The following is a 230,686-nucleotide window of genomic DNA, read 5'->3' as shown; positions in this document are numbered from 1 at the left end:
CGCCGATCACCGGCGTCCGCTCGCCGGGCTTCGCGCGCTCGCGCACGATCGGCACCGCGCGCACGCGGGTCGGCGTCTCCTCGAACCAGTCGGGCGACGCGGAATCGACGATCTCACCGGTCGCGAAGGCCTCTTTGACCTGGGCGCGCCACTGGGGGCGCACGCGCTCTCCGACGATGTCGCGGTAGAACAGCGTCGCCGCTCCCCCGGGTCGCGTGTGCGCGACGGCGATGAACGAGTCGTCCGCGGTCGGCACCCACACCACGATGTCGGCGAACGCGAGGTCCGCGAGCAGCTGCCCGTCGCCCGCGAGCCGGTGGAGCCATTCGACGTCGGGCGCGCTCGAGAGCCCCTGCGCGTAGACGAGATCACTGAGTGTCGACACCCATCCAGCCTAGGGCCGCACCACGGCCTCCCCCACGAAACGGCGCACCGCGAGCGTGAACGGCGAACGCGGCGCGGCGTCGGCGATCGGGCGGGCCGTGAGCAGCGCGGCATCCGCCGCCCGCTGGTCGGCAGGCAGGAACCAGACATCGCGGATGCCGGCGAATCTCTCGAGCGTGCGGCGCACCTGTCCGCGCGCGTCGATGCCGAGCGCTCCGGGCCGCAGACGGTTGGCGACGACTGCGACCGGCGTCGATCCGATCGTCGCGCGCAGCTCGCTGTACCCGCGCAGGAACCGCGACACCCCGAGCGGGTCGGCGGCGACCACCGCGACGACGAGGTCTGCCTCTCCGAGCACGGCCAGCGTCGCGGCGTTGCGCCGCGGTCCGTCGACGACGTCGCTGACGATCTCCTCGTCTCGCTCGAGGGATGCTGCGACGTCGACGACCGTGTGCTCCGCCCATCCCCGGGCGACGGCGAGGGCTGCCGCAACGCGCTTGTCGCCGAGCTCCGGCCAGCGAGAGGGCCGGTTGATCCCGGTGAGGACGTCGATCGCTCCGCCCGGGACCGAGACGGGAGCGGAGATGCGGGTCAGCTCAGCGGTGGTGAGGGTGCCGAGATCGGCCTGACGACACGCCGCCGCGAAGCCCGGCGCCTCATCGGCGAGGCCGAGCGTCAGGGCCAGCGACGGCGCGTGCGAATCGGCGTCGACGAGTCCGACGCGCCCCGCGCCGCGGGCGAGCTCGGCCGCGACCGCGATCGCCACCGTCGAACGGCCGGGAGCACCGGCCGGACCCCACACCGCGATGACCCGACGACCGGAGGCATCAGCCGCCGCCTGCGGTGCGGGATGGGCACGGAGCGCGTCCGCGACGACCGACGCGTCATCGGCGGGCGAGACGGGAGCGGGAAGACCGAACGCGGCCGCGAGCCGCTCGTCGGCGGGCGAGGCGCAGCGCGGCACGATGCGGGTGCCGAGCCGATCGCACAGCGACACCACGCGCGCATCGAGCGTGTCGCGGGTCGCATCGAGGAGGACGACCTGCGCCCGCTCGAGCTGCTCGTGCACGGCGACGGCGTCCGCGCCGAGGAGCGCGTCGGCCGCGAGGTCCGCGAGCGCGGAGGCCGGCACGACCGCGAGGACGCCGACCCCCTCGCGGGCGAGGTCGTCGGCGAGGGCCCTCCCCTCCGGCCCGTCGACCGCGACGAGCGCGAGCATCATGCCCCCGCGCGCGTCACCGCCCATACGGTCGCGCATCGGACCGCTCATCGGGCCGCGTTCGTCGGCACGACCGACAGCGCCGCTTTGCCCGCCATCGCGGCGAGCACGTCCGAGACGTCCGCGCGCGGCACGACGAGCTCGAGAGCCGCCCCCGCACTGCCGATCACCGAATCATCGCGCGTGACCGAGACGACCGTGGCATCCGGGACCAGGATGCGCGGCTCACCGTAGGCGCCCTTCTCCTCGAGCGGAGCCGCCCACACCTCGACCGAGCTGCCGGCATCGAGCGACGCCGGCACGTCGACGGTGCTGCGCACGACGACCGTCGTGAGTCCGGTGGCCCCCGCATCCCCCACCGCCGCCCGCGGGACGAGCTCGCCCTTGCGGACCGTGCGCGTCGCGACCGCGCCCTCCGCCAGCCCCGCGCCGGGCGCGAGGTAGACCGCTGAGGTCGTGCCGAGCGCCGCCTGGACGATCTCGAGGTCGGAGGCCTGCACCCGCTGGCCAGGGGTGAGGGTGTGCGCCGCCGCGTAGACCGGAGCGGTCTGCCGTGAGGCGGCGACCACGAACCAGACTCCGCCGATGGATGCCACGACCAGCACGATGCCGAGCAGGAACCGGAGGTCGCCCCACGGGGCGCGACGGCGCGGGCGTGCGGGTTCGACGACTGTCATGCCGACATCGTCGCCCATTCCTCAGGTTCGGCTCAGAAGTTATCCACAGGGGTGCTCCCGCGGCCCTGCCCCCATATGGCGCGGCCATAATGGGGGCATGCCCGAGTCGTCCTCGCCTGCGCGCCTGGTGCCGCCCGCCACGGTGGCAGAGGCTCTCTCGGTGTCTGTCGACGAGGTCATCGAGCTCGTGAAGGCCGGCCGGCTGCGCGGCGCGCGGGTCGGATCGTCGGCGCAGTGGCGCATCGACGAGGCGAGCGTGACGGAGTACCTCGACGACGAGATCGAGATGACGCGTCGGATGGCCCTGTGGGAGCAGTCGAACGAGGCCAGCTTCCCGGAGCTCTGGGGCCTCGGCGCCGTCCGTCACGGCGACTGACCCCGGACGGCTCAGGCGAACGCCGTCGGATCCTCAAGGGCGATCCACGCGATCGACGAGAACGGCACAAGCCGGTAGCCGCGGACGTCCGCGGAACGGCGAGGGGCACCCGGCTCGTGCAGCGCGAGATCGAGATGGTCGGCACCGGCGCGATCGATCGTCCCCGCGAGCGCCCGGTCGCCGGTCGTGTGGAGCGCGACCGGCACGCGACGGCGGGCGAGGTCGCGCAGTACGAAGCCGATCGTCATGCGCTCGGCGAGCCCGCGCGTCGGGCCCGCTGTCGCCCGGGCGCTGCGCAGGAGGTCGGGCTGGGAGACCGCGACCGCCGTCAGTCCGCTGAGCGGTGCGAGCACTCCTCCGCGCCCGGTCGACAGCACGATTCCCACCCAGTCCGCGCCGACCGCTGCGACAATTCCCGCGAGGACGGCGCCGTCGGCGAACTCGAACGAGCACGAATCGGATGCCTCCAGGCCACGCAGGCGCTCGACCAGCGTCACGCGCGACAGGCGAAGGCGCTCGGCCTCGGTGTCGAGCACGGCTCGCTCCGCCTCCCACTCGGAGGCGAGCTGGTCTTCGAGATCGTCGAAGAAGCGGTCCCAGCGCACGAGCCACTCCTTCGGAATCGAGTACGTCGGCGATGCTAGCGAGATCGCGGAGGGCACCGCGGGAGTTATCCACAATCTCATCTATGCCTATGGAGGGGTTCGTCACTTTGTTGGACTGAGAAAGCTCCACGTTCCCTGAGAGGTCCCCATGCCTGCACTGAATCGCATTCCCCTCAGCACCGCCGTGCGCCCGTCGGATCCGGAGTTCTTCGCTCCACAGCGCACAGTCACCGCCGACCTCCCCGACCCGGAGCCGCTGCTGCGGAACCTGAGCCTCGGCGTTCTGGAGGTGCTCGCCGGCGCCCGCGATGCGGAGCAGCTCGCGCGCTGGATGACCGAGGACGCCTACCGCAAGCTCGTCGTGCGCTCGAATCTCGCCGCCCGCGCCCGGAGTGCGCGCGGCGTGGCGGCTTCACGCCCTGCCTACACGCTCCTGTCGGTGCGGCACTCCAGCCCAGCCGACAGCGTCATCGAAGCCGTCGCCGTGGTCGCCGGCGCAGCCCGCACCCGGGCGATCGCGATCCGGCTCGAGGGGATGGATCGGCGCTGGCGCGCCACATCCCTCGCCCTCCTCTGACCTACTGCCGGTAGCTCGACAGGAAGTTGCCGATGCGCTCGACCGCGTCGGCGAGGACCCGGGGCTCCGGCAGCGTCACGATCCGGAAGTGGTCGGGCGTCGGCCAGTTGAACCCGGTGCCCTGCACGACCAGCACGTGCTCGGCGACGAGCAGGTCATACACGAACCGGGCGTCATCGTGGATCTCGTGGACCTCGGGATCGAGGCGAGGGAAAGCGTAGAGCGCCCCCTGCGGCCGGTAGCAGGACACTCCGGGGATGGCCTCCAGCCCTTCCCAGCAGATGTCGCGCTGCTCATGGAGGCGCCCGGAGGGGGCGATCAGCGCGTCGATCGACTGCACACCCGACAGCGCGGCCTGCACGGCGTGCTGCGCGGGCACGTTGGGGCAGAGGCGGGTGGATGCGAGCAGCTGGATGCCCTCGAGGAACCCGCGTGCGTGGGCCTTCGGGCCGGTGATGACCAGCCACCCGCTGCGGTAGCCGGCGACACGGTAGGTCTTGGACAGCCCGTTGAACGTCAGACACAGCAGATCGGGCGCGAGGGAGGCGAGGTTGATGTGCTCGGCCCCGTCGTACAGGATGCGGTCGTAGATCTCGTCCGCCAAGAGCAGCAGCGAGTTCTCCCGCGCGATCTGGACGATGCCCTCGAGCACCTCGCGGCGATAGACCGCACCCGTGGGGTTGTTCGGATTGATGACGACGATCGCCTTGGTGCGCGGCGTCACCTTGCTGCGGATGTCCTCCAGCACCGGCTGCCAGTCATCCTCGGCATCGCAGCGGTAATGGACCGGCGTTCCGCCGCCGAGGCTCGTCATCGCCGTCCACAGCGGATAGTCGGGCGACGGGATGAGTACTTCGTCCCCCTCGTCGAGGAGCGCCTGCATCGTCATCGTGATGAGCTCGGACACCCCGTTGCCGAGGTAGACGTCGTCCGGGTCGAACGGCGGGAAGTCCGGGATCTCCTCGTAGCGCGAGACCACCGCGCGACGCGCCGACATGATGCCGCGGCTGTCGGAGTACCCGTGCGAGTTCGGGACGGCTTCGATCATGTCCCGCACGATCTGGTACGGCGCCTCGAACCCGAAGATCGCCGGATTACCGGTGTTGAGCTTCAGGATGGTGTGCCCGTCCGCCTCGAGCTTGTCGGCCTCTGCCAGGGCGGCCCCACGGATCTCGTAGAGGACGTTCTGCAGCTTGGTCGACTGGTCGAGCGGGCGAAGGCGGTTCATCCGATCAGGATAATGCCGCCCGGACGCGGCCAATCGACGGGCACTGGCCCGGCACCCACCCACGTTTCGTCTCGCGAAGACCTGCACTGAGCAAGCGCCAGCGAGTCGACGTGTCGCTCAACGACCCGCAGATATTTCACCGCGGGTCGTTGAGCGAGCTTGCGCAGAGTCCGCGACTACTTGTTCTGCTGAGCGCGGCGCTGGGCGCGGTTCATCGGCGCCGCATCGGCGGGAGCCGCATCCACCTTCTGTCCGAACGCGCCGCGCGGGGCGGCCGCCTCCGCCTGCTGCTGCGCCTCGGCCGCTGCGGCTTCGGCGGCGGCGCGCCGCATCCGCTGCGTGGCCGCCTGCTGGACCTGACCGCGATCGTTGCGGACCTCGACCTCGCCGTTGTCGTTGGACGCCGAGTACTCGAAGCGCTGGCTCTCGATCGACGGGATGGTGAGCCCCTTCGCCTCGACGCTCTCCTCGCCCTCGCCTGCCTGACGGACCTCGACCTCGAGGTTGTAGAGGAAGCCGACCGACTCCTCCTTGATCTGCCCCATCATCGTCTGGAACATCTCGTAGCCCTCGCGCTGGTACTCGATGAGCGGGTCGCGCTGGGCCATGGCGCGCAGGCCGATGCCGTCCTTGAGGTAGTCCATCTCGTAGAGGTGGTCGCGCCAGCGGCGGTCGAGCACCTGCAGCACGACACGGCGCTCGAGCTCGCGCATCGCGTGCTCGCCGAGGGCGTCCTCGCGCTTGCTGTAGGCGATGTTCGCATCGGAGAGGAGCTCGCGCTTGAGGCCGTCGGCCGTGATGCGACCCTTCGTACCCGCCTCGGCGACGACCTCGTCGATCGTGACGTCGACCGGGTAGAGCGTCTTCAGCTCGGTCCACAGGGCGTCGAAGTCCCAGCTCTCGGTGTGGCCGCTGCCCGTGTGGTCGTCGATGATCGCCGCGATCGTGTCCTCGATGAAGTGCCCGACACGATCGCGGATGTCGTCGCCCTCGAGGATGTGGCGGCGGTCGGAGTAGATCGCCTCGCGCTGGCGGCTGAGGACGTCGTCGTACTTGAGGACGTTCTTGCGGATCTCGGCGTTGCGGCCCTCGACCTGCGACTGCGCGCTCTTGATGGCGCGCGTGACCATGCCGGATTCGATCGCGACGTCGTCCGGGAAGTTCGTGCGCTGCAGGATGGCCTCGGCGGCGCCCGACTGGAACAGGCGCATCAGGTCGTCGGTGAGCGACAGGTAGAAGCGGCTCTCGCCGGGGTCACCCTGACGGCCGGAACGACCGCGCAGCTGGTTGTCGATGCGGCGCGACTCGTGACGCTCGGTGCCGAGGACGTACAGCCCACCGGCGTTGACGACCTTGACGGCCTCGACAGAGACGCGCTCGCGGACGGCCTCGTACACGGCATCCCACTCGGCCTCGTACTCCTCCGGGGTCTCGACCGGGTCGAGGCCCTTCGCCTTCATCTCCTGCACGGCGAGGAACTCGGTGTTGCCGCCGAGCATGATGTCCGTGCCGCGACCGGCCATGTTCGTGGCGACGGTGACGGCGCCCAGGCGCCCGGCGCGCGCGACGATCTCGGCCTCGCGCGCGTGGTTCTTCGCGTTCAGGACCTCGTGCTTGACGCCCTTCTTGGCGAGCAGACGCGACAGATACTCGCTCTTCTCGACGCTGACGGTGCCGACCAGCACCGGCTGGCCCGTCGCGTGGCGCGCGGCGATGTCCTCGACGACCTGGGCGAACTTCGCGGCCTCGTTCTTGTAGACGAGGTCGGGCTGGTCCTTCCGGATCATCGGCTTGTTGGTCGGGATCGGGACGACGCCGAGCTTGTACGTCGACATGAACTCCGCGGCCTCGGTCTCGGCCGTGCCCGTCATGCCGGCGAGCTTCTCGTACAGGCGGAAGTAGTTCTGCAGCGTGACGGTCGCGAGGGTCTGGTTCTCGGCCTTGACCGGGACGTTCTCCTTCGCCTCGATCGCCTGATGGATGCCCTCGTTGTAGCGACGGCCGACGAGGATGCGCCCGGTGTGCTCGTCGACGATCATGACCTCGTCGTTCATGACGACGTAGTCGGTGTCGCGCTTGAACAGGGCGAGCGCCTTGATCGAGTTGTTGAGGAAGGAGATGAGCGGCGTGTTCGCCGACTCGTACAGGTTGTCGATGCCGAGGTAGTCCTCGACCTTCTCGATGCCGGGCTCGAGCACGCCGATCGTGCGCTTCTTCTCGTCGACCTCGTAGTCGACGCCCGGCTCGAGGGTCTTGGCGATCTTCGCGAACTCGGTGAACCAGCGGTTCGCCTCGCCCGAAGACGGACCGGAGATGATGAGCGGCGTGCGGGCCTCGTCGATGAGGATCGAGTCGACCTCGTCGACGATCGCGTAGAAGTGGCCGCGCTGGACGAGGTCGTCCTTCGACCACGCCATGTTGTCGCGCAGGTAGTCGAAGCCGAACTCGTTGTTCGTGCCGTACGTGATGTCGGCGTTGTACTGCTCTCGCCGCACCTCGGGGGTCTGGCCCGCGATGACCGTTCCGGTCGTCATGCCGAGGGCGCGGAAGACACGGCCCATGAGCTCGGCCTGGTAGCTCGCGAGGAAGTCGTTGACCGTGATGACGTGCACGCCCTTGCCGGCGATCGCGTTGAGGTACGCGGGCAGGGTGGCGACGAGGGTCTTGCCCTCACCGGTCTTCATCTCGGCGATGTTGCCGAGGTGGAGGGCGGCGCCGCCCATGATCTGGACGTCGTAGTGACGCTGGCCGAGGGTGCGCTTGGCGGCCTCGCGGACGGCGGCGAAGGCCTCCGGCATGAGGCGGTCGAGATCCTCGCCCTTGTCGTAGCGCGCACGCAGCTCCGCGGTCTCGCCGCGCAGCTCGTCATCCGTCAACTGACCGTATTCGTCCTCGAGCGCGTTGACGGCTTTCACGACCTGCTCGAGCCGGCGGATCACTCGCCCCTCACCGGCACGGAGCAGTTTCTCGAGAGGATTCGCCACGGAATGTCTCCATCTGTCGGGTGCGGCGCTCGCGCGCGCCGATGCGGCCCGGGTCACGGGCGCACCTCGTCATGTTACCCGTCTGTGACTTGACGCAGGCTGGAACCACAGGCGGATGTGGATGCATCATGCGGCGTTCGCTCGGCAAACCCGTAGCTGTTCGGATTCGACATTGGGACGATCGTCCCACATGCTGTCTTTAGCGCAGCACCGCGCGGCATCCCCGCGCCCCGCCCCTGCACAGCACGAAGGAGTGTCATGATGCTTGCCCGCCGACCCCTGGTCGCCGTCGGCACGACCGCCGCACTGGTCGTCCTGCAGGCGCTCATCGACCCGACGGGCCTGCTCGTCCTCGCCGGCTGGCCCGGCGGTGCGCCGCAGGCGCAGCTGTGGTGGCCGCTCGCCAGGTACGTCGTGTTCCTCCCTGTGCTCTTCGTCGTCGTGTGGTGGTGCGCGGTGCGCGCCGGCGCGCGGTTCTGGACGATGACCGCCGGAGTCACCCTCGCGATCCTCCTCGCCCAAGCGGCGACGGCCTTCGCCATGACCGGGGATCCGCTGTTCGCGGGATGGGCGGCGAGCTACGTCGCCGCCAAGGCCGTGCCGTCCGCGCTCATCGTCGCGGGCGTGACGCGGATCGCCGCAGGCCCGCGGACGCTCGAGCTGCGCACCCCGGAGAACCTCTGCGCCGACTGCGGGCGCCTGCACAAGCTGCCGCGCAAAGCCCGGCGGCTCCCCCTCCGCGAGACCGGGATCGTGTGGCCGTACGCGGTCCTGCTCGGAGCGATCGCCCCGCTCGCCGCCGGCACGTGGTGGACGACGGTGGTGTACACCGAGTGGGTTCCCGCGCCGCGCATCGATCACGGCGCGTTCGCCGTGATCTCGGGAATGGTGCTGCTCGCCGGGTTCGCCTACCTCTCGATGCGGTGGATGCGGCGCCGCGTCGACGGCGCGCTCGCGATCTGGCTCGGCGCGCTCGTCGCCGGCGGCATGCTCGGCATCGTCCAGGGCGCCGTCGCCATCGTCGTCGACAACGGCTTCGACGGAGACATCTGGGGTCTCATGGCGACGTACACGTTCGTCGCCGAGGGTCTCTCCTTCGGCGCCGCGGTCGGCTGGATCCCGGCCGTCGCGATGTGGACGGCCGACCGCATCCGCGCCCGCCGGGCGGCGAAGACCCCCGAGGACGTGGAAACGCCGGATCAGGCGCCGCGGTCCGCCGCCCGCACGGCGGTGCTCACGGCGGTCGCCGCCTTCGCGGTCATCGCGGTCGCCACCGGGGGCGTCACTGCGGTGCGGGCCGCGACCCGTCCGACGACGACGGCGCTGGACGTGCCCGCGGGGTTCCTCCGCGCCGACGGCGACATGATCACCGACGGCAGCGGCAACCAGGTCCTGCTGCGCGGGGTGAACGTCAACCAGCTGGTCGACTTCTACCAGCCGCGCGCGTCGGTGCCGGCGACGCGGCCGCTGACCGAGGCGGACTTCACGGCGATGGCCTCCTACGGGTTCAACGTCGTGCGTCTCGGGATCTCGTGGTCGTCCCTCGAACCGGCGCGCGGCGAATACAGCCAGGCGTACCTCGACCGGATCGCACAGGCCGTGGCATGGGCGAAGGCGCACGGCATCCGCGTCGTCATCGACATGCATCAGGACGGCTGGTCGAACATCGCCGCCACAGACGCCGACGTGTGCCGGCCGGGAACGGATCCGATGTGGGGTTACGACGGCGCGCCCGTGTGGGCGACGGTCTCCGATGGCGCACCCCGCTGCGAGTTCCAGGGCCGCGACATATCCCCCGCGGGCGACCGCGCGTTCGAACACTTCTACTTCGACACCGACGGCATCCAGACGGCCCTCGTGAAGGCGTGGGGCGTCGTCGCCGACCAGTTCAAGGGGGACCCCGCCGTGGCCGGCTACGACCTCCTCAACGAACCCGGATTCGGCGAGACGGCACCGGTGACGACGTCGCAGCAGCTCGGGAGGTTCTACGACCGTGCGATCTCCGAGATCCGGTCGGTCGGCTCACCGCAGATGATCTTCCTCGAGCCCAGCATCCTGTGGTCGGGGCTCGGCTTCGACACCGGTCCTCGACCCGGGTTCACCTCGGACAGCAACCTGGTCTTCTCGCCCCACCTGTATGCCGAGTCGATCACGATGGACCGCGGACTGGGCCTGCCCCCCTTCGTCAGCATCGAGCGCCAGTTCGAGCTCGCCACCCGCACCGCAGACCAGTACGGCGTGCCGCTGTGGTCGGGAGAGTACGGCTATTGGGGCGACAGCGCCGACGTGCAGCAGCGTCTCGTCCGCTTTGCGGACCAGGAGGACGCGCGGGTCCTCGGCAGCGCCTACTGGGTGTGGAAGCAGGCCTGCGGCGACCCCCAGAACGGCATCGGTCCGACCGGCAACGGGCTCATCCCGCAGAGCTGCACCACGGGCGACGACGTGGCCCCGAACATGGACCTCCTCAGTGTCCTCAGCCGCGCATACCCGCAGACCGCGCCGGGGCGGGTGCACACGCTGCACGCGGAGTCGTCGAATCCGTACTCGACGACGGCGCCTTGGACGAAGATGACGATGTCCGGATCGACGTCCACCCGTTCGTGCGACCTCGCCGTCTGGATCCCCGGGATCACGAAGCCGACCGTGACGTCCACGGGCGTCACCGACACCGCGCTCACGCAGGTGTCCGGCGGCTGGCGATACACCGGCTGCGCCGAAGGGAAGTACAGCGTCACGACCGGCTGACACGCCGGGGGCCTCGACACCCCTCGATCTATTTTCCGAGTATGTATATACTCGGAAAACACTTGATCGAAGGAGGCTCGGACATGGTCGTCTGGCGGCGCTGGATCTTCCCCATCCTGATGCTCGCAGCGTGCGCGGCGATCGCCGTGGCGCTCGTGAAGCTGGCATTCTTCCCCGACACGGAACAGGCGGTGGCGGAGCCCTCCGCACATGTCGCCGATACGGTCGTCGCCGTGGCGAAGGCCGATCTCGTCAACGAGCTGTCGCTGCCGGCGACGGTCGCGCGCGACGAGGGATTCGCGGTGCGCAGCGAGGTCGACGGCACGGTCACGCAGGTGAGCGTGTCCGACGGGCAGACGGTCGCCGCGGGACAGACGCTGTTCACGATCAAGCAGACCGAGCCGGCTCGAACCGTCGTCGTCAAGGCGTCCGAGGCGGGCGACGTTTCCAAGATCGCAGTCGTGAAGGGGCAGCCGGTCTCGGTCGGCCTCGAGCTCGCGACCCTCACCCCGGCGCGTTACCACGTGCTCGGCACAGTGCAGCCCGTGCAGCTCTACCGGCTCATCGGGGCCCCGTCCGAGGCATCCGTCACCATCACCGGCGGACCCGCGCCGTTCACTTGCACCGGCGTGCGCGTCCAGGTCGCCGACGACGGCACGACGAGCGTGCGCTGCGCGGTGCCGGGCGACCAGACGGTCTTCCCGGGGCTGCAGGCGCAGGTCGGCATCAAGGTCGGCACCGTGACGGGCGCCCTCGTCGTCCCGACGACAGCGGTGAAGGGCGGCTCCGGCACCGGTGTCGTCTGGGCCGACGACGGCAAGGGCGGGCTCACCGAGAAGAAGGTCACGCTCGGCGTCAGCGACGGCGAGCGGGTCGAGATCAAGGAGGGGCTCGCCGAGGGCGACAGCATCCGCCAGTTCGTCCCGGGCTCGTCCGCCGAGGACAAGCCGGTGTGCCACGACGATGGAAACGGCGGCCAGTACTGCGAGCAGGCGGGATGGAGCTGGTGAGCCTCGTCAGCCTCGCCGGCGTCGCGAAGCACGTGACGCTCCCCGATGACAGCCGCCTCGACATCCTGCGCGGCGTCGACCTCGAGGTCGCCGCGGGCGAGCACGTGTCGATCGTCGGCCGCTCGGGCTCCGGCAAATCGACGCTCCTGAACATCATGGGGCTGCTCGACTCCCCCTCGGAGGGCGTGGTCGCCTTCGAAGGGCGCGAAGTGGGGCGGATGCGGCCGGGCACGCTCGATCGCCTGCGCGGGCGGAGCGTCGGGTTCATCTTCCAGCAGTTCAACCTGCTCGCCGGGCGCAGCGCGCTCGAGAACGTCGCGATGCCGCTCAGCTATGCGCGCGGGCGCGCTTTCTGGTCCCGCAGGCGCCTGGCCGCCGAGATGCTCGATCGCGTCGGGCTGTTGCACCGGCTCGATTCGCCGCCCGAGCAGCTGTCCGGCGGCGAGCAGCAGCGCGTCGCGATCGCGCGTGCACTCGTGCGCAGGCCCGCTCTGATCCTCGCCGACGAGCCGACCGGAGCCCTCGACGTCGACACCGGCGCGAGCGTCATGACGCTCCTCGACGAGATCGCGTCGGATTCGGATGCGGCGCTCGTGACGATCACGCACGACGTCCACGTCGCCGCGCGCGCCCGCCGGCACTACCGGCTCGAGGACGGCGTGCTCGCCCCTGTCGAGCTCGACACCGAGTACCGGCGCACGGCGCTCGGGGCGGTGAGCCCCGCATGAGCGCGATCGTCGGCGCCCTCGCGGAGGCATGGGCGGAGGTCCGCCACCACAAGCTCCGGGTCCTGCTCAGCCTCATCGGCATCGCCCTCGCGGTGGGCGCGATCGCGGCTGTCGTCGCCTTCAGCGAATACCAGAAGCAGGCCATGGCCGAGAACTCCGACCGCGAAGGCGGGCGGCAGGCGACGCTGTCGATCTCGGCGGCTCTCGCGGGCGGCGACACAGGCCCCGGGCCCGTCGGGCCGGATGTCGTCATGGCGGGTCCGGTGCCCGGCGCGCAGGGGCAGTCATCCGGCGGCCCGAGCACCGTGGATTGGGACGGGGTGGACGCGGCATTCGCCCGCGTCGCGGAGCGCTACGGGTTCAGCCACACGACGCGCGTCGCCGAGGGGATGCAGTTGACGTTGCAGACGCCCGATCAGGTGCGCCCCGTGCAGACGCGGCTCATCGATCCCGACTGGACCGTCATCCATCGCGCTCCACTGAAGGAGGGGCGCTGGCTGCGGGCATCCGATGCGGAACTCCTCGCCCCCGCCGTCGTCATCAGTCAGCCGCTGTGGGAGGCGTACGGCTCGCCCGACCTCGCGCAGCATCCGACGATCACGATCACTGGTGACGGCGCCGGAGTCGCCCAGGTGGTCGGCGTGACGCCGAAGCAAGGCCCGTGGGACGACCAGAAGACGATGGTCATGCTCTACGACGCCTACCGCTCGCGCGTCGATCAGCTTCCGGCGGAGGCCTCCGTCCATCGCGAAGTGTGGGTGCCGCCGGCGATGGCACGTGAGATCGGGCCCGTCCTCGCGATGGACATGCGCGCGGCCGTCGGCACCGGCACCTCGATCTCCGTCAGCCGCACCGACTGGGGTTCGCGGCCGGAGATGGAGAGCTCCATGGTGATGTTCGAACTCGTCGCGGGCGGGATCGCGGGGCTCGTGCTGCTCCTCGGCGGACTCGGGCTCGTGAACATCCAGCTCGTCGCGATGCGCCAGCGCATCCGGGAGATCGGCATCCGGCGCAGCTTCGGCGCGACCGCCGGACGGATCTTCACGACGGTGCTGCTGGAGAGCGTCGTCGCCACCGCGGTGGCCGGCGTCTTCGGCATCGCGCTGGCCGTCGTGATCCTGCGTATGCCGTTCGTCATGCAGATGTTCCCCATGCAGGACGTCCCGCCGTTCCCCCTGCGCGCCGCCTTCACGGCGCTCATCGCCGCGGTCGCCATCGGGGCGCTCGCGGGCTTCATCCCCGCGCTCACCGCGGTGCGCTCGCGCGTGATCGACGCGCTCCGCTTCTGAAGGGACAGATCATGTCGGTACGCCAGAGTCTCCTCGCGATCCTCGACCAGGGGCCGTGCTACGGCTACCAGCTGCGGGCGGAGTTCGATCGCCGCACCGGGTCGACGTGGCCGCTCAACGTCGGGCAGATCTACAACACGCTCGAACGGCTCGAGCGCGACGGCCTGGTCGCCCGCGGGGACGCCGACGAGCACGGGCACGTCTACTTCGAGATCACGGATGCCGGGCGCCTCGAGGTCCGCGACTGGCTGTCGTCGCCGGTGGAGCGGAGCGCCGGCACGCGCGACGAGCTCGCGATCAAGCTCGCGGTCGCGGCGACGCTTCCCGGGGTCGACGTCGCCGAGGTCATCCAGACGCAACGGCGCGCATCGCTCGCACAGCTGCAGTCGCTGCAGCGCGCGAAATACGCGGGCGCCGACCCGGACGGGCCCGAGGAGCTGGCGTGGGCGCTCGTCGTGGACTCGATGATCTTCGCCGCGGAGGCAGAGGTGCGCTGGCTCGACCACACGGAGCAGCGGCTCGCCCTGCATCCGCGGCACGCGATGGCGCTCGAGCTCTCCACGGAGCGGCCGAAGCGCGGGAGGCCTGCGGCGACGGTCGTTGAGCGAGCGCAGCGAGACGAAACGCAGGAGCTCTCGCGATGAGCGACCCGATCCTTCGCCTCGTCGGCGTCGCCCAGCAGTACGGCGTCGGCGAGACCTCCGTATCAGCCCTCTCCGGTGTCGATCTCGAAGTCGGCCGCGGCGAGCTCGTCGCGATCATGGGTGCTTCGGGCTCCGGCAAGTCGACGCTCCTGTCGATCGCGGGCGGGCTCCTGAAGCCGACGGTCGGAGAGGTGATCGTCGAGGGGACGCACCTGTCCACAGCATCCCCCCGCCAGCTCGCCCAGCTCCGGCGCCGCTCGCTCGGGTTCGTCTTCCAGGACTTCAACCTCGTCCCGACGCTCACGGCGCTCGAGAACGTCACGCTCCCCCTCGAGCTCGACGGCTTCCGCGCGCGGGTGGCGAAGCGCGCCGGCATGGACGCCCTGGCATCCGTCGGGCTCGCCGACAAGGCGGCGTCGTTCCCCGACGACCTCTCCGGCGGGCAGCAGCAGCGCGTCGCCATCGCGCGCGCCGTCGTGGGCGGTCGCCGCCTGATCCTCGCCGACGAGCCGACGGGAGCGCTCGACTCGATCACGGGAGAGCTCGTGCTGAAGATCCTGCGGTCGCGCGTGGATGCGGGCGCCGCCGGCATCCTCGTCACACACGAGGCCCGCCACGCGGCATGGGCGGACCGCATCGTGTTCCTGCGCGACGGGCGCATCGTCGACGAGTCCCGGCCGGCGGTCGACGCCCTCATCGACACGGTCTCCTCGTGACGGGCGGCGTGGCCGCGGCGCGCCCCAGCGGCGCCGCGCGGTGGCGGGTCGCTGCCCGGCTCGCGCGTCGGCAGGTGTGGCGAACGAAGCTGTCGAGCCTCCTCGTCTTGACGCTCGTTGCCTTGCCGATCGCGGCGATCACGACGTACCTCGTCGTCGCGATGAGCAGCATGCCGACGCCGCAGGAGAAGACCGCGGTCGAGCTCGGACGGATGCAGGCGTGGATCGCCGCCGTGAGCGTCCCCGGCGAAGGTTGCTGGCAGGTCCCGGACGACCCCACGACGAACGGGTATCCGACCGATGCGAGCGGCGGGTACACGTTCCCGGACGGTGCTCCGCTCTCCGATCCGACGACACTACTCCCCGCGGGGACGGACACCGTCGAGCTCACGACCGGCAGCGTCCGCACCGACACGGCCGGCGGCATCGGCGTGCTGCGCGCCTGGTCGGGGGATGCCTGGAACCCGAGGTTCGCGGGGCGCTACGATCTCGTCGAGGGGCGAGAACCGACGGCCCCGAACGAGGCGATGGTGACGCCCGCCGCATTGGAGCGCCTCGGCATCCCCCTCGGTGGAACGCTGTCCGTTCCCGACCTCCGGGCGAGCTTCACGGTCGTCGGCACCCTCCGTGCGGCCGAGCTCAAGACGGGCGATGCCGCGCTCTTCCTCCCGGGCACGGATGCCGTGCGCGCGGTCGTGGGCGCCGAGCCGCGCTGGTACCTGCCGGACAAGCCGCTCTCGTGGACCGATGTGCAGAAGCTCAACGACGAGGGCGTCGTCGCCTACTCGCGCGAGGTGGTGCTCGACCCACCCGCCGACGTGCGACGCGAGGTCCGGCAGTTGACGAGCGGCGCGACGCTGTCGATGATCGTCATCCTCCTCGTCGCTGCCGGCGTGTTCGCGGGCTACGTCGTCGTCATGCTCGCCGGTGCGGCTTTCGCGGTGGCGGCACGACGACAGCAGCGCTCGCTCGCCGTCACGGCGAGCGTCGGCGCCGACCGCCGCGATCTCGGCCGGACGATCCGCCTGCAGGGGACCGTGCTCGGCTCGCTCGGCGGCGTCGTCGGGATCGGGATCGGTGTGGGAGCAGCAGCGGTCCTCATGGCGGCGCTCGCCGACGGCCGCGCGACGCAGTTCTGGGGGTTCCACGCGCCCTGGCCGGCGCTTGCCGCCATTCTGGTCTTCGCGGTCCTCGTGGGAACGGCATCCGCGCTCGTCCCGGCCCGCTCCGTCTCGCGGACCGACATCCTCAGCTCTCTGCGTGGCGCGCGACGACCGCAGTCACCTCGCCGATCGCGGCCGGTCTGGGGCTCGATCCTGTTGTTCGTCGGCGTCGCAATGACCATCGCGTCGGCGGTGGCGATGGCGGCGCTGAACGCCGCGCACCTCTCGACCGGACCGTGGCAGAACGTCGTCTACGGCATCATGGCGGGCCCGATCATCGCGCAGCTTGGCATCCTCCTCTCCGGAGCCTGGCTCCTGTGGATCCTGGGGCGGGCGCTGTCGCGGACGACGATGGCGGCGCGGCTCTCCTCCCGCGACGCCGCCGCCAACGCCGGACGCACGGTGCCCGCGTTCGCGGCGATCGCCGCGACGGTCTTCCTCGGCACGTTCGGCATGGGCGCCTTCGCCATGCAGGCGGCCGACACGGCGCGGCACTGGAACTATGCCGCTCCGGTGGGCGACGTGGCGTTCACGTTCTGGGCGCAGGACACCCGGCACGGTGCCCTGCCGGCGATCTCGGAGGAAGATGCCAACGCCGCGGCATCCGCCGCCGTCGGGCTCGCCCTGGACACGGGGGCGACGGCCACGGCGGTCCTGTCCACGCAGCCGGAGCCGTCCTACGGTGCGAACGATGTTGCCGAGGTGCCGAAGGATGCGACATGGGTCGTCGGCATCCTCCCTCAGCGCTATCTCGTCGCCCCGGGTGGGGTCGTCTCGTGGTCGGGCCGACAGCAGGGCAACAACATCACGGTGATCGCGCCCGACGAGGTGGAGACAGCCCTCGGAGTCGGCCTCACGGACGCCCAACTGCAGGCGTACCGCGACGGGGCAGCGATCGTGACGGACGGGCGGTACGTCACGGACGGAAGGATCGAGGTCGGCTCGTGGACTGGCGTCGACCAGTACGAAGGGCGGGCACCGGACAACATCTGGCGGCCGGTGGACGGGGCGCCCGGCATCGCGACGCCCTCCTGGACGAAGCCGCTCGACGCGATCAGCGTCGATGCCGCGCTCCAGCCGACGATCATCGCGATCGCCCACGCCACGGCGGACGGACTCGGCCTCGTCGTGCAGCCGAACGGCGTGATCGCTGCGCTCGACACCGCGCCGACACCCGAGGATATGGACCGGCTCAACCAGCAGGCGGCCGCCTTCTCGGCGGGGGCGCCGCTGGCAATTAACACGCATCTCGAGCTCGGCCCGCCGGGCATTGAGGCGTGGCTCATCCCCCTCACGATCGTGCTCGCGGTGCTGGTGCTCGGCGCGAGCTCGGTGGCGCTGGGGCTCGCGCGGTTCGAACGGCGACCGGATGACGCGACCCTCGCCGCGATCGGCGGCACCCGCGCGCTCCGCCGCCGCATCGGGTTCTGGCAAGGGCTCATCATCGCAGGCTTCGGCACCCTCGCCGGCGCCGCCGCCGGCATCCTCCCGTCGATCGGCCTCGCGATCGCGTCCGGGGGGACGCTCCAGCTCGCCGACATCCCGTGGTGGACGATCGCCGGCATCGCGATCGCCCTCCCCCTCGCGATCGCCGTCGCCAACTGGCTCGTGCCGCCGCGACATCCGGACCTCACCCGTCGCACTGTCATCGCGTGACTTCCGACGGCCCCGATTCGCCGTTTCGCGAAGCCGACGCGACGATTCGGGCCTGGCGAACGTCGGCGACGCTCCCTCGCCGGGCCTGACGCGTCGTCTCATCGCTCCGGGCGACGAATCCGGCCCGGCAAGTGCAGCCGGAGCGGATGCGCAAAGCGCGTAGGCCGCGGCATCCTGTCGCTTCCCAGGCCCACCCCGGTACGCTGAACTGTGCACGCCGACGCAGATCAGATCGAGACCGAGGCTCCCGCCGAGCCCGCCGCGATGACGTTCGCCGACCTCGCCCTCGGCGAGCCGGTCCTCAAAGCGCTGAAGGAGATCGGCTACGAGGCGCCCTCGGCGATCCAGGCGGCGACCATCCCGCCGCTGCTCGCCGGTCGCGACGTCGTCGGCATGGCGCAGACCGGCACGGGCAAGACCGCCGCGTTCGCGCTGCCCATCATCGACCGTCTCGACGTGACGCAGAAGAGCCCGCAGGCGCTCGTCCTCGCCCCCACGCGCGAGCTCGCCCTGCAGGTCTGCGAGGCGTTCGAGAAGTACTCCGCGCACCTGAAGGGCGTGCATGTCCTCCCCGTCTACGGCGGTCAGGGCTACGGCGTGCAGCTATCGGCGCTGCGCCGCGGCGTGCACGTCGTCGTCGGCACCCCGGGCCGCATCATCGACCACCTCGAGAAGGGCACGCTCGATCTCTCCGAGCTCAAGTACCTCGTGCTCGACGAGGCCGACGAGATGCTCAAGATGGGCTTCGCGGAGGATGTCGAGACGATCCTCGCCGAGACGCCCGAGACGAAGCAGGTCGCCCTCTTCTCCGCGACGATGCCGGCCACGATCCGCCGCATGTCGAAGCAGTACCTCCACGACCCGGAGGAGATCACCGTCAAGGCGAAGACGGCGACCTCCGCCAACATCGCCCAGCGCTACCTCGTCGTGCAGTGGCAGCAGAAGATGGATGCCCTCACCCGCATCCTCGAGGTCGAGAACTTCGACGGCATGATCGTCTTCGGCCGCACCAAGAGCGTCACGGAGGAGATCGCCGAGAAGCTCCGCGCCCGCGGGTACTCGGCCGCCGCGATCAACGGCGACATCGCGCAGGCGCAGCGCGAACGCACCGTCAACCAGCTGAAGTCGGGCAAGCTCGACATCCTCGTCGCGACCGACGTCGCCGCGCGCGGCCTCGACGTGGAGCGCATCTCGCACGTCGTCAACTTCGACATCCCGACGGATGCGGAGTCGTACGTACACCGCATCGGCCGCACCGGTCGCGCCGGCCGCACCGGCGACGCGATCAGCTTCGTCACGCCGCGCGAGCGCGGGCTCGTCAAGATGATCGAGCGCGCGACGCGCCAGGAGCTCACCGAGATCCCGCTGCCGAGCGTCGACGCCGTCAACGAGACGCGCCTGTCGCGCTTCGACGACCGCATCACGGCCGCGCTCGGCGAGGGCGACCGGATGGAGGGCTTCCGCGAGATCATCGCCCACTACGTTCGCCACCACGACGTGCCGGAGACGGATGTCGCGGCCGCCCTCGCGATCGTCGCGCAGGGCGACACTCCCCTCCTTCTCGAGCCCGACCCCGAGCCGAAGCAGCTCCGCCGGCCCGACCGCGAGCGCGGCGACCGACCCGACCGCGGCGACCGCTTCGAGCGGCCAGACCGCCCCGAGCGCCGCCAGCCGCGCGAAGGCTTCACGACCTACCGCATCGCCCTCGGCAAGCGGCAGCGCGTCGAACCCCGCCAGATCGTCGGCGCGCTCGCCAACGAGGGGGGTCTGCGGCGCGACGACTTCGGGGCGATCAAGATCATGCCCGACTTCTCGCTCGTCGAGCTCCCGTCGGACATGTCGCGCGACACGCTCGACCGCCTCGCCGACACGGAGATCTCCGGCCGCCCGATCGAGCTGCGCATCGACACCGGCCGCGCCCCGCGCCGCCATGACGGTCCGCGCCGGAACGACGGCGAGCGCCGTCCCTACGGCGGCGACCGCGACGACCGGGGCGGCTACGAGCGTCCGCGCAGCTATGACCGCGACGACCGCTCACGCAGCTACGACCGAGACGACCGCCCGCCGCGCAAGCCCCGCCACACCCGCGACAGCTGAGACGCGCCGCTCTGCGTCCTGCCGCCCAAACCCGTCGCTTCGCGCGAAACCCGGCCGCCTGCCCGCGAAATCGGGTGTTGCGCGCGCACGGGGCCGCCCGTACGCGAAACCTGGTGCCGCGCGAAACGGGGCGGCCCGGCCGCGAGACCGGGCGTTGCGCGCGAAACGGGGCGCACCGCACTCGGTCTCGCGCCCAACTCCAGGTCTCGCCGCGACCGCGAGTCTCGCACGAGACCGGGACGCCCTCGCAGGGTCAGGGCCCTCCCACGAGACCGCGCCTCGCGCATCACCGTCGCGGCATCCCCGCTACGCCCTCAGCGAGCACCCAGCGGACCCGAAGGACCCCGACCGTAGGATCGGGGGATGGCCGGCTTTTGGGGCAAGCGCAAGCGTGAACAGGATGCGGCGGACGCCGATCTCGAGATCAGGGCGCGCAAGGCGCTCGTGGAGGCGGATGAGCGCATCCGCCTGACCTCCGACGAGCTCGAGTTCGCGATCGCGGAGCTCGGCGAGAACGCGACGGCGGATCTCAACGCCGCCCTCGACTCCGTCAAGACGCACATGGCGGAGGCGTTCCAGCTCAATCAGCTGAACCACGACGAGATCCCCGACACTCCTGAGGAACTGCGCACGCGCAACGCGCGCATCGTCCAGCTGTGCGAATGGGCGGAGAACCTGCTCGACGAGAAGACCGCGGCGCTCGCGCAGCCGATCGCCCTCGCCCGCAACGCCCCGCAGATCCTCACGAAGGTGCAGACGGATGCCGCGGCCCTCCGCGAGCGCATCGCCCCGGCCCGGGACACGCTCGCCCGGCTCTCCGAGCGCTATTCCCCCGAGGCGCTCCAGAACGTCGCCCAGATCCCCGTGAACGCCGCACAGCTGCTCGACTTCGCCGCGCACAGCGCCGACGTGGCGGAGCGCCGCCGCGCCGCCGGGCAGCGCGAGCAGGGCAACACGGCGCTGGAGGCCGCCACCGAGTCGGTCCGCCGCGCGTCCGCGATGCTCGACGCCCTCGAGACGTACGAGATCGAGGCGCTGCGCGCCGAATCGACCCTCTCCGCCGTCATCGACGACTCGCGCGGCGATCTCGTCGTCGCTCGCTCGCTGCCACAGTCCCCCGCGATCGTGTCGGCGGCGCAGGCGCTGTCCGCCGCCCTCGCGGCACTGCCTCCCTCGGGTGCGAAGACCGACCCGCTCGCCGACCTCACGCGCCTGCGCGAGGCGAACTCCGCCCTGGACGCGGCGGTCGCCGCAGCCCGGGAGCGCATCGCCAACCCCCCGCCGTCCCCCGCGCAGCTGCAGAACGCCCTCGACGACGCGGATCGGCAGCTGTACGTGGCGCGTGACGTCATCGCGGGCCAGCGCGGCTGGATCGGCGCCGATGCGCGCACGCGGCTCGCCGAGGCGGAGCGTCTGCGCGCACGTCTTCCCGAAGGGTCCACAGTCGCCGAGGACGACCGCGCCGCTGCCCTCGACACGGCTCGGCGCGTCGCGACGCTCGCGAGCGAGGCGCTCGCCGCGGCTCAGCGCGACATCGACGGCGCGCGGCCGTACGGCGGCTGGGGCCAGCCCGGCGGCTACCCGCAGCAGGGCGGATGGGGCGGCCAGCCGCGCAGCGGGATGGGCGACGTCATGGGCGGTGTGCTCGGCGGCCTCGTCATCGGCGGCCTCATCGACGACATCTTCGACAACTGATCCCTCGCAGGCGACAGCCGGCGAGCGGCCGACAGACCGCGAACAGACGGATGCCCGGAGCCGAACGGCCCCGGGCATCCGTCATTCCTGAGATCAGGAGACCAGCGCCTCTTCCGGCGGCGCGAGGGTCGTCAGCGAGATGACGCCGTAGTCCCAGCCCTTGCGGCGGTACACGACGCTCGGGTGGTCCGTGCGCGCATCGATGAAGAGGAAGAAGTCGTGTCCGACGAGCTCCATGCGGTCGACGGCGTCTTCGACGGTCATCCATTCGGCGCCGAACCGCTTGGTCCGGATGACGACGGGCGTGTAGTCCTCCTCGTCCTCGTTGCCGGTGATGATCGGGATCTCCCCCGTCGCGACGGCCCGCAGCACATCGGCCGACACGGGCTGGACGTCGACGCCGTGCAGCGCGCCGCTCTCCTTGTCGAGCTTGGCTCCGCGCGGGTGCTTACGCCCGTCGACCCGCTTCTCCTTCGCCCGCCGCAGCTGCTCGGAGAGCTTGTCGACCGCGATGTCGAGGGCGGCGAACTTGTCGTTGTCGACAGCCTCGGACCGGACGACCGGCCCCTTGCCGGTCAGTGTGAGCTCCACGGTGGAGTCCTCCATGCGCCCGTTGTGATACGCGCGATGAGTGACCTTGACCTCGAGGCCCTGGGCGCGCGGCGCCAGGTGCTCGATCCGGGACACCTTCTCCTCGACGACCCCGCGGAAGCGATCCGAAACGCTCACTCCCACGCCGACGATGCTGGTTTCCATCCCTGACCTCCTTGTTCCGGTCCCCCCGGCCAAGGGCGGACCTTCGTCGCCTTGTGCCCCCCACCATAGACACGGATCAGCGACCTGTCACGCACGAATTCAGAATGTGTTCACCCCGCCCGTGTAATGCAGCTCCGTCGCCGCCACCGCCGCCGCGCCCACCACGTCGGCTCCTGCGGTCCGCAGCGCCCGGACCGCTTCGTCGAGGGTCGCACCCGTGGTCACGACATCGTCGACGACGAGGATGCGGCGACCCGCCGCATGCCGCGCGCGCATCGTCCCGACTGCGTTGAGGCGCCGCTGGTCGCGCCCGAGAGACCGCTGATCGGCCGCTACGCCCGCCGGCAGGAGCAGCCGCTCGATGCGCAGGCCCGCCCGCCGGGCGATGAGGTCGACCACGCGATAGCCGCGCCTGCGCATCGCCGCCCGTGACGTCGGGACGGGCACGACGATCGCAGGAACCCCGCCCTCCGCAGCGGCGAGAGCCGCCACGGTCACCGACGCAGCGAGCGCGGGGGCGAGCACCCGCACGAGTTCCGTCCGGCCCTGCTCCTTCACGGCGCGGATGACGCGCGCTGCGGCGCCCTCGTACGCGAGACCTGCGTGGACCTTCACGCCCGAGGAGAGACGCCGCGAACGCACCCGGGACTCGAGGTCCACGAGGCACCCCTGGCACAGCACGACGTCAAGCGCCCCGCATCCCGCGCATTCCACCGGGAAGAAGAGCGACAGCGCTTCAGCGAGCGCGGTGCGAACGGCATCCATCCGCCCATCCTCGATCGATCCCCGACCCCGAGGTGCGGCGCGCGAACGTTCGGTGGACAAGGGCCACGCTCGTCTGCCCTCGGGAGGAAGACCTACTGCACGGTCGCGAGGACCCGCACGCCCGAACCGACCGGCGACCAGGTCGATCCGCGCTGCAGGTACAGCGCGCCGTCCGCACCCCGCAGGCGCACGGTCTCCACAGTCGTCAGGCCGGCGAGGGAGACCGCGCCCGGCGGTGCGTCGATCGACTGGGCGGTGCCGCCGACCTGCTGCGCGACGAGCGTGATGCTGTCGCCATCGTGCGCAAGGGCACCGACGGTCGTGTCGTCGAGCCAGTCGAGATTCAGGCCATCGCCGGGGAGCGTCCCGATGACGACCGGGTCGCTGAGCCTCTGCGGCACAAGGGTGTCCGGGTCGCGGATGATGCCGGCGACCTCGAGCAAGGGCCGGCCGCCGACGACGACGATCGCCGCGATGCGCGCGCCATCGTGCGAGACGCGCATCGCTTCGATACGCGAGGCACCGCTCCAGGCCCCCGCGATCGCCCCACCCTTGCCCGCATCGTTGACCGCGCGCACGGCGGTCGGCGCGGCCGCGGGGACTGTCCACACGAAGCCGCGAGGGTCGAGCGTCGGCCCCACGAGCCCCGGGCGCGCATCGATCGCGGCCATCGGACGGCCGGTGCTGAGCATCCCGACAGTACCGTCGTCGAGCCGGAGCGCGGCGGTCTGCCGATCCGCGGACAGCTCGATCGCATTCGGGTGCTGCTGAGCGACCGCTCCATCGAGCCCGGGCAGGGGATCGATCTGACCCTCGGACTGATATAGGCCGAATCCCTTGTCGGTCAGCAGGACAGTCTGCGGCGGAGGCGCCGACGGCGGCGCGAGGACGGTCGCGTCGACCGGAGTCGAGCCGCTCAACATCTTGACGCTCGTGATCCCGGCGGTCGCGAGACTCGCCGTCAACTGGGTCAGCATCCGGTTGAGGGTCGTCTGCTGTATCTGCTGAGTGTCGATGCCCGTCACGTCGACCTGCGCCACCCCGGCGGTCTGCGGAACGGATGCGGACACCCCCACGTTCTCGGGGAACGCCGAGCGGACGCTGTCCATGAGCCATGCGCTCGGCTTCTGCTTGACGAGCGCCTGGACGATGCGCGACGCCGCATTCGTCGCCGGGAACCACCGCACGTCCGGCACGAGGTAGGTCCACGACGTGTCGTAGTACATCAGCGAGTAAGGGTGGAAGACGCTGGCGAACGTCGTCTGGTCCAGCACGATGCCGTCCCGGGCCTTCGTGATGCGCCACTCGCCGTCCGACTGGCGCGCGAGGGAGAACGAAAGGGGCGTCGGCTTGGTCGACGAGACGACGGTGTAACCCCCGTTGGCGTCGACGGACGCGACCGGGCTCACCTGAAGGTCGATGCTGGCGCGCTTGTCATTGTCGGCACCATCGGGCGAATACGACCGGGCTGAAAGGTCATCAACGGTGACACCGGCCGTCGGCTTCCATGTGTCGCGGAACGACGAAGCGAGGAACAGGCGCGCCGTCTCCCAGCCGCCCTGCGGCCCCGATCCTGCCTTGAGGAACCCGTCAACGATCTGCTGGGGGGTCGCACCGCGCTGCGGGCCGTCCGGAAGGAATGCGAATGCGGCATCGCCGGCGTTCTGCCCCGCGGGAAGACCCTGCACGACCGGTCCCGACATGGGCAGCCCCGTGCATGCGGTCAGGGCGACCGCAAGAGCCGCCACGACAGCGGCGATCCCGAACCGGCGCTTCATGAGTCGCTCCCCGATGTCACTCCGATGGGCTGCGTCGCACCGAGGGAGGCAAGCGCGTCCTCGCCGGGATCGACCGGGATCGGCATCGCGCCATCCAGGCGCTGGCCGGCGCGCGGCAGCGTGAGAACGAAATTCGACCCCTTGCCGGGCGCGCTCCAGACGGCGAGAGTCCCGCCGTGCAAGCGGGCGTCGCCGAGCGAGATCGAGAGCCCCAGTCCCGTGCCGCCGATCGTCCGCACCCGTGACGGGTCGGCGCGCCAGAACCGGTCGAAGACCCGGTCGGTCTCCTCCGGCGTCATGCCGAGTCCGAAGTCGCGCACGCCGATCGCAACAGCCTGCTGGTTGGAGTCGACCGTGACGACGATGGGGTGGCCCTCTCCGTGCTCGATCGCATTCCCGAGGAGGTTGCGGACGATGCGGCGGATTCGTCGCGGGTCCATGTCGACCGGGGAATACGCCCCCGGAGCGACGAGCCGCACGCTCGTGTGGTGCTGCTCCGCCAGCTGGCTCATCGACGCGATGACGTCTTCGGCGAGATGCGCGAGACTCGTCGGCTCGAGCTCGAGCTGGACCGAGCCCGCGTCGTATCGGCTGATCTCGAGCAGGTCGGTCAGGAGCGTCTCGAACCGCTGCACCTGCGCGTGGAGGAGCTCGGCGGCGCGGGCGGTAGCCGGATCGAAGTCGTCCCGGCTGTCGTTGAGCATGTCGGACGCCAGACGGATCGTCGTCAGGGGCGTGCGCAGCTCGTGCGAGACGTCGGAGACGAAGCGCTGCTGGACGAGGGACAGGTCCGCGAGCTCCTTGATCTGCGACTCGATGCTGTCCGCCATCGCGTTGAATGAGCGTCCGAGCGTGGCGAGCTCGTCCTCGCCGTGCACCGGCAGCCGTTCGCCGAAATCGCCGGCTGCCAGTTTCGCACTCGTCTCGGCCGCTGCGCTGATGGGGGCGGTCAGCGAGCGCAGCACGAACCACGCGATCGCGCCGATGAGGATGAGCAGGGCGATGCCCACGATCCACAGGGTCGCCTGGATGAAGGACAGGGTCTGGGAGGCGGCGCCGAGATCGTAGGCGAAGTAGAGCTCGTACGGCCCCACCTCGGGCACGGTGATCTGCTGGCCGACGATGATCCCGGCGACCTGCTGGCCCTCGCCCGCCGGCAACGCCACCGACTGCCACCACTGCGGCTCGCCACCGGCGCGCACCTTCGCGCGGAGGTCTGCAGAGATGATCGACTTCTCCAGACCGGTCGTGACGTCCTGCGGCGCGATGGGCGAGTACTTCGCGATTCGGTAGACCGCGATCATGTCAGTGGCAGATTGCTGCTGCAGATTCCGCACGGCTTGCTTCATCAGCAGCTGCAACTGCACGGCGTCACCCTGAGGCTCAGCGGCATCCAGGTACCTCTGCGCGGCCTGCGTCGCGCGGCGCGAGTCGGACTCGACCTGCTGAAGGCGCGACTGGAAGAGGTCGTTCTGGATGGCGAGCGCCATCCACACGCACGCGATGAGGATCGCGAGGGCGGTGAGGGCGACGGTGATGAGCACCGTGCGGAAGCGCAGCGAGCGTCGCCACAGGCTCGCGAGGCTCTCCGGCCACGCGCGCCAGTCGCGCCAGGCGGTGACGGGAGGGCGGGAGGCCGCGGCCGGGGTGGAGGCGGGAGCCATCACGGCCTCACTGGCTCACACCGCGGCGCCGGCCCGGTAGCCGACTCCGCGCACGGTGGTGACGATCTTGGGGTTGTCCGGGTCGCGCTCGACCTTGGCACGCAGGCGCTGGACGTGGACGTTCACCAGGCGCGTGTCGGCCTTGTAGTGATAGCCCCAGACCTGCTCGAGCAGCATCTCGCGCGAGAAGACCTGCTGGGGTTTCGTCGCGAGCGCCACGAGCAGTTCGAACTCGAGCGGCGTGAGGGCGATCGGCTCCTCGCCGCGACGCACCTCGTGACCAGCGACGTCGACCGTGAGGTCGCCGATGCGCAGGTCCTCCCGCACCGTTGAGACGGTCGGGCGCAGGCGCGTGCGGATGCGGGCGACGAGCTCCTTCGGGTTGAAGGGCTTGACGATGTAGTCGTCCGCCCCCGACTCGAGGCCGCGGACGACGTCGGCGGTGTCGGTGCGGGCGGTGAGCATGATGATGGGGACGCCGGATTCCGCACGCACGCGCGTGCAGATCTCGATGCCGTCCATTCCGGGCAGCATGAGGTCGAGGAGGATGAGGTCGGGCCGCTGCGTGCGGAACGCCTCGACGGCCTGCGAGCCGTCGGCGCAGAACGACGTCTCGAAACCCTCCGTGCGCAGCACGATGCCGATCATCTCGGCCAGAGCGGTGTCGTCGTCGACCACCAGGATGCGGGGTGCCATCTGCGCGTGAGTCCTTCTGAGACGTCGAGTCTCGCGACGGCATGACAGAGCCGCCCCGAGCGGGATTTGTCCACAGACTAACGGAAGCACCTTGACAGAGGGGTGGAGGCATGCTGTGCCCGCGCCGTGACGCTCCAGTGTGACAGCATGGGGCACACGGTGCAGGAGCCGGGAGAGCAGGGGATGCGCGTGACCTGGACGACGCCGCAACAGGGCAGGCCCGCGTGGACGCCGCCGCCGCGGCCGGGGATCGTGCCGCTGCATCCCCTCACGTTCGGAGCCGTGCTGGGTCGGTCGTTCACCGCCCTCCGCCAGAACCCGCGCGTGCTGCTCGGATTCGCGCTCCTCGTGCAGGTCGCCGCCTACATCGTCGTCGGCGCGGCGACCGCCGGAGTCGCGTTCGGGGTGTTCTCGCGCCTGGACACCGTGACGCCCGGGAGCGACGACTACAACGCGATCATGGCCGGCTCGTTCGCGATCACCGTGCTCGTCGCCGGCATCCTGGGACTCGCCGCGGGTGTGCTCGGCGTCATCGTGCAGGCCGTCGTCGTCACGGAGGTGGCACACGAGGTCCTCGCGGAGAAGCTGACGCTGAAGGCCCTGTGGCGCCGCGTGCGGCCCGTGGCGTGGCGGCTCATCGGGTACGCCGCGATCCTCGGGGCGGCGGTGCTTCTCGGCGTCGGCGCCGTTGTGCTCGCGATCTCCGGCCTCGCGCTGCTGACGCCGATCGCCGCGGTGCTCGCGGCGATCCTGTCCGTCCTCGGCGGCATCGTGCTGTCGCTGTGGCTCTCCACGAAGCTGCTGCTCACCCCTGCCGCCATCATCCTCGAGCGCGCCACGATCCGTGGCGGCATAGCGAGGTCCTGGCGGCTCACCCGCTCGCGGTTCTGGCCGATCCTGGGCGTCACGATCGTCATCCAGCTGATCTTCCAGGTGCTCGCGCAGATCATCTCGATCCCGTTCAGCCTGCTCGGCTCGACGCTGTCCACGATCATCGCTCCCACTGGAGCCGACGCGACGACGGTGCCGCTGAGCTTCATCATCACCGTCGTCGCCGTGCAGTGCCTCGCCCTGGTCATCTCGGCGATCTCGACGGTGGTCCTCTCGACCGCGACCGCGCTCCTGTATGTCGACTGCCGCATGCGCCACGAAGGTCTCGACCTCGATCTGCTGTCCTACGTGGAACAGCGAGATGCGGGCGCGCCGGGCCTCGCCGACCCGTACACGGTGGGCATCGGGCGCATCGCCGCGCCGCGCCATCCAGCGCCCGCGTACGCCGGGCAGCCCGGGTACGGATATCCGCCCCAGGCGTACCCTGCACTGGGATACCCCGCACCGGGGTATGCCGCACCCCCGGCCGCCTATCCGGCGGCACCGGTGCCGGGCGGCGCACCCGGCGCACCGGCGGCGGCTCCGGCTCCCGCACCGGACGTCGCACCTGCGCCGACGCAGTGGACCGCGCCCGGCGAACGCCCTGACGACCCCTCCACCCCATGATGCTCGTGCTCCTGCCGTTCTCCGACGACGTGCCGCCGCTGACGCCCAGCGGTGACGAGGCGCGCCGCTGGGCCGAGCAGGAGCTCTCGAAGCCCGTCTACGCCGCGGCGCGGCCGACGGTGTTCGACGAGGTCGCCGCCGCCATCCGCGACTTCTTCACGAATCTGTTCCGTGTCTCGCCCGGCGGCGCGTGGGGCTGGTGGATCGCCGCACTCGTCGCGATCGTCGTCGTGCTGCTCGTCATCGGCGCGTTCTTCATCTGGGGGCGTTCGCGCACCGTTCCGCAGACCCGCCGTGCCTCGGATCTCTTCGGCGATGTCGAGGAGCGCACCGCGGCCCAGCTGCGGCGGGCGGCGGATGCGGCCGCCGCACGCGCCGCGTGGGACGAGGCCGTCGTCCTCCGCTTCCGCGCGCTCGCGCGCGGGCTCGATGAGCGGGACGTGGTCCACACCGCTCCGGGCGCGACCGCCCATGGTTTCGCGCGGGCCGCGGGCCGCCGCATCCCTTCGGCCGCCGTGGCGCTCGAGACCGCCGCGACCGCCTTCGACGATGTGCGATACCTCCGGCGGCCCGGCACGCCCGATCTCTACGCGCGCGTGGTCGCGGCGGAGACCGCGACCGCCGACGCGTCTCACTCCCCCGCCCTCGCCGACGCGGGTGCGCCGGCATGACCGCATCACCGCCCTCCGCGCTCGCGGACGCGCCGCCCCGCCCGTCGGACGCCGCGCAGCCGCTCATCCCGTCGGCCGCCGGTCGCCGACGCGGGGGGCGCGTCGCCGCATGGATCGCCATCGGCGCAGGCATCCTCGTCGCCGCCCTCCTCGGGGTGTCTCTGTTCGGCGGCCAGCCGTGGGCGAAGAAGGCGCCCCTCGATCCCGAGTCCGCGGCCCCCGACGGTGCGCGGGCGATCGTCCAGCTCCTGGAGCAGCACGGCGTGCGCGTCGACGTCGTCCGCGATACGCAGAGCGCGCTCGACGCCCTGCACGCCACGGCCGCGACGCTCGCGATGCCGGACAGCCCGTACCTCTCCGACGCACGGCTGCGCGCGGTGGCGGATGCCGCGGCCGATGCCGTCGTGATCGACCCGCGCGCGCGGTCGCTGCGCACGCTCTTCCACGACTCGCGGCCCGCAGGATTCGCGACCGGCGCCCTCGCACCGGCGTGCGACCTGCCCGCCGCGAACCGCGCCGGCGTCATCTCTGTCGCGGCCATCGCCGTCCCGGGGGACGGGGTGTCCGTCTGCTACCCGTCCGGCGATGCCGCGGCCCTGCTGCGGGTGGACCGCGCCTCGGGGCCCCTCAGTGCGCTCGACGGGAAGTCGCTGCTCGCGAACGAGCACCTCGCCGAGCACGGCAACGCGGCGCTCGCGATGAACCTCCTCGGAACGCGCGCCACCCTCGTATGGTTCATGCCGTCGATCGACGACAGCGACCTCTCCGCACCGCCCACCCTCGGCTCCCTCACACCGGAGTGGGTGTCGCCGGTGATCGTGCTGCTCCTCGTCGCCGGTGTCGCGGCAGGAATCTGGCGCGGGCGGCGATTCGGCCCCCTCGTCGAGGAGAACCTGCCTGTCACCGTCCGCATCGGCGAGACCGCGGCGGGACGCGCGCGCCTGTACGCCCGGTCCGGGGATGCGGGGCACGCGCTCGCGCAGCTGCGTCACGGCGCGCGCGGTCGTCTCGCGCGACTGCTGGGCCTCCCGCCGTCCGCATCCGCCGCATCCGTCGCCGACGCGGTCGCCGCCCGTCTGGGGGCGGATCCGCGGATGGTCCACGCCATCCTCATCGACACCGTCCCCGCCGGCGATCGCGACCTCGCTCGCCTCGCCGCCGACCTCCGCGACCTCGAGGACGCCGTGCATGCGGCCGTCCGCCCGGAAGGAACCACGAATGAACGACACTGAACTCCGCGAGGCGATGAACCGCGTCCGGCTCGAAGTCGGCAAGGCGGTGGTCGGACAGGATGGCGCGGTCACGGGGCTCCTGATCGCCCTCCTCGCGCAGGGGCACGTGCTGCTGGAAGGCGTGCCGGGCGTCGCGAAGACGCTTCTCGTCCGCGCGTTCAGCCGCTCGCTCGGCCTCGAGACGAAGCGCATCCAGTTCACCCCGGACCTCATGCCGGGCGACGTCTCCGGATCGCTCGTGTACGACGCGCGGACGGGCGAGTTCGAGTTCCGCGAGGGGCCCGTCTTCACGAACATCGTGCTGGCCGACGAGATCAACCGGACACCGCCTAAGACGCAGGCCGCGCTCCTGGAGGCGATGGAGGAGCGCCAGGTGTCCACCGACGGGGTCTCGCGGCCGCTGCCCGACCCGTTCTTCGTGGCGGCGACGCAGAACCCGATCGAGCACGAGGGCACGTACACGCTGCCCGAGGCGCAGCTCGACCGGTTCCTCCTGAAGCTCCTGATCGACGTGCCGGCGCGCGACGCCGAGCTCGACGTCCTGCGCCGTCACGCACGCGGCTTCCGCCCGCGCGACCTCGGCGAGCTCACGCCCGTCGTGACGGTGCCCGAGCTCCACGCGGCACAGCGGTCTGCATCATCCGTCGACGCCTCCGACGACGTCATCGCGTACATCGTCGACCTCGCCCGGGCGACGCGGCAGAGTCCGTCCGTGCAGCTCGGAGTGAGCCCGCGCGCCGCGACGTCGCTCCTCGCGACGGCGAAGGCCTGGGCGTGGCTCGTGGGCTCCCCCGGGATCACCCCCGATCACGTGCAGACGATGCTCGTGCCGACGTGGCGGCACCGCATCCGGCTGCGCCCCGAGGCGGAGCTCGAGGGCGTGTCCGTCGACGCGATCCTGTCCTCCGTCGTGCAGCAGACCCCCGTCCCGCTCTGATGTTCCTCACCGGCCGGCTCGCCCTCCTCGTCGCCGTCGGCGTTGTCCCCGTCGTCATGCTCGCGGCCGCCGGGGCCTCGCCGTGGGCGGTGGCGGCGGGGTGGATCGTGCTGTGCGCGATCGCGGCCTGTGTGGATGCAGCGGCCGCGGCATCGCCGCGCCGCGTCGACGTCTCGCGGAATCTGCCCGCCCGGGCTCGGCTCGGGGAGCCGGTCGCGGCCGCGCTCACCGTGCGCAACACCGGGACCCGGCGGATCCGGGGCCGGATGCGGGATGCCTGGCAGCCGACCGCGGGCGCACCGGATGCGCGCATCCGCGTCGATCTGCCCCCCGGAGAGCGGCGGACGTACGCGATCCCTCTCCTGCCCCGCCGTCGTGGGGAGCTGCGCACGGGGTTCGTCGTCATCCGCTCGAACGGGCCGCTCGGACTCGCCGGACGTCAAGCGGTCGTCGCCGCTCCCGGGGCGCTGCGGGTGCTTCCGCCCTTCACCGCGCGCCGGCACCTCCCCTCACGGCTTGCGCGGCTGCGCGAGCTCGACGGCGCGACGAGCGTCCAGGTGCGCGGGGCCGGGACCGAGTTCGACAGCCTGCGCGAGTACGTGCGCGGCGACGACGTCCGCTCGATCGACTGGCGGGCGACCGCACGCGCCGGGACGACGATGCTCCGCACGTGGCGCCCCGAGCGGGACCGCCACATCGTGGTCGTCGTCGACACAGGACGCACCGCGGCAGCGCGCGTCGGCGATGGCACGCGCCTGGATGCCGCATTCGAGGCGACGCTGCTCCTCGCCGCCCTCGCGACACGCGCCGGAGACCATCTCCACGTCGTCCTCTTCGACCGCATCCCCCGGGCGCGGGTGACCCGTGTCGAAGGACCCGCACTCCTCCCGGCGCTCGTGGATGCGATGGCTCCCGTCGATCCGCAGCTCATCGACACGGACTGGGACGCGGCGTTCGCCGCTGCGCGGACGCTCGCGACGCATCCGGCGCTCGTCGTGCTCCTGACTGCGCAGGACGAGCCGGAGGCATCCCGCGGCTTCCTCGCGAGCCTCCCCTCGCTCGCCGGCACCCACGTGCTCGTCGGCACCGCGACGGACGAGGATCCCGCTCTCGCCGACGAAGACGCCTACGCGGCCGCGGCCCGCGAGCGGTCGCAGCACGACGCGGACCGCGTCGCAGCCGCCATCCGTCGCGCCGGGGCCGAGGCGATCACGGCTTCCGCCGACGACCTCCCCCCGCGCATCGCCGATCGCTATCTCGCGCTGAAGGCCCTCGGGAGGCTCTGAGCCCCGCTCCTTCTCGTCGACTTGCCGCAGAAGTACGACGCGCCCGGCGTGTCGCGTACTTCTGAGGGAAGTCAACGACGGCGGATCCGACCCCGCGCGGGACGACGAAGCCGGCCCGGGCGCATCGCCCGGGCCGGCTTCGATTCAGGAACGTTACGCCGAAGCGGCGGTCGACTCCTCCGCGGCCACGGCCAGCGGCAGCTTGTCGTGCGTGTTCAGCAGGCGGAACAGAAGCGCCGCAACGGCACCGCCGACGATCGGCGCGACGACGTAGACCCAGAAGGACGCCCACGCGAAGTGGCCCGTGATCGACAGGCCGAGCGCGACGGCAGGGTTGAACGCGCCGCCCGAGATCGGTCCGACGGCGATCGCGCCGACGAGGACCGTCGAGCCGATCGCGAGGCCGTAGAACGAGTTGTTCGCGTTGTCCTTCGACGTGGCGACGTTCAGGACGACGTAGACGAGCACGAGCGTCCACAGCGCCTCGACGAGGAACGAGGGACCGAGCTCGAACTTGCCCGGCGCCTTGGGCGTCGGGAACAGCGCGAAGGTCACGGCCGCACCGAGGGCCGCTCCGACGAGCTGCGCGACGATGTAGACGAGCATGTCCTTCGCGCCGATCGCACCGCGCAGCCACACGCCGACCGAGACCGCCGGGTTCAGGTGCGCTCCGGAGATGTGACCGGTGGCGTAGACGAGGACCATGAGCGCGAAGCCGATGGCGATAGGCGCGAAGACGGATCCGTCGTTGACGGCGCTGATGATCGCGAAGACGAAGAGGAAAGTGCCGATGAACTCGGCAAGTGCACTGCGAAGCGTGCCCGACATGAGGTTCTCCTTCAGAACGAGACGCGGAAGAGCGCGTCCAGGGGACGGAAAAACACTAGCCCACTGTCAGCCCATTCCCAGGTAGTGCGCGCCGTGCGACGGCCATCCACTAGCCTCGGTGCGGACCCCCGCGCATTCGAAGGAGCATTCCGTGAGCGATTCGACGGCATCACCGACCGGCACGACCACTCCCTCCCGCACGGCCGCCCTCATCGCCGAGGCGTTCGGCTCGTTCCTGCTCGTCATCGGGGTCGTCGCGACGGCGCTGTTCGCCGCGGGCTTCGGCGAAGGCACTCCCGCCGCCAACAAGGGCGTGGGATTCCTCGGCGTCGCCTTCGCCGTGGGCCTCACGGTTGTCGTCGGCTTCTACGCGTTCGGCCCGATCTCCGGCGGGCACTTCAATCCGGCCGTCACCATGGGCCTCGCCGCCGCCGGCCGCTTCCCGTGGCGGAAGGTCACCGGCTACGTGCTCGCGCAGGTCGTCGGCGGCGCGATCGCGACGACGGTGGTGGTGCTCATCGGCCTCACCGGTCCCTCCGGGTGGCTCAAGACCGCGCAGGACGGCGGCTTCGCGTCGAACGGATGGGGCGACCTCTCCCCCTCGCACTTCGGGATCGGCGGCGCGATCGTCGTCGAACTGCTGTTCACGGCGATCTTCCTGTTCGTGATCCTCGGGGTCACGCATCCGTCACGCGGCACGAAGTTGGCCGGACTCGCGATCGGCCTGACGCTGACCCTCATCCACATCGCCACGATCCCGATCGACAACACGTCGGTGAACCCCGCGCGCTCGATCGCGACCGCGATCTACGGCGGCGGCGAAGCGCTCGCGCAGCTGTGGGTGTTCATCGTCTTCCCCATCGTGGGCGCGCTCGTGGCGGGCTTCGCGTACAAGGCGCTGTTCGACAGCCCGGACGCGGCCTGAGCGTGACGAAGGCCGGCCACCGGGAGGTGGCCGGCCTTCGTCTTGGCGGATTCAGACCAGGTCGAACCGATCGAGCTCGGTGACCTTCGTCCATGCGGCGACGAAGTCGCGCACGAACTTCGCGTCGGCGTCGTCGCTCGCGTACACCTCGGCGACCGCACGCAGCTCCGAGTTCGAGCCGAACACGAGGTCGGCGCGCGTGCCCACCCAGCGGCTGTCGCCGTTGGCGCCGGCGAACGCATGCTGGCCGGGGTCGAGCGCCCGCCACGAGGTGCCGAGGTCGAGCAGGTTGACGAAGAAGTCGTTCGTCAGCACTCCGGGCCGATCCGTGAGCACGCCGTAGTCCGACCCCTCCCAGTTCGCCCCGAGCACACGCAGTCCGCCGACGAGCACCGTCATCTCCGGGGCCGTCAGCGTCAGCAGGTTGGCCTTGTCGACGAGCAGGTGCTCCCCGGGGAGCGCCGACTCCAGCGCCACCGGGCCGAGGTAGTTCCGGAAGCCGTCGGCTGCCGGCTCCAGGAAGCCGAAGGAGAGCACGTCGGTCTGGTCCTGCGCGGCATCCGTGCGCCCGGGCCGGAACGGAACGGTCACGTCGTGGCCTGCGGCGGCTGCGGCCTGCTCGACGCCTGCGTTGCCCGCGAGCACGATGAGATCCGCCAAGGACACCTTGGTGCCGTCGGTCTGCTCCGCGTCGAACTCGGCCTTCACGCCCTCGAGCGCGGCGAGCACGGTCGCAAGCTCGGTCGGGTTGTTGACAGCCCAGTCCTTCTGCGGCGCCAGACGGATGCGGGCGCCGTTGACGCCGCCGCGCTTGTCGCTTCCACGGAACGTGGATGCCGCAGCCCACGTCGTCGAGACGAGCTGGGCGATCGTGAGGCCGGTCGCGAGGATGCGGGCCTTCAGGTCCGCGGCGTCGTCCTCGTCGATGAGCGGGTGATCGACGGCGGGGATCGGGTCCTGCCAGACGAGCCGCTCTGCCGGCACCTCGGGTCCGAGGTAGCGGGCCGACGGACCCATGTCGCGGTGGGTCAGCTTGAACCACGCACGGGCGAACGCATCGGCGAAGGCTTCCGGATCCTCGGCGAACCGCTTCGAGATCGGCCCGTAGACGGGGTCGAAACGCAGCGCGAGGTCGCTCGTCAGCATGCGCGGCTCCCGCCGCCCCGCGGAGTGCGCGAGCGGCACCATGTCTGCCCCGCCACCGTTCACCGGGCGCCACTGGTGCGCGCCGGCCGGACTCTGCATGAGCTCCCACTCGTACGCGAAGAGGATGTGGAAGAACTCGTCGTCCCAGCGCGTCGGGTGATACGTCCAGGTGACCTCGAGGCCGCTCGTGATCTGGTCGTCGCCCTTGCCGCTGCCGAAGGTGTTCTTCCACCCGAGCCCCTGCTCCCCGAGGCCCGCGGCCTCGGGATCCTCCTCGAGGTTCGCGTCGGACGCCGCACCGTGGGTCTTGCCGAACGTGTGGCCGCCGGCGATGAGTGCCACCGTCTCCTCGTCGTTCATCGCCATCCGGGCGAACGTCTCGCGGATGTCGCGCGCCGACGCCAGAGGGTCGGGGTTGCCGTTCGGGCCCTCCGGGTTCACGTAGATGAGCCCCATCTGCACCGCCGCGAGCGGCTTCTGGAGCTCCCGGTCGCCCGAGTAGCGCTCGTCGCCGAGCCAGGTCGTCTCCGGGCCCCAGTACACGTCGTCGTCGGGCTCGAAAGCGTCCACCCGGCCGCCCGCGAAGCCGAAGGTCTTGAAGCCCATCGTCTCGAGCGCGACGTTGCCGGCGAGGATCATGAGGTCGGCCCACGAGATGCTCGCGCCGTACTTCTTCTTGACGGGCCACAGCAGACGCCGCGCCTTGTCGAGGCCGACGTTGTCGGGCCAGCTGTTCAGCGGTGCGAAGCGCTGCTGGCCGGTTCCGCCGCCGCCGCGGCCGTCCATCACGCGATACGTGCCCGCGGAGTGCCACGCCATCCGCACGATGAGCGGGCCGTAGTGGCCGAAGTCCGCGGGCCACCAGTCCTGCGAGACGGTGATGGTCTCGGCGATGTCCTTCTTCAGCTGCTCGTAGTCGAGCGCGGCGAACGCCGCGCGGTAGTCGAAGTCTTCTCCTAGCGGGTTCGCGACCGCCGGGTCCTTCGCCAGCAGTCGCAGGTTGAGCCGTGTCGGCCACCACTCCTGGTTCGCGGTGCCGGATGTGGGGTGGGGCCGGCCGTGCACGACGGGACAGCGTCCCGCCTCCGGGGTGTCGATATCGATGACGTCCTGATCGATGTCTGCCGTGTTCTCGGCGTGCTCGGTCATGCGTTTCCTTCCTTGTCAGGGGTATCGGCGGAGGGGTCTGCGGCAGGGGCTACGCCCCGGCGGAAGCGACGGAGGAGGATGCGGCGCACGCGGCGCACAGCCCCCAGAAGGTGACCTCGGCGGACTGCACGACGAAGCCCTGCGCATCCGAGGGCGTGAGACACGGGGCTGCGCCGACGACGCAGTCGACGTCTGCCACCGCACCGCAGCCCGTGCACACCACGTGATGATGGTTGTCGTCGACGCGCAGCTCGTAGAGGCCCGGGCGCCCCTCGGGCTCGATGCGCCGGACGATGCCCGCCGCGGCGAAGTCGGTGAGCGCGTTGTAGACGGTCTGCAGATTGGCGTCCGGATCGGACGCGCGCACCCGCGCGAGCACGGCGTCCGCGGGAGCGTGCGGCATCCCGCGCAGCGCGTCGTACACCGCACGGCGGGGAGCAGTCACGCGCAGGCCCGCGCCGCGCAGGATCTCGTCGGTGGCCACCCCACCACGGTAGCGCGTTGTTTTGATCAGCTCAAAAGAACGTCAGCCCGCAACGAGCCTCTCTGTGCCGCGCTCCCCCTCGGTGAGGTCGCCGGTCTCCCCCGCGCGCTGGGCACGGCCGCCGACGACGAGCATGTACACGAGGAACGCCGCGAGCGCCATCGCGCCGATCGCGACCTTGATCGGCCACGGCCAGTACGTCGGCGTGACGAAACCCTCGATCGCACCCGAGACGGCCAGGCTGCCGATGAGACCCACGGCCACGGTGGCGAGCGATCGTCCGGCCGCGGCGAGCGCGGCACCGCGCGAACGCCGACCCGGCGCGACCCATGCCCAGAAGACGTGAAGACCGGCGGCGGCGGCGACGAAGATGCTCGTGAGCTCGAGGAGCCCATGCGGCGCGATGAACTGGAGGAGGATGTCGCCCTTGCCGAACGCGATCATCACCGCCGACGTCGTCCCGACGCCGACGGCGTTCTGCATGAGGGTGTAGACCGGCCACACCCCGGTCACGCCGAACAGGACGCACTGCACGGCGATCCAGGCGTTGTTGGTCCAGACGCTCGCCGCGAACACCGCGTTCGGGTCCTTGCGGTAGTAGTCGAGGAAATCCTGGTCGGCGAGGTGCTGCAGCTGCGCGCGCGAGCCGAGGGCGGCGAGGGCCGATGCATCCTGCGAGATCCAGAACGCGACGAGCGAGGCCACGATGAAGAACCCGACCGCGATCGCGAGCGTCGTCCATCGCAGGCGGTACAGGGCCGCGGGCAGCTGGCGCACGAAGAAGCGCGGGATCTGACGCAACACGGGGTCGGATGTCGCAGTCAGGCGCAGGCGCGCACGCGCGAGCAGCGTCGACACGTGATCACCGAGGACCGTGCGACCCGCGGACGTCTTGATGTCGGCGAGGTCGGCGGATGCCGCGCGGTAGCGCGTGACGAGCTCGTCGACCTCCGCGCCGGTCAGCCGGCCACGGCGGCCGAGCTCGTCGAGGCGCGCCCATTCCTCGTGCCGTACGGCGACCAGGGCGTCGAGGTCCATGCGGTTTACTGTAGCCATGCCCGCACCGATCGCCGTCGCGCAGGACGAAGTCCTCACCGGCGAGGCCGTCGCGCTCGACGTGCAGCCGGTGGGCTTCTTCCTCCGGGCGCTCGGCCTCATGATCGACGTCGCCGCGACGATCGGCGTGCTGCTGCTGTTCGTCTGGGCGGGCGTCTGGCTCTCCGCGATGGGCGTCATCGACGCCGCGAGCGCGCGCATCGCGTACGTGGTCATCGTGGTGCTGGTCCTCGTGGTGGTGCCGACGACCGTCGAGACCCTCTCCCGCGGCCGCAGCCTCGGCAAGCTCGCGGTCGGCGGGCGCATCGTCCGCTCCGACGGCGGTGCCGCGGGCTTCCGGCACGCGTTCATCCGCGCCCTCGTCGGGATCCTCGAGATCTGGATGACGGCCGGAGCCATCGCCGCGGTGACGGGAGCGTTCACACCCCGATCGCAGCGGCTCGGCGACCTCCTGGCCGGCACCTACAGCGAGCGCACCCGCACACCGCGGATGCCTGACGCCGGCCCCGGGCTCCCGCCCGGGCTCGACGCGTGGGCGCAGATCGCGGACGTCGCCCGTCTGCCCGACGCCCTCGCCCGCCGGTGCGCGCAGTTCGTGCGTCAGGCGCCGAACATGGAACCCTCAGCGCGCCTGCGGCTGGCCGCATCCCTCGCCGACGAGGCGGCCCTCTTCGCCTCCCCCGTCACGCACACCGACCCCGAGACGTTCGTGCGTGCCGTCGTCGCCGTGCGACGCGACCGCGAGCAGCGCGCCCTCGAACTCGAGAACGCGCGGGTCGCCGACCTGCTGAGAGGTGTCGGGTAGCTCAGTACCGGTAGTGGTCGAGCTTGTACGGGCCCTCGACCGGCACGCCGATGTACGCGGCCTGCTCCGTGGTCAGTTGCGTGAGCTCGACGCCGAGGGCGGCGAGGTGGAGCCGCGCGACCTTCTCGTCGAGCGCCTTGGGCAGCACGTAGACGCCGAGGGGGTACGCATCCCGGTTGGCGTAGAGCTCGATCTGGGCGAGCACCTGGTTCGTGAAGGATGCGCTCATGACGAACGACGGGTGGCCGGTCGCGTTGCCGAGGTTGAGCAGGCGGCCTTCGCTGAGGACCAGGATGCTGCGCCCGGTCGGCAGCCGCCACTCGTGCACCTGCGGCTTGATCTCGATGCGCTGGGCGCCGGGGACGGCGGCGAGGCCGGCCATGTCGATCTCGTCGTCGAAGTGGCCGACGTTGCCGACGATGGCGAGGTGCTTGAGCGCGAGCATGTTGTCCACCGTGACGACGCGGGTGTTCCCCGTGCCGGTGATCACGATGTCGACGTCGCCCGCGACGTCGTCGAGGCGTGCGACCTGGTAGCCGTCCATCGCGGCCTGCAGGGCGCAGATCGGGTCGATCTCGCCGACGATCACGCGGGCGCCCTGGCCGCGCATCGCCTCGGCCGCACCCTTGCCGACGTCGCCGTAGCCTGCGACGAACACCGTCTTGCCTCCGATGAGGACGTCGGTGGCGCGGTTGATGCCGTCGGGCAGCGAGTGGCGGATGCCGTAGACGTTGTCGAACTTCGACTTCGTGACGGAGTCGTTCACGTTGATCGCCGGGAAGAGCAGGTCACCGGATGCCGCGAGCTCGTACAGGCGGTGGACGCCCGTGGTCGTCTCCTCGGTCACTCCGATGAGACCCTCGGCCATGCGCGTGAAGCGCTGGGGGTCGCGCGCCAGGCTCGCCCCAAGGGTGTCGAGGATGATGCGGTACTCCTCGCTCACGGTCCCCGAACCGCTCACGGTCCCCGAGCCCGTCGAGGGGTCATCGGCATCCGGAACCGCACCCGCCGCCTCGAACTCGACGCCCTTGTGGACGAGGAGCGTGGCGTCGCCGCCGTCGTCGAGGATGAGGTTCGGGCCGTCGAAGCCCTCGTTCGACCAGTCGAAGATGCGGTCGGCGAGCTGCCAGTACTCCTCGAGCGTCTCGCCCTTCCAGGCGAAGACGGGAACGCCCTGCGGGTCGTCGACGGTGCCGGTCGGGCCCACGACGACGGCCGCGGCCGCCTCGTCCTGCGTGGAGAAGATGTTGCAGCTCGCCCAGCGCACCTGCGCGCCGAGCGCGGTGAGCGTCTCGATGAGGACGGCGGTCTGCACCGTCATGTGCAGCGATCCCGCGATCCGGGCGCCCTTCAGCGGCTGGCTGGGCCCGAACTCGGCACGCAGGGCCATGAGCCCCGGCATCTCGTTCTCGGCGAGCCGCAGCTGGTGACGGCCGGCCTCCGCGAGCGAGATGTCCTTGACGGCGTAGTCGATGCGGGTGTTCACATAGGTCTCCGGCATTCCGCTATTCTCCCACGCGCCCGCGTCGTCGCGGCAGCCGGGGCGACCGTCAGAGACGCAACGTCTCGTGGCGGATGACGACCCACCCGCGCGGCACCGACAGTCGCTCGGTGTGCATCGCGCACAGGTCGTGCGCGTGCGGGTCGGCCTCACGCCCAAGAGGACCGATGGCGGCCATCTGATCGGCGTAGTCGTACGTCAGCGTCGCCACGGCCTCCTTGGAGCAGCCGACCTTGGAACACTGTCTCTCGCGCATCGGCATAACGCTAGCGGCAGGGCCGGACACTCCCCGGTCACGGCGCGCCGCACGTGTTCCCGGCTGCGCTCCGGCGCACGGATGGCGAGAGATTCCACGCTCGGCGATCGAATCCGGCCCGAACCTCTCGCCATCCGTGGATCCTCTCGCCATCCGTCCACGCGCCGCCCGTGTCGAGAACACTGCCGAATAGGATGGACGCATGCTGCGACGCCGGGCTCCCCGATCCGCCTCCGCGCCGGTCGCGCGCCCGTCGCGGCACGGGCGGCACGGCCGCGAGGGCCGCAGCCCCGTCGTGCGTCCGCCCCTTCCGCCGCTCGAGACGCGCATCGACCGGTTCGAGCTCGCCGTCGGCACGGCGGCGGAGTTCCTCCGCTCGGCCTGGCCGGAGCTTCGCGACGTCCGGTTCGAGATCGGCGATCTTCCGCCCGCGGCCGATGGCGAGGGCATCCCGCGCTGGTTCGTCTCGTCTGCCGAGAAGCGCATCGTGCTCTACCGCATCCCCATCGAGCGCCTCTCGCACCTCCACCGCACCGACGACCTGCACCGGCGGATGGCGATCGAGGCGAACGTGTTCCGCGCCGCGGCGGAGTACCTCGACCGCGACCCGTGGGACCTCGGCCCCGACCGCTTCCACTTCTGAGCGGGCCTCGAGCCGCGCGCGCGAGAGCGAGGCGTCAGCCGGGATAGACCACGATGCCGTGGGCCGCCGCATCCGACGGCCACACCGGAATCGCCGCGAGCGCGTCGCCGGTCGTCCCGCTCCCCCCGACACGGGAGTAGGAGATCGTCGCGCGCACCTTCGCCCCGCCCTGGGGATCGAGCGTGTACGTCGCAAGCGGGGACACGGGGACGTCGACCGCGCGTCCGGCCGGGATCGTGACCGACCGGACCGCTCCCCCGACCGGCGTCAGTTTCACGGCCACGGGTGCCGTTCCGGGGTTGGCGATCGACAGCACGGACGAGGGGCCTGCGGGCACGGCGAAGAGGGTGGATGCCGCGATCTCCGGCGCAGCCGGGTACCAGGCGAAGTCCGCGCCCTGCCCGAAGCCGGTGGTGGACCACACCGCCGAGACGATCCGCTGGTCGGCGGCGACGCGGACGGTGTGAACGCCGGCGGGAAGGCCCGCCAGCTCGAGCTCGGCGGGGAGCCCCGCCTTCAGCGGGATCTTCTGCGTGAGCTCGGTGGCGCCGGTTGATCCCACGACCGTGACGGTGGCGGTCGCGTCCGCAAGAGGTGAGAGAACGCGGAGCACGGTCGTCGGGTTGTCCGTGCTCGTCTGCGCGGCCTGTGCGATGACGGCGACGCCCGGGATGATCTGCAGCTTGTCGGCCGACGACACCGCGCTCACCTGATCGACGCCGCCGGGGACCAGCGTCCTGGTGAGGCTCGTCTGCAGCGCCGCACGCACCGGGGCACCCGATGCCTCGACGTGCACGACGGGAGCCTGCTCTCCGAGGATGAGGCCCGCCAGCGGGAGGACGCGCTCGCTGGCGGGCGGGATGACGACGCCTCTGCCTCCCGGAGGCACCTGCGCCCCGAGCGCTCCGTACACAGTCAGATCGACGGTCGCGGCCACTGCACCGGGGTTCGCGAGCAGCACGAGGTCGGACGCACCGGTCGTCGTCGCTCCGCCGACGAGCCAGGACTCCATGCGCGGCGACTGACAAGACGATGCCGCGAGGCCGGCGAGGTCGGAGGCCTGCACGCTCGCACTGCCCGCACCCGCGACCTCCGAGCGCACGCCGTCCTGCGGGGCGGCGGTGAGCACCGTCGGGCCCGCGCCTCGCGCGTCAGGCACCGCGAGCGTCGACTCCGTCGGCGCGGGATCCCCGTCGGGCACGCCGACCGCGAGGCTCTGCGTCGCCGCGACCGACAGCGCCGCCGCATTCGACGCATTGCGTCCGAGGGCGAGAAGCGGGCCTCCGCACACGACGACGGTCGAGGCGGGCGCCGGCTGGGCGGTGACCTGGACGGGAGCTTGCGTGTGCGTCGGCCACGGGATGGCGACGGCGGTCACGACGGCCGTCACGAAGACGGCCGACACGAGCGCGCCGGCGAGCACGCGGGCGCCCGTGGACGCCATGCGGAGGATGCGGCGGTCGCTCATCGTCCCTCCTGCCAGTAGGGGCCGACGATGCGCGGCGCACGCCGCGCGGCCCGCCGCGATGCCCGCGTCGGGATCGCGAGAAGGAGGGCGACGAGGAAGACGGCGAGCTGGACGACCGCGATCGCGACGGACAGCCGGTGCGCGTCTTCGCCCGGCTCGGCGCGGCCGGGAACGCTCTGCGCGACTCTCCAGAGTGTGCCCTTGGCGGTCGCACCGACGGGCTCGAGGCCGTCGCGCTGGTCGAGCGCCGTCGCCGCGGCGAGGCGGAGGGCGCGTGCCTGGTCCGATTCGTCGGCTCGGTCTGGGCCCAGCACGACGTAGCCGATGCCGTGGGCGGCGAGCCGCGCGACGGCATCCGGCGAGGTGCTGGTCACGAGGTCCGCGGTGAGGGCGGCGACTTCGCGGTCGCCCGGGGTCGCCGAGAGCGCCGTCGAGAACACCGTCGAATGCGCACCGAGCGATTCGCTCTCCCCCCACACGACATCGGATCCGGCGGCACCCGAGTCGAGCGCCGTGATCGTGAAGGTGCCGACGTGGGGGTTCTGGAGCCCCGCCGCTGCGACGTAGGCGGGGAGGGTCGAGACGGGTCCGTTCGTGAGGAGGTCCACGCCGCGCGCTCCCGCGGTGAGCGCCGGGAACGCCACGATCGCGAGGGCGGCCATGACGACGGCTGCTGCGACGGTGCGGACGAGGCGCACGCGCACGGCGAGGCCGGCATCGAGGAACACGACCGCTGCTCCGACGGCGCCCGCCCAGGCGAGGCTGAGACCGGCGCCCGGCCAGATCGCGGTCGTCGTATCGGCGGTGGATGCCACCGAGATCGCCACCGCGCCGAATGCCGTCGCCGTGCCGAGCGCGGCGACTACGAGCAGCACGATGCCGGCCGCCCATCGCTGCGTGAACGGGGCGAGGAGAGCGAGGACCGCGATGGGCGCCACGAGGATCGGCACCCACCACGTGGCAGCGCCGGTCAGTCCCCACTGGTGCAGGAGCTGACCCCATCCACCAGGGTCCGTCGTCGGGAAGCCCGCGGCCAGGAGCGCTCGTCCGGTGACGGTGGGCGCCACCTGCGGTCCCGCCCACGTGACGCCGGGGTCGGCGAGCAGCCCCCACGGGTTGCCCGCCCGCAGCTGCCGCCACACGAGCGGGAACGCGAGTGCGATCGTCAGGACCACGAGCCACAGGACGCGCGCGAGGCCGCGGCCTCCCCGCACCACGATGGTCAGCACGATCATGCCGATCCAGATGACGATGACGGCAGGTGCGAGCGACGGCGCGCACGCGACGACGCCGGCCAGGGCGATGGATGCCGCTCCCGCGGCGGACCACGACCGATGCGCGACCGATCCGGCGAAGAAGACCCACGGGAGGAGGAGGTGGACGAGGACGCCGGTCGGCCTCGCGTCCACGAGCGAGGCCAGGAACGTCGGAGCCAGCCCCCACGCGACGGCCACGACGATGCGCAGGAGCGGTCGGCTGGTCACGCGGGTCGCCGCGAACCAGCCGCCGAGGACGGCGAGAGGCAGCGCGAGGATCCACAGCACGACGAGCGCCCGCGAAGGGTCGGCCGGTGCGAGCGACCCGATGACGGCCACCACTCCGGCGAACGGGTCGGCGGGCGTGACCCCCTCGAGGCCGGTTCCGCGCAGCCCATACGCCGCATCGGCCCACAGCTGGGCGACGGTCGAGCGCAGCGGCTGCAGCGCTCCGCCGCCGAGCACGGGCCACGCGAGGAGCGCCGGGAACGCCGCGATCGAGACGACGAGCGCAGCGAGCACGACCCAGGCGCCACCGCCCGTGAAGAAGCGCAGGTCGTCTCGGACGACCGCGTGATCGCCCCCAGCCTCGTCGTCCTCGGCTCCGAAGCGCTGGCGAAGCTGCGCCGCGCTCACCCGCAGCGGCGCGAGCTGCGGCCACGGAACGGCGCGGATGCGGCGGATCCGAGCCCGCGCTCGCGCGGCCTCGTCCACCCGGACGAGAGCCACGACGGCAGCACCCCATTCGGGCGGCACGGCCCCGGGCGTCTTGGCGAGGAGAGCGAGCAGCGTGCGCCACAGCGCGAGCGGCAGGAGGGACAGCCAGTGCAGCGGAACGGCAACGCCGGGCGCGTACGCGAGCCGTCGCTGCAGCTGCGCCCGTCTGGTCGCGTACGCGATGCGCCGTCGGCGCCCGGCGTCGACCGGGAGCGGCAGCCCCGCGGCGCCGTCCCCGGCGACGGCGACGAGCGCCCCCGGCACGAGGCTGACGCGGGACCCGCCGAGCCGCGCGCGCACCGAGAGGTCGAGACCCTCGTCGGCGCCGGCGAGCGCACGATCGAGTCCGCGCAGCTGCCGCCACGCGTCTGCGCGCACCAGCAGCCCGCGGACATCGGCGCCGAGCGCATCCTCGTCGCGGTCGCGCTGGCCCTGGTCGAGCTCGCCGTCAGCGAGGCCGACGCTGCGCCCGAGGCGCGTCATCGTGACGCCGAGCGAGGCGATCTCCGTGCGGTCGTCCCAACGGACGAGCTTGGGGGCGGCGATCGCGACGGAGGGCGCGAGTTCGAGCTCTCCGGCCAGCCGAGCCAGCGCCTCGGGCTCCGGTGCGGTGTCCTGCGCGAGGAGCCACACGGCATCCCCCGGCCCGTCCTCGACCGGGCCGTGGTTCCCCGCGATCTCGAGCGCTGCCGCGTAGCCGGTGCCCGCGGGCGCGGTCACGACGGCGGCGGAACCGGATGCGGCTGCCTTCGCCAGCGTGTCGTCCGATCCGCACAGCACGACGGTGACGGCATCCGGCCGCCGCGACTGCGCATCGACGGCCCGCAGCGTCCGGCGAAGATGGAACGCGGCGGGCGCGCGCCCATCGGGGCGCACGACGATGAGGGCGTGGACTCGGGCCGGCATGACCCAGCCAGACTATGCACGCAGGCACCGCCCGGCGGGGCGCACGCGCCGATGACGGCGAATCGCCGCCCGAACCCGTCGCGCGTCGCCGCGGTCGTCAGGCGCGCCGCTTGAGCTTGCGCCGCTCGCGCTCGCTCAGGCCGCCCCAGATGCCGAACCGCTCATCGTTGCGGAGCGCGTACTCGAGGCATTCCGTGCGCACGTCGCACGACGTGCAGATGCGCTTCGCATCCCGCGTCGAGCCACCCTTCTCCGGGAAGAACGCCTCCGGATCCGTTTGAGCGCACAATGCGTCGGTCTGCCACGCGAGCGGATCGTCGTCTTCGAGGTGCGGCTTGCGCACCGCCTCCAGACGCCGGACCCCGGGGACGCCGAGATCGACTGGATCGACGAACCAGTCCTCGGGTACTCCCGACCGATATTGTGAGACCCCCATCTCGCTTCCCCCCTCTGCCCTGCTCTCCGGAGATTGTGTGCCCCGGTACGGATAATTACACCGTTGTGATTCGGAGAGGTCAAGTCGCAGATAGTAAAGCCTCATCCCCGGGTTGAACCTTCATGACGCGCCGACGGCGTGTCACGATTCCGATACGCCGCCCCCGGAAGCGCACATGAGTGCGCGCTAATCTGAGATCACGATGGCGGTCTTCACGAAGAACCCCGTGTCGGCTCCGCCGGCACCGCCGGTCCGCGAGACGACCGGCCACCTACTGCTGCGCGCGTGGTGCATCCTGGTGCTCTTCCTCGCGGTCTCCGGCGTGTCCTGGAACCTCGCGTTCGGCGCCGTCGCCGGCGGGGCGATCGCGATAGCCAGCGGCATCGTCACCGCCGTCCTCTGGGCCGTTCTGCGCCCGGCCTTCCAGTGGCGGCGCCTCCCCTGGGTCGCGCTCGCCTACGTCGCGTACGCCGCGCTGTCGATCGCGTGGTCCGCGTGGCCTTCCACCTCGGCCCTGACCTGGCTGCTGCTGGCCATCACCACGCTGCAGGGCTTCTTCGTCGCAGCGGTGCTCACGTGGCGCGAGATCATCCGGGCGATCAGCTCGGCCCTGAAGTGGGCAATCGGACTCTCGCTGCTGTTCGAGCTCGGCGTGGCGACCGTCGTGCGGGGGCCGATCATGCCCGGCTTCGCGCGGCCTGCCCACCACTACGACCCGATCGTCTACTGGTCGCGCGGCAACCTCTTCAACTCCGGTCGCCTCCAGGGAATCTGGGGCAACGCGAATCTCCTCGGCGTCGTGGCGCTGCTCGCGCTCATCGTCTTCGGCATCCTCTTCGCCGCTCGCGCCCCCCGTCGCACGATGCTCATCGTGTGGATGGCGGTCGCCGGATTCCTCCTCATCCGAGCCGGTTCCGCCACGACGTTCCTCTCGCTCGCGGCGGTCGTGGTGGTCCTCGCCGCGGTCCTCCTCATGCGCACGACGAAGAAGCCGGCGGAGCGCACGCGCTACTACGTCATCTACGCGATCGTCGGCGTCGGCGGCATCGTCGCCCTGTGGTTCCTGCGGAAGCCGCTGTTCACCCTGCTCGGCCGCAACTCCGACCTCACGGGCCGCGAGACCATCTGGGCCAAGGTCCTCAAGCGGGCGGTGGAGCGGCCGTTCGCAGGTTGGGGATACGCGTCGCCGTGGATCCCGGGCGACCCGCACTTCGACCGCTGGATCATCGACCACGGCCAGACCGTCATGCAGGCGCACAACATGTGGGTCGACCTGTTCCTGCAGCTCGGCATCGTCGGGATCGTCCTCATGGCGGGCGTCTACCTCGCCTACATCTGGCGCGCGTGGTTCTTCGCCGTCGACCGTCCGCGCTGGGATCTCGTGGCCGACCGTACGTATTCGCCGCTGACGCTGCTGCCGACCCTCGTGGCGACAGTTCTGCTCGTCCAGGGGCTCGCCGAGTCCGGGCCGCTGATCCTGTGGGGCTGGATGTTCGTCGCGATGTTCAGCTTCAAGCTCAAGCAGGCCCCCCTCATCGGCGTCGGACCCGCGGAGGTGGGCGCCGCCATCGAGCGCGGCGACGCCGTCAGCATCCCATGAGCACCCCCGCCCACGGCCACCGGCCGGTGCACTACCTGGCGGAGGTGCTGCGCTCGGCGAACTTCGCCCGCGCGTACACGCTCGCCTCGCTCGCCGCCGTGTTCGGCGGATACGCGATCGAGCACATGTCGAGCACGGTCACGTACGTCACGATCATCCTGGGGCTCGTCCTGATCGGCGGAGGGATGCTGGTCGCCCGACGCGACGAGCTCTCCCTCTTCCGGATCGCCCCGCTGTCGGTCATCGCCTTCCTCGTATGGGCGCTCGCCAGCGCCTTCTGGAGCTCGGATGCGGAGGCCACCGTGGTCCGCTGGTTCTCCCTCGCGGGGCTCGCCGTGATCGCGATCGTCATCGCCCAGGTGCGCGACACGCTGCAGACCGCGCGCGCGCTCGGCGACGTGATGCGCGTCCTCCTGTCGATCTCGCTGGCCCTGGAGATCCTGTCCGGCATCCTCCTCGACATCCCGATCACGTTCCTCGGGATCCAGGGGAACATCGCGGCGTTCGGGCCGGTCCAGGGCATCTTCGGCACGCGGAACCTGCTCGGCTTCTACGCCGTCATCGCACTCATCACGTTCCTCATCGAGTGGCGCACGAACTCGGTGCGCCCGGGGGTGTCGGCGTTCTCGGTCATCCTCGGCGGAGTGCTCGCCGTGCTGTCCGACTCCCCCACCGTCGTCGTCCTCGGCGTGTCGGTGGCCGCCGTCACCGGCGTCCTCGTCCTGGTGCGACACACCCACCCGGCCTCGCGCGCCCCGCTGCAGTGGGGCATCGGGGCCGTGGTCGCGATCGGGCTCATCGCCGCGTACTTCCTGCGCCGCCCGATCGTGCAGATCATGGGCGCCGGGACCGACTTCTCCACCCGAGTCGACCTGTGGCGCACGATCGCCACGTACACCGGCCCGAACTTCTACCCCGTGCAGGGGTGGGGGTGGTTCGGTCCGTGGGATCCCGAGCAGTTCCCCTTCAACGTCATCAACCTCCTGATGAACGACCACCACACGTCTGCCCTCAACGCGTACGTCGACGTGCTCCTGCAGCTCGGCTGGGTCGGGCTCGTCCTGTTCGTGGCTCTCGCCGGCATCGCGCTCGTGCGATCGTGGCTCGTGGCGAGCGAGCGCCGTTCCGTCGTCTACGCGTGGACTCCCTTGATCCTCGTCACCCTCCTCATCGACTCGGTCTTCGAGAGCTTCACGCTCTTCAGCGCCGGCTGGCTCCTGCTCGTGCTGTGCGCCGCGCGCGCAGGGCAGTCCCGTTCGTGGCGCGACCGCATCGAGGCTGCTGAGCCGCGGGCGGATCTGCCCGCCGCATAGCGCGGTTCACGCGGAGGTTCGGCTCAGCGCCGCAGGCTAGGATGTGGAGGCCATGCCCCTTGCCTCCGAAACTCCTCGCATGACCGATTCCTTCTCTTTCGACCCGGCATCCGCGACTATCGTCGTCGTGACCTACAACCGCTCGGGTCTGCTCACGCGCCTGCTCGAGAGCATGACGGTCATGGACCCGAAGCCCGGGCACATCGTGATCATCGACAACGCATCCGCCGACGACACGACCGAGGTCGTCGAGTCGTTCCGCGAGCGCATCGGCACCGAGATCGTCTACCGCCGGCTCGAGGAGAACACGGGCGGATCGGGCGGCTTCAGCGAGGGGATGCGGGTCGCCTACGAGCTCGGATCCACGTGGATCTGGATGATGGACGACGACGTCGAGGTCATCCCCGACGGCCTCGAGAAGATGGGCTCCTGGGCGCCGCGCTTCAAGAGCATCCAAGGCCGCCGCTACGACTACGACGGCAGCCCGTTCTACTGGCAGTACCGTGTGGCGGAGCCCCTCGCCATCCCGATCCCTTACGCGCCGGCGGGCTTCGACGAGTCGCGCTACAAGGTCATGAACAGCGGATGCTTCGAGGGCATGTTCATCCACCGCGACATCGTGCGGCAGATCGGCCTCCCCGACCCGCGCTTCTTCATCTACTGGGACGACCAGACGTACGGCTGGCTCGCGTCGCGTCTGACCACCTCGGTGATCGTGGACGACTTCGTGCTGCGCCGCACGCGCGAGATCCGCCAGTGGGACATGGGCATCCGGCACCTCAACGCCTCGAGCGACGCGTACCGGTACTACATCATGCGCAACCGGGCGATCATCAAGAACTACTACAAGGCCGCGGGCGTCTACCGCCCGGCCGCGTTCGCGCTCGGCACGACCCTGACGTTCGGCAAAGAGCTCATCCGCCTCGTCGCCGTCGAGCGCAAGGTCCGCGGCACCTCGAACCTGTGGCGGGGGCTGCGCGACGGCGGCAAGATCGCCCGCGACGCCTCGTGGCAGCCGATGCCGCCCCTCGCCGCCTAACATCGTCATTGCAGGGCGCTGCTGGCAGAAAGTCCCCACAGCGGGCAGAGGACGTGGAGTCCCGCGGCGACACCCCCAGAGAACGCCGGACCGCTATGGGCGGCACCAGCGATCTCCGTGAGGGTCACGCTCATCCCCACCGACCGGGCCACGTCCGACATCGTCTTCTGATCTTCAGAGTAGACGCCGTCGGCAGCGCCATAGGTGAACACGGCGTTCACACCCGCGTAGCTGCCGACTTTGGCGTTCCGCATGATATTCACCGGCTTGCCTGCCTCGAACGCGGCCTTATTCCCCTGGAAGATGCGCTGAAGCGCGACCTTCGAATCCTCGGATCCGGGGAACGGTTCCCCCGAGATGTCGACGATGTTCCTGAAGGTCGAAGGCATCAGCGCCCCGTACTTGATCGCGCAACCCCCGCCGTTCGAATACCCCATGAGTGCCCAGTAGTCGGGGTCCTGGATGATATGCAGATTCTGGCGAGCCCAGTTGATGACGTCCTTCGTGATGTATGTCTGCGCCTTCCCATACTGCTTCGAGTCGGCGCACATCGGGTCGCCCTGCGTGCCGATCTGATCTGCGACGAGGACGATCGGCCCGAGGCCCTGATGCTTCTGCTGGTAGCGGTCGACAACTGCCGCGACCGCTTCCGGCCCCGGCTGGCCGGGAAACCCCATCATGAGAATCACCAGCGGAAGCGGAGGAGGATCCGGCACCAGCGCCGCAGGCGGCAGATACAGGCCCGCAGGCCGCGCTGAGAATCCGGACTCTGCCGCCGGGATCGATACATATCCCTGGCGGCCGAATACGGGCATGTTGCGCGGCGCTCGCCACGCCAGGTACAGCGACCCGTCACTCGGTACCCAGGCCGGCACGGTGGTCGAGACGGGCTTCGGTATCGGGATCGTGATCAGCGTGCCGGGCGCCGACACTCCGAGCATCTCGCCAATGGTGGGGTCGAGCCCATAGACAGCATTGATCCCTACGGCCGAAGCAGCGAGGAAGACGACGCCGCCGAGGGCGGCGAGCAGCTTGCGCCACCAACGCGAGCGCCACAGGTTCGCCATCGCGAGCCCTGCGGCGGCGAAGCCGGCGGTCGCCCACCAGAGAACCTCGAACTCCAGCTGCTCACCGAACGCGCTGGTGACATTCGAGATGACGAAGGTCGCCACCGCCGCAATCGCGCCGATGAGGATGCCGACGCTCGACGCCACCAGCCGACCTCGGCTCGGCCGGCGCACCAGAAGGTAGGCGGCGAACGCCAGCGCAACGGTATACAGCACCACCGGAAGCGGCCCGTTGAGCACTGGGATACTGAGAATCACGTCCATCTGTCAGCCCGATCGCACATCCTCTGTAAGGAGAGAACGCGCACGCAGCTGCGTGATACCCGGGCGACGTCAGCAATCGACGCGCACGATGCCTGGCGATTAGGATGCCCGAAGCACCTCCGTCACCCCACGGAGTAGTCGGCGTTGTATCTCTCGAGGACGTCCCGGAGCGGCGCGTCCATCGCGAGCCGGCCTTTGTCGAGGTAGAGGCCGCGCGTGCAGAACCGGCGCAGGTCGCCCTCGTTGTGGCTGACGAAGAACAGCGTGCGCCCTTCGGCGAGGAGCTCGTCGATGCGGCGATAGCACTTGTCGCGGAACGCCTTGTCGCCGACGGCGAGGACCTCGTCGACGAGGAGGATCGGCTCCTCCAGCTGCGACACGACCGAGAACGCCAGACGCACCTTCATGCCGTTGGAGAGGTGCTTGTAGGGCGTGTCGACGAAGTCGCCGAGTTCCGCGAAACCGATGATGTCGTCGAAGCGGCGGGCGATCTCATCCTTCGCCATACCGTGCAGGCCTGCCGTCAGCCGGACGTTCTCACGCACCGTGAGGTCGCCGACGAAGCCCCCCGTGATCTCGATGAGCGGCGCCACTCCGCCGTTGACTCCGACCGCACCCTCGTCGGAGAGGAGGACACCGGCGACGAGCTTCAGCAGCGTCGACTTGCCCTGACCGTTGCGCCCGACGACGCCGATCGACTCCCCCGACTGAACGTCGAACGTGACGTTGCGCAGCGCCCAGAATTCGTCAGGGGCTGTGCGGCGCGCAGCTCCCCCGAACAGGTCTTTGAGGCTGCGGCGGCCGCGGCGGTTGCGGCGGAATCGGATGCCGAGGTCGCGGACCTCGATCGCGGGGCGATCCATCACAGCTCCTTCAGGACCGGGCGCTCGAGGCTGCGGAAGACGAGCACGCCGGCGACCAGGAATCCGACGGACATGAGCACGCTCACGACGATCGCCGTCGTGTCCCACTGCTTCGGGAAGAACGCGACGCGGTAGAGCGTGAAGATGCCCGAGAGCGGATTGAACGCGGCGATGGTCTTGAACGCGCCGGGCAGGTTGTACATGCCGTAGATGATCGGCGAGACGTAGAACAGGGCGCGCAGGATCAGGCGCGTTGTGCGCTCGAGGTCCTTCCACAGGACGCACAGCGGTGCGATGAGGAGCCCCAGGCCGACGAGGAAAACGGTCTGCAGAAGGATGGCGACGGGGAACAAGAGGGCCAACCACGTCAGGTGAGCGCCGGTGAAGATCGCGAAGATCAGCAGCACCGGGATCGAGAAGACGAATTCGATCCCCTTGCTGAGGACGATCCGGTTCACCCAGATCGACCGCGGGATCGCCGTCGAACGCACGAGGCGCGCATCCTTGTTGAACGCCGTCGTGAAGTCGCTCACGGCCGCGTTGAACCACACCCACGGCAGGAGCGCGGTGAGCAGGAACACGATGTAGGGCTGCTCGCCGATATCGCCGCGGTGGAACACCTGGGTGAACACGAACCAGTAGATGATGCTCATGACGAGCGGGTCGAGGATCGACCACAGGTATCCGAGCGCGCTCGTCGAGTACCGGACCTTCAGGTCGCGAGCAGACAGCAGCCACAGCGCGTGGGCGTATCGCCGGGGCGAGCCGGGCTCGCCGACGGTGGTGGCTGAAGTCACGCGTTCGAGTCTATGCGGCGCGTCAGGATGCGCCTGACGGGGCGAGCTGGTTGGTCCACATCGACAGCGCCGAACCGATCGCCATGTGCATGTCGAGGTATTGATACGTGCCGAGCCGGCCGCCGAAGAAGACGTCCTGCTCGCCCTTCGCAAGCTCGCGGTAAGCCAGGAGTCCTGAGCGGTCCTCCGGCGTGTTGACGGGGTAGTACGGCTCGTCCTCGCGCCCTGCGAAGCGCGAGAACTCACGCATGATGACAGTCTTGTCGGCCGGGTACCGGTCGGCGCGCTCCGGGTGGAAGTGACGGAATTCGTGGATGCGGGTGTATGGCACCCCTGCATCCGCATAGTTCATCACAGACGTGCCCTGGAAGTCCCCGACGTCCAGCACCTCCTGCTCGAGGTCGATCGTCCGCCACGACAGCGCACCCTCGGCGTAGTCGAAGTAGCGGTCGACCGGGCCGGTGTAGACGACCGGGAGCTGTCCGACGGTGGCCTTCTTGTTGAGCGGCTGCGACTCGTCGAAGTAGTCGGTGTCGAGCTTCACCTCGATGTTGGGGTGATCGGCCATCCGCTCGATCCAGGCGGTGTAGCCGTCGGTCGGCAAGCCTTCCCACGTGTCGTTGAAGTAGCGGTTGTCGTACGTGTAGCGGACGGGCAAGCGGCTGATGATCTCGGCCGGCAGCTCCTTCGGGTCGGTCTGCCACTGCTTGCCGGTGTAGTCGCGGATGAAGGCCTCGTACAGCGGCCGCCCGATGAGACCGATGCCGCGCTCCTCGAGGTTCGCCGCATCCTTCGCGTCGAACTCCCCCGCCTGCTCATGCACCAGTGCGCGAGCCTCCGCCGGCGTATATGCCGCGTTGAAGAACTGGTTGATCGTGCCGAGGTTGATCGGCAGCGGGAAGACGATGCCCTTGTGGTTCGTGTACACGCGGTGCACGTAGTTCGTGAACGTCGTGAAGCGGTTGACGTACTCCCACACCCCGGGGTTGGACGTGTGGAACAGATGTGCGCCGTACTTGTGGACCTCGATGCCGGTCGTGGGCTCGTCCTCGCTGTAGGCGTTGCCGCCGATGTGCGGACGGCGATCGATGACGGTGACCTTGCGGCCGGATGCGGCAGCCCGCTCAGCGATCGTGAGACCGAAGAAGCCGGAGCCGACGATGAGGAGATCCATGTGACATCGCTTCCGTGATCGAGCTGCTCGCGCGATGCGCGGCGGGCAGGCGCCCCGCCGAAGTCTACGTGAGGCCCCACTGACGGGGCACGCGGCCATCCGCCGTCGGCGTTCTTCTCAGGCTGATCTCGTAGGCTCGACGCGCCATGACTTTTGAAATCTTCGTGCCGTTCTGGGGCGACCCCGGGCTCCTCTTCCAGACGATCGAATCGGTCCGCGCGCAGCGCCATTCGGACTGGCGCCTGACCGTCATCGATGACTGCTACCCCGACGAGAGCGTGGCGACCTGGTTCGCACAGCTGGACGACGAGCGGATCGTCTATGTCCGCAACGTTGTCAACCTCGGCATCACCGAGAATTATCGCGAGGCGATCAGGCGCGCGACAACGGAACACATCATGATCCTCGGATGCGACGACCTGCTGCATCCGAACTATCTCGACGTTGTACTGGCCACGATCGCCGCCGTGCCGGACGCCGACGTCGTCCAGCCGGGCGTCGAGGTGATCGACGAGCACGGCACGATCGTCCGGCCGCTCGTCGACCGCGTGAAGACCGGGCTTCTCGCTCCCCGCGGGGGGACTGGTGTCGCCGTGCTCAAGGGCGAAACGATGGCGACCAGCCTCATCCGCGGCGATTGGCTGTACTGGCCATCACTGACGTTCCGAACGGAGACCCTGCGGAGGATCGACTTCCGCGAGGGCCTTCCGATCATCCAGGACCTCGCGCTCCTGATGGACATCGCCTTCGAGGGTGGATGCCTCGCCTACAACCCGACGCTCGCCTTCTCGTACCGACGGCACAGTGCGAGCGCATCGCAGAAGACCCTGCTCGACGGACGACGGTTCCGCGACGAGCGGACCTACTACGCGCAAGCCCGCGATCTCGCCCGCGCAAAGGGATGGCGGAGGACGGCATCGACTGCGCGACTGCGCGTGTTGTCACGGCTCCACGGGCTCGCGGAGCTCCCCGGCGTCATCCGGCACGGAACACGTCCCGGGTTACAATCGACGCTGGCGCACATCTTCGCCTTCTAGACGCATGGGTGCGTTCGCAAGAGCGCGTCCCCTCTCCCAGGAGTTCACGCATGCCCGACCACGTCCTCATCACCGGCGGAGCGGGCTTCATCGGGACCCGGCTCGCGCGGCGGTTCGTCGACGCGGGTCACACCGTAACGGTTCTCGATTCCCTGCTGCCTCAGGTGCACGGCGACGACCCGCGAACCACATCGCCCCTGCTGCGCTCGCTCGACGGCATCGCCACCGTCATCGAAGGCACTGTGACATCCACTGACGATCTGCGAGCCGCGATCGACGGCGCGCAGATCGTGGTGCACCTCGCAGCCGAGACCGGCACCGGGCAGTCCATGTACGAGATCGACCGCTATGTCGAGGCGAATGTCGGCGGCACCGCGAAGCTCCTTGACATCCTGACCAACGAGTCGCACTCCGTGAAACGTCTCGTGATCGCCTCCTCGCGCTCGATCTACGGCGAAGGCGCCTACCGCACGGTGGACGGGCGCACGGTGTACCCCGCACACCGCGTCGACGCGGACATGGCCGCCCGTGACTTCGATGTGCACGAGCGGGGCGAAGGCCCGATAACGATGATCCCCACCGACGAGCAGGCGAAGCTGCATCCTTCTTCGGTGTACGGGATCACGAAGCAGATGCAGGAGTCGCTGGTCATGACCGTGGCGCCGACGATCGGCGTCGAGTCGGTCGCGTTGCGCTACCAGAACGTGTACGGCCCGGGACAGTCGCTCAAGAACCCGTACACCGGCATCCTCTCGATCTTCTCCACCCTCATCCGCCAGGGGAAGGCGATCAATATCTTCGAGGACGGGCTGGAGAGCCGCGACTTCGTCTACATCGACGACGTCGTAGAGTCCACGTTCCTGGCCTCCACACTTCCGTCCGCGGGCGGTCACACGATCAACGTCGGCAGCGGAGTCGCGACCACCGTCAACGAGGTCGTCGCCGCTCTGTTCGCCGCCTTCGGCAGCGAAGTGCCGACCACCATCACCGGCAATTACCGCCTGGGCGACATCCGCCACAATGTCGCCGATCTCGCGCGACTTCGTGAGGTGCTCGAGTACGAGCCGCAGACCGACTTCCGAACCGGCGTCGGCCGATTCGTCGAGTGGGTTCTCTCCGAGCCGATCGAAGAAAGCGGGTACGAACGCTCGCTCAAGGAGATGGCGGAGCGGAGCCTGCTCAAGTAATGGTCACCGCGCCCACCTCGAGCCGTGCGTTCCCGCACAAGCGCAACAGTCTCAATCTCTTCCGCCTCATTCTGGCGGCCATGGTTCTGTTCGCGCACGCGTTCTACATCACCGGTCACGGCACAGGCCCGATGCTCCACGGCGAGAACGTCGGCGGTTGGGCTGTCGCGGGGTTCTTCGTCCTCAGCGGGTTCCTGATCACCGGCAGCAGGTTCAGACACTCGACCGGCGACTTCCTCGTCCACCGGATCGCGCGCATTTTTCCCGCGTTCCTGGTCGTCCTCGTCGTGACCGCCCTCGTGTTCGCCCCGATCGCGGGACTGCTCGAGCGGGGCAACTTGCACGGGTTCTTCACGACGCCGGTCACGCCACTTGAGTACATCTGGGGCAACGCTGGACTGCACGTGAGCTCGTACACGATCTCGTGGACTCTGCAGACGGTGCCCTATCCCGGCGCATGGAACGGGTCGCTGTGGACCCTCTATTTCGAGTTCCTCTGCTACATCATCGTGTGGACGCTCGGTTTCCTCGCGATCTTCCGTCGCACGCTGTGGCTGCCCGTGCTCCTGTGGGTGATGTCGGTCGGCGTCTACGCGACGATGTCGTTCTGGGCCCGGCTGGGCCTCGACGGAGACTTCGCCCTGCTGTTCAAGCTGCTCCCCTTCTTCCTCGGCGGCGTGGTTGCGTACGTACTCTTCGATCAATGGGGGCTCCGCAGGTGGGCGGGCGTCGTGAGCCTCGTCGCCGCGCTGGTCCCCATCATCCTGATCCCCGGTTTCGGCGGTCAGCTCGCTGCTCCGTTCCTGGCCTACGGCCTGCTGTGGCTGAGCACGGTCGTACGCCAGCCGAAGCTCATCGCCAAGCACGACATCTCGTACGGCTTCTACATCTATGCCTGGCCGACGGCACAGTTGCTTGTTCTGCTCGGGGCTGCCCGTGCCGGAGTGTGGGTTTTCATGGTCGCGAACGTGCTTGTGACGATCGTGTTCGCGACTGCGAGCTGGCTGCTGATCGAGCGCCCTGTCATGCGGGCGACACGAGGGCTCCGCTCCGCCAAACCTGTTCCTGTCCCCGCCACGACCGAGCACGCCCCGCCGGGTGCGCCCATCACGGATTGATAAGATCGTCCTTATGCCCCGTGTGCTCGTCGATCTGCTTTCGTACTCGGGCACAAAGGGCGGCATGGAGGTCTACGCGCGCGAACTCTATCGCTCGCTCGGCGAACTCGCCCCGGCATGGGAGTTCATCGGCTATCTGAGCAGCGAAGGCTACGCGCTCGATCGCTCTTGGTTTCCGGGCGAGACGATCAACTCGGGCATCAGCGGGGAGAACCGTTTCGCGTGGGCGCGCGGCGAGCTCTTCTCCGTTGCTCGCGAGGCCCGCAAGCGCAAGGTGGATCTCGTGCACTCCCCGGCCACCCTCGGACCCCGGCGGACGACGATGCCGACGGTCGTCACCATGCACGACATGCTCTACTGGAGCCACCCGGAGTTCATGTCGACCCCGCTGTACACCGAGCCGGTGAAGTGGATGGAGCGGCAGGTCGCGCGGAACGCTGCGCACATCATCACCGACAGCCCGGGCTCGGCATCCGAGATCCTCAAGTATCTTCGCGTCGACCCGGCCATCGTCGATGTCGTGCCTCTGGCGGGCGGCCACCCCGCCGGAGTCGACCGCTCGTTGGCCGGTACAGAAGGCCCCTTGATCATCGCGATGGGCAACCGCCGACCCCACAAGAACTGGGGGTCACTCCCCCGCGCCATCGCACTGCTCCCGCCCGAGCGCCGGCCACGCGTCGTCATCACGGGAGGCCGCGGCGATGACCCTCTGGCTCCCCTCGTCGAAGAATTGGGCGTCGGCGAGTGGGTGAAGCTTCGCGGTTGGGTCACCGAGGACGAGGTCGCGCATCTCTACTCGACGTCGACTGCCCTGGCCATCCCATCGCTTGCGGAGGGCTTCTCCCTGCCGACGCTCGAGGCCATGAGCGCGGGAGTCCCCGTGCTGCTCAGCGACATCGATGTGCACCGCTATGTAGGCGGCGACGCTGCCCGCTTCTTCCCGACCCAGGACATCGCCGCGCTCGCGGAGGTCATCGACGAGGTCGTCGGCGACCCGGAACTCCAGCAGCGGATGACCGCGGCGGGCTACGCCCAGGAGCGCCGGTTCACGTGGGAGCGGACCGCGCGCGAGACACTTGAGGTGTTCGAACGGGTCCTTGCGACCCGCTGAGACGCCGCCGCCCTGGCCTCGATGCCGACCGAACAAGAGGACTGACATGCCAACCACCAAGCGCGCACTCGTCACGGGGGTGACCGGCCAGGACGGCGGACACCTCGCTGAGCTCCTTCTCGACGAGGGCTACGAGGTCTTCGGATTGGTCCGAGGCCAGAACAACCCGCGTCGCGCCGCAGCCGAAGCGGAGTTCCCGGCTGTCACCATGATCGAAGGGGACCTGACCGATCCGTTCTCGCTGACTCGTGCCGTCGAGATCGCCAGCCCCGATGAGGTGTACAACCTCGGGGCGGTCAGCCATGTGGGCTACTCGTTCAAGAACCCGACGCTGACGGCGGACGTCACCGGCAAGGGCGTGCTGAATCTGCTCGAGGCGCTCCGGCTGACCGGTCGGGCCGAGACGACGCGGTTCTACCAGGCGTCCACGAGCGAGATGTTCGGCGGACTCGATTACAACCGTCCGGGTGCGGGCTACACGGAGTCGTCGCTCTTCCACCCGCGCAGCCCGTACGGCGTCGCCAAGCTGTACGCCCACTGGATCGCGAAGAACTATCGCGAGAGCTACGGGATGTTCGTCTCCTGCGGGATCCTGTTCAATCACGAGGGTGAGCGCCGCGGACGCGAGTTCGTCACGCGGAAGATCACGGATGCGGTCGCCCGTATCCACCTCGGCCTGCAGGACCACATCGAACTCGGAGATCTGTGGCCCAAGCGCGACTGGGGCTACGCAGGTGACTACGTCCGCGGGATGTGGCAGATGCTCCAGCACGACACCCCCGACGACTTCGTGCTCGCATCCGGTGAGACCCACTCGATCGAAGAGTTCTTGTCGCTCGCCTTCGCGGAGATCGGCGTGGACAACTGGCGCCCGTACGTTCGCCAGAACCCTGCGTTCATGCGCCCCGCCGAGGTCGACATCCTCCTGGGCGACCCCGCGAAGGCAGAGACCGAGCTCGGGTGGCACCGCGATGTCGACTTCCAGGGGCTCGTCTCGCGCATGGTCGCCCACGACATCAGCCTGCAGCAGAGGCAGGGAGCCGGGTCGCTGTCGTGACAGCACCGACGCTCGTCGTCACAGGGGCGACGGGTTTCGTCGGCCGACACCTCGTCCGCCTGGCGAATGACGCCGGTTACCGCGTGTGGGCGGTCGGACGTGAGGAGTCGGCGCCGCTCGAGATCCAGGACGACGTCGATGAGTACTTCACGGCAGACCTGACCGACGCCTGGCCGGTCCCGGCTGATGTCGACGCGATCGTCCACCTCGCGGGACTCGCGGCCGTCGGCCCGTCGTTCACCGCTCCCCAGCGGTACATCGAGTCCAACAGCCGGATGGTCACGGTGATGTGCGAGTCGATCCTGAGCTCCGAGCGTCGCGCTCGCCTGCTCGTGGTGAGCACCGGCGCCGTCTATGCTCCCCGCCCGGATGGCGCTCCGACCGAGGAGACCTCCCCGACCTCGGCGACCTCCCCGTACGCTGTGGCGAAGCTCCTCGTCGAGTCCCAGGCCGCCTACTACGCGCACAGAGGTCTGGATGTCGCGGTGGCCCGGCCTTTCAACCACATCGGCCCCGGGCAGGAGTCCGGCTTCCTGATCCCCGACCTCACCCGCGCACTCACAGAGCTCGCCGAAGGCGAAGCGCTCGCGGTCGGCGACCTCGACACCGCCCGTGACTACACGGACGTGCGAGACGTCGCAGCGGCGTACATCGACATCGTCTCGGCGCCCGTGCGGCAGCACTTCGTCTACAACGTCGCATCAGGTGCGAGCCGGACGGGCCGTGAGATCCTCGCGGCGATCGCCGAGGCCTCCGGGCGACCGGTGCCACCCGTCGTCGTGGATCCGGCCCGGCTCCGGCCCGGGGACCCGCGACGCATCACGGGTTCGGCCGATCGGCTCCGAGCCGAGTTCGGCTGGGCGCCGAAGATCGACTGGCGTCGGTCGATCGCGGATTTCGTCGTCGGCGCGGACGCGGCCCCTTAAGCGGCGGAGGTCTCGACGGCGGGATCCACCGCCGGGTGACGCCACACCGCGACCACGTGCACGGCGAGCCCCACCGCGGGGGGCACGATCAGCGCGAGCCCGAGCCGCGCCTCGAACGGCAACGGAACAGGCAGCGCCAACACGGCGATGGTCAGGAGTGCGGCGCTGACCCAGCCGGCTGTGTACGGCACGTGCCGGCTGGTCGCAACCAGGGCCGGCCCGGTGATGCACATCATGCCGACGAGTCCTGCTCCCACCGTGATCGTCGCCATCATCAGCGGCGTGACCACATACTGTCCACGGGAGATGAACGAGATCGCCCATGGCCCGATGAACCAGGCGGCGACGGCAACCAGTGCGACGCCGCTCGCGACGGCTGCGAGGATGGGGAGAATCCTCCGCATCACCGCCCGCCCGGCCGATCGGAAGATCGAGATCAGGTAGCTCTGGAGGGCGAGCAGCGGGACGACGAGCGGAGCACGAGTCACCGTGATCGTGAGGATGAGCCCGGCGAGCAGCGTGCGGTCGGTGTCTCCGGCCGTCAGCCCGAGGAGCAGCGGCATGCCGTTCATCATGACGCCCATGGCTGCTGCGGCCGTGACGGTCCCGGCGGCATTGATCAGCAGTCGCCGGAGCGTCACGTCGACGCGGAAGGCGCCGACGACCCGACTACGCATCCGGGCCCACACCGCGAGGAAGGCAAGGCCGAACGGCACCGAGATGGCGAACGCGATCCACTGCGCCGACCAACCGGCCAGCAAACCGGCGACCACGAGAATGCCTCGAATCACCGCATCGATGATGGTCAGCCATGCGACCGCGTTCCACAGCCGCAGCCCGTAGAGCACCCCGCCCAGCACTGCGACGAGGACGTATCCGCAGAGCCCGATGCCCAGCGCGATCGCCAGTGCAGCTGTGGGGCCTGGCAGCACTGCGCCACCGGCCGTCAGCGCGACCAGGGCGACGGCGGCCACGACCACGCCGATGACGATGAGCGCGAAGTCGCGAACTCTCGCGTCCGGCGGTGACTCCGCGGCAGGGTGCGAGGCCCGCGTGATCTCCTGCTGCAGGCCGGAGAGTGCCGCGACGCAGAGGTAGAGGGTCGACCAATACATCGAGAAAGTGACGTAAGCAGAACCGCCCGGGAGCAATGACGGCGCCAGAAGCTGGATCGCGTACCCGATGATCCCTGCCACCGCGGTGGCGATCAGGATGGCGCGCAGGCCCGCTCCGGCGCTCTCAGCCTTCATCGCCGGAGGTGCTGTCGCCACCCGATTCCTCCGGTGCCGAGGTGCCGAGCGCGCCGGGACCACCCGCGCCGATATCAAGGCCGGCCCTCAGTCGGAGCTCCTCGACCTCGGCGCGAAGGATGGCGACATCCTCCGCGACGCGTCGGACTTCGTCCTCTGCCTGCGACAGCTCCCACGACAGATGCAGAGCCACGCCGATCAGGAGCACGAGTGCGAGCGCGAAGATCAGGTTCGACGGGACCGCGACCCCGAGCGCTCGGGAGAGCCCGAGGAGCAGCTGCGGGAAGATCGCGAGGATCAGGATGACGAACCCGATGATAAGCCACAGCGTCGCGTACTTCTCACGCAGCTGTCGGCGCAGCAGCAACGAGATGATGATGGCGAGGACCAAGAGCGCCAGGCCGATGCCGGCGACGACGATCATGCGCTCACCTCGGTGGGCCGGCGCCGACCGCGCATCAGAGCCAAGGACAGGGCGAACACGGACCGGATGAGATAGATCGTCGACCCGACCGGGTTCTGACTGGGCTTTCCGTGAACGCGCGCCCGCATCGCGACCGGGATCTGCGACACCGTCAGTCCGGAATGGATGGCGCTCACGAGCGAATCGACCGTGTCGCCGAGGTACTCCGCCGGGTAGTAGCGCACGTACTGGTCGATGGCACGCTTGTTCGCCGCACGGAATCCACTCGTGACATCGGTGAGCTTGGTCTTCGCCACTCGTGACAGCACCGCTGCCAGGAACACCATGGCCCAGCGCCGCGGGCCGTGCGCCTGGTAGTCGCCCTTGTCAGCGAAGCGCGCCCCGATCGAGATGTCGGAGTGCTCCAGCCCGGAGAGCACGATGGGGATCTCCCGCGGATCGTGCTGGCCGTCCGCATCCACTTGGATCGCCTGGTCGTACCCGTGGCGCTGCGCGTAGGTGAACCCCGTGCGCATCGCTCCCCCGACGCCCATGTTGAAGGGCAGGGCGAGGACCTGCGCACCCGCGGCCCGCGCGACTTGAGCCGTGTCGTCGGTGGAGCCGTCGTCGACGACGATCACGTCGTAGCCGGCGCGCTGATCGAGGATCTCGCGGACGGTGTTGCCGACGTTCCGAGACTCGTTCCACGCGGGCATGATGATCAGCGTGCGCTTCGGGGCCTCAGGCATGATGCCTCATTCTATCAACGGACGATGACCGCCCCGAGGCCCGGGCACGCCTGCGCGACCTCGCTCGGCAGCGCCGGACCGGAGGTGATGACCTCCACGGGCGGGCCCATCCTCTGGCGGATCTGGCACAGATCCTTCATCGAGTCCAGATCGCGGTCATACGCATAGATCCTCAGCCCGGTGTCGTCGACTCCGCTGGAGGACATCTGGATGATCCAGAACATCGTGGTGCCCTCGTCGACGTCTCCGCTCTTCCAGAGGATGCTCCGGGTCGGCGCGTCGGTGAACTGCGCCACGCGGTGGAAGACCCGGTCGCCCTTACCGTCGACGAAGAAGTCTCCCGTCAGGATTCGGGCCATTGGATTCCGCATCAGTTGCGGATCCGTCCCGTATGCGGGCACGGTGGCCTGCACCAGGGCGGCGAAGCCCAACGCCGAGAGCACCACGACGACCGTGGCGGCGGCCGCCGGCACGGCGGACAACGTCGCTGACGTCGCCAACGCGATCGCGAAGGCCACTGCGAGGATGAACAGGAGTGCCATGAGCAGCCACGCATACTTCAGCTGGTAGTACGCCCAAACCTCCTGCTGACCACGCCGCATCCACAACAGCACCGCGAGGCCCAGCGTGCCACCTCCGAGTCCCGCGATCAGAATCACGACACCGGCTGCACTGCGTCTCCGCCACGCGTAGAGAGCGCCCAGCACGAGCGTTGCCACCGCGGCCGCGACGAGCATGCGCTTGCTGACGACGAAGACCGCCCCGGCGGCCTCCTTCAGCGCCGTGCCCTGCGAGAAGTAGCTCGGAAGCGAGACGGTCGCGAAGAACACGACCGACTGGAGGAGGGCCGCGATGGCGATCACGAGCCTCCAGCCGCGGAGTCCGATGTACGCGCGCCACTGGCCGATGATGGCCAGCGCCAGAGCGACGGCCGGCACTCCGGCAAGTGGCGCCCACACCGCGAGCACGGAGGTGAGCGCCAGCGAGAGGATCACAAGCGTCGCCAGCGGTCGCTCTCTCGCGCGCACGACCACTATCAGGCATCCGATCAACAGCGCGAGCGTCAGATGGAAGTTCACGAACCCGAGCCCGAGCGCACCGGCGAGGATGAACCAGGAGAGGGGCAGCAGCGACCCGCCGGCGATGGCCAGATACCCGAGCGCATCCCGGCGACGCACGATCGCGACGAGCAGCAGTCCCGACATGACGCACGCAGCAACGATGGTCCAGCACCACATCTGTGTCAGCGCGACGATATCCGCACTCGCCGTGGAGGTGACCAGTGCATGATTCGGGAGCATGAACAGCGCGATCAGCCCCGATGTCAGCGGCACAGGGTTGGCGCCCCCGAGTGCGATGCCCCCTTCTTCAACAAGACTGCGGGCGAACAGCACGTTGTTCGCGGAGTCGCCCATCATCGACCATGACACCGGCGCTCCGCCAGGCAGGACCTCCGCGATGCCGATCACCGTGCACCAGAGAACGCCGCCGGTACCCGCGAAACCGAGCGCGGAGAGGTCACCGCGGGTGCTCGCCCATCCGCGGCGATGGAGTCTGATCGCCGACGCCGCGCCACCGAGGACGGCGACCGCGAGGACGAGTGCGATCGCGGGAACTCCCGTCCACCGGGACAGGGTGAAGACCACCAGCGTCCCCCAGCACACCGCGCAGAGCAGAAGTACGACGGCGCGCGCCAACCCCCACCGCGGGCGCAGCGCACCGAACGCGGGGACGATGACGAGCACGAGAAGCGCAGTCATCGGGCCGCCGAAGAGCGTCCACACCGCCGCCCCCACGAGGACCGCCAAGTATGCGATCAGGCCGATCAGGCCGATGCGCAGGCGCGAATCACCACGGGGCATCGCCAGCACCATCGTTCATCCGTACTCGCGACACCCTGCCGCGTTAGATCGAAGAATAGATGATCTACGGCGTCCCGTTGACCGCCGTCCCCCACCGGCACGTCCCAAGGAGCGATTCCGAGCAGTCTTCGCGCAGGATCGGCTGGGTAGGATGCGCTGGTGGAACGAACCCGATCGGCCGGCCTCCGTCTCGCTCTCGTGATCGCAATTCCCATACTCGCGTTCATCTCTCTCGGTGCGTGGGCCCTCAGCTCCCCTGTGGCGTCGAGCCCCGACGACGACTTCCACCTGCCCGCCATCTGGTGCGGGATCGGGGACCGGCCGGGCCTATGCGAGTCGCCGACCGGCGAACCGACCTCGACCGACCGATACGTACCGGCCGCCATCCCGACCGCGCCGTGCTACGCATTCCATGACACCCAGAGCGGGGCTTGTTGGAATCCGAATCAGCCCGGGATGGCGCGCGTCACTCGCGCTAACATCGACCACCTCTATCCGCCGGTGTTCTATGCCGCGATGGCACCTTTGGCGACCAAGAACATCGAGGCATCCGTCATTGCCATGCGTTTCGTCAATGCCGCGTTCATTGTCGGGGTCCTCACGGCGGTGTTCTTCGCACTGCCACGCAGGCTGAGGCCGGCGCTTCTGGTGTCCGCTCTGGCAGCGAGTGTCCCGCTGGGACTCTTCCTTCTGGCATCCACGAACCCGTCCTCCTGGGCGATTCTCTCCGCCGCGATCGTCTGGATCTGCTGCTATGGCGCGCTCACCACTGAGGGCCGACGACGATACGTCCTCATCGGTCTGAGCATCCTCGGCGCAGTCATCGGCGGCGGTGCGCGAGCGGATGCCGCGATCTTCGCCGTGTTCGGCGCGGTAGTCGCGGTCTGCCTCGCCTACAGAAGCTGGCGTCGCCAGCGCTCTGCTCTGATCGGCGTCGTGGCCGTCATCGTCGTGAGCGCCGCCTTCTACGCGAGCGCCCGGCAGAGTGGCGCGACGCTCGGGGGTCTCGGCACCGATGCCGCTCCCCTCACATTCGCTCAGAACGTGAGCAATTTCCTCGAGGTGCCACAACTGTGGACCGGCGCCCTCGGGAGCTGGGGCCTCGGCTGGCTCGACACCACGATGCCTGCCGCCGTCTGGGTCCTGACGACCGCCGTCTTCGCGGGAGCGATCTTCATCGGCCTGCGCAGCGCGTCACGCACCAAGCTGCTCATGGTTCTACTCGCCTTCACGGCGATCTGGATCGTCCCGTTCGTGATGCTTTACTTATCGCACGCGACGGTGGGGAATCAGGTGCAGCCCCGCTATATCCTCCCGCTGATGATCATCCTGCTCGGGGTGGCATCGGCGCCGAACTCGGACCAGCGCACGGAGGGCGGCCATCATCTGGCGGTGGGGGCCGCCGCGCTCGCCGGTACCGCTGCGATCGCTCTGCAGTTCGACATCCGCCGTTACACGACAGGGGTGGACAAGCACGGCATCGACCCCGGGTCCGGCGCCGAGTGGTGGTGGCCGGCCGCGCCATCGCCTCTCGCGGTCTGGCTGATCGGCGCCCTCGCGTTCGCTCTCATGCTGGGGCTGATGTGGTGGTTCTCGCGGCGAGCAGATGGACCGCTGCTGGATACGACCGACACCGTTGAGATCGCCGCCTCAGCCGGCGACTCCTGATCAGACCCGGTCGGTGCGGCTCGTGTCGGCATAGATCCGCCGCCACGAAGCTTCGCCCGCGAGCCGCTGGCCGGCGTCGCGATAGCGGGCGGCGAGCCTGCGCCAGCGGAACCAGATGCGGATGCGCAGCGCCACCGTCACGGCGAGCAGCCGCAGAGCCTCGCGGCGCGATCGACGCAGGTGGAACGCTCCGCGCCCGGCAGCGCTCTCAAGGGCGACCTCGTCCATCAGCCCCAGTCGCCACCACTTCCCGCTGCGACGCGGCACACGAGCAAGCGGCTCCGCGCTCCTTCGCGCAGGTGTCAGCTGATGCACGATGACCCTCATCAGACGCTCGATCGAGCGGACGGTGCCACGTGGCGCGGACGCGATGACGTCGACCGTCTTCAGACCTGCTAGATCGACCACCACCTGCCCCGCATCCGCAAGCTCGCGCTGGGCTCGCGCGCGGCCACCTCGCAGGGTTTCCACGAGCTCGTCCGGGCCCGCGAGGATGTCTCGAAGCGCCGCGATGCGCACATGTACGGAGCCGTACTGCAGACACAGGATGTGATTGACGTCCTGCATCCAGGTGGCGGAGAGCACTCGGCGCGGGCGTCTCGAGTGGAGGAGCGCCGTCACGATCCGGTTTCTAAGCTGGTAGTACGCCTGCCAGTCCAGGCCGTCGTCCTTCGCCGTCCACGGAACGTGCCACAGCGCGACCCCGGGAACAGTCACAGTTCGGTGACCCGCCTCCGCTGCCCGCAGCCCGTATTCCGCGTCATCCCATTTGATGAAGAACGGCATGGATGCGCCGATCCGACGCACGACGGCGATCGGGATGAGACACATCCACCAGCCGTTGAAGTCGACGGGACGGAATCGGCGAAGTGCGGGAGTCGACTCGATCGGGTGATCGAGGAGATCGGCGGAGACGAGCGAGGGCTCGACGGCCTGCCACCACATCGTGCGGCGGTCCATCTCATCGCCCATGGAGTGCAGCACAGTGGGGTCGATCAGACTGAGCATCTGCGCTCCCAGGAGCGGGGCATCTCGTGCGACGGCAGCCAGTGAAGCAAGCCTGCGGATGGACTCGGGCTCGATCCGCACATCATCATCGAGGAGGAGGACATGCGTGGCGTCTGCGTGGACAGCCTCGAGCATGCCCCTGCTGAATCCACCGGATCCGCCGAGATTGTCCTGTTCGATGACGCGAACGGGCACGCCGTTCCCGAGTCGTCCCTGTGGAACGCTGGATGAAACAGACTCGCGTCCCTGATCGACGACGATCACCTCGGCGATCGTGTCGCGCAGTTCGTCGTCGGCGAGCGCATCCACCACCGCCGCGCAGTCATCGACCCGATCCATGGTCGTGATCGAGACCGTGATCCGCGAGGGCAAGGGCTGTGGCGCGACGACCAGCCAGTCGACGTCCGACACGACGACGGGCTCGGCGCCAGAGTCCGTCTCGAGCCATAGCCACGTCGCGTCCTCGGGAACCGCGCCGAGCTCGAGCGTCAGCGAGCCCGCACCGTCGACCGTCGTCAGGGTTCGTGGATTCCCGGCGGCACCGATGCCGACGACGCGGTGCGTCGCAGCGGCGCTCGATTCAAGACGAACTGTGACGACGTCCACCCCCGCCGCGGATCGCCAGATCCCGATCGGGAAAGCGTTGAAGTAGGTGGCGAAGGAACCTCGACCATGCGCACGGATGCGCGCGGCGCGTCGGCCGGTCGCGTCCGCATCGCCCCGCAGGTAGAGTCCCGCGGCACGAGTGCCTGTTCCCTCGACAGGGAAGACCATCCGTTGAGCAAGGTACATCGGATCTGGGTGGGTCCCGTCACCGCCCACGCAGTCGCCTCCACCCCGAGCGGGCTGCCCCGGTGGCACGCTGACCCAACGTGCGGTTCATCTCGAGCTGTCGGGATACCTCGTCTTCGATGTAGCGGGCGAGGTAGAGCACGAGCCCGTCCCCATGGGCGGCGACATGGGCGCGCAGCGCTTCGTCGCGGATCATCCGGTCATAGCGATCGTGGTCGCCCGCGAGCACGATCATGCTGTTTCCCAGCGCCCCCGCCTGGCCACGACGCTGCATCCAGAACGCGCGGACACGATCGGACAGGTACGCCACCGTGAACCGCCTCAGCACCCGCAGATTGAACTCCCAATCCTCGGCCGCGTGGACGTCCTCTCGGTAATAGCCGACTTCCTCGTGGAGCGACCGGCGGTACACATACGCGATCGGGACGAATCGATTGACCTGGAGCACGTCGGCATACGTGATCTGCGCCATCGCCCCCCAGAAAGGCTCCCGCCCGAGCTCGACCACGCGCTCGCCGTCGACTCGCTCGTACACGATCTCCGTCCGCGACACCACTCCGGCGTCGTCCGGGTGGCGGTCCAGCCAGTCAACCGATGCTTCGAGGAACGAGGCATCCCACAAGTCGTCATCATCGTGCAGGACGACGTAGTCCGTCCCCAGTGCGCGGACGCCCGCGTTCGCCGCAGCCGACCGACCGATGCCGTCGGTACGGTGGATGACCTCCACCCGCGACCGCACGTCATAGTCGAGGGCCGCGACCAGGCGATCGACCGCGACAGGATCGCCGCCGTCGTTCACGACCACGGCGCGCCACGCCGCGAACGACTGCATTGAGATGTCGAGCAGTGCCCGTTCGAGGAAGATCGGCCGGTCCTGGGTCCGGACGACGATGCCGACTCGGGCGGACGATTCAGGCACGCATTCTCCTGTCGGGCTGCCGAGGATATCGATTCGAAGGCTACCATCCAGGCCTCCGCCCGCCGTCCGGGGTCCTAGACTCCAGGAGTGCTCACCCGCCTCAGGAGACTCTGGCGCAGCGCACGGGCCCTTCCGGGCATCCGCGGCGTCCTGCTCTCCGCCGACCGTCTCTGGTGGTCGCGAGTCATCCGCGGGGCAGGCATCGTGGATCTCGACTACGTCGCCATACAACTCAACCGGCGGGTATCCACTCGGCGCGCGGTCCGGATCTACGTCAGACGCGGCTTCCGGACCGGCCTCTCCCTCAACCCCCTGTTCGCGGAAGGGCTCGTCTCCGCGCAACTCCCCGACGCCGACCGGGTGCCGGCGATGTACGCGTATCTGATCGGCGACCCCGCGAGCGTCGAGACCAGCCTCGCGTGGGACGCCATCGCGTACGGGACGGCCCATCCCGAGAGCGCACATGCGGCCGGAGGACCCCTCGGTCACGCCTGGCGCGCGCTCCGCGACGGAGACGCGCTTGCTCTGGGCCTGGACGGGCGCACCGTCGAGGCGTCGCACGCGGATCTCCTGACTGCTGCGCGTGCCGCTACGCACCCGAGCACGGTCGCGGATCCCGAGGTCCCCGCCTCGTCGATCGTCATGCTGTGGTCGCTCGACGAGGCAGATCGGGATGGCGCGGCAATCCGTCCCGCGCTTCGGCCCCTGAGCGAAACGCACTCGACTCTCGTCCTCGCGATCGACCTGGCTCCGCTCGACGTGCGCCTCGCAGTCGCCCCGCTTGCGTTCGTCGATCCGCGCGTACGGCTCGCGTGGACCGCAGACGAGCAGCGACGACTTCAGAACACGCTCGACGAACGCACGGTGCTGGTCGTGCGACAGCCGCGCGCAGCGATCTCTGCGGACTCGCTGATCCGTCTGATCGATATGGCGCAGTCTGGCCCCGTCGCTCCGCTGTGGGTCTCGACCGACGGCACCGTGGTGTCAGCCGGTACGCGCCCGCGGCAGGGGCGGATGCAGCGCGTGCTCGCGGGATACCCCATTGAAGATGCGCGCGCACTGGGTGTCACATTCCGGTCGGCGACGCTGGACGCGCCCGTGACTGCCGTGATGGTGGGTGACCAGCGGTCGCCTCGCGTCCTGTTGGATGCGATGGTCATCGCGGCCCCCTCGGACGAATGGCCGCAGTCGGTGGACGCATCGGCCGACGACGACGGCTTCTCCCTGCCTCCTGTGCGCGGCCTCGTGTTCGACGACGGGTCCGACTGTCGCAGAGTCCTATCGGACGTGACGCTCTCCGACGGCACCACGCTGCCGCGTTTGCGATGGGCGATCAAGACGGCCGCCCCGGCCGGCCCCCGCGGAGAGTCGTGGGGCGAGACGCATTTCGCCCGGGCCCTCGCTGTGGCGCTGGAGCGACTCGGCCAATACGTATCGATCGATGCCAGGCCCGCGGCCGCTCGCCCTACAGCGAGTCTCGATGACGTCCACCTCGTTCTGCGCGGACCGCACGCACTCCCCGCGCCTCGCGGCGGCCGATCCGTCCTGTGGATCATCAGTCACCCCGATGAGATCACCGCTGACGAAGTGGCGGGATTCGATCTCGTGTTCGCCGCTTCCGAACGCTGGGCTGGCGCTGCATCGGTCAAGTTCCAGGCCGATGTGGAACCGCTGCTGCAGTGCACGGATGCACACCGGTTCCATCCGAGCGGGTTACAGCACGGCGACGACCTCGTCTTCGTCGGCACGGCACGGGGGATCGCACGCCCCTCCGTCGTGGAACCCCTCCGTGCCGGCATCCCGATCCGCGTCTATGGACCTGACTGGCGCGGATACATCCCGCCGTCCGCCATTGCGGGGACCCACGTCTCGAACGACGAGCTGCCGAGGCTCTACGAGACCGCCGGCGCTGTCCTGAACGACCACTGGCCGGCGATGCGACGCGAAGGTTTCGTCTCGAACCGCCTCTTCGACGTCGTCGCCGCGGGCGGGCGGGCGATCAGCGACGAGGTCGAAGGCATCGCCGACCTCTTCGGCTGCGCGGTGCGCACCTACTCCGACGTACCGGAGCTTCTTCGACTCGTGGAGACGCCACTCGAATCGCTGTTCTGTCCGGACATCGACCTGATGGAGGTGTCGCGACGGATCCGGGAGCAGCACTCCTTCGACGCACGGGCTCGGGCGCTGGTCGATGCGGTCGTCGGGAGAAGCGGCGAGGGGCGCGCTGGGTCTCGGTGACAGCGGACACCGAGGGCACTCCGTTCGGGAGTCTTCAAGTCGCACCGTTGTATAGTGATCGCTCGTGTTCGACCCGAGAAGAACGGCCGCCCTGTGAGTAACGAGTCCCTGCTGAGATTCGAGCGACTGGGCTCCGATCCATTCGTCACCGTATCCGGCGGAACGGGATGGACGCAGACGTGGACGTCGCTCCAGGCTGTGCTCGGCCACCGTCGCCTTCTCGCCCTGCTCGTGCGCCGTGACATCAAAGCACGGTACAAGGACAGCTTCCTGGGGCTCCTGTGGACCCTGATCAACCCGATCGTCCAGCTGGTCATCTACTACGTGGTGATGGGACTCGTCCTCGGCGCGGCCCATGGCATCCCGGACTTCGCGATCTACGTCTTCTCCGGACTGACCATCTTCGGTCTCTTCTCCGAATCACTCATCTCCACGACGGGATCGATCCTTGCGAACTCGGGCCTCGTCAAGAAGGTGTACGTCCCGCGCGAAGTCTTCCCTTTGGCCGCAATCGGGTCGTCGCTGTTCACGTTCGCGGTCCAGCTCGTCGTCCTCATCGCCGCGACCTTCCTCCTCGCCTCGCCTCCGTCTCCCGAGGGAATCCTCTACTTCCTCCCATCGGTGCTCATCATCGTCGTCTACGCGACCGCTCTGGGGCTCCTCCTGTCGGCGCTGAACGTGTACCTGCGCGATGTCCAGTACCTCACCCAGGTGCTCCTGACGATCGCGATGTGGGCCTCCCCGATTGTCTACGGCTGGCAGATGGTCTCGGACGTCCTCAAACGGGCCGACCTGCCGACGTGGCTCCTGGAGGTATACACGAACAACCCCTTGACTCTCGCGGTCCTGGGCTTCCACCGAACCTTCTGGGCAGCGGGTACGCCCGCCGATTACCCTGACAACCTCATGCTCCGGATGCTCATCGCAATCGGGATCGGCTTCGTGCTGCTCTGGCTCTGCCAGCGGACGTTCGCGCGACTCCAGGGCAATTTCGCACAGGAGCTGTGAGAACAAACACCATGAACGACGCGCAGATTCAGGCACCCCAGATCGTCGAGGTCTCCGGTGTCTCGAAGTCCTTCGTGCTGCGGAAGGACAACTCGCTCAAGGAGCGCATCGTCACGCTCGGGCGGCGAGGACGGTCCCACCAGGAGGAGTTCGTCGCACTCGACGATGTCTCCTTCACCATCGAAGCGGGCTCCTCGATCGCCCTCATCGGCACCAATGGGTCCGGAAAGAGCACGCTGCTCAAGATCATCGGCGGCATCATCGATCCGAGCGAGGGCTTCGTTCGTCGCCGGGGGCGGCTGGCCGCCCTGCTGGAACTCGGAGCGGGCTTCCACCCCGACCTCTCCGGTCGGGACAACGTCTACCTCAATGCGGCCATCCTTGGGCTGTCCAAGGAGGAGACCGACGCGCAGTTCGACAGCATCGTCGCGTTCTCGGAGATCGGCGACTTCATCGACACCCAGGTGAAGTTCTACTCCTCCGGCATGTATGTCCGACTCGCCTTCGCCGTCGCGGTGCACACAGACCCCGATCTCCTCCTGGTCGATGAAGTCCTCGCCGTCGGAGACGAGGCGTTCCAGCGGAAGTGCATGGACAAGATCCGGGAGTTCCAGAGCGAGGGACGCACGATCGTGCTCGTCTCCCACTCAGCCGGCCAGGTCCTCGACGTCTGCGACCGTGGCGTTGTGCTCAGCGCAGGAAAGATCGCGTTCATCGGCCCGGCATCCGATGCGATCACAGTCCACCGGGAGATCCTCGAAGGCCGGCGGAAGGAGATCGCAGAGATCGAGCGCGAACGCGTCGAGGCAGAGCGCGCCGCAACGGCACCGGAGGATCCGCCAGCGCCCGAGGAGAAGGTCGCGACCATCACATCGGTCGTCGTGAAGAACCTCAGCGGCGAGGTTACCGACCGCCTCGAGCCCAACGAAGGCTTCGTCATCGAGGCCACCGTCGACCTTCCGAGCGCTCTCGATTCGTGGCACTCCGGCTTCGCTGTGGATACGTCTCCAGGCCATCCCGTCTTCGGTACCGGGACGCGCCTGCTCGGCACCCCTCATGGGCCGTCTCCCGCGGGAACGGCAACGATCCGGTACGAGATCCCGGACATCGGAATCGCGGGCGGACAGTATTTCGTCAGCCTCGAGATCCTCGATGCGGAAGGCCGCTCGCTCGACGCGAAGTGGCTCGCGACGACCTTCTTCGTCACGCTCGAACGTCGTCAGACGGGAACGGCCTACGCGCACGCGACCGTCAGCGTCAGCTGACATCGACAGGTCTGCGACCTTTCATCCCCAGCTCTCTCGGATCTCCGCGAGCTTCTGCCCGAGCGGCGACGACCGGCCGACGAACTTCCGGATCGAAGCTGTGGCCTTCGGCATGTGGAGATTGGCGTACAGGCGCAGGAGATCGATGAGACGTCCCTCGCCGAGGTGCCCCATGCCGCGCAGCAGTCGGATCTGCTCCACCATGTCTCCTGGCAGCCCGGCGGCCAGCTGATCGAGCTTGTACTCGAGCGCGGTGTGGCTGATCGACATGTATTCACGCGTCGACACCGTCCGCGTGTGGAACCCGAGCTCCCCTGCCGCGTATGACGGCATGCGCTCCAGCACGTGCGCGAGCCCTCCGTCCTGATACGCGTCCGCGCCACCGAACTGCTCATACGTCCACTCGTGCTCAGCGAGGATCCTGAGTGCGGCGACGCGCGCGATGTACATCCCGCCGTACGGGGCGAGCGGCGACACATCGTCAAGCGGCACACGGATACCGAGCTCCGCCGCGAGCGCTGCGAACGGCTTCTTGTTCGCCCACCAGGCACGTCCCATCGTCGGATATCCGATGTGGATCATCGGCGGGTACACGAGACCGAGCCCCTGCTCGCGTTGGAACAGCGCGAGCAGGTTCGCCGTGTAGCCGGGGCTGTCGAGCAGGTTGTCGAACTGCTGGCGCCGGAAGTGACGTCCGATGTTGTGGCCGTCCTGGGGGGTCTTCTTGGAATGCAGCTTGACGACGATGTCGTACCGATCGCTCAGCAGGATGTCGCGACAGCCGATGAGGAACGCGCTCTGATCGCGCCCGTTGTTGGATGCGACGACCCTGACGTCGACCGAGCGACCTTCGCGAGGACGTTCGGCGATGAGCGCCGTGATTCGCGCCGCGCGGTCCGCATCCGGCGTGGTGACGACCAGGTCGTATGCTCCAGGCAGCGTGTCGACACGATCGAGCATCTCGTGTGTCATCTCCGGATAGAAGATGTGCAGGATCGCGACCGTCCGAAGCGGTGCGGTCGCGTCGTACGAGACGTCGACGTCGGGCAGCACCTCGAGCATGCCCGCATCGGCATTGAGGATCTTGGGCTCGACGTTCCGGGAGAGGTCTGCCCAGATGAGCTCCATCGGGTAGCCATAGGCCTCGACCTCACGCAGGACCTCGCGTCCGATCACGGCGTGGCGATCGAGGAACGGCGGGAAGTGGAAGAACGGCCGCCGCTTGATGACGGGGCACCCGTCGGCCAGGAGCAGATCGGGATTGAACAGAGCCGGATGCTCGGTCGGATAGTCCTCGCACGCGAATGCGGCTTCCGATGCGTATCCGAGACGGTTGAAGTGCTGGGTGAACTGCACTTCGTGCTTGAGCACGGCGTCGACGTAGCCGGGCATCTCAGGAAGCTCACGCCAGTAGCGCTTCCACTCGTCCGACTGCACCATCTCGCGGCGCGCGGCGATCCAGAACGACTGCAGGTGATAGGGAAGGTCGCCTCGACCGGTGAACGGGTTGACCTCCTCGCGCGCGTGGTCGGTCAGTCCCCAGAAATGCAGCGGGAGCACATCCATCCGTTCCAATACCGGCCCGAAGGGCCGGACCGGACCGAACCACGTGTCGTTCGTGAGCACGACCTCGTCGAACTCCGCGACGCGGTCTCCCAATCGATCCAGGCCCGCCTTGTGCGCCCAGATGTCGTACCCGACGTTCTCCCGGACGAGGATGTCATCCGCGAGCGGGGTGAGAAGCTCGCGCCCGGCATCGCTCAACGTTCCGTTCACGACGACCATGATGTGGGCGGCATGCGCCCGCAGTCCGTTGAGCGCGAACGGGATGTACTCCTCGACCTCGCCGCGGCGGTCGTAGACCACATAGATGATGAGCCGACGCCCGTGTTCCGGGAACGGGGCAGGCTGCGTGGGCACGACGGCAGGCGGCTGGGGTCTGTTCACAGTCGAAACTCCACGTGATCGATTGACGGCGGATCGTCCAGGCCCGCTCCCCGCATGGCCCGCGCTCCCCCAGCGCTCGATCCTATCCGCAGTGTCTGCGCGCGCCGTGTGAAACGATAGATGGCGTGAAAGGCATCATCCTCGCGGGCGGCTCCGGCACACGGCTGCATCCCATCACCCTGGGCGTATCGAAGCAGCTGATCCCGGTCTACGACAAGCCGATGGTCTACTACCCCTTGTCGACTCTCATGCTCGCCAGCATCCGCGACATCCTGATCATCACGACACCGCATGACGCGGCACACTTCGAGCGGCTCCTCGGCGACGGTTCGCAGTTCGGCGTCTCGATCACCTTCGCGCAGCAGCCCTCGCCCGACGGCCTCGCCCAGGCGTTCACCATCGGGGCGGACTTCATCGGCGACGACAAGGTCGCACTCGTCCTCGGCGACAACCTCCTCTACGGGCCGGGCCTCGGCACGCGGCTCAAGCGCTTCTCCGATGTGGAGGGCGGCGCGATCTTCGCCTATTGGGTCGCCGAGCCGAGCGCGTACGGCGTCGTGGAGTTCGATGCCTCCGGGCGCGCAGTCTCCCTCGAGGAGAAGCCTGCTGACCCCCGCTCCAACTACGCGGTCCCGGGCCTCTACTTCTACGACAACGACGTCGTGGAGATCGCACGCAACCTCGCACCCAGCGCGCGCGGCGAATACGAGATCACGGATGTCAATCGTGCGTACCTCGAGCGAGGATCACTGCAGGTCGAGGTGCTGCCTCGCGGCACCGCCTGGCTCGACACCGGGACCTTCGACCAGATGACGGATGCGGCCGAGTACGTGCGCACGATGGAGCGACGCACGGGCATGAAGATCGGCGTTCCAGAGGAAGTGGCCTGGCGACAGGGCTTCCTCTCCGACGGAGAGCTCGAGGACCGAGCGAAGGCCGTTGTCAAGTCCGGTTACGGCTCCTACCTGCTCGATCTCCTGAAGAGAGGACGTTGATGTCTCGCCTGCTCGTCACCGGCGGAGCCGGGTTCATCGGCTCCAACTTCGTCCACCACGTCGTCGCCCACACCGACCACCACGTGACGGTGCTCGACAAGCTGACGTACGCCGGGAACCTCGCCTCCCTCGAGGGGCTCCCCGCAGATCGGGTGGCCTTCGTCCAGGGCGACATCGCTGACCCTGCGCTCGTCGACGACCTCTTCGGCGGCGTCGACGCCGTCGTGCACTACGCGGCCGAGTCGCACAACGACAACTCGCTGAACGACCCGCGGCCGTTCCTGGACACCAACATCATCGGGACTTATACGCTGCTCGAGGCAGCCCGCAAGCACGGCACTCGCCTGCACCACATCTCGACGGACGAGGTGTACGGCGACCTCGAGCTCGACGATCCCGAGCGCTTCACCGAGTCGACGCCGTACAACCCGTCATCCCCGTATTCGTCGACAAAGGCCGGCAGCGACCTGCTCGTGCGCGCGTGGGTCCGCTCGTTCGGCGTACAGGCGACGATCTCGAACTGCTCGAACAACTACGGTCCGTACCAGCACATCGAGAAGTTCATCCCCCGGCAGATCACGAACGTCATCCGCGGCATCCGCCCCAAGCTCTACGGCGCCGGCGAGAACGTGCGCGACTGGATTCACGCCGACGACCACTCCTCCGCCGTCCTCACGATCCTGGACAAGGGCGTCATCGGCCAGACGTACCTCATCGGCGCCGACGGCGAGAAGAACAACAAGGACGTCGTCGAGCTGATCCTGACGCTCATGGGTCAGGATGCTGACGCCTACGATCACGTCACGGATCGCGCCGGCCACGATCTGCGCTATGCGATCGACTCGACGAAGTTGCGCACCGAGCTCGGCTGGCAGCCGGCCTACCGCGACTTCGAAGCGGGGCTCGGCGCGACGATCGACTGGTACCGCGCCAACGAGGACTGGTGGGCGCCCGCGAAGGACGCCACCGAGGCCTTCTACGCCGCGAAGGGCCAGTGACGTACGCGGTCGTTGAGCGAGCGAAGCGAGTCGAAACGTGATGATTGAGTTCGGAAAACACCTCACCCCGATCGCGACCGGCATCCCCGGTCTCGTCCTCTGGGAGCTCCCCGTGCACGGCGACAGCCGCGGCTGGTTCAAGGAGAACTGGCAGCGCGAGAAGATGAACGCGCTCGGGCTTCCCGACCTCGGACCCGTGCAGAACAACATCTCGTTCAACGATGCCGTGGGCACGACGCGCGGCATCCACGCGGAGCCGTGGGACAAGTGGGTCTCCGTCGCCACTGGCCGCATCTTCGGTGCATGGGTCGACCTCCGCGAAGGACCGACGTTCGGCGCCGTCTTCACCGCCGAGATCGACCCGTCGCGCGCGATTCTCGTGCCGCGTGGCGTGGGCAACGCTTACCAGACGCTCGAGCCGGACACTGCGTACACGTACCTCGTGAACGACCACTGGTCACCGGAGGCGGCCTACACGTTCTTGAACCTCGCCGATGAGACCGCCGCGATCGCGTGGCCGATCCCGTTGTCCGAGGTGGAGATCTCGGCGAAGGATCTCGCGCATCCGCGGCTCGCCGGGGTGACCCCCATTCCGCCGCGCAAGGTTCTCATCGTCGGCGCGAACGGACAGTTGGGGAAGGCGCTTCGTGTCGAACTCGGCGACGCGCCGCACATCGACTACGCGACGCGCGCGGACCTCGATCTCAAGTCGCCCAGCCTTGCGACCGCACGCCGCTGGCGAGACTACGGCGCGATCATCAACGCCGCGGCCTACACGGCCGTCGACCTTGCGGAGACCTCGGAGGGGCGGACGGATGCCTGGGCCGCCAACGCCATGGGAGTCGCGGCGCTCGCTCGCGTCGCCGCCGAGAACGGTGTGACGCTGGTGCACGTGTCGAGCGACTACGTCTTCGACGGCACGCTCGACCGCCCGTATCGCGAAGACGACCCGATCTGCCCGCTCGGGGTCTACGGCCAGACCAAGGCCGCAGGGGATGCGGCGGTCGCCACGACGCCGAAGCACTACATCGTCCGCACGTCCTGGGTGATCGGCGAGGGCAAGAACTTCGTCCGCACGATGGCGTCCCTCGCCGAGCGCGGCATCGACCCCAGGGTCGTCGACGACCAGATCGGGCGGCTCACGTTCACCGACGACATCGCACGCGGCATCCTTCATCTTCTGGGCTCGGGCGCGCCGTATGGCGTCTACAACCTGACCGGCAGCGGCGAGCCGATGTCGTGGGCCGAGATCGCACGGTCAGTATTCGAGCTGTCCGGCCACGACCCTGCACGCGTAACCGGAGTGTCCACGGACGAGTACTTCGCATCCGCCGCAGGCCCAGTGGCTCCCCGGCCGCGCAACAGCGTGCTCGATCTCACCAAGCTCACGACGACGGGATATGTGGCAGGAGTGGTGACAACAGCGCTGGAACGCTACCTCGCCCTCTGAGTCCTCGCGTCACCAGTGGGCGACCCCTGACGTCACCGTCAGCGTGCCGTGCTGGAAGGTCTGGGTGTAGGTCGACCCGATGCTGCTGGGATTGCTCGTCGGATATCCCATCTGTCCCCACTCCGCGCCCAGCGGTGCCCAGACAGCGATCGCCTCCGGGCGGACACTGTACGTGCCCGTCCCCGGCGACGAGAAGATCGAACCGTGCTGGAAGACCTGGTAGCAGCCACCCTGGCTCAGACCGCATCGCACGTCGCTTAGCGCGGCTCCCAGCTGCGGACTCGCGATCTTCGCGGTGATCCACGGGTCGGTCGCCGATGTGAGAACCGCGACGCCGTTGGTGACCGTAACGACGCCACCCTGGAAAGACTGCGTGTACGTCGACCCAGTGCTGCTCGGATTTCCCGTCGGGTAGCCGAGAGGGCCCGATTCGGCACCATGAGGAGTCCAGACAGCGATGGTTTCCGAGCGGACGCTGAACGTCCCGGTTCCGGGTGACGAATAGATCGAGCCGTGTTGGAAGACCTGATAGCAGCCACCCTGGCTCAGACCGCACCGCACATCACTCAGCGCGGCTCCCAGCTGCGGACTCGCGATCTTCGCTGTGACCCATGGGTCCGTCGCCGATGTCAGCACCCCAACACCGTTGGTTACGGTCACCACACCGCCTTCGAACGTCTGCGTATAGGTCAAGTTGGTTCCGCCCTTTGGCGGCGCACTCGTGGGGTAGCCAAGGGGACCGGCCTCGGCTCCATGCGGAGTCCATGCGGGCATCACCTCGGGACGGACCGCGTATCCCCCCGTCGCGGGCGACCAGTAGAGGGAAGCACCCTGGAACGTCTGCGCGCAGCCGCCCTTCGCAAGGCCGCACCGCGTCGAACTTGTCGGATATCCCAACCATCCCCACTCGGCGTCATTTGTGCCGTACACCGCGGGAATGCTGCCGAAGATCGCCGCCGCTCCCGTGGCCGGCGACCAGTAGATCAGCCCCTTGTCAAACGTCTGATAGCAGCCGCCGTTCGCGAGGCCGCAGATCGTGTCGCTGATCGGATAGCCGAGCGGCCCACGCTCCCGGTCTGTCCAGCCTGGGAGCATCCGCGGGGCCACGTAGCTCGTGTTACCGCTCGGAGATGTGTAGATAGCCCCCTGCTGGAAGTTCATGCCGCATCCGCCGCCTTGCAGCCCGCAGTCGACATCCGACACCGGGTAGCCGAGGGGACCCCATTCCGCGTTCAGCGTGCCGTACTTCTGACCGATCTTAGGACTCATGGAATGCGAACCCGTGGCCGGGGACCAGAACACTGTGCCGCCTTCGAATACTTGATAGCAGCCGCCCGCGGTGAGCCCGCAGTTCGTCCCCGATATGGGATACCCCATCCATCCCCACTCGGCCTGCGGCCCCCACCCGGCACGCATTCGGTTCGCTACATCATATGCGTAGCTCTGCGGGTTCAAGTAGATGAGACCGCCCTCGAACACCTGGTAGCACCCGCCCCTCGAAAGTCCGCAGATTTGTCCTGAGGTGGACTTGCCCAAGTAACCGGCGGCCCCGCCGAGCAGGTCATAACGATCCTTGATAGGTCCGTAAACCCCAAGGCTTCGAGTGGTGCCGAACCAATCGACGAAGTAGTTGTAGAAATTGCGGTTTCCGTAGGTGGAACATGCATCGCCCAACCCGTAGCCGGCGGCGAGCGAGGCGGCATTCGGTTGATACGGCGTATAGTTGTACAATGCAGCTGTCGCGTAATTCGCGATGTTCAGATACGTTCCAAGGCACGCTGAATTCGTGCTGTAGGGAATGTAGTACGTGCCTATCTGGCGAGCGAACTGCGCGGCGCGATAGGTCTTGAGCTGAGCCACCCCGGTGACAATCTGTGGCCCAATGCCCGCATAAGCCGGATCGCACGGCGCTGTATCGGGGCAGTTCGCCCCCATCGCGGCGTCGAGCTTTGTCGAGCTCGGCGCCTTGTTCGTGACAAGCCCCTGTTCCTTCTGCAAAGTCACGAGGATCACTTTTGCTGAGATCCCACACGCGGTTTGAACTCGATAGATCAACTCGGAGACGAGCATGGAACCGCCCTGGATCGCCGAGCAGATGAGGTTCCCGGTCTTGGACGAGTAGGTTGCCGCACGCGATGAGATACTCGCCGTCAGAATGTTGATGCATTGACCATTCTGACAAGTCCCGATCTTCTGATCGAGGAACGATTGGATCTGGGGTGACGTCATCGCGCTGCCGTCATAGAAGACGGGATCGTCGATGATGTTGCCCGGTACGAACTGGGACAGATCCGCCGCGTTCGCTGAAGTCGCCGGCGAGAGCACCACGAGGCACCCCACGACAAACGTCATGATCGATACCGACGCGACCGCGATTACGGATCGTCTCGCTCGCTTCACAGCAACACTCACGGGGAGAGACTACGCCCATGTGCGTTTCATGCGAGGCAGGCGGACGAGGCGACCTTGCTCGGAAGGTAGAATCGGCAAGGCCCTGCTGACCGTGGCAGGCTAGGTCGCCGGTCGGACAGGAGCCCCACATCGTGATGACCATCGCACCATCCGACTCGACGCGCGGCCGATGGCATCGATTGACAGTCGCCTCAGCCGCAGCGATCCGGGGTGAGCGCGGGTTCTGGCGCTGGCTCCTGGCGCTCGCTCTGGTCTTCCTGATGATGCAAGCCGTCTTCTTCACCCTCGTCTTCGCGGCTGCCTCGGTCCCCACATCCCGAATCGTGAACAAGCTCGCATGGGATGCCTCCAACAGCGAGTGGGATGCTCGCGACTTCCCGCAGGATGGCGTCGGTCACCGGACGCCGGACATCCCATGGGCCGGCATCTCCGACTCATTCACGGAATGTATCGCTCTGACGCTGGGGGTCTGGGCCAACCCCGCTGACGATTCCGGCCCGCTCTCGCGGGCTGTCGCCAACCCGCACCTCGGCACGTGCTCGACCGCATATCCGGGCATCAAGGCCCTCGCCGCGGGAGAACCTGCCGAGTATGGCACGACCTACGCGAGGGTGTGGGGTGGATCCAACGTCGTGACGCGTCCCATGCTCGCGATCGGAGGTGTCAGCGCCGTTCGCCTCGCATCGGCGGTGCTCCTCGTGGCCGGATTCGTCGTTTGCGCATTCGCCTTCGCGCGCCGCTCATCGATATGGCTCCTTGTCGCTGTACTCGCTCCCGTTCTCCTTTCGACGAACATCCTCACGCAGACGCTCGACTCCTATCCGCACGTACTTACCTTCTCCGTTGCGCTTTTCGGAATGGCCGCCGGTGCCGCACTGGGAAGATATCCGGCACCCGCGATCGTCATCGGCGCCATGGCCGCGGGCGGACTGCTGAACTTCGTCGACTTCCTCCTGAATCCTCCTCTCGCCTGGGCGCTGTTCGCATTCAGTGCCGTCGCGACGCGGGCGTTCTCGCACGGCCGGGACTTCCGCTCGCTCTTTGCGGCTCTCGGTGCTGGTGTCGGCGGGTGGATCCTCGGCTATGGCGCGACATGGGTGGCGAAGTGGGTCATCGCCGTTGCGTCGTATGGGCAGTCCGCGCTCGACGAGATCCTGTCCGTCGTCGCGTTCCGCATCCAGGGGTCGTACGCCTCGGTCACGCCCGGCCTGGGACAGGCGACGTCGAAGAACGTCATGCTCTGGTGGTCCACCATCCCGCTCTCCCGTTACGTTCTCGCCGCAGCGGTCGCGGCGGCGGTCATAGCCGCCATCATCTTGGTCGTGCGACACGACTTTCAGGGCTTCTGGCTGGCCGCGCTCGCCGCTTCACCTGCGCTGCTCGTCCTCCTCTGGTATGAGCTGCTCAGCAACCACTCACAGATTCACACGTGGTTCACCTATCGGTCCGTTCCCGCCGCCGTGGGGATCTTGGTCGCGGCTGTGTGGCTCCCCGTGATGGCGCGCCCACACGCGCGTATGCGTGCAGACGCCGACCGCGTCCGAACCCTCGAGCTGGAGAACGCGACGGCATGAAAGCTCTCGCCGGTGAAGCCTGGCGCTATCTCTGGGTCGCGGCGCTGGGGTTGATTGTCGACTTCGGCACCCTCGTCCTGCTGACGAGCGTTTTGCACGTCGAGTATCTGCTCTCGGCAGCGGTGGGGTTCACGGCTGGACTGATCGTGACTTTCGTGCTCTCCGAACTATGGGTCTTCTCAGATCCGCACGTGCGCAACCGCTGGGTGCGCTTCGGTCTCTTCACCATTATCGGGCTCGTCGGACTCGGCATACTCACGTTGCTGATGTGGTTGCAGGTCGACGTCCTCGGCTGGCATTACATCCTGGCGAAGGTCCTCGCCACGGGCGTGGTCTATGCCTGGAACTTCTTCGCGCGCCGCTCGATGTACGGTGCGGCCGCGACGTGAGGTCGATCGACGCCGACGTCGTCGTGGTCGGAGCCGGATTCTTCGGACTTCGTATCGCGCTCTACGCGCGGGAGCAGCTCGGAGCCGAGCGTGTGATCGTGCTCGAACGCGAAGCGGATGTCATGTCCCGCGCGTCGTACTCCAACCAGGCCCGCGTGCACATGGGCTACCACTACCCGCGCAGCCTCCTCACCGGCTCTCGGTCCCGCATCACGGCGGCCGCTTTCGAGGAGGAGTTCTCACCTGCGATCGTGAGGAGTTTCCGCCACTTCTACGCGGTCGCCTCGAGGCTGTCCAAGGTCAACGCACGCTCGTTCGAGACCTTCTGCGAGCGCATCGGAGCCCCTCTGCGGCCGGCGCCGGCCGATGTCCGAGCACTTCTGGCGCCGCCGCTCATCGATGACGTGTGGGAGGTCACCGAGTGGGCCTTCGACAGCACCGTTGTACGCGACATGCTTCTCGCCCGAGCGGACAAGCTTGGGGTCGAGGTCGTGCCCAATGCCGATATCGCGCGTCTCGAGCAGTCGTCGGGTCGGCCCGCGGCGCGAACCGAGGATGGGCGCCGGTGGCGCGCCCCAATCCTGTTCTCCGCGGTCTACAGCGGTGTCAATGCGCTTCACGCAGCATCCGGTCTGGACATCATTCCCGTCCAGCATGAGATCGCGGAGATGCTGCTCGTGCGCACTCCGCCGCGACTGCGTGACATCGCGTTCACCGTGATGGACGGCCCATTCTTCTCACTCATGCCGTTCCCAGCGCGCGGATTGCACACCCTCTCGCACGTGCGCTACACACCGCATCAGCGGTGGCGGGAGGCTGCTCCGTCGTCGGTCGAAACTCCGCCTTCGCGCGAGGCACTGTCCTCCCGGAGGTCGGCGCAGGTGCCGATAATCTTGGATGTGAAGCGGTACCTCCCGTCCATCGCCGATGCCGAGGTCGTCGGCTCTCTTCGCGAAGTCAAGACCGTTCTGCTGAGCTCCGACCACACTGACAGCCGACCTATAGTGGTCCGCGAAGACGAATCGCTGCCGGGGTATGTCTGTGTGCTCGGCGGCAAGCTCGACAACATCGACGACGTGCTGCACCGCCTCGCACAACTCGATCTGCAAGGACGATTCCGATGACTGCCCAACCCATCTCCCAGAAGAAGGATGTCTTCGTCAGCGTCGTGACCGTCGTGGATTCCACGTCGCGCGACGTGGAGGGTCTCATCCGCGCCACGCAGAGCCTGCTGGATCAGCACTACACGAATTACGAGCTCGTGGTGGTCGACAATGGCGTGGCGATCGAATCCGTGCGCGCGATCCACAACGTGCTCCGGGATGTGCCGTGCGTGCGCGTTCTACGGCTCGCCCGCGCATTTCCCTACGATACGGCCGTGTTCAGCGCGCTTGAGAGCGTCATCGGCGACTACACCGTCGTGCTCGAAGCGGACGTCGACCCGATCGATCAGATACCGGCTTTCGTGGAGGCCCTGCTCGACGGAGCAGACATCGTTCAGGGACTCGCGCCTCAGGCGCGGGCACACGGCTTTGTCCAGCGCATCGGACGACGAGCGTTCTACCGCTACAACTCGCGATCTCTCGGAGTCGAGATCCCCGAGGACGCGACGTATTTCACGGCGTTCACCCGTCGCGCCTTGACCTCAGTCCTGAGCAGCTCAAGACAGTACCGATACCTTCGGCATCTGATGCGGCATGTGGGGTTCATGATCGTGGACCTCCCCTACACCCAGATCCGCAGAAGGGAACGGCCCCGCCACCTGCGTGCGGCCATCGTCGAGGCGGTGGAGATGGTCACCAGCTACTCGGTGCACCCTCTCCGAGTGATGTCGATCCTCGGCGTCGCGGTCGCGATCATCAACCTGCTCTACGCTGTGTACGTCGTGGTCGTCTACTTCTCGGTGCCGGACGTTGCACGTGGCTGGACCACGACGAGCCTCCAGATCTCCATCATGTTTCTGTTCTTGTCGATCGCCGTCGCGATCATCTCGGAATACGTGGGAAGACTGCTCGCAGAATCCCGCCGCGAGCCCGCCTACTTCATCATGGAGGAGCTCGTGAGCGACCAGACGATCGCCGACGAGACGAGGCACAATGTCGTCTGACTCGTCCCACGCACCGTCATCCGGCGCGCGCCAGGTTCCGACGTACGATGTGCTGCGACTCCGCCCCAAAGCCCGAGAGCACTGTGTGGTCGTCTTCGTGATCAATGAGGGCGAGAAGGTGCGGCGTCAGCTTGCACGGATGAAGGCACTCGCCGAGACTGTCGACATCATCATCGCGGACGGCGGCAGCGATGACGGATCGCTGGATGAACCCTACCTGCGCGAAACCGAGGTCACGGCGCTGTTGACCAAGACCGGCGCGGGCAAGCTCAGTGCGCAGATGCGGATGGCGTTCGATTTCGCACTCGCGGAAGGATACCGCGGCGTCGTCACCGTCGATGGGAACGGCAAGGATGGTGTCGAGGCTGTGCCGGAATTCGTTCGCCTCCTCGACTCTGGTTTCGATCACGTGCAGGGGTCGCGCTTCATCCGGGGCGGCCGTGCCGTGAACACGCCACCGAGTCGCATGCTCGCCGTCAAGCTGCTTCATGCTCCCTTGATCTCGCTCGCCTCGGGGCACCGGCAAACCGACACCACGAACGGATTCCGCGGATACAGCGCGCGTCTGCTGTCCGACCCAGACGTAGCCGTCTTCCGCGACGTCTTCTCAACCTATGAGTTGCACTATCACTTGGCGATCGAGGCCGGTCGCCGCCCCGATATGCGCCTGATCGAGACCCCAGTCGAACGTGTCTACCCGCGTGGCAAGGTGCCGACGAAGATCAAGGGTGTCCGGGGGAACGCGCACGTGCTGCGCATCCTCTTCAAGGCCGTCGCCGGACGGTACCGATATCGACCCGAAAGGAAGGCCTGACATGGCAAGCGCTCTGATCGGCTACAGCGGCTTCGTCGGCTCGAACTTGCGGCGATCACACACGTTCGACTACGAGTTCAACTCAGCGAACATCGCGGAGGCGCACGGTCGCACTTTCGACCTCGTCGTCTTCAGCGCAGCCCGAGCAGAGAAGTGGCGTATCAATCAGGACCCCGAGGCCGACGCGGCACACATCGCTGAACTCGAGCATCACCTCTCCCTCATCGAGGCGGATCGGGTCATCCTCATCTCGACGGTCGACGTCTACGGCACCCCGCGCGACGTCGACGAATCGACCCACATCGAGGTCCAAGGCCTCCACCCCTACGGCGCGCACCGCCTCGAGCTCGAGGACTTCGTGCGCCGGCAGTTCCCGACCACGCACGTCGTCCGTCTGCCGGGCCTCTTCGGACCCGGGCTGAAGAAGAACGTCATCTACGACCTGCTGCACGACAATGCGCTCGAGCGCATCCATGCCGATGGATCCTTCCAGTACTACGGCCTGCCCCGTCTCTGGGGTGACCTGTGTCGAATCGTGGACGCCGGGCTCCCTCTCGTGAACATCACATCCGAACCGATCCGAACGGGCGACCTCGCGGAGCAGGCGCTCGGCATTCCCTTCGACAACCGGCCGACGGACATCGTCGCCGCCGAATATGACGTTCGTTCGATTCACTCGCAGTTATGGGGACGAGACGACGGGTACCTCTACTCGCAGGCGGACGTGGTGTCGGACGTGCAGGCGTTCGTGCGCGGAGGTGGCAAGTGACGGTTCTGGACGAGTCGTTGGCGGTCTCGAACATCGCGTGGGCCGCCGAGGACGAGGAGCGGGTCGCTCACGCACTCCGCAAACTCGATGTCAGGGCGGTGGAGATTGCTCCCACCAAGGTCTTCGAGGACCCGACCCGAGTATCCGACGAGGACGTGGACGCCTATCGTCGCTGGTGGGGCGCCTTCGGAGTCAAGATCGTGGCGTTCCAGTCGATCCTCTTCAACCGCCCCGAGCTGAGGCTCTTCGGCGATGACGCTGCTCGTCAAGACTTGATCGAGGTGTCCGAATCGTTCATCGAGCTGGCCGCGCGTCTGGGCACCCGACGCATCGTGTTCGGCTCGCCCAAGCAGCGCCGCGTCCCGGACGGAATGTCGAATGACCAGGCGTGGGAGGTCGCCGTCGACGTGTTCCGCCGGATCGGCGAGCACGCCGGACGACACGATGTGTGTTTCTGCATCGAGCCCAACCCCGAGGCGTATGAATGCAACTTCGTCACGGACGCTTCCACCGGCCGGCGCCTCGTCGAGGATGTCGACCGAGACGGCTTCGGGCTCCACCTCGATGCTGCAGGGATGCTGCTTGCGGGAGACGACCCCCGCGTAGCGATTGAAGATGCCGGTCGCCTCCTCCGACACGTTCACATCAGCGCACCCTATCTGGCACAACTCGACGATGCGGCAGTGGACTATCCCGCGACGTTGCGCGCTCTGTCTCACATCGGCTATGCGGGGTACGTTTCGATCGAGATGCGGCCGGCGACCGACACCGACGCCGTACAGCATGTGACCGCAGCGGTCGAGACGATTCGACGATCGGCGCAAACCGTGGCGAACAAGCCCTAGAGCGCTCGCCGCCGTTGCGCCTCACTGCGCCCGGAGCGACCGAAGATAATCGAGGGGGTCGACGCGCGCACGCCAGTCAAGCGACTGGCCCGCCTTGCTGACGTCGGCGACGCTGTAAGAGGCCGGACCACCGGGAGCTGGCACGAAAGCACCCGGCGCAGCCGCCGCGAGCATGAGGTTGTCGACCGCGATGCCGCGCGCAATATTGATCGATCCCGTGACACTACTTCGTCGGACCGCGCGAACAACGGCCTCGGCGACATCGTCCACGTGCACGTAGTCACGCACGAATAGATCGGTCAGTCCGAGGGTCGGTTTCGGTCCTTCCCTGAGCGCATTGATCAATGATGTGCGGCAGCCCTCTCCGAAGACATTGAAGATCCGCAGGCTGACCGTCGAGACGCCCAGCGTGCCGCCGAGGGCGTCGAGAGCCTCCTCCAGGGCGATCTTCTCCAACGCGTAGGGTGTGAGACCGGCCAACTCCGTGTCTTCCCCTCGCGGAGTATCGGCTCGGTCGCCATACACCGCGGCTGACGACGAAAGGACCACGCGACCTGCGCCTGCCGAAACGGCCGCCTCGACCACCGTGCGCATCCGGTCGACGGCGGCCTCACGATCGCGCTCCAACGTTGACTGAGCAGTGCCGACGAGGTACACGAGCGCGTCCGGATGCGCCGTCGCGATGACCCGTGCGACCGTCAGGGGATCCGAGACATCCAGGACTGTCGGTCCTCGACGTGATGCCGCAGTGGCGTTCATCCCGTTCGTTTGTGCCATGCGAACGACTGCACGACCGATCGGTCCACTCGCCCCGACGACCAGGATGCGGTCAGAGGGAGTGACGAGATCACTCACTGCAGTGCCGTGAACCCGAAGTCGCGCATCTGCGCTCGAAGTTGTTCACCGGTGATGGCGTGATTCCGGGTCGCATCGAGAAGTCCACGAGCCCACACGACCGTCTCGCCGGGGGTGTGGCCGCTCGCCTCGGTGACCACGAAGATCTTCGGGTGCGTCGTCGCGTCGACGGTGCTCGACTGATATGACAACTCCTCGTACATCTTCTCGCCGGGGCGCAGGCCGATGATGTCGATGTCGAGCGAGGGATCGACAGCGTCGATAAGACTCCGGGCTAGGTCATAGACCCGAATCGGCTCGCCCATGTCCAGGACGAAGAGCTCTCCCTGTCGGCCGGTCGTGGCGGACTGGATGACGAGCTGTGCAGCTTCATCGATCGTCATGAAATAGCGAGTGATGTCGGTATGGGTGACGGTCAGATTGCGGTGGTTCTGGAGCTGGCGACGGAATGTCTGCATGACGCTTCCCTCGCTCTCCAACACGTTCCCGAAGCGCACCCCGCAGAACCGCGTCGATGCGCCCGAGGCCGCCAGGTCCGCGACGATGAGCTCACCGATGCGTTTGGTCGCGCCCATCACGTTCGTCGGATGAACCGCCTTGTCCGTCGAGACGTACACGGCCTGCTCGACACCCGCCGCTGCCGCCTGTGTCATGACGTTCAGCGTGCCCCACACGTTGTTGTTGAAGGCTTCGACGGGATTGTGCTGCATGAGCGGCACATGTTTGTACGCGGCAACATGGAACACGTAGTGCGGGCGATACGAGCTCATGAGCTGCGCGACTCTCGACTCGGACTGCACGTCGGCTATCTCCAAGACGCGCGACGGATCGTGGCCGAGCTGCTGTCCGAGATGGAAGATCCCGGGTTCGGATCGATCCACGCCGATGATCAGCTCGGGGTCGAGCGCGTCGAGCTGTGTCACGATGCGCGAGCCGATCGACCCGGCGGCACCGGTCACGAGCACCCGCTTCCCGCGGATGGCGTCGTGCGCATGCATCATGTCGTGCTTGACGGGGGCACGGCCCACGAAGTCCAGAACGTCGACATCGGTGAGGTCCGACACGGATACACGCTCGCGCGAGACGATGCGGTACGTGCGTGGAATGATCGCCAATTCGACGCCGGCACGAGTGACCGCAGCGGCGAAGTCGCGTACGACCTCACCTGGAGCGGAGGGAATGGCGAAGTACACCGTGTCCACGGCGTTATCTGCAGCGACGCGCTCGACGTCATCTAGCCCGCCCAGGATTTGGGGACTGCGGGGGTCGTCGTCAAGGTAGCCGACAACCAGATCACCGGCTCTTGCGGCATCTTCCGCCAGGCTACGACCCGCTGTGCCGAAGCCCGCGATCAGAATCCGTCGAGCCACCATTCAACCTCCGCATGTCTTGACTGTTCCATCCTACGGCTCGCTCGAGCACCCCCAGAGTCTGGGTGGACTCAACGACTTGAAGCAGACGAGCGAGTCGGGCAGTCTTGACGAGTCGACGAGCGCCACTTCGGGCCCGCGCTAGAACACCGACATGCGCCAAGAGATGCGCCTGTTGAACTGAATCTGTCTACAGGAACAATCATGAAGAATCCACCGTTCGTGCATCCGATGGGGATATGTGATTCACACTCGGTCGGAGATGGCACGACGATCTGGGCCTTTTCGCACGTTCTTGCCGGTGCCACGATCGGGGAAGACGTAAACATCAATGACCACGTCTTCATCGAGAATGATGTCATTGTCGGCGACCGAGTCACGGTCAAGAGCGGCGTTCAATTGTGGGACGGAATCGAGCTCCAAGACGATGTCTTCATCGGCCCCAACGCAACGTTCACCAATGATCGATTTCCAAGGAGCAAACAATACCCGGACCGGTTTCCTCGGACTGTCGTAGAGTCTGGCGCGTCCGTGGGAGGGGGAGCTGTCATCCTTCCGGGCGTGCGGATCGGGACCTCCGCGATGGTCGGCGCGGGCGCGGTGGTCACTCGCGATGTGCCTCCCTACGCTATTGTCGTAGGGAATCCGGCTCGGCTGATTGGATACGCGGCGGGACACGAACCGCCGAATCCATGAGCGCTACGCGGGGCGACTCGCTCGCAACAGCGCACTGCAGCCTCACCCCTCGGCGCCGACGGCATCGCCGCTCGTGAGAGAATATGCTGTGCGAAGAGGGAGTACAGATGTCACCGTCGTCGTGACGTCTTTCAACCACCAGGCTTACGCAGAGCAATGCCTTGCCTCGATCGCATCCCAGACGAGCGCGGCGGAGCAGGTCGTAATCGTCGACGACCACTCGACTGATGAATCGGCAGCCGTCATATCGGCGTGGCTCGATCGGTATGATCCAGGGTTCGAGTTCATACCTCGAACCGTGAATGGGGGTGTCTGCACTGCGCTCGATGATGCCTTGAGCATCGCACGCGGTCGGTTCTTGTGTCATATTTCCGCTGATGACTGGATGGAGCCGGAGCGGCTGGAGCGGCAGTCAACCGCGCTTGCGAACGCGAGCGACGACGTCGCGTTCGTGGTGAGCGACATTCACGAGGTCGACGCCGGGGGAATCACGCTCGCTTACCACGACATCGGTGCCCGCCTTCTCGGACTGACCGGATCTCACCACCGCGAAAGGCTCCACCGAACGCTTCTGCAAGCGAACATTCTTCCTGCGCCGGGAATCCTCATGCGCACAGCAGCAGTCGTATCTGTCGGGGGATACGATGAGAGCCTGTCATTCGAGGACTACGATATGTGGCTTCGGCTCACGCAGCGTTACTCGGCGGAGTACGCGCCGGGAGTAGTGACGAACTACCGTGTCCTAGCGACCAGCCTCACTCGATCGCCCGCGCGCCAGATGGCGTTCCTTGCAACAGAGCGGGCGTGCCTACTGAAGCAACTCGGTGGCAGCGAGGATGACGATCGAATAATTCGGGCCCGCACGGATGAGCTGGCAGAACAGCTCGCGCTGATTCAGGAGAGCTCAGCCCTCGCCAGCAACTCTCGAGGGATCGACGAAAGCGCTTCGGCAACGAGCGTTACCTGAGAACTCGTCATCCACGCACCGATCGGGAGGCTAAGCACGCTCTTGGCAAATGCTCGCGAGACGGGAAGATCGGCGCCTGATTCGAGCGTCGCGCGGGTCGGCTGAAGCGTGTCGAAGGCGTACGGATAGTGAACATCGGTTCGGATTCCTCGCGACGCCAGATAGTTTCGCAACTGATCACGGTCGGTAGCCCGCACCACGAAGTGATGCCACACCGATGATTCAAATTTGTGTGCACCGACGACGGCGCTCGGGGCATCCGCCAGCGCATCGAGATAGGTTCGAGCGATGTCGCGGCGACAGGAGTTGTCCGCCGGCAACCGCTTCAGACCGCCTGTCAGGATGGCTGCTTGAATTGGATCCATTCGGCTGTTCCAGCCAGTGTCCACATGATCGTACTTCGTCGATCCCTGGCCGTACGAACGGCGGCTACGGGCGCGGTTTGCCAATTCGCTACTGCTCGTCACGATCGCACCAGCGTCGCCGAGCGCCCCCATGTTCTTCGTGGGGTAGAACGAGAATGCTCCGGCGATACCCCAGGAACCAACGGGTCGCGTTCCGACTGATGCCCCATGAGCCTGAGCGGCGTCCTCGATGAAGGGCACCCCGCGATCCGCCGCCAAAGCACTTATCCGTTCATTGTCCGCCGGGATTCCGTACAAATGAACTGGAAGAACAGCCCGCGTATGCGCCGACATCGCCTCATCGAGCAGGGCTGGATCCATCGATCCTGTCATCCAATCGACATCGATCGGCACAGGGCGAGCCCCAACCTGAAGTACCGCGAGCCATGTCGCATAGAACGTGAACCCGGGCACGATGACTTCATCACCAGGCCCGACCCCCGCGCACTCGAGCGAAATGCGGAGCGCATCCAGACCATTGCCGACCGCGATGCAGTGTTCTACGCCCACCGACTCCGCGAACGCTTGCTCGAACTCCTCGACATAACGTCCGCCGATAAACATACCGGAGTCGACGACACTCTCGATGGCGTCGAGGAGATCCGACCGCCGCTTCGCCACCAGTGATGCCAGGTCGTAGAAGGGGACCTCATCTTCCATGTGCCCACTCCAAGAAGTCGTCGTAGTCCCGGATGTAGTCCGTCTCGTCGTAGGTTGCTGAGGCCAGTACTCCGACGACGGTGTGTGCTGCGAAGTCGCGCAAGGTCCGCCAGTAGCCCGGCGGAACGACTAGTCCAGAGGAAGGACCGGCGAGCGTGAACTCTTCCACTTCGCGACCATCGTCGAGCTCGATCGTCACGCTTCCGGAGACCGCGATGATCAGTTGATCGAGGGTCTTGTGCGCATGCGACCCGCGGACCGCGCCCGGGAGAACATCTCCGATGAAGTAGAACCGCTTGACGTCGAACGGCAAGAGCTCCTGACCTTCCACCACGCCGATGAAACCTGCTGTGTCGCGCAGTATCTGAAGGTCCACGAGGTGCGGTTTGGGCACGCCTTATCTCCCTGTCGGCTTCATGCGACGGTCCGGAACAGCGTTGACTACGCTGGACGTGTGCTGAACCGCCTCAACGCCATCGTATGCGCCCGTCGCGTCGTCGCGAGCATCGTGCAGCGGCGTGAGGGATGGTCGGTGTTCGTTCCGCGATGACCCGGCCACATCTTACCTTCGTTCTCATCGCGAACCCTCGTCGCTCCTTCGCACGGCCGACGGTTGCCGCCCTGTTCGACGTCGCCGAACGACTGCGTTCCGACGGACTGACCTCAGAGGTCCTTCTCGTCGGCGGCCACCCAGAAGCCGCGCTCGAGTATGCAAAGAGGCGGTGGCCGACCTACACGAGGGCAAACGTTCGAACCTTACCGGAGGAGTCGCTCCCCAAGGAAGACCGATTGGCTCGCGCGCTCGACGGAGCCACGGGCACCCACGTATGCCTCATCGACGATGGCGACCTCATTTCCGCGAAGTTCGCGCGCGCGGCGCTCTCGATGATCGACGCGGCCGGTTCAGCACGCATAGCCGTATACCCGGAGTACGTCGTCCCTACTGACGATGTCACGCAGATCTGGCGCAACGAGTCCTCAGACTCCGGTCCCATCACATATCTCGAACTCCTCGCCGGCATGCCGTGGCAGGGGCCCGTCATGACGACAAAGCCACTCCTTGCGGACCACCTAGACCGGGGGGAAGTGCGAGGACGGACGCCTGCGGATCTCATATGGTTCTGGGCAGTGCACTCGAGCGCTTCCGGAGTCTCACACGTTGTGGCACCAGCAACGACCTGCTTTCGCGACTCATCGATCAATGGCAGCACATACCCGTCCCGCGCCGTCATTCCTGGAGTCGACCTCGCCTCTCTGATGGCGCGCACCACCGTAGGCGGCCGTCGGCCTGATGCGCATGCGCCACCGTCACTTGGCCGAGTGCCCTCGGGCAGTGTGATTGGCGGGCGTTCGCGCCGGGCGATGCGACGACTCGTCGAGGCGGTATCTCGGCGTGCGTCACAGCGCCTTGGGCTACGCGACGGCATCCACCACATCGTAGACCGGTCGACTTTCAAGGCCGCGATTCGCGCGAACCCATCGGCTCTCAAGGGGCTAAACAGCCTGCACGTGAACGACATGCGAGTCGCTCGCGACGACGGATATTCTCAAGAGCTGGTCGCGGCTGTCACAAACCTCGGAGAGCATACCGCTGCCGTCGTTGCGGTCGGATGGCTTGACCTTCACGCTGAAGGCAGACGCGCGCTCAACTACGCCAAGGCGCTGGACGCCTTCTCCGGATACTCCGGACGGACAGCTATCCTCGCCGTCGACGACCCATCGATGACCGTCCATGACGTGATACCCGGAAGCATCAGGTATCTGGATCTTGATCTGCACGGGAAGGGCTGGAGCGCTGAACTCCGTGCGCGCTTCCTCGCGCAACTCGTCATGCTTGTCGACTGTTCGCTCGCCATCGCGTCCGCCCCTGTACTGGCGGACGCCGCCGCACGCTTTCCGGAACTGGTCTCCGCAACGCGGGTGATCGCTCTCGAAGGCGCACTGGAGCCGGCCACAGCGATTCCCGATGGCATCACCGTCATCGCTGACTCGCAGGCGGGTGCGGACACTCTGAAGTCACGTGTCATCGGCGCAGGTGTTGAAATTCTCGTCCACGAGCAGCCGTCTGCTTCCCGGCCAATCGAGCTCGCGCGCGGCACACGTGCGTATACCAACGAGTTCTTCACGCGTCACAACCCATTTCGAGTGCTCATCGCGGCGGCGCAGGAAGAGATGCAACCGCTATATCGAGGATGGAGCACAGAGCTTGTCGACACCGATACCCCTCTCGAACTTGTGTTCATGCCGTTGGAGGCAAGATGCGCGGTTCCGCCCGGGGCGTTGAATCCAGCGCAGAACTACCTTGGGATCTTTCCGGGCGGGCTCGCCGGGGTCGACACATACGGGTTCCATGCCGTAGTCACGACGGACACCGACGCAGACATGTCGAGAGTCATCGTGGATGCGCTTTCCCTTGGGTTGCCTGTCGTCGCATGGGGAGCGGGATCTCCGAAACACACCATCGTCGATGGCGTGACGGGTCTTTGCGCCGACACGACGCTCGAGGTCATCGATGCCTTGGGGCGGCTCGCTGGCGATGTGTCGTTGCGCCGACGCTTAGTCGAGGCAGGGCACATCATGGTGGCACAGAACTACTCATGGGAGGCATTCACGCAGAGTGTCGCCCAGGATCTAATCGCCCCGCGCGCACGTCACTGAAGGCGCTGCGATTCCGCGACCCCGAGACATGGGAGAATCGAGGCGGATTTGCGTCGTGTGCATTTACTTGAGGAGTTGCTCTGTTTGCCCAGGTCTCACCCGAACTGACCGCGATCGTGACGGCGCATGCCGAGGGACGGCTGCTCCGTCCCACACTCCGCTCGGTAAGCGCGGCTGTGGCCATGGCCGTCTCGTCCGGCATCCGATCGGAGATCCTCATCGTCTGCGACAACGCCGACGCGAGAACGATCGCCGAAGCACAGCGATGGAGCAATAGGAAAGACCTTGACTTCGACGTGCGGACTCTCGAAGTCTCGCTCGGAGAGTCGGGAGCCTCACGAAACGCGGGCGCCATCGACGCTCGCGGGCAATTCATCGGATTCGTGGACGGCGACGACCTCGTGTCGGAGAACTACTTCGCCGCTGCGCTCGACGTCCTGCGCGCACGGCAGTCGACCGTCGTACACCCCGAGTACGTGATCAGCTTCGGAGCGCGATCGGTCATCTGGCGGACCGACTCGACCGATAATCAAGAGGTCTCCTACCGGGATCTCGTGCGACACAACCTGTGGCCCTCGTCCGCCGTCGCCGCGCGCTCTCTCTACCTCGAACTCCCGTATCGCTCTCTCCACCCGGGTTCGGGATACGGACCGGAGGACTGGACGTGGAACATCGACACCGCAGCACGAGGCATCACGCATGTCGTTGCCCCTGACTCGGTTTTCTTCTATCGGGTGCGTGAGCGCGGCGGCGTGAACAATCGACACGCACTCTCGATGCTTCCGGCATTCGATCTCGAAGGGCTCCGGAGAGCCCTTCCCCTTGTCGCCCGACCTCCGGTGCCCGCCGAAGAGGCCAGCAAGCCCGACGGACTGCGCGGTCTGGGACATCGCGCATACCGAGCCGTGCTTCCCGCCGCGCGCTGGTCGACGGGGTGGCTCAGCTTCGAGGCGAAGCACGCCATCTACCGGGGTGTCCGGTGGGTGTTCCGGCTCGGCGCGGGCGAGCCCCCGATCGCGCCACCGCCCCCTGCCATGTCGCCGGCCCTCGAGGAGGCCCTGTCAGCCATCGTCGAGATCGAGCCGGCGGCTTCCTGGACTGCCCTGCAGGTCCACTCGCTGCCTGTCTGGCACGCACATGATGACGGATATGCCGAGTGGCTCGAGCGAGCCCTGAACGAGATCGGAACCCGCGGCCAGGTTCTCGTGATGGTCCCCTGGCTGGGCGTCGGGGGCGCGGACCTGGTGTCCCTCAACTATGCCAAGGCGCTCAACAGCCTGCCGGCATACTCGGGTCGCGTCACGATCCTGGCGACCTTTCCTCCGGAGCGCACCCGCCGGGACCTGATCCCGGACTCGATCAACGTCGTGAATCTCGACGAGCGTTGGCTCGCACTCGATCAGGGCATGCGAAACCGGTTCATCGCCCAGCTCATCGTGCTCGCACGCCCTGAGCTCATCGTGTCCGTGAACTGCTTCCACTTCAGCGATGCCCTGCAGACCTACGCCCGACCGATCCTGGATGAAACGCGAGCATTCGTGACACTCTTCGCGTTCGACCGCATCGGGAACGGGTATCCGACCAACCCGATCACAGATGACAGCCAACGGGACTACCTCGATCTGCTCGACGGTGTCATCACCGACAACACCGCGACAGCGGCACTGATCGAGGACATCCTCGCTCTGCCCCACGAGCGCATCGTCGTGCATCGGCAGCCCGCGATGGACGATATTCCGGCCCTCGAGACCGAGACGGCGGCGTATCGCGACGAGGAGTTCTCCTCGACGCACCCGTTCCGGCTCCTGTGGCCTCACCGTCTCGACGGGGAGAAGCGACCCGACGTGCTCATCGAGCTGACCGCCGAGCTCCGGCGGCGCGACCTCCCCGCGGTCATCGAGGTCTGGGGCCAGCGCGTTCTCACACAGGACGGGGACACGCTCATGCACGATCTTGCGGAAGCGGGCGTGATCTACCGAGGTCCGTACAGCGGCGGGCTCGCCGCGCTCGCGACCAATGAGTATCACGCGCTGCTGCTGACGTCGCAGTCCGAGGGCCTCCCGCTCGTGCTGGTCCAGTCGATGCTCCTCGGGCTGCCCGTCATCGCCTCCGATGTCGGGGGTGTCTCCAACATCGTGATCACTGGAGAGACGGGCATCCTCACCCGTGGCCCAGACGACATCGCCGGCTATGCGCAGGCGGTCGAGACACTCATCCAGGATCCGGGGTTGCGGCGCACGCTGATCACCGGCGCGCATGCCTTCGCCGCGGAGAATCACTCCTGGTCCGCGTTCGATGCGGCAGTGGAGCGCACCGTGCGTCCGTCTGTCGCTCCGGAGAATCAGCCCGCGCTACAGGTCGGCGTGCAGCTGCCACACGCGCTCGGCGGCGTCTCGCCAGGAGAAAGCACGACCGCGGTCGGCGGCGCGCACTGACATTCTGTCAAGAGAATCTCCGGAACCGAGCACCGAGAGAAGCGCCTCGCCGAGACCGTCCGGCGAGACGAGCGTCCCGCCATCCGCGAGGACGTCGCGGTGGACGTCGGATGACGCCGCGATGACCGGCACCCCGAGCGCCAGCGCATCCACCACCCGCCACGGGAAGGCCGAGCGCACCGAGGGGGCGACGAGCACCAGCGCACCGTCCAGCAGCGCCGCGCGGTCGGCGTCGTCGAGCGGACCGCGCACGTGCAGATGCGACTCCGGGATGCCGGCAGCCGCCGCATGATCGGCGATCGCGGGCTCGTCGCCCTCCCCCGCATCCAGCACGATCACCGGAAGCGACACTCGTGCCGCCGCCAACGCCTCGAAGGCGACATCCACCCCGTCGATACCCGCGACCACGATGGTGCCCTCAGGCACGCCCATGGTGCGGCGGCGGCCCACGGCATCCGTCGGCACGGCGAAGCCGGTAGGGGCGGCTCCGGAGATCACGCGGATGCGTCCGGCGAGCTTCGACACGGCCTCCAGGGATGCCGCCATCGCGTGCGTCGGCACGACGACCGCGTCAGCGTGCTTCTGCGCGCGCTTGAGCATCGCCCTCTGCCAGGCGGCGACTCCTCGCGGCAGGAGTGACGGCGCCTCCCACGCATCGAGGTCCCACAGCGTGACGACCGTCTGGTCGTTGTCGTGCACGCGGTCGTGTCGCGTCAGCGGGGCGAGCAGGGACGGCGCATGGATCAGCCCGCCGCCGACACCCGCGGTCACTCCCAGCTGCCACGCGGTGAGCAGTTCGCGGCGGCCGAACGTCAGCCTCCGCACGTCGGCGAGACCGGGAACGGATGGCTCCGATCCGCCTGGCACGATCGCGGCGACCTCGCAGCCGCTCGGCGCGGTCCGTACGAGGGCGCGGGCGAGCTCGACCGCGGCGCGCGCCACATCCGGCTCGGCATCGGTGTCGAGCACCACTCGCAGCGTGGTGGTCACGCGCTCATCCCTTCGGCGTCGGAGTCGGGGGATGCAGCATCGCCTGGATCCGCTGCTTCACGTAGACGACATCGGGGTGGAACTGGTCGACGCCGGCGTTCGGGTCGAGCACGATCGACGGCGACGGATGCGACTTCGACTTCACGCCGAGATCGGCGAGGTAGCCGAGCATCGACTCGGGGATGTCGGTCTTGAAGAGGTTGGTGCCGGCGGCGGCGACCTCCTGGAAGCGCGTGAGGAGATTCGCCGGGTTCGCCTGCTTGAGGATCGCGTCCTGCAGCTCGGACTGCCGCTTGACGCGGTCGAAGTCGCTCGTGGTCTCTCGCGAGCGCGCGTACCACTGGGCGGTGTTGCCATCCATGTGCTGCTTGCCGGGCTCGATCCATCCCGTCGCCCACTTCTGCACGGGCTCGCCGTCGTAGGACGGGCCGCCCTCGGGCAGACGCTGCGTGACGGTGATGTCGACGCCTCCCAGAGCGTCGACGAGCTGCGCGAACCCGCCGTAGTTCATCAGCAGGTAGTACTGGATCTTCAGCCCCGTGATCCCTTCGACGGCGTCGCGCGTCGCCTCGATCGATGGCGTGGAGCCCTGGCTGACAGCATCCGGATACAGCGACGAACCGTGCTTGCAGACTCCCACCTCGGTGTTGAGCTGGTTGATCCCGCCGCCCCAGCCGCACTTGGCGTCGCTGTGGCCCTTGTGCACCGTGGGATAGAGCGTGCGCATCGGGCTGCCGTCGACGAACGGGAAGCCGGCGAGGTCTCGCGGGACGCCGGTGCGCGCGATCTGCCCCGTGTCTGCGTTGATCGAGACCACCGAGATGCTGTCGAACCGCATAGAGTCGCGGCCCTGACCGTCGTCCCCGCCGAGAAGGAGGATGTTGTAGTAGCCGTCGCTCGGGGGCTCGGAAGGTCCGCTGGCGGCGAAGATCGTGCCGATGGCCCCGCGGGCGGAGTCGGCGATGACCGCGCCCTTGCCCGCCACCGCACCGCTCGCGACGAGCAGGGAGATCGCGAGGATCGGGATGCCGACCCGCGCCCATCCGCGGACCTTGACGAACCGCACGAGCCGCAGCGTGTCGATCGTGAGGATCACCCACAGCACGATGTACCCGATGATCAGCGCTTCGAGGAACAGCAGGAAGAACGTGTTCGTCAGCAGGGTCACGAGGGCAGTGCGCCACAGCAGCGCCGCGATGACGCCGACGATCGCGAGCACCCACAGCGCGAGCGTCGCCGCGATGCCGAACCGTCCGAGCCTCCGGTTGCCGGCCAGCACCTGCGCCGAGCCGGGCAGGAGGAAGTTCATGCCGACGAGCCACCAGCCGCGGTTCTCCATGACCTCCGGGGACGAGGCGTCGGGATAGCGGAGCGGCCGCTCTTCGACGAGGCCTCCCGCAGCACCCCCTACAGCACTGCTCATAGCGACGCCTTCAGCCGGAGGTTCTTCTCCTCGACCTGCGCCTCGAGGTCGCGCGCGTACTTCTCGACGGCGTCGGCGACCGCCGGATCCTCCGTCCCGATGATGCGCGCGGCGAGCAGTCCTGCGTTCTTCGCCCCGCCGATCGAGACGGTCGCGACCGGGATGCCGGCAGGCATCTGCACGATGGACAGGAGCGAGTCCATGCCGTCCAGGAGCGCGAGCGGGACGGGCACCCCGACGACCGGGAGCGCCGTGACGGATGCCAGCATGCCCGGCAGGTGCGCGGCGCCGCCGGCTCCCGCGATGATCACCTTGAGGCCGCGGGCGCGCGCTTCGCGCCCGTATCGGACGAGCTTGTCCGGTGTGCGGTGGGCCGAGACGACCTCGACCTCGTGCGCGATGCCGAACTCGGACAGCACGGCGGAGGCGTCGCCCATCACGCGCCAGTCGGAGTCGGAACCCATCACGACGCCGACGAGGGGGGACGTGGACGAATGCAGCGGCTCGGTCACCGTTCCAGGCTAGGCCGCTTGCCTGCGAGTTCCGCGCAACGGCGCGACCCGGGTCGGCCCCTCGCTCCCCACGCCCACTCCACACGGCGCTGGCGCGCCGCACGGAGCCTCCGGGCACGTGGGCCCAAGCTCGGGGACCGGACGGTACGACCCCTCGACAGGCTCGGGACCTCGACGGGTTCGGGCCCTGTGCCGGTCAGTCGAGGAAGTGGGATGCCGCCGAACGGGCGTCGTAGGTCACGTCATCCAGGTCGTCCCCCGTGACGTTCACGTGTCCGACCTTGCGGCCGGGCCGGGGCGCCTTCCCGTACGTGTGGATCTTCGCGTCCGGGTGGTCGGCCATCGCCGCCGCGAACCGCGCGTCGAGGGAGTCGGATGCGGGGCCCCCGAGGATGTTCACCATCACCGACCACGCCGCACGCGGCGAGGGATCGCCGAGGGGCAGATCGAGGACGGCCCGCAGGTGCTGCTCGAACTGGCTCGTCCACGCGCCGTCCTGCGTCCAGTGCCCCGAGTTGTGCGGGCGCATCGCGAGCTCGTTGACGAGGATGCGCTGGTCGGTCGTCTCGAAGAGCTCGACGGCGAGCATCCCGGTGACGCCGAGCCCCTCTGCGATCGCGACGCCGACCTGCGCGGCGATCTCGGCGAGGCGCTCGGGGGCGTGCGGGGCGGGTGCGATGACCTCGGCGCACACTCCGTCGCGCTGCACGGTCTCGACGACCGGGTAGGCGACGACGTCGCCCGACGGGCGGCGGGCGACCTGCTGAGCGAGCTCGCGCGTGAAGTCGACGAGCTGCTCCGCGAGGAGCGGTCCGCCGTCGGCGAGCCAGTCCGCGGCCTCGGACGCTGCCGAGACGACGCGCACGCCCTTGCCGTCGTAGCCGCCGCGCGGGGTCTTCACGACCGCCCGCCCACCGTGGTCGTCGATGAACGCCTGCAGGGATGCCTCGTCGGAGACCGACGCCCAGTCCGGCTGCGGCATCCCGAGTTCGTCGAGCTTGGCGCGCATCGCGAGCTTGTCCTGCGCGTACTGGAGCGCGTCGGGGCCGGGGTGCACGGCGACGCCCGCGTCGACGAGCGCGTGCAGCACGTCCTGCGGGACGTGCTCGTGGTCGAACGTCACGACATCCACGTCGCGGGCGAACGCGAGGATGGTCTCCGCATCGCGGTAGTCGCCCACCGCGGATGCCGCAAGGGATGCGGACATCCCCTCCTCTTCGGCGAGCACGCGCAGCTCGACCCCGAGTTCGACCGCCGGGGCGATCATCATCCGCGCCAGCTGTCCGCCGCCGACCACTCCGACTCGCAGGGCCATCCCGCTCCTCTCGACCCCGCTATTCTCGCGCACCCGCGACAGCGGGCGCGCCAGTCGGGCGCCGTCCCAGACGGACTACACCGGGCGCGGCGGGCGGGGGGGGATGTCGGCGGTGTTCATCCCGGGCAGCGGGAGCTCGCGGTGCGCGAGGATCTGGCTCACCTCGACCTGGTCGACGAGGACCTCATGGACGAGCACGACGCTCGGGATGTCGACGAGCCGCAGCGGTTCGTCGATGCCGTTGCGCAGGGTGAGGGTGCCGGCGCCCCACATCCGCTGCAGCGGGCCGCGGCGCATCTGGATCGTGTAGCCCTGCACGTGCATGAACTCGCGCGGGTGGCCGCCGAAACCGCCTCGCACGATGACGCGACGTGTGGTGATCGTGTAGACCCGCCCCCACCACGACAGGAACGGCAGGATGACGAGCAGCAGCACGATGGCGCCGCCTGCGGCCAGCAGCATCCAGTTCGTGAACGGCGTGCGGAGGTTCCCGTAGAAGTAGCCGACCGCACCCGCCGTCACGATCAGCACGAGCGCGCACCACGTGAGCCGACGGGCATGACCGCGGAAACGGGCGACGCGGAGCTCCGGCGTCGGGATCCCCGGCGCCGGTGTCAGCGGGCGCCCCCCGATGCTCCCCTGCGTCACGTCACCATCATGACACCGGGCACGTGCGCCACCGGGCATCCGGAGGCGGGATCACACAATACGCGTGATCAGCGCAGGTGGACGATGTCCCCCGCGGCGATGACCATCTCCTGTCCGACGAGGGGCTCGATCACGAGAGATCCGTCGCCCGCGAGCCGGCGGGCGATGCCCCGCACCTCCGACCCGTCGGGCAGGAGCACGCGCACCTCGCGGCCGAGTGTGACGCAGAGGACTTCGACCTCGCCGCGGAGCCCGGCCGCGACCGCATCCCCGCGCGCTTCGGTGAGTGCAGCGATCTGCTCCGACAGCGCGTGGAGGTAGGTGGACAGGAGTGCGTCCTCGTCGACCGCGACCCCGAGCGCTGCGAACGACGTCGCCGTGCGGACGGGGAGGTCGTCGCTCGTCATGTGCGTGTTCACGCCCGAGCCCACCACCACCAGGTCGCCGCTTCCGGGAACGCCCTCGGCGAGGATGCCGCAGATCTTCGCGCCGTCGACGAGCACGTCGTTCGGCCATTTCAAGCCTGCGGTGTGCGTCGTGCCGGTCAGCATCGCGCCGACGGCGCGCGCCATGGCCGCTCCGGCGACGAGCGGCACCCATCCGCGCGAGGACAGCGGGATCCGGGAGACGTCGAGGAGCACCGAGACGGCGAGGGCCGCGCCGGGCGGCGTCACCCACGTTCGGTCGAGCCGGCCGCGGCCCGACCGCTGATCGTCCGTGACGAGGACGGACATGTGCGGCCAGGCGGTCGGATGGGCGACCACCGCGGCGACGAGATCGGCGTTCGTAGAGCCCGTCTGGGCGACGACGTCGAGGCGGGTGGATGCAGCGCGCGAACGGGGAAGATCCTCCATGTCGCCACGATAGCCCCAGGAGACTGCGCACAGTGGACGACGCGAGGCCTTGTGTGCACCCTCCAACCGTCGCGGGGCGCCGCTCGCTAGTGTGGAACGGTGACCGATCAGCTCGACCTCTCGACGACCGCCGGCAAGATCGCCGACCTGCGTCAGCGCTTTCAGGAAGCCGTCGTCCATCCCGAGAAGAACGCCCTCGAGAAGCAGCATGCGAAGGGCAAGCTGACCGCCCGCGAGCGCATCGAGCTGCTCGTGGACCGCGGGTCCTTCACGGAGCTCGACGAGTACGTGCGCCACCGCACGACGGCGTTCGGCATGGACCGGTCGCGACCGTACGGCGACTCCGTCGTCACGGGCATCGGCACGATCAACGGACGCACCGTCGCGGTGTACGCACAGGACTTCTCGACCTTCGGCGGATCGCTCGGGGAGGTGGCCGGCGACAAGATCATCAAGGTCATGGAGTTCGCGATGCGCAACGGCATGCCCTGCATCGGCATGCTGGACTCCGGTGGCGCCCGCATCCAGGAGGGTGTGGTCGCGCTCGGCAAGTACGGCGAGATCTTCCGCCTGAACACCGCGGCCTCCGGCGTCATCCCGCAGATCTCGATCATCATGGGCCCGGCAGCCGGCGGCGCCGTGTACTCCCCCGCCCTCACCGACTTCGTCGTCATGGTCGACAAGACGAGCCAGATGTTCGTCACCGGCCCCGACGTCATCAAGACCGTCACCGGCGAGGACGTCGGGATGGAAGAGCTGGGCGGCGCGCACACGCACAACACCCGCTCGGGCGTCGCGCACTACCTGGCCGATGACGAGGACGACGCGATCGACTACGTCCGCAGCCTCCTCGGCTTCCTGCCGGACAACAACATGGCCGAGCTCCCCTATTACGAGTCGGACTTCGAGTGGGAGACGACGGATGCCGACCAGTTCCTGAACACCGTCATCCCCGACTCGCCCAACCAGCCGTACGACATGCACCAGGTGATCGCGCACATCGTGGATGCGGGCGACTTCCTCGAGGTGCAGCCGCTGTTCGCCCCGAACATCGTCATCGGCTTCGGGCGCATCGAGGGCCGGACCGTGGGCATCATCGCCAACCAGCCGTCGCAGATGGCCGGCACGCTGAACATCGAGGCCGGCGAGAAGGCGAGCCGCTTCGTGCGGTTCTGCGACGCGTTCTCGGTCCCGATCGTGACCCTCGTGGACGTCCCGGGCTACCTCCCCGGCACCGACCAGGAGTGGACCGGCGTCATCCGCCGCGGCGCGAAGCTGCTGTACGCGTACGCGGAGGCGACCGTGCCGCTCGTGACCGTCATCCTCCGCAAGGCCTACGGCGGCGCGTACATCGTCATGGGCTCGAAGCAGCTCGGCGCCGACGTCAACCTCGCGTGGCCGACCGCGGAGATCGCGGTGATGGGCGGGCAGGGCGCCGTCAACATCCTCTACCGCGGCGAGCTCAAGCGCGCCGAGGAGGCGGGCGAGGACATCGCCGCCGTGCGCACGCGGCTGGCGAACGAGTACACGTACAACGTGGCATCCCCGTTCCTCGCGGCCGAGCGCGGCGAGCTCGACGGCATCATCGAGCCCGCGCACACGCGCGTCTCGATCGCCAAGGCGCTGCGCGCCCTTCGCGGGAAGCGCGCCAGCCTGCCCGCGAAGAAGCACGGTAACATCCCGCTATGACCGGGGGGGATGACAAGCCGCTGGGCATCGACGTGCTCCACGGCCGGCCGAGCGACGAAGAGCTCGCCGCCCTCATCGCCGTCGTCAGCGAGGCGTATTCGACGGAGACCGAAGACGCCGTCGCCGGCAACGCCCCCCGGCGCACCGCGTGGGACCTTTCGACGCGCGGACTCCGGGCACCGTTGCAGCGCGAACGCGGCTGGAATCTCTGGGCCCGCTGAGCCCGAATATTTGTCCCCCAAAATACCTACAGACGCCGGGCTGGCGTGTTTGTCAGAATAGTGGAGCTGGAACGCTTTCGCGTTCGGCCGACCTGCTCGGACAGGGTTTGACGAGCACAGGATTCGGCCCCTTGCAGACGGTTTTCGGGTAACCGTCTGCGCAAGGCGAGGGGCGGGCGGCTTCGCCGCCCCTCGCCTCTTCTCCCCCTCGACGGGCTCGGGGACCGGGGCGCATGCTGTGCGCCGGATCGTGATTCGCCCTACCGTGCGTCGGACCTCGTGGTCGCCCGCGTCGGACGGCGCGCGATCGCGTCAGAACGGCCGGGCGATCTCGCGCCACAGGTCGACGGTCTCCTCCTCGCCGTGGCCGCCCTCTCCGGCGGACCTGCCGACGACGGTGACCGCGATCTGCGTGTCTGCGGACGTGCGCACGAACAGACGCCCCGACTGAGCACTGCCGACGGCATCCGCGAGCTGGCGTCGCACGATCGCGAGCGCGGACTCCGACAGGTCGTCGAGCCCGCCCTCGTCGTAGACGGTGACGACAGCGCCCCGCCGCCTGGCGCCGTCAAGGGCGCTGCGGACCGCATCATCGAGCAGGCGTCCGCCGCGCAGCTCGTCGCGCAGGCGACCCTCGGCGATCGCCGCCTCGGCGCGATCCTCCGCCCCGAATGCCCCGCCGACCTCGATGGCCCTCGTGAGCACCGGCCCCGCGATCGTGAGCGCGCGCTGGACCTGCACCCGGCGTTCCCGCCGGCGGCCGGCCTGCGCGGCCTGCCAGGACGACGCGGCGGCCTGCAGCTCCTGGAGCTGAGTGGTGTCGCGGGCCGCGCGATCGAAGGAGCGCATCAGCAGCTGCGCGACACCGACCCACACGACCGAGCCGACGAGCCCGAGGGCGAGAGCGTCCTTCGGCCCGAGCCACACGGAGGACACGACGGCGAGCACGGCGGTGCCCGCCCATGCCCACCATGTACGACGGCGGACCATCACGATCGTCATGAGCGCGCCGATTCCTCCGACGTACCACGTCACGTACGGGGCATGGGTGGAGGCGGCGCCTGCCGACAGGGTGAGGGCCGTCGGCAGGTACGCGGCGAGCACGACCGCGAGCCCCGCGGCCCACGTCGGCAGAGGGACCGGCCCCCGCGACCCCGCCGTCAGAGGCACATCGTCCCTCGTCTGCGGGCGCCCCCGCGGTTCGACGAGGAGGCACAGCCAGGTCGTCACGAGGTACGCGATGAGGGAGGCGACCATCCCGATCGGGTGGTCCACGGATCCGGGGGCCCACCACAGTCCGCGTGCGGACAGGTACGCCGTGAAGGCGACGGCAAGACCGATGAGGACGTGCCGGACGCTGAAGTTCACGCCTGCTCACCTCCCGGCTGCATGTCCCACTCGAGGACGACGCGCGTGCCGTCCGAGCCGCTCTGGATGCGCGTGCGCCCGCCGACGGCCGCGACGCGGGCGTTGATGGAGGCGCGGATCCCGAGCCGGTCGTCGGGCACTGCATCCGCATCGAATCCGGGCCCGGTGTCCGCGATCAGCACCGTGACGCGAGGCGACGCACGCGATACATCGACCTCGAGGTGGAGCCCATGGCCGTCCGCGTGCTGGATGGAGTTGGCGATCGCCTGCGTGGCGGCGAGCACGAGGGCGCGCGCCACGCTCTCCGGGATCGTGCCGGCATCCTCGGCGATGTGCCTTCTCGTCGGCGGCGCGACCCCGAACTCCAGTCCCGCGTTCTCCACCGCATCCGCGAACGCCTCCATCGGGATGGGGGCGTCACTGCCGATCTCCGCGTCGCGCTCGGCGTTCGCGAGCCGCGTGAGCGCCTCCCGCGCCATGGCGACCGCCAGCGCCTGCTCACGGGCGGAGGTCGCGCGGGAGATCGCGAGGAGCGCGGCCAGGACGCTGTCGTGCATCAGGGCCGCGACCGACACGCGCTCCTGCTCCGTCGCATCGGTCGCTGCGGCCGCGGCGTAGGACTCGACGGCGCGGGCGCGGGCCGCATCCACATCGTCCGCCACCGCCCGGAACACCCAGCCCAGGGCGACGAGGATGCCGCCGAGGATGAGGGCGAAGGACACGTCCAGGATCACGTAGATCAGGAAGTCCTGCCCGAAGCCGGTCTGCAGCAGCCGCACGAATCCGTAGAGGAGCGGGATGAGGACCGTCGCGACGATCTGCAGCCAGAGCGGGTAGGCGAGGATCGTCACGACCGTCGCGACGTTGATGAGGTAGAAGATCCACGGGGAAGGTCCCGTCGGCTCCGGATGCGAACCGCCGGCCGCGAACGGCCACAGCACGAGCACTGCGACGTAGACGACGGGGAACAGTCCGGTGAACACGCGCACCGCACGCCCGGCGAGCGCGGCGACGATCGCCGCGAGGAGGCTGGCGAAGGTCGCAGCCGTCAGCGGGATGTGCCACCGCGCACCCTCCTCGGCGACACCGAGCGCCGCGAAGAACGCCTGCGACCCCAGCGCGATGCAGCCGAAGGCGATCGCGATCTGGAGGATGCGCTCGACGCGCGTGCGCGTGAACGATCCGAACGAGCGTGCGCGACGACGCGTCGCGACCGCGTCAGCCGTCATCGGCGTCCTCTGCGCCGTCCAGGATGCCGTCCTCCATCGCGCGGCGCAGGAGGTCGACCTTCGTCCGGGCGGTGCGGCCGACATCCAGGTACTTCATGCGCACCCGCGTGATGTTCTCCTTCGCGGTGGAGTAGGCGATTCCGAGGCGGTCGGCGACGACCTTCAGCGGCAGTCCTGCGGCGTAGAGGCGGAGGACCTCGCGCTCCCGCTGGGAGAGCTGCGCGTCGGCGAAGGCGCGGTCGCCCTCCACCGCACTCGCCCACTCGACGTTGTCGAGCAGCTCGCCCCGCGCGACGGTGCGGATGGCGGCGATCACATCCTCGGTGGGCGACGCCTTGCTGATGACGCCCGCGGCGCCCGCCGCGAGCGCCTCGCGCACGGCCTCGGGCCGGTCGGCGACGGAGTGGATGATGACGCTCGACCCGTCGGACGTCAGCCGGCGCACGTTCTCGCTGATGGTGGTGCCGTCGCCGAGCGTGAGGTCGAGCACGACGACGTCCGCGGGCCGCGCCGCGCTGAAGCGCCGCCAGTCGAGGTACGCGGTCACGGTGCTGCCGGAGAAGACGGCGTCGAGGTCGTCGGTGCGGGCGCTCGCCGCTTCCAGTCCGAGTCGCACCGACTCGTGGTCGTCGATCAGGGCCACCCGCGTCATGAGGCTCAGCCTAACCAGTCACACCCGGCGGAGGACGGCGACGGTCTCGACGTGGTGCGAGTTCGGGAAGAGATCGAGTGCCGTGAGCGACACCGGTCCGTAGCCGTGGCCGCGGAACGTCGCGAGGTCGCGCGCGAGGGCGACCGGGTCGCACGCGACGTAGACGACGGATGCGGGTGCCAGCGACGCGATCGCGTCGACGACTTCGCGTCCGGCGCCGGCGCGCGGCGGGTCGAGCAGCGTGACGCCTGCGGAGAGCCGGGAACGCTCCGCTGCGGACGCGGATGCGGCGAGTGCCCCGATCCATCGGTCGACGCGTCCGGTCTCGGCGCGGGCGCCGACCCACTCGGCGAGGTTGTCGCCCGCGTACTCTGTGGCGGCGGCATCCGCCTCGACCGAGGTGACGCGTGTGCGCGGCCCGCCGGCCTCGGCGATCGCGGCCGCGAACAGGCCCACTCCCCCATACAGGTCGAGGTGCGCGGCATCCGGGTCCACTCCGCCCGCTCCGGCGACGCCCGCGCGCACGGCGTCGGTGAGGGCTGTGGCGGCGAGCCGGTGCACCTGCCAGAAGCCGCCCGCATCCAGCCGGAACTCGCGGTCTCCGACGCGCTCGACGATCGTCTCCGGCTTCAGGTGCGCGAGGTGCCGGCCGTGCACGCTCCGGTTCCGGGCGTCGGCCGGGCGACTGAGGATGCGTACGCGTCCGTCCGCAGGCTGCACGAGGTCGATCCGCCCTGCCTTGCCGGACGCGAGGCGCGTCGCAGCCCGCGCGACGGCGGGGGTCGCGAGAGGAAGGTCGGGGACCTCGACGATGTCGTGGCTGCGCGCGGCGTAGGGGCCGATGCGGCCGGCGTCGTCCACGTGCAGGCTGACGCGCGTGCGCCACCCGGTGCCGTCGGGCGTCTCGTCGGGGCCCGCCGCTGCGACCGCGATCGTCGGGAGGTCGAGCCCGGCCATGCGCTGCATCGCGTCGGCGATCACGCGGCCCTTCAGCTCGCGCTGGTGGTCGAGCTCGATGTGCCCGAAGTCGGCGCCGCCCGGACGGTGCGCGGGCGCGACGCCGATATCGGCCTGCGGCCAGACGTGCGGGCGACGGTGCGGCGAGGCATCCAGGACCTCCAGGGCCTCGGCGCGCCAGAAGGACTTCGTGCCGCCCTGCGTGACCCGCACGCGCACGCGCTCGCCGGGGATGACGTCGGGGACGAACACGACACGGCCGCGCGATTCAGCGTCCGCACCGTGGCGCGCGACGAAGACCCCGCCGTGCGCGACGCCCTCGATGTCGAGCTCGAGCTCATCGCCTGCATCCCCCGCGGAAACCATGTGTTCGAGCATCCCACACCCGTTACCGTGGACGTCATGCGCGTGCTCCTGGCCTCGACCTCGCCCGCCCGTCTCATGCTGCTGCGGCAGGCCGGCATCGAGCCCGAGACCCTCGCACCGGACGTGGACGAGGACGAGGTGATCGCCGCCGTCGAGAGGGTGGAGGGCCGTCTCTCTCCTGCGGAACACGTGCTGCTGCTCGCCCGACGCAAGGCGGCGGATGTCGCGGCACGCGCGGCGGCCGACGGCTTCACCGGCGTCGTCATCGGCGGCGACTCGATGTTCGAGATCGACGGCACCGTGCTCGGCAAGCCCCACACCCCCGAGGTCGCGACGGCCCGCTGGCACGCGATGAGGGGCAGGACGGGCGTGCTGCACTCAGGGCACAGCGTGTTCCTGCTGTCGGCGGACGCGGAGCCCGTCGAGGCGCACGCGGTCGCCGAGGCATCCGTCTCCTTCGCCGCCGACATGACGGACGCCGAGATCGACGCGTACGTCGCCACGGGCGAACCCCTCCACGTCGCCGGGGCGTTCACGATCGACAGCCTCGGCGGGCCGTTCATCGAGCGCGTCGACGGCGATCCGTCGACGGTCGTCGGCATGTCGCTCTCCACGATCCGGCGCCTCGTCGGAGAGCTCGGCGTCGCGTGGCCGAGCCTGTGGAACGCTTCGTAGACAACCGCACACGTTCGCGAGTGATTCTTGTGGAAGTCACTCAAAACCGGCCCCACCCGCGTCGGTAGGCTGACATCCATGCCTCAGATCGCCAAGGTTCTCGTTGCCAACCGCGGCGAGATCGCCGTCCGTGTCATCCGCGCAGCCCGCGACTCGGGGAAGGTCTCGGTCGCCGTCTACGCCGACCAGGACCGCGACGCGATGCACGCCCGCCTCGCCGACGAGGCCTTTGCGCTCGAGGGCGCCACGAGCGCCGAGACCTACCTGTCGATCGAGAAGATCCTCGGCATCGCCCGTCGGTCCGGCGCCGACGCCGTGCACCCCGGATACGGGTTCCTCGCCGAGAACGCCGACTTCGCACGCGCAGTCATCGCGGCGGGGCTCGTCTGGATCGGCCCGTCGCCCGAGGCCATCGAGGCGCTCGGCGACAAGGTCACCGCGCGCCACGTCGCCGAGAAGGTCGGCGCCCCCCTCGCACCCGGCACCCCCGGTCCGGTCGACGGCGCCGACGAGGTCGTCGCCTTCGCCGAGCAGGTCGGACTCCCCATCGCGATCAAGGCCGCCTATGGCGGCGGCGGGCGCGGCCTCAAGGTCGCCCGCACGATCGAAGAGGTCCCGGAGCTCTTCGAGTCCGCGACCCGCGAGGCGATCACAGCCTTCGGCCGCGGCGAGTGCTTCGTCGAGAAGTACCTCGACAAGCCGCGTCACGTCGAGACGCAGTGCCTTGCGGACGCCGAGGGCAACGTCGTCGTCATCTCGACGCGCGACTGCTCGCTGCAGCGCCGCCACCAGAAGCTCGTCGAGGAGGCGCCCGCGCCGTTCCTCTCGGCCGAGCAGAACAAGACGCTGTACGACGCCTCGAAGGCGATCCTCCGCGAGGTCGGCTACGTCGGCGCGGGCACGTGCGAGTTCCTCATCGGCGCCGACGGCACCATCTCCTTCCTCGAGGTGAACACGCGCCTCCAGGTCGAGCATCCCGTGTCCGAGGAGGTCACCGGCATCGACCTCGTGCGCGAGCAGTTCCGTCTCGCCGAGGGCGGCGTCCTCGACTACGCCGACCCGGAGCCGCAGGGCCACTCGATCGAGTTCCGTATCAACGGCGAGGACCCGGGCCGCGGATTCCTCCCCCAGCCCGGCCCGGTGAAGGTCTTCAAGACCTTCGGCGGACCCGGCGTGCGCCTCGACTCCGGCGTCACCGCAGGCGACGTCGTCGGCGGCGCATTCGACTCGCTGCTCGGCAAGATCATCATCACGGGCCGCGACCGCGCGGAGGCGCTGGAGCGCTCGCGCCGGGCGCTCGACGAGTTCGAGGTCGGCGGTCTGCCCACGGTCCTGCCGTTCCACCGCAAGGTGGTGCGCGACCCCGCGTTCACTGCGGAGGACGGGCACTTCGGCGTGTACACGCGCTGGATCGAGACCGAGTTCGTCAACGACATCCCGGCATGGGACGGCGAGCTCGACGGCCCGCACGCCACCGAGACGCGTCACACCGTCGTCGTCGAGGTCTCCGGCAAGCGCCTCGAGGTGAGCCTCCCCGACCGGATCATGGCGCCCGTCGCCGCGACCGGCGGCCGTCCCGCGGCAGTCCCGCCGTCGCGCCGCTCGCACGCGCACACGGTCGTCGCGGGCGCGTCCGGCGACGCCGTGAAGGCCCCGATGCAGGCGACGATCGTGAAGGTGGCCGTCTCCGAGGGCCAGGAGGTCGTCAAGGGCGACCTCGTCGTGGTGCTCGAGGCGATGAAGATGGAGCAGCCCATCCAGGCCCACAAGGACGGCGTCGTCGGCGCGATCAACGCCGACCCCGGCACCACCGTCTCGGCCGGGCACCAGCTCCTCACCATCAGCTGACGACGCCCGGGCCGGCGGCGGCGCGGTAGGTTCGCATCATGCGTACCGACCGGGCGGCGACCCTCCAGGACATCGCCGAGCGGCTCGGGATCTCCCGATCGACGGTGTCGTTCGCGATCACCGGCCGCGGGCGGGTGTCGGAGGAGACGCGCCGCCGCGTCCACGAGGTCGCTCGCGAGATCGGCTATCAGCCCAACACGCTCGCGCGGAGCCTGCGCGGAGCGCGCACGGGCATGATCGCACTCGCCCTGCCGCAGGCGACGACCACGATGTCGTACTACATGGAGGCGACCTTCGGAGTCGTCGAGGAGGCCGACCGCGCGGGGCTCATCGTCTCGATGCTGACGGCGGATGCGCCGCACTCTCAGCTCGATCGGCTGCACGCCGACGGCGTCATCCTGCTCGACCCGGTCGCCGACGACGAATCCGCCCGTGCGATCCTCGCGGGCAGGCTCCCGGTCATCACCGGGGAGCCCGTTCCGCCCGGACTCCCGACCCCGCGCGGCGAGGTCTGGAGCGATCACGCACACGCCGTCGCCGACCTGATGGACCATCTCGCCGAGCGCGGCAGCCGGAGCCCGGCCCTGCTGACGCCCGACGTCGGCATGGAGTGGGCGCAGACGGTGCGGCGGGCGTTCGAGGAGTGGTGCGAGGCGCACGGCGTGCCGCCGCGCATGGCGACCACGCCGCATCCCGTCGCGCCGGAGGACATCCATCGGAGCGTCGAGGGCCTCCTCGCCGGAGACGAGACGGTGGACGCGGTCGTCACGACCACCGACGGCACCGTCCTGAGCGTCGTCACGAGCGCGGAGCGGCTCGGCCGGCGCGTCGGAACCGATCTCCTCGTGGCCGCCGCGGTCGACTCGGACCTGCTCGAGTTCACCCAGCCGTCGATCACGGCGATCGACCTGCACCCGCGCGAATTCGGTCGACGCTGCGTCCGGGCGCTCGTGGAGGTGCTCGATGCGGACTCCGCCGGCGAGGCACCGCGGTTCGTGAGCGACGAGGTGCCGCTCACCCTCCGGCGCAGGCAGTCGACGGCCGGGCCGCTGGCCCGGGTCTGATCGCCGCCGCAGGCGATCCGAAAAGCTCTGCTTGCATGTGCTGTAACGATATTGCACAATAGACGGCATACCGAACGGCAGCCGCGCCTCCCGAGAGCGCTGTGCCCCCTCCCCGACGACGCCGTCGCGCGATGCGAAGACGCATCCCCGAACAACAGGAGTTCCCGTGTCAGCGAATGCAGCCCCCGATCCTCTGGTCAGCCCGACCGAGGCCACCGCACGCGTGACGGAGGGCCGCTTCAAGCGCGTCCTCGGCGTGCCGTCCCTCGTGCTCTTCGGACTCGTCTACATGGTGCCGCTCACCGTCTTCACGACGTACGGCATCGTGACGCAGCTGACCGGCGGGCGCCTGGTCGACTCGTACATCATCACGCTCGTCGCGATGATCTTCACCGCGCGGTCGTACGCGCGGATGTCGGTCGCCTACCCGTACTCCGGATCGGCGTACATCTACACGCAGCAGAGCTTCGGCGGGGCTGTCGGCTTCCTCGCAGGCTGGGCGCTGCTGCTCGACTACCTGTTCCTCCCGATGATCAACTACCTGATCCTCGGGCTGTACCTCAACAACGCGTTCCCCGCCGTCGCGAACTGGATCTGGATCGTCCTCGCGATCCTCGTCGTCACAGTGCTGAACATCATCGGCATCATCTCCGTCGCCCGCGCCAACTTCGTCATCATCCTGATGCAGACGGTCTTCATCGTGATCTTCGTCGCGATGGGCATCGCGACGGCCACGGGCCACGGCGTCGACCCGCTCCTGCCGTTCCGCGGCGACGGCTCGGTGCAGGGCTTCGGCTCGCTGTTCCAGGGAGCAGCCATCCTCTGCCTGTCGTTCCTCGGATTCGACTCGGTCTCGACCCTGTCCGAAGAGGCGAAGGATGCGAAGCGCTCGGTGCCGCGCGCCATCATGATCGTGACGATCGCGGCGGGCCTGATCTTCATCCTCATCTCGTTCGTGGCGCAGATCGCGTTCCCGTCGAACACCTTCCATTCCGCCGACACCGCAAGCGTCGAGGTCGTCGCCGCTGTCGGCGGCCAGTGGCTCTCCGTCCTCTTCATCGCGGGCTTCATCGCCGGCGGTCTCGGCTCTGCGCTGACCTCTCAGGCGTCGGTGGCCCGCATCCTGTTCGCGATGGGCCGTGACGGCGTGCTTCCCCGAGCCGTCTTCGGCCACCTGAACAAGCGGTTCGGCACCCCGGTCGTCGCGATCCTCATCGTGTCGGTGGTGTCGCTGCTGGCGATCGTCTTCGACCTCCTGACGCTGTCGAACATGATCAGCTTCGGCGCCCTCATCGCGTTCTCGTTCGTGAACCTGTCGGTCATGAAGCACTACTGGTTCGACCGCAAGGAGCGCAGCGGCGCGGCGTGGCTGACGAACCTCGTCCTGCCGCTCGTCGGCTTCGCGCTCACGGTGTGGCTGTGGACGAGCCTCGCCCCGGTGACGTTCGCCATCGGGCTGTCGTGGCTTGCCGTCGGCGTCATCATCCTGCTGATCGTGACGCGCTTCTTCCGCCGTCCGACGCCGACCCTCGACCTCTCGGAGTGACATGACCGACCTCTACGCGGAATCGATCGTCCTGGCCGCCCGCATCCACACGATGACGGGAGAGGATGCCGACGCCCTCGCCGTCTCGGACGGCCGCGTGCTCGCGGTCGGCGGGCGCGAGGAGGTCGCGCGGCTCGCGGGGCCGGAGACCCGCATCCTCGAATTCCCGGGCGCGACGGTCATCCCCGGCCTCGTGGATGCGCACACCCACCCGATCCTCAGCCTCGACATGGTGCGAGGCACGTCGTTCACCGGCATCACGACGCCGGCGGAGCTCCGTGCGGCGCTGGAGCGCGGCCGCGACGAGCAGGCGGACTCCGAGTGGTTCCTCGGCTGGGGTCTCGACCCGAACGCGTTCGAGGGCGAGCCGATCGGCAACGGATTCCTCCACGAGGTCCTCGGAGTCGACCGTCCGGCCTACGTCAAGATGTTCGACGCGCACTCCGCCGTCGCGTCTGCGGCCGCGCTCGCCCGCGCGGGGATCGACGCCCCCCTCGTGAACGACGACGGATCGTCCGTCGTCGACGACGGCACCGGCCGCCCGTCCGGCCATGTGCTGGAGTTCACCGTCATGGACCTCGTCGAGGCGGTTCTCCCCTCGCGCACGTTCGCCGACCGCGTGGAACAGCTGCGCGATCTCCTCGGCCGCATGGCCGCGCGGGGCATCACGGCCACCCATGTGATGGACCTGCAGGCCGACGACGCGCTCGAGCTCCTCGAGGCGATCGAGGCGGACGGCGAGCTGCCGGTGCGCCTGCGCCTGTCGCCGTGGTGCGAGCCGACGTCGGACGACGCGGACGTGGAGCGCATCCTCACCCTCCAGGAGAGGTCGGGGCGACGCTGGTCCGTCGAGGGAGTGAAGCTCTTCATCGACGGCACCGTCGAGGGCGGCACGGCGTGGCTCGACGCTCCGGACGCGCTCGGCAAGAGCACGACGTCGTTCTGGAGCGACCACGACGCCTACGCGGGTCGCGTCGCGCTGTTCCACGAGCGCGGCATCCCGACCGCGACGCACGCGATCGGCGAGCACGGCATCCGGTTCGTCGCACAGACCCTCGCCGCCCTCCCCCAGCCGGGGCCGCAGCACCGCATCGAGCACATCGAGTCGGTCGACGGCGAGGTCATCGAACTCCTCGGCGCGGGCGGGGTCGCGGCGAGCATGCAGCCGACGCACTGCACCCACTACGTCCGCGCAGACGGCTCGGACGACTGGTCGCGCCGTCTCGGCGCACAGCGCGCCGGACGGGCGTGGCGCACCGCCGACGTGCGTGCCGCGGGCGCCACCCTTGCGCTCGGGTCCGACTGGCCGGTCGTCGGCTTCGACCCGTGGGAGATCATGGCGGATGCGCAGCTGCGCCGCCCCGCGGATCGTCCCGACGTGGCTCCGGTCGCCGCAGGACAGGCGCTCACCGCGCTCCAGGCGCTCGAGGGCTACACGACGCACGCGCACCGGTCGGTGGGCGCGGAGGCCGGTGTGCTCGCGCCGGGCGCGGCCGCCGATCTCGTGGTGATCGACCGCGACCCGCTGACCGTCTCCCCCGAGGAGCTCGCGCAGGCGGAGCCCCTGCTCACCATGCTCAACGGCGCGGTCACCCACCGCGCCTGAGCTCAGTCGTCCTCGCGGACCTGCTCCACGAGGTGCATCGCGCGCACGGCATCCGTGATACTGCCCGACAGCGACGGGAAGACCGTGAACACGCGTGAGACCTGGTCGACCGTGAGACGGCGTTCGACCGCGATCGCGACCGGGTAGATGAGCTCGGAGGCGCGCGGCCCGACGATCACGCCGCCGATCACGGTGCCGCTCCCCTTGTGCGCGATGATCTTGACGAAGCCGTCCTTGATGCCCATCATCTTCGCGCGGGCGTTCGCGGCGAGCGGCAGCTTGTGCGCGACGCCGTCGATGAGCCCGTCGGCGATGTCCTTCTCCTGCCAGCCGATCGTGGCGATCTCGGGCGCGGTGAAGATGTTGGCAGCGATGCGGCGGCGCTCGAGCGGGATGACGGTGTCGCCGAGCGCGTGATAGACCGCGGTGCGGCCCTGCATCGAGGCGACGGATGCGAGCGGCATGAACGTCGTGCAGTCGCCCGCCGCGTAGATGTTCGGCACCGAGGTGCGTGCGACGCGGTTGACCTGGATGTGGCCGGAGTCGGCGAGCTGGACGCCCGCATCCTCGAGCCCGATGCCCTTCGTGTTCGGGATCGAGCCGACCGCCATGAGGCAGTGGCTGCCCTCGACGGTGCGTCCGTCGCTCAGGGTCACGAGCACGCCGTCGGCGGTGCGCTCGACCCGGTCGGCGCGGGACTTCGAGAGCACCTGCATCCCGCCGCGCGTGAAGACCTTCTCCAGGACCGCCGCCGCATCCTCGTCCTCTCCCGGCAGGACGCGGTCGCGGCTGGAGACGAGGGTCACCCTCGCGCCGAGATTCATGTAGGCGCCGGCGAACTCGGCGCCGGTGACGCCTGATCCGACGACGATCAGGTGCTCGGGGAGGGCCGGCATGTCGTACAGCTGCGTCCAGGTGAGGATGCGTTCGCCGTCGGGCTGCGCGGAGGCGAGCTGGCGCGGCGCGGCGCCCACCGAGACGACGAGGGTGTCGGCCTCGACGCGATCGAAGTCGGTGCCGCCGGGGCCCGTCGAGACGACGACCGCGCGGTTGCCCTCGAGCCGGCCGTGACCCGTGATGATGCGGACCCCCGCCTCGAGGAGGGAACTGCGCCAATCATCGGACTGCTGGCGCGCGAGCGTCAGCAGGCGCTTGTTGACGGCGGCCAGATTGATCGCGACCTGGGGCTTCAGAGGCTTGTTCTCGGCGCCCTTCACGTAGAACTGCACGCCGAGGTCGGCGGCCTCCGCGATGGCGACCGCCGCGTCGGCCGTCGCGATGAGGGACTTCGACGGCACCACGTCGGTGAGCACCGCCGCGCCGCCGACGCCGGCCCGCTCCACGAGCGTCACCTCCGCGCCGAGCTGGGCGGCGGCCAGGGCCGCCTCGTAACCGCCGGGCCCGCCGCCGAGGACGGCGACGGACTGGGTGCTCTCGAAGCTCAGGGGCATGGCATCCATTCTTCCCTGTGGCGCGCGTCTCCCGCACACGGGCGCTCTCGCGTCGCGCGCGGGCGCTCCCTAGAGTGGATCCATGTCACATCACACCGACAACCCGCTCGACGACCCGGCGGTCGACCCGTTCGAGGTCGCCCGGATCGCCGCGGACGACATCGCCCGCCTCACGGGCGTCGCCCACCACGACATCGCGCTGACGCTCGGCAGCGGATGGGGCAAGGCTGCGGAGCTCGTCGGCGAGACCGTCGCGACGATCCCGGCCACCGAGGTCACCGGCTTCGGCAAGCCCGCACTCGAGGGACACGTCGGAAACCTTCGCAGCGTGCGCACGCCGCGCGGCAAGCACGTCCTCGTCATCGGCGCCCGCACCCACTACTACGAGGGCCACGGCGTCCGCCGCGTCGTGCACAGCGTCCGCACGGCCGCCGCGACCGGTGCCAGGACGATGGTGCTCACGAACGGCGCCGGGGGCATCAAGCACACGTGGACACCGGGCCGCCCGGTCCTCATCAGCGACCACATCAACCTCACCGGCGACTCGCCGCTCGAGGGCGCGACGTTCATCGACCTGACCGACCTCTACTCGATGCGCCTGCGCGACCTCGCGCGTCGCATCGACCCGACGCTCGACGAGGGCGTGTACTGCCAGTTCCGCGGCCCGCAGTACGAGACGCCGGCCGAGGTCCAGATGGCGAAGACCATCGGCGGGCACATCGTCGGCATGTCGACGGCGCTCGAGGCGATCGCCGCCCGCCAGGCCGGTATGGAGATCCTCGGCTTCTCGCTCATCACCAATATGGCGGCCGGCATCCAGACGACCCCCCTCAGCCACCAGGAGGTCATCGAGGCGGGCCAGACGGCCGAGCCCGTGATCTCGGCGCTTCTCGCGCAGGTGATCGGCCAGCTGTGAGCGCCGACGAGGGCCTGCTCGCGCGGGCGCAGGCGTGGCTCGCGCAGGATCCGGACGCGGAGACCCGCCTCGAGCTCGAAGAGCTCCTCCTGCGCGCCGAGACCGGCGATGAGGATGCCGCGGCCGACCTCGCGCGCCGCTTCGACGGCCGGCTCGAGTTCGGCACGGCGGGACTGCGCGGCGAGCTCGGCGCCGGGTCCGCGCGCATGAACCGTGTGCTTGTCGCGCAGGCGGCGGCGGGCCTCGCGGCGTATCTGCTGGAACACGGCGCGGAGCCGACCGTCGTCATCGGCTACGACGGTCGCCGCAACTCCCACGTCTTCGCGGTCGACTCGGCGGAGATCTTCGCCGGCGCGGGCCTGCGCGCCATTCTCATGCCGCGCCTGCTGCCGACTCCCGTCCTCGCCTTCGCGGTGCGCGAGCTGGATGCCGCGGCCGGCGTCATGGTGACCGCGAGCCACAATCCGCCGAACGACAACGGCTACAAGGTGTACCTCGGCGGCGCGGATGAGGGTTCACAGATCGTTCCGCCCGCGGACGCGGAGATCGCGGCGCACATCGAGCGCATCGCGGCCACGACGACCGTGGATGCACTCCCCCGCTCCGTCGGATACTCGACCGCAGCGGAGGAGGTCGTCGACGCGTACATCGCGGCCACGGCATCCGTCGCCCCGGCTCCGGCCGGAGCCGCCGGCCTCCGCTGGGTCTACACGGCGATGCACGGTGTCGGGTGGGAGACGTTCCGGGCGATCGTGGACCGCGCCGGATACCCGGCGCCCGTGACGGTGACCGCGCAGATCGAGCCTGACGGCACCTTCCCGACAGTGGCGTTCCCGAACCCGGAGGAGCCGGGAGCGCTCGACCTCGCTTACGAGACGGCGCGGGAATCCGGCGCGGAGCTCATCATCGCGAACGACCCGGATGCCGACCGGCTCGCGGTGGCGATCCCCGATGCGTCCGTCGAGGGCGGCTGGCGCCGGCTCACCGGCAACGAGGTGGGACTCCTCCTCGGATGGCGCGGGGCGCGCCTTGCAGACGGCGGCTCGCTCGCGTGCTCGCTCGTGTCCTCTCCCGGCCTCGAAGCCGTCGCCCGGCACTACGGACTCGACTTCCACGCGACGCTCACCGGCTTCAAGTGGATCTCGCGCGCTCCCGGCATCCGCTTCGGGTTCGAGGAGGCGCTCGGGTATCTCGTCAACCCCGACACCGTGCGCGACAAGGACGGCGTCTCCGCCGCGATCGCCTTCCTCGGCATGGTGACGGCAGCGCGCGGCGAAGGCCGCACGGTGGCCGACCTCCTCGCGGAGTTCGGGGACACGTTCGGTCACTTCGCGAGCGACCAGATCTCGCTGCGGGTCGACGACCTGTCGATCATCGGCCGCATCATGGCGGGCCTGCGCGAGCGGCGCCCCTCGTCGGTCGGAGACATCGAGGTCGAGCAGTTCGACGACCTCGCCGAAGGCTCGGGCGACCTCCCTCCGGGGGACGTCGTGCGGCTCTTCCTCGCGGGAGGATCGCGCGTCGTCGTGCGTCCCTCGGGCACCGAGCCGAAGCTCAAGGCGTACCTCGATGTCCGCGGCGACACCGCCGAGGACGCCCGCGAGCGCCTCGCGACGCTGCGCGCGGACGTCGCGGCGCTGCTCGACGAGCTCCGCTGAGCCGACGGTTCCCGAGCCATCCGGGGACAGACCTGGCCCCTGCGTTTCGTTTCTGCGTTTCGTCTCGCTTCGCTCGCTCAACGACCGTCACTCGCTCAACGACCGTTGAGCGAGACGGAACGCAGGTGTCAACCGTCGATGACGGCGACGAGCTCCTCCAGGAACGAGGGGAAGTCGACGGCGCGACGGATGATCCGCTGCACGCTCTCGCGCTCGGAGAACACCTCGACGAACTGCTCGAAGACCGTCTGGAACGCCTCCCGGTCGGTCTCGGAGAACGCGACGAGGGCGACGACGTTGACCCGCCCGTCGCCCCACGGGATCGACGGGTCGGCGATGCCGACGGCGATCGAGGTGCGCCTCGCCGTCATCGCGAGCGCATGCGGAACCGCGAGCGCGTCGGTGAACGCCGTGGAGCTCAGTCGTTCGCGTTCGATCGTGCGCTCGACGTAGTCGTCGTCGATGACCCCCTGCGCGAGGAGCAGCGCGCCCAGCCGACGGATGACGCCGTCTTCCCCGCCTGTGCCGTCGAGGTCGCGCACGAAGGCGTCCGCGGAGAGGTAGTGCTCCAGATCGGTGCGTCGCCTCGCGAGCCGACGCGAACGGCGGATGCGGCCCGCCGCCGTCTGCACCCGTGAGACGTCCGCGTCGGTCAGGAAGGGCTGGATCCGCACGAACCGGTCGGAGGGGGCCGGCGGCTCGATGGTGGTGAGCACGAGGTCGGTGTCGATCGCCGTCCAGTCTGGGTCGACGCGGGTCTCCACCCACACGACCTCGATCGCCTGTCCGAGCGAGCGGTCGATGCTCGAGCGCAGCAGCTCGTGGAGCTCCTGGTAGCCGGGGCAGACGATCGTCGCGGTGAGCAGCCGCTCGGACTGCCGGTTGCGTTCGATGCGGCCGCCGACATGCATGGCGATGTAGCCGATCTCGTCGTCGACGATGGGAGCCCCGAGCAGATCCCGCAGTCCGCTGGCGATGAAGACCGCCACCTCGAAGACCATGGGATGCGACGCCTTCAGTTCGCGGGTGAGCGGGTTGCGCGAGAGGGCGCCGGCGCGGGCGCGCAGGACGAGGTTCTGCACGTGCAGCGCCAGCCGCAGGATGAAGTCGTCGTGGGCGATGTCGACGAGGAATTCGGATGCGGCGCGCTCGACGACCTCGCCCACCGCGTCGAGCACCGCAGGGTCGAGCTGCGAGCGCACGGTCGCGACCCTCGCCTCCGATCCGGGTGCGACGACGCGCGTCAGCACGATCATCGCCAGGTGCCTCCGGTCGCCGGTCCCGAGCTCGACGCCGAGATCGGCAGCGACGACGCTCCCGATGAGCGCGGCGATGTCCTCCGCCTCGCGCGGCCCCTCCTCCGATATCCGGAGCGGATGACCTCGCGCGTTGCGGTCGGCCGCGATCACGATGTGCGTGACGACATCGACGATGCCGAACTCGTTGACGAAGTAGCCGAGTTCGCCGAGGCCCGCGACCAGGTGCCCCTTCAGGCGGGCGGACGACTCCGGCGGCAGCGTCCTGCCCACCGATCGCTGCACGTTGTCCAGGTCGAATGCCGCCGCATCCATCTCATCGTGCGCGAGCCGTGACAGCAGTCGTCGCCGGGCGAGCTCGTCTCCACGCAGGCGCGCGCGCGACGCGGAGCGCTCAAGAGCGAGGTCGATTCCGCCGAGGAGGCCCCGCACACGCATCAGGTCGGCGTCCACGGTCGCGCTCGAGACGTGCAGCTCGTCCGCGATCTCGTACACGTCGACGCCGTCGGGGGAATCGAGCATCCCGCGCACCAGCCGGTGGAGGCGGTCGCGGGGCGTCCCGCGCTCGACGGACGCACGCCCCGCCCTCGTCGCGGCGGGCCCGGCACGGTACCCGAGCGGTCCTGATTCGACGACGAGTCCGCCCGCATCGCGCGTGTTCAGCGCCGTGACGTACGACCGGATGCTGCGGGGCGTGACGCCGAGCGCATCGGCGAGGACCGCGGCCGTCGCCCAGTCGTCCTCGTGCATGAGCAGGCCGAGCAGGCGATCCTGTCGCGCTCTCGTCACATCGTCCTCCGCGGTGAGTCTCTGCGGGCAAGTCAACCACGCGCACAGGTGCCGACGGGCGCCTGTGGTCAGCGTCCCTTCCGCAGGGGCGGAAGGTTCTCTGCCTGCCGCCAGAGTGCCCTGCGCACCCACCATGGAGGAAGGAAAGGCAGGTCGATGAGGATCCTCGTGGTGTGCGGTGCCGGCGCCTCCAGCACGTTCGTCGCTCAGCGTGTGCGCTCGGCGGCGGAGCGGAGCGGGATCGCGTGCGACGCGCACGCGGGAAGCGAGCACACGCTGGCCGCGAACGACGGAGACCTCGACATCGTCCTGGTCGGCCCCCACCTCGCCGCCCGGATGGACGACATCCGCACGGGCGCGGCGACGCGCGGCGCACGAGCCGTGCTGCTGCCCGACGACATCTTCACGGACCTCGACGGCACGCGCACGCTCGCGCTCGTCGAACAGGCACTCAACGGAGAGGACAACCATGTCTGAGATCGCGCGCACGGTGCGCATCGGCTCGTCCCACGGGCTGCACGCCCGCCCGGCGAAGCTCTTCGCGCAGGCCGCGAAGGACGCGGGCATCCCGGTCTCGATCGCCAAGGGCGCGAACGCGCCGGTGAACGCCGCGAGCATCCTCGGGGTCATCTCGCTCGGCGCCGAACAGGGCGACTACGTCACGATCACCGCCGACGGCGACGACGCCGAGGCTGTGCTCGACACGCTGAGCGAGCTGCTCACGACCGACCACGATGCGGAGTGACACGATGACGCAGTTGCGCGGGGTCGGCATCGGCCAGGGCGTCGCCCAAGGGCCGGTCGCCCGGATGATGCCGCCGCTCGCGCCGCCTGCGGAAGACGCCACAGCACTCACGCTCGCCGAGGAGACGTCGCGGGCACGAGAGGCGATGGATGCGGTCGCCCGCGATCTCGAGGCGCGCGGCGAGCGCGCCGGCGGCACGGCACGCGACGTGCTGGAGGCCCAGGCGATGATGGCCGAGGACCCCGCGCTCGCAGAAGAGGTCGACGCGCGGCTCGCGGCAGGCGCCACCGCGGAGTGGGCGGTCTTCGACGCCTTCGCTTCGTTCCGCGATCAGCTTGCGGCTCTCGGCGGATATCTCGGCGAGCGCGCCGCCGACCTCGACGACGTGGCGCAGCGCATCATCGCGCGGCTCCGGGGCGTCGCAGCTCCCGGCGTTCCCGATCCGGGGCATCCGTTCGTCCTCGTCGCAGACGATCTCGCACCGGCCGACACGGCTCTTCTCGATCTCGAGAAGGTGCTCGCCCTCGTGACGCTGCAGGGCGGACCGACGTCCCACACGGCGATCCTCGCACGGGAGAAGGCGATCGTCGCCGTGGTGGGTGCGACGACCGCGGGAGAGCTCCGCGACGGTGAGACCGTCATCGTCGACGCCGCTGCCGGCACCATCACGACCGACCCGACCGCCGACGAGCTGGCCGCCGCCCGGCGACGCGCGGACGAGCGCGAGGACGCGGCATCCGCCCCGCTCACCCTCGGCGCCCTGGCCGACGGCACCCCGATCCCCTTGCTTGCGAACCTCGGCTCCCCCGACGCGGCACAGGCGGTGGCTCTGGGCGCCGAAGGCGTCGGCCTGTTCCGTACCGAGTTCCTCTTCCTCGGGCAGCAGACCGCGCCGACGATCACACAGCAGCGCGCCGCGTACGAGAAGCTGCTCGGAGCGTTCCCCGGGAAGAAGGTGGTCGTGCGCGTGCTGGATGCCGGCGCCGACAAGCCTCTCGCGTTCCTCAACGATGCGCACGAGGAGAACCCTGCGCTCGGGCTTCGGGGCCTGCGCGCACTGCGCGCCAGCGAAGACATCCTGCGCGAGCAGCTCACTGCCCTCGCAGAGGCGGATGCGGCGACCCGCGCCGCCGGCGGAGGAGCAGACCTGTGGGTCATGGCCCCGATGGTCTCGACGGTCTCCGAGACCGAGTACTTCGTCTCGATCGCCCGGGAGTACGGCATCCGGACCGCGGGGGTCATGGTCGAAGTGCCGTCCTCCGCCCTCCTCGCAGACCGCATCCTCGCGCACGCCGACTTCGCCTCCATCGGCACCAACGACCTCACACAGTACACGCTCGCCGCCGACCGCCTGCTCGGCTCGGTGGCGGCGTTCCAGGACCCCTGGCATCCCGCCGTCCTGCGCCTCGTGCGCGAGGTCGGGGATGCCGGTCGCCGCACCGGCAAGCCGGTCGGCATCTGCGGCGAGGCGGCGGCGGATCCGCTGCTCGCCGTCGTGCTCGTGGGCCTCGGCGCCACGAGCCTGTCCATGGCGCCGACGGCGCTCGCCGACGTGCGAGCGTCCCTCGCCGCCACCACGCTCGACGACGCCCGACGCGCCGCCGAGGCCGCCCTCACCGCCGAGGACGCGGCATCCGCCCGACACGCGGCCGAGTCGGCCGCGACCCGATAGGGGCCAGGACCCCACGCTGCCGAGATGGCCGCGACCAACAGAGAGGCAATTCCCATGACGACGACGTCACCCCCCGCCCCCGCCTCCACACAGACCGGCGGCGCCAAGCGCGCGCAGGTCGCAGTCCAGCGGTTCGGCACGTTCCTGTCCGGCATGATCATGCCGAACATCGCGGCCTTCATCGCGTGGGGCCTCATCACCAGCCTGTTCATCGCCGTCGGATGGCTCGGATGGTGGCACCCGGTCGCCGACATGCTGGGCGGCTTCGGCAACGCGAACGAGGTCGGTTGGGGTCATGCCATGACCACGCTCGCGCTGAGCGCCGATGGCAAGTCGACCTTCCCGCAGTACGTGGGCCTCGTCGGCTCGATGATCACGTGTCTCCTGCCCCTGCTGATCGCGAACACCGGTGGCCGCATGGTCTATGGGGAGCGCGGCGGCGTCGTGGCGACGATCGCCACGATGGGCGTCATCGTGGGCACGACGATCCCGATGTTCCTCGGCGCGATGGTCATGGGGCCCCTGGCCGCGTGGATCACGAAGCAGATGGACCGCATCTGGGACGGCAAGATCAGGCCCGGCTTCGAGATGCTGGTGAACAACTTCTCCGCCGGCATCCTGGGCATGCTGCTCGCGATCGCGGGCTTCTTCGCCTTCGGACCGGTCTTCACCTACGTGGCGGAGGGACTCGGCGCTGCCGTGCAGTGGCTCGTGACGCTCGGACTCCTGCCGCTGCTGTCGATCATCGTGGAGCCGGCGAAGATCCTGTTCCTGAACAACGCGATCAACCATGGCGTGTTCACGCCGCTCGGGATCCAGCAGGCCGCGCACGCCGGCAAGTCGATCCTGTTCCTCATCGAGGCGAACCCCGGCCCCGGCGTCGGCGTGCTGCTGGCGTTCACGTTCTTCGGCGTCGGGGCGGCGAAAGCCTCGGCCCCGGGCGCGATCATCATCCAGTTCCTCGGCGGCATCCACGAGATCTACTTCCCGTACGTGCTGATGAAGCCGATGCTGTTCCTGTCGGTGATCGCCGGCGGCATGACCGGAGTCGCGACGAACGCGATCCTCGGCGGCGGTCTGCGGTTCCCCGCAGCGCCGGGATCGATCATCGCCGTCATCATCGCGGCCGCGCCCGCCGGAGTCGGAAACCTCTCCGTGGTGCTGCTGTCGGTGGTCCTGGCGGCCACGGTGTCGTTCCTCCTGTCGTCGCTGTTCCTGCTGCGCTCCCGCAAGCGCGATCTCGCGGTCGCGGGCGCCGGAGATCTGTCCGCCGCGATCGCACAGACCGAGGCGAACAAGGGCAAGCAGTCCGCGGCGCTGTCCGGGCTCCGCGAGCGCGCCACCGCCAACGCGACAGCCGAGGGCGAGCAGCTGAGCACGGTCGGCGCAGAGGCCGCGGACGCGATCGCCGCGGGCACGGTCGTCACGGACAAGACGGTGGACAGCATCGTCTTCGCGTGCGACGCCGGAATGGGCTCGTCGGCGATGGGCGCCAGCGTCCTGCGCAACAAGGTCAAGAAGGCCGGCGTCGAAGGCGTCACCGTCACGAACAAGGCGATCGCCAACCTCGACGGCTCGGAGGACCTGGTCATCACGCAGAACCAGCTCACCGACCGGGCGCGGGACAAGGTCCCCGGCGCGATCCACGTCTCGGTCGACAACTTCATGAACTCGCCGCGCTACGACGAGGTCGTCGACCTCGTCCGCCGGCAGCACGCCCATGAGGGCGACTAGGAAGGAAAGCACATGTCCGACGACGTTCTGACCCGCGATCGGGTGCGCATCCACACGGGGACGGCGACGCAGGACGAGGCGATGCGAGAGGCGGCCGGCATCCTCATGGATGCCGGCGCCGTCACCGCCGCGTACTACGACGCCATGCAGGACCGCGAGCGCACCGTGTCCACCTACATGGGAAACGAACTGGCGATCCCGCACGGCACGAACGAGGCGAAGGATGAGATCCTCGCCTCCGCCCTGTCGCTCGTCCGCTACGACGGCGGGATCGACTGGGGAGGCGAGCCGGTCAGGTTCGTCGTCGGCATCGCGGGCAAGGGCGACGAGCACCTCGACATCCTCTCCCGCATCGCCATCCTGTTCTCGGACGACGACGACGTCGCTCGCCTGAAGCAGGCCGGGACCGCGGACGACCTGTTCGCGCTGCTGGCGAGTGTGAACGAGACATGAAGGCCGTCCAGTTCGGCGCGGGGAACATCGGCCGCGGGTTCGTCGGGGTCCTCCTGCACGAGGGCGGGTACGAGGTGGTGTTCTCGGATGTCGCCGCACCCCTCGTCGACGCGCTGGGAGCCGCCGCCTCGTACACCGTCCACGCGGTGGGCGACGGCGGTGGCGACACGGTCGTCACCGGCTTCCGAGCGCTCAACAGCGCGGTCGATCCGGATGCCGTCGCCGACGAGGTCGCCACGGCGGACGTCGCGACGACGGCGGTGGGGCCGACGATCCTGCGGTTCGTCGCTCCGCTGCTGGTCGAGGGTCTGCGTCGCCGCGACGCATCCCGTCCTCCTCTCCAGATCATGGCGTGCGAGAACGCGATCAACGCCACCGACCTGCTGCGCGAGGAGATGGCCGCCGTCGCCGGCGACGAGTGGGTGGAGTTGGCGACGAGAGCCGTGTTCGCGAACACGGCGGTCGATCGCATCGTGCCGGCGCAGCCGGCCGAGGGCGGTGTCGACGTCACGGTCGAGGCGTTCTTCGAGTGGGCGATCGAGCGTCCGCCGTTCGGCGATGCGCCGCCGCACATCCCCGGCGCGCATTTCGTCCCGGACCTCGCGCCGTACATCGAGCGGAAGCTCTTCACCGTCAACACCGGGCACGCCGCGACGGCGTATTTCGGCGCGCAGGCAGGCCGGGCCACGATCGCCGAGGCGATCTCCGACCCCGAGATCGCGGCGAAGGTCGAGGCGGCCCTCGTCGAGACATCGGCCGTGCTCGAGTCCGTGCACGGGCTCCCGCCGGCCGAGCTCGCCGACTACCGGGCCACGATCCTGCGTCGCTTCAGGAACCGCGCTCTCCCCGATACGGTCGAGCGGGTCGGGCGTCAGCCTCTCCGGAAGCTCTCCCGACACGAGCGGTTCGTCGGGCCCGCCTCCGTCGCGGCGGAGCGCGGGCTCCCCGTCGACGCCCTCGTCGCGGCCATGGGTGCGGCGCTCGCCTTCGAGGACTCTGACGACGAACAGGCGGTCGAGCTGCAGCGACTGCTGCGAGAGCTGAATGGCGACGCCTTCACCCGCACCGTCACGGGTCTCGACGCCGCACACCCGCTCTTCGACCAGGTCCGCGCTGCCGTCGTGGAGCGCCAGTCTTCGATGTGACCTGGTTCTAGGCTGGTGCGGTGGACTTCGCGACGCCCGTCATCCTCGAGAACGCCTTCGTCCGCCTCGAGCCGCTCGACGACAGCCACCGAGCCGACCTGGAGCGCGCCTGCGTCGGGCTCGAGCACGCGTGGTACACGTCGGTGCCGACTCCGGACCGCGTCGGCGACGACATCGCGAAGCGCCTCGCCTGGCGGGATGCGGGACACATGAACCCGTTCGCCATCCGGCGGCTGAAGACGGGCGAGGTGGTCGGCGAGTCGACCTACTGCAACATCGACCAGCCGAACCGGCACGTCGAGATCGGCTACACGTGGCTCGGTCCCGCCGCGCACCGCACCGAGGTGAACACCGCGGCCAAGCTCCTGATGCTCACCCACGCGTTCGAGGCGTGCGACGCGATCGCCGTGGAGTTCATGACGCACTTCCACAACCGCCAGTCCCGCGAGGCGATCGCACGGCTCGGTGCCAAGCAGGACGGCGTGCTGCGCAACCACCGGATCGGACCGGACGGCATCATCCGCGACACCGTCGTGTTCTCGATCATCGCGGGCGAGTGGCCGGCCGTCCGCCGCGGACTCGCGGAGCGCCTCGCGCACGGCTGACGCCTGCACCGGCCTCCACCCGCGCCGTGACTTCCCGCGAGGGTGCGCTCGTCCGAATCGAATGCGCCCTCGGAAGTGACTACGATCGCCTGGTGACCCTCGTCCTCGCCGGAATCGCCGCCTTCGTCGCCGCGGTGATCCAGCGCATCACGGGGCTCGGCTTCGTGCTGGTGCTCGTCGGGCCGATCGTGCTCTTGTACGGGCCGGTCGAGGGCGTGACGATCGCGGTCCTCCTCGCCCTCGTCGCCTCGCTCACCGCCATCCCGCTCGTGTGGCGGCACGTCGACTGGCGGCGCGCGTGGTGGCTCATCTGGCCCGGCATCCTCGCGGCGCCGCTCGGAGCCCTCGTCGTGAAGCTGCTCCCTGACGCGGCGCTGTTCCTCCTGATCGCCGCGATGGCCTACTTCGCGCTCGTCGCCGGACGCATCCGCGCGCTGTCCGCATCCCTGACCGGGCGGACCGGAGCCGTCGTCGCGGGGGCCGCGGGCGGCTTCATGAACGTCGCGAGCGGGCTGTCCGGACCGCCGCTGGCCGCCTACGCTGTGGGCGACCGGTGGCCGCAGCGCAGCTTCGCCGCCAGCGCGCAGGTGATCTTCGTCGCGTACGACCTCGTGGCGGTCGCGCTGCGCGGGCTGCCGACCGCCCCGACGAACGATGTGGGGCTGCTCGTCATCGCCACGATCGCGGGCATCGCGATCGGCACGGTCCTGGTGCGGAACGTGTCCCCGCGGATCGCCCGCATCGCGATGCTCGTGCTCGCGTGGGCGGGAGCGACAGTCGTGCTGGTGCGCGGCATCCTCGCCCTGTTCGCCTGAGGTCCGTCGCTTCCCTCCGAGCTCGCCGCGCGCCGGCGCAGAACTCCACCGAATCACGCGGTGGGAAGCCGAGGAAGTAGTCGAGTGGCCTCGACTACGCCGGATCCGTGGAGTTCTGCACGGCGGACCAAGAACAACTACGAGTCGAAGCCGTCGGTGATGAGGTCGATGAGCTCCTCACGCTCCTCGACGGGGAGGAACGAACCTGCGGCGGCATTCAGCTGGAAGACCTCGAGGTCGTCGAGGTCGTAGTCGAACGTCTCCACCAGAAGTGCGAGCTCGCGCGTGAGCGACGTGCGGCTCATCGTGCGGTTGTCGACGTTCACCGTGACAGCGAAACCCAGCTGGTACAGCAGGTCGAACGGGTGGTCGCCCATCTCGGTGCCCCAGCGCTCGATCGCGCCGGTCTGCAGGTTCGACGACGGCGAGAGCTCGAGCGGGATCTCCCGGTCGCGCACCCAGCGTGCGAGGTCGCCGAACTGCACGAGCACCTCTTCGCCGGCGCGCGAGACGACCTCGAGGTCCTCCGCGATGCGGACGCCGTGGCCGAGACGCAGCGCGCGCCCGTCGATGAGGGCCGAACGGATGGAGTCGAGTCCGGCGGCCTCACCCGCGTGGATCGTCACGGGGAAGAACTGGGATGCCAGGTACTCGAACGCCGGGCGGTGGCGCGAGGGCGGGAATCCGTCCTCCGGGCCCGCGATGTCGAACCCGACCGCGCCGCGCCCGCGGAACGCGACTGCGAGCTCGGCGATCTCCAGCGACCGGTCGGTGTGACGCATGGCGGAGATGAGCTGCCCGACCCGGATGTCGTGCCCGCGGGACTCCGCGGCGTCCTCCCCCTCCTCGATGCCCTGCTGCACGGCTTCGACGGCGGCTTCGAGACTGAGCCCGCCGTTCAGGTGCTGCTCGGGCGCCCAGCGCACCTCGCCGTAGATCACGCCGTCGGCGGCGAGGTCTTCGACGAATTCACGGGCGACGCGCGTCAGCGCCTCCGGCGTCTGCATGACGGCCGTGGTGAGATCGAACGTCTTCAGGTACTCGACGAGCGATCCAGAGTCGCTCTTGTCGGCGAACCAGTCGCCGAGGGCGGCGGCGTCGGACTCGGGCACCTCGACGCCCGCCTCGTCGGCGAGCTCGATGATCGTCTGCGGGCGCAGCGCGCCGTCGAGGTGGTCGTGCAGCGAGACCTTCGGCAGGCTTCGCAGCGAGACCCCGTCGACGAGGGCGTCGGCGTTCTGATCGATGGGCATGGTTCCTCCGGGTGTACCTCAGGACAGGACGTCAGGCTGTGATGCGTTCGCGGACGAGGGAGCCGGGGACGACGAAGGATGCCTCCGGCCCCACCTCCCATGCGTCCTCCAGCGCCTCGAGGGCGCGATCGAAGCGCGCTCCATCATCGGCGAGCAAGGTGAACACGGGCTGTCCTGCGACGACGGTGTCGCCAGGCTTGACATGAAGATCGATGCCCGCGGCGTGCACGACGGGATCCTGAGCGCGGGCACGGCCGGCACCCAGGCGCCAGGCGGCGATGCCGAACGGAAGCGCCTCCATCCGGGTCACGACGCCCGACGCAGGCGCGGTCACGACGTGGGTCTCGCGCGCGACGGGCAGCGCCGCATCCGGGTCGCCGTCCTGTGCGCGGATCATCGTGCGCCACGCATCCATCGCCCGCCCGTCCCGCAGCGCCGACTCGACGTCGGCGTCCGGCTGACCTGCGAGCGCGAGCATCTCGCGCGCGAGCGCGACCGTCAGCTCCACGACGTCCGCGGGTCCGCCGCCGGCCAGCACCTCGACAGACTCGCGCACCTCGTTCGCGTTGCCGATCGTGAGGCCGAGGGGCGTGTTCATGTCGGTGAGGAGCGCGGTGGTCGCCACCCCCGAGTCGGTGCCCAGCTCGACCATCGTGCGGGCGAGCTCCCGGGCGCGGTCGATGTCCTGCATGAACGCACCGGAGCCGAACTTCACGTCCAGCACGAGCGCGCTCGTGCCCTCGGCGATCTTCTTCGACATGATGCTGGACGCGATGAGCGGGATCGCCTCGACGGTGCCCGTGACGTCGCGGAGCGCGTACAGCTTCTTGTCGGCGGGCGCGAGGCCGGTGCCGGCGGCGCAGATGACCGGGCCGAGGTCGCGCAGCTGCGCGAACATCTCCTCGTTGGTGAGGGATGCCCGCCATCCCGGGATCGACTCGAGCTTGTCGAGGGTGCCGCCGGTGTGCCCGAGACCGCGGCCGCTCAGCTGCGGCACGGCGACGCCGAAGCACGCGACGAGGGGCGCGAGGGGCAGCGTGATCTTGTCGCCGACGCCGCCGGTGGAGTGCTTGTCCGCCGTCGGCTTGCCGAGGTCGGCGAAGCTCATCCGCTCTCCCGACGCGATCATCGCGTCCGTCAGGACGCGGATCTCGTCGCGCGTCATGCCGCGCAGGAACACCGCCATCGCGAAGGCGGCCATCTGCGGGTCGGTCACGTAGCCACGCGTGAATGCGTCGACTATCCAGCGCAGGGCGTCCTCGGGCACCGCACCGCCGTCGCGCTTCGCACGGATGACGTCGACCGCGTCGAACGGCTCCACGCTCATCGGCCGGCCTCCTCGAGGTCGCGCGGTCCGAACGCGTCGGGCAGCACCTCGTCGATCGTGCGGATGCCGGACACGGTCTCCAGCAGCATCCCGGGCATCGCGAACTCGTTCAGCAGCTGACGGCAGCGGCCGCACGGCATGATCGTGTCGCCGTGTCCGTTGACGCACACGAACGCAACGAGACCGCCGCCGCCCGAGCGCTGCAGCTCGCTCACGAGCCCGCACTCCGCGCACAGGCCCACGCCGTACGACGCGTTCTCGACATTGCACCCGGTCACGATGCGCCCGTCGGTCACGAGCGCAGCCGCTCCGACCTTGTACCGCGAGTACGGTGCGTACGCGTGGTTCATGGCCTCGGTCGCCGCGGCGCGGAGCTCGTCCCAGTCGATGTCGGTCACAGTCATCCCTTGATGTATGGCTTGCCGTCCGCCGCAGGTGCGCGGATCTGGCCGGCGAACCCGACCACGGCGAGGATCGTCACGATATACGGCAGCATCAGCATGAACTCGCTCGGGATGGGGGTCCCCAGCACGTTGAGCAGGTTCTGCAGGTTCTGCGCGAAGCCGAACAGGAGCGCCGCGAGCGTCGCCCGGATCGGATCCCAGCCGCCGAAGATGACGGCGGCCAGGGCGATGAAGCCGAGTCCGGCGGTCATGTCCTTGGTGAAGTTCGGCACGGACACGAGCGTGAAGTACGCGCCGCCGATGCCCGCGATGGCGCCGGCCAGCAGCACGTTCCAGAACCGCGTCGGGTTCACCTTGATGCCGACCGTGTCGGCCGCCTGCGGGTGCTCGCCGACGGCGCGCAGGCGCAGGCCCCAGCGCGTGCGGTAGAGCCCCCACGTGACGACGGCGACCACGACGTACATGAGGTACACGAGGAACGTCTGCTTGAACAGCACCGGCCCGATGACCGGGATCTCCGACAGGAGCGGGATCGCGAACGGCTTGAACGTCGCCGGGGAGTTCAGCGTCCCTGCGTCGTTGGCGAGCACGGCCGTGTAGAGGAAGCCCGTGAGGCCCGATACGAGGACGTTGAGGACGACGCCGACGATGACCTGCTCGACGATGTACTTGATCGCGAACACGGCGAGCACCGAGGCGACGAGCACGCCGCCGATCATGGCGCCGACGAGCCCCACATACGGGTTCTTGGTGACGCTGCCGAGGATCGCGCCGGTGAACGCGCCCAGGAGGAACTGACCCTCGATCGCGACGTTCACGACGCCGCCGCGCTCGCCGATCACCCCGCCGAGCGCACCGAAGATGAGCGGAACCGCCAGCGACAGCGAGCCGCCCAGCAGCCCGATGACCGGCACGGCCGCGGGTGAGCCCGCCCCGGACCAGGTCAGGAAGGCGAACATCGCCAACAGCGAGTACACGATCGACAGCCACAGCGGCGTCCGCCGGTAGTTGACGGCGAGCACCAGCGACCAGATGCCGAGGAGCGCGGCGAGCACCCATGAGATCCAGATCGCAGGCTGAGCCGGCACCGTGAAGACGTCGAGCTTGATCGCCGCGCCCGGCTCCGCGAGCCGGTAGACGGTCTCGCCGACCGCCGGCCGTGCCAGGAACAGGATGCCGAGCAGGGCGATGATCACGAGCAGCGTGATCGGCGCCTTGAACTTGCGGACCTTGACGACGGCGAGATGGATCGTGCCGTCCTCGGCGGTCTGCGCCTCTGCGACGGTCATGCCGCCACCTCCTTGCGAGCCGCCTTCTTGGTGGACTTGCGCACCGCTTTCGCGGTCTTCTCCTCATCGGATTTCGGCAGGAAGAAGATCGCCCGGATGAGCGGCGGCGCGGCGATGAACAGCACGATCAGCGACTGCACGACGAGCACGATGTCGACCGGGATTCCCTGCAGCGCCTGCATCGTGAACGATCCGGCCTTGAGCGCGCCGAACAGGAGCCCGGCGAACAGCGTGCCCCAGGCGCGGCTGCGGCCGAGGAGCGCGACCGTGATGGCGTCGAAGCCGATGCCCGCGTGGATGCCGCCGTCGAACCCGGTGGTGATGGTGCTCTGGATCTGGATCATGCCGGCAAGACCCGCGAGCCCTCCCGCGAACAGCATGGCGTAGACGAACATGCGGGGGACGCTGATGCCCGCGGCCCGTGCGGCGTTCGGGTTCTCGCCGACCGCGCGCATCCGGAAGCCGAGGCTGGAGCGCTCGATCAGCCACCACACGACGAGGGTGGCCAGCAGCACGACCGGGAACGCCCAGGTGAGCTGCGGATACTGAGCGCCGAACAGGGCAGGGAACACGCCGTTCGTCGGCGTCGGCGACGAGATCGGCTGGTTCGTCCCGGGCTTCTGCAGGACGTGCGGGGTGCGCACCATCCACGAGACCAGGTAGAACGCGATGTAGTTGAGCATGATCGTGAGGATCACCTCGTGCGCACCCGTTCGCGCCTTCAGCAGACCCACGATGCCGCCCCACAGCGCACCGCCGATGATGCCGACGATCAGCGTGATGGGCAGCTGCAGGAACATCGGCAGGCCCAGGTTGAACGTCAGCAGCGCGGACGCCGCGCACGCGATGAGCATCTGGCCCTGGGCGCCGATGTTGAACAGGCCAACGCGGAACGCGAGCGCGACGCCGAGACCAGCCGCCGTCAGCGGCGCGGCGAATCCGAGCGTGCTCGTGAGCGGGAGGATCGCCTGCTGGAACGACGCCGCCTGGAAGTTGATGATCGAGCCCTGGAACAGCGCGATGTAGGCCCCCGACACCGAGTTCCAGATCGCGACGAACGTGTCTCCGGGCCGGGCGAAGAAGTAGCCGGCGGCCTTCTGGACACCGGGGTCGGTGATCGCGATCAGGATGCCGCCGACGAGCATCGCGAGCACGATCGCGAGGATCGTGGTGACGACGCTGCCGCGCATGATGTCGCGGATGATGAGGTTCTGGCGCGGAGGCGGCGGGACCGTCTCGACCGTGCCGGACGGGGTGTCCGCGATCGTGGCGGTGCCGGTCAGCGGGCCGGATGCCGGGGGCAGCTGTCCCGTGGTCTCCTGGCCGGTCGTGCCGTCGGGGACCGACTGCGGAGGGGCGGCGTCGTCGTTCATGCTGCCGTCTCCTCGGGCTGCTCGCCGGCCATCATGAGGCCGAGTACGTCACGTGGGGTGCCGCCGGGCACGATGCCCACGATGCCGCCCCGGTACATCACCGCGATGCGGTCGGCGAGAGCCGCGACCTCATCGAGCTCGGTCGAGACGACGAGCACGGGGATGCCGGCGTCGCGCGTCGCGATGATCCGCTTGTGGATGAATTCGATGGAGCCGACGTCGACGCCGCGCGTCGGCTGGGACGCCAGCAGCAGCTTCAGATCGCGGTTGAGCTCGCGCGCGATCACGACCTTCTGCTGGTTGCCGCCGGACAGCGAGCCCGCCGGGGTCTGCGGCCCCTGGGTGCGGATGTCGAACTCGGCGATGCGCGCCTTCGCGAAGTCGGCGAGCACCGTGCGATTGATCGTGCCGGCGGAGCTGAACGCGGGGTCGCTGGAGCGGTCGAGCACAAGGTTCTCGGCCACGGAGAACGCGCCGACGAGCCCGTCCTCGTTGCGATCCTCGGGCACGAACCCGACGCCCGCGTCGAGCACGCCGCGGACGCTGCGCCCGACGAGTTCGGTGCCGTCGAGCGTGACGGTGCCGCTGACCCCCGAGTGCAGGCCCATGATGGCCTCGGTGAGCTCGGTCTGGCCGTTGCCCTGCACGCCGGCGACGGCGACCACCTCGCCGGGGCGCACGTCGAACGAGATGCTGTCGACGAGCACGGTGCCGTTCGGCGAGATGACGCGCAGATCGCGCACCTCCAGTCCGCCCGAGGGCTTGACCGTGGGCGGGTCCTTGTGGACGGTCAGCTCGACCGCGCGGCCGACCATCATCGACGCCAGCTCCGTGTTGGACGCCTTCGGGTCGGCTTCGCCGACCACCTTGCCGAGGCGGATGACGGTGATGCGGTCGGCGACCTCGCGGACCTCGCGCAGCTTGTGCGTGATGAACACGATCGACGTGCCCTCATCGCGCAGCTGCCGCATGATCATCATCAGCTCGTCGGTCTCCTGCGGCGTCAGCACAGCGGTCGGCTCGTCGAACACGAGGATCTTCGCGTCGCGCGAGAGCGCCTTGATGATCTCCACGCGCTGCTGCACGCCCACCGGCAGGTCGCCGACGACCGCGTCGGGATCGACTTCGAACCCGAAGCGGTCGGCCACCGCCCGCACGTGCTTGCGGGCGGCTGCGAGGTCGAGGGAGCCGAGTGCCTTCGTCTGCTCATGGCCGAGCATGACGTTCTCGGCGACGGTGAACACCGGGACGAGCATGAAGTGCTGATGCACCATGCCGATGCCGGCGGCCATCGCATCGCCCGGGCCGCGGAAGTGATGCGGGACCCCGTCGAGGACGATCTCACCATCTTCCGGCTGGTAGAGGCCGTAGAGGACGTTCATGAGGGTGGATTTGCCGGCGCCGTTCTCGCCCAGGAGGGCGTGGATCTCTCCCGGCTCGACGGTCACATCGATGTGATCGTTCGCCGTGAAGGACCCGAAACGCTTCGTGATTCCACGGAGCTCAAGCTTCATGATCTGCACACTATCCGGTAGGCGTGACTTCGGGGAGTCCCGGCAGACGACACGAAGCGGCGACCGCAGTCGCCGCTTCGTGCGTCAGCCGAACGGGGTGTCTCAGCCGGCCTTGGGGGTCGACGGGGACTGGACGACGATCGTGCCGTCGATGATCTCCTGCTGCAGCTTCTTCAGGTCGTCGGTGAGGCCGGCGGGCAGCTTCGACTCGAAGTCGTGGAAGCTGGACAGGCCCACGCCGCCGTTCTTCAGCGTGCCGACGTAGGTCGTCGCGTCGAACTTGCCGGTGGCGCCGGCCATGACCGCATCGTGCACGGCGACGTCGATGCGCTTGAGGATGGACACCAGGGTGACATCCTTGACGCTCGGGTCGGCGACGACGAGGTCGCTGTCGACGCCGAGCATGACGGTGTTCTTGTTGCTGCCACCGCGGATGGCCGCCGCGGCGCTGATGTAGATCGGGCCGCCGACGGGGAGGATCACGTCCGCGCCCTGGTCCAGGATGCCCTGAGCGGTCTGCTTCGCCGTGTCGTTGGCCGCGAAGCCGCCGGTGAACGAGCCCTTCTGCGTGGCCTTGTCCCAACCGAACGACTGGACGCTCTTGCTCTTGTCGCTGTTGTACTTCGCGACGCCGTCGACGAAGCCGTCCATGTAGATGCTCACCGGCGGGATCTGCATGCCGCCGAAGGTGCCGACCTTGCCGGCCTGCGAGTAGGCCGCAGCGGCGTAGCCGCCGAGGTAGGCCGCCTGCGCGGTGTCGAAGAGGAGCGGCTTGAGGTTCGACGGCGTCTTGCCGCTCGAGTCCTGGCCCGGGTCGTCGACGATCGCGTAGTCGATCTTCGGGTTGGCCTTGGCCGACTCGACCGTCGCGGCCGAGAGGTTGAAGCCGACCGACACGATGTACGTGCAGCCGCCCGAGACGAGCGCCTGCATGTTGGGCGTGTAGTCGCTCGCGGACTTCGAGGTCACCTGGGTGAACTTGATGCCGAGCTCGTCGGCCGCCTTCTTCATGCCGTTGAGCGCCGACTCGTTGAACGAGTGGTCGTTGAAGCCACCGCTGTCGGAGACGATGCAGGGCTTGAAGCCGGCGACAGCCTTCGCGCCGGAGCTGGATGAGGTCGCAGTCGGTGCCGAGCCGCAGCCGGCGAGTGCAAGGAGCAGGCTCGCGGCGACCCCAGCGCCGACGAGCTTGCGGGTGGTAGAGATGGTCAACTCACGCCTCCACGTCTATGCCCCGCGGATCTCGCGAGGATGTATGAGAAGTTACCTAGGATTACCGCTCGGTTGCGCCCACACCAACCCCTTTCGGTGAATGGTTATGAACCCGAGATGTACAGATCAGAGCACGTCGCCGCGCCCGTTGAGCTTGAGCGCGTCCACGACCCCCTTCACCCGCTGCGCGTTCTCGCTCGTCGTGACGAGAAGCGCGTCAGGAGTGTCCACGACGACGATGTCCTGCACGCCGATCAGGCTGATGACGCGGTTCGTCTGGGAGACCACGATGCCGCTGGAGGCATCCGACAGCACCCTCGCATTCTCACCCAGGATCGCGAGGTCGTTCTTGCGTCCGTGCGAGTTCAGCTTGGCGAGGCTGGCGAAGTCGCCGACGTCGTCCCAGTCGAAGTGGCCGGGGATGACGGCGAGGCGCCCCTTCGCTGCCGCAGGCTCCGCGACGACGTAGTCGATCGCGATCTTCGTGAGCGTCGGCCACACGCGGTCGACCACCGGACCGCGCGCGTCGCGGTCATCCCACGCCTCGGCGAGATCTATGAGCCCCGCGTAGAGATGCGGGTCGTTCTCCGCGATCTCCCCGAGCAGGACGTCCGCGCGCGAGATGAACATGCCCGCGTTCCAGAGGTACGACCGGTCGGCGAAGTACCCCTTGGCGGTCTCGAGATCGGGCTTCTCCACGAAACGCTCGACGAACGCGGCCTCGGGTGCGCCGTCCGCCTCCAGTTCGCCGCCCTTGCGGATGTAGCCGAACCCGACCGACGGCTCGGCCGGCTGGATGCCGATCGTGCAGATGTAGCCCTCGCGGGCGACGGCGACCGCCTGCTGCACGGCGAACTCGAACGTGCGCAGACCCCGGATGACGTGGTCGGCGGCGAACGACCCGATGATGACGTCCGGCTCCCGTCGGCTGAGGACGGCGGCGGCGAGACCGATCGCGGCTGCCGACTCGCGCGGCTCCGACTCGAGGAAGACGTTCCTGTCCGGGATGCCGGGCAGCTCCTTCTCGACGGCCGCACGGTGCGCACGGCCGGTGACGACGGCGATCCGGTCGGCTCCTGCCAGAGGCTCGAGCCGGTCCCACGTGTCGCGCAGGAGCGTCTGACCCGACCCCGTGAGATCGTGCAGGAACTTCGGCGCGTCCGCCCGCGACAGCGGCCACAGCCTGCTGCCGATGCCCCCCGCGGGGATGACGGCGTAGAAGTTCTCGATCGGCTCAGGCATGCGCACCAGGGTACGCGAGGCTCCCCCGCATCCCCTCTGCGGGTAAGGGTGTCCTCATCCGCACCACCTCCTTGCTGGGAATAGGATGAGTGCGGCGCCCGTGCGACGCCAGGGGCTCCCCAGCCCATCCCCCGGGCTCAGAAGCCCCCCGTTTTCGATCAGGGAGGACGGCCGTGTCAGCTCCAGCACGCCTCACACCGCAGATCTCGGAAACCACCTCGAAGACCCCCCGTGGAACGCTGTATCGCGGCCACGAGGGAATGTGGTCCTGGGTCCTGCACCGCATCACCGGTGTCGCGATCTTCTTCTTCCTGCTGGTGCACGTCCTGGACACGGCGCTCATCCGCGTCTCGCCCGCGGCGTACGACGCGGTGATCGGCACATATAAGAACCCGATCATGGGCCTCGGCGAGATCGTGCTCGTCGCGGCGATCACGTACCACGCGTTCAACGGACTGCGCATCATCCTGGTCGACGTCTGGTCGAAGGGTGCCCGCTATCAGCGCCAGCTGTGGTGGGGCGTCCTCGGCATCTGGGTGATCACGATGGCCGGGTTCATCCCCCGCCAGCTCATGGTCATCGTGGCCGAGATCTCCGGTGCGAAGTAAGGAAGGCGACGACATGACCTCCGACACCATCGCCGCTCCCCGCACCCCGACGGCTGCGCGCCGCCGCGGCTCGAATCTCGAGAAGTGGGGCTGGATCTACATGCGCGCCTCCGGCGTGCTGCTCGTGGTGCTCATCTTCGGGCACCTGTTCATCAACCTCGTCGCCGGCGACGGCGTGCGCCAGATCGACTTCGCGTTCGTCGTCGGCAAGTACGCCACGCCGTTCTGGCAGTGGTGGGACGTCATCATGCTGTGGCTCGCCCTCATCCACGGCGCCAACGGCATGCGGACGATCATCAACGACTACGTGACCCACGCCCGCACGCGCACCGTGCTGGTCTGGGCCGTGGGCCTCGCCGCCGCATTCCTCATCCTCCTCGGCACCCTGGTCGTCTTCACGTTCGACCCGTGCCTCGGAGTCACGCAGGACAGCTCGCTGTGGAGCATGTGCAAGGGCTGAGCCCGCACCAGGATCGACGTAGAGGCAAAGGCATACATCACGTGAGCACGCAGACCGCAGATTCCGTCGTCAAGGACGGCATCCACTACCACCAGTTCGACATCGTCATCGTGGGCGCCGGCGGCGCCGGGATGCGGGCGGCCATCGAGGCGGGCCCGGGCGCGAAGACGGCCGTCATCTCCAAGCTCTACCCCACGCGCTCGCACACCGGCGCGGCGCAGGGCGGCATGGCGGCGGCCCTCGCGAACGTCGAAGAGGACTCGTGGGAGTGGCACACGTTCGACACCGTCAAGGGCGGCGACTACCTCGTCGACCAGGATGCGGCGGAGATCCTGGCCAAGGAGGCCATCGACGCGGTCATCGACCTCGAGAACATGGGCCTGCCCTTCAACCGCACGCCGGAGGGCAAGATCGACCAGCGCCGCTTCGGCGGCCACACCGCCGACCACGGCAAGACGCCCGTGCGCCGCGCCTGTTACGCGGCCGACCGCACCGGCCACATGATCCTGCAGACGCTGTTCCAGAACTGCGTCAAGCTCGGCATCAACTTCTTCAACGAGTTCTACGTCCTCGACCTCATCACGGTCGGCGAGGGCAAGGACAAGCAGGTCGCCGGCGTCGTCGCGTACGAGCTCGCCACGGGCGACCTCCACGTCTTCCAGTCGAAGGCCGTCATCTTCGCGACCGGCGGCTTCGGCAAGATCTTCAAGACCACCTCGAACGCCCACACCCTCACCGGCGACGGCGTCGGCATCGTATGGCGCAAGGGCCTGCCGCTGGAGGACATGGAGTTCTTCCAGTTCCACCCGACGGGCCTTGCCGGCCTCGGCATCCTCCTCACCGAGGGCGCGCGCGGCGAGGGCGCGATCCTGCGCAACGCGAGCGGCGAGCGCTTCATGGAGCGCTACGCCCCCACCATCAAGGACCTGGCACCCCGCGACATCGTGAGCCGCTGCATGGTCCAGGAGGTCGCGGAGGGTCGCGGCGCCGGCCCGCACCGCGACTATGTGCTGCTCGACTGCACCCACCTGGGCGCCGAGGTCCTCGAGACGAAGCTCCCGGACATCACCGAGTTCGCCCGCACGTACCTGGGCGTCGACCCGGTCGTCGAACCGGTTCCGGTCATGCCGACCGCGCACTACGCGATGGGCGGCATCCCGACCAACAACAACGCCGAGGTGCTCTCGGACAACACGACGGTCGTCCCGGGCCTGTACGCCGCCGGCGAGTGCGCGTGCGTCTCGGTGCACGGCTCGAACCGCCTCGGCACCAACTCGCTCCTGGACATCAACGTCTTCGGCAAGCGCGCCGGCCGCAACGCGGTCGAGTACGTCAAGACCGCCGAGTTCGTGCCGCTGCCGGAGAACCCGGCGCAGGCCGTCCGCGACATGATCGAGGGCCTCCGCGGCAACGCCGGCACCGAGCGCATCGCGGTCCTGCGCAAGACCCTGCAGGACGAGATGGACCGCAAGGCACAGGTGTTCCGCACCGACGAGTCGCTCGGCGAGGTCCTCGAGACGATCGAAGAGCTGCGCGCCCGCTACAAGAACGTGCACGTCGACGACAAGGGCAAGCGGTACAACACCGACCTGCTCGAGGCCGTCGAGCTCGGGTTCCTGCTCGACCTCGCCGAGGTCGTCGTCTACGCCGCCCGCAACCGCAAGGAGAGCCGCGGCGGCCACATGCGCGACGACTTCCCGACGCGCGACGACGAGAACTACATGCAGCACACGATGGCGTACCTCACCGGCGACGCGCACTCGTCGGATGCCGGCGACCACATCACGCTGGACTTCAAGCCCGTCGTGTTCACGAAGAACGAGCGCGGCGAGTTGCGGTACCCGCCGCTGGAGAGGAAGTACTGATGTCGACTGCGATCGTCGAGCCCGGTGCCGTCGAGGCGCTGGATGAGGCCGGGGACACCGGCATCCAGTCCTTCCTCGTGACCTTCAACATCCGCCGCTTCAACCCGGAGGTGGACGAGGAGCCGCGCTGGGTGGACTACGACGTCGAGGTGTACTCGACCGACCGCGTCCTCGACGCCCTCCACAAGATCAAGTGGGAGGTCGACGGGTCGCTGACGTTCCGCCGCTCGTGCGCCCATGGCATCTGCGGCTCCGACGCCATGCGCATCAACGGCCGCAACCGCCTCGCCTGCAAGACGCTGATCAAGGACCTCGACATCTCGAAGCCGATCTACGTCGAGGCGATCAAGGGCCTGCCGCTGGAGAAGGACCTCGTCGTCGACATGGAGCCGTTCTTCGCCGCGTACCGCGAGGTGAAGCCGTTCCTCATCGCCGACTCGAAGCCCGAGGCCGGCAAGGAGCGCATCCAGTCGGTGGTCGAGCGCGAGCGCTTCGACGACACGACCAAGTGCATCCTCTGCGCCGCCTGCACGTCGTCCTGCCCGGTGTTCTGGACCGACGGCCAGTACTTCGGGCCCGCTGCGATCGTCAACGCGCACCGGTTCATCTTCGACTCGCGCGACGACGCGGGCGACGTGCGCCTCGACATCCTCAACGACAAGGAAGGCGTCTGGCGCTGCCGCACGACCTTCAACTGCACCGAGGCGTGCCCGCGCGGCATCGAGGTCACGAAGGCCATCGCGGAGGTCAAGCAGGCCGTCCTTCGCGGCGCCTGATATGTTCACCTCCTGACCTCCACAGAAGGAACCACATGACCACGTCGCAACGGAGCGACCGGGATCAGGACAGCGCGACGCGGACGCGGCGCGCCTCACGATTCGCCGTCACCACCGCCTACGCCGCCCAGGCCCTCGGGTACGCCGTACTCGTCACGTCGCTGCCCGCACTCGAGAAGCGCCAGCACATCGACGACCAGACGGTGTCGCTGATCATGCTGGGCGTGGCCGTCGTCGCCGCCCTCGGATCGGTGCTGGCCGACCTGATCTCGGTGCGCTGGGGCAGCCGCGCGGCGCTGGCGACCGGCCTCATCATCGAGGCCGCGATCCTCCCCGTGGTCGCCTTCCAGACGCCGTTGGCCGTGTTCATCGGAGCCCTCGCGATCTACGGCCTGGGACTGGGCTGCGTGGACGCGGCGTCCTCCATGCAGGGCGTGCTCGTCCAGCGGTCCTACGGCCGCCCGCTCATGGGCGGGTTCTTCGCCGGCTACACCGCCGCCGCGATCGTCGGCGCCCTGCTCGTGTCCGGGGTCGCGGCATCCGCCGCGGGCGCGGGGGTCGCCATCACCGTCGCCGCTGTCGTCTTCCTCGCGGTCGCGCTCGTCGGCATGCGACTGTTCGCGCGCGATGTGCCGGTGGACGAAGCGCTGCCGAAGGCCGAGCGGGGCAAGCTGCCGCGTGCCGGCATCTGGGCGTTCGGCCTCGTCATCCTCGCGGTGTTCGTCGTCGATTCGTCGGTCAGCACGTGGGGCACCGTCTACCTGCAGAACAACCTGAAGACACTCGCGTGGATCGCGCCGCTCGGGTACGCGGCCTACCAGGTCTGCATCCTCATCACGCGGCTCGTCACCGACCGCCTCATGCCGCGGATCGGGCGCGTGCGTCTCGTGCTGATCGCGACGCTCGTCTCCGCTGTCGGGTGCTTCCTCGTCGCGCTCCTCCCCTTCGAGATCGCCGCCATCGTGGGCTTCGCACTGGCCGGCGTCGCGACCGGTGTCCTCGTGCCGGTGACGTTCGGGGCGGCCGGCGAGCTCGATCCGGCGCACAGCGATCAGATCATCGCGCGGGTGAACATCTTCAACTACGCCGGCGTCATCGTCGGCGCCGTGCTGCTGGGTCTGCTCTCGGGCGGTCCGAACCTCGGCTTCGGCTTCCTGATCCCGGCCGTCGTGCTGCTCGCGGTGCTGTTCGTGCTCCGCTGGTTCCGCACCCGTCCGGCATCTCCCGCGGCGGCGGACACCGCATCCGTCACTCGATAATCTGGACCGCGTGAGCCGTCCCGATCCTGAAGCCGGCGGCGCCGAGTCCGCGAGCGCGCGGTCGTCGCGCAGCGCCGCGGCCAAGGCCGCGCGCGACGAACAGGATCTCCGGGACCGCTTCGAGGAGCGCCAGGAGACGCTGCGACAGCGGCTCGACGAGCCGATCGCGCGCGCGACGGCCATCACGCAGCGCACGCTCGCCTGGTTCCCGGTGCGGGTGTGGCGGAACTTCCTGCGGCACGACGGGTTCATCCTCGCGGCGGGCGTCAGCTACCAGTCGCTGTTCGCCGGCTTCGCCGGGATCTACGTCGCGTTCGCGATCGCCGGTCTGTGGCTCGGCGGGGATCCCGATGCGGTGCAGCAGCTGTCGAAGATCATCAACAACTACATCCCCGGCCTCATCGCCGAGACCGGCGGCGTCATCACCCCCGAGGCGGTGCAAGACATCGCGAGCAGGAACAGCGGCGCCCTCAGCATCACAGGACTCATCGCCCTCGGCACCTTCGTGTGGACAGCGATCAGCGCCATCTCCTACGCGCGGCGATCGGTGCGCGGCGTCTTCGGCATCCCTCCGGACCGCCGCAACTACTTCGCTCTGAAGGCCCTCGACCTCGTCGCCGCCATCGTCTTCGGCGTCGGGCTCCTCCTGGGCACGGTGCTCATCACCCTCGGCACGTGGGCGCTCCAGTTCGTGTTCGACCTGGTCGGGCTGGGGGCGAGCTCGAAGGCGTCGCTTCTGACCATCCGACTCGTGACCGTGCTCGCGGTGTACGTCGTGAACACGGCGCTTCTGGCGGGCCTGTTCCGCTTCCTCACCGGCACGAAGCTCACGTGGCAGCGCATCTTCCCGGGCGCCCTTCTCGGGGCGGGAGCGACAACGGTGCTGCAGCTCGGCTTCGGACTCTTCCTCAGCTACACGCCGTCCAATCCGCTTCTCGCCACATTCGCGGTCGCGATCGTGCTGCTCCTGTGGTTCCGGCTGATCGGGATCGTGCTCCTGGTCGCGGCATCCTGGATCGCCATCGCGGCGCGCGACCGCCATGTCGCCCTGCTGCCGGTCACCGAGGCCCAGCGCCTCGCGGAAGAGCACAAGGCGCTGTTGCTCGCGGCGCAGGTGCGGCTGCGGACCGCCGAGGAGGCGCAGGCCAGCGCGCCCTGGTATCGCCGGTGGAGCGCCGATCGCGCGGTGCAGGAGGCACGCAACGAGCTGCAGCAGGTGGAGGATGCCGCGCCTGAGCCGGCTCCGCACAAGGGCTTCTTCGCGGCCGCTCTGGATGGGAGCCACCCCGCGGCCTCGCCAGAGAATCACCCACCGGGCGCGTCCCACACGTCGTAGCATGGCGGCATGACCGCCGCGGGGGACGGACGGGACGACGCAGCCGGAGTCGACACCGGCGCCGTCGTCGAGCCGGGCAAGCGCCCGGCGCGAAGGCTGCATGTGCGCCGGGGCGAGATCGTCGACTTCGTCTACTTCCTGCTCGCGACGCTCGCCGCGATCTGGCTCGCGTGGCTGCTCGCGACCGAGAGCTTCGACGTCGGCTGGTTCTTCATCCTCTTCTTCATCCTGTTCTGGGGGCTGCTGGCCTACCTCGTGCTGCCGAGGCTGCACCGCATCCTCACCCGCATCTACGTGCCGAACTACTTCATCGGACGCGCACGCACGAGCGACGGACTCCTCGGAGACCCGATCAACCTCGCGGTCCTCGGCAGCCAGTCGCAGCTCCAGACCGCGATGGCGGATGCCGGATGGACCTTGGCCGACCCCGTCACGGGCCGCACCAGCTGGAAGATCGTCACGGCGACGGTCATGCGCCGCAGCTACGACGAGGCGCCGGTGAGCCCCCTCCTCCTCTTCAACCGCCAGCAGGACCTCGCGTACCAGCAGGAGGTCGCGGGCAACCCCGCCAAGCGCCACCACGTCCGGTTCTGGAAGTGCCCGGAGGGATGGCGGCTCCCCGGCGGCGGGGAGGCGGACTGGCTGGGGGCCGGAACGTTCGACCGGGCGGTCGGCTTCTCGCTGTTCACGCTGCAGGTGACCCACAAGATCGACGCCAACACCGACATCGAGCGCGACCACGTCGTCAGCTCGCTCGCCGGTGACAGCGGGACGGCACGGGTGGACGTCATCCGCGACTTCTCCACCGGATATCACGCGCGCAACGGGGGCGGAGACTCGATCGTCACCGACGGGCACCTCCCCGTCGTGGACCTCCGCGCGCTGCCGGCCCGTGCCGAGTTCGCCGCATCCGCCGACGTCGTGGAGGAGGCAGCCGACCGGCGGCCGGTCTCGATCACCCTCGGCGTCGCCCTGCTCGCCCTCCGCGCGATCGCGGGGATCGTCTTCGTCGTGAACACCGCGATGCACTGGACCTCCTTCGTGCACTCGCTCGAGGTCGACATCGAGGACATCGATCCCGCGACAACCGACGCGATCGTCCAGGCGATCGCGTTCTGGACCATGGTCGTCATCGCCGTCGGCATCATCGTGCAGCTGGCCGTCATCGTGCTCGTCTACCGCGGCAGCAACTGGGCGCGCATCCTCGCGATGACCATCAGCGCACTCGCCGTGATCGCCGCGGCCGTCGACTTCGCCAACGGCGGTCAGCAGGTGATCCTGCACACGAACATCCTCGGGCTGCCGCTGGACATCCTGGTGCTGCTCGCCCTCTCCTCCGCTCCGGCGAGCACATGGACGAGGCGCATCCGGTATCTGCGCCTGAGCCGCCCGAAGACTCGGGATGTCGGGAGGCGTCATTAGGCTCGGACGTATGCCCCGCCGCGTACGCATCGCCTCCATCAACGTCAACGGCATCCGCGCCGCGACCCGCAAGGGCATGATCGAGTGGCTCGATCTGGCCGATGTCGACATCATGGCGCTGCAGGAGGTGCGGGCCACCGCCGAGCAGCTCGCCGAGTCGCTGCCGGGGTGGCGCATCGTCGGCGACGAGGCTCTCGCGAAGGGCCGCGCCGGCGTCGCGATCGTCAGTCGTGACGAACCCGTCGACGTGCGCCGCGGGCTCGAGGGGCCGAAGCGGCTCGATGCGTCCGGCCGCTGGCTCGAGACCGACTTCGCGGTCGACGGTGAGACCGTCACCGTCGTGAGCGCGTATGTCCCCTCGGGCGAGGCCGAGACGCCCAAGCAGGAGCAGAAGTGGGACTTCCTGAACGCGATGGAGAAGCGGATGCGGCAGCTGCGCGCCGAAGCGCCGCTCGCTGTCGTCATGGGCGACCTCAACGTCGGGCACCGGGAACTCGACATCCGCAACTGGAAGGGCAACGTCAAGCGCGCCGGGTTCCTGCCGCGTGAGCGCGGCTACTTCGACCGCCTGTTCGGGGCGACCGGCACGATCGTGACCGGCGTCGACGGCTCGCGCGGCCGCGGTCAAGGCTGGATCGATGTCGGCCGCCGCTTCCACGGCGAGGTCGACGGGCCGTACACGTGGTGGTCGATGATGGGCCGTGCATTCGACAACGACACGGGGTGGCGCATCGACTACCACGTGGCCACTCCGGATCTCGCCGAGCGCGTGACCGACTACCGCATCGACCGCGCGCCGTCGTGGGACACCCGGTGGAGCGACCACGCGCCGGTCATCGCGGATTATTCGCTCGGAACGCCCGAATAGACTCGGACGGTGACGAAACCGCGCCTCTACTCCGGAATGCAGCCCTCGGCCGACTCCCTCCAGATCGGCAACTACATCGGGGCGCTCATGCAGTGGCGCGATCTTCAGGAGGCGTACGAGGCGTTCTTCTCCGTCGTCGACCTCCACGCGCTGACGCAGCCGAACGATCCGGCGGAGCTGCGGGCGAAGACCCGTCGCACCGCCGCGCAGTACATCGCCGCCGGCATCGAGCCGTCGAAGTCGACGCTGTACGTGCAGTCGCACGTGCCCGCGCACGCCGAGCTCGCGTGGATCCTCTCCACGATCACCGGCTTCGGCGAGGCCGGCCGCATGACGCAGTTCAAGGACAAGTCGCAGCGGTACGGGGCGGATGCCACATCCGTGGGCCTGTTCACGTACCCCGTCCTGATGGCCGCCGACATCCTGCTCTACCAGACCGACATCGTGCCGGTCGGCGACGACCAGAAGCAGCACGTCGAGCTGACCCGCGACCTCGCGGAGCGGTTCAACTCGCGGTACGGCGAGACGTTCCGCGTGCCGATGCCGGTGATCCAGCAGGAGACCGCGCGCATCTACGACCTCCAGAACCCGACCGCGAAGATGTCGAAGTCGGCGGAGTCGGATGCGGGTGTCCTGTGGCTGCTCGACGACCCTGCCGTCTCCGCGAAGAAGATCATGCGCGCCGTGACCGACAGCGAGGGCACCGTGCGTTACGACCGCGAGGCGAAGCCCGGGGTGTCGAACCTGCTCGTGATCTACGCGGCCCTCACCGGCCGCCAGATCCCTGCGATCGAGGACGAGTACGCCGGCCGCGGCTACGGGGACTTCAAGAAGGGACTCGCCGAGGTCGTCGTGAACGAATTCGGTCCCGTGCGTTCGCGGGCGCTCGAGCTGCTGGATGACCCGGCCGAGCTCGATCGGGTCCTCGCCGCGAACGCGGCGCGCGCGGAGGCCGTCGCCAACGCGACGCTCGACGACGTCTACGACCGGGCGGGGCTCCTCCGTCGCGTGTGAGACCAGTCCCGTCTCGGACCCCGCATCCGATCCACCACGAAACGGCCCGCCCTCCGAAGAGGACGGGCCGTTCCGGTTCAAGGGAGCCCCCCCTGGCGGAGAGCGCCTTGTCGATCCCGGCCAGCAGAGGTCCGCGCTCCACGACGTCGGCGGGGCGTGCCAGGATGGGCGCATGCCCGAGATGCCGGAGGTGCAGGGGCTCGTCGACTTCCTGGCGGGCCGAACGACCGGTCTGCGCATCACACGGGCCATGGTCGCGAACATCGCCGCACTGAAGACGTACGACCCGCCGATCGACAGCCTCAAGGACACCGAGATCACGGGCGTCTCGCGGCACGGCAAGTTCCTCGACGTCGCGACGACGGGGCCGCACCTCGTGTTCCACCTCGCGAAGGCCGGCTGGCTGCGGTGGTACGACCAGCTGCCGACGACGATCATCAAACCCGGCCGCACTCCCATCGCGCTGCGCGTCGCGCTGTCCGACGGCTCGGGGTTCGACCTCACCGAGGCGGGGACGAAGAAGTCCCTCGCCTTCTATGTCGTGCGCGAGGCATCCGATGTCCCAGGCGTGGCCCGGCTCGGCCCCGATCCGCTCGACCCGTCGTTCAGCAGCGACGTGCTCGCCGGGATGCTGGCGGGCCGCCGCACGCAGATCAAGGGCGTGCTGCGCGATCAGTCGATCATCGCGGGCATCGGCAACGCGTACTCCGATGAGATCCTGCACGCCGCGAAGATGTCGCCGTACGCATTGGCGTCCTCCCTCACCGAGGAGGACGTGGACCGGCTCTACGCGGCGACGATCGCGACGCTGACGGATGCGGTGGCCGAGGCCGCCGGCAAGCCCCCGGCGGACCTCAAGGACGCCAAGCGGCGAGGGATGCAGGTGCACGGCCGGCGCGGCGAGACCTGCCCGGTATGCGGCGACAGCGTGCGAAGCGTCTTCTTCGCGGACAACAGCCTCGAATACTGCGCGACGTGCCAGACCGGCGGGAAGATCCTCGCCGATCGGCGGCTGTCGAGGCTCCTGAAGTGATCGACCTGGAGACTCCGCGGCTGCTCCTGCGCCGCTTCGCCCTGGACGACGTCGACTTCGTGCTCGACATGTACTCGCGGTGGGAGGTGCAGCGCTACATCGGGCGCGTGCCGCGGGTGATGGCCTCCCGCGACGAGGCCGTCGAGCGGGTGGAGCGCTACGCGGCGTTCGCGGAGCCCGATCCGGACGGCATCTGGCTCATCGCCGACCGCACCACCGGTGAGCGCTTCGGGACTGCTCTCTTGAAGGGGCTCCCCGCATCCGGACCATCCGAACCGCTCGAGCCGTCGGGTGAGACCGAGATCGGCTGGCATCTGCATCCGGATGCGTGGGGCCGGGGCATCGCGAGCGAAGCCGCATCCCGCGTGCTCGAGTACGCGTTCGGCGCGGGGCTCGACCACGTGCTCGCCGTCACCAACCCCGACAACACCGCGTCCCAGGCCGTCGCACGGCGCATCGGCATGCGCGATCAGGGCCTGACCGACGCGTACTACAACGCGACCTGCGCCCTGTTCCGGGTGGACAGGGCCTGACCCTCACCGCGTTTCGACTCGCTTCGCTCGCTCAACGACCCGCGGGAGCGATGCGCGGACTCACTCGACCCAGTCGAGGGACTTCTGCACGGCCTTCTGCCATGTGCGGTAGCGCTCCTCGCGCTCCTCGGCGGGCATCGCGGGTTCGAACCGGCGATCCTCCTTCCAGTGGGCGCGCAGATCGTCGAAACCGCCCCACAGCCCCGTCGCGAGGCCGGCCGCGTACGCGGCGCCGAGGGCCGTCGTCTCCACGACCGTGGGACGGACGACCGGGATGCCGAGGATGTCGGCCTGGAACTGCACAAGCAGGTCGTTGTGCGTCATCCCGCCGTCGACGCGGAGCTCCGCGAGCTCGCGTCCCGTGTCCGCGATGACCGCACCGAGCACGTCGCGTGTCTGGAACGCCGTCGACTCGAGCGCGGCGCGCGCGATGTGCGCCTTGGTGACGTAACGCGTGAGACCCACGAGGGCGCCGCGCGCGTCGGGGCGCCAATACGGGGCGAACAGGCCGGAGAACGCCGGGACGAAGTACGCGCCTCCGTTGTCCTCGACCGTCTCGGCGAGCGTCTGCACCTCCTGCGACGTCTGGATGATGCCGAGGTTGTCGCGCAGCCACTGCACGAGCGAGCCCGTCACGGCGATCGACCCCTCGAGCGCGTAGACCGCAGCATCCGTCCCGCACCGATATGCAACCGTCGAGATGAGTCCGTGCGTCGACCGGACGATCTCGGTGCCGGTGTTCACGAGGAGGAAGTTGCCGGTGCCGTACGTGTTCTTCGTCTGCCCGGCGTCGAACGCGGCTTGCCCGAACGCGGCGGCCTGCTGGTCTCCGAGGATGCCGGCGACGGGGACTCCCGCGACGACCGGCGGCAGCTGTGCATGGCCGACCACCTCGGACGACGAGCGGATGGCGGGGAGCATCGCACGCGGGATGCCCCAGATCGCGAGCATCTCGTCGGACCAGTCGAGGGTCACGAGATCCATGAGCAGCGTGCGGCTCGCGTTCGTGACGTCGGTGACGTGCTCCCCGCCCGACGGGCCGCCCGTGAGGTTCCACACGATCCACGTGTCGGGGGTGCCGAACAGGATGTCGCCCGCCTCGGCGGCCTCGCGAGCGCCGGGGACGTTCTCGAGGATCCACGCGAGCTTCGACGCCGAGAAGTACGACGTGAGCGGGAGACCCGTCACCTCGGTGATGCGCGGCGCATGCCCGGCGAGGGCGTCGAGGCGCTCCTGCGTGCGCGTGTCCTGCCACACGACCGCGTTGTAGACGGGTCGGCCGGTGCGGCGGTCCCACACGACGGCGGTCTCGCGCTGGTTCGTGACGCCGATGCCCGAGATGTCGGCCGCATTGAGCTTGGCCCGCGAGAGCGCGTGCGCGACGACCCACTGCGTGTTGGTCCACACCTCGACGGGGTCGTGCTCCACCCATCCTGCGTGCGGGAAGATCTGCGCGTGCTCCCGCTGCGCCGTCGAGACGATCTCCCCCTGTCGGTCGAAGACGATCGCCCGCGTGGACGTCGTTCCGTGATCGATCGCCATCACATGCTCGGCCACTGTGCCCCCTTGAATGGATGCCGCATCCCCGCGGTCCCGTCAGGCTATCGGGTACGCGCGCCTCGTCTGGCGAGGAGTGCAGCCACGACCCGCATCAGTCCCGCGGCTCCTTGAGCGAGGGAGCGCCGGCGACCGAGACGAAACGCAGTGACGTCCCGAGATCGGCTCGCCGCTCAGCGACCCGCGGGATGGGACCGCGGCACCTCGGGGATGACGTCCGGCGCGGGGGCGGGGACGAACGCGTGGACCTTTGCGAGACCCCGTTCGACCTCGTGTGAGATGCGCGCCGCATCCCATCCGAGCACGGGGGCGATCGCCTCCGCGATCTCCCGTGCCGCCTCGGGCGACGCGCCCCCCGTGAAGGCGAGGCTCGTGCGGCGCATGAGGACGTCGTCCAGGTGCATGACCTGCTCGGTGCGCGCGAGGTGGCGCAGCTCGCCGGTCGAGTAGGCGGGGGCCGCGACGAGAGGTGCATCGGCCGCGTCGGCGGCGATCGCCGCGATGACGTCGGCGGCGACGGTGCCGTAGCGGTCGAGCAGCACCGACGCGCGTGCGGCGGGAACGGCCGGGTGGCCGGCGATCCACTGCCGGCGCGTGCGCTCGGTCGTCGGATACCCGCGCCCTCCGCCGATCGGCAGGCCCTTCGTGGACCGCAGCCGCGGCAGCGTGAGGACCGCGAGCACGCGGTCGGCGAGATGCTCCGCCGATGCGCGGAAGGTCGTCCACTTTCCGCCCACGAGACTCAGGACCGTCGTGTCCTCCGCCCCCGAGAGCGGCGCCTGCTCGATGCGGTAGTCGCGCGAGACGAAGCCCGGTGACACGTCGTCGTGGCGCGGCAGCGGGCGCACGCCGGCGAACCGGTACACGATCTCGGAGCGGTCGACGGGGATGCCGGGAAGCACGTGGGAGATGAGGTCGAGGAAGTAGTCGACCTCATCCTCGGTGCACACGATCGGGTCAGCCATGTCGTGGTCGAGATCGGTCGTGCCGACGAGCACGCGGCCCTTCAGCGGATAGATGAGCACGATGCGACCGTCGGAGTGCTCGAAGAACAGCTCGCGCCCGCCGGTCGCCGCGAGGAGCCGCGGGTGGTGGAGGACGATGTGCGAGCCCTTCGTGCCACCCATGAAGCGCGACGGCGAGCCGAGAACGTCGTTCGTGAGGTCGGTCCACGGGCCCGACGCGTTGACGACGACGGATGCCGCGAAGCCGGTCTCCTCCCCCGTCTCGGCGTCGCGCAGGATCACCTTGCCGTCCTTCACGGAGACGGCTGAGGTGTAGTTCGCGGCGCGGGCACGGGAGCCGGTCTGCGAACGTGCGCCGGCGGTGACGCCGTCGCGGAGAAGGTCGAGCGCGAGTCGCTCCGGGTCATGGAGGGAGGCGTCCCAGTAGGTCGCCGTGTACTTCACGTCGGGGTTCAGCTCGGGGAGCGTGCGCAGCGACCGGGTACGGCCGTGGAACGCGTGCCGCGGGACGACGCCGGTCGGGCGCACGATGCCGCCGCGCGAGAAGGAGTCGTAGATCACGAGGCCGATCTTGATGAGGATCGCGCCACGCTCCGCGGGCTTTCCGGCGCCGTGGCGCAGGAACCGCAGCGGGGCGCCGACGATGCCGGAGAACGTCGAGAAGATGGGGATCGTCGTCTGGAGCGGACGCACGAAGTGCGGGGCGGTCCGCAGCAGCGCGTTGCGCTCGGTGACCGCCTCGTGGACGAGCCGGAACTCGCCGTTCTCGAGGTACCGGATGCCGCCGTGGATCATGTGCGACGAGGCCGCGGATGCGCCGCTGACGAAGTCGGCGCGCTCGACGAGTGCGACGTCGACGCCCTGCAGCGCCAGATCGCGGAAGGCCGCGATCCCGTTGACGCCGCCGCCGACGATCAGGACGTCGGCATATGGACGCGCAGCCAGCGCCTCGAACCCGGTCTGATCCCCAGACATCCGCTCCCCCTTCGCCCACCTCCAGGCTACGGCGACGCGGGGACATCTCCGGCCGTTCGGGCCGACACGGAATGAAACCGTGTCTCACACGATTACTAGACTCGGAGCAGAACAAACAACGTGCTCCGGGGTCGGTGAGAATCCGAACCGGCGGTGACAGTCCGCGAACCCCCGCATGCGGGGGCCGACCCGGTGGAATTCCGGGACCGACGGTGATGCGAGGCGAGCTTCGCGAGTCCGGATGGAAGGCAGCACGACGGTGACATCGCCAGACGTCGCAGTGCCGTCCATCGACCCCGGATCAACAGGACAGGACGATGGATGACGGGTGCCGACGCCATGACGGCCGCGATGCGGCGCGCGCTCGAGCTCGCCTTGCGCGGGCCCCGCGGCGTGAACCCGCAGGTGGGCGCCGTCATCCTCTCTCCCGACGGCGAGGTCCTCGCCGAGGGCTGGCACCGCGGTGCGGGAACTCCCCACGCGGAGGTCGACGCGCTGTCCCGGCTCGCCCCCGGCGCAGCCCGCGGAGCCACCGCGGTCGTCACACTCGAGCCGTGCAACCACACGGGCCGCACCGGACCCTGTTCCGTGGCTCTCATCGAGGCTGGTGTCGCGCGGGTCGTGTATGCGATCGCCGATCCGGGCGTCCGCTCCTCCGGCGGCGCTGAGCGCATGCGCGCCGCGGGGCTGGATGTGAAGGCCGGGCTCCTCGCCGACGACGCCACCGCGCTCCTCCATTCCTGGCTCGAGGTGCAGCGGCTCGGGCGCCCGCACGTCACCGTGAAGTGGGCGCAGAGCCTGGACGGCCGCGCCGCCGCGGCCGATGGCACGAGCCAGTGGATCACCGGTCCCGCCGCGCGCACGGATGTGCACCGCCGGCGCGCCCTCGCCGATGCGATCGTCGTCGGCACCGGCACGGTGCTCGCCGACGATCCGGCGCTCACCGCGCGCGGCGACGACGGGGCGCTCGTGCCGGACCAGCCGGTGCCGGTCGTCATCGGGTCGCGCGCGACGCCTGTGGATGCGGCCGTCCGCCGTCACCCGCACGAGCCGCTCTTCTTCGACGGCCCCGACCTCGTGGCCGTGCTCGCTGACCTGCGGGAGCGCGGCATCCAGCGTGTGTTCGTCGAGGGCGGGCCCGCGCTCGCTTCCTCGTTCCTGCGCGCCGGACTCGCCGACGAGGTGCTCGCGTACATCGCGCCGGTGCTGCTGGGCGGGTCGCGCCTCGCCGTCGGCGACATCGGCGTCGACACGATCGGAGATGCGGCGCGTCTGACGGTGGCGTCCGTCGCCCGCCTCGGCGATGACCTGCTGGTCGTCGCGACCCCCTCGCCCACGGCACAGGAAGGAGCCGCGTGATGTTCACCGGAATCGTGGAGGAGATCGGCCGGGTGACGGCCGTCGCACCCTCCGGCGACGGCGTTCGGATCACCGTCGAGGCGCCGACCGCCGTCTCGGACGCCGGCCACGGCGACTCGATCTCGGTGAGCGGCGTGTGTCTCACCGTCGTCGATCAGGGTCCCGACTGGTTCACCGCCGATGTGATGAAGCAGACGCTCGACATGTCGACGCTCGACGGCGTCGGAGCCGGTCGGCGCGTCAACATCGAGCGCGCCACCGCCGCGCACGGGCGGCTCGGCGGACACATCGTCCAGGGCCACATCGACGGCACCGGCGAGATCGTCGAGGTGCGGCCGGGCGCGCAGTGGCGCGTCATCCGCATCGCCCTCCCCCGCCACCTCTCCCCGCTCGTCGTCGACAAGGGCTCGATCGCCGTCGACGGCGTCTCGCTCACGGTCAGCGGCGTCAGCGCCGCGGATGCAGCCGACCAGTGGTTCGAGGTGTCTCTCATCCCGGAGACCCTCACGGCCACGACGCTCGGCGAACGCGGCCCCGGCGAGCGCGTCAATCTCGAGACCGACATCCTGGCGCGCCACGTCCAAAGACTTCTTTCTTTCACGGAAGGAGGCTCACAATGAGCCTTGCCACCATCCCCGACGCCTTGGAGGCGCTGCGCGCCGGGCGTCCCGTCATCGTCGCGGACGATGAGAACCGCGAGAACGAGGGCGACGTCGTGCTGTCCGCCGAGCTCGCCACCGCCGAGTGGATCGCATGGGCGGTCCGCCACTCGAGCGGATTCCTGTGCGCGCCGATGCCCGCCGACTGGGCGGATCGCCTCGACCTCCCGCCCATGGTGGCGGTCAACGAGGACGCGCGCGGCACGGCGTACACCGTGAGCGTCGACGCGGCCGAGGGCGTCACGACGGGCATCAGCGCCGCCGACCGCGCCCACACGCTCAACGTGCTGGCGAATCCGGCGTCGACGCCGACATCCGTCATCCGCCCGGGCCACGTCCTGCCGCTGCGAGCGGTGGACGGCGGCGTGCGCGAGCGCGGCGGCCACACCGAGGCGACCGTCGAGCTCATGCGCCTCGCGGGCCTGCAGCCGGTCGGCGTGATCGGCGAGCTCGTGGCCGAGGACGGATCGATGATGCGACTGCCGGGGCTTCTCGAGCTCGGCGAGAGCGACGGCGTGCCGGTCATCACGATCGAGCAGCTCGTCGACTACCTCGACGAGCACGTGCCGTGCGACCCGTCGAAGCGCAGCGAGCACAAGCGCCGGGTGAGCCTGCGCGCCGAGGCGCACGTCCCGACCTCGCACGGGTCGTTCCGCTTCCTCGCCTACAAGGACCGGGTGACCGGAACCGACCACGTCGCGGTCGTCTCCGGCGAGCTGAAGGGCATGGATGCGCCGCTCGTTCGCGTGCATTCGGAGTGCCTGACCGGCGAGGCGTTCGGCTCGCTCAAGTGCGAGTGCGGCCCGCAGCTGGAGGCCGCCCTCGACGTCATCGAGCAGGACGGCGGCGTCGTCATCTACATGCGCGGGCACGAGGGCCGCGGCATCGGCCTCATCAACAAGCTGCGCGCCTACAGCCTGCAGGAGCGCGGCCTCGACACGGTCGATGCGAACCTCGCGCTCGGCCTTCCGGCCGATGCCCGCGACTACGCGGCGGCGGCCGGCATCCTCGCCGACCTCGGCGTCGAGAAGGTGCGTCTCCTCACGAACAACACGGACAAGGTCAACCAGCTCCGCGAGCTCGGACTCGAGATCGTCGAGCAGGTTCCGCTACTGGTCGGCATCGGCCCGAACAACCACCAGTACCTCGCGACCAAGCGCGACCGGATGGGGCACATCATCGCCGACGAGGACTTCGAAGAGGCCCTGGCCGCCATGCACGAGGGAGCCGAGAAGTGAGCGGACACGGCGCACCCGAGGCTGCTCCGATCGACGCGGCGGGCCTGTCGGTCGTCATCGTCGCCGGGACGTGGCACGACACGATCACGGACGGCATGATCGCCGGCGCGCAGCGCGTGCTCGACGCCTCCGGCGCGACGTCGCGCCTCGTGCGCGTGGCCGGGTCGTTCGAGCTGCCCGTCGTCGCGAAGGCGGCGCTCGATGCCGGCGCGGACGCCGTCGTGGCGCTCGGGGTCATCATCCGCGGAGGGACGCCCCACTTCGACTTCGTGTCGTCCGCCGCCACGGACGGACTCACGCGCGTCGCGCTCGACACCGGCAAGCCCGTCGGCTTCGGCGTTCTCACGCTGGACGACGAGCAGCAGGGCCTCGACCGGGCGGGTCTCCCCGGCTCCAAGGAGGACAAGGGCGCCGAAGCGGCGGATGCGGCGCTGCGCACCGCGCTGACCCTCCGGGAGCTGCGCGGCTGAGCCGCATCCCTGCACCTCGGCGCAGGGCCCGCGGCATCCTCCCAGCCCCCTCCTCACGAGAACAGGCGTTTCGGCGAGGACAGGTCGATTCCGTGCAGAATCTCCTGTCGTCGCTGAAACGCCTGTTCTGGTGAGCGAGCGGGCGCGGACCCGGGGCCGGGTTACGGCTCGCGGAGGGCTACGGCTTCCAGATCATCAGGATGACGACGACCACGAGCAGCAGCGACGCGATGCCGTTGCTCGCCGCGATCGCACCGTAGCCGGCGGGCTTCGCGGGCGCCGAGCCCTCGGGCGTCGCGGCCATCGCCTCGGACGCCTTGCGCATCTGCGGCACCACGATGAACGCGTTCAGCACGAACGCGACGACGTAGAGGATCGCCGACCAGAGGATCCACGGGGTCGTGAACGACAGGTGGAACTGCTTGGGCGCCATCGACATCGCGCCGAAGCCGAACACGAACGTGAGCAGCGACAGCCAGGTGAACAGCATCGTCGAGGTCGCGAGCGTCTTCACCTGCGCGGCGTTGCCGGCGCGGAGGGCGCGCAGGCCCGTCATGGGGATGATCGCCATCGGGCCGACGATGAACACCGCGGTGCCCACGTGGAGGATCGTGATGAGAGTGTCCATGCCCCCAACCCTACGCCTTTTCGGGCCAACCTTTCGACATCCTGAAGGTCGCCCCCGGTCGAGGAGGCTCAGTCGAGGAAGAGCGCGCGCAGGCGCTTCGTCGTGAAGACGAGGCCGACGCCGATCATCACGACGAAGTACAGGATGTGCCACACCATCGCGGTCGAATAGACCCCCGTCGTCAGCGACCGGATCAACTCGACCCCGTGCCACAGCGGGAACGCCATGATCACGGACTGGATCCACTGCGGATAGATCGAGATCGGATAGAGCGTCGCCGAGAACAGGAACATCGGGAGCAGGACGATGTTGATCCAGTCCATGTGCTGGAACGTCTTCATGTAGCTCGTGACGGCCATGCCGAGACTTGCGAAGCCGAAGGCGATCAGGAGCACCGCAGGAAGGGCGAGGATCGCCGTCGGCGCCAGATTCAGACCGGCGATCTGCATGATGACCATGAACCCGCACGCGTACAGGAGCCCGCGCAGCAGCGCATAGAGGATCTCGCCGAGGGCGACGTCGAGCGGCCCGAGCGATGTCGCGAGCATGCCCTCGTAGAGCTTGCCGTAGTTGAGCTTGAAGAAGACGTTCCACGTCGAGTCGTAGATCGCGCCGTTCATGGCGGACACCGCGAGGAGCGCCGGCGCGATGTATGCCGCGTACGGCACCGAGACGGTCGACGACACCTGGACGTCGCCGACGAGCTTGCCGAGCCCGAGACCCATCGACAGCAGGTAGAACACCGGCTCGAAGAAGCCCGAGAGGATGACGACCCAGCTCGACGAGCGCGCCGCGATGAGCCCGCGCTGCACGACCGCCCACGGGTTGCCCGCCCACAGCGCGCGCACCCCGCCACGGCGCGTCTCCGCCGGCTCGACGGGCTCCCCGACCGAAGGGGTGGTCGTGGCGCTCATTTCGCGAGCCTCCGGGTGAAGATGCGGCGTGCGGCGACATAGCCGCCGACGGCGAGCACGAGCAGATACGAGAGATGGATGACGAGCGCGCCCACGTCGACCGGACCGCCGAACGTCGCCATGCGACCGAGCTCTGTGGCGTGCCACAGCGGCGAGATCCAGCCGATCCACTGCAGCCACAGGGGCAGCGTCGCAAGCGGGTAGAACGTGCCCGAGAACAGGAACATCGGCATGAAGATGAAGCGCTGGACGAGCGCGAACTGGCCCCTGTCGTCCTCGAGGGATGCGGCGTAGGCCATGAGCGGCATGCCGAACGAGAGGCCGGCGAGCACGCCCACGGGCACCGCCATCCAGCCGGTCGCCGGCGACGGCACCGTCTCCACGGGGAACACCGCGCCAAAAGCCCAGATGAACAGGTAGTACGCGGCGCCCGCGAACAGCATGCGCGCGCTCGCCGCGATCGTGACGGCGTTCGCGACCTGCGGGGACGACAGGGCGGACGCGTTGAACCCGTAGAAGTGGCGCCGCCATTTGAAGCCCGCCATGACGGGATAGGTGAACTCCTCGGACGCCACGGCGATCGTCGCCGTCATGAGGAGCGCGGGCGCGACGAAGACCAGGTACGGCACGGTGCGGCCGTCCCCGACCGGGATCGGCTGCTGGATGAGGGCGGCGAGACCGACGGCGAGACCGAAGAGGTACACCAACGGCTGCCCGAGGGCGCCGACGACGATCGTCCAGCCGTAGGCGCGCATGGCGCGCAGCATGTGCTCGGTCGCGTACCACGAGCCGAACCGGCGCGGCTTGCGCCCACCGGCGATCGCTTCTGCGCGCAGCTCGTCCAGCGTCGGCATCGCCGTCACGACGCCGCCCGGCTCTTCGGGAGGGGTCATTCGATCAGCGACCTTCCCGTGAGGCGCAGGAACACGTCCTCGAGCGACGAGCGGCGCACCAGGCTCGTCAGGGGCTCGAGCCCTGCGTCGGCGATGCGGGCGAGGACGCCCTCGCCGTCGTGCGCATAGACGAGGATGCGGTCGGGCAGCACCTCGACCCGGTCGCCGAAGCCGGCCAGCTGCGCCGCGATGCGCTCGTTGTGCTGCGAGCCGAAGCGCACCTCGGCGACTTCGCGGCTCGAGTGCTGGCGGATCAGGGTTGCCGGAGTCCCCTCGGCCATGATGCGGCCCTTGTCGACCACGATGAGCCGATCGCACAGCTGCTCGGCCTCGTCCATGTAGTGGGTCGTCAGCACGAGCGTCGTGCCGCGCTCCTTGAGACGGAAGAGCCGATCCCACAGGACGTGCCGCGCCTGGGGGTCGAGTCCGGTCGTGGGCTCGTCGAGGAGCAGGATGCGGGGGTCGTTGATGAGCCCGCGGGCGATCGTCAGGCGGCGCTTCATCCCACCGGACAGCTGGTCGACCTTGTGCGTCGCGCGGTCTTCGAGCTGGGCGAACGCCAGCAGCTCCTCCGCCTTCTGCTTGCACTCCTTACCGGGCATGCCGAAATAGCGCCCGTAGACGTAGAGGTTCTCTCGCGCGTTGAGCTCGCCGTCGAGGTTGTCCTGCTGCGGGACCACACCGAGGCGCGAGCGGATCTCCGGGCCGTAGCGGTCGGGGTCGAGACCGAGGATGCTGAGGTCGCCGGACGTGCGGGTGGAGACCGCGCCGACCATCTTCATGGTCGTGGATTTGCCCGCGCCGTTGGGTCCGAGCAGACCGAACGACTCGCCGGGCGCGACCTCGAAGCTCAGCCCGTCGACGGCGACGAAGTCGGGGCGGCCTTTGGCGCGATACGCCTTGACGAGGTTCTCTGCACGGATGACGGGCTCAGGCACCCGTCGAGCCTAGCGAGGGCCGAGGACACGGGCGCGCCCGCATCCTCGACCCTCGTCAGTGCTCAGTACCAGCCGGTGGACTGCGAGTGCGCCCACGCGCCGCACGGGGTGCCGTAGCGGCCGGCGATGTAGTTCAGGCCCCACGTGATCTGCACGACGGGGTTGTTCTGCCAGCCCGCGCCCATCTTCGAGCCGGGGAGGGCCTGCGGGATGCCGTAGGCGCCGCTGGGGTTGCTGGCGTTGACACGCCAACCCGACTCGCGGTTCCAGAGGGCGTTCAGGCACGCGAACTGGTCTGCGCCCCAGCCGCGTTGCGCGGCGAGCTCCTGGCCGATGGCACGCGGATCGCCGGCGGGAATGGATGCCGGCGCGGGCGCGGGAGCCGCGACCTGCTTCGGCTTCGGCTTGGGCGCCGGCTTCGGGGCCGGCGCGGGCGGTGCGGGCGGCGGCGGGACATACGGTCCCGCGACGATCTGCGGGGTGGTCGTGTCATAAGCGCCGGTCTCGAGGATGCGGCTCTTGCCCAATGCGAGCTTGTCGTGGTCGACTTCGACCTGCTTGATGACGAGCGTGCCTTCGACGAGCTGCAGCTGGTGGTTCGCTGCGGCCGGCTTCACGTCCTCGGAGACGGTGGTGGCGACGGTGGGCTGGATCTCGCTCGCGTAGGCCGGGGCGATGGTGGCCGGGACGGCTGCAGCGGCGACGAGCACCGCGGACGCGACGAGGCGGGTGGTGGTGGAGAAGGAGGGCACGGGGCTCCGATGTTCGTGCTTCCCTGCGTTGTCGAGCCCGCGCCAGGCAGCGCGAGGAGCGGGCGCGCAATGCGTCCGTGCAGGCTGGTCGCCCCGTCCGGCGGCGTTCGGGTTGCCGCGGGTGAGGCATCCGTCGCGAGACGTGTACGGGCACGCGTCTCGAAAAGTTGCAGAACCGTAATGCGGACCTGTGGCTTCGACGAACTCGTTTACGCTAGGGGCGCTACCTGGACGGTTCGTGCGAGAACCCTGGACGCCTGAAGGCTGTCAACCCAGGTTGACGACGTGAGCGCGCGTCAACTAAGGTTGACGCGGCGAAGGGAGCCCGCGATGAGCGAAGGCGTGCCGACCGCGATCGGCGCGGCGGAGGGCGGTGAACCGCTCGCGGAGCTCCGGCGCATCCGTGCGTGGCAGGCCGCGCTCGCCCGCGCCGAGGCCGAGCAGGTGCGCCGCGCCCGCGCCCGCGGCTACTCGTGGGTCGCGATCGCCGACTCGCTGGGCGTCAGTCGTCAAGCCGTGCACAAGAAGTACGGTCGAAGATAGCTTTGTCCCCCCTCTGAGATCCGAGGTCACCCATGTCCCAGGCGACGACAGAGCGCCGCGGCCGGTTCGGCCGATCCCGCAAGCAGGAAGGCCCGCGCGCGAGCCTGAAGCAGCTCCTCCCCTATGTGTTCGAGCACCGCGGAGTGCTCGCCGTCGTCGTCGTGCTCAGCATCCTGGGCGCGCTCGCGAGCCTCGCCCAGCCGCTCATCGTGGGCCAGATCATCACGCGCGTCGAGAAGAACGACCCGCTCGGCGCTCTCGTGTGGGTCCTCGTCGCGCTCGTGATCGTGGCATCCGTGCTCTCCGGGTACCAGCACTATCTGCTGCAGCGCACCGGCACCGCGGTCGTGTACTCGAGCAGGCGCAAGCTCATCGCCCGCATCCTGCACCTGCCCATCAGCGAGTTCGACGCCCGGCGCACCGGTGACCTCGTCTCGCGCGTCGGCACCGACACGACCCTCCTCTACGCGGTGCTGACGCAGGGTCTCGCGGACTCCATCGGCAATTCGCTCATCTTCCTCGGCGCCCTCATCGCGATGGCGATCATCGACCCGATCCTGCTCGCGCTGATCCTGATCGTGATCGGCGCCTCGATCGCGGTCGTCGGAGCTCTCAGCGGACGCATCCGCAAGGCCACGCGCGACCAGCAGGAGAAGGTGGGCGAGCTGGCCTCGGGCGTCGAGCGGGCCGTCGGCGCCGTCCGCACGATCCGGGCGTCCGGCGCCTCCGGCCGCGAGGAGACCGCCATCACCGGGATCGCCGAGGAGACGTACGGCGTCGGCGTGCGCATCGCGAAGGTGTCCGCGCTCATCGTGCCGGTCGCGGCGATCGCACTGCAGGTGTCGCTGCTCGTCGTGCTCGGCGTCGGCGGGTACCGCGTCGCATCCGGAGCGATCACGGTGGCGAGCCTCGTCACATTCGTGATGTTCCTCTTCATGCTCGTCGCGCCCCTCGGCTCGTTCTTCGGCGCGATCACGTCGGTGAACCAGGCGCTCGGGGCGCTCGGCCGCATCCAGGAGGTCCTGGACCTCCCCACCGAGACGCAGGATGACGCGGCCATCGCGGCTGCCGTCACGGACCCGGCGCCGATGCCCGCTGAACACGCGCCCGCGATCGAGTTCCGCGACGTGCGGTTCCGGTACCCCGCCGCCGTCGTCGCCGCGCGCGTCAAGGCGGAGTCGGAGGCGGAGGCCCTGCTGGAGTCCGCGCACGTGCCGCTGGCGTCATCCGATTCGCCGTTCGCCGAGCCGCCCGCGGAGGGCGACGTCCTGCGCGGCGTCTCGTTCTCGGTGCCGCGCGGCGCGCGCGTCGCGCTCGTCGGGCCCTCGGGCGCCGGCAAGTCCACCACGCTCGCGCTGATCGAGCGCTTCTACGACCCGACCGGCGGCGCGATCCTCGTCGACGGCACCGACGCGCGGGCCCTCGATCGCGACGATCTGCGCGCACGCCTGGGGTACGTCGAGCAGGATGCGCCGACCCTCGCCGGCACGATCGCCGACAACCTGCGGCTCGCCTCCCCCGACGCGACGGACGCCGAGTGCGAGCGGGTGCTGCGCGAGGTGAACCTCGGCGACGTGCTCGACCGCTCCGCGCTCGGCCTCGACGCCCCGGTCGGCGAGGCCGGCGTCATGCTGTCCGGCGGCGAGCGCCAGCGCCTCGCGATCGCGCGGGCGCTGCTGGCCGCTCCCCCGATCCTGCTGCTCGACGAGTCGACGTCGTCGCTCGACGGCCTGAACGAGCAGCGGATGCGCGACGCCATCGACGCCGTGGCATCCGGTCGCACGCTCGTGGTGATCGCGCACCGCCTGTCGACGGTCGTCGACAGCGACGTCATCGTCGTGATGGACCACGGCCGCGTCATCGGCCAGGGCACCCACTCGGAGCTCGTGGAGTCCACGCCGCTGTACCGGGACCTCGCGAGGCACCAGCTGCTCGTGTAGGTCGCTGCGTTTCGACTCGCTTCGCTCGCTCAACGACCCGCGAGGGGAGCTGCGTTTCGACTCGCTTCGCTCGCTCAACGACCCGCGAGGGGAGCTGCGTTTCGACTCGCTTCGCACCCGCGAGGGGAGCTGCGTTTCGACTCGCTTCGCTCGCTCAACGACCCGCGAGGGGGAGCTACGTTTCGACTCGCTTCGCTCGCTCGACGACACGCGAGGGTAGCTGCGTACGCATGTCCCACAACCCGGTGGTTCCGTTCGCGGCATCCCACGTGTTCTGGGACATGCACCCGAGCCCGTGCGAGCGTGTCCCACAACCTGCGAGCTCAGGCGACCGCACCCCGCGTGTTGTGAGACATGCGGGCCGTGCGCGCGCGGTTGCGTCTCACAACCTGCGAATCCAGGGCGCCGCATCCCGCGTGTTGTGAGACATACGGAGTGCGCGCAATAGCGGCCGGGCCCACAGCATGCGGGAACAGGACGAACCCCCGGTCTCGGGCGAGACCGGGGGTTCGTGACCGTTCCGGAAGCCCCGTGGGGCTCACGACCGGAACGGGTGGAGCACGGACGAAACGAGACGCGCGACCCAACCCCTCGGCATCGCAGCGCTCGTTTCGTCCGGGTCTGTCAGGCCTTCTGCAGGCGGTAGCGAAGAGCCGCGAGCTCTGACTGCAGGGCCGCGGGCACCTTGCCGTCGAAGGTCGCGTAGAACTCCTCGGTGAGGTCGGCCTCGTGCTGCCATGACGCGGGGTCGACGGAGAAGAGCTCCTCGAGGTCCTCCGTCGGCATCGTGAGGCCGAACAGGTTCAGATCCTGCAGGCGCGGCAGACGGCCGATCGGGCTGTCCACCGCCGGGACCTCGCCGTCGATGCGGCGGATGATCCAGTCGATGACGCGCGAGTTGTCACCGAAGCCCGGCCACAGGAACCGGCCGTCGGAGCCGCGGCGGAACCAGTTCACCTGGAAGATGCGCGGCAGGCGGTCGAAGCGGCTCTGCTGGCCGATCTTCAGCCAGTGGCCGAAGTAGTCCGCCATGTTGTAGCCGCAGAAGGGCAGCATCGCGAACGGGTCGCGGCGGAGCTCGCCGACGGTGCCCTCGGCGGCGGCGGTGCGCTCCGAGGAGATCGTCGAGCCGAGGAAGACGCCGTGCGTCCAGTCGGTCGCCTCGACGACGAGCGGGACGTTCGTGGCGCGGCGGCCGCCGAAGAGGATCGCGTCGAGCGGGACCGCATCCTCCCAGTCCGGCGCGATCTGCGGGCACTGGCTCGCGGCGACGGTGAACCGGGAGTTCGGGTGGGCGGCGGGGCGGCCGGATGCCGGCGTCCACGGGTTGCCCTCCCAATCGGTGAGCTCGGCGGGCGCCTCGTCGGTCAGGCCCTCCCACCACACGTCGCCGTCGGGGCGGAGCGCGACGTTCGTGAAGATCGTGTTGCCCCACAGGGTCTCGACCGCGGTGACGTTCGTCGACTCGCCGGTCCCCGGCGCGACCCCGAAGAAGCCGGCCTCGGGGTTGATGGCCCACAGGCGCCCGTCCTCACCGGGGCGGATCCAGACGATGTCGTCTCCGAGGGTCTCGACGCGCCAGCCGGGGATCGTCGGGCGCAGCATGGCGAGGTTCGTCTTGCCGCACGCCGACGGGAACGCCGCGGCCACGTGGTAGGCCTTACCGCGCGGGTCGATGACACGGATGAGGAGCATGTGCTCGGCCATCCATCCCTCGTCGCGGCCGATGACCGACGCGATGCGCAGGGCGAAGCACTTCTTGGCGAGGATCGCGTTGCCGCCGTAGCCGGAGCCGTACGACCACACCTCGAGCGTGTCCGGGTAGTGGACGATGTACTTCTCGTCGTTGCACGGCCATGCGACATCCTGCTCGCCCTCGGCGAGCGGCGCGCCGACCGAGTGGACCGTCTTGACCCACGGGGCGCCGTCGGCGATGAGCTTCGTGACGGCGTCGCCGACACGGGTCATGATGCCGATGGATGCCACGGCGTAGGCGGAGTCTGTGACCTGGACGCCGATGTGCGACAGCGGGCCGCCGACAGCGCCCATCGAGAACGGCACGACGTACATGGTGCGCCCGCGCATGGAGCCGGCGAAGACGCCGTTCAGGGTCTCGCGCATCTCGGCGGGGTCCGCCCAGTTGTTCGTGGGGCCGGCGTCTTCTTCGCGCGCGGAGGCGATGAAGGTGCGCGCCTCGGTGCGGGCGACATCGCTCGGCGCGGAGCGGGCGAGGTACGAGCCGGGCCGCCACTCTGGGTTGAGCTTGATGATCTTGCCCTCCGCGACCATGTCGCGCAGGAGGGCGTCGTTCTCCGCGCGGGAGCCGTCGATCCAGTGGATGCGGGCGGGTTGGGTGAGCGCGGCGATCTCGTCGACCCAGGCGACGAGGGCATCCATGCCCGCGCCCGTGTACGCCGGACGGCTGCCGAACTCGCGCAGGGCGGTGAGGGGTCGCGAAATCGGTCCGGTGTTGCGGGTGAAGGTCTCTGCCAAGGCCATCGTCACTCCTGTAACTCGTCATTTCCCGAGGTGTATGACAAGTTTGCGCCTCCTTATGACCCTCTTACCGCCCCCGAGCATGCAAAGAACCTCGATTCTTTCGCTATCCTCAAGGAATGACCTCCTCCGGCATCGAACTGGCCACGCTGGGCCACCGCATCCGTCATCACCGCCTCGAGAGCGGGATGACGCTCGACGAGCTGGGGGCCAACGTCGGCGTGGCGGGCTCCCACCTCAGCCTCATCGAGAACGGCAAGCGCGAGCCGAAGCTGTCGCTCCTTCAGGAGATCGCCCGCGCGACCGACGTCGAGCTGTCCGACCTGCTCTCAGCCGAGCCGCCGAACCGCCGTGCGGCCCTGGAGATCGAGCTCGACCGGGCGCAGGCGAGCTCCGTGTTCCGGCGGCTCGGGATCTCGCCGGTGAAGGTCTCGAAGGGCATGAACGACGAGACGCTGGAGTCGATCCTGGGCCTCCACCGCGAGCTCCACCGCCGCGAGCGCGAAGCGATCGCGACGCCCGAGGAGGCGCGGCGCGCCAACACCGAGCTCCGCGTGATGATGCGCGAGCAGAACAACTACCTTCCCGAGATCGAGAAGCTCGCGGAGAAGCACCTGAAGGCGGCCGGGCACGGCCTGGGCGCGCTGACGCACCGCACCGTGAGCCTCATGGCCGAGCAACTGGGGTTCGAGCTCATCTACGTCACCGACCTCCCCCACTCGGCGAGATCGGTCACCGACATCGAGAACGGCCGGATCTACCTGCCGCCGGCATCCATCCCAGGCGGGCACGGCCTCCGCTCCATGGCGCTGCAGGCGATGGCGCACCGCATCCTCGGCCACCAGCCGCCGACCTCGTACGCGGACTTCCTGCAGCAGCGCCTCGAGATCAACTACTACGCCGCGTGCTGTCTCATGCCGGAAACGGCATCCGTCGCCTTCCTTCAGCAGGCTAAGAAGGACCGGAACCTCGCCGTCGAGGACTTCCGCGACGCGTTCGGCGTGACGCATGAAGCTGCCGGCATGCGTATGACGAACCTCCTCACGGAGCACCTCGGGATCCCGCTGCACTTCCTGCGCGTCGATGGGTCGGGCGCGATCTCACGCGTGTACGAGAACGACGACCTGCCGCTGCCGATGGATGTCACGGGGTCCGTCGAGGGCCAGATGGTGTGCCGCAAGTTCCTCGCCCGCTCCGCGTTCGAGGAGCAGAACCGCACCACCGAGCATTACCAGTACACCGACACCCCGTCCGGGTCGTTCTGGTGCTCGACGCAGACCGGGACGACGAGCTCCGGCGAATTCTCCGTCACCGTCGGCGTGCCCTTCGACGACGCCAAATGGTTCCGCGGACGCGAGACGCAGAAGCGCGCACTGTCGACGTGCCCTGACGAGGCGTGCTGCCGCCGCCCTCCGGGCGACGCCGCCGCCCGCTGGGACGGCAAGGCGTGGCCGTCCGCCCGCGTGCACATGCAGATGTTCTCCCCGCTGCCCTCGGGCAAGTTCCCGGGCGTGGATGCGACCGAGGTCTACGCCTTCCTCGACCGGCACGCCGAGGGCTGAGCCCGGCCGCGGCGCCGGCTACAGGGTGGACGACAGGTCGGTCGCCCAGCCCTTCAGAAGGGTCGCGTAGGCGGAGGAGACGTACTTGCTCCCCGCGGCCGTCACGAACGAGGCGAGGGCGGACTTCGCGGTCGTGTGGTTGTTCGCGGCGAGCGCGTTCTGCGCGGACGTCAGGTACGACTGCAGGCTGGATGCCACGGAGGACGACGTGATGAGCCCGCTCGACACGCCGTAGGACACCGCGGCCTGCAGACCGGCGATCGTCGCGCGCACCGTCAAGGTCAGAGTCCTCGTCGACGTGTTGCCCACGGCATCCGTCGCCGTGATGACGATCGTGTGGACGCCGGCCGCGAGGGTCTCCCCGGTGATCGTCGTGCCGTTCGAGATGGCGACCCCGTCGAGCGTGGCCTTCAGCGACGACAGGCCGGAGCCGGCATCCGTCGCGCCGTAGCTCAGCGTGATCCGCTGCGACACGTCGTAGTACGCGCCGTTCGAGGGTGCGGTGAGCGACGACGTGATCGCCGGCGGCGTGGTGTCGAGCACGAAGACGCGCGTGACGACCACCGAGTTCCCGACGCGGTCGGTGACCATGACGGACACCGTGTGCGCGCCGTCCCCGCTGATCCCGGTGATCGTCACGGACGTGCTGTAGGCGACGGGCGCGCTGTACGCACCGCCGTCGAGGGAGACCGCCACCGTCGCAAGGCCGGACGGTGCGGTGAAGGAGAGGGCCAGCGTAACCGTCGAGCTCGTGACGTAGAGCTGGTTGCCGACGGTCTTGCCGGGAACCGTGACGGAGCCGGCCAGGAGCGACTTCAGCAGGGCCTGCGTGTAGACCGTCGGGTTGCCCGCCGGGTCGGTCTCGGTGACCGTCAGAGTCACCGGACCGTCGGTGAGCGAGGCGAGCGAGCCGCTCCAGAGCGTCGTCTTGCCGCTGCCGTTGAAGTAGTACGACCCGGTCACGCTGTGGGTGCCGTCGGAGAACCGGAAGGCGATCGTCGCCCCCGTCTCGCCCGATGTCGCGATCGACACCCCGCTCACGTTGCCGGAGTTGATGACGGATGCCACGGGCGTGACCGTGAGCACCGGCGGGATCGTGTCGAGCGTCGCGTAGGTCGTCGTGGCGGTGCTCGCGCCGATGCCGTTCGTGAGCGTCGTCGTGATCGTGAGGAGACCGTCGAGGAGCGCGGACACATCCACCGGGATGAGGACCGAGCCTGTCGAGTCGACGATGTCCATCCCGTTCGCGACGTTCCCCGCCGTGTCCGTGATGATGACGTTGGCGATCGAGCCCGCCTGGCCCTTCACCGTGACGCTGTACGCGCCGCGCGTCGCGAGGTTCGCGTAGGTCCCCGAGGCGACGGTCGGCGCGGTCGGCGCGACGCTGCTCTTGCCGAGAGGTGCTGTCAGGGTCACCGGGGCGCCACCGGGCGGGGTCACGACGACCTTCACGGCGATGGCTCCGTCGGGGAACATCGACAGGTCGAGGACGACCGCGAAGCTGCCGCCCGCCGAGATCACGCCCGAGCCGGTGACGAGGCTCGAGCCTTCGGTGAACGAGTACGTGACGGTGGAGCCCGCGATCCCGCTGACCACGAGCGGAACGGTCGCGGCCGTCGCGGGCGTGATGCCGGATGGGAGGTTGACGCCGGCGCCGGACGGCAGCGACATGTGGGGGGCGATGAGTGCCGCGGCGGACGCCATCGGCGCGACGATCCCCGACGAGGTCCCCATGCCCGACGAGTTGAACGGCCGGATGTTGGCGGTCTTCTGGACATCGATCGACGTGCCGCCGAGGTTCTCCGGCATCTGGTTGAACGGATCGCCCGTCTGCTGGTGCCAGGCCGCGTCGTGCTGGAGGACGAGTCCGAGCTCGCCGTACGGCTCGCCGTTGCGCGACGCGAGACCCTGGTAGCGGTCATCCCACGGGATGTAGCGCGTCTGGAGCGTCTGGTCGGCGCCGTCGCTCTTGGACAGCGCGTACAGGAACTCGGGGAGGAACGGCTGCAGCGTGCGGCTGACCGCAGGCATCCCGAACTGCGAGAACGGCACGTAGTAGCTGTTGTGGTTGCCGACCCAGTCGATGAGGCGGTCCCCACCGGTGCCGGCGAAGTAGATGTCCTGGCCGGCGCCGCCGTACGCGAGCGACTCCCACGCGGGCGTGCCCCATTGGAAGTTCGACGTCGCGCGGCTGAACGTGCCGTTGCCGTTGTTCACGAGGTTCGGGACCGGACCGTCGTTGAGGCCGCCGTCGACGTGCGTGTCGGCGCGGACGTCGATGAGGTCGCCGCCCCAGCCGCCGTACACCCGGACGCGGCCCATGCCCGCCACGATGTAGTCGTTGCCGAGGTCTCCGAAGATCGCCTTGTCGCCCGTCACCGGCATCTGCGGATCGACCGTGCCCTGGTACCACGTGAGGTCCAGAGGCATCCCCGCATCCGTCGGATCGAACGTGAGGAAGAACGGCAGGCACGTGGCGCTCAGCGCCATCGTCTTGCACAGCAGCGGGTTCGGCGAGCCGACCACCCAGTTGTTGCTCACGGTGCTGTTCAGCCACACCTCGCGACGCGGGTCGGTCGGGTCGAAGTAGCTCGACTTGCCGGCCATCGCCGCACGTGCCGCGTTGCCGTTGCCGGCGTCGGCGAGCGGGAACCATCCGGCCGGGTTGCCCGGGTTGAACGGGTGGTACCAGTCGGTGCGCCACGGCGTCGTGTTGATCGCGGTGCCGTCCATCGCGAAGTTGTCGGCGTACCCGACCTCGGGCGCCTCGGCGCCGGACACGGCCGACTGTCCGGGACCGGCGTGGATGACGCCGTTGCCCCAGCCGCCGTAGATGATGTTGTGCCCGTAGCGCGGCTGGTAGTGGTCGCAGATCGCGTTCTGCTTGCATCCGGTCGAGAAGCTCGGGCTTCCCGCCGCGAACGGGTCCCAGTTGTACGGCCAGAGGACCGCCGTGTACGTCAGGGCGCCCGCCACATTGATGACCGCCTGCTGCACGTTGCCGGGCGTCGTGATGAGCTCGGACAGGTTCGCCTGCGGGATCGCCGCGACTCCGTAGAGAGGCTCGCCGTAGCTCAAGCTGTTGCGGCTGATGAAGCAGCGCCCGCCGCCCCCGATGATGCACTGGTCGCCACGGCCCCCGGAGATCCAGTTGTCCGCGTAGCCGGTGATGATGACGTCGTTCTGGCCGCCGCCGTAGATCACGTCGTTCGCGGGGCCGCCGTAGATGAAGGCGTCGCCGGACTCCGCGTGGATCTCGCTGCCGCGCATGAGGTGCTGCCCGTCGACGATCTCGGGGGTGCCGCCGATGTCGCCCCATCCGTTCGACGCGGCAACTCCCGTGACCTGCGGGCCGGGCTGGTTCGCGAGGTCGGGTCCGCCGGGGGTCATGTCGAGGAGGTTCACCGCGCGGGCGATGATGCGCTCGGTCGCCGTCAGATAGCCGTTCACGTCGTAGTTGAAGTTGAGGTAGCCGATCGACGTGGCGACGCCCGACACCATGGTCGCGCTGCCGGTCGGCATCGGCGTCTTGTTGACGCCCACGAGGCGGATGATCTGCCCGTTGTTCGCGAGGATGACGTTCGCGTCGTGCGCGTGGCCGTTCGGGTTCGTGATGCAGTGGTTCGTCGCATCCAGCATCCCGTCGCCGCAGTCCTCGCGGCCGATCTGCGTGCCCGATCCGCCGAAGATCAGGTTCGACCCGCTCGCGCGCTCGCTCGGGAGCGTGAGGCTGAACATGTCGGAGTTGCCGCCGATGATGTCGTTCTGCCCGCGGTTCGCGAAGATCGTGTTGCTGCCGCGGCCGCCTTCGATGTAGCTCTGGCCGTCGGTGGCGGCGACCGTCGCCGTCGTGGTGCACGGCAGTGCGGTGCAGGATGCGGGCGCCGGCGATCCGGTGACGGTCAGGGTGCCTTGGCTCACCGCGCTGACGACGCCGACCATCACGCCGTTGACCGTGAGGGTCTGACCGAGCGCGATGCCCGAGTCGGCCCACCACAGGCCGTCGGTGCGGGTGATCGTGTGGGCGCCGAAGATCAGCGATCCCGCCACCTTGTACTGCAGCAGAGCGTAATCGTCGACGGACGGGTTGATCAGCAGCTCGTTGTTCCCGTCGCGGCACGCGCCGACGCGGGTGCCGAGGGCGAAGCCGCGGAAGGTGCACGTCGCCGCGCCGCCGAAGACGCTGCCGACCGAGACGTACGGGCCGGCGACGGTCGGGGAGCCGGTCAGCGAGAGCGGCACCGTGATGTCGATGGAGCCGTGAGCCTGGATGATGTTGTTGTTCGACTCGCCGAAGATCATCGCCGAGCCCGAGCCGCCCGCGATGTAGTCGGCGCCCTTGTAGGCGGAGTCCTGCAGCGCCGGACCGCGCGTCGTGTCGTTCAGCGGCACCGACAGGAGGATGCCGCCCGTCCCCGAGAGGAAGTCGCCCCACCACGCGTGCCCGGTCGGGTCGTTCTGCGCGACGCCGTCGGTCTGGCTCTGCGTGAGCGAACCGGGCGTCGTGCTGTAGATCTGGGTGCCGGTGAGGTCCTGGAATCGGGGGTTCGTGTAGTTCCCGATGTGCGTCGTGCGGTCGAGCGCGACCCCGCCGGCGATGATGAGGTTGCGTCCCGGCCCGCCCTGGATGTCGTTGTTCCCGTCGCCGCCGACGATGACGTTGTCGCCGCCGGACCCATAGATGCGGTTGTCGCCGTGGTTCTGCGGCTGGTCGCTGACGGCGGACAGGATGTCGTGCGTCGTCTGGATCTTCTCGACGGTCGTGTGGCCGAACCTGTTCGGTGCGCCCGCGAGGCAGTTCGGGTTGTACGTCTGCGCGCCGGACGGGCGGCAGTAGCCGTTGGCCGGTCCGATCGTGAGGGAGACGGCGCCGCCGCTGCCGGTGATGGTGTTGCGTGAGAGCTTGGCCCAGGTGCCGTCGCCGCTCACCCACGTGATGATCGTGCCGTCGGACAGGAGTGCCGGCACGGCGACCTGCAGGCCCACATCCGCCTGCGACAGGCATGCGCCGATCTGGCACGCGAACGTCGAGATGAGGTTGAGCCCGCCCGCGGCGTTCGGCGTGATGGTCCCCTGGACGCTCCGCTGCGTGTTCGGGATGACGCCGACTACGGCTTCCTTCGTGTCCTGCGTCACGATGCCGAAGGCGCCGAAGATGATGTTGTCGTAGTCGCCGTAGCGGTCGGTCGTCGTCGCGCCGGGAACGTCGCCGTAGATCAGGTTGTCGCCCGCGGTGAGCGGGTCGGCATCCGTGTACACGCTCTGGTCGGTCGTCGGGAATGTGATCGTGCGCGTGATGATGTCGACGTTCATGCCGTTGGCGCCGAGGATGACGTTGTCGCCGCGCTCGCCGTAGATCGTGTTGTTCCCCGAGCCGCCGGCGATGAAGTCGCCCGCCTGGCTGCCGTAGATCGTGTCGTCGCCGGGGCCGCCGTAGATCGTGAGCCCCACCGACGGCACCTGTCCGTTCGGGACGTCGGCGAACAGCGCACTCGCGTCGATCACGTTGTTGCCCGCGTGCCGGAAGGGGTTCGCGACCGGGAAGATGAAGATCGGCGTGCCGTTGCCCACCTGCGACGGATACGGCTTCGATCCGAAGACCCGGCTCGTCTGCGTGTGCGGGTCGCCCGAGTACCAGATGCCGTCCTGCGATGCGCTGCCGTTGATCACGAGCGGCGACGGCGCGTATCCGGTGACCGTGACGTTGATCGACGGGTTGGTGAAGGCCGGTCCGGACAAGGTCAGGGTGGATGCGGTGACCCCCGTGATCGTCCACGCCGGGAGGCCGCCGACCTGCAGCACCATGCCGTACACGAAGCCGTCGGCGAGCCACGAGCCGCTCGCGCGCGTGAGGGTCGGCGACGTACCGGACGTCCCGGTCGTCAAGCTGCCCGTGAGTGTCGGCGGAGTCAGACCCGGGCCGGGGCCGCCGCCGCCGGTGACGACGAACGAGTTGCCGCCGAAGCGCTCGGGGTTGTCGGCCGCCGCGGCGACGGCGACCGTCGCGGCGCAGTGCGCGACGCCGCACAGCGGGTGCGCCGCTCCGGAGATGGTCAGGATGTCATCCGTGGGTCCCGTGATCGAGAGGATCTGACCCGCCGGCACGCCGTCGATCGTGACGAGCTGGCCCTCGGAGAAGCCGAGCTCCCTCCAGGAGCGCATGTCGGTGCGGATGATCTGGCTGCCGACGATGTTGATGTCGGTCGCCACGTGGACGGCCGGATCGAACACGGCGATCGTGCCGTGCAGGCCGAGCCCCGCGGTGGCGAGTCCGAAGTAGGTGATCTGCGCACCCGAGATCGCGGTGATGACGCCGAACGGCACGCCGTTCCACATGAGCTCCTGACCCACTTGGAACTTGTCGTTCGCCCAGGGGGCGGCATCCTTGCGCGTGATCGTCCCGGTGAGCCCGGTCTGCACGATGTCGAAGTACCCCGTGATGCTGAGCGCCGACGCGCCGCCGCCGTTCAGGACCGTGAGGCCCCCGTGGACGAACGTCGTGCCCGGCGTGCCGTCCTCGTTCGTGAACGGACCGCCGGTGAGCGTGCCGCTCACGGTGAGAGCGTCGTTGCCCTGGCCTTCCATGAGGTTGAAGACCTGGACGGTGGACAGGCTTCCGTTCGTGAGGATCTCGCCTGTCGCCGGGTCCACCGTGATCGAGCCGAAGCTGATGCCGCTCGGGAATTTCGGCGGCTCGCCGAAGGTCGGCTGAGCGGGGTGCGTCGAGTCGGCGCCCGCGACATACCCCTTGTGGTGCGTGAAGTCGAGGCCCGGGCCCATGCCGTAGCCGGTCAGCGTCGTGGCGCTGAGAGTGCCGGTCTGGTTCTGCTGTGCGCCGTCGTCGAAGACGTTGAGGACGTTCACCTGCTGCGCCTCGGGCGGCTGGATGCCGATGCCGAACGGCGTCATGTTGCCCTCGCCCGGCATCATGACCGGCAGCTGGAGGCCGGTGTGGCTGTCGTTCGTCGGGCCGCCTTCGACCGACAGCGGTCCGCGGATCGCCGACAGGTAGTGCGGCACCTTCGGGAAGCTGAGGCGGGAGAGGTTGCCCGGTGCGACGGTGAACTTCGGGTCGGCCAGGAGCGGCAGCGCGACCGGGATCCACCAGTTCGTCGCATCGAAGGTGACGGATGCTGCCCACTGGGTGAAGGTCAGCGTGAGGGTCGCGGGGGCGCCGAGGAGCGCCCCGAGCGCCGCCGTGTCGGTGACGGTCATCGTCTGGACGTGGTTGCCCGAGAGCAGCTGGATCTTGAACAGCGTGCCGTTGACCTTGAAGACCTGGCCTTCGAGGAATCCGTCGTCGAGCCAGCTCGAGTTGTCGGCGCGCGTCAGCGTGGTGCCGTTCCAGATGACCGCACCGGTGTACAGGCCCGCGTTGACGATGCGGGCGATCTTCACCCCGGTGAACGATCCCGCGGCCGGTGCGGTGTCGAGCGTCATCGTGGTCGCCGAGACCGCGGTGATCTTGGCATCCAGCGACCCCGCGTACGTGCCGCCCGAGATCCGCACCAGCTGGCCGATGGCGAACCCGTCGGAGGTGAAGCTGCCGAGCTCGGAGCCCGCGGCCAGCGAGATCGTCATGCCGCTGATCGTCACGGCGCCGGTGAACAGCGTGTGGGGCACCGGGCCGCCGATCGCGCCGAAGTCGACGCGGCCGCCGGTGACGACATCCGTCTGCCCGTCGGTGATCATCGCAACCGTCACGGGCTTCGTCGGTGCCATCGCGAGGCGCAGACTGAAGCTCGAGCCGGCGCCCGGGCGGTCGCAGGCGATGTCGCCGCACTTCGTGACGACCATGCCGTCGGGCGCCTGCACGATGCCGGCCGCGGTCTGGTCGCTCATGACGAGCACGTCCCACGGCGTCTCGCTGTTGTCGATGCCGACGTAGCTCGTGTTCGTCCCGCCGGTGACGGTCGCCGTCAGGAAGGAGTTGTGCGGGTCGCCCACGCTGTAGTACTCGGTCGCGTCCTCGCGCACGATGACCGGCTGGTTCCAGTCCCCGTCGGCCGGCGTGAAGGTGATCGTGTAGACGCCGGCGTGCGAGCCATCGGAGGGCTGGCTGACCCCGAAGCGGTTGTCGGTGCTCGAGAGGCTGATCCGCGGGTCGCCCGCCGCGGTGATCGTGATGACGACGGTGCCGTCGGGCTTGGCCGCGAGTCCGACCGACGAGAAGCCGGAGATGCCGGTCCAGTTCGGGTTCGCCGTAGGCACCTGGTTGGCCGCGGGCGGCGGCGCGCTGCCGCCGAGGACGACGTTCGACGCGTTGCGGGCGGGCAGCGCGAAGACCACGCCGGTGGCGATGCCGACGGATGTCGACAGCGTCGCGGTCGAGCCGTCCGCGGACACCGCGATGATCGTGGTGTTCGCCGGGATGACGCTGCCGCCGTCGGCCTCGATGATCGGCCGGCCGATGTCGCCGACGTTGAACCCGGCGCTCGCGGAGGCGATCGTGCTGCCGCTGGTCGCGCCGTCGCGGAACTGGATGAGGGAGGCGAGGCGTGCCGGGAGCGAGAACGCGCCGGTCGCGCCGGCGAGGTTCGCGGAGAGGGTGACGTTCTGCGCATCGATGAGCGCCGCGATGACCGTGCCCGCGGCGATGCCGGCGCCGTAGATCGGCTGCCCGACGTCGTCGAGGGTGAAGCCGGCCGTCGCCGACGAGAATGCCGTGCCCGCACCCGAGCCGTCGGTGAACTGCGACTGCGGGACGACCGGGGCCGTGTTCGTGTTGCCGAGGTTCGTCACGAGGATCGCGGGCGTGCCCGGGTCGATCTTCGTCACCTCGACATTGCGGACGGTCGCATTGTCGAAGATCGGGTTGGAGCTCAGGACACTGTGGCTGATCTCGTACGTGCGGACGCCGTCATCCAGCGCATCGTTCATCGCGCCCACCCACACGACCTGCGGGACCTGCCAGTTGTCGTGCGTGAACACGAGCACCAGCGAGCGCTGCGGGAGGTCGGTGGCCGTGGCATCCATGATCACGTGCCGGTAGAAGTCGCTGTCGGCCGTCGTGGTGCCCACCGCGGGAGGCGTCGCGCCGAGGGCGGTGGTCGCGAGCAGGATCGAGTCGCCCTGCGGGGTGCCCTCGCGGTTCAGCCGGATGTCGGGCTCGGCGTTGATCGCGACGTAGACGCTCTCGCCCACGCCGGGCTGCGCCGCGAGCCGCACGGTGTACGAATCGATCGTGCCGATGGGCGGTCTTGTGGCCTGGCCGTTCTGCGTCTCCTTGACGACGGTGCCGCCCGCGTGCTCGGTGACGACGACGACGCCCTGCGACGGCTGCGCCACGGACAGACTGACGCCTGGGATCACCAGGTCCTGGTACAGCTTGTCCTGCGTGATGACGTCGAGGTTCACCGTGCCGCTCGCGCCGTTCACGTCGCGCGAGAACACGTCTCCGCTGACATCGCCTGCGACGTTCACCGTGTTGCTGCCGAGGCCGCCGACGACCCGCACGGCGACCCCCGGCGGGGTCGACAGGACGTCGATCGTGTCGTCGCCCTCGAGCGCGTTCACTTCGATGACCTGGATGTTCTTGAACGTCACCGACACTCCGGCGCCGAAGATGCCGTGGTCGGTCACGACGATGTGGTCGGCGAACTCCGTGCCCAGGATGATCAGCTTGTTGAAGCCCGTGCCGCCGTCGACGGACACCGGGGCGTTCATGTTGTACTCGACCTGGTTGTTGCCTGCGCCCGTGCGGACGTCGGTCTGCGCGGCCGTCGAGTACCCGTTCGTCGTGATCGGGATCGGGATGCAGGCGGGTGCCTCGATCGTGGTGCAGCCGCCGGGCAGGACGATGTTGCCGTTGTTGTCGGTCTTCGCCAGGGCGAAGCCGCGGACGATGAAGAGGTTGTTGCCGCCGTCGCCCTCGAGGTGCAGCACCGCGTGGTTCGAGTACACCGTGAACGTGTTGTTGCCGGTGCCGCCCTGGGCGACCAGCGGCGAGCTGGTGCCCCGCGACAGCCAGCCGCGCGTCGTGGCGACGGTGGCGACGTCGAAGACGTTCTCCGCAGCGAGGTTGCCGGAGCCGTTGAAGCTGGGCGCCGGGTTCTGCGCGACGGGACCGGGGTTGCGGCGCAGGCCGTAGAGCTGCCCGATCTGGAACTGGTTGTCGCCCGAGCCGCCGTCGAGGTAGGTGGATGCGGCGTTGTCGTCGACCGCGAAGTAGTCGTTGCCGCCGAGCGAGTAGACGTGCAGGCCGCCGTTGGTCGCGGAGTCGTAGTTGATGCGCTCCACGCCGTAGGAGCCGGTGACGCCGGTGGCGGTGATCGAGCTGTCGAGGTTGGCCTGGGTGGCGGCCAGCTGCGCGTGCAGCAGGGCGACGAAGCCGGATCCGGCCGAGTACGGGTCGCCGGAGACCGGCGGGTTCTGCGTGTTGTTCCCCGTGCCCTGGTAGAGCGCCGGGCGGGCCGCGGTCTCGTTCACCGTGCCCGGGAGAGCGGCGCCGATGCCTGCGGGCGTCGAGCGCAGCAGGAAGATGTCGTTGGTGGCCCACTCGTGACCGTTGGCGGTGTTGATGCCGGTCTTGTCTGGGGCGTTGTTCGTGTAGGTGTCGTAGCCATAGATGTTGAGGGTGTCGGTGCCGTCGTCAGGACGGTGCGTGCCGAGCACGTTGATCTGGTAGTTGTTCTGCGTGAACTGGCTGCCGCTCGTGAAGATCGAGTAGACGTTGCTTCCGCTCTGGCCGTCGAGGGTCAGCGTGGCGCCGAGCGCGACGTCGGAGTTCTGGGCGCTGTTCGGGTCGAGGACGACCATCGACTGCAGCCGGTTGACGACGAACGTGTCGACGCACATGTCCGGAGGGCCGTTGCACTTCGGGGCGTAGCCGCCGAAGGCCGTCGGCGCCTGGTCGCCGTAGGCGCGCGTCATCCCGACCAGGACCGTGCGGTCGAAGATGAACGTGTCCGCCTCGGAGTTGCCGAAGATCCGCGTGAGGCTGCCGTTGCCGCCGTTGGCGACGAAGCCGGCCGTCGCCGGGCTCCCGCCGCCTGATCCGGACGGCTGTCCGCTGCGCAGCACGATCACCGTGCCGTCACCGTTCGTCGGGTCGGGGTTCGACGTCGACATGGTCGGCATCGCGCAGGCGCCGGTGCCGTCGTGGCAGTCGCCGTAGATGTCGATGTTGCCCGTCGCGCTCTTGTGCTGGTTCGGATCGGTCGCGAACGTGTTCGGCTCGCCCGCCATCTTCGTCGCGTAGATGATGCTCGACGGGTCGGTCACGATGTCGTCCGCCGAGCGGAGCACGACGTTCCCGCCCTCGGCCGCGATGAGACCCTGAGCGACCGTCTGCGGCGCACCTTCGACGACGAGCGTCGAGCCCGAGTGCAGGAGCAGGATGTCGTTGCCCTCGGCGCCCGTCTCGGTCGTCGTGAGGCGCACGTTGTGCGGGCCCGGGACGGCCACGGGACCGCGCGTCTCGCCGGCGTGGGCGAGGAGCACGTTCATGGAGCCCGACATCTCGGTGAGGAAGATGCTGCCGTCGGCCTGCGCCGCGACCCAGCACGTCGCCGTGACCGAGCGCTTGTCGTCGCCGATGTTCTGGTAGTTCGCGCCCTGGTACAGCAGCCAGAAGTACGCGTGACATCCGGTGCCCGCCGACGAGTCGATCTTGAGGTCGTTGGCGCCGAGCGCGTCGCCGATGCTGCCGGACTGTGCGAGCAGGTTGATCGTGTTGCCGGTGACGTTGACGGTGTTGCCGCCCGCGCCGCCGTTGTGGCCGTCGGTGATGGAGCCGTCGAAGTTGGTGAGGGTGACGTTCGCGCACGTCGTGAGGCTCGCGGCGTAGCAGGTGTTGACGGTGTCGACATGGAGGTCGTCGCTCGTCTGCGAGATGCGGATGACGTCCGGCGCCTGCGCGTTCAGCACGCCGAAGCTGCCCGGCGTCGCCGACGAGTGGATCTCGAGGAAGTTCGTGTCCTCGCCGATGGAGCCCGTCTGCGCCGTGAGCGTGATGTTGATGCCCACGACCTGTGGCGTCGTCGACGGCGACGGGTGACCCGTCACGGGCGGGTTCGTCGACGGCTGCCGCGCGTCGTAGATGGATCCCGGCGCGTACAGTGTGACGTCGTCGTCGGTCGAGACGATGAGGTTCACGCGGAGGTCGCCGGCGTTCTCGCGCAGGTTGATAAAGCCGTTGGTGTCGGCGTTGACCGTGCCGTACGTGCCGTCCGCGGACGTGACGCCGGAGGCGGGCTGCTCGATCTGCACGAGGCCCGTGATGTTGATGCGCGTCGCGTTCGGGTCGTCGTTCGCGGCGTACAGATCGATGAGCCCGTCGGTGCCCTTCTTGCCGGCATCCACCCACGTGAACGAGTACGTGCTCGCGGCGGACACCGTGTTCTGGGCGAAGGCGCCGAGCTCTTGCAGCGGGTGGCCGCTCGCGCATCCGTCGGGGTAGAAGCAGTACGTCGAGGCCGGATAGTCCGGGTGGTAGAACGCGATGAAGTTCGCGTCGATCGGGATGGTCGAGACGACGTGGACGCCCACGACCGCGGGAACCCCGGTCTGGTACTGCGTCGCCTGCAGGCGGACGTAGACGCTCTCCCCTGCGACGAGGCTGTCGATCGGGATGATGTAGGCCGGCGTCTGCGGGTTCGCGATGCCCGCGTCGCGCAGCAGCGTCTGCAGGTCGAGGTACTGGCTCGTGCCGGAGGTCGCCGTCAGGTGCTCCTGGTGGCCGGCCCACTGCACGAGGTCGATGTTGAGGTAGGGGCTCGGGTCGGCCGCGCCGATCGAGGAGCCCGCATTGAGGTGCACGATCGTGCTGCGGATGAGGGCGTGGTGCGATCCGTCGTAGGAGCTGACGCCCGCGCGCGTCGACGACGACGAGATGGAACCGGTGCTCGAAACGTCCGTCTCGCCGATCGGGTTCTCGATGTGCCCGTTGATGAGGAGGTCCGGCTTCACCGTGGTGTCGGTGTTGGAGATCGTGACGAGCGTCGGGTCGACGTGGCGCACGATCGCGAACTTCGCCGTGTCGGAGCCGCCGCCGAGAAGCCACACGGTCGGGGTGACCGCCGTGTTCAGCACGGAGATGTCGTCGATGATGAGCCGCAGGGTCGACTGGTTCTGGATCGTGACCGCCTCCCAGTTGTCGCGGTACCAGAACGTGCCCCAGTAGTGCGTGGAGGGCGCGGGCCCGCCGTTCGCGCTGCTGTCGACGGAGCCGCCGGACGACGTCATCTCGACGTTCGCCGTGTCGTGGTTGACGAGGTCGTTCACCTCGATCGGGCCGCTGAGCGGAGTCCCCGGGGCCGGGTTGTGGATGCCGTTGACTGTGATGTTGGTCGCGGTCACCACCTGGCCGTTGGGGCCGACGACGAGCGTCGGACTCGGGCCCTCGTAGAGCACGGCGTCCGCGTTCCAGTCGATCCGGCGCGCACTGCCGCCGTCGCTGTCACCGCTCACCTTCTCCGCCTGCACGTAGAGAGCGACGCTCGGCTTGTCGGGCACCGCCAGCAGCCACGCCTTGTGCGCGCCGTTCGGGTCGTATGCGGGGTCGTTCGTCGTCGTGCCGAAGACGTTGCGCGTGCCCGCCGTGACGGTGGCGCCCGTCTGCGTGGTCGCGTGCTCGGTGAACACGAACGCGTTGGAGCCGTTGTTGTGCGACGGGCCGATGCACCAGCACTCGGCGTCGTCGTCCTGCGAGCGCGTGTTGCCGGCGTGGAGGGCGCGCACGTCGACGCCGCTGAGACCCGCCACGAGGGTCGGCGTGCTCGGGTCGCCGTTGATCTGCGCCGTGTCGGTGCTGTTCAGGTGCGAGTCGGCCTCCGCCGTCGCGAATCCGGCGAATGCGATGAAGATCGAGCGCGAGTGGCTCGTCACGTTCGAGTTGACGGTCTGCGCGAGGACGTTCAGCGTGTCGCCCGTGACGTGCGCGGCGGTGCCGATGAGCGACGACGTGTTGTCGGTCAGGTTGATCTCGGCCGAGGAGACCGAGCCGCCGAGGAGGCCGCCGCTCTCGGTGTCGGAGTCGGCATTCGCCACGACCGTCGTCGTCGATACGACCTTCACCATGCCGCCGGCGATGATCGTGACGCCCGTCGCATCGCCCGAGTTGTTCTTGTCGCCGATGAGGGCCGAGGTCGTGTTCGTGCCCGTGACGGTGCCGGAGACGCCGGCGCCGGAGATGAGGCCGCCCGAGCCGTTGCTCGTCGACGAGCCGGAGTTCGTGCGCGTGGTTGCGGTGATCCCGACGTCGCCGCCCGCGGTGATGGAGCCGTCCACGGCAGCCGTGACGGTCGGGGTGACGACCGTGTCCGCCGACTGCGAGGTGAACGATCCGAGACCGCCGCCGCCGCCCTGCGCGGACGCGACCGTGATGCCGTTTCCGGGAGGGGGCGACGAGCCGCGCAGCGACGACCCGTCGGCCGAGTGCAGCTGCTGGACGCCGCCGGGGAGGGACCCGGTGAGCTGGAGGTACAGCTCCTGCGCCCCCGACCCGCCGACGAGCGGGATGCCGGCGATGAACAGCTGCTGCGTGCCCTTGATGTCCTTGTCGCTCGAGAGCGTCGCACCGTTGAAGGTGATGTGCCCGGAGTCGGCGCGGTTCACGGTGTAGGTGTAGCCGTCGGTGAGCCCGATGCCGACGGGCGCGATCTGGTGGTTGACCGGCGGTGCGGTGGTCGGCGAGACCGGGGGTGCCGAGATCGCCTTGGCCTGCTGCGGGATGGGGTTGCTGCCGCCGTCGACGCACGAGTTGTCGGCGGCGTACCCGACCGCGTGGCAGTACGAGTCGGCGAGCTGGATCGTGAAGGAGCCGGGCGTGTGGATGACCCAGTACGTCCCGCCCGCGGTGAGCTCCGGGATCTTGTACGCGGCGTTCGCGACGTTGTAGATGACCTTCTGGCCCGTGATGAGGCTGCTCGCAGTGAGCGTCGCCGCGTGACCCGGCTGCGTGAACGTCGCGGTCGCGAGGTAGATGTTGTTCGCCGACCCGTTGTCGCCGGTGATCTTGCCGCTGCCGTCGACGTTCACGTCGACGGTGTGGTTGCAGTAGCTGCACGCCGGGCTGCCGTTGAACGCGCTGTAGGTGAAGGTGAATGCGGGCGCCGACCGGTAGGTGACGCGGTCGCCCGTCTGGAACGTCCCGTCAGCGAGCTGGCCGCCGCTGACATCCGTGCCCTGGTAGGTCTGGGCGGCGGCCATCGCGAGGGTCTTGTCGGTGTACAGCTCGATCGTGTACAGGTCGATGACGCGCACGTACAGCACCTGGCCGTCGGCGATCGGCGAGTTCATGATCGTCGTGCCGTCGTAGCGGTAGATCACGGCGTCGCCGTTGCTGAGGTGGTGCGCGGCGGCGAAGCGGAGCATCGCGCGGTTGGCATCGGCGCCGGAGGCCTGCGGGCTGATCGAGAAGGCGTCGATGGATGCGGCGTTCCAGCTGACGCCGAAGCGCAGGTGGTCGGCATCCAGCGTGCCGGAGCCTTGGTCCTTTCCGTCGGTCGTCGGGACGATGACGGAGTAGACCTGGCCGTTGACGAGTCCGCCGATGGCCGTGCCGTTCGTGTAGTACTGAACCTGCTGTCCGGTGACGAGGCCGTGGCTCGGGAAGAGCACGGAGTCGTCGGGTGCGGCACCTCCGTCGGCGTTGAGCGCCACGATGTCGTCGGTGAGCAGCGCCCCCTTCGGGTCCGCCAGGGACTCCGCATCCACGACCACGGTTCCGCCGGCCTGGATCGTCGTGCCGCTGCCGCCGACGTCCGCCGTGACCGTGGGCGTCGAGGTCGCCGACGCCTTCGGGAGGCCGACGTTGGCGATGCCGCCGCCGACCACCTTCGCGGTGCCGACCGCCTCCGCGCGGTGCGAGACCGCGGTGAGGCCGAGGCTGTTGTTCGATCCGGTGCCCAGCACGATCGAGACGCCCGTCCCGATGTGAGCGGTCACCGTCGGGGTCGCCTCCGCCGTGCCGACCGCGCCGCCGATCGCGGCGATGAGGGCGCCCGCGATCGTCGAGGCGGCGCCGGCGGTGACGACGGCGTCGTCGGCGGTGACGGTGAGGGATGCTGCCCGGGCGTTCGTCGTGCCGACGACCGCCCCGTCGCCGACCGTGGCCGAGACGGTGCCGGCGGCGTTCGCGTCGGCGCTCATGCTGGCGCCCGCGAGTCCGATGCTGCCCGCGCCGCCCTTGACGGTCGAGAGCACGAGGACTCCCCGGCCCGCGTGGACGGTGACTGCGGAGCCGGTGCTCTGGATGCGGGCGGTTCCGTCGAGGGATGCCGCATCCGTCCCGTCGACGACGCCGGTGGCTGCGGCATCCGCCGCACCGGCGATGAGGCCGATCGAGACGACGAACAGATCGGAGGTGACCGTGTGCTGCGCGTCGACGACGATGTTGAGCGGACCGCTCGAGTCCTTCAGCGTGCCGCCGAACGAGGCGGAGCTGCCGGAGTGGTCGTTCGCCTTCGACGACACGAATCCGAATGCCGCACCGAACGAGGCTGACAGGCTGCCGGTCGTCGCGGTCACGTGGTTGTGGGTGTCCGCCTCGATCGCGACGGTGCCGGGCACCGTCACGCCGGAGGTCGAGGTCATCGCGGCGCTCGTGCCGGCGTCGCTCGTGATCGTCGAGACCGAGACGTCCGCGGCGGCCGAGGCGAGCCCGGCGAAGGCCAGCACCTGCACGGAGTTGGTGACGGTGTTCCAGCTGATGGCGGTGCCGGAGAAGGATGCCGCCTGCACGTCGTCGGCGACCGAGACGTTGGTCGCACCCGCGACCTGAGCCGTCGGGACGCTCACGGCCACGCCGAAGACGCCGCCGATCGCCGCGAGCGCGGAGTAGGTGTCGGCCGTATTGTGCGAGGTCGCGGAGAAGGTGACGGAGCCGCCGCTCACGATCGACTGGTTGTTGCCCGAATCCGTCGAGGTCGCGGCGGTCACCGCATCCGATCCGATCTCCGCGTCGGCGACGCTCACCGCGATCGCCCCGCCGAAGCCGCCGGTGCCGACGGTCAGGTGCGCCTGGGCGAGGGCGGTGCTGGTCGCGGTGACCACCACGGTGCCGCTCTGCGTGACCGAGCCGTCCAGCTGCGCCTTCACGGCGCCGTCGTCGTTCGCGATGGCCGCGAAGATCGCGGCTCCGCCGAAGACCGCGAGGGTCACCGAGTTGCCGGTCGCGATGGCCTCGTTGCGGTCCGTCGTCTCGGCCAGCACCTGCAGCTGGCCGTTGGTGGAGACCGAGCCGGACATGATGGCCTTGATGTCGGCCCCGCTCGCGATCGTGGCGACCGCGACGCCGACGGTGACGCCCACGCCGCTGATGCCGCCGACGTCGACCTCGGCATCCGCCTTCTTGGCGCCGGACGCGTGCACCGTCGTGCTGGACGATCCCGCCACGGTGCCGCTCAGCGTCGCGGTGGTGTGGCCCTTCACGATCGCGATCGGGATCATGCCGGTGATGGCGATCGCGCCGACGGAGATGCCAGCGGTGAGCACGTTCACGATGTCCGTCGCCGTCGACTCGACATCCACCGCGCCCGCGGCGTTGACGCTGCCGCCCAGCTCCGCCTCCGTGTTGCGGGCCTGGGTCGCAATGACGACGGTGAGGCCGACCGACAGCGCACCGCTCGTGACGCTGATCGCGACGGGCTGGATCGCGCCGCGGTCGCCCGTCGCCTTCACGGTCACACCGCCGCCGATCTGGTCGGCGCCGTGGGCGAAGGATGCCGCCCGCGTCGTGCCCGTGGAGCTCACGACGGTGACGATGCCGCTGAGGCCGACGAGCACGCCGCCCGTGACGCCGACGGCGATGATGGTCGTCTTGGTGGTGTCCTTGGCCTCGACGTCGAGGGCGCCGATCGTGCCGGAACCGGACCCGATCGCGACGTCTCCGATCAGCGCCTGCGTGTCGCCGGACATGTCGATGACCGAGACCGATGCGCCGACCGCCCCGGCGGCGACCGTGATGCCGATCGCGTAGGCGGCGAGCGTGCGGTTCGCATTCGCGTCGACCTGCAGCATGGTGGAGGCCTTCGGCACGGATGCGCCGGTGTCGATGTGCGCCTTCTCGGAGCTCGAGTCGTGCAGGACGACCACCTGGGCGCCGATCGCGATGCCGCCCACGGCGCCCGCGACGCCGATGTCGGTCACGTTCTCGGTGTACGACGTGTGCACGCCGACGGTGCCGGTCGCGCTGACCACGGCGTTGCCGTACACGCCGGCGTCGACGACGTCGCCGATCGACATGATCGTGATGCCGGCGCCGAGCGCCCCGAGGCCGCCGGCGGCGGCCCCCGCCAGGGCGAACACCTGGAGCTGCTCGGTCGCCCGGACCTGGACGTCGCCGCCGCCGAGCGCGTGCACCGAGCCGCAGACGGCGGATGCGGTGCCCTCGGGAGCGTTCTGCGGGTCGCACGGGACGGGGACCGCTGCCGCAGCGCCGAACTCGTTCTGCGTCGGGGTCGTCCCGGAGTACGACGCACCGAGCTTCGTCGTCGTGTCCGAGTTCGCCGAGCCGACCTTCAGCTGGTAGTTGTCGTCGCTCAGCAGCCAGTCGGTGGTGTCGACCCCCGGCGTCGTCGAGCCGGACGACGTGAACGTGGCCTGCGCCTGGTAGTCGTGCCCGTTGTAGCTGACGAGGTCGCCCGAGATGTAGTTGTGCGCACCGGCGTCGTAGGCGTTGAGCGGTGCGGGCGCGCCGCCGAGCGCGGACTTCCAGCCGCCGCTGCCGCCTCCGGCCGCGGCCGTGTCGGCCTGCGACTTCGAGTCGCTGCTCTGGCCCTGCGTGGAGTCCTGCGTCTTGTTCAGGTTCCAGAAGCTCGGCGACGAGCCGGGGTCCTGGCCCTTGTTGACCTGGCTGCCCACCTTGTTCGTCGACGCGATGTAGGTCTGGCCGCCGGAGGTGACGACGTCACCCTTCGAATACGTGGTGCCCGGGTCCCACGGACCGCGGTCGGGACCGTTGCCGTCCTGCGAGTAGGTCGCCCGAGGAGCCGTGCCCACGGACCAGACCGAGACCGCGCCGGCGACGCCGACGACACCGCCGCCGACGCTCACGGCGTACGTCTGGACGTGCTTGGTCGACAGCGCGTTGACCCGCACGGTGCCGTTCGCCCACACATCCGTGTTCGCCGACAGCATCCCGAGGACGCTGATCTTCGCGACGCCGATGTCGACACCGCCCGCCGCGCCCACGAACCCGACGGCCGCACCGCCCGCGAACGTGAGCGAGTCGAAGTGGTCGGTGCCCGAGACGGCCACGCCTTGGCCGGCGGCCGTGCCCGCGACGATCGCACCGCCGCCTGCGGCGCGGTTCACGGTCACGCCGGAGCCGAGGAACGCCTGCGTGTCGACGGTGAAGATCGTGACCCCGACGTTGCCGGTCACGCCGACGAAGCCGCCGCCGACGCCCGCGACGAGCCCGAACATCTTCTCGGACGAGTCGGCCTGCACGACGAGACCCGTGAGGGCCGCCGTGTCGAACGACGATCCGGTCATCGTGCCGGTGTCCGCCCCGCCGATGCCGCCGCCGTAGCCGAGGGCGACCACGGCGTCGTTCGCGCCGAGGTAGGCGCGGGTCTGCTTGGAGACGATCGCCACATCGACGCCGACGCCGACGCCGACGTAGCCGACGGCGAGGGTGGCGGTGATGAGCAGCAGGGTCGTGGTGGATGCCGCGACGACGCCGATGCTGCCGTTCGCGGTGATCTTCGTGCCGGTGCCGGTGAACGCATCGGTGAACTCGTTGACGACCGAGACGCCGACGGTGCCGGCGACGCCGACGGTGCCGCCGCCGACGGCGGCGTTGACCGAGACGATCGCGTCGCTCGCGTTCGCGCGGATCTCGACGTTGCCGTCGGCGTTGACGACGACGTTGTCCCCGAGGGACGCGTCGTCGTGCAGTTCGACGACCCGGACGGCTGCGGAGGCGCTGACGCCCACGGTTCCGCCGACGGCGAGGGATGCGGCGATCCCGAGCGAGCGGAAGTTGTTCACCGCGGAGACGAGCACCGACTGCCCGCCGTCGGCCGACCCGTCGTTCGCGGAGCACGTCGCGTTGCCCGAGGCGCAGTTGATGTGCGCGCCGTTGTCGATGTTCGCGACGGTGTGCACCGTGAGGACGGCCACGGTGCCGGCGACCGTCACGGCCGCTGTGCCGGCGCCGCCTGCCGCGACGCCGATCGTCGAGATCACGTCGCTGTTGGAGGCTGCGACCGCGACGCCCTGGAAGCCGGTGCGCGGCGGGAACGAGACGCTCTGCGGCCCCTGGTCCTGGGCGCTGCCCGACGGCAGCGAGCCTGCAGGCACGAAGCTCTGCGAACGGCCGGAACCCGTCGACGTGAGGTTCAGGATGTGGACGTGCCCGAGAACGAGGTGCGGGTCGTCGTCGCCGCCGTAGTTGGGGCCGGAGCCGCCGGGCGAGCTCTGGCAGATGCCGTCGGCGCCCTTGTCGATGCCGACGGCGTCGCAGTAGGTGGCCGCGATCTGGAAGTGTCCGGGCGTCGGGTTCACGACGTAGTACGTCGCGCCGTCGACGAGCCCGCCGATCGCGGTGCCTCCGCCCGTGCTGTACACCACCGGGTCGCCCTGGACCGGGGTGTGCGCCGGGTCCCACTTGTACGGGAGGCGGATGTAGTCGCCGCCGGTGCTGACGTCGTTGGCGGCGGAGAATCGCGGTGAGGTGTCGGCCGCGGTGCCGGGCTGGTCGGTGGGCACGAACCGCTGGTTCTCGCCCATCTCGTCGACCGGGAGGGTCATGCCGCACACGAGGTGCGGGTCGGAGCACGTGGGGCTCGCCGGAGGACCGCGCTGCGTGTACAGCTCGATCTCGGTGTCGGAGACGGGGATGACGTAGTACGTGTCCCCCGGAGTGAGGCCCACGATGGATGCTCCGCCGCCGGCGTCGTACACGACCTCCTGGCCGAGCTTGTAGTTGTGCTTGTAGCCCAGGTCGATCTTGTAGCCGTTGACTTCGAGGCCCTGGTTGACGGGCGCAGTCGGCGGCGTGTCCGGCCAGCCGCCCTGGTATCCGCGCGGGTCGAACCGGATGTCCGTCCCCTGCGTCACGTAACTTCCGGCGTTGACCGAGCCGTTCGTGATGTTCGCCGCGGCACCGAGCGCGGTCACCTGCGCGCTCGCGCCGATCAGCGCGTTGGTGTGCTTCGTCACGACGGGCACGGCGATGCCTGCGCCGACGGCCGCGGTGCCGCCGCCCGAGACGTTTCCGGCGAGCACCATGAGGGTCAGGGCCTCGTCGGCCGAGACGACCACGTTGCCGCCCGCGCGCACGTCGGCGAACGTCTCGATCTGCGCCGTCGTCGTGACGTCGACGACCGGGATCGCGGCGTTGACCGAGACCGCCGCGGTGCCGCCGGCGGAACCGCCGACGGAGATCGACTTGATGTCCTCGGAGGAGATCGCGCGGGAGACGACATCCCCGTTCGCGCGCACCGTCGCCGAGGAGCCGATCGTGGCGGTGGTCGTCTTGTGGATGTCCTCGACGTCGACGCCGAGGCCGACGCCGGCGGTGCCGCCGACCGCGAGGGCACCCGCGAGCGCGAGGACCGTCGTCGTGTCCTTCGCCTGGACGACGACGGCCTGCGTCGCGATGAGCGACGAGTTGCTGCATCCGCCGCCTGTGCAGTTGATCTTGGCGGACGTGTCGATCTTCGCCGTCGTGACGTCGGTGAGGACGTCCACCACCACCGAGCCGCCGACGCCCGCCGAATCGCCGCCGGCGCCCGCCACGGCGATCAGGATCGGGTTGAGGCTCTGCGTCGCCCCGACGGACACGCCGCCCGCGGCATCCCCTTCGACGACGGCGTTGCTGCCGATCGTCGCGGACACCGTGCCGTTGCGGACGAGGACGGCGACGGATGCGCCGATCCCGGTGCCGCTCGTGGAGATCGCCACGTTGCCGGAGATGATGTCGAGCTTGTCGGCGTGGTCGGCCGCCTGCACCGACACCGCGCCGTTCGCCTTCACCTGGGCGCCGGTGTCGATGACCGCGGTGACGGCCTGGCTGCCCGGGTTCAGGATGACGATGTCGATGGTGCCCTGCACCGCGGCGCTCCCGGTCGTCGCGGCCGCACCCGCGGTGACGTCGATGATCGACTCGTTCGCCGTCGCCGACACGGAGAGGTCGCCGCCGGCGTTCACCTTCGCGTTCGACCCGATGCGGGCGAGCAGCGTCTTGGACACGATGTCGACGATGACGGATCCGCCGACCGCGGTCCCGCCGAGGCTGAGCGCGACGGTGCCCGCCACGTTGACGATCGTCGTGGTGTCGGACGCGCCGACGGTCACGGTCTGCGTGGCGTCGCCGGTCGTCGTCTGGTTCACGAGCGCGTAGTCGGAGATGTATGCCTCGGTGTCGAACGAGAACACATCCACCGCGATCGTGATCGCGACCGCTCCCCCGCCGCCCTTCGTCGCCGAGCCGCCGCCGACGATGGACGACAGTGCAGGCAGCAGCGACCCGTCCGACGGACCGTGGAAGTTGTCGATCTGCGAGATCCCGGTGACCGGCGTCAGCGGGGCGAACGTGTCCGTCGCGTTGACGGCGATCGCGCCGGACGCCTGGACGGTCGTCTTGTGCGCCGAGCTCGAGTCGATGAAGGCCTTCGTGATGTCGTGCGTGATGATGTTCACCGCGAACGCGCCGCCGACTCCGACGCCGCCGCCCGTCGACAGAGCGCCGCCGAGTGCGAGGTTCAGCAGGCGAAGGTCGGTCGTCGCGGCGACCGTGACGCCCGCCGTCGACGTCACGGTCACGCCCGTGGAGATCGACGCGTTGGTCTGGAAGTCGAGCACGTGGATGCCGGCGGACCCGGCGACCGCCGCATCCGACTTGGCCGCGGCCGCGGCGAGAGCCCACGTGATGACGTCGTCGTGCTTGCCGGTCGGCGTGATCGCCTGCACCGAGACGCCGGCGCCTGTGACGGTGCTGTTCGCCCCGATGTTCGCCGTGTTCGTCATCGTCTGCACGTCGAGGGAGACGGCGGCGCCGATGCTCGTGTCGTTGTTCAGGTCGACCGCGATGCCGTATGCCTTGGTCGTGGAGCCGGTCAGGACGGATGCCTGCACGTCGACCGCGCCCGCGGCGCCGGTCGCGTGCACCGTGATGCCGCTGCCGATGTCGGCCGTCGTGCCCGACGACACCCAGTTCACGGCCACCGCGGCCGCGATGCCGGTGCCGCCGCCCTTGGCTCCCGACTTGCCGGACGAGCTGCTGTTGGCGCTGTCGGTCTGGCCGTTGGAGCTGGGCGTCGTCCCCGTGCCCGCTCCGGATGCCGACGGCGTGCCCGTGATCTGCTGGTCCGACTTCTGGTCGGCGGTGTTGTCGCTCTTCTTGCCGGCCTCGTTCTTGCTGTTGTCCTGCGTACCCTTCGCACTCGCCTTGGCGTCGGCATCCGACGTCAGCTCGGTCGTGGCGTGGACCTCCACCGAATCCGCGGAGACGGATTGGGCGAGCTCGGAGGTCGTGCCCCAGTCGAGGACGACGTTGAGGGCGACGGTGGCGCCGATCGCGACGTTGCCGCTCGCCGCATCCGCACTGCCCTTGGCCGAGTACTCGGAGGTGTGCTCCGCGTCGATCTTGAGGGCGCCGGTCGCGGTGAGCGCGGTCAGCGAGGGGCTCGTCCCCATGCGTGCGATGACGTGATCATGGTTCGAGATCGCGAGCGCGACCGCGGGCGTGATCGCAGGGTCGTTGCTGCCGGACTCGGTGCCCGCCTCGACCTCCGTCTCGACCTGCCGGAATCCCGTCGCCGTGATCGTGATCGCGGCGCCGCCGGAGAGCGTCGCTCCGTCCTGGACCTCCGACCGCACCACGTTGTGGGTCGAGTCGAACATGAAGTTCATCGCGACCGCGGCGCCGACGCCGACGGCATCCCCGACCTCCGCCTTCGAGGTCGCCTTCGAGACGTCGCGCTCGTTGCTGCGGCTGTCGAGCTTCAGGTCTCCCGCGCCGAGCTGGACGTTCGCGCCGGAGGAGACGACCGCGGCGGTGTCGTTCTGCACGATGTTGAGGGACACGGCGCCCGCGACGCCGACCGACGACGGGTCGCCCGAGACGCCCGCTGTGCCCTGCGCCGACACCTCGTGCTCGTCGAGGCGGAAGATCTGATCAGTGGTCCCCGTCGCCGGCAGCTGGTCCCCGTGGCCGAACGGGCCGCTGACGGTGCCCCATGTGTGGGTGCTCGACGTGAACTGGTACAGGCCCGGGAGGTGGGTGAGGCCGTCGTCCGCCGTGAGTTCGAAGTAGTCCTTGTCCTTCGGACCCGAATCTGCCGGCATCTTGTCGCCGGAGTCGGACGTGCGGTACGCCCACTTCGTGCCGTCCCACTGGTACAGGCTGCCGAAGGGGTGGTCGTCCTGGACCTTGTTCAGGATGAACCAGTCGCCCGTCGACGGCGAGGACGGGAACGACGTGCCTGCCGTGGGCACCGTGCTCGTCGGCGTCTGGGCATCCCAGCTTCCGCCGGTGCTGTACTTGTAGACGCCCTTGTGGTGCGAACCGTCGTCCGCGGTGAGCACGAAGAAGGCGCCCGCGTACGGGCCGGGCAGCTGCGTGCCGCGGTCGATGACGTCCCAGCCGGTGCCGTTCCAGTGCCGCAGCACGGCGTGGTTGTCCGGGTCGGCGATGTCCGTCATCCCGGCCGTAAGACCGAGGCCCACGGTCTTGACGGTGGCGGCGCCGACGGTGGCGTGGTTCGTGATGTCGACGGAGTTGACTCCGACGCCGACCCCGATGCCGATGCTCGTCGGCGCCGTGCTGTCGCCCTTGCCGTCCGCGGTGGAGTTCGTGTTCGCGGTGCTCGTGAGGGTGAGGTCCGCGGCATCCGACGTGATCGTCACGCCGTCGCCGATCGTCGCCGTGCTGATCGTCGTGACGATGTTGATCGCGAGGGCCGCGGCGACCGAGAGCGAGGTCGAGGAGCCGCCGCTCTTCGCCTTGCCGTCGGCGGTGCCGTCCTTCGGGGTCTCCGTCTTGCCCGAGGACTTTCCGCCGTTCGAGGTCTGCGAGGAGTTCGCATTGCTGAGGTTCTCGTCGGCCTTGTCGTTGCTGCTCTTGCCGTCTCCCTCGTCCTTCGCGCCGTTCGCCGCGGCCTTCGCGACGCTCGGCACGTACGACCAGCCGGATGCGGTGAACCCGACGGCCTTGCCCGCGTGGATGCTGCGGTCGGTGTGCGCGTCCGCGGTCTGGTTGACGATCGCGAGGGCGAGGGAGATGCCGACGCCCGCGCTCGAGCCGGGGACGGTGTCGCCCTTCGCCGTCGTGGTGACCGTGCCGTGCATCGTCGCGCTCACGGCCACGGCATCACTGGCCTGCGCCTCGGGGCCGGGCCCGAAGGCCGCCACAGACGATTCGTTCGCGATCGATACCGCTACGGAGGGGGTGACGGAGACTTTTCCGCCGCTGCCCGTGCTTCCCGCATCAGTCTCGTTCGTCAGCGCATCGGTGTTGGAGGACATGAGAGTGATCTTGCGAGCGCCCGTGACCGGAGGCCCGTTGGCTGCGCTCGAGTTCAGGTCGAAACCGGTGAACACGTCGTTCGTGACGAGGTTCAGGCCGACCGCGGCGCCGATGCCGACGGTCGCGCCGCCCTCTTCGTCGGCCTTGGCCGCCGTCTTGCTGCTCCCCGAGGACGTCGCCGTCATGACCACGTCTCCGGTGCCGGTGATCTTCAGACCGCCGACGGGGAGGACGCCGCCGATCACCTGCGCGGTCGTTGAGGCGTTGACGATGTTCATCGCGAACGATCCGGCGAGGCCCAGCGTCGCCCCCGACGTGTCGGAGGCGCCCGAGGTCGCGTCGGCCTCGATCGTGTGCGTGCCGTCGGGGGCCGAGTTCATGATGGCGGAGAGGGTCACGCCGGTCGCGGCGGTGACGGAGGCGCCCGCTCCGACCGAGGCGTCATTCGTGATGTCCACGAGGTTGATCGCGACGCCGGCGCCGATCGTCAGGGTCGAGCCCTTGCTCGCCGAGCCGTCCGCAACGGCCTTCGCGTGCGTCGTGTTGGTCGTCGCGAGGGTGACCTGGCCGCCGGTCGTCGTGATGCTCTGACCGCCCGCGAGGCGCGCCGTCGCCGACGAGTCGACGAGGTTGAACGCGATGGCCGCAGCGACCGTGATCGAGGTGCCGCCGCTGTCGCCCGTCTTCGCGGCGGGGGTCGAGGTCTTGCTGCCCGAGCCGCCGTTCTGCGACGCCTCGGAGTTGCCGAACGCGGCCTGCTTGTCGCCCTTGTTGTTGACCGTGGTGTGGTCGGTGCTCGCATCCTGCGCGCCCGCGGCGCTCGCCTTCGCCTCGGTGTCGGTGACGCTCGACCCGTCGGCCTGGAACGTGACGTCCCCGGCCGCGGTCGCCCCGCGGTGGAGGGATGCATCCGCGTGATGCGTCGCGAAGGTCAGCGCGATCGCCGCTCCGATCGCGAGGTTGCCGCCCTTGGTGGAGCCGGTCGCCTTGGTGGTCGCCTGTGCCGTCTGCGTCGCGTGCGCGGCGATCTTGCCGCCGACCGGCATGACCGATCCGTCTGCGAGTCCGGCCGAGGTCGACACGTTGTCGACCGAGAGCGCGACGACCGCCGCGAGCGACAGGCTTCCAGAGGCGCTGGCGCCGCTCGTGCCCTCGGTGTCGCTCGTGCTCGTGCCGGTCGCGCCGAGCGTGAGGTCGCCCACCCCCGTGAGCGCCGCGCCGCTCGTGAGCCCCGCATTCGTCGTCACGTTGACGATGTCGATCGCGACGGCGGCTCCCGCACCGAACGAGCCGGTGCCGTCCTGCGCCGCGCTGGCGGTCGTGGTGTCGGTGACGTTCGATGCGCCGGTGAGGGTCAGGTTGCCGTTCACGGCGGTCGGGGTGCCACGCACCTCGGCGAGGCTGTGCAGCACGACGATGTTGAGGGCGAGGGATCCGGCGACGCCGACGCTGCTCCCGCCCGATGCTCCGGATTCGGCCTTCGCGGTGTACGCCGACGCGCTCGGCGCCGTGGTCTCGACCGTGACGCCCGTCGCGTTGAGGGTGACGCCGCCGCCGAGGTACGCCTCGGTCGGGAACACCGCCGAGTCGACGGCGATGCCGATCCCGTAGCCGGAGCCGCTCTTGTCGTTTCCGCCCGAGGCGTCCGCGGTGTCGACGTTGACCGATCCCGCGTGGACCTTCTGCGTCCCGCCGGTCGTGGTCACGACCACCGAGCCGCTCGCGGGGGCGATGTAGGCGTGCGTGCCGCCGGTGAGCACGACGACGGCGAGCGCACCGGCGATGCCGCCGCTCGACCCACCGCCCGCGGGGTCGCCAGTGGTCGGGCTGTCCGCGGTCTTGGCCTTGCCGGCCGCGCGGCTCGAGTCGTTGACCGGCGCGTCGTTCTGGGTCGAGCCCTGCGGGCTCGTCTTCGCCGTCGCGGCGAGCGTCGCATCGCTGTCGGCGTTCACGGCGAGATCCGCAGCGGAGATCGCGGTCGCCGGGTGGGAATCGATGTACGCGTTGGTGGTCTGGTTGACGACGATGACGGCGATTCCGGCGCCGCTCGACGCTGGGCTGGCATCGCCTGTCGCGGTGGCTCCGATGTGGTTCTTCGCGGAGAGGGTCGCATCGCCGGTCGCGGAGAGCGTCGCGGTGTCGGTCAGCTTCGTCGTCGCGTCGCTGATCACGGTGATCGTCGCGATGGCCGCATCCTGCTGCGACCCGCTGCCGCTGCCGCCCGCATCGCCCTGGTTGTGGCCCGTCGCATCCGGCTTCGCGGTCGCATCCGTCTCCGCGTCGGAGTGCAGGTTCGCGGTCGTGCCCGCCGTGATCGACGCGGCTCCGCCCACGGAGACGAGCGCCTCCTCGTCGACGACGATGTTGTCGGTGTATTTCTTGTCGGACGTGAACGTCGGGACCGTCGCGGTGGCGCCGAGTTCGACGCCTCCGGTCGCGTTGATCGAGCCGCCGGACATCGTCACGCTTGCGTGGCTGTGCAGCACGAGCGCCCAGAACGCGTCGGGCGTGACGCTCGAGGATGCGGTCGCTGTGACGTTCGCGGCGGAGATGCTGCCGCCGTTCAAGCCGACCACCGCGTCGGCGCAGTGCGTCGCCGGGGTGCCGCTCACGAGGCAGTCGGCGATGGATCCGGCCAGCCCCGTGACGGTCTGGGATGCGGCGAGCGTGACGTCGCCGGAGGTCGTGACGCTGGCGCCCGAATCGAGGAAGATCTTCCGGAACTGGATCGTGAGGGATGCGGCGCCGAGGGCGATCGCGTTCTGCAGGTGGATCACGTCGTTCCCGGTGCCCTTGATGGTCAGCGAGTTCGTGGGCGTCGCGAAGTCGTGCGTCTCGGAGGCTCCGGGGCAGTTCAGGTAGAGATTGCCGACGGTCGCCGACGGGCCGAGGGTGCAGTTCGGGTCATCGGCTCCGGCGAGATCGACCGTGACATCGGCGGACGTCGAGACCGTCATCGGTGCGATGTCCGCATAGACGACGGTGGTCTTGTCGAGGATCATCGACCCGGAGTGAGGGCCCGTCGGCAGCGACGTCGTGCTGTGCGCGGTGCCGGCGAACTTCAGGGTGTTATAGCCCGCGCCGCCGTCGTAGCGGACGACGATCGCCGGGTCGGCGCTGCCGCGGTCGACGACGAGCGTGTCGTCGTGGCCGCCCTGCACGACGATCTCGGTGAGACCGGCGAGGGCCGTGGACTGCGTTCCGGCCGCCGTCGTGAAGCTCGCGGTGCCGTCGGCGTGGAAGCTCAGCGTGCCGGTCCCGGTCGCGAGCTGGACGAGCCACACGGTCGGTGCGGGCGCGGATGCGGGCGCCGTCGGGGTCGTCCCCGTGGATGCGGGCGAGGCGGTCGTGGCGGAGGCGGGCACGGTCGTCGGTGCCGGGGCCGTCGTCGGGTCGGGTGTGGTCGTCGGCGCGGGAGCCGTCGGCGCGGGAGCCGTCGGAGGTGCCGGCGTCGCGGTCGGGTCGCTCGTGGTCGTCGGCGCGGGAGCCGCCGGGGCGGGAGCCGTCGGGGCGGGAGCCGCTGCATCGCTCGCCGCCGACGTCGTCGGCGCGGCGGGTGCCGGTGCCGGTACCGGTGCGGGTGCCGGAGCCGGAGCGGGTGCCGGGATGAGCGCCCCGTCGACGGGGTAGCTCTGGCCGACCGAGAGGGTCGGGGTCATGACCGTGCCGGGGGTGTGCGCGAGCCCGAGCACGTGGCCGAGCTCGTGACGGACGGCGGTCAGCAGGCTCATGTGCGATCCGGGGTCAGCTGGGAAGTCGACATCCCAGCCCCAGCCGGCGGCGGTCGCGTCGATGACGACCGCGCCGGACGATTCGCTGCCGAGCCATCCTGTGCCCAGCTGGCCGACGCTCGCGCTGAACCCGGCGAAGCTCGCCTGCGGGTCGACCGCGAGCCATTCCGACTTCGCCTGAGCGACCGCCGCGTCGAGCTGAGCCTGCGTCACCGCGTTGGCGGCGTCGATCGGAGCGGCGGGCGACGACGCCGCCATGAGCGGCGAAGGAGTCGGGTCAGGAGTCGGCGCGGTCGTGGGTGCGGGCGACGAGGTAGGCGACGGGCTCGACGACGGGGCCGGTGTCGGGCTCGGGCTCGACGAGGGCGAGGGCGCCGGCGTCGGGTTCGACCCCGAGTTCGGGGTCGTCCCGGACGAGCATGTGACGGAGTTGCCGTCCGCCGAGCGGACGCAGTGCATCTGCGACCCGGTCGACGTGGGCGATGGGCTCGGGGTCGGCGTCGTGACAGGAGCCGTCGGGCTCACCACGATGAACCGCGCCTGCGTCGTCGTCTGCGAGATCATGCCGCGGTGACGCGCGGCGTTCGCCTTCGCCTGCGCGACGGCCGCGTCGTAGGCGGCCTTCTGCTGCTCGTAGGTCTTCAGTGCGGCCTGGTATGCGGCGTAGCGCGCGAGGAGATCCTTCTGTGCGATCGACGCATCGACGTAGTCGCGGAACTGCTGGACCTGCTGGGCGGAGTGCGCCGCCTGCGTCGCGGCGGCCGACGCCGCTTGCGCAGCGCCTCCTGCGACGGGAGTGGTCGTCGCCTGTGCGACGTTCGGCAGCGAGAGGGAGAACGCGGTGACGAAGGCGGCGAACAGGGCCGTCACGCGGATGACCAGGCCGTGCGCTGACTGCGCTTCTGGCCTGTTCTCGGCGCGCGACGCCGTTCCAACCGACTTGGTGTGCACCAAGGCCTCCCCGTGCCCTAGGAACCGCCGGATGTCCCGCGCCCAGCACGCGGATACGGAACGCAGGTCTACTCCCCCTGTGGAGCCGCCGTCAATACCCTTCGCCAAGATCTTCGACAAAGCTGAGCTCGGGAGCCACCGTGCGGAATCCGGGCACGCCTCGTCTTGAAATCGGGGAGTCGGTCCGCGCAAACCCGCAGAATCACGCGGAATTCCGGAGCCTCATGCCGCCTTCGGCATGCGCCGACGTCTCGCATTCCGGCGGGCGACCACAGCCGTCATCCCGCGACGAATGCCGAGTACCGGTCGAGCGCCGCCGCGATCTCGGCGTCGGTCGCCGCCCCCGGCGCGAGCAGTTCGGGCACGGGATCGTCGCGGTGCCGCCCGACCGCGAGCGAATGCGTCCATGCCCCCACGATCGCACCGCGCGCGACGAGGATCGGCCGCACCATCCCGTTCGAGCCGGGGCCGATGGGCGCGAGGAATTCGGGCGCGCAGGCTGTCGTGCGATCGGCGTAGGAGATGTAGTACTCCTCGAACGGCGGCAGGGCGAAGACCTCCGAGCCGCCCGATCGCCGGGGTCGGCTCGCCGAGACGTAGAGGTTCTCCTCGATCGGATCGAGACCGGATGACACGGCCGCCGCGCGGGCGATCGTGACGGGGAGCCCCGACCACCACGCGAAGTCTTCCGGGCCCGCAGGGCCGTGGCCGTCGATGTAGCGCCGGAACAGCTCGGCGAGCGGATCGGCGGGGGATGCCGAATCCGTCACCCAGTCCTCGACGAGGACGAACCGCTGTTCGCGCGCGGGGCCGGCTGCGCGCTCGACGACGGGCCCCTGGCAGATCACACCCCGCACGGCGAGGGAGTACAGGATGTGCACGCCGCGCTGATCGCGCGGATCGATGCGCGCCTGCTTCTCGAGCTCCGCGAACAGCTCCGGCCGGGTCGCCTGCCCGGAGTCCGCGAGCACGTCGCGCACCACCCGCTCGGCCCGCGACATCGTGTCGTCGTCGAGCCCGAGGGCACGGTGGCGGGATGCCGCCTGCTTCAGCTGCCGCTCCCCCGTGACCTCCAGCACCCAGCCGAGGTCGCGAGAGGGGATCGTGTGCAGCGTGCCGCGCATCGTCCACGCCCGCACGAGTGCGCCGGAGTCGAACGCGGCATCCACATCGCGCATCGTGGGCGCCGCGCCCCGGGCCGCGCGCGTGCGCACCGCGAGAGCCCATCGCCCGCCCCAGAACTCCTGGCTCTGGACCGCGAGGAGGTGGGCCGCCGCGTCGACGAGGGATGCGGCCGGGGCGGTCAGCCGATGCGAGCGCAGGCGCTCGGAGCGAAGGGTCTCGAGGTCCACTCCGCCATCCTGCCAGGCGCCTCCGACACGATCGCGAGCCGACGGCCGCCGCAGTCAGACACCGAAGAATGCGAACGCCGCGGCGCGGAACTCGGGAGTGTGGAGCGCGGTCAGGTGGTCGCCTGGAACGGTCTGGACCCGCGCATCCGGCAGCACGTCCGCGAGCTGTGCGAGCCCGCGCGCGAGCGGGTCGTCGACGCCGCCGAGGAGGAGCACAGGGACGGCTGGCGGATGGGCACGGGAGTCGAACGGTTCGGCAGCCATCCCCTCGACGACATTCAGCACAGCGGCAGGATCGAGCCCCGGCAGTCGCGACATCCGCACGATCGTCGCGGTCAGGGGGTCCGTCGGCTCGGGACCGCCCGCGATCGCCGCACGCGCTGCATCCAGATCCACGTGGATCAGCGGTTCGATCGTGCTGAGCCCGCCCAGCACCGCCCGGCGCACCGCGCACCGCCTGGTGCGGTGGGCGGCGAGATCCCACGCGAGGCGAGCGCCGAGCGAATAGCCGATGACGTCGGCCTCGCCTCCAGCCTGTTCTACGACCTCAGCGAGCAGGTCTATGACCTCCGCGGTGCCGACCGGGGCGTCCGGTCGCGGTGCCGCCCCGTGCGCGGGCAGGTCGACGACGTAGACGTCACGTCCAGCTGCGGCGAGCGGCTTCGCCCAGTCGGCGTCCGGCCAGTCGACGCGCCCGCGCGACGCGAGCCCGTGGATGAGGAGCACGGGCGGCCCTGACGCGGACGCCGATGCCGTCATGCGGCGGACGAAGAGAGAGGTCATGCGGTCATCGTCGCACCGCGACTCAGCCCAGGATCGCCGCCGCTCCGACCTTCTTGTCGTCGGCCGGCGCGTGACCCGGCCGGATCGCGGAGCCGCCGACGGTGATGACGACGTTGATCGCCAGGGCGACGAGGCCCACATTCATGCCGAAGACGACCGGCGTCGTCGTGATGACCGACCAGCTCACGATCGCGACGCCGACGAGCATGCCGACGAGCATCGCGGCCCGGTTCAGGCGCTTCCAGAAGAGACCGAGCACGATCGCGGGAAGGAACTGCGAGACCCCCGCCTGCCCGATCTGCAGGAGGTTGACGAGCAGCGTCGGCGATGTGAGGGCGAGCAGCAGCGAGACCGCCATCACGGCGAACACGAGCCACTTCGACAGCGACAGGACCGTCCGCTCCCCCGTCTGAGGCCGGAACGCCGCCTTGTACACGTTCTTCGACAGCTGCGTCGCGGACTGCAGGACGAGGAGGCTCACCGGCACCATCGCGGACAGCGCGCCCGCCGCTCCGACGAGACCGGCGACCCACGGCGGCAGAGCTGCGACCGAGAGGTTCAGCAGTGCGGCGTTGGTGTCGCTTCCCGTCAGCCCCGGCGTCACGAGGAGCGCGGTCATGCCGACGAGGACCGGCAGGAACAGCAGGATGTTGTAGAACGGCAGGAAGACCATGTTGCGCCGCACGGTCTCCGCCGACTTCGCCGAGAAGATCGCGGCCGTCGCGTGCGGGAACATGAAGAACGCAGCGCCCGAGACGAGCAGCGTCGACATCATCCACAGCGGCGTGTGCTGGATGGTGTGACCCTGCAGCGCGAACAGCCCCGGGTACTTCGCCAGGACCTTGTCGACCACGGTGATGTACGAGCCGAAGTAATGCAGCGGCAGATAGATGCCCACGATCCCGATGGCGAGGATCATCAGGATGTCCTTGAGGATCGCGACCATCGCCGTGGCGTTCATGCCGGCGAGCGAGACGAAGATCGCGACGACCGCGAAGGCCAGCAGCATGCTCACGTCGCGCGGCAGGGCGCCGCCCGACGTCACCTGGACGATCTGCCCGAAGCCCAGCAGCTGCACCTCGATGTACGGGATCATGAACGCGACGCCGACGATGCCGAAGAGCGCGCCGATCCACCGACTGCCGAACCGGTGCTGGAAGAAGTCCGCCTGCGTGACGAGGTTGTGGTCGCGGGCGTACGTCCAGAGCGTCGGCAGGTACAGGTAGCCGAAGGCGTACGCGATCGTGCCGTAGCCCGTGGTCCACAGGGCGACGTCGCCCAGGCTGTACGCCCCGCCCGAAGCGCCGAGGAACGTCGCCGTCGAGTACGTCTCGCCGGCGGCGACCTCTTTTCGACCGAAGGCACGCGGTCTTCCGCCGCGACCGCACCCCTCCTCGCGGCGCAGACTCAGCGGCTCGTGCGCGCGGAGGTCACATCCGCCAGGGCCCGAGCAGGTGATCGATGATCGCGCGCTGCCGGGCAGGCTGCGCGGCGGGCGAACCCTGCACCTCACGCAGCTGGAGCGCCTCGAACACCGCGAGAAGGGTGTCCGTGAGCGGCGCGATCGGGGTGTCGGCGACAAGCTCTCCGTCGTCGATCGCCTCGCGCAGATGTCCGGACACCTGGCGGCCCCACTCGGCCTCGACGGCTCGCGACTGCTCGCGGAAGCCCTCGTGCGCGGGCAGCAGCCCCCAGAAGCTCACGACGACGGTCGCCTCGTCCCGCGTCCGCGCATCGTGCGGAAGGATGTCGACGGCCATCGCATCGAGCGCGGCAAGCCCCCGCGCCCCGTCGGCCGCGGCCGCGATCCGCTCGTTCGTCTGACCGTAGACGCGCTGGAAGGCATCCCGCACGACGTCGCCGAATCCGTCGAAGTAATGCCAGAGCGCACCCGTGGAGATCCCCGCCTCCGCCGCCAGCGCGCGGCTCGTCGCCGCCGCAACCCCGGAACGGGAGACGATCCGCAGATACGCATCGACGATCTCCCTGCGGCGCTCATCGCGGTCGACGACTTTCGGCATCCTCCGATCATCCCCTTCCGCGCTCGAAGCCTGGACATCCCGCACGCTCCATCCTATTATTGAGCAATCGCTCAAACATGCGGCTCCGGCCGCCGAGGAGTCTGCAATGTCGCACCACGAGCACACCGCCACCCGCGAGCACAGCGAGCCCACCGCGCACACCGCGCACGCGCACACCGCGCACGCGCACAGCGCCCACGAGCACCCCGAGCACGCGCACCCGGACCCGACGACCGCAACACCGCATCCGCTCGACCCCCTGACCGGCGCAGAGATCGATGCGGCGCGCGCGATCCTCGTCGAGGCGGGCCTTATCACCGCGACGACGCGGGTGCCGATGCTGCTGCCCGACGAGCCCACGAAGGAGGAGCTCGCCGCCTGGCTCCCGGGAGCCCCCATCGACCGCCGCGTGGACGTCACACTCATGGACGTCGGGACGAACGCGGTCGTCGAGGCGATCGTGTCGGTCACGAAGAACGCGGTCGTCTCGCAGCGCGGGCACGACGCATCCGCCGCCCCCTACGGCCAGCCCCAGTACCTCTTCGAGGAATACGAGCGCGCCGAGGGCATCGTCAAGGCCTCCCCGGAATGGCGTGCCGCGATGACGCGCCGGGGCCTTGCGGACCGCATCGACCTCGCCTTCTGCACCCCGCTCGCGCCGGGGTTCGTGGGCCGCGCGAACGAGGTCGGGCGACGCGTCATCCGTTCGCTGACGTTCCTGCGCGACTCCGAGGACGACATCCCGTGGGCGCACCCCGTCGAGGGCCTCATCGTCCACATCGACCTCGTCACGAACGAGGTCATCGGCATCGAGGACGAAGGGGACACCCCGGTCCCCGCGGGCAGCGGCCGGTACGCCCCGGATGCCGTGGGCCCCGCGCGCACGAGCCTCAAGCCGATCGAGATCGTCCAGCCGGAGGGTCCGAGCTTCCACGTCGGCGGCTCGCTCGTCGACTGGGAGAACTGGTCGATGCGCGTCGGATTCAACGCGCGCGAGGGGCTCGTCCTCGGCGACGTGCGCTTCGACGGACGCCCGGTGCTCGCACGGGCGAGCGTGCCGGAGATGGTCGTCCCCTACGGCGACACGTCGCCCACCCGCTTCTGGATCAGCTATTTCGACGCCGGCGAGTACCTCCTCGGCAAGAACGCCAACCATCTCGAGCTCGGCTGCGACTGCCTCGGCGTCATCCGCTACTTCGACGGCTACGTCGCCGACGACCACGGGCACGCGGTCCAGATCCCGAACGTCGTGTGCATGCACGAGGAGGACTACGGCGTGCTGTGGAAGCACACCGAGCAGGGGCCGGTCGGCTCGCACGTGCGCCGGTCGCGGCGCCTCGTGGTCTCCTACTTCTCCACGATCGGCAACTACGACTACGGGTTCTACTGGTACTTCTACCTCGACGGGTCGATCCAGGTCGAGGCGAAGGCGACCGGCATCGTGTTCGTCGGAGCCGGGATGCCGGGGAGCTCGAACCCCCACGCCCCCGAGATCGCGCCGGGTGTGTTCGCACCGGTCCACCAGCACCTCTTCTGCGCCCGGCTCGACGTCGCGATCGACGGCGACGACAACCGGCTCGTCGAGATCGACGCCGCGCGCATCCCGATGGGGCCGGGCAACGAGTTCGGCAACGCGTTCACGTGGACCGAGACGCCGCTGCGCACCGAGAAGGAGGCGCAGCGCGAAGCGGATGCCTCGGTCGCCCGCGTGTGGGAGGTGCAGTCCGCATCCCGCACCAACTATGTCGGCAAGCCGACCGCGTACCACCTCCTCCCCCAGCCGACCGCGCTCCTCATGGCCGACCCGGCGTCGACGGTCGCGGCGCGTGCGGCGTTCGCCACGAAGCACCTGTGGGCGACCGCCTACGACCGCGAAGAGCGGTGGCCGTCAGGCCGCTACCCGAACGCCCACCAGGGCGGAGCGGGCCTTCCCGCCTACACGGCGGACGACCGGTCGATCGACGGCGGCGACCTCGTCCTGTGGCACACCTTCGGGCTCACCCACATCCCGCGCCCGGAGGACTGGCCGATCATGCCCGTCGACTACTCGGGGTTCTGGTTCAAGCCCTACGGGTTCCTCGACGTCAACCCCGCGATGGACGTCCCCGAGTCGAGCCAGGCGCACCGCCCGGCCGGCGCCGGCGGGTGCGCCGGATGCGGCGACGCCTGCACATGCTGATCCGCGCGCGGATGGCCACGCGGCAACGGGATCAGCGCGTGAGCGCGAGGTCAAGGACGAGCCCGACGGCCGCGAGCGCGAGCGCTCCGACCGAGAGGGCCATGAGCAGCGGCAGCCGTCCGCTCGAGACGAGCTCGGCGCGGTCGGACAGAGCCCGATGCGCGCGACGGTACCGCAGCGTGCAGAACACCCAGGCCACGAGCGCGAGCACGAGCCCGGCGACGCCGATCAGCATCGCCCACGGCCCGAGCAGCTCGCCGAGGTACCGGATGGCGGCGGCGTTGCCGACCGCGAGCGCAAGGCACGTCCGGCGCCAGGCGAGGAGCGTGCGCTCCAGCTGCAGACCGGGATCGAAGGGCGTGCCGGTCATGACTCAGACGAACATGCCGATGACGACCGCGACGATCGCAAGCGCGACGCCCGCGACCATCACGGCCCCGATCGCAAGCCCCGGCAGCGCCTGCGAGAGTCGCAGCGCGCGTTCGGTCCGGCTCCACGAGAGCCACGCGTACCCGGCGGCGACGAGCCCGAGCACGATGAACAGCAGGGCCGCGACGATCCGCATCGACGGATGGATGGGGGCGGCCAGCGCCTCGATCGCGACTCCGATCGCCACGAGCGCCAGCGACGTGCGGATCCACGCGAGGAACGTCCGCTCGTTGGCGAGGCTGAACCGCGGGTCGGGCTCGTCCCCGACGCCGTAGACGGACCGGGGGAACCGCGACTCGGGCATGACGCAGAGTCTATCGGCCCCGCCCGACAAATCGTATATGATCAACCGAAACCCGGAAGAACGAGGTGGTTCTTGTGTCGGCTTTCTCCAGCGACGTGCTCTCCACGACGATCGCGCGCAACATCAGCGAGTTCCGTGCGGCGGTCAACGACTCCTTCGTGCCGCTGCAGGTCACGAGCGAGCATCCCGACCGCTTCCGCGGCATGATCCGCGGGGCGGGCATCGATGAGGTGCACGTGTCCGACCTGCGTGCGACCGACCACGTCGTCGAGCGCACCCCCGAGCTCATCGCGCGCGGCGACAGGCCCTACTTCAAGGTGAGCCTCATGCTCGCCGGGCGCGGCCTCCTGATCCAGGACGGCCGCGAGGCGGTGCTGACCCCCGGCGACCTCGCCGTGTACGACACGAGCCGTCCGTACTCCCTCGTCTTCGAGGAGGACTTCCGCACGATGGTCGTGATGTTCCCGCGTCACCTCATCACGCTGCCGTCGGACATGGTCGGCCAGCTCACCGCGGTGCGCATCTCCGGGTCCGAGGGCCTCGGGCAGGTCGTGACGCCCTATCTCACGCAGCTCGCGACCAACCTCGACCAGCTCGCCGGATCGACCGGCGCCCGGCTGGCGCACAGCGCCCTCGACCTCGTGACGACGGTCTTCACGCGCGAGCTCGGCCTCGACGGCGCGACGGCGGATCCGCACCGGGCGCTCATGCAGCGCATCCGCGGATACATCGACCGCAACCTCGCCTCGACGGATCTGGGACCGGCATCCATCGCCGCCGCGCACTACATCTCCACGCGCCACCTGCACGGGCTCTTCCAGGAGCAGGGCACGACGGTCTCGACATGGATCCGCACGCGCCGCCTCGAACAGTGCCGCCGCGACCTCATCGACCCGGTGCTCGCGGATCGCCCCGTGGCCGCGATCGCGGCGCGGTGGGGCTTCGTGGATGCCGCGCACTTCAGCCGCGCGTTCAAGTCGGCGTTCGGCGTCTCGCCGAGCGAGTTCCGCAGCACCCACTGACGCCGGCTCCTTGCCCGCACCCGCACGCGGCTTGACTCGACGCGCGGGAACCCCGCAGAACGCTTGAACGGCCTGTCGCGCATGCGAAGCATGGCGGCATGACAGACCTCACCGATCCCGCGCTCGACGAGTGGCGCACGTATGACGAGTTCGCCGCCGGCATCGACACCTACCGCCTGCCGAACACCGATCTGACCGGCACGCGCCTGCTCCTCACGCTCGACGACGGCACCGCGCTCGCCCTCGAGTTCGCCGCCGACGCCGTGACGTGGTCGTCGCACGGCGGGTACGAGGCATCCGGGGTCGACCCGTACGACGCGGTGGCGGTGCGCGACGACGTCGTCTTCGTCAACCTGCCGCTCGCCTCTCGCGAGCGCGAAGCGCTCACGGTCGTCTTCTCGCGCACGACGCACCGCGCTCTCGTGACGCTGTCGCGCATCTCCGACGAGGACGTCGAGGGCACGCCGCGCGTCACGCAGCGCTTCTGGGCGGGCGTGACGGATGCGGGTGAGCCGACCGGCGAGATTCCGGCGCCGAGCCGCGACCTCATCGGCAAGCGCAACGTCTACCGGTACAGCCCGTTCCACCTGTACGAGCACATCTACGTGTCGTCGCAGCGGTACGCGTGGCAGTGCCTGGAAGGCGTGCAGCGTGGCCACGGCGACATGGACCTGTCGACGGTGTGGAAGTTCGCCGACGGCCTGTACCTCTTCTGCTTCCGCGAATTCCGCATCGCGGTGGCGAGCGTGTGGCTGCACGACCTCGGACACCAGCGGACCACAGGGATCTTCCTCGGTCTCAACGGCGCCGGCGAGTCGGAGCACTCGCGCGCCGGCGGCCACATCTACCCGCTCGGCGCGGTCTCCTACCCCGACGCCCAGCCCGTCTGACCCCCTCGACAGGAACAGAGTGATGAGCAACGCAGACATCATCCGCGCGCACTACGCCGCCTCGGACCGCGGCGACCTCGCCGGCATGGTCGCCGACTTCGCCGACGACGTGTCCTGGACGGAGGCCGCGGGCTTCCCGCTCGCAGGCACGTACACCGGTCCGCAGGGCGTGATCGACAACGTCTTCAGGAAGCTCGGCGAGGACTGGGACGGCTACACCGTCGCGATCGACGACGTGGTCGACGGCGGCGACACGGTCGTCGGCATCGGCACGTACTCCGGCACCCACCGCGCCACGGGCAGGTTCTTCGCCGCCCGCGTCGCACACGTGTGGCGCCTCGCGGGCGCGAAGGTCGTCGCGTTCGAGCAGTTCACCGACACGCTGCTCGTCGCGCGCGCCGCCGAGAGGTTCTGAACACCTGCGGAGAGCGCGGACGCGCAAGGCCGTGCTCTCCGCGACAACAGCCGTGCTCGCACGGCACATCCACCGGATCGCTGCGCTTCTAGCGTCATGGACAGGAGCCACGACGCAGTGGTCGTGGCGCGACCCAAGAGGCAGGGAAGCGATGAAGAAGAAGCTTTACGCGGCGGCCGCGATCGTGGCCGCCGGGGCACTCGCGCTGTCCGGCTGCGCCGGCAGCGACAGCAGCGGCGGCAGCAGCACGTCCCCCATCGTCGTCGGCTCGGTCAACACGATCAGCGGTCCCGCGACGTTCCCGGAGGCGTCGCAGGCGGCCAAGGCCGTGTTCGACGACTTCAACGCGAAGGGCGGGCTCAACGGCCACAAGATCGACTACAAGGCGCTCGACGACAAGGGCGACCCGGCGGCGGCGACCGCCGCGGCCCGCGAGATCGTCGGCAGCGACGAGGCCGTCGCGATGGTCGGCTCCGCGAGCCTCATCGAGTGCGACCTGAACGCGAAGTACTACAAGCAGGAGGGCATCCTCTCGATCCCGGGCGTCGGCGTCGACACCGGCTGCTTCCACAACACCGACACGATCTCGCCCGCGAACGTCGGCCCGTACAACGACATGACGCTGACCCTGCTCTACGGCTCCGAGGTCCTGAAGCTGAACGACATCTGCGTCCTCCTCGAGATCGCCGGCTCCACGCGCCCGACGTATCAGGCCGCGATCGACAGCTGGACGAAGATCACCGGCAAGAAGCCGCTGTACGTCGACGACACCGTGCCGTACGGCGCCTCCGACTACACGCCGTACATCGTGAAGGCGAAGCAGGCCGGCTGCAAGGCGCTCGCCATCAACCCCGTCGAGCCGGACGCGATCGGACAGGTCAAGGCCGCCAACGCGCAGGGCTGGAACGACGTGACGTGGCTGTACCTCACGAGCGTCTACAGCGAGAACTTCGCCAAGGCGATCGACAACGCGTCCGCCGGCATCTACGTGCCCGCCGAGTTCTACCCGTTCACGGAGGAGAACGACGCGACGAAGGACTGGCGCGCACTCATGGCGAAGAACAACATCCCGCTGACCGCGTTCAGCCAGGGCGGCTACCTCGCAGCGACCTACTTCATCGAGGCGCTGAAGTCGATCAAGGGCGACATCACGCGCGAGTCGGTGAGCAAGGCGATCAAGGCGATGTCCCCGATCAAGAACCCGATGGTGGGCGACCCGTACACCTTCGGCACCGTCCCGACCGCGGGCTGGCCGATCGCGCTGAAGACCGGCACCCACGCGTGGGAGAAGGTCGCGGACGACTGGTACCGCATCCCGAAGAACTGACGATCCCTGCTCGTTGAGCGAGCGCAGCGAGACGAAACGACCTCACCGCGTTTCGACTCGCTTCGCTCGCTCAACGACCCGCATGGCAGAAAAGAGACACGATGTTCGAAGGCGCCCTTGCCGGGCTCGCCGCCGGCGGCCTGTACGCCGTGCTCGGCGTGTGCCTGACCCTCATGGCCCGGCTCGTCCGGGTCGTCAACTTCGCGCAGGCGGCCACCGGCATGTTCGGCGGCTTCTGCGCGGTGTGGCTCGTCACGAAGGCCGGGATGCCGGTCTGGGCGGGCTCGCTCATCGGCGTGCTGATCGGCGGTCTGCTCGCGGCCGCCATCGGCTGGATCGCCGCCACCTGGCTGTCCGAGGCATCCACCACCACGCGTTCCGCGATGACCGTCGGACCGCTCCTCCTGCTCATCTCGCTGTCCTTCATCCTGTTCGGCAACAAGCCGCAGCCGTTCACGCCGATCATCGCCGGGCCCGCGTTCACCGTGGGCAGCGTCGTCATCAGCCAAGTGACCCTCTGGACGGTCGGGATGGCGATCGTCGTCGCCGTCGCCGCCCGTCTCCTGCTCGTGAAGACGCGCATCGGCACACGGCTGCGCGCCCTGTCGGAGCGGCCGACGACCGCCGAGCTCCTCGGCATCCGCTCGCGTCCGCTGTCGATCGCCGTGTGGTTCGTCACCGGCATCATCAGCGCGATCGTCATCATCATCGTGGCGCCGTCGCAGTCGAACGACGCGACGAGCCTGTCGATGCTCATCGTCCCCGCCGCGGCGGCCGCGCTCCTCGGCGGCTTCCGCCGCCTCGACCTCGCCGTCGTCGGCGGACTCGTCCTGGGGATGCTGTCCGGCCTCGTCGCGCAGATCGACCAGGTCGCGCTCATCCGCAACTTCCTCCCGTTCCTGTTCATCGTGGTCCTGCTCCTGTGGACCCAGCGCAAGGAGGTGTGGGATGCGGCTCGCTGACCAGCCCTGGTTCCGCGTCACGTGGCCGATCGCGGTCGCCGTCGTCGGGATCGTCGTCGGCTACGCCTTCAGCGTCGGCCTGTCCGGCTACTTCGTGTTCCTCGCGGTGTCGGCCGTCACCGCCGCGATCGCGATCCTCGGCCTCGGCGTCGTCACCGGGTCGGCCGGCATGATCGCCCTCTGCCAGCTGACGTTCGCCGCGATCGGCGCGTGGATCGTCGCGGGGCTCAACTACATCCACGCCCCCGGCGGCTTCATCACGTGGCTCGTCGCCGGCGGCATCGGCGCCGGGATCGTCGGCATCCTCGTCGGGCTCCCGGCCCTGCGCCTGCGCGGTGTCAACCTCGCGGTCGTGACCCTCGGGTTCGCGGCGGCCGCCGACGTGACGCTCGTGCAGATCCAGTTCCCCGGGTCGGCGACCGGGGTCTCGATCGACCGCCCCGACATGTTCTCGAGCGACCGGTCCTACTTCTTCTTCAGCATCATCGTGCTGGCGATCTGCGGACTCGTCGTGTTCTTCCTGCAGCGCGGGCGCTGGGGGTCGAGCTGGCGGGCCGTCGCGTTCTCCGAGCGCGGCACCGCATCCGCGGGGCAGAGCGTGCAGTCGGCGAAGCTGACGGCGTTCGCCGTGAGCGCGGCGCTCGGCGGCATTTCGGGCGGACTCATCGCCGGTCAGGTGCAGCAGCCGTTCGCGTCGAGCTTCACGCCGCTGCAGTCGCTCGCGCTGTACGTCCTCGCGATCATGTCCGGCGCGTACCTCATCGACATGGCGATCTTCGGCGGCATCCTGTGGGTGCTCGTCCCCGAGCTCCTGAAGCGCTGGGGCATCCCGCAGGACTGGGGCTTCGTCATCTTCGGCGTCCTCGGCGTGCAGGCGCTGACGAGCGGGACGAACCTCGGCCAGGGCATCCGGAACCTCTTCTACAAGCGCGCCGACAAGCGCCTGGCGGCGCAGCGCGCCGCCGAGCGGGAGGATGCGTCGCGCGTTGAGGCCGACGAGGCCGGCATCTCCACGGCGACGATCGCGACGATCGATGCGGCGAAGGATGCGAACGCCCCGGCGCTCGTCGTCGAGGGGCTGACCGTCGAGTTCGGTGCTCTGAAGGCGCTCGACGACGTGTCGCTCTCGGTCCCGGCGGGCACGATCATGGGGCTCATCGGCCCGAACGGCGCCGGCAAGTCGACCTTCGTCGACGCGATCAGCGGGTTCCTGCCGAAGCACGGCGGCCGTGTGTCGCTCGGCGGCCAGGATCTCGCCGGGCTCTCGCCGACGCGCCGCGCGCGGCTGGGCCTGCGGCGCACGTACCAGCAGGACCGGGTGCCGCCGTCGCTGACGGTCGGCGCGTATGTGCGATTCGTCGCGCGACGCCGCATCGACCGCGAGGAGCTCGCGCACACCCTCGAGTACTTCGGCTGCCCGCCGGCATCCGCGCGCCTGTCCGGCGTGGATCTCGGAACCCGCCGCCTCGTCGAGGTCGCCGCGAACGTTCTCGCGAAGCCGCGGGTGCTGATCCTCGACGAGCCCGCCGCGGGCCTCTCGCACGAGGAGCACCTCGCCCTCGCGATCCGGCTGCGGGAGCTTCCGGACCGCTTCGGCATCACGCTCGTCATCATCGAGCACGATCTGGATCTCGTGCGCTCGGTCTGCCCGCGCCTCACGGTGCTCGACTTCGGGCGCGTCCTCGCGTCCGGCCCTCAGATCGACGTGCTCGACGATCCCGCTGTCATCAAGGCCTACATGGGCGAGACGGAGCTGCTGTCATGACCACCGAAACGCTGGAACTGGATGCGGTGACCGTCAGCCGGGGCGCCGGCCCCGTCATCTCGGACGTGTCGCTCACGGTGCGCGCGGGGGAGGTCCTCGCCCTTGTCGGCCCGAACGGGGCGGGCAAGACGAGCCTCATCGAATCGATCTCCGGCGTCACGCCGCACTCGGGCGGGACGATCCGCCTCGGCGGCGAGCCGATCGACAAGCTGTCGCGCGTCGCGCGCGCCCGCCGCGGGATCGTGCACATCGAGCAGGGACGCGCGGTGTTCCCCTCGCTGACGGTCCGGGAGAACCTGTCCCTGACGGCATCCTCCCCCGCCGATCTCGATGACGCGCTCGCACGCTTCCCCGAGCTCGAGAAGCGCATCGACTCCCCCGCGGCGCTCCTGTCCGGCGGCGAGCAGCAGATGGTCGTGCTGGCGCGCGCGTTCGCGGCGAAGCCGCGGTTCCTCCTCATCGACGAGATGTCGCTCGGGCTCGCGCCGGTCGTGTTCACGCGGCTCTTCCCGATCGTCGGGACCCTCGCCGACTCCGGCGTCGGGGTGCTCCTCGTCGAGCAGTTCACCGGCCTCGCGCTCGGCCTCGCGAAGGAGGCGATCGTGGTCGCGAGCGGCCGCGTGACGTTCCAGGGGGATGCCGACCGCCTCCGCGAGGAGCCGCAGCTCCTGCATCGCGCGTACCTGGGTGGGTGAGTCGGGCTGACAGGATGGGGGGATGCCCCAGATCCTCTCCGCCCGCGCCGTCCTCCTCGACATGGACGGCACGCTCGTCGACTCCACCGCCGTCGTGGAGCGGCTGTGGCTCGAATGGGCCGCGGGGCACAGCCTCGACGCCGAGACCGTGCTCGGCGTCATCCACGGTCGCCAGGGGCACGAGAGCATGGCGATCCTGCTCCCTGAGCGCGATGCCGCGATCAACGCCGCCGAGAACGCGGAGCTGCTGAAGGCGGAGACCGCGCAGACCGACGGCGTCGTCGCGGTCGCCGGCTCCGCCGAGCTGCTCGCGGCCCTCGACGGCGTGCCGCACGCGCTCGTGACGTCGGCCGACGTCGCTCTCGCGACGGCGCGGATGGGAGCGGCGGGCCTCGGCGTCCCCGTCGTGAAGGTCACGGCCGAGGACGTCGAGCGCAGCAAGCCGCACCCCGAAGGGTTCCTGCGGGCGGCCGAGCTCCTCGGCGTCGCACCCGCCGACTGCATCGTCTTCGAGGACTCCGAGACGGGCATCGCCGCGGGCATCGCCGCAGGCATGACCGTGATCGGCGTCGGAGAGCGCGCCGAGGGTCAGGGCGCTGCCGCCGTCATCCCCGACCTCACCGCGGTGACCGTGCGCGCGCTGCGCCACGGCGTGGAGCTCGACCTGGCCTGACCGGCTGTCTCGCGACAGCCTGCGACTCAGCCCGCGAGGTCGAGGTGCACGACACCCCACGCGGGGACGTCGAGGAAGCCGCGCCCGGACAGCACGACAGGCGTGGGCTCCGTCCCGGGAGCGCGCAGGATGCCGCGCACCGGATCACCCGCGAGGGCGTAGGGCAGAGACGTCGAGGCGGTGGCGTTGACGATCGACAGCGTCGCGACGCCGTCGAGCGCGAGCTCGAGCACGCGCGGCTGGTAGGCCGCGACGACGAGCGCGTCCTCGCGGCGGCAGCCGACGATCGGGTAGCCCTCCGCGGGCAGGGCGGCGAAGAGCTCGCCGCCCAGGAGCGTGTCGCGCAGCCCCTCCCACTCGGCGATCAGCTCGGCGACCACGCGCGCGTGGCTCGCCGGCAGGGAGCCGAGCGGCATCGACAGCTGCGGCACGCCGAAGAAGGCGTTCAGCACCTGGCGCGCCGGCGCATCCGGGCCGGCCGTGGGGTCCCACATGAGCGGGTCGGAGTGCACGATCTGCCTCTCGGCGAACAGGCGCAGGTCCACGATCGAGCGACGGTTCTGGTCGGCGTCGGCCGGGCAGTCGTCGGCGCGGATGACGTCGGCGAACGGTGCGACGGCCGGTGAGACGTACGGCTGGCGGAACTCGATGAGCGTGCCCGGGCGCACCGCATCCACCTCGTCGGCCACTTCGCGCAGCAGCGCGACCATCGCGCGGCCGACATCGTCGATGTCGCCGTCCGACGGCGTGCCGGCGTAGACCATCGCGTTGTTCAGGAAGTCGATCTTCAGGCCGTCGAGATCGTAGTCGCGGACGAGCCGCGCGCACGTGGCGGCGACGTGGGCGCGTACCTCGCGGCGGCGGGGATCGAGCACGTCGGCGCGGAGTCCCGGCGAGTGCAGCGGGGCGAAACGGCGGAGATCCTCGTATGCGGCGCTCTGCACGCCGAGCAGCAGAGGGGCGATCCACAGCACGACGTCCATGTCCAGCGCATGCAGGCCGTCGACCGTGCCGCGCAGGTCGGGGAACTTCGCGGTGTCGGGGATCCAGTCGCCGCATCCCGCATACCAACGCCCGTCGCCGAACGCCTGCCAGCCGTCGTCGATGAAGACGGACCGGCAGCCGAGCTCGCGCGCCATCCGCGCCTCGTCCTCGACGATCCGGGCGCTCACCGCCTGCGAGTAGGCGTACCAGGTCGAGTACACCGGGCGGGTCGCCGTCCGCGAGATCGGCCGGTGGCCCGCGCCCCCGTGGAGGAAGTCGGACAGCAGACGGATCGCCTCCTCGTATGGTGGGCGACTGGTGACGACGGCGAGGTCGATCGCCCCGCGGCGCCGGGCGAGCTCGGCAGACACGCCGAGGCGCACGACGAACGACTTGCTCTCCTCGGACGCGCCGAACTGCAGTACGCCCTCGTCGACGACGCAGTCGAAGCCGAACGCGAGGGAGCTCGTCCCGTCGATGTCCGTCAGCACCCCGACCGGTGCCGACTTCACGGCGCTGAAGCTCTCGTGCCCGCGCCAGTCGGCGGGAAGGGCGGGTGCCAGCGTGAATTCGGGGTTCCAGAACCCGGACGCGTTGCCGAGGGGCGTCTGCAGGACGATCTGCCCGGCGCCCTCTGTGACGATGCGGACGACATCCAGCGCGCCGCGGCGCTCGATGCGCTCGATGCGACACCCGCCGGACACGGCGATGTCGACATCGAGGTCATTGGAGACGCCGTCGAGCCGCGTCCATTCGAGGGACTCGACATCGTGATCTTCGAGAAGCACGGAACCGCCTTACTGCTTGACTGCGCCGGCGAGGACGCCGGCGACGAACTGACGCTGGAGGAAGAGGAACAGGATGAGGATCGGCACCATCGACAGGAACGTTCCCGTCAGCAGCTGCCCGTAGTCGGTGTGGCCGCCGCTGCCCTGCAGGGTGGCGAGCTGGACCGGCAGCGTGTACGCCTCCGGGGTGCGCAGCACCACGAGGGGGTATACGAACGCGTTCCACTGTGCGAGGAAGAGGAAGATCGCGAGGGCTGCGAGCGCCGGGCGCACCGTCGGCACGACGATCCGCGCGAAGAGCCGGAACTCCCCCGCACCGTCCACCCGGGCTGCCTGGATGAGCTCGTCGGGCAGCGACTCCATGGTCTGGCGCATGAGGAAGATGCCGAACGGCAGTGCGAGGGTCGGCAGGATGATCGCCTGGTAGGTGTCGAGCCATCCGAGCCACACCATGAGCTGGAAGAGCGGGATGAGCGTCACCTGCGACGGCAGCGCGAGGGTCACGAGCAGGGTGGCGAACATCACGTTCTTGCCGCGGAACTCGAACTTCGCGAAGGCGTACCCGGCGGCCGTGCAGATGATGAGTCCGCCGATCGTGTAGATCGTCGCGATGAACGTCGAGTTGAGCATCGCCCGCCCGAAGGTCGTGCCGTCCAGCAGCGCGGAGAGGTTGCTCATGAACGCGCCGCCCGGCAGGAAGTGCGGGGGCGAGGAGAACATGTCCGAGCCCGAGTAGGTCGAGGCGATGATGAGCCAGTAGAACGGCAGGATCATCACCACCGCCCCGGCCGCGATCGCGGTCGTCAGCACGAGGGATTTGGTCTTGCGTGCACGCACGGCGCCGATCGCCACGGTCATGCCTTCTTCTCCCGGAAGAGTCGGAGCTGGACGAGCGAGATCACGCCGATGATCAGCACGAGCGCGTAGCCGATCGCGGAGGCGTACCCGAAGTCGATGTACTGGAAGCCCTGCTGGTACAGGTACAGGCCGATCGTCAGCGTCGCGTTGTCCGGACCGCCGTTCGTCAGCACGTACGGCTCGTCGAACAGCTGCAGCGTCCCGATCGTCGACAGGATGACGGTGAGCACGAGCGCCGGGCGCAGCCCCGGCATCGTGATGTGCCAGAACCGCTTCACGCCGCCGGCGCCGTCGACGGACGCCGCTTCGTACAGCTCCGTCGGGATCGACTGGAGCTGCGCGAGGTAGATGATGGCGCTCTGGCCGGTGTAGTGCCATGTCAGGGCGATGACGATGACGACCTTCGCCCACATCGGGTCGCTGAGCCACGGGATGGCGGGGATCCCCACCATGTGCAGCACCTCGTTGACGAACCCGCCCTGCGACTGGAACAGCGCGTGGAAGAGGATGCCGTAGGCCACGAGGCCCATGACGATCGGGACGAAGTAGATCATCCGCCACACCGCGCGCGCCTTCAAGAGCGCCGAGTTGAACGCGACCGCGAGGATGATCGCCAGCGCGAGCATGATCGGCACCTGGACGATCAGGATGATGAACGTGTTCGACAGCGCCGTCCAGAACAGCGGGTCCTGGAGCAGCCGCGTGTAGTTGGCGAGGCCGGCGAAGGTGTTCTCGCCGTCGATGCTCTTCGTCAGGCTCAGCCAGAGGGCGCTGATGTACGGGTAGCACGTGAAGACGAAGAACAGCAGGATCGTCGGGAGCAGGAAGACGTACGGCGTATAGCGCGGGTAGCCGAGGGCCGGGCGGCGCTTGCGGCGCGGAGCTCGGGGCACGGCCGGCGGCTCGACGACGGCGCTGGGCTTGGCTGTGATGGTCACGATCTGGGGCGCGCACCCCGGCGGATTCCGCCGGGGCGCGCTTCCTCTCTTGCTGTCGGTCACCGCGGGCGGGTCAGCTGCCGGCGATCTTGCGGCCGGTCTGCACGGCGAGCTGCTGGGCGGCTGCGTCCAGGGCCGCCTTCGGATCGGCACCCTTCAGGAGGACCTGCGTCTGCGCGTCGTCATAGACCTTCAGCGCCTTCGCGTAGTCGCTCGTGTAATTGATGACCGGGGTCTTCTGAACGAGCTGCGCGGTGAAGATCTGGTTCACCTTCGCGCCGCCGTAGTAATCCATGCCCGCGTTGAACTCCTCGGATGCCAGGAAGGGCTTGTAGCCCGGGAACATGCCGCCGCCCTTATAGGTCGACTGCTGGCCCTCCATCGAGCCGAGCGCGTACTCGATGAACGCAGCGGCCGTCGCCTTGTTCGTGCTCTTGTTGTTCACCGTGAGGTAGGTCCCGCCGTTGATCGCCGCGGTCAGGCCGCCCGGCTGGAACGCGATGGGCGCCGCGACAGCCCACTTGCCCTTCATGTCGGGGGCGTCGGCCTGGATCTCGCCGGCCATCCACCCGCCGCCGGTGAAGGCTGCAACGGGGATATCGCCCTTCTCCGTCTTGACGAAGTTGTCCCACCCGCCCGGGACGTCGTCGATGATCCCTGCGTCATTGGCCTTCTTGATCCACTCGAGGGCCTTCACGCCGGCGGCGTTGTTCATCGTGATCTCGCCGTTGCCGTTGAAGTAGAACGAGTTCTGGAGGTTCATGAGGAGCTGGAAGAGTCCGGCTGAGTCGGCGACAGTGGCGGCCTTGTCCATCGTGAACAGCGGAGCGCCGGTCGCGGCCTTGATCGTCTTGCCGGCGGCGAGCAGGTCGTCGTAGCTCTTGATCGTGCTGACGTCGACGCCCGCCTTGTCCCAGAGGTCCTTGCGGTAGAAGAAGCCGGTGGCGTTGACCTCGTAGGGGATGCCGTACACCTCGCCGTTCTTGCCCTGGCCGCTGGCCCACGGGCCGGCGGCGAAGTCGCTCTCGAGCTTGCCCAGGCCGTAGGTCTTGAGGTCTGCGAGCGAGCCGGGGAACTTCTCCTCGTACTGCCCCATGTAGTCGATTCCGATGTTCATGACGTCGGGGAGGCCGGCGCCGCCGGCGGTCATGCCGGTCGTGATCTTCGTCCAGATCGCGGGGTTGCCCTGGTCGATGACCGTCACCTTCGCGCCCGGGTGAGCCTTCTCGAAGCCGGCGACGGCGGCCGTCAGGCCCTTCGCCGGGGCGGTCCACGACCACACGGTGATCTTGCCGTCGATCTTGCCGCCGTCCGTCGCGGAACTCGACGGCTGTGAGCTGCAGGCGGCCAGGCCGCCGATCGCCAACGCGGCGATCGCCGCCGTGGCCGCGAAGCGGCCGGTACGTGCTGTGAATGGGAACGTCATCGTTCGCAGATCCTCTCTCGGTGGTGTCTCGTCGTCGTGACAGGGAGACGGTAACATTCCACCAGTTATATATGCAAGAATTCTTTGCAAGATTGCAAAGGAGCTTCCATGGATGACGTCACCCACCTCCAGTCCGGCGGAGTGAGCCTCGTGCTCGTCCACAGCGATTCGGCCCTCCCGGCGGTCGCCTACTGGGGGCGGGCCTTCGAGGCGGATGACGCGACCCTCGCCGACGTCGTGGCGGCGAGCCGCTCCCCCCGTGCGACGAGCGAGCCCGACGCGCCCCGTATGACCGGGATCGTCCCGGAGGCGCACCAGGGATGGTTCGGTCCGACGGGCGTCGTCACGAGCCGCGCCGGGCGCACGCAGTTCGCCGCGTACACGGCATCCGCCGTCACGCGCTCCGCGCGGTCGCTCACCGCTGTGGGCCGCGACGCCGCCGCCGACGTCGCGGTCGAGCTGCGGGTCGAGCTGACGGCGACCGGCGTCGTCCGCGCACGCGCGACGCTGCGCAACACGGGAGCCGACGAGCTCGCCGTCCACGGCGCCGACCTCGTGTGGCCGATCCCGGCCCGCGCGACCGAGCTCCTCGACTTCACGGGCCGGCACGCGCAGGAGCGCCGCCCGCAGCGCCTCCCGCTCGTCGACGGCACCCACCTGCGCGAGCAGCGCCGCGGCCGCACCGGCCCGGACGCCGCGACCCTCCTGTTCGCCGGGGTCCCGGGGTTCGACGAGGGCGCCGGAGAGGTGTGGGGCGTCCATCTCGGCTGGTCCGGCAACCAGCGCGTCTGGGCGCACCGCACCAACGGCGGCAGAGGATGGCTCGGCGCCGGAGAACTGCTCGAGCCCGAGGAGATCTCCCTCGCCGCCGGCGAGGCGTACGAGACGCCGTGGACGTATCTCGCCTACGGCGACGGGCTCGACGACGCATCGGCGCGCATCCACGAGATGCTCCGCGCCCGCACGACCCACCCCGCGGTGGGACGGCCCGTCACCCTCAACACGTGGGAGGCCGTCTACTTCGACCACGCGCTCACCCCGCTCCTCGAGCTCGCCGACCTCGCCGCGGACATCGGCGTCGAGCGGTTCGTCCTCGACGACGGCTGGTTCTCCGGCCGCCGCCACGACCGCGCCGGGCTCGGCGACTGGTTCGTCGACCGCGACGTGTGGCCGGACGGCCTCACGCCCCTCGTCGAGCGCGTCCGCGAGCGGGGGATGCAGTTCGGACTGTGGTTCGAGCCGGAGATGGTCAACCCCGACTCCGATCTCGCACGGACGCATCCGGAGTGGATCCTGGGGCCCGCCACCCGCAACCCTCCCCTCGCGCGCAACCAGCTCGTCCTGAACATCGGGGACCCGGATGCGTTCGCGTACATCGCGGAGCGCATCGTCGACGTCGTCACGACGTACCGGGTCGACTTCATCAAGTGGGATCACAACCGCGACCTCGTCGAACCTGTCGACCGCGCCTCCGGCCGCGGCGGCGTGCACCGCCAGACGTGGGCCGCCTACCGGCTCATGGCCCATGTGCGCGAGGCGTGCCCGTGGGTGGAGATCGAGTCGTGCTCGGCAGGCGGCGGGCGCATCGACCTCGGCGTCGTCGAGTACGTCGACCGGTTCTGGACGTCCGACTCGAACGACCCGATCGAGCGCCAGCGCATCCAGCGGGGAACGAGCATGCTCATGCCGCCCGAGCTCCTCGGCGCGCATGTGGGAGCCGCGGCTGCGCACACGTCCGGACGGGTCGCCCCGCTCGCGCTGCGCGCGATCACGGCGCTCGTCGGCAGCTTCGGGCTGGAGTGGGACGTCCGCGAGGCGGACTCGGCGGAGCGGGCCGAGCTCGTCGGCTGGATCGCGGAGGTCAAGCGCCTGCGGCCGCTCGTCGAGCGGGGACGCCTCCACCGTCTCGCGACGCTCGAACCCGTCGTCGCGCAGCAGATCGTCGCGGCGGACCGCGGGCACGCGATCGTCACGCTCGCCGCCCTCGACTCGCTCACCCACATCCCGGGCGCCCCCGTGCGTCTGCGCGGACTCGACCCGGCCGCCCGCTACGAGGTCGTCCGCGTGCTCCCCGACGGCGCGGACGACCCGTCCGGTCGCCGCGCCCAGCCGGAGTGGTGGCTGGAGCGGACCACGTGGTCGGGCGCCGTGCTCATGGAGATCGGCCTGCCCATGCCCGCGTTCCGCCCGTTCGAGGCCGGACTCATCGAGCTCGCACAGGCATGAGCCTCGTCGTCCGCACCGAAAGCGCGGAACTCTCGGACCTGCTCGCCTGGGCCGTCGACACCGCCGCAGGACACGTCATCCGCGGCGGCACGACCGGGCCGCTCGACGTCGACGAGCACCACCCCGGCGGCCGCGGAACCGCGGTGTACGCCCCGTGCTACCGCGCCGGCTACAGCCACCGCAGCGGCTATTACCTCCGCGACTTCTGCCACCAGGCGGTGGGTGCGCACCTCGCCGGGCTCCGCACCGAGAACGCCGGGATGCTCGCGTCCTTCGTCGCATCCACCGTCGACGGGTGGCCGGCATGGGCGCTGAACTTCGACGGCACGACGCCGCTTGCGATCGACGTCAAGCCGGACGGCCGGCGCGTGCGCGAGCTGCCCGCGGTGTTCGAGCTCGTCGAGACGATCCACGCCGTCCACCGCTGGACGGGCCGGCCGGTCGACGCGGAGGCCGCCGCCTTCGCGAAGCGGACCGTCACGGACTTCGTCGCCGCGCACGACCGCGAGCGCCGCAACGGCATCGCGGAGGCGGGCGGCGCGAGCATCTTCGACGGGGTCGCGAGCTACGACGAATCCCCCGAGCTGCGCATGTTCGAGGCCGGTGACGGCATCGCGTCCCAGTACGCGGCGACGCGCCACGCGGCCGCGCTCACCGCCGCGGCGGGCGGCGACCCGCGGCACCTCGCCGCGCAAGCGCACCGCATCCACCGGCACTACCGCGAGGAGTGGAGCCGCGACGGCGGCGACACCGTCGTGTCGGGGTGGACGCGCGAAGGGGTCGCGGCGGTCGGGTGGCACCGCGAGGCGACGTGGTTCCCGCCGATGAAGGGGCTGCTGGCGGGCGACCCGCGGCAGGCGGCGGAGCTCGCTCGCATCGACGGGCTCGCCCTCGCGCCGGGCACGGCGCCGCAGAACCTGGAGGCGCTGACCTACCTGCCGGACGTCTTCCTGCGCGCGGGGGATGTCGAGCGCGCGTTCGCCTGGATGCTGCGCATCTTCAGCCGGCGGGACGAGCCCCATATCGTCCCGCAGCAGGGGGTGAACGGCACATACCCGGAGGTCGCGTTCACCCTCCTCGCCCAGGGCGTCGCGGGCCTGCTCGGGCTCGAACCGGATGCGGGCGCAGGCCGCCTCACTCTGGCGCCGAACCTGGCCCGAGCGGTGTCGACGCTCGAGGCGGACGGCATCCCGTTCGGCGACGGCGACGTCGATGTCGCGGTCGATGCCTCCACGGTGCGCGTGCACAACGGCACGAGCCGGCCGCTCGAGGTGCGGCTGGCGCGGCGCCGGCGGGGCGTGCATCGCGACCCGCACCTCGCGGTCGCCGAGCCGGGAGAGACGGTCGAGCCCGGGCGGTCGCTGAGGCTCACCCGAGTGCACAGGCCCTGAGCCGCGGCGTCACTCGCGCGCGACGGCGGTGGACGCCCGGACGCGCAGCTCGGGTTCGACGAGCACCTCGTCGGTGTGCACGGGCCGGTTCTGCACCATCGTCATCAGCGTGCGCGCACAGAAGTCGGCGATGCGCTCGATCGGCTGGCGCACGCTCGTGAGGGCGGGATCCGTGAACTCGAGCATGTACGAGTCGTTGTACCCGATGACCGAGACATCCTCGGGCACGCGCAGACCGCGGCGCGTGATCGCGCGGTAGGCGCCGAGGGCCATGTCGTCGCTCGAGGCGATGATCGCGGTCACCCCGAGCGAGAGGAGCTCATCGGCGGCATGGCGCCCGCCCTCGAGCGAGTAGAAATGGCGGACGACGAGATCCTCGGCATCCGAGAGGCCGCGCGCATCCATCGCGTTGAGGAAGCCCTCGACACGGCGGTCGGCGGGGATGTTGCCCACCGGCCCCGCTGTCAGGCCGATGCGCCGGTGGCCGAGGTCGTAGAGATGGGCGACCGACAGCTCCGCGGCCTGCCAGTCGTCGGTCGACACGACCGGGACCGCGCTGTCGGCGAACCCGCCGTTCACGCTGATGTACGGGATGCCCCGCGACTCGAGCAGCTGGTGGGCGACCGGGTCGGAGTTGCGCATCGTGTTGCTCGAGGACAGGAACACGGCCGCCGCGATCCCCATGTCCATGAGGGCCTCGACGTAGTCGCGCTCGAAGACCGACCCCGGGTAGACCGGGCAGATCACGGCGCGGAGGCTCTGCGGGCTCAGCGCCCGTTCGATCGCGTCGCACACATCGGCGAAGAACGCCTCGTTGAGCCCCGGCACGAGGATGAGGACGACTTCCCCCTTCGTGCCGCGCTCGTAGCCGACTGCGCGCAGCGCCTCCTCGACCTGCTCGCGCGTGCGCTGCGCGACACCGTACTTCCGGTTCAGCACGCGGCTGACCGTCGCCTCGCTGACTCCGGCGATCGCGGCGATCTCGGCGAGCTTCATCGAGCCGGCGGGAGACCGGGGCTTCTTGCCGGTCCCCCCCGTGCCCTTGGGGTCGGCTGCACTGTCGCTCATGCCGTTCATTCTGGCGGATGCATCGCGGCAGATGCCGATCCGGCCGATACGCGCGTCTACATCCCGGCGTGGTCGAACGCGATCGTCGGCAGGTCGACGATGTGCGCGCCGCCGTCGACGACGAGGACCGCGCCGTTCATGTACGACGACTCCCCCGACCCGAGGAAGCGCACGACCGAGGCGATCTCGGACGGCTGGGCGGGGCGCCGCAGCGGCACGTCCGCGGTGACGGTGGCGTAGGCGTCGCCGCGCGAATCGAGCGAGGCGTGCGATGCGAACTCGTCCATCTCGGCATCCGCCATCGGAGTCTGCACCCAGCCGGGGCACACCGCGTTCACGCGCACGCCGTGCTTGCCGTAGTCGCGTGCGAGCGTCTTCGTGAGGCCGATGAGCGCGTGCTTGCCGACGGTGTATCCGGCGACGGACGGGCCGGCGAACAGGCCCGCGAGCGACGAGATGACGACGATCTGGCCCTTCGCCTCGATGAGGGCGGGCAGGCACTCCCGCGACATCACGAACGCCGTGTTCAGGTTCGCCTGCAGCGACGAGGCCCAGCCCGCGTCATCCGTCTCGCCCACCGGCGAGAAGCCGTGACCGCCCGCGTTGTTGACGAGGACGTCGATGCGCCCGAAGTGCGACAGCACCTCAGTGACGGCGGCGCGGGCGGATGCGGCGTCCGCCGCGTCGGCGACGACGGCCAGGGCGCCCGTGCGCTGCGCGACCTCGTCGAGCGGTTCGCGGCGGCGACCGACCACGACGACGTGCGCGCCCTCCGCGGCGTAGCGCTCGGCGATCGCGGCGCCGATGCCGGTGCCGCCTCCGGTGATCACGACGACCTTTCCGGCGACGTCTGCTCCTGCGTATCCCATGGTCTTCCTTTCGAGGGGTTCAGGCGGGGAAGTTCGATCGGGCGGTGTACCCGAAGTCGGTGACGAGCGAGGTGCCGTTGACCGGACGCGACACCGGCGAGGCGAGGAAGACGAGCTGCGCTGCGACCTCGTCCGCGGTCTGCACCGGGTAGGCGACGTCGGCGAAGCCGTCGATCCCGAGATCGCCGCGGCTCATCGGGGTGTCGACGATCGACGGGCAGACCGCATTGACGCGGATGCCCTCGGCCGCGAGCTCCACCGAGGCCGCACGGGCGAACTGCAGCACCGCAGCCTTCGACGCGCAGTACGGCGCCATGCCAGGGGCTGCGACCAGGGCGGAGTCGCTCGCGACGAAGACGACGGATGCGTCACGCCCTTCACGCAGCGCCGGCAGCGCCGCCCGGAGCACGAGGAACGAACCGCGCACATTGACGTCGAAGACGGCGTCCCACTGCGCGGCGGTCGTCTCGAGAAGCGGTGTTCCGACCGGGCCGGAGATCCCGGCACAGCCGATCAGGATGTCGAGTCCGCCCCACCTCTCGACCGCGGCGGCGACCGCGGCGGCGACCTGCCCCTCGTCCGTGACATCGGCGGGGTGGACGGATGCGGCGTCGAAGCCGCCGGGCAGCGACGCCGCGAGCGCGCCGAGCGCCGCCGCACCCCGGTCCAGCAGGGCGATGCGCACTCCTTCGGCCGCGAGCGCTCGTGCGGCCGCCGCGCCGATGCCTCCGGCGGCCCCGGTCACGAGGGCCGTGCGGCCGCGCAGTCCGAGCTCCATCGCTCCCCCTCACCTCGGGCGCCGACGGCGCCACAGCCCCGATCATGCATCGCCGGCAAGAGCGGTCGGAGGTTGTCTGCGCGCAGACAACAGGCCCGGACGCTGAGGGTCAAGCGCCGCGCGCGCCGGAAGCACACAATCGAAGAGCGGGCCACCCGAGACCCGTCCCCCACCGACAGCGGCAAAGGAGCCGACGTGACCGAACCCTCCACCGGAACGAGCCTGCGCGGCAATACGCTCGGCGTCGCCAGCATCGTCTTCCTCGTCCTCGCCGCCGTCGCGCCCCTGACGGGCATCGTCGTCGTGGCCTCCCTCGTCATCGCGTTCGGCAACGGCGGCGGGGCACCCGCATCCTTCTTCATCGTCGCGATCATCCTGCTGCTGTTCGCGATCGGCTACGCCCAGATGTCGAAGCAGCTCGCGAACGCGGGCGGGTTCTACGCCTTCGTCGTGAAGGGCCTCGGGCGCACCGGCGGCCTGATCGCCGGTCTCATCGCGACGCTCGGCTACAACCTCTTCGTGGTCGGCACGATCGGCACGAGCGGCTTCTTCATGCAGACGATCATCGCCCAGTACACCGGCTTCAACATGAGCTGGTACCTGTGGGGCCTGCTGTCGATCGCGGTCTGCTTCTGGATGGGGCGCACCGGCGTCGACTTCAGCTCGAAGATCCTCGGCGTCTCGCTGATCCTCGAGACCACGATCCTCATCGTGTTCGACATCTCCGTGCTCGTGCAGACGGGCTACTCGTGGGCGGCCTTCAGCCCCGCGGCGGTCTTCTCCGGCTCGTTCCCCATCGGCCTGCTGCTGGCCGCGACCGGCTACCTCGGCTTCGAGGCGACGGCGCTGTTCAGCGAGGAGGCGAAGAATCCGCTCCGCACGATCCCGCGCGCCACCTACACGGCGATCATCGCGATCGCACTCATCCTCGGCGTCTCCACGTGGGCCGTCGTCAGCGCGACCGGCGTCGCCCAGGCGCAGGCCACGGCGCAGAAGCACCTCGAGGCCGGCGACCTGCTGTTCTCGCTCATCGGGCAGTACCTCGGCCAGCCGATGGCGGTGATCGCCACGATCCTGCTGCTCGTGAGCCTCTTCGCCGCGATGCTCGCGTTCCACAACTCCGCGACCCGCTACCTGTATTCGCTCGGGCGCGCACGCATCCTGCCGAGCATCCTCGCCCGCACGCGCAAGAACGGCGCGCCCCAGATCGCGGGCGCGGTGCAGGCTGGCTTCGGCGCGATCGTCGCGGGATGCTTCGCGCTCGCCGGGCTCGACCCGATGCTCGTCGTCGTCCCCTCGATGCTCGGCATCGGCACGCTGTCGGTCATCGTCCTGCAGACCCTCGCGGCGCTCTCGATCGTCGTGTGGTTCCGGCGGCAGCGCGATCCGCGCTGGTGGTCGACGTTCATCGCCCCCGGCCTCGGCTTCCTCGGGCTGCTGTCGATCGCGCTCCTCGCGACCTTCAACTTCAGCGTGGTCGCCGGCTCCGACAACCCGGTCATCCTGAGCCTCCCGTGGCTGCTCGTCCTCGCGGGGATCGGCGGCATCGTCTACGGAGCCGTGCTCAAGAGGAAGAAGCCCGACGTCTACGACGCCCTCGCCACCGACCTCGAGAAGTTCAACGTCCACGCGGCCGAACGGGGCAAGGACCCCGTCCCCGGCTTCTGAGCCCGCACACCCTCCGAAAGGAACCGATATGACCGACGTGAATCTCTCCGACACGTCCACGTGGCTGCCGCTCGACGGCCTCGCCCCCGGCTTCGACGCGAGCAAGGCGCCGCTGTCGAACGACCTCGAAGGCCGCACGCTCACCCTCGTCGACGAGCGCGGCACGCGCATCGCGCACACGTTCGGCGCCGGAACCGTCTCGTGGACGTACGAGCCGGGCGAGGGCGACCCGATCCCGGCGGCCGCCCAGACCGACGAGTGCGAGGTCATCGAAGTCGACGACGACCTCTACTACGCACAGTTCCACCACGGCGACGACTACGCCCCGAACGAGTCGGTGTCGCTCTTCCTGGACCTGCGCAGCGGCCACGCCCTCGCGGTCCTCGCCGTCCTCGGCGAGCGCACCGTCGACAAGGTCGCCGTGCAGCACCTCTTCACCGTCGCCCGCATCGCGGAGATCGAGGACGGAGTCGGCGAGCCGCCCGCCCCGACGCTCGAGCTCATCGGGCGCCGCGTCCTCTGGGTGTACTCGAGCCAGCACGCGTACGAGCACGTCTACCTCTCGCCGCACTGGTACACGTGGCAGTGCCTCGCCGGTCCCGAGCAGGGCCTCGCGGACACGGACGAGAACACCGTGTACCGGATGCGCCCGGGCATCTACGTCTTCACGTGGCGCGAGGGCGTCATCCCGTGCGGCTCGATCACGATCGCGGACCACCGCGACGCGAAGTCGATCCGCTCGCACGGGGTGCTGTTCGGCGAGGCGGAGGATGCGACGGCCCGCCCGACGCACTTCACCTTCGGCGCGCACGGCCGTCTCATCTCGACGACCGTCCACCCCGACGAGTACGACCCGGCCCGCCCGCTCGCGCGATGACCGCCGATCTCATCCTCACCGGCGGGGTCGTCCGCACGGCCGACCGTACGCACCCGGTCGCCGAGGCGATCGCCGTCGCGGACGGCCGCATCGTCGCCGTGGGCACCGCCGCCGACGTGCTCGCTCACCGCGGGCCGGACACGGAGGTGCGCGACCTCGGCGGAGCCGCGCTGTACCCGGGCTTCGTCGATGTGCACAACCACCACGCCGTCGCGGGGGTGACCGACCTGTTCGAGCTCTCGTTCGGCGTCGCATTGACGCTCGACGAGATCCTCGACCTCGTGCGGGAGCATGCGGCGGGGCTGCCCGAGGCGGCGTGGATCACCGGCGGATCGTGGGCGTCGACCCTCATGGACGAGCTCAACACGACCTCCGCACGGCTGCGCCTCGACGAGGCATCCGGCGGCCGGCCCGTCATGCTCTCCGACGACAGCCACCACAACCGCTGGGTGAACTCGCGGGCGCTCGAGCTCGCGGGGATCTCCCGCGAGGCGATCCCGTCCGAGGGAGTGACGCTCCTGGATGCCGCGGACGGCGAGCCGAGCGGGGTTCTGCTGGAGGCGGCCGGCCTCCTCGTCGCGCGGGCGCAGTCGGAGGCCGGCGGGCTCACCCCCGACCAGCACCGCCGCGCGTCGGCGCGCGGTGTCGAGCTCCTGAACGCCTACGGCGTGACGGCGTTCCAGGATGCGGCGGTCTCCATCGACATCCTCGGCGCCCTGAAGTCGCTCGACGACACGGGTGACCTGAACGCGTGGGTGGTGTCGTCGATCACGATCAACGACGAGATCTTCGGCTACGAGCTGATCGGGCACGAGCTCATCGCGCGCGGCGAGGAGTTCCGCTCCCCGCACCATCGCCCCGACTTCGTGAAGATCTTCCTCGACGGCGTGCCGCCCGCGCGGACGGCTCTGTTCCTCGATCCGTATCTTCCGGACGACGTGCACGGCGCACACTTCCACGGCACCACCACGATGGATGCCGACGAGCTGTACGCATGGCTGCACGCGGTCGCCGAGCGCGGTCTCGGCGCCAAGGTGCACGTCACGGGCGACGGTTCGGCGCGCATGCTGATCGATGTCGTCGAGCGACTGCGCGGCGAGGGATACACCGACACGCTGTTCCAGATGGCGCACGGCCAGTTCCTCGCGGGCGACGACATCGAGCGTCTGGCCCGCCTGCGGATCGCGGCGGACATCTCGCCGTTCCTCTGGTTCCCCGGCGTCATCCCGGACGCCCTCGCCGCGGTCCTCGGGGATCGCGCGGAGCACTCGCAGCCGAACCGCTCGATCCTCGACGCGGGCGGACTCGTGGCCGGCGGCTCGGACTGGCCGGTGAGCGAGTCGCCGAACCCGTTCGAGGGGATGCAGGGGCTCGTGACCCGGGCCGATCCGCTCGGACGCGCGCCGGGAGTCCTGTGGCCTGAGCAGGCGATCACCGCGCAGGAGGCGCTCGAGGTCTTCACGATCAACGCTGCGCGCGCGATGGGGCTCGGCGACGTCACCGGTTCGCTCTCCCCCGGAAAGTCCGCCGACTTCGTCATCCTCGACAGCGACCTCGTCGCCGGCCGGGCTGAGGAGATCATCCGGACCCGCGTGCTCGAGACGTGGTTCGCCGGCCGGCGGGTCTACGCGGCCTGAGGCGAGGTCACGACAGCTCGACTCGCCGCCCGGAGTGCAAGGACTCCCGGGCGGCGAGGGCGAGCCGCAGGGCCGCGACCGCAGCAGACACCGGTGCGCGCCGCGGTGCGGCGCCCGACTCGACGCATGCGAGGAAGTACGCGGCCTGCGCGACGAACGGGTCTCCGTCCGCTCCGGCCGCCGCATCCACCCCGTCCGTCCCCACGACCGTGAACCCGGTGCGGAACGGGGTCCCGGCGGGCAGATCCACCGCACTCAGCACCTGCGCGACCCCGCCGTCGGCGTATTCGACGGTCGTGGAGATCGCACCGTCGAACCCCGTGCCGACTCCACCGGCCGCGATGCTCGTGACGGCGATGGGGCGGCCGAGGACGGCGTTCGCCTGGTCGAGGTCATGGATGGCGAAGTCCACGAGCACGCCGCCTGAGCGCTCCTCGTCGTGCAGCCAGTCCGCGCCCTCCGGCGCAGCCGACAGCCGGTGCGCCTGGACTGCGCGCGGGCGCCCGACGGCCCCCGCCGCGATCCGATCCGCGAGCTCCGCGTAGCCGGCGAAGAACCGCACGACGTGGGCGACCATCAGGATGCCGGGTGCCTCGTCCGCGACCGTCTGCAGCGCGAGTGCGTCCTCGAGGGTGAGCGCGATCGGCTTCTCGAGCAGCACGTGCCGGCCGG

174 protein-coding genes and 1 riboswitch (2 of these 175 only partly in view) are annotated in these 230,686 nt (G+C 69.4%); of the genes, 95 read left to right on the top strand and 79 right to left on the bottom strand.

Annotated features, from left to right (window positions below; all coding sequences use genetic code 11):
* The 3 genes in view from QSV35_RS13625 to QSV35_RS13615 are tightly spaced (at most 9 nt apart) and all read right to left on the bottom strand, a layout consistent with a single transcriptional unit that may run on beyond the window.
* Positions 1 to 385, bottom strand: partial view of a sensor histidine kinase gene (locus QSV35_RS13625; protein ID WP_286289330.1) — the start only. Its footprint begins 1,130 nt before the window's first position; 385 of the gene's 1,515 nt are visible here — the first part of the coding sequence; its start codon is at positions 383 to 385; its stop codon lies off the left edge, out of view.
* A gap of 9 nt (positions 386 to 394) precedes the next feature.
* On the bottom strand, positions 395 to 1,654 hold the full coding sequence (locus QSV35_RS13620; RefSeq protein ID WP_286289329.1) for a CpaE/TadZ family protein: 1,260 nt from the start codon (positions 1,652 to 1,654) through the stop codon (positions 395 to 397).
* Positions 1,651 to 2,280, bottom strand: a complete 630-nt coding sequence (locus QSV35_RS13615; protein ID WP_286289328.1) for an SAF domain-containing protein — start codon at positions 2,278 to 2,280, stop codon at positions 1,651 to 1,653. Before QSV35_RS13615 ends, QSV35_RS13620 begins: the two co-directional genes overlap by 4 nt.
* Before the next feature lie 97 nt (positions 2,281 to 2,377).
* On the opposite strand from QSV35_RS13615, the gene QSV35_RS13610 reads away from it, so the two are divergent.
* The gene (locus tag QSV35_RS13610; protein ID WP_286289327.1) at positions 2,378 to 2,656 is read left to right on the top strand and encodes a helix-turn-helix domain-containing protein; all 279 of its coding nucleotides are present in this window, start codon (positions 2,378 to 2,380) and stop codon (positions 2,654 to 2,656) included.
* An 11-nt stretch (positions 2,657 to 2,667) separates the two neighbouring features.
* Here QSV35_RS13610 and QSV35_RS13605 read toward each other — a convergent pair whose 3' ends face one another.
* Positions 2,668 to 3,261 carry a hypothetical protein gene (locus QSV35_RS13605; RefSeq protein WP_286289326.1) on the bottom strand — a complete coding sequence of 198 codons (594 nt, stop codon included), beginning with the start codon at positions 3,259 to 3,261 and terminating at the stop codon, positions 2,668 to 2,670.
* A gap of 148 nt (positions 3,262 to 3,409) precedes the next feature.
* Here QSV35_RS13605 and QSV35_RS13600 point away from each other — a divergent pair, with 148 nt between their 5' ends.
* The gene (locus tag QSV35_RS13600) at positions 3,410 to 3,838 is read left to right on the top strand and encodes an Rv3235 family protein (RefSeq protein ID WP_286289325.1); all 429 of its coding nucleotides are present in this window, start codon (positions 3,410 to 3,412) and stop codon (positions 3,836 to 3,838) included.
* A 1-nt stretch (position 3,839) separates the two neighbouring features.
* Here the strand turns inward: QSV35_RS13600 and QSV35_RS13595 are convergent, their stop codons facing one another.
* Both QSV35_RS13595 and secA read right to left on the bottom strand, forming a co-directional pair.
* Complete coding sequence (locus QSV35_RS13595) at positions 3,840 to 5,066, bottom strand: pyridoxal phosphate-dependent aminotransferase (protein ID WP_286289324.1); 1,227 nt, start codon at positions 5,064 to 5,066, stop codon at positions 3,840 to 3,842.
* Between the two features lie 176 nt (positions 5,067 to 5,242).
* A complete protein-coding gene (secA, locus tag QSV35_RS13590) occupies positions 5,243 to 8,050 on the bottom strand; it encodes a preprotein translocase subunit SecA (protein WP_286289323.1) in 2,808 nt (935 codons plus the stop codon).
* A 258-nt stretch (positions 8,051 to 8,308) separates the two neighbouring features.
* Here secA and QSV35_RS13585 point away from each other — a divergent pair, with 258 nt between their 5' ends.
* From QSV35_RS13585 to QSV35_RS13545, 9 genes are all read left to right on the top strand, one after another.
* On the top strand, positions 8,309 to 10,795 hold the full coding sequence (locus QSV35_RS13585) for a glycoside hydrolase family 5 protein (protein WP_286289322.1): 2,487 nt from the start codon (positions 8,309 to 8,311) through the stop codon (positions 10,793 to 10,795).
* Between the two features lie 83 nt (positions 10,796 to 10,878).
* A complete protein-coding gene (locus QSV35_RS13580) occupies positions 10,879 to 11,805 on the top strand; it encodes an efflux RND transporter periplasmic adaptor subunit (protein ID WP_286289321.1) in 927 nt (308 codons plus the stop codon).
* Positions 11,802 to 12,533 carry an ABC transporter ATP-binding protein gene (locus tag QSV35_RS13575; RefSeq protein ID WP_286289550.1) on the top strand — a complete coding sequence of 244 codons (732 nt, stop codon included), beginning with the start codon at positions 11,802 to 11,804 and terminating at the stop codon, positions 12,531 to 12,533. The genes QSV35_RS13580 and QSV35_RS13575 overlap by 4 nt, the downstream gene beginning before the upstream one ends.
* Entirely contained in the window at positions 12,530 to 13,822 is a 1,293-nt protein-coding gene (locus tag QSV35_RS13570) for an ABC transporter permease (RefSeq protein WP_286289320.1), read from the top strand. Before QSV35_RS13575 ends, QSV35_RS13570 begins: the two co-directional genes overlap by 4 nt.
* A gap of 11 nt (positions 13,823 to 13,833) precedes the next feature.
* The gene (locus tag QSV35_RS13565; protein ID WP_286289319.1) at positions 13,834 to 14,466 is read left to right on the top strand and encodes a PadR family transcriptional regulator; all 633 of its coding nucleotides are present in this window, start codon (positions 13,834 to 13,836) and stop codon (positions 14,464 to 14,466) included.
* Positions 14,463 to 15,182 carry an ABC transporter ATP-binding protein gene (locus tag QSV35_RS13560; protein WP_286289318.1) on the top strand — a complete coding sequence of 240 codons (720 nt, stop codon included), beginning with the start codon at positions 14,463 to 14,465 and terminating at the stop codon, positions 15,180 to 15,182. Before QSV35_RS13565 ends, QSV35_RS13560 begins: the two co-directional genes overlap by 4 nt.
* Positions 15,179 to 18,001: an FtsX-like permease family protein gene (locus QSV35_RS13555; RefSeq protein ID WP_286289317.1), complete on the top strand. Its 2,823-nt coding sequence runs from the start codon at positions 15,179 to 15,181 to the stop codon at positions 17,999 to 18,001. Before QSV35_RS13560 ends, QSV35_RS13555 begins: the two co-directional genes overlap by 4 nt.
* Before the next feature lie 264 nt (positions 18,002 to 18,265).
* Positions 18,266 to 20,098 (top strand): DEAD/DEAH box helicase, encoded by a 1,833-nt coding sequence (locus tag QSV35_RS13550; RefSeq protein ID WP_286289549.1) that lies wholly within the window; start codon positions 18,266 to 18,268, stop codon positions 20,096 to 20,098.
* A 363-nt stretch (positions 20,099 to 20,461) separates the two neighbouring features.
* Entirely contained in the window at positions 20,462 to 21,793 is a 1,332-nt protein-coding gene (locus tag QSV35_RS13545; protein WP_286289316.1) for a coiled-coil domain-containing protein, read from the top strand.
* A gap of 93 nt (positions 21,794 to 21,886) precedes the next feature.
* Here the strand turns inward: QSV35_RS13545 and hpf are convergent, their stop codons facing one another.
* The 5 genes from hpf to mtrA all read right to left on the bottom strand — a co-directional run bounded on the left by hpf (position 21,887) and on the right by mtrA (position 27,452).
* The gene (hpf, locus tag QSV35_RS13540; protein WP_286289315.1) at positions 21,887 to 22,549 is read right to left on the bottom strand and encodes a ribosome hibernation-promoting factor, HPF/YfiA family; all 663 of its coding nucleotides are present in this window, start codon (positions 22,547 to 22,549) and stop codon (positions 21,887 to 21,889) included.
* Between the two features lie 99 nt (positions 22,550 to 22,648).
* Complete coding sequence (locus tag QSV35_RS13535; protein ID WP_286289314.1) at positions 22,649 to 23,314, bottom strand: ComF family protein; 666 nt, start codon at positions 23,312 to 23,314, stop codon at positions 22,649 to 22,651.
* A gap of 92 nt (positions 23,315 to 23,406) precedes the next feature.
* The gene (locus QSV35_RS13530; protein ID WP_286289313.1) at positions 23,407 to 25,092 is read right to left on the bottom strand and encodes an LpqB family beta-propeller domain-containing protein; all 1,686 of its coding nucleotides are present in this window, start codon (positions 25,090 to 25,092) and stop codon (positions 23,407 to 23,409) included.
* Positions 25,089 to 26,756: an MtrAB system histidine kinase MtrB gene (gene mtrB / locus QSV35_RS13525; RefSeq protein ID WP_286289312.1), complete on the bottom strand. Its 1,668-nt coding sequence runs from the start codon at positions 26,754 to 26,756 to the stop codon at positions 25,089 to 25,091. The genes QSV35_RS13530 and mtrB overlap by 4 nt, the downstream gene beginning before the upstream one ends.
* 15 nt (positions 26,757 to 26,771) lie before the next feature.
* A complete protein-coding gene (gene mtrA / locus QSV35_RS13520) occupies positions 26,772 to 27,452 on the bottom strand; it encodes an MtrAB system response regulator MtrA (protein WP_286289311.1) in 681 nt (226 codons plus the stop codon).
* Between the two features lie 147 nt (positions 27,453 to 27,599).
* Here mtrA and QSV35_RS13515 point away from each other — a divergent pair, with 147 nt between their 5' ends.
* From QSV35_RS13515 to QSV35_RS13495, 5 genes are read left to right on the top strand one after another with little or no spacing between them, the layout of a single operon-like run.
* Entirely contained in the window at positions 27,600 to 28,949 is a 1,350-nt protein-coding gene (locus tag QSV35_RS13515) for a DUF7847 domain-containing protein (RefSeq protein WP_286289310.1), read from the top strand.
* Entirely contained in the window at positions 28,946 to 29,620 is a 675-nt protein-coding gene (locus tag QSV35_RS13510; protein WP_286289309.1) for a DUF4129 domain-containing protein, read from the top strand. The genes QSV35_RS13515 and QSV35_RS13510 overlap by 4 nt, the downstream gene beginning before the upstream one ends.
* Complete coding sequence (locus QSV35_RS13505; RefSeq protein ID WP_286289308.1) at positions 29,617 to 30,852, top strand: DUF4350 domain-containing protein; 1,236 nt, start codon at positions 29,617 to 29,619, stop codon at positions 30,850 to 30,852. The genes QSV35_RS13510 and QSV35_RS13505 overlap by 4 nt, the downstream gene beginning before the upstream one ends.
* Positions 30,839 to 31,789, top strand: a complete 951-nt coding sequence (locus tag QSV35_RS13500) for an AAA family ATPase (RefSeq protein ID WP_286289307.1) — start codon at positions 30,839 to 30,841, stop codon at positions 31,787 to 31,789. The genes QSV35_RS13505 and QSV35_RS13500 overlap by 14 nt, the downstream gene beginning before the upstream one ends.
* Complete coding sequence (locus QSV35_RS13495) at positions 31,789 to 33,075, top strand: DUF58 domain-containing protein (protein ID WP_286289306.1); 1,287 nt, start codon at positions 31,789 to 31,791, stop codon at positions 33,073 to 33,075. The genes QSV35_RS13500 and QSV35_RS13495 overlap by 1 nt, the downstream gene beginning before the upstream one ends.
* A gap of 153 nt (positions 33,076 to 33,228) precedes the next feature.
* Here QSV35_RS13495 and QSV35_RS13490 read toward each other — a convergent pair whose 3' ends face one another.
* Positions 33,229 to 33,903 (bottom strand): MIP/aquaporin family protein, encoded by a 675-nt coding sequence (locus QSV35_RS13490; protein ID WP_286289305.1) that lies wholly within the window; start codon positions 33,901 to 33,903, stop codon positions 33,229 to 33,231.
* 151 nt (positions 33,904 to 34,054) lie between these two features.
* On the opposite strand from QSV35_RS13490, the gene QSV35_RS13485 reads away from it, so the two are divergent.
* Complete coding sequence (locus QSV35_RS13485) at positions 34,055 to 34,828, top strand: aquaporin (protein ID WP_286289304.1); 774 nt, start codon at positions 34,055 to 34,057, stop codon at positions 34,826 to 34,828.
* A gap of 51 nt (positions 34,829 to 34,879) precedes the next feature.
* Here QSV35_RS13485 and katG read toward each other — a convergent pair whose 3' ends face one another.
* From katG to QSV35_RS13470, 3 genes are read right to left on the bottom strand one after another with little or no spacing between them, the layout of a single operon-like run.
* On the bottom strand, positions 34,880 to 37,123 hold the full coding sequence (katG, locus tag QSV35_RS13480; RefSeq protein WP_286289303.1) for a catalase/peroxidase HPI: 2,244 nt from the start codon (positions 37,121 to 37,123) through the stop codon (positions 34,880 to 34,882).
* 49 nt (positions 37,124 to 37,172) lie between these two features.
* The gene (locus tag QSV35_RS13475; protein WP_286289302.1) at positions 37,173 to 37,607 is read right to left on the bottom strand and encodes a Fur family transcriptional regulator; all 435 of its coding nucleotides are present in this window, start codon (positions 37,605 to 37,607) and stop codon (positions 37,173 to 37,175) included.
* 42 nt (positions 37,608 to 37,649) lie between these two features.
* A complete protein-coding gene (locus QSV35_RS13470) occupies positions 37,650 to 38,645 on the bottom strand; it encodes a stage II sporulation protein M (protein WP_286289301.1) in 996 nt (331 codons plus the stop codon).
* A gap of 16 nt (positions 38,646 to 38,661) precedes the next feature.
* On the opposite strand from QSV35_RS13470, the gene QSV35_RS13465 reads away from it, so the two are divergent.
* Entirely contained in the window at positions 38,662 to 39,468 is an 807-nt protein-coding gene (locus QSV35_RS13465; protein WP_286289300.1) for an RDD family protein, read from the top strand.
* Between the two features lies 1 nt (position 39,469).
* On the opposite strand, the gene ahcY is transcribed toward QSV35_RS13465, so the two are convergent.
* Positions 39,470 to 40,969, bottom strand: a complete 1,500-nt coding sequence (ahcY, locus tag QSV35_RS13460) for an adenosylhomocysteinase (RefSeq protein WP_286289299.1) — start codon at positions 40,967 to 40,969, stop codon at positions 39,470 to 39,472.
* A gap of 49 nt (positions 40,970 to 41,018) precedes the next feature.
* Positions 41,019 to 41,225, bottom strand: coding sequence for a DUF3499 family protein (locus QSV35_RS13455; protein ID WP_286289298.1), 207 nt, complete (start codon positions 41,223 to 41,225; stop codon positions 41,019 to 41,021).
* A gap of 202 nt (positions 41,226 to 41,427) precedes the next feature.
* Between QSV35_RS13455 and QSV35_RS13450 the strand changes: the two genes are divergently transcribed.
* Positions 41,428 to 41,868, top strand: a complete 441-nt coding sequence (locus QSV35_RS13450; RefSeq protein WP_286289297.1) for a metallopeptidase family protein — start codon at positions 41,428 to 41,430, stop codon at positions 41,866 to 41,868.
* A gap of 34 nt (positions 41,869 to 41,902) precedes the next feature.
* Here QSV35_RS13450 and QSV35_RS13445 read toward each other — a convergent pair whose 3' ends face one another.
* The 3 genes from QSV35_RS13445 to QSV35_RS13435 form a co-directional block, all read right to left on the bottom strand.
* On the bottom strand, positions 41,903 to 43,336 hold the full coding sequence (locus tag QSV35_RS13445) for a DUF5719 family protein (RefSeq protein ID WP_286289296.1): 1,434 nt from the start codon (positions 43,334 to 43,336) through the stop codon (positions 41,903 to 41,905).
* Positions 43,333 to 46,215 carry a glycosyltransferase gene (locus tag QSV35_RS13440; protein WP_286289294.1) on the bottom strand — a complete coding sequence of 961 codons (2,883 nt, stop codon included), beginning with the start codon at positions 46,213 to 46,215 and terminating at the stop codon, positions 43,333 to 43,335. The genes QSV35_RS13445 and QSV35_RS13440 overlap by 4 nt, the downstream gene beginning before the upstream one ends.
* Positions 46,216 to 46,312: 97 nt before the next feature.
* The gene (locus QSV35_RS13435; RefSeq protein ID WP_286289293.1) at positions 46,313 to 46,651 is read right to left on the bottom strand and encodes a WhiB family transcriptional regulator; all 339 of its coding nucleotides are present in this window, start codon (positions 46,649 to 46,651) and stop codon (positions 46,313 to 46,315) included.
* A 202-nt stretch (positions 46,652 to 46,853) separates the two neighbouring features.
* Here QSV35_RS13435 and QSV35_RS13430 point away from each other — a divergent pair, with 202 nt between their 5' ends.
* The 3 genes from QSV35_RS13430 (at position 46,854) to QSV35_RS13420 (ending at position 50,603) form a co-directional block, all read left to right on the top strand.
* Positions 46,854 to 48,251, top strand: coding sequence for an O-antigen ligase family protein (locus tag QSV35_RS13430; RefSeq protein ID WP_286289292.1), 1,398 nt, complete (start codon positions 46,854 to 46,856; stop codon positions 48,249 to 48,251).
* Positions 48,248 to 49,564 (top strand): O-antigen ligase family protein, encoded by a 1,317-nt coding sequence (locus QSV35_RS13425; RefSeq protein ID WP_286289291.1) that lies wholly within the window; start codon positions 48,248 to 48,250, stop codon positions 49,562 to 49,564. Before QSV35_RS13430 ends, QSV35_RS13425 begins: the two co-directional genes overlap by 4 nt.
* Positions 49,565 to 49,643: 79 nt before the next feature.
* On the top strand, positions 49,644 to 50,603 hold the full coding sequence (locus tag QSV35_RS13420; RefSeq protein ID WP_286289290.1) for a glycosyltransferase family 2 protein: 960 nt from the start codon (positions 49,644 to 49,646) through the stop codon (positions 50,601 to 50,603).
* A 5-nt stretch (positions 50,604 to 50,608) separates the two neighbouring features.
* On the opposite strand, the gene QSV35_RS13415 is transcribed toward QSV35_RS13420, so the two are convergent.
* From QSV35_RS13415 to glf, 4 genes are all read right to left on the bottom strand, one after another.
* Positions 50,609 to 51,934, bottom strand: coding sequence for an alpha/beta hydrolase (locus QSV35_RS13415; RefSeq protein WP_286289289.1), 1,326 nt, complete (start codon positions 51,932 to 51,934; stop codon positions 50,609 to 50,611).
* A 122-nt stretch (positions 51,935 to 52,056) separates the two neighbouring features.
* Positions 52,057 to 52,797 (bottom strand): ABC transporter ATP-binding protein, encoded by a 741-nt coding sequence (locus QSV35_RS13410; protein WP_286289288.1) that lies wholly within the window; start codon positions 52,795 to 52,797, stop codon positions 52,057 to 52,059.
* Entirely contained in the window at positions 52,797 to 53,594 is a 798-nt protein-coding gene (locus QSV35_RS13405) for an ABC transporter permease (protein ID WP_286289287.1), read from the bottom strand. Before QSV35_RS13405 ends, QSV35_RS13410 begins: the two co-directional genes overlap by 1 nt.
* Positions 53,595 to 53,616: 22 nt before the next feature.
* A complete protein-coding gene (glf, locus tag QSV35_RS13400) occupies positions 53,617 to 54,768 on the bottom strand; it encodes a UDP-galactopyranose mutase (protein WP_286289286.1) in 1,152 nt (383 codons plus the stop codon).
* A 146-nt stretch (positions 54,769 to 54,914) separates the two neighbouring features.
* Between glf and QSV35_RS13395 the strand changes: the two genes are divergently transcribed.
* From QSV35_RS13395 to QSV35_RS13370, 6 genes are read left to right on the top strand one after another with little or no spacing between them, the layout of a single operon-like run.
* Positions 54,915 to 55,805, top strand: a complete 891-nt coding sequence (locus QSV35_RS13395) for a glycosyltransferase (RefSeq protein ID WP_286289284.1) — start codon at positions 54,915 to 54,917, stop codon at positions 55,803 to 55,805.
* Between the two features lie 50 nt (positions 55,806 to 55,855).
* The gene (locus tag QSV35_RS13390; protein ID WP_286289283.1) at positions 55,856 to 56,992 is read left to right on the top strand and encodes an NAD-dependent epimerase/dehydratase family protein; all 1,137 of its coding nucleotides are present in this window, start codon (positions 55,856 to 55,858) and stop codon (positions 56,990 to 56,992) included.
* Positions 56,992 to 58,110, top strand: coding sequence for an acyltransferase family protein (locus QSV35_RS13385; RefSeq protein ID WP_286289282.1), 1,119 nt, complete (start codon positions 56,992 to 56,994; stop codon positions 58,108 to 58,110). The genes QSV35_RS13390 and QSV35_RS13385 overlap by 1 nt, the downstream gene beginning before the upstream one ends.
* Before the next feature lie 13 nt (positions 58,111 to 58,123).
* The gene (locus QSV35_RS13380; RefSeq protein WP_286289281.1) at positions 58,124 to 59,221 is read left to right on the top strand and encodes a glycosyltransferase family 4 protein; all 1,098 of its coding nucleotides are present in this window, start codon (positions 58,124 to 58,126) and stop codon (positions 59,219 to 59,221) included.
* A 46-nt stretch (positions 59,222 to 59,267) separates the two neighbouring features.
* Positions 59,268 to 60,278: a GDP-mannose 4,6-dehydratase gene (locus QSV35_RS13375; protein WP_286289280.1), complete on the top strand. Its 1,011-nt coding sequence runs from the start codon at positions 59,268 to 59,270 to the stop codon at positions 60,276 to 60,278.
* Entirely contained in the window at positions 60,275 to 61,204 is a 930-nt protein-coding gene (locus QSV35_RS13370; protein WP_286289279.1) for an NAD-dependent epimerase/dehydratase family protein, read from the top strand. The genes QSV35_RS13375 and QSV35_RS13370 overlap by 4 nt, the downstream gene beginning before the upstream one ends.
* On the opposite strand, the gene QSV35_RS13365 is transcribed toward QSV35_RS13370, so the two are convergent.
* Genes QSV35_RS13365 through QSV35_RS13350 form a run of 4 tightly spaced genes read right to left on the bottom strand, consistent with a single transcriptional unit; the run spans position 61,201 to position 65,468 of the window.
* The gene (locus QSV35_RS13365) at positions 61,201 to 62,475 is read right to left on the bottom strand and encodes a hypothetical protein (protein WP_286289278.1); all 1,275 of its coding nucleotides are present in this window, start codon (positions 62,473 to 62,475) and stop codon (positions 61,201 to 61,203) included. The genes QSV35_RS13370 and QSV35_RS13365 overlap by 4 nt on opposite strands.
* Positions 62,444 to 62,878: a DUF2304 domain-containing protein gene (locus tag QSV35_RS13360; protein WP_286289277.1), complete on the bottom strand. Its 435-nt coding sequence runs from the start codon at positions 62,876 to 62,878 to the stop codon at positions 62,444 to 62,446. The genes QSV35_RS13365 and QSV35_RS13360 overlap by 32 nt, the downstream gene beginning before the upstream one ends.
* Positions 62,875 to 63,606: a glycosyltransferase family 2 protein gene (locus tag QSV35_RS13355; RefSeq protein ID WP_286289276.1), complete on the bottom strand. Its 732-nt coding sequence runs from the start codon at positions 63,604 to 63,606 to the stop codon at positions 62,875 to 62,877. The genes QSV35_RS13360 and QSV35_RS13355 overlap by 4 nt, the downstream gene beginning before the upstream one ends.
* 14 nt (positions 63,607 to 63,620) lie before the next feature.
* The gene (locus QSV35_RS13350) at positions 63,621 to 65,468 is read right to left on the bottom strand and encodes a hypothetical protein (RefSeq protein ID WP_286289275.1); all 1,848 of its coding nucleotides are present in this window, start codon (positions 65,466 to 65,468) and stop codon (positions 63,621 to 63,623) included.
* Between the two features lie 159 nt (positions 65,469 to 65,627).
* On the opposite strand from QSV35_RS13350, the gene QSV35_RS13345 reads away from it, so the two are divergent.
* Positions 65,628 to 67,136, top strand: a complete 1,509-nt coding sequence (locus tag QSV35_RS13345) for a DUF2142 domain-containing protein (protein WP_353618980.1) — start codon at positions 65,628 to 65,630, stop codon at positions 67,134 to 67,136.
* On the opposite strand, the gene QSV35_RS13340 is transcribed toward QSV35_RS13345, so the two are convergent.
* Both QSV35_RS13340 and QSV35_RS13335 read right to left on the bottom strand, forming a co-directional pair.
* Complete coding sequence (locus QSV35_RS13340) at positions 67,137 to 68,918, bottom strand: glycosyltransferase (RefSeq protein ID WP_286289274.1); 1,782 nt, start codon at positions 68,916 to 68,918, stop codon at positions 67,137 to 67,139.
* 37 nt (positions 68,919 to 68,955) lie between these two features.
* A complete protein-coding gene (locus QSV35_RS13335; protein ID WP_286289273.1) occupies positions 68,956 to 69,855 on the bottom strand; it encodes a glycosyltransferase family 2 protein in 900 nt (299 codons plus the stop codon).
* 87 nt (positions 69,856 to 69,942) lie between these two features.
* Between QSV35_RS13335 and QSV35_RS13330 the strand changes: the two genes are divergently transcribed.
* The 3 genes from QSV35_RS13330 to QSV35_RS13320 all read left to right on the top strand — a co-directional run bounded on the left by QSV35_RS13330 (position 69,943) and on the right by QSV35_RS13320 (position 74,366).
* Entirely contained in the window at positions 69,943 to 72,093 is a 2,151-nt protein-coding gene (locus tag QSV35_RS13330) for a glycosyltransferase family protein (protein WP_286289272.1), read from the top strand.
* 93 nt (positions 72,094 to 72,186) lie between these two features.
* Positions 72,187 to 73,101, top strand: coding sequence for an ABC transporter permease (locus QSV35_RS13325; protein WP_286289271.1), 915 nt, complete (start codon positions 72,187 to 72,189; stop codon positions 73,099 to 73,101).
* A gap of 11 nt (positions 73,102 to 73,112) precedes the next feature.
* Positions 73,113 to 74,366, top strand: coding sequence for an ABC transporter ATP-binding protein (locus QSV35_RS13320; RefSeq protein ID WP_286289270.1), 1,254 nt, complete (start codon positions 73,113 to 73,115; stop codon positions 74,364 to 74,366).
* A 21-nt stretch (positions 74,367 to 74,387) separates the two neighbouring features.
* On the opposite strand, the gene QSV35_RS13315 is transcribed toward QSV35_RS13320, so the two are convergent.
* A complete protein-coding gene (locus tag QSV35_RS13315; protein ID WP_286289269.1) occupies positions 74,388 to 76,313 on the bottom strand; it encodes a rhamnan synthesis F family protein in 1,926 nt (641 codons plus the stop codon).
* A gap of 125 nt (positions 76,314 to 76,438) precedes the next feature.
* Here QSV35_RS13315 and rfbA point away from each other — a divergent pair, with 125 nt between their 5' ends.
* From rfbA to QSV35_RS13300, 3 genes are read left to right on the top strand one after another with little or no spacing between them, the layout of a single operon-like run.
* On the top strand, positions 76,439 to 77,308 hold the full coding sequence (rfbA, locus tag QSV35_RS13310; RefSeq protein ID WP_286289268.1) for a glucose-1-phosphate thymidylyltransferase RfbA: 870 nt from the start codon (positions 76,439 to 76,441) through the stop codon (positions 77,306 to 77,308).
* The gene (gene rfbB / locus QSV35_RS13305) at positions 77,308 to 78,306 is read left to right on the top strand and encodes a dTDP-glucose 4,6-dehydratase (RefSeq protein WP_286289267.1); all 999 of its coding nucleotides are present in this window, start codon (positions 77,308 to 77,310) and stop codon (positions 78,304 to 78,306) included. The genes rfbA and rfbB overlap by 1 nt, the downstream gene beginning before the upstream one ends.
* A gap of 40 nt (positions 78,307 to 78,346) precedes the next feature.
* The gene (locus QSV35_RS13300) at positions 78,347 to 79,756 is read left to right on the top strand and encodes a sugar nucleotide-binding protein (RefSeq protein WP_286289547.1); all 1,410 of its coding nucleotides are present in this window, start codon (positions 78,347 to 78,349) and stop codon (positions 79,754 to 79,756) included.
* 9 nt (positions 79,757 to 79,765) lie between these two features.
* On the opposite strand, the gene QSV35_RS13295 is transcribed toward QSV35_RS13300, so the two are convergent.
* The gene (locus QSV35_RS13295) at positions 79,766 to 82,168 is read right to left on the bottom strand and encodes an LGFP repeat-containing protein (RefSeq protein WP_286289266.1); all 2,403 of its coding nucleotides are present in this window, start codon (positions 82,166 to 82,168) and stop codon (positions 79,766 to 79,768) included.
* 131 nt (positions 82,169 to 82,299) lie between these two features.
* On the opposite strand from QSV35_RS13295, the gene QSV35_RS13290 reads away from it, so the two are divergent.
* From QSV35_RS13290 to QSV35_RS13260, 7 genes are all read left to right on the top strand, one after another.
* Positions 82,300 to 83,742 (top strand): hypothetical protein, encoded by a 1,443-nt coding sequence (locus QSV35_RS13290; RefSeq protein WP_286289265.1) that lies wholly within the window; start codon positions 82,300 to 82,302, stop codon positions 83,740 to 83,742.
* Complete coding sequence (locus QSV35_RS13285) at positions 83,739 to 84,131, top strand: GtrA family protein (RefSeq protein ID WP_286289264.1); 393 nt, start codon at positions 83,739 to 83,741, stop codon at positions 84,129 to 84,131. Before QSV35_RS13290 ends, QSV35_RS13285 begins: the two co-directional genes overlap by 4 nt.
* Entirely contained in the window at positions 84,128 to 85,255 is a 1,128-nt protein-coding gene (locus QSV35_RS13280) for an FAD-dependent oxidoreductase (RefSeq protein ID WP_286289263.1), read from the top strand. The genes QSV35_RS13285 and QSV35_RS13280 overlap by 4 nt, the downstream gene beginning before the upstream one ends.
* On the top strand, positions 85,252 to 86,238 hold the full coding sequence (locus QSV35_RS13275; protein ID WP_286289262.1) for a glycosyltransferase: 987 nt from the start codon (positions 85,252 to 85,254) through the stop codon (positions 86,236 to 86,238). Before QSV35_RS13280 ends, QSV35_RS13275 begins: the two co-directional genes overlap by 4 nt.
* Before the next feature lie 85 nt (positions 86,239 to 86,323).
* Positions 86,324 to 87,052 (top strand): glycosyltransferase family 2 protein, encoded by a 729-nt coding sequence (locus QSV35_RS13270; RefSeq protein WP_286289261.1) that lies wholly within the window; start codon positions 86,324 to 86,326, stop codon positions 87,050 to 87,052.
* Between the two features lies 1 nt (position 87,053).
* Entirely contained in the window at positions 87,054 to 87,821 is a 768-nt protein-coding gene (locus QSV35_RS13265; RefSeq protein WP_286289260.1) for an NAD-dependent epimerase/dehydratase family protein, read from the top strand.
* Positions 87,818 to 88,666, top strand: a complete 849-nt coding sequence (locus QSV35_RS13260; RefSeq protein ID WP_286289259.1) for a sugar phosphate isomerase/epimerase family protein — start codon at positions 87,818 to 87,820, stop codon at positions 88,664 to 88,666. The genes QSV35_RS13265 and QSV35_RS13260 overlap by 4 nt, the downstream gene beginning before the upstream one ends.
* A 21-nt stretch (positions 88,667 to 88,687) precedes the next feature.
* Here QSV35_RS13260 and QSV35_RS13255 read toward each other — a convergent pair whose 3' ends face one another.
* Together QSV35_RS13255 and QSV35_RS13250 are read right to left on the bottom strand one after the other, a co-directional pair.
* On the bottom strand, positions 88,688 to 89,521 hold the full coding sequence (locus tag QSV35_RS13255; protein ID WP_286289258.1) for an NAD-dependent epimerase/dehydratase family protein: 834 nt from the start codon (positions 89,519 to 89,521) through the stop codon (positions 88,688 to 88,690).
* A complete protein-coding gene (locus tag QSV35_RS13250; protein ID WP_286289257.1) occupies positions 89,518 to 90,585 on the bottom strand; it encodes a polysaccharide biosynthesis protein in 1,068 nt (355 codons plus the stop codon). Before QSV35_RS13250 ends, QSV35_RS13255 begins: the two co-directional genes overlap by 4 nt.
* Positions 90,586 to 91,095: 510 nt before the next feature.
* On the opposite strand from QSV35_RS13250, the gene QSV35_RS13245 reads away from it, so the two are divergent.
* Together QSV35_RS13245 and QSV35_RS13240 are read left to right on the top strand one after the other, a co-directional pair.
* Positions 91,096 to 91,587, top strand: a complete 492-nt coding sequence (locus QSV35_RS13245; protein ID WP_286289256.1) for an acyltransferase — start codon at positions 91,096 to 91,098, stop codon at positions 91,585 to 91,587.
* Between the two features lie 121 nt (positions 91,588 to 91,708).
* Positions 91,709 to 92,554 (top strand): glycosyltransferase family 2 protein, encoded by an 846-nt coding sequence (locus QSV35_RS13240; protein ID WP_419956841.1) that lies wholly within the window; start codon positions 91,709 to 91,711, stop codon positions 92,552 to 92,554.
* Here QSV35_RS13240 and QSV35_RS13235 read toward each other — a convergent pair.
* Both QSV35_RS13235 and QSV35_RS13230 read right to left on the bottom strand, forming a co-directional pair.
* Positions 92,482 to 93,618: a DegT/DnrJ/EryC1/StrS family aminotransferase gene (locus QSV35_RS13235; RefSeq protein WP_286289254.1), complete on the bottom strand. Its 1,137-nt coding sequence runs from the start codon at positions 93,616 to 93,618 to the stop codon at positions 92,482 to 92,484. The two genes, QSV35_RS13240 and QSV35_RS13235, sit on opposite strands and share 73 nt — an antisense overlap.
* Positions 93,608 to 94,012 carry a sugar 3,4-ketoisomerase gene (locus QSV35_RS13230; RefSeq protein ID WP_286289253.1) on the bottom strand — a complete coding sequence of 135 codons (405 nt, stop codon included), beginning with the start codon at positions 94,010 to 94,012 and terminating at the stop codon, positions 93,608 to 93,610. Before QSV35_RS13230 ends, QSV35_RS13235 begins: the two co-directional genes overlap by 11 nt.
* 131 nt (positions 94,013 to 94,143) lie before the next feature.
* Here QSV35_RS13230 and QSV35_RS13225 point away from each other — a divergent pair, with 131 nt between their 5' ends.
* Positions 94,144 to 96,276 carry a glycosyltransferase gene (locus QSV35_RS13225; protein WP_286289252.1) on the top strand — a complete coding sequence of 711 codons (2,133 nt, stop codon included), beginning with the start codon at positions 94,144 to 94,146 and terminating at the stop codon, positions 96,274 to 96,276.
* A gap of 80 nt (positions 96,277 to 96,356) precedes the next feature.
* Entirely contained in the window at positions 96,357 to 98,711 is a 2,355-nt protein-coding gene (locus QSV35_RS13220) for a glycosyltransferase (RefSeq protein ID WP_353618981.1), read from the top strand.
* Here QSV35_RS13220 and QSV35_RS13215 read toward each other — a convergent pair.
* The 6 genes from QSV35_RS13215 to QSV35_RS13190 all read right to left on the bottom strand — a co-directional run bounded on the left by QSV35_RS13215 (position 98,628) and on the right by QSV35_RS13190 (position 104,453).
* Complete coding sequence (locus QSV35_RS13215; protein ID WP_286289251.1) at positions 98,628 to 99,701, bottom strand: glycosyltransferase; 1,074 nt, start codon at positions 99,699 to 99,701, stop codon at positions 98,628 to 98,630. The two genes, QSV35_RS13220 and QSV35_RS13215, sit on opposite strands and share 84 nt — an antisense overlap.
* Before the next feature lie 4 nt (positions 99,702 to 99,705).
* A complete protein-coding gene (locus tag QSV35_RS13210; RefSeq protein WP_286289250.1) occupies positions 99,706 to 101,124 on the bottom strand; it encodes an LCP family protein in 1,419 nt (472 codons plus the stop codon).
* On the bottom strand, positions 101,121 to 101,588 hold the full coding sequence (gene purE / locus QSV35_RS13205; RefSeq protein WP_286289545.1) for a 5-(carboxyamino)imidazole ribonucleotide mutase: 468 nt from the start codon (positions 101,586 to 101,588) through the stop codon (positions 101,121 to 101,123). Before purE ends, QSV35_RS13210 begins: the two co-directional genes overlap by 4 nt.
* A gap of 244 nt (positions 101,589 to 101,832) precedes the next feature.
* The gene (locus QSV35_RS13200) at positions 101,833 to 102,951 is read right to left on the bottom strand and encodes a 5-(carboxyamino)imidazole ribonucleotide synthase (protein ID WP_286289249.1); all 1,119 of its coding nucleotides are present in this window, start codon (positions 102,949 to 102,951) and stop codon (positions 101,833 to 101,835) included.
* A gap of 75 nt (positions 102,952 to 103,026) precedes the next feature.
* The gene (locus QSV35_RS13195; RefSeq protein ID WP_286289247.1) at positions 103,027 to 103,599 is read right to left on the bottom strand and encodes a PH domain-containing protein; all 573 of its coding nucleotides are present in this window, start codon (positions 103,597 to 103,599) and stop codon (positions 103,027 to 103,029) included.
* A 68-nt stretch (positions 103,600 to 103,667) separates the two neighbouring features.
* Entirely contained in the window at positions 103,668 to 104,453 is a 786-nt protein-coding gene (locus QSV35_RS13190) for a biotin--[acetyl-CoA-carboxylase] ligase (protein ID WP_286289246.1), read from the bottom strand.
* A gap of 99 nt (positions 104,454 to 104,552) precedes the next feature.
* Between QSV35_RS13190 and QSV35_RS13185 the strand changes: the two genes are divergently transcribed.
* Positions 104,553 to 106,142 carry an acyl-CoA carboxylase subunit beta gene (locus QSV35_RS13185; protein WP_286289245.1) on the top strand — a complete coding sequence of 530 codons (1,590 nt, stop codon included), beginning with the start codon at positions 104,553 to 104,555 and terminating at the stop codon, positions 106,140 to 106,142.
* Complete coding sequence (locus QSV35_RS13180; RefSeq protein ID WP_286289244.1) at positions 106,139 to 106,363, top strand: acyl-CoA carboxylase subunit epsilon; 225 nt, start codon at positions 106,139 to 106,141, stop codon at positions 106,361 to 106,363. The genes QSV35_RS13185 and QSV35_RS13180 overlap by 4 nt, the downstream gene beginning before the upstream one ends.
* Before the next feature lie 312 nt (positions 106,364 to 106,675).
* On the opposite strand, the gene QSV35_RS13175 is transcribed toward QSV35_RS13180, so the two are convergent.
* The 4 genes from QSV35_RS13175 to QSV35_RS13160 are packed head-to-tail and all read right to left on the bottom strand — an operon-like array spanning position 106,676 to position 110,935.
* On the bottom strand, positions 106,676 to 107,731 hold the full coding sequence (locus tag QSV35_RS13175; RefSeq protein ID WP_286289243.1) for a hypothetical protein: 1,056 nt from the start codon (positions 107,729 to 107,731) through the stop codon (positions 106,676 to 106,678).
* The gene (locus QSV35_RS13170; protein WP_286289242.1) at positions 107,728 to 108,960 is read right to left on the bottom strand and encodes a sensor histidine kinase; all 1,233 of its coding nucleotides are present in this window, start codon (positions 108,958 to 108,960) and stop codon (positions 107,728 to 107,730) included. The genes QSV35_RS13175 and QSV35_RS13170 overlap by 4 nt, the downstream gene beginning before the upstream one ends.
* Positions 108,950 to 109,612 carry a response regulator transcription factor gene (locus QSV35_RS13165; RefSeq protein ID WP_286289241.1) on the bottom strand — a complete coding sequence of 221 codons (663 nt, stop codon included), beginning with the start codon at positions 109,610 to 109,612 and terminating at the stop codon, positions 108,950 to 108,952. The genes QSV35_RS13170 and QSV35_RS13165 overlap by 11 nt, the downstream gene beginning before the upstream one ends.
* A gap of 18 nt (positions 109,613 to 109,630) precedes the next feature.
* Complete coding sequence (locus QSV35_RS13160) at positions 109,631 to 110,935, bottom strand: class I SAM-dependent RNA methyltransferase (protein ID WP_286289240.1); 1,305 nt, start codon at positions 110,933 to 110,935, stop codon at positions 109,631 to 109,633.
* A 36-nt stretch (positions 110,936 to 110,971) separates the two neighbouring features.
* Between QSV35_RS13160 and QSV35_RS13155 the strand changes: the two genes are divergently transcribed.
* The 5 genes from QSV35_RS13155 (at position 110,972) to QSV35_RS13135 (ending at position 117,674) form a co-directional block, all read left to right on the top strand.
* Positions 110,972 to 111,610 carry a Maf family protein gene (locus QSV35_RS13155; RefSeq protein ID WP_286289239.1) on the top strand — a complete coding sequence of 213 codons (639 nt, stop codon included), beginning with the start codon at positions 110,972 to 110,974 and terminating at the stop codon, positions 111,608 to 111,610.
* 78 nt (positions 111,611 to 111,688) lie between these two features.
* Complete coding sequence (locus tag QSV35_RS13150) at positions 111,689 to 113,458, top strand: acetyl/propionyl/methylcrotonyl-CoA carboxylase subunit alpha (RefSeq protein WP_286289238.1); 1,770 nt, start codon at positions 111,689 to 111,691, stop codon at positions 113,456 to 113,458.
* Between the two features lie 38 nt (positions 113,459 to 113,496).
* Positions 113,497 to 114,522 (top strand): LacI family DNA-binding transcriptional regulator, encoded by a 1,026-nt coding sequence (locus tag QSV35_RS13145; protein ID WP_286289237.1) that lies wholly within the window; start codon positions 113,497 to 113,499, stop codon positions 114,520 to 114,522.
* 166 nt (positions 114,523 to 114,688) lie between these two features.
* A complete protein-coding gene (locus QSV35_RS13140; protein ID WP_353618978.1) occupies positions 114,689 to 116,068 on the top strand; it encodes an APC family permease in 1,380 nt (459 codons plus the stop codon).
* Position 116,069: 1 nt separating this feature from the next.
* The gene (locus tag QSV35_RS13135; protein WP_286289236.1) at positions 116,070 to 117,674 is read left to right on the top strand and encodes an amidohydrolase; all 1,605 of its coding nucleotides are present in this window, start codon (positions 116,070 to 116,072) and stop codon (positions 117,672 to 117,674) included.
* 2 nt (positions 117,675 to 117,676) lie between these two features.
* Here the strand turns inward: QSV35_RS13135 and QSV35_RS13130 are convergent, their stop codons facing one another.
* A complete protein-coding gene (locus QSV35_RS13130; RefSeq protein WP_419956840.1) occupies positions 117,677 to 119,125 on the bottom strand; it encodes an NAD(P)H-quinone dehydrogenase in 1,449 nt (482 codons plus the stop codon).
* An 82-nt stretch (positions 119,126 to 119,207) separates the two neighbouring features.
* On the opposite strand from QSV35_RS13130, the gene QSV35_RS13125 reads away from it, so the two are divergent.
* A complete protein-coding gene (locus tag QSV35_RS13125) occupies positions 119,208 to 120,041 on the top strand; it encodes a purine-nucleoside phosphorylase (RefSeq protein WP_286289234.1) in 834 nt (277 codons plus the stop codon).
* A complete protein-coding gene (locus QSV35_RS13120) occupies positions 120,038 to 121,699 on the top strand; it encodes a phospho-sugar mutase (protein WP_286289233.1) in 1,662 nt (553 codons plus the stop codon). The genes QSV35_RS13125 and QSV35_RS13120 overlap by 4 nt, the downstream gene beginning before the upstream one ends.
* 128 nt (positions 121,700 to 121,827) lie before the next feature.
* On the opposite strand, the gene QSV35_RS13115 is transcribed toward QSV35_RS13120, so the two are convergent.
* Positions 121,828 to 123,744, bottom strand: a complete 1,917-nt coding sequence (locus QSV35_RS13115) for a BglG family transcription antiterminator (RefSeq protein ID WP_286289232.1) — start codon at positions 123,742 to 123,744, stop codon at positions 121,828 to 121,830.
* Positions 123,745 to 123,900: 156 nt separating this feature from the next.
* On the opposite strand from QSV35_RS13115, the gene QSV35_RS13110 reads away from it, so the two are divergent.
* From QSV35_RS13110 to QSV35_RS13075, 8 genes are all read left to right on the top strand, one after another.
* Complete coding sequence (locus QSV35_RS13110) at positions 123,901 to 124,221, top strand: PTS sugar transporter subunit IIB (protein WP_286289231.1); 321 nt, start codon at positions 123,901 to 123,903, stop codon at positions 124,219 to 124,221.
* Complete coding sequence (locus tag QSV35_RS13105) at positions 124,214 to 124,489, top strand: HPr family phosphocarrier protein (protein WP_286289230.1); 276 nt, start codon at positions 124,214 to 124,216, stop codon at positions 124,487 to 124,489. Before QSV35_RS13110 ends, QSV35_RS13105 begins: the two co-directional genes overlap by 8 nt.
* Before the next feature lie 4 nt (positions 124,490 to 124,493).
* Positions 124,494 to 126,161, top strand: a complete 1,668-nt coding sequence (gene ptsP, locus QSV35_RS13100; protein WP_286289229.1) for a phosphoenolpyruvate--protein phosphotransferase — start codon at positions 124,494 to 124,496, stop codon at positions 126,159 to 126,161.
* 54 nt (positions 126,162 to 126,215) lie between these two features.
* Positions 126,216 to 127,895, top strand: a complete 1,680-nt coding sequence (locus QSV35_RS13095; protein ID WP_286289228.1) for a PTS mannitol transporter subunit IIBC — start codon at positions 126,216 to 126,218, stop codon at positions 127,893 to 127,895.
* Between the two features lie 12 nt (positions 127,896 to 127,907).
* Positions 127,908 to 128,348 (top strand): PTS mannitol transporter subunit IIA, encoded by a 441-nt coding sequence (locus QSV35_RS13090; RefSeq protein WP_286289227.1) that lies wholly within the window; start codon positions 127,908 to 127,910, stop codon positions 128,346 to 128,348.
* Positions 128,345 to 129,493 (top strand): mannitol-1-phosphate 5-dehydrogenase, encoded by a 1,149-nt coding sequence (locus QSV35_RS13085; RefSeq protein ID WP_286289226.1) that lies wholly within the window; start codon positions 128,345 to 128,347, stop codon positions 129,491 to 129,493. Before QSV35_RS13090 ends, QSV35_RS13085 begins: the two co-directional genes overlap by 4 nt.
* 20 nt (positions 129,494 to 129,513) lie before the next feature.
* On the top strand, positions 129,514 to 130,098 hold the full coding sequence (locus QSV35_RS13080) for a GNAT family N-acetyltransferase (protein ID WP_286289225.1): 585 nt from the start codon (positions 129,514 to 129,516) through the stop codon (positions 130,096 to 130,098).
* Between the two features lie 92 nt (positions 130,099 to 130,190).
* Positions 130,191 to 130,913 carry a sulfite exporter TauE/SafE family protein gene (locus QSV35_RS13075; protein WP_286289224.1) on the top strand — a complete coding sequence of 241 codons (723 nt, stop codon included), beginning with the start codon at positions 130,191 to 130,193 and terminating at the stop codon, positions 130,911 to 130,913.
* Positions 130,914 to 131,050: 137 nt separating this feature from the next.
* Here the strand turns inward: QSV35_RS13075 and QSV35_RS13070 are convergent, their stop codons facing one another.
* From QSV35_RS13070 to QSV35_RS13035, 8 genes are all read right to left on the bottom strand, one after another.
* Positions 131,051 to 132,166: an adenosine deaminase gene (locus QSV35_RS13070; RefSeq protein ID WP_286289223.1), complete on the bottom strand. Its 1,116-nt coding sequence runs from the start codon at positions 132,164 to 132,166 to the stop codon at positions 131,051 to 131,053.
* 31 nt (positions 132,167 to 132,197) lie between these two features.
* Positions 132,198 to 133,493: a thymidine phosphorylase gene (locus tag QSV35_RS13065; RefSeq protein WP_286289222.1), complete on the bottom strand. Its 1,296-nt coding sequence runs from the start codon at positions 133,491 to 133,493 to the stop codon at positions 132,198 to 132,200.
* Complete coding sequence (locus QSV35_RS13060; RefSeq protein WP_286289221.1) at positions 133,490 to 133,891, bottom strand: cytidine deaminase; 402 nt, start codon at positions 133,889 to 133,891, stop codon at positions 133,490 to 133,492. Before QSV35_RS13060 ends, QSV35_RS13065 begins: the two co-directional genes overlap by 4 nt.
* 2 nt (positions 133,892 to 133,893) lie before the next feature.
* Positions 133,894 to 135,186, bottom strand: a complete 1,293-nt coding sequence (locus tag QSV35_RS13055) for an ABC transporter permease (protein ID WP_286289220.1) — start codon at positions 135,184 to 135,186, stop codon at positions 133,894 to 133,896.
* Positions 135,183 to 136,559 carry an ABC transporter permease gene (locus QSV35_RS13050; protein ID WP_286289219.1) on the bottom strand — a complete coding sequence of 459 codons (1,377 nt, stop codon included), beginning with the start codon at positions 136,557 to 136,559 and terminating at the stop codon, positions 135,183 to 135,185. Before QSV35_RS13050 ends, QSV35_RS13055 begins: the two co-directional genes overlap by 4 nt.
* Positions 136,556 to 138,073, bottom strand: coding sequence for an ABC transporter ATP-binding protein (locus QSV35_RS13045; RefSeq protein ID WP_286289218.1), 1,518 nt, complete (start codon positions 138,071 to 138,073; stop codon positions 136,556 to 136,558). The genes QSV35_RS13050 and QSV35_RS13045 overlap by 4 nt, the downstream gene beginning before the upstream one ends.
* Positions 138,074 to 138,175: 102 nt before the next feature.
* Positions 138,176 to 139,285 (bottom strand): BMP family lipoprotein, encoded by a 1,110-nt coding sequence (locus QSV35_RS13040; protein WP_286289217.1) that lies wholly within the window; start codon positions 139,283 to 139,285, stop codon positions 138,176 to 138,178.
* A gap of 126 nt (positions 139,286 to 139,411) precedes the next feature.
* Entirely contained in the window at positions 139,412 to 140,527 is a 1,116-nt protein-coding gene (locus QSV35_RS13035) for a mannose-1-phosphate guanylyltransferase (protein ID WP_286289216.1), read from the bottom strand.
* Between the two features lie 173 nt (positions 140,528 to 140,700).
* On the opposite strand from QSV35_RS13035, the gene sdhC reads away from it, so the two are divergent.
* The 11 genes from sdhC to QSV35_RS12980 all read left to right on the top strand — a co-directional run bounded on the left by sdhC (position 140,701) and on the right by QSV35_RS12980 (position 151,701).
* The gene (gene sdhC, locus QSV35_RS13030; protein ID WP_286289215.1) at positions 140,701 to 141,135 is read left to right on the top strand and encodes a succinate dehydrogenase, cytochrome b556 subunit; all 435 of its coding nucleotides are present in this window, start codon (positions 140,701 to 140,703) and stop codon (positions 141,133 to 141,135) included.
* Positions 141,136 to 141,148: 13 nt separating this feature from the next.
* Complete coding sequence (locus QSV35_RS13025) at positions 141,149 to 141,595, top strand: succinate dehydrogenase hydrophobic membrane anchor subunit (protein WP_286289214.1); 447 nt, start codon at positions 141,149 to 141,151, stop codon at positions 141,593 to 141,595.
* Between the two features lie 41 nt (positions 141,596 to 141,636).
* On the top strand, positions 141,637 to 143,460 hold the full coding sequence (gene sdhA / locus QSV35_RS13020) for a succinate dehydrogenase flavoprotein subunit (protein ID WP_286289213.1): 1,824 nt from the start codon (positions 141,637 to 141,639) through the stop codon (positions 143,458 to 143,460).
* Entirely contained in the window at positions 143,460 to 144,236 is a 777-nt protein-coding gene (locus QSV35_RS13015; protein ID WP_286289212.1) for a succinate dehydrogenase iron-sulfur subunit, read from the top strand. The genes sdhA and QSV35_RS13015 overlap by 1 nt, the downstream gene beginning before the upstream one ends.
* A gap of 35 nt (positions 144,237 to 144,271) precedes the next feature.
* The gene (locus tag QSV35_RS13010) at positions 144,272 to 145,495 is read left to right on the top strand and encodes an MFS transporter (RefSeq protein WP_286289211.1); all 1,224 of its coding nucleotides are present in this window, start codon (positions 144,272 to 144,274) and stop codon (positions 145,493 to 145,495) included.
* Between the two features lie 10 nt (positions 145,496 to 145,505).
* Positions 145,506 to 146,831 (top strand): YihY/virulence factor BrkB family protein, encoded by a 1,326-nt coding sequence (locus QSV35_RS13005; RefSeq protein ID WP_286289210.1) that lies wholly within the window; start codon positions 145,506 to 145,508, stop codon positions 146,829 to 146,831.
* Positions 146,832 to 146,840: 9 nt separating this feature from the next.
* Entirely contained in the window at positions 146,841 to 148,253 is a 1,413-nt protein-coding gene (locus tag QSV35_RS13000; RefSeq protein ID WP_286289209.1) for an LssY C-terminal domain-containing protein, read from the top strand.
* Between the two features lie 10 nt (positions 148,254 to 148,263).
* Complete coding sequence (locus QSV35_RS12995; RefSeq protein WP_286289208.1) at positions 148,264 to 149,121, top strand: exodeoxyribonuclease III; 858 nt, start codon at positions 148,264 to 148,266, stop codon at positions 149,119 to 149,121.
* A gap of 9 nt (positions 149,122 to 149,130) precedes the next feature.
* Complete coding sequence (gene trpS / locus QSV35_RS12990; protein WP_286289207.1) at positions 149,131 to 150,135, top strand: tryptophan--tRNA ligase; 1,005 nt, start codon at positions 149,131 to 149,133, stop codon at positions 150,133 to 150,135.
* Between the two features lie 172 nt (positions 150,136 to 150,307).
* Positions 150,308 to 151,168 carry an Fpg/Nei family DNA glycosylase gene (locus QSV35_RS12985; RefSeq protein ID WP_286289206.1) on the top strand — a complete coding sequence of 287 codons (861 nt, stop codon included), beginning with the start codon at positions 150,308 to 150,310 and terminating at the stop codon, positions 151,166 to 151,168.
* Positions 151,165 to 151,701 carry a GNAT family N-acetyltransferase gene (locus QSV35_RS12980; protein ID WP_286289205.1) on the top strand — a complete coding sequence of 179 codons (537 nt, stop codon included), beginning with the start codon at positions 151,165 to 151,167 and terminating at the stop codon, positions 151,699 to 151,701. Before QSV35_RS12985 ends, QSV35_RS12980 begins: the two co-directional genes overlap by 4 nt.
* A gap of 60 nt (positions 151,702 to 151,761) precedes the next feature.
* Here the strand turns inward: QSV35_RS12980 and glpK are convergent, their stop codons facing one another.
* Positions 151,762 to 153,258: a glycerol kinase GlpK gene (glpK, locus tag QSV35_RS12975; RefSeq protein WP_286289204.1), complete on the bottom strand. Its 1,497-nt coding sequence runs from the start codon at positions 153,256 to 153,258 to the stop codon at positions 151,762 to 151,764.
* A gap of 173 nt (positions 153,259 to 153,431) precedes the next feature.
* Positions 153,432 to 155,198 carry a glycerol-3-phosphate dehydrogenase/oxidase gene (locus tag QSV35_RS12970; RefSeq protein WP_286289203.1) on the bottom strand — a complete coding sequence of 589 codons (1,767 nt, stop codon included), beginning with the start codon at positions 155,196 to 155,198 and terminating at the stop codon, positions 153,432 to 153,434.
* A 117-nt stretch (positions 155,199 to 155,315) separates the two neighbouring features.
* A riboswitch (FMN riboswitch) is annotated at positions 155,316 to 155,456 on the top strand.
* Between the two features lie 63 nt (positions 155,457 to 155,519).
* Between QSV35_RS12970 and ribD the strand changes: the two genes are divergently transcribed.
* From ribD to ribH, 4 genes are read left to right on the top strand one after another with little or no spacing between them, the layout of a single operon-like run.
* Entirely contained in the window at positions 155,520 to 156,557 is a 1,038-nt protein-coding gene (ribD, locus tag QSV35_RS12965; protein WP_286289202.1) for a bifunctional diaminohydroxyphosphoribosylaminopyrimidine deaminase/5-amino-6-(5-phosphoribosylamino)uracil reductase RibD, read from the top strand.
* Positions 156,557 to 157,177, top strand: a complete 621-nt coding sequence (locus QSV35_RS12960; RefSeq protein WP_286289201.1) for a riboflavin synthase — start codon at positions 156,557 to 156,559, stop codon at positions 157,175 to 157,177. The genes ribD and QSV35_RS12960 overlap by 1 nt, the downstream gene beginning before the upstream one ends.
* Entirely contained in the window at positions 157,174 to 158,454 is a 1,281-nt protein-coding gene (gene ribA, locus QSV35_RS12955) for a GTP cyclohydrolase II (RefSeq protein ID WP_286289199.1), read from the top strand. The genes QSV35_RS12960 and ribA overlap by 4 nt, the downstream gene beginning before the upstream one ends.
* Positions 158,451 to 158,924, top strand: a complete 474-nt coding sequence (ribH, locus tag QSV35_RS12950) for a 6,7-dimethyl-8-ribityllumazine synthase (protein WP_286289198.1) — start codon at positions 158,451 to 158,453, stop codon at positions 158,922 to 158,924. Before ribA ends, ribH begins: the two co-directional genes overlap by 4 nt.
* 178 nt (positions 158,925 to 159,102) lie before the next feature.
* On the opposite strand, the gene QSV35_RS12945 is transcribed toward ribH, so the two are convergent.
* The 5 genes from QSV35_RS12945 to QSV35_RS12925 all read right to left on the bottom strand — a co-directional run bounded on the left by QSV35_RS12945 (position 159,103) and on the right by QSV35_RS12925 (position 163,049).
* Positions 159,103 to 159,552: a DUF2269 family protein gene (locus QSV35_RS12945; protein ID WP_286289197.1), complete on the bottom strand. Its 450-nt coding sequence runs from the start codon at positions 159,550 to 159,552 to the stop codon at positions 159,103 to 159,105.
* A 68-nt stretch (positions 159,553 to 159,620) separates the two neighbouring features.
* Entirely contained in the window at positions 159,621 to 160,466 is an 846-nt protein-coding gene (locus tag QSV35_RS12940) for an ABC transporter permease (RefSeq protein ID WP_286289196.1), read from the bottom strand.
* Positions 160,463 to 161,359 carry an ABC transporter permease gene (locus tag QSV35_RS12935; protein ID WP_286289195.1) on the bottom strand — a complete coding sequence of 299 codons (897 nt, stop codon included), beginning with the start codon at positions 161,357 to 161,359 and terminating at the stop codon, positions 160,463 to 160,465. Before QSV35_RS12935 ends, QSV35_RS12940 begins: the two co-directional genes overlap by 4 nt.
* A complete protein-coding gene (locus QSV35_RS12930) occupies positions 161,356 to 162,297 on the bottom strand; it encodes an ABC transporter ATP-binding protein (RefSeq protein WP_286289194.1) in 942 nt (313 codons plus the stop codon). The genes QSV35_RS12935 and QSV35_RS12930 overlap by 4 nt, the downstream gene beginning before the upstream one ends.
* A 62-nt stretch (positions 162,298 to 162,359) precedes the next feature.
* A complete protein-coding gene (locus QSV35_RS12925) occupies positions 162,360 to 163,049 on the bottom strand; it encodes an aggregation-promoting factor C-terminal-like domain-containing protein (RefSeq protein WP_286289193.1) in 690 nt (229 codons plus the stop codon).
* Positions 163,050 to 163,379: 330 nt separating this feature from the next.
* Between QSV35_RS12925 and QSV35_RS12920 the strand changes: the two genes are divergently transcribed.
* Both QSV35_RS12920 and QSV35_RS12915 read left to right on the top strand, forming a co-directional pair.
* On the top strand, positions 163,380 to 163,592 hold the full coding sequence (locus tag QSV35_RS12920) for an AsnC family protein (RefSeq protein ID WP_286289192.1): 213 nt from the start codon (positions 163,380 to 163,382) through the stop codon (positions 163,590 to 163,592).
* A 32-nt stretch (positions 163,593 to 163,624) separates the two neighbouring features.
* The gene (locus QSV35_RS12915; protein WP_286289191.1) at positions 163,625 to 165,532 is read left to right on the top strand and encodes an ABC transporter ATP-binding protein; all 1,908 of its coding nucleotides are present in this window, start codon (positions 163,625 to 163,627) and stop codon (positions 165,530 to 165,532) included.
* A 624-nt stretch (positions 165,533 to 166,156) separates the two neighbouring features.
* Here the strand turns inward: QSV35_RS12915 and QSV35_RS12910 are convergent.
* Positions 166,157 to 168,031: a phosphoenolpyruvate carboxykinase (GTP) gene (locus QSV35_RS12910; protein WP_286289190.1), complete on the bottom strand. Its 1,875-nt coding sequence runs from the start codon at positions 168,029 to 168,031 to the stop codon at positions 166,157 to 166,159.
* Between the two features lie 116 nt (positions 168,032 to 168,147).
* Here QSV35_RS12910 and QSV35_RS12905 point away from each other — a divergent pair, with 116 nt between their 5' ends.
* Entirely contained in the window at positions 168,148 to 169,590 is a 1,443-nt protein-coding gene (locus tag QSV35_RS12905; protein WP_286289189.1) for an XRE family transcriptional regulator, read from the top strand.
* Between the two features lie 18 nt (positions 169,591 to 169,608).
* On the opposite strand, the gene QSV35_RS12900 is transcribed toward QSV35_RS12905, so the two are convergent.
* From QSV35_RS12900 to QSV35_RS12880, 5 genes are all read right to left on the bottom strand, one after another.
* Positions 169,609 to 199,689, bottom strand: coding sequence for a hypothetical protein (locus QSV35_RS12900; RefSeq protein WP_286289188.1), 30,081 nt, complete (start codon positions 199,687 to 199,689; stop codon positions 169,609 to 169,611).
* A 278-nt stretch (positions 199,690 to 199,967) separates the two neighbouring features.
* Positions 199,968 to 201,041, bottom strand: coding sequence for a winged helix DNA-binding domain-containing protein (locus QSV35_RS12895; RefSeq protein ID WP_286289187.1), 1,074 nt, complete (start codon positions 201,039 to 201,041; stop codon positions 199,968 to 199,970).
* Between the two features lie 54 nt (positions 201,042 to 201,095).
* Positions 201,096 to 201,824: an alpha/beta fold hydrolase gene (locus tag QSV35_RS12890; protein WP_286289186.1), complete on the bottom strand. Its 729-nt coding sequence runs from the start codon at positions 201,822 to 201,824 to the stop codon at positions 201,096 to 201,098.
* 22 nt (positions 201,825 to 201,846) lie between these two features.
* The gene (locus QSV35_RS12885; RefSeq protein ID WP_286289185.1) at positions 201,847 to 203,337 is read right to left on the bottom strand and encodes a sodium:solute symporter family protein; all 1,491 of its coding nucleotides are present in this window, start codon (positions 203,335 to 203,337) and stop codon (positions 201,847 to 201,849) included.
* Complete coding sequence (locus tag QSV35_RS12880) at positions 203,255 to 203,845, bottom strand: TetR/AcrR family transcriptional regulator (RefSeq protein ID WP_286289184.1); 591 nt, start codon at positions 203,843 to 203,845, stop codon at positions 203,255 to 203,257. The genes QSV35_RS12885 and QSV35_RS12880 overlap by 83 nt, the downstream gene beginning before the upstream one ends.
* 106 nt (positions 203,846 to 203,951) lie before the next feature.
* Here QSV35_RS12880 and QSV35_RS12875 point away from each other — a divergent pair, with 106 nt between their 5' ends.
* Positions 203,952 to 206,024 carry a primary-amine oxidase gene (locus tag QSV35_RS12875; protein WP_286289183.1) on the top strand — a complete coding sequence of 691 codons (2,073 nt, stop codon included), beginning with the start codon at positions 203,952 to 203,954 and terminating at the stop codon, positions 206,022 to 206,024.
* A 31-nt stretch (positions 206,025 to 206,055) separates the two neighbouring features.
* Here QSV35_RS12875 and QSV35_RS12870 read toward each other — a convergent pair whose 3' ends face one another.
* Both QSV35_RS12870 and QSV35_RS12865 read right to left on the bottom strand, forming a co-directional pair.
* Positions 206,056 to 206,394 (bottom strand): DUF202 domain-containing protein, encoded by a 339-nt coding sequence (locus QSV35_RS12870; RefSeq protein ID WP_286289182.1) that lies wholly within the window; start codon positions 206,392 to 206,394, stop codon positions 206,056 to 206,058.
* Between the two features lie 3 nt (positions 206,395 to 206,397).
* A complete protein-coding gene (locus QSV35_RS12865; RefSeq protein WP_286289181.1) occupies positions 206,398 to 206,757 on the bottom strand; it encodes a YidH family protein in 360 nt (119 codons plus the stop codon).
* A 74-nt stretch (positions 206,758 to 206,831) separates the two neighbouring features.
* Between QSV35_RS12865 and QSV35_RS12860 the strand changes: the two genes are divergently transcribed.
* The 8 genes from QSV35_RS12860 (at position 206,832) to QSV35_RS12825 (ending at position 214,506) form a co-directional block, all read left to right on the top strand.
* Positions 206,832 to 207,779: an AraC-like ligand-binding domain-containing protein gene (locus tag QSV35_RS12860; protein ID WP_286289180.1), complete on the top strand. Its 948-nt coding sequence runs from the start codon at positions 206,832 to 206,834 to the stop codon at positions 207,777 to 207,779.
* Positions 207,780 to 207,877: 98 nt separating this feature from the next.
* Positions 207,878 to 208,669, top strand: a complete 792-nt coding sequence (locus tag QSV35_RS12855) for a MoaF C-terminal domain-containing protein (protein WP_286289179.1) — start codon at positions 207,878 to 207,880, stop codon at positions 208,667 to 208,669.
* A gap of 22 nt (positions 208,670 to 208,691) precedes the next feature.
* A complete protein-coding gene (locus QSV35_RS12850) occupies positions 208,692 to 209,084 on the top strand; it encodes a nuclear transport factor 2 family protein (protein ID WP_286289178.1) in 393 nt (130 codons plus the stop codon).
* A gap of 151 nt (positions 209,085 to 209,235) precedes the next feature.
* Entirely contained in the window at positions 209,236 to 210,411 is a 1,176-nt protein-coding gene (locus tag QSV35_RS12845) for an ABC transporter substrate-binding protein (RefSeq protein WP_286289177.1), read from the top strand.
* A 101-nt stretch (positions 210,412 to 210,512) separates the two neighbouring features.
* Positions 210,513 to 211,373 carry a branched-chain amino acid ABC transporter permease gene (locus QSV35_RS12840; protein ID WP_286289176.1) on the top strand — a complete coding sequence of 287 codons (861 nt, stop codon included), beginning with the start codon at positions 210,513 to 210,515 and terminating at the stop codon, positions 211,371 to 211,373.
* Positions 211,360 to 213,138 carry a branched-chain amino acid ABC transporter ATP-binding protein/permease gene (locus QSV35_RS12835; RefSeq protein ID WP_286289175.1) on the top strand — a complete coding sequence of 593 codons (1,779 nt, stop codon included), beginning with the start codon at positions 211,360 to 211,362 and terminating at the stop codon, positions 213,136 to 213,138. Before QSV35_RS12840 ends, QSV35_RS12835 begins: the two co-directional genes overlap by 14 nt.
* Positions 213,135 to 213,833: an ABC transporter ATP-binding protein gene (locus QSV35_RS12830; RefSeq protein ID WP_286289174.1), complete on the top strand. Its 699-nt coding sequence runs from the start codon at positions 213,135 to 213,137 to the stop codon at positions 213,831 to 213,833. The genes QSV35_RS12835 and QSV35_RS12830 overlap by 4 nt, the downstream gene beginning before the upstream one ends.
* Positions 213,834 to 213,855: 22 nt before the next feature.
* Positions 213,856 to 214,506, top strand: a complete 651-nt coding sequence (locus QSV35_RS12825; protein WP_286289173.1) for an HAD-IA family hydrolase — start codon at positions 213,856 to 213,858, stop codon at positions 214,504 to 214,506.
* A 26-nt stretch (positions 214,507 to 214,532) separates the two neighbouring features.
* Here the strand turns inward: QSV35_RS12825 and QSV35_RS12820 are convergent, their stop codons facing one another.
* The 4 genes from QSV35_RS12820 to QSV35_RS12805 all read right to left on the bottom strand — a co-directional run bounded on the left by QSV35_RS12820 (position 214,533) and on the right by QSV35_RS12805 (position 219,500).
* Complete coding sequence (locus QSV35_RS12820; RefSeq protein ID WP_286289172.1) at positions 214,533 to 216,278, bottom strand: glycoside hydrolase family 36 protein; 1,746 nt, start codon at positions 216,276 to 216,278, stop codon at positions 214,533 to 214,535.
* A 9-nt stretch (positions 216,279 to 216,287) separates the two neighbouring features.
* Positions 216,288 to 217,136: a carbohydrate ABC transporter permease gene (locus tag QSV35_RS12815; protein ID WP_286289171.1), complete on the bottom strand. Its 849-nt coding sequence runs from the start codon at positions 217,134 to 217,136 to the stop codon at positions 216,288 to 216,290.
* The gene (locus QSV35_RS12810) at positions 217,133 to 218,074 is read right to left on the bottom strand and encodes a carbohydrate ABC transporter permease (protein WP_286289169.1); all 942 of its coding nucleotides are present in this window, start codon (positions 218,072 to 218,074) and stop codon (positions 217,133 to 217,135) included. Before QSV35_RS12810 ends, QSV35_RS12815 begins: the two co-directional genes overlap by 4 nt.
* Positions 218,075 to 218,147: 73 nt before the next feature.
* Positions 218,148 to 219,500, bottom strand: a complete 1,353-nt coding sequence (locus QSV35_RS12805; RefSeq protein WP_286289168.1) for an ABC transporter substrate-binding protein — start codon at positions 219,498 to 219,500, stop codon at positions 218,148 to 218,150.
* Positions 219,501 to 219,608: 108 nt separating this feature from the next.
* Between QSV35_RS12805 and QSV35_RS12800 the strand changes: the two genes are divergently transcribed.
* Together QSV35_RS12800 and QSV35_RS12795 are read left to right on the top strand one after the other, a co-directional pair.
* Complete coding sequence (locus QSV35_RS12800; RefSeq protein WP_286289167.1) at positions 219,609 to 221,726, top strand: alpha-galactosidase; 2,118 nt, start codon at positions 219,609 to 219,611, stop codon at positions 221,724 to 221,726.
* Positions 221,723 to 223,117, top strand: a complete 1,395-nt coding sequence (locus tag QSV35_RS12795; protein ID WP_286289166.1) for a hypothetical protein — start codon at positions 221,723 to 221,725, stop codon at positions 223,115 to 223,117. The genes QSV35_RS12800 and QSV35_RS12795 overlap by 4 nt, the downstream gene beginning before the upstream one ends.
* A gap of 9 nt (positions 223,118 to 223,126) precedes the next feature.
* Here the strand turns inward: QSV35_RS12795 and QSV35_RS12790 are convergent, their stop codons facing one another.
* Genes QSV35_RS12790 through QSV35_RS12780 form a run of 3 tightly spaced genes read right to left on the bottom strand, consistent with a single transcriptional unit; the run spans position 223,127 to position 225,832 of the window.
* Positions 223,127 to 224,185, bottom strand: a complete 1,059-nt coding sequence (locus tag QSV35_RS12790; protein WP_286289165.1) for a LacI family DNA-binding transcriptional regulator — start codon at positions 224,183 to 224,185, stop codon at positions 223,127 to 223,129.
* Positions 224,186 to 224,241: 56 nt separating this feature from the next.
* On the bottom strand, positions 224,242 to 225,054 hold the full coding sequence (locus tag QSV35_RS12785; RefSeq protein ID WP_286289164.1) for an SDR family NAD(P)-dependent oxidoreductase: 813 nt from the start codon (positions 225,052 to 225,054) through the stop codon (positions 224,242 to 224,244).
* Positions 225,055 to 225,073: 19 nt separating this feature from the next.
* Positions 225,074 to 225,832, bottom strand: a complete 759-nt coding sequence (locus tag QSV35_RS12780) for an SDR family NAD(P)-dependent oxidoreductase (protein WP_286289163.1) — start codon at positions 225,830 to 225,832, stop codon at positions 225,074 to 225,076.
* Between the two features lie 195 nt (positions 225,833 to 226,027).
* Here QSV35_RS12780 and QSV35_RS12775 point away from each other — a divergent pair, with 195 nt between their 5' ends.
* From QSV35_RS12775 to QSV35_RS12765, 3 genes are read left to right on the top strand one after another with little or no spacing between them, the layout of a single operon-like run.
* Entirely contained in the window at positions 226,028 to 227,500 is a 1,473-nt protein-coding gene (locus QSV35_RS12775; RefSeq protein ID WP_286289162.1) for an APC family permease, read from the top strand.
* 28 nt (positions 227,501 to 227,528) lie between these two features.
* Positions 227,529 to 228,377, top strand: coding sequence for a MoaF C-terminal domain-containing protein (locus QSV35_RS12770; RefSeq protein WP_286289160.1), 849 nt, complete (start codon positions 227,529 to 227,531; stop codon positions 228,375 to 228,377).
* Positions 228,374 to 230,014 carry an amidohydrolase gene (locus QSV35_RS12765; protein ID WP_286289159.1) on the top strand — a complete coding sequence of 547 codons (1,641 nt, stop codon included), beginning with the start codon at positions 228,374 to 228,376 and terminating at the stop codon, positions 230,012 to 230,014. The genes QSV35_RS12770 and QSV35_RS12765 overlap by 4 nt, the downstream gene beginning before the upstream one ends.
* A gap of 7 nt (positions 230,015 to 230,021) precedes the next feature.
* Here QSV35_RS12765 and QSV35_RS12760 read toward each other — a convergent pair whose 3' ends face one another.
* Positions 230,022 to 230,686, bottom strand: partial view of a Gfo/Idh/MocA family protein gene (locus tag QSV35_RS12760; RefSeq protein WP_286289158.1) — the 3' portion only. 274 nt of this gene lie beyond the right edge of the window; the window shows 665 of its 939 coding nt (coding positions 275-939); its start codon lies beyond the right edge, outside the window; its stop codon occupies positions 230,022 to 230,024.

The organism is Microbacterium candidum (genome assembly GCF_030315975.1).
Classification (GTDB): Bacteria; Actinomycetota; Actinomycetes; order Actinomycetales; family Microbacteriaceae; genus Microbacterium; species Microbacterium candidum.
Note: the sequence above shows the minus strand (reverse complement) of the source record. Positions and strands in the feature narration are given on the sequence as shown.

What these genes read in the sequence shown, in the direction of transcription:
- QSV35_RS13620 (WP_286289329.1), bottom strand. Translation starts at nt 1,654, where the DNA reads ATGAGCGGTCCGATGCGCGACCGTATGGGCGGTGACGCGCGCGGGGGC.
- QSV35_RS13615 (WP_286289328.1), bottom strand. Translation starts at nt 2,280, where the DNA reads ATGACAGTCGTCGAACCCGCACGCCCGCGCCGTCGCGCCCCGTGGGGC.
- QSV35_RS13610 (WP_286289327.1), top strand. Translation starts at nt 2,378, where the DNA reads ATGCCCGAGTCGTCCTCGCCTGCGCGCCTGGTGCCGCCCGCCACGGTG.
- QSV35_RS13600 (WP_286289325.1), top strand. Translation starts at nt 3,410, where the DNA reads ATGCCTGCACTGAATCGCATTCCCCTCAGCACCGCCGTGCGCCCGTCG.
- QSV35_RS13595 (WP_286289324.1), bottom strand. Translation starts at nt 5,066, where the DNA reads ATGAACCGCCTTCGCCCGCTCGACCAGTCGACCAAGCTGCAGAACGTC.
- QSV35_RS13585 (WP_286289322.1), top strand. Translation starts at nt 8,309, where the DNA reads ATGATGCTTGCCCGCCGACCCCTGGTCGCCGTCGGCACGACCGCCGCA.
- QSV35_RS13580 (WP_286289321.1), top strand. Translation starts at nt 10,879, where the DNA reads ATGGTCGTCTGGCGGCGCTGGATCTTCCCCATCCTGATGCTCGCAGCG.
- QSV35_RS13570 (WP_286289320.1), top strand. Translation starts at nt 12,530, where the DNA reads ATGAGCGCGATCGTCGGCGCCCTCGCGGAGGCATGGGCGGAGGTCCGC.
- QSV35_RS13565 (WP_286289319.1), top strand. Translation starts at nt 13,834, where the DNA reads ATGTCGGTACGCCAGAGTCTCCTCGCGATCCTCGACCAGGGGCCGTGC.
- QSV35_RS13560 (WP_286289318.1), top strand. Translation starts at nt 14,463, where the DNA reads ATGAGCGACCCGATCCTTCGCCTCGTCGGCGTCGCCCAGCAGTACGGC.
- QSV35_RS13550 (WP_286289549.1), top strand. Translation starts at nt 18,266, where the DNA reads ATGACGTTCGCCGACCTCGCCCTCGGCGAGCCGGTCCTCAAAGCGCTG.
- QSV35_RS13545 (WP_286289316.1), top strand. Translation starts at nt 20,462, where the DNA reads ATGGCCGGCTTTTGGGGCAAGCGCAAGCGTGAACAGGATGCGGCGGAC.
- hpf (WP_286289315.1), bottom strand. Translation starts at nt 22,549, where the DNA reads ATGGAAACCAGCATCGTCGGCGTGGGAGTGAGCGTTTCGGATCGCTTC.
- QSV35_RS13535 (WP_286289314.1), bottom strand. Translation starts at nt 23,314, where the DNA reads ATGGATGCCGTTCGCACCGCGCTCGCTGAAGCGCTGTCGCTCTTCTTC.
- QSV35_RS13530 (WP_286289313.1), bottom strand. Translation starts at nt 25,092, where the DNA reads ATGAAGCGCCGGTTCGGGATCGCCGCTGTCGTGGCGGCTCTTGCGGTC.
- mtrB (WP_286289312.1), bottom strand. Translation starts at nt 26,756, where the DNA reads ATGGCTCCCGCCTCCACCCCGGCCGCGGCCTCCCGCCCTCCCGTCACC.
- mtrA (WP_286289311.1), bottom strand. Translation starts at nt 27,452, where the DNA reads ATGGCACCCCGCATCCTGGTGGTCGACGACGACACCGCTCTGGCCGAG.
- QSV35_RS13515 (WP_286289310.1), top strand. Translation starts at nt 27,600, where the DNA reads ATGGGGCACACGGTGCAGGAGCCGGGAGAGCAGGGGATGCGCGTGACC.
- QSV35_RS13510 (WP_286289309.1), top strand. Translation starts at nt 28,946, where the DNA reads ATGATGCTCGTGCTCCTGCCGTTCTCCGACGACGTGCCGCCGCTGACG.
- QSV35_RS13505 (WP_286289308.1), top strand. Translation starts at nt 29,617, where the DNA reads ATGACCGCATCACCGCCCTCCGCGCTCGCGGACGCGCCGCCCCGCCCG.
- QSV35_RS13500 (WP_286289307.1), top strand. Translation starts at nt 30,839, where the DNA reads ATGAACGACACTGAACTCCGCGAGGCGATGAACCGCGTCCGGCTCGAA.
- QSV35_RS13495 (WP_286289306.1), top strand. Translation starts at nt 31,789, where the DNA reads ATGTTCCTCACCGGCCGGCTCGCCCTCCTCGTCGCCGTCGGCGTTGTC.
- QSV35_RS13490 (WP_286289305.1), bottom strand. Translation starts at nt 33,903, where the DNA reads ATGTCGGGCACGCTTCGCAGTGCACTTGCCGAGTTCATCGGCACTTTC.
- katG (WP_286289303.1), bottom strand. Translation starts at nt 37,123, where the DNA reads ATGACCGAGCACGCCGAGAACACGGCAGACATCGATCAGGACGTCATC.
- QSV35_RS13470 (WP_286289301.1), bottom strand. Translation starts at nt 38,645, where the DNA reads ATGGACCTCGACGCCCTGGTCGCCGTACGGCACGAGGAATGGGCGCGC.
- QSV35_RS13465 (WP_286289300.1), top strand. Translation starts at nt 38,662, where the DNA reads ATGCCCGCACCGATCGCCGTCGCGCAGGACGAAGTCCTCACCGGCGAG.
- ahcY (WP_286289299.1), bottom strand. Translation starts at nt 40,969, where the DNA reads ATGCCGGAGACCTATGTGAACACCCGCATCGACTACGCCGTCAAGGAC.
- QSV35_RS13455 (WP_286289298.1), bottom strand. Translation starts at nt 41,225, where the DNA reads ATGCGCGAGAGACAGTGTTCCAAGGTCGGCTGCTCCAAGGAGGCCGTG.
- QSV35_RS13450 (WP_286289297.1), top strand. Translation starts at nt 41,428, where the DNA reads ATGCTGCGACGCCGGGCTCCCCGATCCGCCTCCGCGCCGGTCGCGCGC.
- QSV35_RS13445 (WP_286289296.1), bottom strand. Translation starts at nt 43,336, where the DNA reads ATGAGCGACCGCCGCATCCTCCGCATGGCGTCCACGGGCGCCCGCGTG.
- QSV35_RS13440 (WP_286289294.1), bottom strand. Translation starts at nt 46,215, where the DNA reads ATGCCGGCCCGAGTCCACGCCCTCATCGTCGTGCGCCCCGATGGGCGC.
- QSV35_RS13435 (WP_286289293.1), bottom strand. Translation starts at nt 46,651, where the DNA reads ATGGGGGTCTCACAATATCGGTCGGGAGTACCCGAGGACTGGTTCGTC.
- QSV35_RS13430 (WP_286289292.1), top strand. Translation starts at nt 46,854, where the DNA reads ATGGCGGTCTTCACGAAGAACCCCGTGTCGGCTCCGCCGGCACCGCCG.
- QSV35_RS13425 (WP_286289291.1), top strand. Translation starts at nt 48,248, where the DNA reads ATGAGCACCCCCGCCCACGGCCACCGGCCGGTGCACTACCTGGCGGAG.
- QSV35_RS13420 (WP_286289290.1), top strand. Translation starts at nt 49,644, where the DNA reads ATGACCGATTCCTTCTCTTTCGACCCGGCATCCGCGACTATCGTCGTC.
- QSV35_RS13415 (WP_286289289.1), bottom strand. Translation starts at nt 51,934, where the DNA reads ATGGACGTGATTCTCAGTATCCCAGTGCTCAACGGGCCGCTTCCGGTG.
- QSV35_RS13410 (WP_286289288.1), bottom strand. Translation starts at nt 52,797, where the DNA reads ATGGATCGCCCCGCGATCGAGGTCCGCGACCTCGGCATCCGATTCCGC.
- glf (WP_286289286.1), bottom strand. Translation starts at nt 54,768, where the DNA reads ATGGATCTCCTCATCGTCGGCTCCGGCTTCTTCGGTCTCACGATCGCT.
- QSV35_RS13395 (WP_286289284.1), top strand. Translation starts at nt 54,915, where the DNA reads ATGACTTTTGAAATCTTCGTGCCGTTCTGGGGCGACCCCGGGCTCCTC.
- QSV35_RS13390 (WP_286289283.1), top strand. Translation starts at nt 55,856, where the DNA reads ATGCCCGACCACGTCCTCATCACCGGCGGAGCGGGCTTCATCGGGACC.
- QSV35_RS13385 (WP_286289282.1), top strand. Translation starts at nt 56,992, where the DNA reads ATGGTCACCGCGCCCACCTCGAGCCGTGCGTTCCCGCACAAGCGCAAC.
- QSV35_RS13380 (WP_286289281.1), top strand. Translation starts at nt 58,124, where the DNA reads ATGCCCCGTGTGCTCGTCGATCTGCTTTCGTACTCGGGCACAAAGGGC.
- QSV35_RS13375 (WP_286289280.1), top strand. Translation starts at nt 59,268, where the DNA reads ATGCCAACCACCAAGCGCGCACTCGTCACGGGGGTGACCGGCCAGGAC.
- QSV35_RS13360 (WP_286289277.1), bottom strand. Translation starts at nt 62,878, where the DNA reads ATGATCGTCGTCGCCGGCATCGGCCTGGCGCTCTTGGTCCTCGCCATC.
- QSV35_RS13355 (WP_286289276.1), bottom strand. Translation starts at nt 63,606, where the DNA reads ATGCCTGAGGCCCCGAAGCGCACGCTGATCATCATGCCCGCGTGGAAC.
- QSV35_RS13350 (WP_286289275.1), bottom strand. Translation starts at nt 65,468, where the DNA reads ATGCCCCGTGGTGATTCGCGCCTGCGCATCGGCCTGATCGGCCTGATC.
- QSV35_RS13340 (WP_286289274.1), bottom strand. Translation starts at nt 68,918, where the DNA reads ATGGTCTTCCCTGTCGAGGGAACAGGCACTCGTGCCGCGGGACTCTAC.
- QSV35_RS13320 (WP_286289270.1), top strand. Translation starts at nt 73,113, where the DNA reads ATGAACGACGCGCAGATTCAGGCACCCCAGATCGTCGAGGTCTCCGGT.
- rfbB (WP_286289267.1), top strand. Translation starts at nt 77,308, where the DNA reads ATGTCTCGCCTGCTCGTCACCGGCGGAGCCGGGTTCATCGGCTCCAAC.
- QSV35_RS13300 (WP_286289547.1), top strand. Translation starts at nt 78,347, where the DNA reads ATGATTGAGTTCGGAAAACACCTCACCCCGATCGCGACCGGCATCCCC.
- QSV35_RS13285 (WP_286289264.1), top strand. Translation starts at nt 83,739, where the DNA reads ATGAAAGCTCTCGCCGGTGAAGCCTGGCGCTATCTCTGGGTCGCGGCG.
- QSV35_RS13275 (WP_286289262.1), top strand. Translation starts at nt 85,252, where the DNA reads ATGACTGCCCAACCCATCTCCCAGAAGAAGGATGTCTTCGTCAGCGTC.
- QSV35_RS13265 (WP_286289260.1), top strand. Translation starts at nt 87,054, where the DNA reads ATGGCAAGCGCTCTGATCGGCTACAGCGGCTTCGTCGGCTCGAACTTG.
- QSV35_RS13245 (WP_286289256.1), top strand. Translation starts at nt 91,096, where the DNA reads ATGAAGAATCCACCGTTCGTGCATCCGATGGGGATATGTGATTCACAC.
- QSV35_RS13235 (WP_286289254.1), bottom strand. Translation starts at nt 93,618, where the DNA reads ATGGAAGATGAGGTCCCCTTCTACGACCTGGCATCACTGGTGGCGAAG.
- QSV35_RS13225 (WP_286289252.1), top strand. Translation starts at nt 94,144, where the DNA reads ATGGTCGGTGTTCGTTCCGCGATGACCCGGCCACATCTTACCTTCGTT.
- QSV35_RS13210 (WP_286289250.1), bottom strand. Translation starts at nt 101,124, where the DNA reads ATGAGCAGTGCTGTAGGGGGTGCTGCGGGAGGCCTCGTCGAAGAGCGG.
- purE (WP_286289545.1), bottom strand. Translation starts at nt 101,588, where the DNA reads ATGGGTTCCGACTCCGACTGGCGCGTGATGGGCGACGCCTCCGCCGTG.
- QSV35_RS13200 (WP_286289249.1), bottom strand. Translation starts at nt 102,951, where the DNA reads ATGGCCCTGCGAGTCGGAGTGGTCGGCGGCGGACAGCTGGCGCGGATG.
- QSV35_RS13190 (WP_286289246.1), bottom strand. Translation starts at nt 104,453, where the DNA reads ATGGAGGATCTTCCCCGTTCGCGCGCTGCATCCACCCGCCTCGACGTC.
- QSV35_RS13180 (WP_286289244.1), top strand. Translation starts at nt 106,139, where the DNA reads ATGACCGGGGGGGATGACAAGCCGCTGGGCATCGACGTGCTCCACGGC.
- QSV35_RS13170 (WP_286289242.1), bottom strand. Translation starts at nt 108,960, where the DNA reads ATGACGGCTGACGCGGTCGCGACGCGTCGTCGCGCACGCTCGTTCGGA.
- QSV35_RS13165 (WP_286289241.1), bottom strand. Translation starts at nt 109,612, where the DNA reads ATGACGCGGGTGGCCCTGATCGACGACCACGAGTCGGTGCGACTCGGA.
- QSV35_RS13160 (WP_286289240.1), bottom strand. Translation starts at nt 110,935, where the DNA reads ATGGTTTCCGCGGGGGATGCAGGCGATGAGCTCGAGCTCGACATCGAG.
- QSV35_RS13155 (WP_286289239.1), top strand. Translation starts at nt 110,972, where the DNA reads ATGCGCGTGCTCCTGGCCTCGACCTCGCCCGCCCGTCTCATGCTGCTG.
- QSV35_RS13150 (WP_286289238.1), top strand. Translation starts at nt 111,689, where the DNA reads ATGCCTCAGATCGCCAAGGTTCTCGTTGCCAACCGCGGCGAGATCGCC.
- QSV35_RS13145 (WP_286289237.1), top strand. Translation starts at nt 113,497, where the DNA reads ATGCGTACCGACCGGGCGGCGACCCTCCAGGACATCGCCGAGCGGCTC.
- QSV35_RS13135 (WP_286289236.1), top strand. Translation starts at nt 116,070, where the DNA reads ATGACCGACCTCTACGCGGAATCGATCGTCCTGGCCGCCCGCATCCAC.
- QSV35_RS13130 (WP_419956840.1), bottom strand. Translation starts at nt 119,125, where the DNA reads ATGCCCCTGAGCTTCGAGAGCACCCAGTCCGTCGCCGTCCTCGGCGGC.
- QSV35_RS13125 (WP_286289234.1), top strand. Translation starts at nt 119,208, where the DNA reads ATGTCACATCACACCGACAACCCGCTCGACGACCCGGCGGTCGACCCG.
- QSV35_RS13110 (WP_286289231.1), top strand. Translation starts at nt 123,901, where the DNA reads ATGAGGATCCTCGTGGTGTGCGGTGCCGGCGCCTCCAGCACGTTCGTC.
- QSV35_RS13105 (WP_286289230.1), top strand. Translation starts at nt 124,214, where the DNA reads ATGTCTGAGATCGCGCGCACGGTGCGCATCGGCTCGTCCCACGGGCTG.
- ptsP (WP_286289229.1), top strand. Translation starts at nt 124,494, where the DNA reads ATGACGCAGTTGCGCGGGGTCGGCATCGGCCAGGGCGTCGCCCAAGGG.
- QSV35_RS13095 (WP_286289228.1), top strand. Translation starts at nt 126,216, where the DNA reads ATGACGACGACGTCACCCCCCGCCCCCGCCTCCACACAGACCGGCGGC.
- QSV35_RS13090 (WP_286289227.1), top strand. Translation starts at nt 127,908, where the DNA reads ATGTCCGACGACGTTCTGACCCGCGATCGGGTGCGCATCCACACGGGG.
- QSV35_RS13085 (WP_286289226.1), top strand. Translation starts at nt 128,345, where the DNA reads ATGAAGGCCGTCCAGTTCGGCGCGGGGAACATCGGCCGCGGGTTCGTC.
- QSV35_RS13070 (WP_286289223.1), bottom strand. Translation starts at nt 132,166, where the DNA reads ATGCCCATCGATCAGAACGCCGACGCCCTCGTCGACGGGGTCTCGCTG.
- QSV35_RS13065 (WP_286289222.1), bottom strand. Translation starts at nt 133,493, where the DNA reads ATGAGCGTGGAGCCGTTCGACGCGGTCGACGTCATCCGTGCGAAGCGC.
- QSV35_RS13055 (WP_286289220.1), bottom strand. Translation starts at nt 135,186, where the DNA reads ATGACCGTCGCAGAGGCGCAGACCGCCGAGGACGGCACGATCCATCTC.
- QSV35_RS13050 (WP_286289219.1), bottom strand. Translation starts at nt 136,559, where the DNA reads ATGAACGACGACGCCGCCCCTCCGCAGTCGGTCCCCGACGGCACGACC.
- QSV35_RS13045 (WP_286289218.1), bottom strand. Translation starts at nt 138,073, where the DNA reads ATGAAGCTTGAGCTCCGTGGAATCACGAAGCGTTTCGGGTCCTTCACG.
- QSV35_RS13035 (WP_286289216.1), bottom strand. Translation starts at nt 140,527, where the DNA reads ATGCCTGAGCCGATCGAGAACTTCTACGCCGTCATCCCCGCGGGGGGC.
- QSV35_RS13025 (WP_286289214.1), top strand. Translation starts at nt 141,149, where the DNA reads ATGACCTCCGACACCATCGCCGCTCCCCGCACCCCGACGGCTGCGCGC.
- QSV35_RS13015 (WP_286289212.1), top strand. Translation starts at nt 143,460, where the DNA reads ATGTCGACTGCGATCGTCGAGCCCGGTGCCGTCGAGGCGCTGGATGAG.
- QSV35_RS13010 (WP_286289211.1), top strand. Translation starts at nt 144,272, where the DNA reads ATGACCACGTCGCAACGGAGCGACCGGGATCAGGACAGCGCGACGCGG.
- QSV35_RS13000 (WP_286289209.1), top strand. Translation starts at nt 146,841, where the DNA reads ATGACCGCCGCGGGGGACGGACGGGACGACGCAGCCGGAGTCGACACC.
- QSV35_RS12995 (WP_286289208.1), top strand. Translation starts at nt 148,264, where the DNA reads ATGCCCCGCCGCGTACGCATCGCCTCCATCAACGTCAACGGCATCCGC.
- QSV35_RS12985 (WP_286289206.1), top strand. Translation starts at nt 150,308, where the DNA reads ATGCCCGAGATGCCGGAGGTGCAGGGGCTCGTCGACTTCCTGGCGGGC.
- QSV35_RS12970 (WP_286289203.1), bottom strand. Translation starts at nt 155,198, where the DNA reads ATGTCTGGGGATCAGACCGGGTTCGAGGCGCTGGCTGCGCGTCCATAT.
- ribD (WP_286289202.1), top strand. Translation starts at nt 155,520, where the DNA reads ATGACGGGTGCCGACGCCATGACGGCCGCGATGCGGCGCGCGCTCGAG.
- QSV35_RS12960 (WP_286289201.1), top strand. Translation starts at nt 156,557, where the DNA reads ATGTTCACCGGAATCGTGGAGGAGATCGGCCGGGTGACGGCCGTCGCA.
- ribA (WP_286289199.1), top strand. Translation starts at nt 157,174, where the DNA reads ATGAGCCTTGCCACCATCCCCGACGCCTTGGAGGCGCTGCGCGCCGGG.
- QSV35_RS12945 (WP_286289197.1), bottom strand. Translation starts at nt 159,552, where the DNA reads ATGGACACTCTCATCACGATCCTCCACGTGGGCACCGCGGTGTTCATC.
- QSV35_RS12940 (WP_286289196.1), bottom strand. Translation starts at nt 160,466, where the DNA reads ATGAGCGCCACGACCACCCCTTCGGTCGGGGAGCCCGTCGAGCCGGCG.
- QSV35_RS12935 (WP_286289195.1), bottom strand. Translation starts at nt 161,359, where the DNA reads ATGACCCCTCCCGAAGAGCCGGGCGGCGTCGTGACGGCGATGCCGACG.
- QSV35_RS12920 (WP_286289192.1), top strand. Translation starts at nt 163,380, where the DNA reads ATGAGCGAAGGCGTGCCGACCGCGATCGGCGCGGCGGAGGGCGGTGAA.
- QSV35_RS12915 (WP_286289191.1), top strand. Translation starts at nt 163,625, where the DNA reads ATGTCCCAGGCGACGACAGAGCGCCGCGGCCGGTTCGGCCGATCCCGC.
- QSV35_RS12910 (WP_286289190.1), bottom strand. Translation starts at nt 168,031, where the DNA reads ATGGCCTTGGCAGAGACCTTCACCCGCAACACCGGACCGATTTCGCGA.
- QSV35_RS12905 (WP_286289189.1), top strand. Translation starts at nt 168,148, where the DNA reads ATGACCTCCTCCGGCATCGAACTGGCCACGCTGGGCCACCGCATCCGT.
- QSV35_RS12890 (WP_286289186.1), bottom strand. Translation starts at nt 201,824, where the DNA reads ATGACCTCTCTCTTCGTCCGCCGCATGACGGCATCGGCGTCCGCGTCA.
- QSV35_RS12880 (WP_286289184.1), bottom strand. Translation starts at nt 203,845, where the DNA reads ATGCCGAAAGTCGTCGACCGCGATGAGCGCCGCAGGGAGATCGTCGAT.
- QSV35_RS12875 (WP_286289183.1), top strand. Translation starts at nt 203,952, where the DNA reads ATGTCGCACCACGAGCACACCGCCACCCGCGAGCACAGCGAGCCCACC.
- QSV35_RS12870 (WP_286289182.1), bottom strand. Translation starts at nt 206,394, where the DNA reads ATGACCGGCACGCCCTTCGATCCCGGTCTGCAGCTGGAGCGCACGCTC.
- QSV35_RS12865 (WP_286289181.1), bottom strand. Translation starts at nt 206,757, where the DNA reads ATGCCCGAGTCGCGGTTCCCCCGGTCCGTCTACGGCGTCGGGGACGAG.
- QSV35_RS12855 (WP_286289179.1), top strand. Translation starts at nt 207,878, where the DNA reads ATGACAGACCTCACCGATCCCGCGCTCGACGAGTGGCGCACGTATGAC.
- QSV35_RS12850 (WP_286289178.1), top strand. Translation starts at nt 208,692, where the DNA reads ATGAGCAACGCAGACATCATCCGCGCGCACTACGCCGCCTCGGACCGC.
- QSV35_RS12845 (WP_286289177.1), top strand. Translation starts at nt 209,236, where the DNA reads ATGAAGAAGAAGCTTTACGCGGCGGCCGCGATCGTGGCCGCCGGGGCA.
- QSV35_RS12840 (WP_286289176.1), top strand. Translation starts at nt 210,513, where the DNA reads ATGTTCGAAGGCGCCCTTGCCGGGCTCGCCGCCGGCGGCCTGTACGCC.
- QSV35_RS12835 (WP_286289175.1), top strand. Translation starts at nt 211,360, where the DNA reads ATGCGGCTCGCTGACCAGCCCTGGTTCCGCGTCACGTGGCCGATCGCG.
- QSV35_RS12830 (WP_286289174.1), top strand. Translation starts at nt 213,135, where the DNA reads ATGACCACCGAAACGCTGGAACTGGATGCGGTGACCGTCAGCCGGGGC.
- QSV35_RS12825 (WP_286289173.1), top strand. Translation starts at nt 213,856, where the DNA reads ATGCCCCAGATCCTCTCCGCCCGCGCCGTCCTCCTCGACATGGACGGC.
- QSV35_RS12815 (WP_286289171.1), bottom strand. Translation starts at nt 217,136, where the DNA reads ATGACCGTGGCGATCGGCGCCGTGCGTGCACGCAAGACCAAATCCCTC.
- QSV35_RS12805 (WP_286289168.1), bottom strand. Translation starts at nt 219,500, where the DNA reads ATGACGTTCCCATTCACAGCACGTACCGGCCGCTTCGCGGCCACGGCG.
- QSV35_RS12800 (WP_286289167.1), top strand. Translation starts at nt 219,609, where the DNA reads ATGGATGACGTCACCCACCTCCAGTCCGGCGGAGTGAGCCTCGTGCTC.
- QSV35_RS12795 (WP_286289166.1), top strand. Translation starts at nt 221,723, where the DNA reads ATGAGCCTCGTCGTCCGCACCGAAAGCGCGGAACTCTCGGACCTGCTC.
- QSV35_RS12790 (WP_286289165.1), bottom strand. Translation starts at nt 224,185, where the DNA reads ATGAGCGACAGTGCAGCCGACCCCAAGGGCACGGGGGGGACCGGCAAG.
- QSV35_RS12785 (WP_286289164.1), bottom strand. Translation starts at nt 225,054, where the DNA reads ATGGGATACGCAGGAGCAGACGTCGCCGGAAAGGTCGTCGTGATCACC.
- QSV35_RS12780 (WP_286289163.1), bottom strand. Translation starts at nt 225,832, where the DNA reads ATGGAGCTCGGACTGCGCGGCCGCACGGCCCTCGTGACCGGGGCCGCC.
- QSV35_RS12770 (WP_286289160.1), top strand. Translation starts at nt 227,529, where the DNA reads ATGACCGACGTGAATCTCTCCGACACGTCCACGTGGCTGCCGCTCGAC.
- QSV35_RS12765 (WP_286289159.1), top strand. Translation starts at nt 228,374, where the DNA reads ATGACCGCCGATCTCATCCTCACCGGCGGGGTCGTCCGCACGGCCGAC.